Origin of the sequence: Paenibacillus sp. JSM ZJ436 (assembly GCF_044383795.1) — a bacterium.
Taxonomy (GTDB): Bacteria; Bacillota; Bacilli; order Paenibacillales; family Paenibacillaceae; genus Paenibacillus_AQ; species Paenibacillus_AQ algicola.
This window is the reverse complement of the sequence record NZ_JBISEO010000004.1, coordinates 72,540-301,670: the sequence shown is the minus strand read 5'-3', so window position 1 is coordinate 301,670 and position 229,131 is coordinate 72,540. Positions and strand designations below refer to the sequence as shown.

At 41.2% G+C, this 229,131-nt stretch carries 282 protein-coding genes and 2 pseudogenes (1 of these 284 cut by a window edge); 61 read left to right on the top strand and 223 right to left on the bottom strand.

Annotated features, from left to right (window positions below; genetic code table 11):
* The 103 genes from ACH6EH_RS07875 to ACH6EH_RS07365 all read right to left on the bottom strand — a co-directional run.
* A protein-coding gene (locus tag ACH6EH_RS07875) for an aspartate-semialdehyde dehydrogenase (protein WP_397331868.1) crosses the window boundary here: on the bottom strand, nt 1-58 show its 5' end (the start). Its footprint begins 992 nt before the window's first position; only the first 58 of its 1,050 coding nucleotides appear in the window; the start codon lies at nt 56-58; its stop codon lies beyond the left edge, outside the window.
* Between the two features lie 47 nt (nt 59-105).
* Entirely contained in the window at nt 106-702 is a 597-nt protein-coding gene (locus tag ACH6EH_RS07870; RefSeq protein ID WP_138226074.1) for a dipicolinate synthase subunit B, read from the bottom strand.
* A gap of 1 nt (nt 703) precedes the next feature.
* The gene (dpsA, locus tag ACH6EH_RS07865; protein WP_397331867.1) at nt 704-1,600 is read right to left on the bottom strand and encodes a dipicolinate synthase subunit DpsA; all 897 of its coding nucleotides are present in this window, start codon (nt 1,598-1,600) and stop codon (nt 704-706) included.
* A gap of 161 nt (nt 1,601-1,761) precedes the next feature.
* Complete coding sequence (dut, locus tag ACH6EH_RS07860) at nt 1,762-2,208, bottom strand: dUTP diphosphatase (RefSeq protein ID WP_175415285.1); 447 nt, start codon at nt 2,206-2,208, stop codon at nt 1,762-1,764.
* A complete protein-coding gene (locus tag ACH6EH_RS07855) occupies nt 2,186-3,451 on the bottom strand; it encodes a M16 family metallopeptidase (RefSeq protein ID WP_138226077.1) in 1,266 nt (421 codons plus the stop codon). Before ACH6EH_RS07855 ends, dut begins: the two co-directional genes overlap by 23 nt.
* Before the next feature lie 82 nt (nt 3,452-3,533).
* Nucleotides 3,534-4,523 carry a polysaccharide deacetylase family protein gene (locus tag ACH6EH_RS07850; protein WP_397331866.1) on the bottom strand — a complete coding sequence of 330 codons (990 nt, stop codon included), beginning with the start codon at nt 4,521-4,523 and terminating at the stop codon, nt 3,534-3,536.
* 164 nt (nt 4,524-4,687) lie between these two features.
* Nucleotides 4,688-6,781, bottom strand: a complete 2,094-nt coding sequence (gene pnp, locus ACH6EH_RS07845) for a polyribonucleotide nucleotidyltransferase (protein ID WP_138226079.1) — start codon at nt 6,779-6,781, stop codon at nt 4,688-4,690.
* A 149-nt stretch (nt 6,782-6,930) separates the two neighbouring features.
* Complete coding sequence (gene rpsO / locus ACH6EH_RS07840; protein ID WP_138226080.1) at nt 6,931-7,200, bottom strand: 30S ribosomal protein S15; 270 nt, start codon at nt 7,198-7,200, stop codon at nt 6,931-6,933.
* A gap of 151 nt (nt 7,201-7,351) precedes the next feature.
* A complete protein-coding gene (locus ACH6EH_RS07835) occupies nt 7,352-8,305 on the bottom strand; it encodes a bifunctional riboflavin kinase/FAD synthetase (protein ID WP_397331865.1) in 954 nt (317 codons plus the stop codon).
* Between the two features lie 44 nt (nt 8,306-8,349).
* The gene (gene truB / locus ACH6EH_RS07830; RefSeq protein ID WP_397331864.1) at nt 8,350-9,261 is read right to left on the bottom strand and encodes a tRNA pseudouridine(55) synthase TruB; all 912 of its coding nucleotides are present in this window, start codon (nt 9,259-9,261) and stop codon (nt 8,350-8,352) included.
* Nucleotides 9,258-10,235: a DHH family phosphoesterase gene (locus tag ACH6EH_RS07825; RefSeq protein WP_397331863.1), complete on the bottom strand. Its 978-nt coding sequence runs from the start codon at nt 10,233-10,235 to the stop codon at nt 9,258-9,260. Before ACH6EH_RS07825 ends, truB begins: the two co-directional genes overlap by 4 nt.
* Nucleotides 10,236-10,270: 35 nt before the next feature.
* Complete coding sequence (gene rbfA / locus ACH6EH_RS07820) at nt 10,271-10,618, bottom strand: 30S ribosome-binding factor RbfA (protein WP_138226084.1); 348 nt, start codon at nt 10,616-10,618, stop codon at nt 10,271-10,273.
* 19 nt (nt 10,619-10,637) lie between these two features.
* The gene (gene infB, locus ACH6EH_RS07815) at nt 10,638-13,346 is read right to left on the bottom strand and encodes a translation initiation factor IF-2 (RefSeq protein ID WP_397331862.1); all 2,709 of its coding nucleotides are present in this window, start codon (nt 13,344-13,346) and stop codon (nt 10,638-10,640) included.
* Nucleotides 13,339-13,665 carry a YlxQ family RNA-binding protein gene (locus ACH6EH_RS07810; RefSeq protein ID WP_138227783.1) on the bottom strand — a complete coding sequence of 109 codons (327 nt, stop codon included), beginning with the start codon at nt 13,663-13,665 and terminating at the stop codon, nt 13,339-13,341. The genes infB and ACH6EH_RS07810 overlap by 8 nt, the downstream gene beginning before the upstream one ends.
* Nucleotides 13,655-13,966 carry an RNase P modulator RnpM gene (gene rnpM / locus ACH6EH_RS07805; RefSeq protein ID WP_397331861.1) on the bottom strand — a complete coding sequence of 104 codons (312 nt, stop codon included), beginning with the start codon at nt 13,964-13,966 and terminating at the stop codon, nt 13,655-13,657. Before rnpM ends, ACH6EH_RS07810 begins: the two co-directional genes overlap by 11 nt.
* 24 nt (nt 13,967-13,990) lie before the next feature.
* Nucleotides 13,991-15,088 (bottom strand): transcription termination factor NusA, encoded by a 1,098-nt coding sequence (nusA, locus tag ACH6EH_RS07800; RefSeq protein WP_138226087.1) that lies wholly within the window; start codon nt 15,086-15,088, stop codon nt 13,991-13,993.
* Between the two features lie 32 nt (nt 15,089-15,120).
* On the bottom strand, nt 15,121-15,582 hold the full coding sequence (rimP, locus tag ACH6EH_RS07795) for a ribosome maturation factor RimP (RefSeq protein ID WP_138226088.1): 462 nt from the start codon (nt 15,580-15,582) through the stop codon (nt 15,121-15,123).
* Nucleotides 15,583-15,771: 189 nt separating this feature from the next.
* Complete coding sequence (locus tag ACH6EH_RS07790; protein ID WP_138226089.1) at nt 15,772-20,094, bottom strand: PolC-type DNA polymerase III; 4,323 nt, start codon at nt 20,092-20,094, stop codon at nt 15,772-15,774.
* Between the two features lie 146 nt (nt 20,095-20,240).
* Nucleotides 20,241-21,689: a proline--tRNA ligase gene (gene proS / locus ACH6EH_RS07785; RefSeq protein ID WP_397331860.1), complete on the bottom strand. Its 1,449-nt coding sequence runs from the start codon at nt 21,687-21,689 to the stop codon at nt 20,241-20,243.
* A gap of 86 nt (nt 21,690-21,775) precedes the next feature.
* Complete coding sequence (rseP, locus tag ACH6EH_RS07780; protein ID WP_397331859.1) at nt 21,776-23,059, bottom strand: RIP metalloprotease RseP; 1,284 nt, start codon at nt 23,057-23,059, stop codon at nt 21,776-21,778.
* Nucleotides 23,060-23,191: 132 nt separating this feature from the next.
* Nucleotides 23,192-24,331: a 1-deoxy-D-xylulose-5-phosphate reductoisomerase gene (locus tag ACH6EH_RS07775; RefSeq protein WP_397331858.1), complete on the bottom strand. Its 1,140-nt coding sequence runs from the start codon at nt 24,329-24,331 to the stop codon at nt 23,192-23,194.
* Between the two features lie 20 nt (nt 24,332-24,351).
* Nucleotides 24,352-25,152 carry a phosphatidate cytidylyltransferase gene (locus ACH6EH_RS07770; protein WP_397331857.1) on the bottom strand — a complete coding sequence of 267 codons (801 nt, stop codon included), beginning with the start codon at nt 25,150-25,152 and terminating at the stop codon, nt 24,352-24,354.
* A gap of 19 nt (nt 25,153-25,171) precedes the next feature.
* Nucleotides 25,172-25,939: an undecaprenyl pyrophosphate synthase gene (locus ACH6EH_RS07765; protein ID WP_138226094.1), complete on the bottom strand. Its 768-nt coding sequence runs from the start codon at nt 25,937-25,939 to the stop codon at nt 25,172-25,174.
* Nucleotides 25,940-26,010: 71 nt separating this feature from the next.
* Nucleotides 26,011-26,565 (bottom strand): ribosome recycling factor, encoded by a 555-nt coding sequence (gene frr, locus ACH6EH_RS07760; protein WP_138226095.1) that lies wholly within the window; start codon nt 26,563-26,565, stop codon nt 26,011-26,013.
* Entirely contained in the window at nt 26,565-27,293 is a 729-nt protein-coding gene (pyrH, locus tag ACH6EH_RS07755; protein WP_138226096.1) for a UMP kinase, read from the bottom strand. The genes frr and pyrH overlap by 1 nt, the downstream gene beginning before the upstream one ends.
* A 114-nt stretch (nt 27,294-27,407) precedes the next feature.
* Entirely contained in the window at nt 27,408-28,058 is a 651-nt protein-coding gene (gene tsf, locus ACH6EH_RS07750) for a translation elongation factor Ts (protein WP_138226097.1), read from the bottom strand.
* A 147-nt stretch (nt 28,059-28,205) separates the two neighbouring features.
* Nucleotides 28,206-28,904 (bottom strand): 30S ribosomal protein S2, encoded by a 699-nt coding sequence (rpsB, locus tag ACH6EH_RS07745; protein WP_138226098.1) that lies wholly within the window; start codon nt 28,902-28,904, stop codon nt 28,206-28,208.
* A 224-nt stretch (nt 28,905-29,128) separates the two neighbouring features.
* The gene (locus ACH6EH_RS07740; protein WP_397331856.1) at nt 29,129-29,794 is read right to left on the bottom strand and encodes a hypothetical protein; all 666 of its coding nucleotides are present in this window, start codon (nt 29,792-29,794) and stop codon (nt 29,129-29,131) included.
* On the bottom strand, nt 29,791-30,309 hold the full coding sequence (locus ACH6EH_RS07735; RefSeq protein ID WP_397331855.1) for a hypothetical protein: 519 nt from the start codon (nt 30,307-30,309) through the stop codon (nt 29,791-29,793). The genes ACH6EH_RS07740 and ACH6EH_RS07735 overlap by 4 nt, the downstream gene beginning before the upstream one ends.
* Before the next feature lie 33 nt (nt 30,310-30,342).
* Entirely contained in the window at nt 30,343-30,654 is a 312-nt protein-coding gene (locus ACH6EH_RS07730) for a hypothetical protein (RefSeq protein WP_397331854.1), read from the bottom strand.
* A gap of 35 nt (nt 30,655-30,689) precedes the next feature.
* A complete protein-coding gene (locus ACH6EH_RS07725) occupies nt 30,690-32,096 on the bottom strand; it encodes a flagellar assembly protein A (protein WP_397331853.1) in 1,407 nt (468 codons plus the stop codon).
* 28 nt (nt 32,097-32,124) lie between these two features.
* Nucleotides 32,125-32,913, bottom strand: coding sequence for a FliA/WhiG family RNA polymerase sigma factor (locus tag ACH6EH_RS07720; RefSeq protein ID WP_138226103.1), 789 nt, complete (start codon nt 32,911-32,913; stop codon nt 32,125-32,127).
* 15 nt (nt 32,914-32,928) lie between these two features.
* Complete coding sequence (locus tag ACH6EH_RS07715; RefSeq protein WP_397331852.1) at nt 32,929-33,342, bottom strand: hypothetical protein; 414 nt, start codon at nt 33,340-33,342, stop codon at nt 32,929-32,931.
* A 2-nt stretch (nt 33,343-33,344) separates the two neighbouring features.
* Nucleotides 33,345-33,842: a chemotaxis protein CheD gene (locus ACH6EH_RS07710; RefSeq protein ID WP_138226105.1), complete on the bottom strand. Its 498-nt coding sequence runs from the start codon at nt 33,840-33,842 to the stop codon at nt 33,345-33,347.
* A complete protein-coding gene (locus ACH6EH_RS07705; protein ID WP_397331908.1) occupies nt 33,835-34,428 on the bottom strand; it encodes a chemotaxis protein CheC in 594 nt (197 codons plus the stop codon). Before ACH6EH_RS07705 ends, ACH6EH_RS07710 begins: the two co-directional genes overlap by 8 nt.
* A gap of 35 nt (nt 34,429-34,463) precedes the next feature.
* Nucleotides 34,464-34,925, bottom strand: coding sequence for a chemotaxis protein CheW (locus ACH6EH_RS07700; protein ID WP_397331851.1), 462 nt, complete (start codon nt 34,923-34,925; stop codon nt 34,464-34,466).
* Between the two features lie 54 nt (nt 34,926-34,979).
* Nucleotides 34,980-37,046, bottom strand: coding sequence for a chemotaxis protein CheW (locus ACH6EH_RS07695; protein ID WP_397331850.1), 2,067 nt, complete (start codon nt 37,044-37,046; stop codon nt 34,980-34,982).
* Between the two features lie 23 nt (nt 37,047-37,069).
* Nucleotides 37,070-38,491: a protein-glutamate methylesterase/protein-glutamine glutaminase gene (locus ACH6EH_RS07690; RefSeq protein ID WP_397331848.1), complete on the bottom strand. Its 1,422-nt coding sequence runs from the start codon at nt 38,489-38,491 to the stop codon at nt 37,070-37,072.
* A gap of 40 nt (nt 38,492-38,531) precedes the next feature.
* A complete protein-coding gene (locus ACH6EH_RS07685) occupies nt 38,532-39,413 on the bottom strand; it encodes a MinD/ParA family protein (protein WP_397331847.1) in 882 nt (293 codons plus the stop codon).
* Nucleotides 39,410-40,843, bottom strand: coding sequence for a flagellar biosynthesis GTPase FlhF (flhF, locus tag ACH6EH_RS07680; RefSeq protein WP_397331846.1), 1,434 nt, complete (start codon nt 40,841-40,843; stop codon nt 39,410-39,412). The genes ACH6EH_RS07685 and flhF overlap by 4 nt, the downstream gene beginning before the upstream one ends.
* Entirely contained in the window at nt 40,840-42,873 is a 2,034-nt protein-coding gene (gene flhA, locus ACH6EH_RS07675) for a flagellar biosynthesis protein FlhA (RefSeq protein ID WP_397331845.1), read from the bottom strand. The genes flhF and flhA overlap by 4 nt, the downstream gene beginning before the upstream one ends.
* A 24-nt stretch (nt 42,874-42,897) precedes the next feature.
* Nucleotides 42,898-43,968: a flagellar biosynthesis protein FlhB gene (gene flhB / locus ACH6EH_RS07670; protein WP_397331907.1), complete on the bottom strand. Its 1,071-nt coding sequence runs from the start codon at nt 43,966-43,968 to the stop codon at nt 42,898-42,900.
* Nucleotides 43,969-44,005: 37 nt separating this feature from the next.
* Nucleotides 44,006-44,794 carry a flagellar biosynthetic protein FliR gene (gene fliR / locus ACH6EH_RS07665; protein WP_397331844.1) on the bottom strand — a complete coding sequence of 263 codons (789 nt, stop codon included), beginning with the start codon at nt 44,792-44,794 and terminating at the stop codon, nt 44,006-44,008.
* An 11-nt stretch (nt 44,795-44,805) separates the two neighbouring features.
* On the bottom strand, nt 44,806-45,075 hold the full coding sequence (fliQ, locus tag ACH6EH_RS07660) for a flagellar biosynthesis protein FliQ (protein WP_138226114.1): 270 nt from the start codon (nt 45,073-45,075) through the stop codon (nt 44,806-44,808).
* A 37-nt stretch (nt 45,076-45,112) separates the two neighbouring features.
* Nucleotides 45,113-45,865, bottom strand: a complete 753-nt coding sequence (fliP, locus tag ACH6EH_RS07655) for a flagellar type III secretion system pore protein FliP (RefSeq protein WP_397331843.1) — start codon at nt 45,863-45,865, stop codon at nt 45,113-45,115.
* Nucleotides 45,862-46,380 carry a FliO/MopB family protein gene (locus ACH6EH_RS07650; protein WP_397331842.1) on the bottom strand — a complete coding sequence of 173 codons (519 nt, stop codon included), beginning with the start codon at nt 46,378-46,380 and terminating at the stop codon, nt 45,862-45,864. The genes fliP and ACH6EH_RS07650 overlap by 4 nt, the downstream gene beginning before the upstream one ends.
* A gap of 3 nt (nt 46,381-46,383) precedes the next feature.
* Nucleotides 46,384-46,749, bottom strand: coding sequence for a response regulator (locus tag ACH6EH_RS07645; protein ID WP_138226117.1), 366 nt, complete (start codon nt 46,747-46,749; stop codon nt 46,384-46,386).
* A 27-nt stretch (nt 46,750-46,776) separates the two neighbouring features.
* A complete protein-coding gene (fliY, locus tag ACH6EH_RS07640; protein WP_138226118.1) occupies nt 46,777-48,072 on the bottom strand; it encodes a flagellar motor switch phosphatase FliY in 1,296 nt (431 codons plus the stop codon).
* Nucleotides 48,062-49,060, bottom strand: coding sequence for a flagellar motor switch protein FliM (gene fliM, locus ACH6EH_RS07635; protein WP_397331840.1), 999 nt, complete (start codon nt 49,058-49,060; stop codon nt 48,062-48,064). The genes fliY and fliM overlap by 11 nt, the downstream gene beginning before the upstream one ends.
* Before the next feature lie 39 nt (nt 49,061-49,099).
* Nucleotides 49,100-49,561, bottom strand: coding sequence for a flagellar basal body-associated FliL family protein (locus tag ACH6EH_RS07630; RefSeq protein WP_208204453.1), 462 nt, complete (start codon nt 49,559-49,561; stop codon nt 49,100-49,102).
* Nucleotides 49,558-49,785, bottom strand: a complete 228-nt coding sequence (locus tag ACH6EH_RS07625) for a flagellar FlbD family protein (protein ID WP_397331839.1) — start codon at nt 49,783-49,785, stop codon at nt 49,558-49,560. Before ACH6EH_RS07625 ends, ACH6EH_RS07630 begins: the two co-directional genes overlap by 4 nt.
* A 57-nt stretch (nt 49,786-49,842) precedes the next feature.
* Entirely contained in the window at nt 49,843-50,661 is an 819-nt protein-coding gene (gene flgG, locus ACH6EH_RS07620; RefSeq protein WP_138226122.1) for a flagellar basal body rod protein FlgG, read from the bottom strand.
* Nucleotides 50,662-50,739: 78 nt separating this feature from the next.
* On the bottom strand, nt 50,740-51,129 hold the full coding sequence (locus ACH6EH_RS07615; RefSeq protein ID WP_397331838.1) for a TIGR02530 family flagellar biosynthesis protein: 390 nt from the start codon (nt 51,127-51,129) through the stop codon (nt 50,740-50,742).
* Complete coding sequence (locus ACH6EH_RS07610; RefSeq protein ID WP_138227785.1) at nt 51,126-51,707, bottom strand: flagellar hook capping FlgD N-terminal domain-containing protein; 582 nt, start codon at nt 51,705-51,707, stop codon at nt 51,126-51,128. Before ACH6EH_RS07610 ends, ACH6EH_RS07615 begins: the two co-directional genes overlap by 4 nt.
* A gap of 21 nt (nt 51,708-51,728) precedes the next feature.
* Nucleotides 51,729-53,147, bottom strand: a complete 1,419-nt coding sequence (locus tag ACH6EH_RS07605; RefSeq protein WP_397331837.1) for a flagellar hook-length control protein FliK — start codon at nt 53,145-53,147, stop codon at nt 51,729-51,731.
* 43 nt (nt 53,148-53,190) lie between these two features.
* Entirely contained in the window at nt 53,191-54,099 is a 909-nt protein-coding gene (locus ACH6EH_RS07600; protein ID WP_397331836.1) for a MotE family protein, read from the bottom strand.
* A gap of 56 nt (nt 54,100-54,155) precedes the next feature.
* Nucleotides 54,156-54,599, bottom strand: coding sequence for a flagellar export protein FliJ (gene fliJ, locus ACH6EH_RS07595; RefSeq protein ID WP_138226126.1), 444 nt, complete (start codon nt 54,597-54,599; stop codon nt 54,156-54,158).
* Nucleotides 54,600-54,608: 9 nt separating this feature from the next.
* Nucleotides 54,609-55,928: a flagellar protein export ATPase FliI gene (fliI, locus tag ACH6EH_RS07590; protein ID WP_397331835.1), complete on the bottom strand. Its 1,320-nt coding sequence runs from the start codon at nt 55,926-55,928 to the stop codon at nt 54,609-54,611.
* On the bottom strand, nt 55,921-56,769 hold the full coding sequence (locus ACH6EH_RS07585) for a FliH/SctL family protein (protein WP_397331833.1): 849 nt from the start codon (nt 56,767-56,769) through the stop codon (nt 55,921-55,923). Before ACH6EH_RS07585 ends, fliI begins: the two co-directional genes overlap by 8 nt.
* A complete protein-coding gene (gene fliG, locus ACH6EH_RS07580) occupies nt 56,762-57,757 on the bottom strand; it encodes a flagellar motor switch protein FliG (RefSeq protein WP_397331832.1) in 996 nt (331 codons plus the stop codon). Before fliG ends, ACH6EH_RS07585 begins: the two co-directional genes overlap by 8 nt.
* 32 nt (nt 57,758-57,789) lie before the next feature.
* Entirely contained in the window at nt 57,790-59,364 is a 1,575-nt protein-coding gene (fliF, locus tag ACH6EH_RS07575; RefSeq protein ID WP_397331831.1) for a flagellar basal-body MS-ring/collar protein FliF, read from the bottom strand.
* Nucleotides 59,365-59,395: 31 nt separating this feature from the next.
* Entirely contained in the window at nt 59,396-59,701 is a 306-nt protein-coding gene (gene fliE / locus ACH6EH_RS07570; protein WP_397331829.1) for a flagellar hook-basal body complex protein FliE, read from the bottom strand.
* Nucleotides 59,702-59,737: 36 nt separating this feature from the next.
* On the bottom strand, nt 59,738-60,190 hold the full coding sequence (flgC, locus tag ACH6EH_RS07565) for a flagellar basal body rod protein FlgC (protein WP_397331828.1): 453 nt from the start codon (nt 60,188-60,190) through the stop codon (nt 59,738-59,740).
* 5 nt (nt 60,191-60,195) lie between these two features.
* A complete protein-coding gene (flgB, locus tag ACH6EH_RS07560; RefSeq protein ID WP_397331906.1) occupies nt 60,196-60,603 on the bottom strand; it encodes a flagellar basal body rod protein FlgB in 408 nt (135 codons plus the stop codon).
* A 405-nt stretch (nt 60,604-61,008) separates the two neighbouring features.
* Nucleotides 61,009-62,415, bottom strand: coding sequence for an ATP-dependent protease ATPase subunit HslU (hslU, locus tag ACH6EH_RS07555; RefSeq protein ID WP_397331827.1), 1,407 nt, complete (start codon nt 62,413-62,415; stop codon nt 61,009-61,011).
* Between the two features lie 47 nt (nt 62,416-62,462).
* Nucleotides 62,463-63,005 carry an ATP-dependent protease subunit HslV gene (gene hslV, locus ACH6EH_RS07550; protein ID WP_397331826.1) on the bottom strand — a complete coding sequence of 181 codons (543 nt, stop codon included), beginning with the start codon at nt 63,003-63,005 and terminating at the stop codon, nt 62,463-62,465.
* A 40-nt stretch (nt 63,006-63,045) separates the two neighbouring features.
* Nucleotides 63,046-64,374: an FADH(2)-oxidizing methylenetetrahydrofolate--tRNA-(uracil(54)-C(5))-methyltransferase TrmFO gene (gene trmFO, locus ACH6EH_RS07545; protein WP_397331825.1), complete on the bottom strand. Its 1,329-nt coding sequence runs from the start codon at nt 64,372-64,374 to the stop codon at nt 63,046-63,048.
* 25 nt (nt 64,375-64,399) lie between these two features.
* A complete protein-coding gene (topA, locus tag ACH6EH_RS07540) occupies nt 64,400-66,499 on the bottom strand; it encodes a type I DNA topoisomerase (RefSeq protein ID WP_397331824.1) in 2,100 nt (699 codons plus the stop codon).
* Between the two features lie 32 nt (nt 66,500-66,531).
* Nucleotides 66,532-67,665 carry a DNA-processing protein DprA gene (dprA, locus tag ACH6EH_RS07535; protein ID WP_397331823.1) on the bottom strand — a complete coding sequence of 378 codons (1,134 nt, stop codon included), beginning with the start codon at nt 67,663-67,665 and terminating at the stop codon, nt 66,532-66,534.
* A 131-nt stretch (nt 67,666-67,796) separates the two neighbouring features.
* Complete coding sequence (gene sucD / locus ACH6EH_RS07530) at nt 67,797-68,726, bottom strand: succinate--CoA ligase subunit alpha (protein ID WP_397331822.1); 930 nt, start codon at nt 68,724-68,726, stop codon at nt 67,797-67,799.
* Between the two features lie 104 nt (nt 68,727-68,830).
* Entirely contained in the window at nt 68,831-69,991 is a 1,161-nt protein-coding gene (gene sucC / locus ACH6EH_RS07525; protein WP_397331821.1) for an ADP-forming succinate--CoA ligase subunit beta, read from the bottom strand.
* Between the two features lie 713 nt (nt 69,992-70,704).
* Entirely contained in the window at nt 70,705-72,387 is a 1,683-nt protein-coding gene (locus ACH6EH_RS07520) for a recombinase family protein (RefSeq protein ID WP_397331820.1), read from the bottom strand.
* A gap of 346 nt (nt 72,388-72,733) precedes the next feature.
* Nucleotides 72,734-73,309, bottom strand: coding sequence for a RusA family crossover junction endodeoxyribonuclease (locus ACH6EH_RS07515; protein ID WP_397331819.1), 576 nt, complete (start codon nt 73,307-73,309; stop codon nt 72,734-72,736).
* A complete protein-coding gene (locus tag ACH6EH_RS07510) occupies nt 73,310-73,546 on the bottom strand; it encodes a hypothetical protein (protein WP_397331818.1) in 237 nt (78 codons plus the stop codon). It lies immediately after the preceding gene.
* Nucleotides 73,539-73,685 carry a hypothetical protein gene (locus ACH6EH_RS07505; protein ID WP_397331817.1) on the bottom strand — a complete coding sequence of 49 codons (147 nt, stop codon included), beginning with the start codon at nt 73,683-73,685 and terminating at the stop codon, nt 73,539-73,541. The genes ACH6EH_RS07510 and ACH6EH_RS07505 overlap by 8 nt, the downstream gene beginning before the upstream one ends.
* On the bottom strand, nt 73,675-76,845 hold the full coding sequence (locus ACH6EH_RS07500; RefSeq protein WP_397331816.1) for a PHP domain-containing protein: 3,171 nt from the start codon (nt 76,843-76,845) through the stop codon (nt 73,675-73,677). The genes ACH6EH_RS07505 and ACH6EH_RS07500 overlap by 11 nt, the downstream gene beginning before the upstream one ends.
* A 247-nt stretch (nt 76,846-77,092) precedes the next feature.
* Complete coding sequence (locus tag ACH6EH_RS07495; RefSeq protein WP_397331815.1) at nt 77,093-77,368, bottom strand: hypothetical protein; 276 nt, start codon at nt 77,366-77,368, stop codon at nt 77,093-77,095.
* Nucleotides 77,353-78,309: a ParM/StbA family protein gene (locus ACH6EH_RS07490; RefSeq protein ID WP_397331813.1), complete on the bottom strand. Its 957-nt coding sequence runs from the start codon at nt 78,307-78,309 to the stop codon at nt 77,353-77,355. Before ACH6EH_RS07490 ends, ACH6EH_RS07495 begins: the two co-directional genes overlap by 16 nt.
* Before the next feature lie 115 nt (nt 78,310-78,424).
* Nucleotides 78,425-78,904: an IDEAL domain-containing protein gene (locus tag ACH6EH_RS07485; protein WP_397331812.1), complete on the bottom strand. Its 480-nt coding sequence runs from the start codon at nt 78,902-78,904 to the stop codon at nt 78,425-78,427.
* Nucleotides 78,905-78,998: 94 nt separating this feature from the next.
* Nucleotides 78,999-79,451, bottom strand: a complete 453-nt coding sequence (locus tag ACH6EH_RS07480; RefSeq protein ID WP_397331811.1) for a hypothetical protein — start codon at nt 79,449-79,451, stop codon at nt 78,999-79,001.
* A gap of 45 nt (nt 79,452-79,496) precedes the next feature.
* On the bottom strand, nt 79,497-79,973 hold the full coding sequence (locus ACH6EH_RS07475) for a helix-turn-helix transcriptional regulator (RefSeq protein WP_397331810.1): 477 nt from the start codon (nt 79,971-79,973) through the stop codon (nt 79,497-79,499).
* A gap of 1 nt (nt 79,974) precedes the next feature.
* The gene (locus ACH6EH_RS07470) at nt 79,975-80,688 is read right to left on the bottom strand and encodes a metallophosphoesterase (RefSeq protein WP_397331905.1); all 714 of its coding nucleotides are present in this window, start codon (nt 80,686-80,688) and stop codon (nt 79,975-79,977) included.
* Between the two features lie 20 nt (nt 80,689-80,708).
* A complete protein-coding gene (locus tag ACH6EH_RS07465) occupies nt 80,709-81,020 on the bottom strand; it encodes a hypothetical protein (protein WP_397331809.1) in 312 nt (103 codons plus the stop codon).
* A gap of 30 nt (nt 81,021-81,050) precedes the next feature.
* Nucleotides 81,051-81,224 (bottom strand): hypothetical protein, encoded by a 174-nt coding sequence (locus tag ACH6EH_RS07460; RefSeq protein ID WP_397331808.1) that lies wholly within the window; start codon nt 81,222-81,224, stop codon nt 81,051-81,053.
* A gap of 148 nt (nt 81,225-81,372) precedes the next feature.
* The gene (locus ACH6EH_RS07455; protein WP_397331807.1) at nt 81,373-81,840 is read right to left on the bottom strand and encodes a hypothetical protein; all 468 of its coding nucleotides are present in this window, start codon (nt 81,838-81,840) and stop codon (nt 81,373-81,375) included.
* Nucleotides 81,841-82,058: 218 nt separating this feature from the next.
* Nucleotides 82,059-82,205: a hypothetical protein gene (locus ACH6EH_RS07450; RefSeq protein WP_397331806.1), complete on the bottom strand. Its 147-nt coding sequence runs from the start codon at nt 82,203-82,205 to the stop codon at nt 82,059-82,061.
* Between the two features lie 22 nt (nt 82,206-82,227).
* Nucleotides 82,228-82,551, bottom strand: coding sequence for a hypothetical protein (locus ACH6EH_RS07445; RefSeq protein WP_397331805.1), 324 nt, complete (start codon nt 82,549-82,551; stop codon nt 82,228-82,230).
* On the bottom strand, nt 82,545-82,766 hold the full coding sequence (locus tag ACH6EH_RS07440; protein WP_397331804.1) for a hypothetical protein: 222 nt from the start codon (nt 82,764-82,766) through the stop codon (nt 82,545-82,547). Before ACH6EH_RS07440 ends, ACH6EH_RS07445 begins: the two co-directional genes overlap by 7 nt.
* Nucleotides 82,767-82,778: 12 nt before the next feature.
* Entirely contained in the window at nt 82,779-83,024 is a 246-nt protein-coding gene (locus ACH6EH_RS07435) for a hypothetical protein (RefSeq protein ID WP_397331803.1), read from the bottom strand.
* Complete coding sequence (locus tag ACH6EH_RS07430) at nt 83,017-83,394, bottom strand: hypothetical protein (protein WP_397331802.1); 378 nt, start codon at nt 83,392-83,394, stop codon at nt 83,017-83,019. Before ACH6EH_RS07430 ends, ACH6EH_RS07435 begins: the two co-directional genes overlap by 8 nt.
* A 5-nt stretch (nt 83,395-83,399) precedes the next feature.
* Nucleotides 83,400-83,831, bottom strand: coding sequence for a YopX family protein (locus ACH6EH_RS07425; protein ID WP_397331801.1), 432 nt, complete (start codon nt 83,829-83,831; stop codon nt 83,400-83,402).
* A 49-nt stretch (nt 83,832-83,880) separates the two neighbouring features.
* Nucleotides 83,881-84,222 (bottom strand): hypothetical protein, encoded by a 342-nt coding sequence (locus ACH6EH_RS07420; protein ID WP_397331800.1) that lies wholly within the window; start codon nt 84,220-84,222, stop codon nt 83,881-83,883.
* 58 nt (nt 84,223-84,280) lie between these two features.
* Nucleotides 84,281-84,568 carry a hypothetical protein gene (locus ACH6EH_RS07415; protein WP_397331799.1) on the bottom strand — a complete coding sequence of 96 codons (288 nt, stop codon included), beginning with the start codon at nt 84,566-84,568 and terminating at the stop codon, nt 84,281-84,283.
* Nucleotides 84,569-84,834: 266 nt separating this feature from the next.
* Nucleotides 84,835-85,113, bottom strand: coding sequence for a CPBP family intramembrane glutamic endopeptidase (locus ACH6EH_RS07410; RefSeq protein WP_397331904.1), 279 nt, complete (start codon nt 85,111-85,113; stop codon nt 84,835-84,837).
* A 318-nt stretch (nt 85,114-85,431) separates the two neighbouring features.
* Nucleotides 85,432-85,926 carry a dihydrofolate reductase gene (locus tag ACH6EH_RS07405; RefSeq protein WP_397331798.1) on the bottom strand — a complete coding sequence of 165 codons (495 nt, stop codon included), beginning with the start codon at nt 85,924-85,926 and terminating at the stop codon, nt 85,432-85,434.
* A gap of 4 nt (nt 85,927-85,930) precedes the next feature.
* On the bottom strand, nt 85,931-86,716 hold the full coding sequence (thyA, locus tag ACH6EH_RS07400) for a thymidylate synthase (protein ID WP_397331797.1): 786 nt from the start codon (nt 86,714-86,716) through the stop codon (nt 85,931-85,933).
* A gap of 70 nt (nt 86,717-86,786) precedes the next feature.
* Nucleotides 86,787-87,608: a pyrophosphohydrolase domain-containing protein gene (locus ACH6EH_RS07395; protein ID WP_397331796.1), complete on the bottom strand. Its 822-nt coding sequence runs from the start codon at nt 87,606-87,608 to the stop codon at nt 86,787-86,789.
* Between the two features lie 33 nt (nt 87,609-87,641).
* Complete coding sequence (locus ACH6EH_RS07390) at nt 87,642-87,881, bottom strand: thioredoxin family protein (protein ID WP_397331795.1); 240 nt, start codon at nt 87,879-87,881, stop codon at nt 87,642-87,644.
* Entirely contained in the window at nt 87,882-88,310 is a 429-nt protein-coding gene (locus ACH6EH_RS07385) for a flavodoxin family protein (RefSeq protein WP_397331794.1), read from the bottom strand.
* Nucleotides 88,282-89,307: a ribonucleotide-diphosphate reductase subunit beta gene (locus tag ACH6EH_RS07380; RefSeq protein ID WP_397331793.1), complete on the bottom strand. Its 1,026-nt coding sequence runs from the start codon at nt 89,305-89,307 to the stop codon at nt 88,282-88,284. Before ACH6EH_RS07380 ends, ACH6EH_RS07385 begins: the two co-directional genes overlap by 29 nt.
* A gap of 57 nt (nt 89,308-89,364) precedes the next feature.
* A complete protein-coding gene (locus ACH6EH_RS07375) occupies nt 89,365-91,692 on the bottom strand; it encodes a ribonucleoside-diphosphate reductase subunit alpha (RefSeq protein WP_397331792.1) in 2,328 nt (775 codons plus the stop codon).
* 46 nt (nt 91,693-91,738) lie between these two features.
* A complete protein-coding gene (locus ACH6EH_RS07370) occupies nt 91,739-91,987 on the bottom strand; it encodes a hypothetical protein (RefSeq protein ID WP_397331791.1) in 249 nt (82 codons plus the stop codon).
* Nucleotides 91,988-92,059: 72 nt separating this feature from the next.
* Nucleotides 92,060-92,287, bottom strand: a complete 228-nt coding sequence (locus ACH6EH_RS07365; protein WP_397331790.1) for a hypothetical protein — start codon at nt 92,285-92,287, stop codon at nt 92,060-92,062.
* 211 nt (nt 92,288-92,498) lie between these two features.
* Here ACH6EH_RS07365 and ACH6EH_RS07360 point away from each other — a divergent pair, with 211 nt between their 5' ends.
* On the top strand, nt 92,499-92,645 hold the full coding sequence (locus tag ACH6EH_RS07360; protein ID WP_397331789.1) for a hypothetical protein: 147 nt from the start codon (nt 92,499-92,501) through the stop codon (nt 92,643-92,645).
* Between the two features lie 30 nt (nt 92,646-92,675).
* On the opposite strand, the gene ACH6EH_RS07355 is transcribed toward ACH6EH_RS07360, so the two are convergent.
* The 76 genes from ACH6EH_RS07355 to ACH6EH_RS06980 all read right to left on the bottom strand — a co-directional run bounded on the left by ACH6EH_RS07355 (nt 92,676) and on the right by ACH6EH_RS06980 (nt 135,180).
* The gene (locus tag ACH6EH_RS07355; protein ID WP_397331788.1) at nt 92,676-92,849 is read right to left on the bottom strand and encodes a hypothetical protein; all 174 of its coding nucleotides are present in this window, start codon (nt 92,847-92,849) and stop codon (nt 92,676-92,678) included.
* Nucleotides 92,850-92,881: 32 nt separating this feature from the next.
* Complete coding sequence (locus tag ACH6EH_RS07350) at nt 92,882-93,256, bottom strand: hypothetical protein (protein ID WP_397331787.1); 375 nt, start codon at nt 93,254-93,256, stop codon at nt 92,882-92,884.
* A 34-nt stretch (nt 93,257-93,290) separates the two neighbouring features.
* Nucleotides 93,291-93,569 carry a hypothetical protein gene (locus ACH6EH_RS07345; RefSeq protein ID WP_397331786.1) on the bottom strand — a complete coding sequence of 93 codons (279 nt, stop codon included), beginning with the start codon at nt 93,567-93,569 and terminating at the stop codon, nt 93,291-93,293.
* 14 nt (nt 93,570-93,583) lie between these two features.
* A complete protein-coding gene (locus ACH6EH_RS07340; protein ID WP_397331785.1) occupies nt 93,584-93,763 on the bottom strand; it encodes a hypothetical protein in 180 nt (59 codons plus the stop codon).
* A gap of 168 nt (nt 93,764-93,931) precedes the next feature.
* On the bottom strand, nt 93,932-94,312 hold the full coding sequence (locus ACH6EH_RS07335) for a hypothetical protein (protein ID WP_397331783.1): 381 nt from the start codon (nt 94,310-94,312) through the stop codon (nt 93,932-93,934).
* Nucleotides 94,313-94,362: 50 nt separating this feature from the next.
* A complete protein-coding gene (locus ACH6EH_RS07330) occupies nt 94,363-94,590 on the bottom strand; it encodes a hypothetical protein (protein WP_397331782.1) in 228 nt (75 codons plus the stop codon).
* Between the two features lie 59 nt (nt 94,591-94,649).
* The gene (locus ACH6EH_RS07325; RefSeq protein WP_397331781.1) at nt 94,650-95,471 is read right to left on the bottom strand and encodes a DNA-methyltransferase; all 822 of its coding nucleotides are present in this window, start codon (nt 95,469-95,471) and stop codon (nt 94,650-94,652) included.
* A gap of 58 nt (nt 95,472-95,529) precedes the next feature.
* Nucleotides 95,530-95,832, bottom strand: coding sequence for a hypothetical protein (locus ACH6EH_RS07320; RefSeq protein WP_397331780.1), 303 nt, complete (start codon nt 95,830-95,832; stop codon nt 95,530-95,532).
* Nucleotides 95,833-96,248: 416 nt separating this feature from the next.
* Complete coding sequence (locus ACH6EH_RS07315; protein ID WP_397331779.1) at nt 96,249-96,464, bottom strand: hypothetical protein; 216 nt, start codon at nt 96,462-96,464, stop codon at nt 96,249-96,251.
* A 48-nt stretch (nt 96,465-96,512) separates the two neighbouring features.
* A complete protein-coding gene (locus tag ACH6EH_RS07310) occupies nt 96,513-98,090 on the bottom strand; it encodes a DHH family phosphoesterase (RefSeq protein ID WP_397331778.1) in 1,578 nt (525 codons plus the stop codon).
* A gap of 253 nt (nt 98,091-98,343) precedes the next feature.
* Nucleotides 98,344-99,141: a hypothetical protein gene (locus ACH6EH_RS07305; protein ID WP_397331777.1), complete on the bottom strand. Its 798-nt coding sequence runs from the start codon at nt 99,139-99,141 to the stop codon at nt 98,344-98,346.
* Nucleotides 99,142-99,409: 268 nt separating this feature from the next.
* Nucleotides 99,410-99,748, bottom strand: coding sequence for a hypothetical protein (locus ACH6EH_RS07300; protein ID WP_397331776.1), 339 nt, complete (start codon nt 99,746-99,748; stop codon nt 99,410-99,412).
* A 74-nt stretch (nt 99,749-99,822) separates the two neighbouring features.
* On the bottom strand, nt 99,823-101,067 hold the full coding sequence (locus ACH6EH_RS07295; RefSeq protein WP_397331775.1) for a phosphoadenosine phosphosulfate reductase domain-containing protein: 1,245 nt from the start codon (nt 101,065-101,067) through the stop codon (nt 99,823-99,825).
* Nucleotides 101,068-101,117: 50 nt separating this feature from the next.
* Nucleotides 101,118-101,279 (bottom strand): hypothetical protein, encoded by a 162-nt coding sequence (locus tag ACH6EH_RS07290; protein WP_397331774.1) that lies wholly within the window; start codon nt 101,277-101,279, stop codon nt 101,118-101,120.
* 12 nt (nt 101,280-101,291) lie between these two features.
* Nucleotides 101,292-101,513 (bottom strand): hypothetical protein, encoded by a 222-nt coding sequence (locus ACH6EH_RS07285; protein ID WP_397331773.1) that lies wholly within the window; start codon nt 101,511-101,513, stop codon nt 101,292-101,294.
* Between the two features lie 81 nt (nt 101,514-101,594).
* Nucleotides 101,595-102,482: an RNA ligase family protein gene (locus ACH6EH_RS07280; RefSeq protein ID WP_397331772.1), complete on the bottom strand. Its 888-nt coding sequence runs from the start codon at nt 102,480-102,482 to the stop codon at nt 101,595-101,597.
* A gap of 51 nt (nt 102,483-102,533) precedes the next feature.
* Nucleotides 102,534-102,824, bottom strand: coding sequence for a hypothetical protein (locus ACH6EH_RS07275; RefSeq protein WP_397331771.1), 291 nt, complete (start codon nt 102,822-102,824; stop codon nt 102,534-102,536).
* Between the two features lie 36 nt (nt 102,825-102,860).
* Nucleotides 102,861-103,130 carry a hypothetical protein gene (locus tag ACH6EH_RS07270; protein WP_397331770.1) on the bottom strand — a complete coding sequence of 90 codons (270 nt, stop codon included), beginning with the start codon at nt 103,128-103,130 and terminating at the stop codon, nt 102,861-102,863.
* 131 nt (nt 103,131-103,261) lie between these two features.
* The gene (locus ACH6EH_RS07265; protein WP_397331769.1) at nt 103,262-103,564 is read right to left on the bottom strand and encodes a hypothetical protein; all 303 of its coding nucleotides are present in this window, start codon (nt 103,562-103,564) and stop codon (nt 103,262-103,264) included.
* Between the two features lie 30 nt (nt 103,565-103,594).
* Entirely contained in the window at nt 103,595-103,972 is a 378-nt protein-coding gene (locus ACH6EH_RS07260) for a hypothetical protein (protein ID WP_397331768.1), read from the bottom strand.
* A 41-nt stretch (nt 103,973-104,013) separates the two neighbouring features.
* Nucleotides 104,014-105,087: a DNA primase gene (locus ACH6EH_RS07255; RefSeq protein WP_397331767.1), complete on the bottom strand. Its 1,074-nt coding sequence runs from the start codon at nt 105,085-105,087 to the stop codon at nt 104,014-104,016.
* Between the two features lie 31 nt (nt 105,088-105,118).
* The gene (locus tag ACH6EH_RS07250) at nt 105,119-106,558 is read right to left on the bottom strand and encodes a replication protein (protein ID WP_397331766.1); all 1,440 of its coding nucleotides are present in this window, start codon (nt 106,556-106,558) and stop codon (nt 105,119-105,121) included.
* 84 nt (nt 106,559-106,642) lie between these two features.
* Nucleotides 106,643-107,224, bottom strand: a complete 582-nt coding sequence (locus tag ACH6EH_RS07245; protein WP_397331765.1) for a hypothetical protein — start codon at nt 107,222-107,224, stop codon at nt 106,643-106,645.
* A 50-nt stretch (nt 107,225-107,274) separates the two neighbouring features.
* Nucleotides 107,275-107,517, bottom strand: coding sequence for a DUF1653 domain-containing protein (locus ACH6EH_RS07240; protein ID WP_397331764.1), 243 nt, complete (start codon nt 107,515-107,517; stop codon nt 107,275-107,277).
* Between the two features lie 132 nt (nt 107,518-107,649).
* Complete coding sequence (locus ACH6EH_RS07235; protein WP_397331763.1) at nt 107,650-107,973, bottom strand: hypothetical protein; 324 nt, start codon at nt 107,971-107,973, stop codon at nt 107,650-107,652.
* 264 nt (nt 107,974-108,237) lie between these two features.
* Nucleotides 108,238-108,576 (bottom strand): hypothetical protein, encoded by a 339-nt coding sequence (locus ACH6EH_RS07230; RefSeq protein ID WP_397331762.1) that lies wholly within the window; start codon nt 108,574-108,576, stop codon nt 108,238-108,240.
* Nucleotides 108,577-108,619: 43 nt separating this feature from the next.
* Complete coding sequence (locus ACH6EH_RS07225) at nt 108,620-108,847, bottom strand: hypothetical protein (protein ID WP_397331761.1); 228 nt, start codon at nt 108,845-108,847, stop codon at nt 108,620-108,622.
* Nucleotides 108,848-109,128: 281 nt separating this feature from the next.
* Entirely contained in the window at nt 109,129-109,509 is a 381-nt protein-coding gene (locus ACH6EH_RS07220; protein ID WP_397331760.1) for a hypothetical protein, read from the bottom strand.
* 35 nt (nt 109,510-109,544) lie between these two features.
* Nucleotides 109,545-109,721 carry a hypothetical protein gene (locus ACH6EH_RS07215; protein ID WP_397331759.1) on the bottom strand — a complete coding sequence of 59 codons (177 nt, stop codon included), beginning with the start codon at nt 109,719-109,721 and terminating at the stop codon, nt 109,545-109,547.
* Between the two features lie 263 nt (nt 109,722-109,984).
* Entirely contained in the window at nt 109,985-110,281 is a 297-nt protein-coding gene (locus ACH6EH_RS07210; RefSeq protein ID WP_397331758.1) for a hypothetical protein, read from the bottom strand.
* Nucleotides 110,282-110,512: 231 nt separating this feature from the next.
* Nucleotides 110,513-110,857, bottom strand: coding sequence for a DUF2513 domain-containing protein (locus ACH6EH_RS07205; RefSeq protein WP_397331757.1), 345 nt, complete (start codon nt 110,855-110,857; stop codon nt 110,513-110,515).
* Nucleotides 110,858-110,934: 77 nt separating this feature from the next.
* Nucleotides 110,935-111,171, bottom strand: a complete 237-nt coding sequence (locus ACH6EH_RS07200) for a hypothetical protein (RefSeq protein ID WP_397331756.1) — start codon at nt 111,169-111,171, stop codon at nt 110,935-110,937.
* Between the two features lie 120 nt (nt 111,172-111,291).
* Nucleotides 111,292-111,669: a YhjD family protein gene (locus ACH6EH_RS07195; protein WP_397331755.1), complete on the bottom strand. Its 378-nt coding sequence runs from the start codon at nt 111,667-111,669 to the stop codon at nt 111,292-111,294.
* 111 nt (nt 111,670-111,780) lie between these two features.
* A complete protein-coding gene (locus tag ACH6EH_RS07190; protein WP_397331754.1) occupies nt 111,781-112,200 on the bottom strand; it encodes a GTP pyrophosphokinase in 420 nt (139 codons plus the stop codon).
* Between the two features lie 255 nt (nt 112,201-112,455).
* A complete protein-coding gene (locus ACH6EH_RS07185) occupies nt 112,456-112,815 on the bottom strand; it encodes a hypothetical protein (RefSeq protein WP_397331753.1) in 360 nt (119 codons plus the stop codon).
* Nucleotides 112,816-112,864: 49 nt separating this feature from the next.
* Nucleotides 112,865-113,026 carry a hypothetical protein gene (locus tag ACH6EH_RS07180; RefSeq protein WP_397331752.1) on the bottom strand — a complete coding sequence of 54 codons (162 nt, stop codon included), beginning with the start codon at nt 113,024-113,026 and terminating at the stop codon, nt 112,865-112,867.
* Nucleotides 113,027-113,590 (bottom strand): hypothetical protein, encoded by a 564-nt coding sequence (locus tag ACH6EH_RS07175; RefSeq protein WP_397331751.1) that lies wholly within the window; start codon nt 113,588-113,590, stop codon nt 113,027-113,029.
* 63 nt (nt 113,591-113,653) lie between these two features.
* On the bottom strand, nt 113,654-113,917 hold the full coding sequence (locus ACH6EH_RS07170) for a hypothetical protein (RefSeq protein ID WP_397331750.1): 264 nt from the start codon (nt 113,915-113,917) through the stop codon (nt 113,654-113,656).
* A gap of 19 nt (nt 113,918-113,936) precedes the next feature.
* Nucleotides 113,937-114,242: a hypothetical protein gene (locus tag ACH6EH_RS07165; RefSeq protein WP_397331749.1), complete on the bottom strand. Its 306-nt coding sequence runs from the start codon at nt 114,240-114,242 to the stop codon at nt 113,937-113,939.
* On the bottom strand, nt 114,235-114,462 hold the full coding sequence (locus ACH6EH_RS07160; RefSeq protein WP_397331748.1) for a hypothetical protein: 228 nt from the start codon (nt 114,460-114,462) through the stop codon (nt 114,235-114,237). The genes ACH6EH_RS07165 and ACH6EH_RS07160 overlap by 8 nt, the downstream gene beginning before the upstream one ends.
* Nucleotides 114,463-114,543: 81 nt before the next feature.
* The gene (locus tag ACH6EH_RS07155; RefSeq protein WP_397331747.1) at nt 114,544-114,690 is read right to left on the bottom strand and encodes a hypothetical protein; all 147 of its coding nucleotides are present in this window, start codon (nt 114,688-114,690) and stop codon (nt 114,544-114,546) included.
* A 273-nt stretch (nt 114,691-114,963) separates the two neighbouring features.
* Nucleotides 114,964-115,158, bottom strand: coding sequence for a hypothetical protein (locus tag ACH6EH_RS07150; protein WP_397331746.1), 195 nt, complete (start codon nt 115,156-115,158; stop codon nt 114,964-114,966).
* 55 nt (nt 115,159-115,213) lie between these two features.
* A complete protein-coding gene (locus ACH6EH_RS07145) occupies nt 115,214-115,654 on the bottom strand; it encodes a hypothetical protein (protein WP_397331745.1) in 441 nt (146 codons plus the stop codon).
* A 53-nt stretch (nt 115,655-115,707) separates the two neighbouring features.
* Nucleotides 115,708-116,073, bottom strand: a complete 366-nt coding sequence (locus tag ACH6EH_RS07140) for a hypothetical protein (RefSeq protein ID WP_397331744.1) — start codon at nt 116,071-116,073, stop codon at nt 115,708-115,710.
* Between the two features lie 43 nt (nt 116,074-116,116).
* Nucleotides 116,117-116,509 (bottom strand): hypothetical protein, encoded by a 393-nt coding sequence (locus ACH6EH_RS07135; RefSeq protein WP_397331743.1) that lies wholly within the window; start codon nt 116,507-116,509, stop codon nt 116,117-116,119.
* A gap of 287 nt (nt 116,510-116,796) precedes the next feature.
* On the bottom strand, nt 116,797-116,949 hold the full coding sequence (locus tag ACH6EH_RS07130; RefSeq protein ID WP_397331742.1) for a hypothetical protein: 153 nt from the start codon (nt 116,947-116,949) through the stop codon (nt 116,797-116,799).
* Between the two features lie 103 nt (nt 116,950-117,052).
* Nucleotides 117,053-117,565: a siphovirus Gp157 family protein gene (locus ACH6EH_RS07125; RefSeq protein WP_397331741.1), complete on the bottom strand. Its 513-nt coding sequence runs from the start codon at nt 117,563-117,565 to the stop codon at nt 117,053-117,055.
* A 1-nt stretch (nt 117,566) separates the two neighbouring features.
* Nucleotides 117,567-118,220 (bottom strand): HNH endonuclease, encoded by a 654-nt coding sequence (locus tag ACH6EH_RS07120; RefSeq protein ID WP_397331740.1) that lies wholly within the window; start codon nt 118,218-118,220, stop codon nt 117,567-117,569.
* Between the two features lie 31 nt (nt 118,221-118,251).
* Nucleotides 118,252-118,530 carry a hypothetical protein gene (locus tag ACH6EH_RS07115; RefSeq protein WP_397331739.1) on the bottom strand — a complete coding sequence of 93 codons (279 nt, stop codon included), beginning with the start codon at nt 118,528-118,530 and terminating at the stop codon, nt 118,252-118,254.
* On the bottom strand, nt 118,520-119,401 hold the full coding sequence (locus tag ACH6EH_RS07110) for a hypothetical protein (protein WP_397331738.1): 882 nt from the start codon (nt 119,399-119,401) through the stop codon (nt 118,520-118,522). Before ACH6EH_RS07110 ends, ACH6EH_RS07115 begins: the two co-directional genes overlap by 11 nt.
* Nucleotides 119,402-119,439: 38 nt before the next feature.
* Nucleotides 119,440-119,640 (bottom strand): hypothetical protein, encoded by a 201-nt coding sequence (locus ACH6EH_RS07105; RefSeq protein ID WP_397331737.1) that lies wholly within the window; start codon nt 119,638-119,640, stop codon nt 119,440-119,442.
* Entirely contained in the window at nt 119,637-120,119 is a 483-nt protein-coding gene (locus ACH6EH_RS07100) for a hypothetical protein (protein WP_397331736.1), read from the bottom strand. The genes ACH6EH_RS07105 and ACH6EH_RS07100 overlap by 4 nt, the downstream gene beginning before the upstream one ends.
* 593 nt (nt 120,120-120,712) lie before the next feature.
* Complete coding sequence (locus ACH6EH_RS07095) at nt 120,713-120,991, bottom strand: hypothetical protein (protein WP_397331735.1); 279 nt, start codon at nt 120,989-120,991, stop codon at nt 120,713-120,715.
* Between the two features lie 32 nt (nt 120,992-121,023).
* Complete coding sequence (locus tag ACH6EH_RS07090) at nt 121,024-121,284, bottom strand: hypothetical protein (protein ID WP_397331734.1); 261 nt, start codon at nt 121,282-121,284, stop codon at nt 121,024-121,026.
* A gap of 572 nt (nt 121,285-121,856) precedes the next feature.
* Nucleotides 121,857-122,039 (bottom strand): hypothetical protein, encoded by a 183-nt coding sequence (locus ACH6EH_RS07085; RefSeq protein WP_397331733.1) that lies wholly within the window; start codon nt 122,037-122,039, stop codon nt 121,857-121,859.
* A 3-nt stretch (nt 122,040-122,042) separates the two neighbouring features.
* A complete protein-coding gene (locus tag ACH6EH_RS07080) occupies nt 122,043-122,576 on the bottom strand; it encodes a hypothetical protein (RefSeq protein ID WP_397331732.1) in 534 nt (177 codons plus the stop codon).
* 4 nt (nt 122,577-122,580) lie between these two features.
* Entirely contained in the window at nt 122,581-123,342 is a 762-nt protein-coding gene (locus ACH6EH_RS07075; RefSeq protein WP_397331731.1) for a DUF4326 domain-containing protein, read from the bottom strand.
* Nucleotides 123,343-123,467: 125 nt separating this feature from the next.
* Complete coding sequence (locus tag ACH6EH_RS07070; RefSeq protein WP_397331730.1) at nt 123,468-123,776, bottom strand: hypothetical protein; 309 nt, start codon at nt 123,774-123,776, stop codon at nt 123,468-123,470.
* 116 nt (nt 123,777-123,892) lie between these two features.
* On the bottom strand, nt 123,893-124,039 hold the full coding sequence (locus ACH6EH_RS07065; RefSeq protein WP_397331729.1) for a hypothetical protein: 147 nt from the start codon (nt 124,037-124,039) through the stop codon (nt 123,893-123,895).
* Between the two features lie 78 nt (nt 124,040-124,117).
* Nucleotides 124,118-124,315 (bottom strand): hypothetical protein, encoded by a 198-nt coding sequence (locus tag ACH6EH_RS07060; protein WP_397331728.1) that lies wholly within the window; start codon nt 124,313-124,315, stop codon nt 124,118-124,120.
* A gap of 23 nt (nt 124,316-124,338) precedes the next feature.
* On the bottom strand, nt 124,339-124,650 hold the full coding sequence (locus tag ACH6EH_RS07055) for a hypothetical protein (RefSeq protein WP_397331727.1): 312 nt from the start codon (nt 124,648-124,650) through the stop codon (nt 124,339-124,341).
* 29 nt (nt 124,651-124,679) lie between these two features.
* The gene (locus ACH6EH_RS07050) at nt 124,680-124,853 is read right to left on the bottom strand and encodes a hypothetical protein (protein WP_397331726.1); all 174 of its coding nucleotides are present in this window, start codon (nt 124,851-124,853) and stop codon (nt 124,680-124,682) included.
* A 1-nt stretch (nt 124,854) separates the two neighbouring features.
* Nucleotides 124,855-125,391 carry a 5' nucleotidase, NT5C type gene (locus ACH6EH_RS07045; RefSeq protein WP_397331725.1) on the bottom strand — a complete coding sequence of 179 codons (537 nt, stop codon included), beginning with the start codon at nt 125,389-125,391 and terminating at the stop codon, nt 124,855-124,857.
* Nucleotides 125,388-125,912 carry an AAA family ATPase gene (locus ACH6EH_RS07040; protein ID WP_397331724.1) on the bottom strand — a complete coding sequence of 175 codons (525 nt, stop codon included), beginning with the start codon at nt 125,910-125,912 and terminating at the stop codon, nt 125,388-125,390. Before ACH6EH_RS07040 ends, ACH6EH_RS07045 begins: the two co-directional genes overlap by 4 nt.
* A 15-nt stretch (nt 125,913-125,927) precedes the next feature.
* The gene (locus ACH6EH_RS07035) at nt 125,928-126,770 is read right to left on the bottom strand and encodes a hypothetical protein (protein ID WP_397331723.1); all 843 of its coding nucleotides are present in this window, start codon (nt 126,768-126,770) and stop codon (nt 125,928-125,930) included.
* Nucleotides 126,763-127,281, bottom strand: coding sequence for a 3D domain-containing protein (locus tag ACH6EH_RS07030; RefSeq protein ID WP_397331722.1), 519 nt, complete (start codon nt 127,279-127,281; stop codon nt 126,763-126,765). The genes ACH6EH_RS07035 and ACH6EH_RS07030 overlap by 8 nt, the downstream gene beginning before the upstream one ends.
* Before the next feature lie 31 nt (nt 127,282-127,312).
* Complete coding sequence (locus tag ACH6EH_RS07025) at nt 127,313-127,594, bottom strand: hypothetical protein (RefSeq protein WP_397331721.1); 282 nt, start codon at nt 127,592-127,594, stop codon at nt 127,313-127,315.
* A 289-nt stretch (nt 127,595-127,883) separates the two neighbouring features.
* Complete coding sequence (locus tag ACH6EH_RS07020) at nt 127,884-128,861, bottom strand: AAA family ATPase (RefSeq protein ID WP_397331720.1); 978 nt, start codon at nt 128,859-128,861, stop codon at nt 127,884-127,886.
* A 67-nt stretch (nt 128,862-128,928) separates the two neighbouring features.
* The gene (locus ACH6EH_RS07015; protein ID WP_397331719.1) at nt 128,929-129,930 is read right to left on the bottom strand and encodes a hypothetical protein; all 1,002 of its coding nucleotides are present in this window, start codon (nt 129,928-129,930) and stop codon (nt 128,929-128,931) included.
* A 391-nt stretch (nt 129,931-130,321) separates the two neighbouring features.
* On the bottom strand, nt 130,322-130,696 hold the full coding sequence (locus ACH6EH_RS07010; protein ID WP_397331717.1) for a hypothetical protein: 375 nt from the start codon (nt 130,694-130,696) through the stop codon (nt 130,322-130,324).
* Between the two features lie 313 nt (nt 130,697-131,009).
* Nucleotides 131,010-131,375 carry a LytTR family DNA-binding domain-containing protein gene (locus tag ACH6EH_RS07005; RefSeq protein WP_397331716.1) on the bottom strand — a complete coding sequence of 122 codons (366 nt, stop codon included), beginning with the start codon at nt 131,373-131,375 and terminating at the stop codon, nt 131,010-131,012.
* Between the two features lie 82 nt (nt 131,376-131,457).
* Entirely contained in the window at nt 131,458-131,574 is a 117-nt protein-coding gene (locus ACH6EH_RS07000; protein ID WP_397331715.1) for a cyclic lactone autoinducer peptide, read from the bottom strand.
* Nucleotides 131,571-132,113 (bottom strand): accessory gene regulator ArgB-like protein, encoded by a 543-nt coding sequence (locus ACH6EH_RS06995; protein ID WP_397331714.1) that lies wholly within the window; start codon nt 132,111-132,113, stop codon nt 131,571-131,573. The genes ACH6EH_RS07000 and ACH6EH_RS06995 overlap by 4 nt, the downstream gene beginning before the upstream one ends.
* Entirely contained in the window at nt 132,106-132,753 is a 648-nt protein-coding gene (locus ACH6EH_RS06990) for a hypothetical protein (RefSeq protein ID WP_397331713.1), read from the bottom strand. Before ACH6EH_RS06990 ends, ACH6EH_RS06995 begins: the two co-directional genes overlap by 8 nt.
* A gap of 111 nt (nt 132,754-132,864) precedes the next feature.
* Nucleotides 132,865-133,872 (bottom strand): phage lytic cycle repressor MrpR family protein, encoded by a 1,008-nt coding sequence (locus ACH6EH_RS06985; protein ID WP_397331712.1) that lies wholly within the window; start codon nt 133,870-133,872, stop codon nt 132,865-132,867.
* Between the two features lie 12 nt (nt 133,873-133,884).
* Nucleotides 133,885-135,180, bottom strand: coding sequence for a DNA sulfur modification protein DndB (locus ACH6EH_RS06980; protein WP_397331711.1), 1,296 nt, complete (start codon nt 135,178-135,180; stop codon nt 133,885-133,887).
* A gap of 471 nt (nt 135,181-135,651) precedes the next feature.
* On the opposite strand from ACH6EH_RS06980, the gene ACH6EH_RS06975 reads away from it, so the two are divergent.
* Complete coding sequence (locus tag ACH6EH_RS06975; protein ID WP_397331710.1) at nt 135,652-135,861, top strand: helix-turn-helix domain-containing protein; 210 nt, start codon at nt 135,652-135,654, stop codon at nt 135,859-135,861.
* A 117-nt stretch (nt 135,862-135,978) separates the two neighbouring features.
* On the opposite strand, the gene ACH6EH_RS06970 is transcribed toward ACH6EH_RS06975, so the two are convergent.
* Nucleotides 135,979-136,518 carry a type II toxin-antitoxin system PemK/MazF family toxin gene (locus ACH6EH_RS06970; protein WP_397331709.1) on the bottom strand — a complete coding sequence of 180 codons (540 nt, stop codon included), beginning with the start codon at nt 136,516-136,518 and terminating at the stop codon, nt 135,979-135,981.
* Nucleotides 136,519-136,585: 67 nt separating this feature from the next.
* Here ACH6EH_RS06970 and ACH6EH_RS06965 point away from each other — a divergent pair, with 67 nt between their 5' ends.
* Nucleotides 136,586-137,092, top strand: coding sequence for an RsfA family transcriptional regulator (locus ACH6EH_RS06965; protein ID WP_397331708.1), 507 nt, complete (start codon nt 136,586-136,588; stop codon nt 137,090-137,092).
* 47 nt (nt 137,093-137,139) lie between these two features.
* On the opposite strand, the gene ACH6EH_RS06960 is transcribed toward ACH6EH_RS06965, so the two are convergent.
* The 26 genes from ACH6EH_RS06960 to ACH6EH_RS06835 form a co-directional block, all read right to left on the bottom strand.
* A complete protein-coding gene (locus tag ACH6EH_RS06960; protein WP_397331707.1) occupies nt 137,140-137,367 on the bottom strand; it encodes a DUF7667 family protein in 228 nt (75 codons plus the stop codon).
* A 433-nt stretch (nt 137,368-137,800) separates the two neighbouring features.
* Nucleotides 137,801-137,950, bottom strand: coding sequence for a hypothetical protein (locus ACH6EH_RS06955; protein ID WP_397331706.1), 150 nt, complete (start codon nt 137,948-137,950; stop codon nt 137,801-137,803).
* 41 nt (nt 137,951-137,991) lie between these two features.
* Nucleotides 137,992-138,132 carry a hypothetical protein gene (locus ACH6EH_RS06950; RefSeq protein WP_397331705.1) on the bottom strand — a complete coding sequence of 47 codons (141 nt, stop codon included), beginning with the start codon at nt 138,130-138,132 and terminating at the stop codon, nt 137,992-137,994.
* A 353-nt stretch (nt 138,133-138,485) separates the two neighbouring features.
* Nucleotides 138,486-139,583 carry an IS200/IS605 family element RNA-guided endonuclease TnpB gene (tnpB, locus tag ACH6EH_RS06945; RefSeq protein WP_397331903.1) on the bottom strand — a complete coding sequence of 366 codons (1,098 nt, stop codon included), beginning with the start codon at nt 139,581-139,583 and terminating at the stop codon, nt 138,486-138,488.
* Nucleotides 139,584-139,865: 282 nt separating this feature from the next.
* A complete protein-coding gene (locus ACH6EH_RS06940; RefSeq protein WP_397331704.1) occupies nt 139,866-140,033 on the bottom strand; it encodes a hypothetical protein in 168 nt (55 codons plus the stop codon).
* A gap of 466 nt (nt 140,034-140,499) precedes the next feature.
* Entirely contained in the window at nt 140,500-140,724 is a 225-nt protein-coding gene (locus ACH6EH_RS06935) for a hypothetical protein (RefSeq protein ID WP_397331703.1), read from the bottom strand.
* A 42-nt stretch (nt 140,725-140,766) separates the two neighbouring features.
* The gene (locus ACH6EH_RS06930; protein ID WP_397331702.1) at nt 140,767-140,940 is read right to left on the bottom strand and encodes a hypothetical protein; all 174 of its coding nucleotides are present in this window, start codon (nt 140,938-140,940) and stop codon (nt 140,767-140,769) included.
* Between the two features lie 65 nt (nt 140,941-141,005).
* Nucleotides 141,006-141,209, bottom strand: a complete 204-nt coding sequence (locus ACH6EH_RS06925; RefSeq protein ID WP_397331701.1) for a hypothetical protein — start codon at nt 141,207-141,209, stop codon at nt 141,006-141,008.
* 326 nt (nt 141,210-141,535) lie between these two features.
* Nucleotides 141,536-142,009 carry an HNH endonuclease gene (locus ACH6EH_RS06920; protein ID WP_397331700.1) on the bottom strand — a complete coding sequence of 158 codons (474 nt, stop codon included), beginning with the start codon at nt 142,007-142,009 and terminating at the stop codon, nt 141,536-141,538.
* Nucleotides 142,010-142,186: 177 nt separating this feature from the next.
* Nucleotides 142,187-142,426: a hypothetical protein gene (locus tag ACH6EH_RS06915; protein WP_397331699.1), complete on the bottom strand. Its 240-nt coding sequence runs from the start codon at nt 142,424-142,426 to the stop codon at nt 142,187-142,189.
* A gap of 141 nt (nt 142,427-142,567) precedes the next feature.
* Complete coding sequence (locus ACH6EH_RS06910; RefSeq protein WP_397331698.1) at nt 142,568-143,458, bottom strand: DUF3298 and DUF4163 domain-containing protein; 891 nt, start codon at nt 143,456-143,458, stop codon at nt 142,568-142,570.
* Between the two features lie 55 nt (nt 143,459-143,513).
* Nucleotides 143,514-143,732, bottom strand: coding sequence for a hypothetical protein (locus ACH6EH_RS06905; RefSeq protein WP_397331697.1), 219 nt, complete (start codon nt 143,730-143,732; stop codon nt 143,514-143,516).
* A gap of 101 nt (nt 143,733-143,833) precedes the next feature.
* Nucleotides 143,834-143,998 carry a hypothetical protein gene (locus tag ACH6EH_RS06900; RefSeq protein WP_397331696.1) on the bottom strand — a complete coding sequence of 55 codons (165 nt, stop codon included), beginning with the start codon at nt 143,996-143,998 and terminating at the stop codon, nt 143,834-143,836.
* Nucleotides 143,999-144,043: 45 nt separating this feature from the next.
* Nucleotides 144,044-144,316 carry a hypothetical protein gene (locus tag ACH6EH_RS06895; protein ID WP_397331695.1) on the bottom strand — a complete coding sequence of 91 codons (273 nt, stop codon included), beginning with the start codon at nt 144,314-144,316 and terminating at the stop codon, nt 144,044-144,046.
* A complete protein-coding gene (locus ACH6EH_RS06890) occupies nt 144,303-144,701 on the bottom strand; it encodes a helix-turn-helix domain-containing protein (protein ID WP_397331694.1) in 399 nt (132 codons plus the stop codon). Before ACH6EH_RS06890 ends, ACH6EH_RS06895 begins: the two co-directional genes overlap by 14 nt.
* A 32-nt stretch (nt 144,702-144,733) precedes the next feature.
* On the bottom strand, nt 144,734-145,768 hold the full coding sequence (locus tag ACH6EH_RS06885; protein ID WP_397331693.1) for a hypothetical protein: 1,035 nt from the start codon (nt 145,766-145,768) through the stop codon (nt 144,734-144,736).
* 58 nt (nt 145,769-145,826) lie between these two features.
* Entirely contained in the window at nt 145,827-146,012 is a 186-nt protein-coding gene (locus ACH6EH_RS06880; protein WP_397331692.1) for a hypothetical protein, read from the bottom strand.
* Nucleotides 146,013-146,569: 557 nt separating this feature from the next.
* The gene (locus ACH6EH_RS06875; protein WP_397331691.1) at nt 146,570-146,914 is read right to left on the bottom strand and encodes a hypothetical protein; all 345 of its coding nucleotides are present in this window, start codon (nt 146,912-146,914) and stop codon (nt 146,570-146,572) included.
* 301 nt (nt 146,915-147,215) lie between these two features.
* Nucleotides 147,216-148,274, bottom strand: a complete 1,059-nt coding sequence (gene dnaN / locus ACH6EH_RS06870; RefSeq protein ID WP_397331690.1) for a DNA polymerase III subunit beta — start codon at nt 148,272-148,274, stop codon at nt 147,216-147,218.
* A 107-nt stretch (nt 148,275-148,381) separates the two neighbouring features.
* Nucleotides 148,382-148,585 (bottom strand): hypothetical protein, encoded by a 204-nt coding sequence (locus tag ACH6EH_RS06865; protein WP_397331689.1) that lies wholly within the window; start codon nt 148,583-148,585, stop codon nt 148,382-148,384.
* 56 nt (nt 148,586-148,641) lie between these two features.
* Nucleotides 148,642-148,995, bottom strand: coding sequence for a hypothetical protein (locus tag ACH6EH_RS06860; protein ID WP_397331688.1), 354 nt, complete (start codon nt 148,993-148,995; stop codon nt 148,642-148,644).
* A gap of 41 nt (nt 148,996-149,036) precedes the next feature.
* Nucleotides 149,037-149,207, bottom strand: coding sequence for a hypothetical protein (locus tag ACH6EH_RS06855; protein ID WP_397331687.1), 171 nt, complete (start codon nt 149,205-149,207; stop codon nt 149,037-149,039).
* 37 nt (nt 149,208-149,244) lie between these two features.
* The gene (locus ACH6EH_RS06850; protein WP_397331686.1) at nt 149,245-149,631 is read right to left on the bottom strand and encodes a hypothetical protein; all 387 of its coding nucleotides are present in this window, start codon (nt 149,629-149,631) and stop codon (nt 149,245-149,247) included.
* A gap of 438 nt (nt 149,632-150,069) precedes the next feature.
* Nucleotides 150,070-153,102, bottom strand: a complete 3,033-nt coding sequence (locus ACH6EH_RS06845) for an N-6 DNA methylase (RefSeq protein ID WP_397331685.1) — start codon at nt 153,100-153,102, stop codon at nt 150,070-150,072.
* A 70-nt stretch (nt 153,103-153,172) separates the two neighbouring features.
* Nucleotides 153,173-155,332: a DUF4942 domain-containing protein gene (locus ACH6EH_RS06840; RefSeq protein ID WP_397331684.1), complete on the bottom strand. Its 2,160-nt coding sequence runs from the start codon at nt 155,330-155,332 to the stop codon at nt 153,173-153,175.
* A 392-nt stretch (nt 155,333-155,724) separates the two neighbouring features.
* Entirely contained in the window at nt 155,725-155,946 is a 222-nt protein-coding gene (locus tag ACH6EH_RS06835) for a helix-turn-helix domain-containing protein (RefSeq protein WP_397331683.1), read from the bottom strand.
* A 174-nt stretch (nt 155,947-156,120) separates the two neighbouring features.
* On the opposite strand from ACH6EH_RS06835, the gene ACH6EH_RS06830 reads away from it, so the two are divergent.
* Together ACH6EH_RS06830 and ACH6EH_RS06825 are read left to right on the top strand one after the other, a co-directional pair.
* Nucleotides 156,121-156,549, top strand: a complete 429-nt coding sequence (locus ACH6EH_RS06830; RefSeq protein ID WP_397331682.1) for a hypothetical protein — start codon at nt 156,121-156,123, stop codon at nt 156,547-156,549.
* Nucleotides 156,550-156,610: 61 nt separating this feature from the next.
* The gene (locus tag ACH6EH_RS06825) at nt 156,611-157,066 is read left to right on the top strand and encodes a hypothetical protein (protein WP_397331680.1); all 456 of its coding nucleotides are present in this window, start codon (nt 156,611-156,613) and stop codon (nt 157,064-157,066) included.
* Between the two features lie 195 nt (nt 157,067-157,261).
* On the opposite strand, the gene ACH6EH_RS06820 is transcribed toward ACH6EH_RS06825, so the two are convergent.
* The 11 genes from ACH6EH_RS06820 to ACH6EH_RS06770 all read right to left on the bottom strand — a co-directional run bounded on the left by ACH6EH_RS06820 (nt 157,262) and on the right by ACH6EH_RS06770 (nt 167,453).
* Nucleotides 157,262-157,477 (bottom strand): hypothetical protein, encoded by a 216-nt coding sequence (locus ACH6EH_RS06820; protein ID WP_397331679.1) that lies wholly within the window; start codon nt 157,475-157,477, stop codon nt 157,262-157,264.
* 19 nt (nt 157,478-157,496) lie between these two features.
* The gene (locus ACH6EH_RS06815) at nt 157,497-157,721 is read right to left on the bottom strand and encodes a hypothetical protein (protein ID WP_397331677.1); all 225 of its coding nucleotides are present in this window, start codon (nt 157,719-157,721) and stop codon (nt 157,497-157,499) included.
* A gap of 55 nt (nt 157,722-157,776) precedes the next feature.
* Nucleotides 157,777-157,947 (bottom strand): hypothetical protein, encoded by a 171-nt coding sequence (locus tag ACH6EH_RS06810; protein WP_397331676.1) that lies wholly within the window; start codon nt 157,945-157,947, stop codon nt 157,777-157,779.
* 23 nt (nt 157,948-157,970) lie between these two features.
* Nucleotides 157,971-158,390, bottom strand: a complete 420-nt coding sequence (locus ACH6EH_RS06805; RefSeq protein ID WP_397331675.1) for a hypothetical protein — start codon at nt 158,388-158,390, stop codon at nt 157,971-157,973.
* A 424-nt stretch (nt 158,391-158,814) separates the two neighbouring features.
* Nucleotides 158,815-158,973 (bottom strand): hypothetical protein, encoded by a 159-nt coding sequence (locus ACH6EH_RS06800; protein WP_397331674.1) that lies wholly within the window; start codon nt 158,971-158,973, stop codon nt 158,815-158,817.
* Nucleotides 158,974-159,048: 75 nt separating this feature from the next.
* Nucleotides 159,049-159,270 (bottom strand): hypothetical protein, encoded by a 222-nt coding sequence (locus ACH6EH_RS06795; protein WP_397331673.1) that lies wholly within the window; start codon nt 159,268-159,270, stop codon nt 159,049-159,051.
* Between the two features lie 294 nt (nt 159,271-159,564).
* A complete protein-coding gene (locus ACH6EH_RS06790) occupies nt 159,565-160,608 on the bottom strand; it encodes a hypothetical protein (RefSeq protein WP_397331672.1) in 1,044 nt (347 codons plus the stop codon).
* 753 nt (nt 160,609-161,361) lie between these two features.
* Entirely contained in the window at nt 161,362-161,514 is a 153-nt protein-coding gene (locus ACH6EH_RS06785; RefSeq protein WP_397331671.1) for a hypothetical protein, read from the bottom strand.
* Nucleotides 161,515-163,537: 2,023 nt separating this feature from the next.
* Nucleotides 163,538-164,155 carry a helix-turn-helix domain-containing protein gene (locus ACH6EH_RS06780; RefSeq protein WP_397331670.1) on the bottom strand — a complete coding sequence of 206 codons (618 nt, stop codon included), beginning with the start codon at nt 164,153-164,155 and terminating at the stop codon, nt 163,538-163,540.
* Nucleotides 164,148-166,415 (bottom strand): AAA family ATPase, encoded by a 2,268-nt coding sequence (locus ACH6EH_RS06775; protein WP_397331669.1) that lies wholly within the window; start codon nt 166,413-166,415, stop codon nt 164,148-164,150. Before ACH6EH_RS06775 ends, ACH6EH_RS06780 begins: the two co-directional genes overlap by 8 nt.
* Nucleotides 166,416-167,453, bottom strand: a complete 1,038-nt coding sequence (locus tag ACH6EH_RS06770; protein WP_397331668.1) for a tyrosine-type recombinase/integrase — start codon at nt 167,451-167,453, stop codon at nt 166,416-166,418.
* Between the two features lie 179 nt (nt 167,454-167,632).
* Between ACH6EH_RS06770 and ACH6EH_RS06765 the strand changes: the two genes are divergently transcribed.
* The 55 genes and pseudogenes from ACH6EH_RS06765 to ACH6EH_RS06495 all read left to right on the top strand — a co-directional run.
* Complete coding sequence (locus ACH6EH_RS06765) at nt 167,633-167,860, top strand: hypothetical protein (RefSeq protein ID WP_397331667.1); 228 nt, start codon at nt 167,633-167,635, stop codon at nt 167,858-167,860.
* Between the two features lie 110 nt (nt 167,861-167,970).
* Complete coding sequence (locus ACH6EH_RS06760; protein ID WP_397331666.1) at nt 167,971-170,520, top strand: RNA dependent RNA polymerase; 2,550 nt, start codon at nt 167,971-167,973, stop codon at nt 170,518-170,520.
* A 251-nt stretch (nt 170,521-170,771) separates the two neighbouring features.
* Nucleotides 170,772-171,056: an HU family DNA-binding protein gene (locus ACH6EH_RS06755; RefSeq protein ID WP_397331665.1), complete on the top strand. Its 285-nt coding sequence runs from the start codon at nt 170,772-170,774 to the stop codon at nt 171,054-171,056.
* A gap of 4 nt (nt 171,057-171,060) precedes the next feature.
* Entirely contained in the window at nt 171,061-171,240 is a 180-nt protein-coding gene (locus ACH6EH_RS06750) for a hypothetical protein (RefSeq protein WP_397331664.1), read from the top strand.
* Nucleotides 171,241-171,292: 52 nt separating this feature from the next.
* Complete coding sequence (locus tag ACH6EH_RS06745) at nt 171,293-171,655, top strand: hypothetical protein (RefSeq protein ID WP_397331663.1); 363 nt, start codon at nt 171,293-171,295, stop codon at nt 171,653-171,655.
* Nucleotides 171,655-171,918: a hypothetical protein gene (locus ACH6EH_RS06740; RefSeq protein ID WP_397331662.1), complete on the top strand. Its 264-nt coding sequence runs from the start codon at nt 171,655-171,657 to the stop codon at nt 171,916-171,918. The genes ACH6EH_RS06745 and ACH6EH_RS06740 overlap by 1 nt, the downstream gene beginning before the upstream one ends.
* 302 nt (nt 171,919-172,220) lie before the next feature.
* Nucleotides 172,221-173,411 carry a PhoH family protein gene (locus tag ACH6EH_RS06735; RefSeq protein ID WP_397331661.1) on the top strand — a complete coding sequence of 397 codons (1,191 nt, stop codon included), beginning with the start codon at nt 172,221-172,223 and terminating at the stop codon, nt 173,409-173,411.
* A gap of 30 nt (nt 173,412-173,441) precedes the next feature.
* Nucleotides 173,442-173,624, top strand: a complete 183-nt coding sequence (locus ACH6EH_RS06730; RefSeq protein ID WP_397331660.1) for a YonK family protein — start codon at nt 173,442-173,444, stop codon at nt 173,622-173,624.
* A 7-nt stretch (nt 173,625-173,631) separates the two neighbouring features.
* On the top strand, nt 173,632-174,846 hold the full coding sequence (locus ACH6EH_RS06725; protein ID WP_397331659.1) for a hypothetical protein: 1,215 nt from the start codon (nt 173,632-173,634) through the stop codon (nt 174,844-174,846).
* Between the two features lie 54 nt (nt 174,847-174,900).
* Nucleotides 174,901-175,248, top strand: coding sequence for a hypothetical protein (locus tag ACH6EH_RS06720; RefSeq protein ID WP_397331658.1), 348 nt, complete (start codon nt 174,901-174,903; stop codon nt 175,246-175,248).
* Nucleotides 175,249-175,392: 144 nt separating this feature from the next.
* On the top strand, nt 175,393-176,427 hold the full coding sequence (locus ACH6EH_RS06715; protein ID WP_397331657.1) for a hypothetical protein: 1,035 nt from the start codon (nt 175,393-175,395) through the stop codon (nt 176,425-176,427).
* Nucleotides 176,428-176,429: 2 nt separating this feature from the next.
* A complete protein-coding gene (locus tag ACH6EH_RS06710) occupies nt 176,430-178,187 on the top strand; it encodes a hypothetical protein (protein ID WP_397331656.1) in 1,758 nt (585 codons plus the stop codon).
* Between the two features lie 13 nt (nt 178,188-178,200).
* A complete protein-coding gene (locus ACH6EH_RS06705) occupies nt 178,201-179,712 on the top strand; it encodes a hypothetical protein (protein ID WP_397331655.1) in 1,512 nt (503 codons plus the stop codon).
* Between the two features lie 27 nt (nt 179,713-179,739).
* Complete coding sequence (locus ACH6EH_RS06700; protein WP_397331654.1) at nt 179,740-181,176, top strand: hypothetical protein; 1,437 nt, start codon at nt 179,740-179,742, stop codon at nt 181,174-181,176.
* A 35-nt stretch (nt 181,177-181,211) separates the two neighbouring features.
* Complete coding sequence (locus tag ACH6EH_RS06695; protein ID WP_397331653.1) at nt 181,212-181,736, top strand: hypothetical protein; 525 nt, start codon at nt 181,212-181,214, stop codon at nt 181,734-181,736.
* Nucleotides 181,737-181,771: 35 nt separating this feature from the next.
* On the top strand, nt 181,772-182,776 hold the full coding sequence (locus ACH6EH_RS06690; RefSeq protein WP_397331652.1) for a hypothetical protein: 1,005 nt from the start codon (nt 181,772-181,774) through the stop codon (nt 182,774-182,776).
* A gap of 64 nt (nt 182,777-182,840) precedes the next feature.
* Nucleotides 182,841-183,305, top strand: coding sequence for a hypothetical protein (locus ACH6EH_RS06685; protein ID WP_397331651.1), 465 nt, complete (start codon nt 182,841-182,843; stop codon nt 183,303-183,305).
* Nucleotides 183,306-183,322: 17 nt separating this feature from the next.
* On the top strand, nt 183,323-183,721 hold the full coding sequence (locus ACH6EH_RS06680) for a hypothetical protein (RefSeq protein WP_397331650.1): 399 nt from the start codon (nt 183,323-183,325) through the stop codon (nt 183,719-183,721).
* A gap of 7 nt (nt 183,722-183,728) precedes the next feature.
* Nucleotides 183,729-184,886, top strand: coding sequence for an Ig-like domain-containing protein (locus ACH6EH_RS06675; protein ID WP_397331649.1), 1,158 nt, complete (start codon nt 183,729-183,731; stop codon nt 184,884-184,886).
* 15 nt (nt 184,887-184,901) lie between these two features.
* The gene (locus tag ACH6EH_RS06670; RefSeq protein WP_397331648.1) at nt 184,902-185,381 is read left to right on the top strand and encodes a hypothetical protein; all 480 of its coding nucleotides are present in this window, start codon (nt 184,902-184,904) and stop codon (nt 185,379-185,381) included.
* A gap of 2 nt (nt 185,382-185,383) precedes the next feature.
* The gene (locus ACH6EH_RS06665; RefSeq protein WP_397331647.1) at nt 185,384-186,109 is read left to right on the top strand and encodes a hypothetical protein; all 726 of its coding nucleotides are present in this window, start codon (nt 185,384-185,386) and stop codon (nt 186,107-186,109) included.
* Between the two features lie 16 nt (nt 186,110-186,125).
* Nucleotides 186,126-186,923 (top strand): hypothetical protein, encoded by a 798-nt coding sequence (locus tag ACH6EH_RS06660; protein WP_397331646.1) that lies wholly within the window; start codon nt 186,126-186,128, stop codon nt 186,921-186,923.
* Between the two features lie 136 nt (nt 186,924-187,059).
* Nucleotides 187,060-187,575 (top strand): hypothetical protein, encoded by a 516-nt coding sequence (locus ACH6EH_RS06655; RefSeq protein WP_397331644.1) that lies wholly within the window; start codon nt 187,060-187,062, stop codon nt 187,573-187,575.
* On the top strand, nt 187,544-187,975 hold the full coding sequence (locus ACH6EH_RS06650) for a hypothetical protein (RefSeq protein WP_397331643.1): 432 nt from the start codon (nt 187,544-187,546) through the stop codon (nt 187,973-187,975). The genes ACH6EH_RS06655 and ACH6EH_RS06650 overlap by 32 nt, the downstream gene beginning before the upstream one ends.
* An 84-nt stretch (nt 187,976-188,059) precedes the next feature.
* Entirely contained in the window at nt 188,060-189,103 is a 1,044-nt protein-coding gene (locus ACH6EH_RS06645) for a tyrosine-type recombinase/integrase (RefSeq protein ID WP_397331642.1), read from the top strand.
* The gene (locus tag ACH6EH_RS06640) at nt 189,093-189,293 is read left to right on the top strand and encodes a hypothetical protein (RefSeq protein WP_397331641.1); all 201 of its coding nucleotides are present in this window, start codon (nt 189,093-189,095) and stop codon (nt 189,291-189,293) included. The genes ACH6EH_RS06645 and ACH6EH_RS06640 overlap by 11 nt, the downstream gene beginning before the upstream one ends.
* 32 nt (nt 189,294-189,325) lie before the next feature.
* Nucleotides 189,326-189,604: a hypothetical protein gene (locus ACH6EH_RS06635; protein ID WP_397331640.1), complete on the top strand. Its 279-nt coding sequence runs from the start codon at nt 189,326-189,328 to the stop codon at nt 189,602-189,604.
* 11 nt (nt 189,605-189,615) lie between these two features.
* Nucleotides 189,616-191,214 (top strand): polysaccharide deacetylase family protein, encoded by a 1,599-nt coding sequence (locus ACH6EH_RS06630; RefSeq protein ID WP_397331639.1) that lies wholly within the window; start codon nt 189,616-189,618, stop codon nt 191,212-191,214.
* 178 nt (nt 191,215-191,392) lie between these two features.
* Entirely contained in the window at nt 191,393-191,674 is a 282-nt protein-coding gene (locus ACH6EH_RS06625) for a hypothetical protein (protein ID WP_397331638.1), read from the top strand.
* Nucleotides 191,675-191,676: 2 nt separating this feature from the next.
* Nucleotides 191,677-192,909: an SGNH/GDSL hydrolase family protein gene (locus ACH6EH_RS06620; RefSeq protein ID WP_397331637.1), complete on the top strand. Its 1,233-nt coding sequence runs from the start codon at nt 191,677-191,679 to the stop codon at nt 192,907-192,909.
* A 2-nt stretch (nt 192,910-192,911) separates the two neighbouring features.
* Complete coding sequence (locus ACH6EH_RS06615; RefSeq protein WP_397331636.1) at nt 192,912-193,472, top strand: hypothetical protein; 561 nt, start codon at nt 192,912-192,914, stop codon at nt 193,470-193,472.
* Between the two features lie 30 nt (nt 193,473-193,502).
* Nucleotides 193,503-195,761 carry a hypothetical protein gene (locus ACH6EH_RS06610; RefSeq protein ID WP_397331635.1) on the top strand — a complete coding sequence of 753 codons (2,259 nt, stop codon included), beginning with the start codon at nt 193,503-193,505 and terminating at the stop codon, nt 195,759-195,761.
* An 84-nt stretch (nt 195,762-195,845) separates the two neighbouring features.
* Complete coding sequence (locus tag ACH6EH_RS06605) at nt 195,846-196,394, top strand: acyltransferase (protein WP_397331634.1); 549 nt, start codon at nt 195,846-195,848, stop codon at nt 196,392-196,394.
* Between the two features lie 177 nt (nt 196,395-196,571).
* Nucleotides 196,572-197,750 carry a PDDEXK family nuclease gene (locus tag ACH6EH_RS06600; RefSeq protein WP_397331633.1) on the top strand — a complete coding sequence of 393 codons (1,179 nt, stop codon included), beginning with the start codon at nt 196,572-196,574 and terminating at the stop codon, nt 197,748-197,750.
* Between the two features lie 41 nt (nt 197,751-197,791).
* Nucleotides 197,792-198,883: a hypothetical protein gene (locus ACH6EH_RS06595; RefSeq protein ID WP_397331632.1), complete on the top strand. Its 1,092-nt coding sequence runs from the start codon at nt 197,792-197,794 to the stop codon at nt 198,881-198,883.
* A gap of 303 nt (nt 198,884-199,186) precedes the next feature.
* Nucleotides 199,187-199,720 (top strand): annotated as a pseudogene (locus ACH6EH_RS06590) (phage tail tape measure protein); the annotation flags it as partial.
* Nucleotides 199,721-199,991: 271 nt separating this feature from the next.
* Complete coding sequence (locus tag ACH6EH_RS06585) at nt 199,992-205,988, top strand: transglycosylase SLT domain-containing protein (protein ID WP_397331631.1); 5,997 nt, start codon at nt 199,992-199,994, stop codon at nt 205,986-205,988.
* Nucleotides 205,989-206,065: 77 nt separating this feature from the next.
* Nucleotides 206,066-206,674 (top strand): hypothetical protein, encoded by a 609-nt coding sequence (locus ACH6EH_RS06580; RefSeq protein WP_397331630.1) that lies wholly within the window; start codon nt 206,066-206,068, stop codon nt 206,672-206,674.
* A gap of 83 nt (nt 206,675-206,757) precedes the next feature.
* A complete protein-coding gene (locus ACH6EH_RS06575) occupies nt 206,758-207,627 on the top strand; it encodes a hypothetical protein (protein ID WP_397331629.1) in 870 nt (289 codons plus the stop codon).
* Between the two features lie 100 nt (nt 207,628-207,727).
* A complete protein-coding gene (locus ACH6EH_RS06570) occupies nt 207,728-208,615 on the top strand; it encodes an HNH endonuclease (protein ID WP_397331628.1) in 888 nt (295 codons plus the stop codon).
* 53 nt (nt 208,616-208,668) lie between these two features.
* Complete coding sequence (locus ACH6EH_RS06565; RefSeq protein WP_397331627.1) at nt 208,669-209,796, top strand: hypothetical protein; 1,128 nt, start codon at nt 208,669-208,671, stop codon at nt 209,794-209,796.
* A gap of 9 nt (nt 209,797-209,805) precedes the next feature.
* Nucleotides 209,806-210,087 carry a hypothetical protein gene (locus ACH6EH_RS06560; RefSeq protein WP_397331626.1) on the top strand — a complete coding sequence of 94 codons (282 nt, stop codon included), beginning with the start codon at nt 209,806-209,808 and terminating at the stop codon, nt 210,085-210,087.
* 12 nt (nt 210,088-210,099) lie between these two features.
* On the top strand, nt 210,100-211,269 hold the full coding sequence (locus ACH6EH_RS06555) for a hypothetical protein (RefSeq protein WP_397331625.1): 1,170 nt from the start codon (nt 210,100-210,102) through the stop codon (nt 211,267-211,269).
* A gap of 31 nt (nt 211,270-211,300) precedes the next feature.
* Nucleotides 211,301-213,238 (top strand): polysaccharide deacetylase family protein, encoded by a 1,938-nt coding sequence (locus ACH6EH_RS06550; RefSeq protein WP_397331623.1) that lies wholly within the window; start codon nt 211,301-211,303, stop codon nt 213,236-213,238.
* Between the two features lie 38 nt (nt 213,239-213,276).
* Nucleotides 213,277-213,552, top strand: coding sequence for a phage distal tail protein (locus ACH6EH_RS06545; protein ID WP_397331622.1), 276 nt, complete (start codon nt 213,277-213,279; stop codon nt 213,550-213,552).
* Nucleotides 213,553-213,580: 28 nt separating this feature from the next.
* Nucleotides 213,581-214,972 carry a pyocin knob domain-containing protein gene (locus tag ACH6EH_RS06540; RefSeq protein ID WP_397331620.1) on the top strand — a complete coding sequence of 464 codons (1,392 nt, stop codon included), beginning with the start codon at nt 213,581-213,583 and terminating at the stop codon, nt 214,970-214,972.
* Between the two features lie 14 nt (nt 214,973-214,986).
* Nucleotides 214,987-215,280 carry a hypothetical protein gene (locus tag ACH6EH_RS06535; protein WP_397331619.1) on the top strand — a complete coding sequence of 98 codons (294 nt, stop codon included), beginning with the start codon at nt 214,987-214,989 and terminating at the stop codon, nt 215,278-215,280.
* Nucleotides 215,280-215,438 (top strand): hypothetical protein, encoded by a 159-nt coding sequence (locus tag ACH6EH_RS06530; RefSeq protein ID WP_397331618.1) that lies wholly within the window; start codon nt 215,280-215,282, stop codon nt 215,436-215,438. The genes ACH6EH_RS06535 and ACH6EH_RS06530 overlap by 1 nt, the downstream gene beginning before the upstream one ends.
* A 166-nt stretch (nt 215,439-215,604) precedes the next feature.
* A complete protein-coding gene (locus tag ACH6EH_RS06525) occupies nt 215,605-216,051 on the top strand; it encodes a phage holin family protein (protein ID WP_397331617.1) in 447 nt (148 codons plus the stop codon).
* Between the two features lie 65 nt (nt 216,052-216,116).
* Entirely contained in the window at nt 216,117-217,481 is a 1,365-nt protein-coding gene (locus ACH6EH_RS06520; protein ID WP_397331902.1) for a zinc-ribbon domain-containing protein, read from the top strand.
* Between the two features lie 138 nt (nt 217,482-217,619).
* Complete coding sequence (locus tag ACH6EH_RS06515) at nt 217,620-218,573, top strand: peptidoglycan recognition protein family protein (RefSeq protein WP_397331616.1); 954 nt, start codon at nt 217,620-217,622, stop codon at nt 218,571-218,573.
* A 12-nt stretch (nt 218,574-218,585) separates the two neighbouring features.
* Nucleotides 218,586-218,981: a hypothetical protein gene (locus ACH6EH_RS06510; RefSeq protein ID WP_397331615.1), complete on the top strand. Its 396-nt coding sequence runs from the start codon at nt 218,586-218,588 to the stop codon at nt 218,979-218,981.
* Nucleotides 218,982-219,159: 178 nt separating this feature from the next.
* Nucleotides 219,160-219,405 (top strand): DUF5659 domain-containing protein, encoded by a 246-nt coding sequence (locus ACH6EH_RS06505; protein WP_397331614.1) that lies wholly within the window; start codon nt 219,160-219,162, stop codon nt 219,403-219,405.
* Between the two features lie 29 nt (nt 219,406-219,434).
* Nucleotides 219,435-220,220 (top strand): endonuclease NucS domain-containing protein, encoded by a 786-nt coding sequence (locus ACH6EH_RS06500; RefSeq protein ID WP_397331613.1) that lies wholly within the window; start codon nt 219,435-219,437, stop codon nt 220,218-220,220.
* Between the two features lie 163 nt (nt 220,221-220,383).
* Nucleotides 220,384-221,919, top strand: a pseudogene (locus ACH6EH_RS06495) (YifB family Mg chelatase-like AAA ATPase); the annotation flags it as partial.
* Between the two features lie 72 nt (nt 221,920-221,991).
* Here ACH6EH_RS06495 and ACH6EH_RS06490 read toward each other — a convergent pair.
* The 6 genes from ACH6EH_RS06490 to ACH6EH_RS06465 all read right to left on the bottom strand — a co-directional run bounded on the left by ACH6EH_RS06490 (nt 221,992) and on the right by ACH6EH_RS06465 (nt 228,082).
* Nucleotides 221,992-222,750 carry a phytanoyl-CoA dioxygenase family protein gene (locus ACH6EH_RS06490; protein ID WP_397331612.1) on the bottom strand — a complete coding sequence of 253 codons (759 nt, stop codon included), beginning with the start codon at nt 222,748-222,750 and terminating at the stop codon, nt 221,992-221,994.
* A 63-nt stretch (nt 222,751-222,813) separates the two neighbouring features.
* Entirely contained in the window at nt 222,814-224,157 is a 1,344-nt protein-coding gene (locus tag ACH6EH_RS06485) for an ANL family adenylate-forming protein (protein ID WP_397331611.1), read from the bottom strand.
* The gene (locus ACH6EH_RS06480) at nt 224,147-225,571 is read right to left on the bottom strand and encodes an acyl carrier protein (RefSeq protein WP_397331610.1); all 1,425 of its coding nucleotides are present in this window, start codon (nt 225,569-225,571) and stop codon (nt 224,147-224,149) included. The genes ACH6EH_RS06485 and ACH6EH_RS06480 overlap by 11 nt, the downstream gene beginning before the upstream one ends.
* Nucleotides 225,546-226,949 carry an alpha/beta hydrolase gene (locus ACH6EH_RS06475; RefSeq protein ID WP_397331609.1) on the bottom strand — a complete coding sequence of 468 codons (1,404 nt, stop codon included), beginning with the start codon at nt 226,947-226,949 and terminating at the stop codon, nt 225,546-225,548. The genes ACH6EH_RS06480 and ACH6EH_RS06475 overlap by 26 nt, the downstream gene beginning before the upstream one ends.
* 442 nt (nt 226,950-227,391) lie before the next feature.
* The gene (locus ACH6EH_RS06470; protein ID WP_397331608.1) at nt 227,392-227,784 is read right to left on the bottom strand and encodes a YraN family protein; all 393 of its coding nucleotides are present in this window, start codon (nt 227,782-227,784) and stop codon (nt 227,392-227,394) included.
* Nucleotides 227,774-228,082, bottom strand: a complete 309-nt coding sequence (locus ACH6EH_RS06465; protein WP_138226145.1) for an EscU/YscU/HrcU family type III secretion system export apparatus switch protein — start codon at nt 228,080-228,082, stop codon at nt 227,774-227,776. The genes ACH6EH_RS06470 and ACH6EH_RS06465 overlap by 11 nt, the downstream gene beginning before the upstream one ends.
* A 458-nt stretch (nt 228,083-228,540) precedes the next feature.
* Between ACH6EH_RS06465 and ACH6EH_RS06460 the strand changes: the two genes are divergently transcribed.
* Nucleotides 228,541-229,131: hypothetical protein (locus ACH6EH_RS06460; protein WP_397331901.1), on the top strand; the 591-nt coding region annotated here is incomplete at its 3' end.

The window sequence follows — 229,131 nt, the reverse complement described above, 5'->3', positions numbered from 1 at the left end:
GTTCTCCTACCGCTCCTGTAGCTCCTACAACGGCTACGTTATACTTTTGCTCGCTCATCTGACACGTCTCCCCTTCATGAATAACTTCTGGTCAAGCTTTAAGAATCATGCTGATTGAAACCGTTCGATAATCATCGGCTGCAGCTGCATCCCCGTCAGAGCCGCTTCGCAGGTTTCCGGAACCAGATCCATGCGGGCCACGAGGGAATTCGGTTTCTGCTGGGGATTATCCTGTCCAAATGGTACAAAATAAATATTTTTGGTTACCAGTAGCTTCGCGATATTAGCTGCATTAAGTCCCAGCCCGTCATTCGTCGAGATCGCCAGCACCAGCGGGCGCCCATTTCGCATCTGGGCCTTCGCGGCCATTAGCACCGGACTGTCTGTCATCGCATTGGCCAGCCTGCTGATGGAATTGCCGGTGCAAGGTGCGATCGCCAGCACATCCAGCAGCTTGGAAGGACCCAGCGGCTCTGCTTCAACAATTGTAGAAATAATATCATTCCCCGTTATTTCTTTCAACTGTTTCTGCCAATTTTCCGATGATCCGAATCGGGTATCCGTATTCATGATCGTATTGGATACGATGGGAACGACACGCGCACCTCCATCAACAAACCGCTGAATCTGCGGCATAACCTCCTCCAGCGTACAGTGAGAGCCGGTCAAGGCATAGCCGACCGTTTTTCCGTTCCAGTTCATCTCAAGCTTCCTCCCGACTTTTGGTTTGCTCCGAAATCAGCTCAACCAGTGTATTGGCCATGATGATTCCCGCTGTTTTGGGGGCAACGATTCCCGGGAGTCCGGGGGCAAGCATCGCTTTGATGCCCCGCTTCTCCGCATATCTGAAATCACAGCCGCCAGGTGCCGAGGCCAGGTCAATGATGACAGCCTCCCGCGGCATTCTGGATAACACCTGCGCCGTCACGACCATGGAAGGAATCGTATTAAACAAGAGCTGAATGTCAGCCGCCTCTTGCTCGAGATCCTTCATCATAAAAGGCTGCCAGCCCATTTCTTCGGCGCGGGCATAATGCTCGCTCTTGCGAACGCCCATTTTGACCCGGGCTCCTAGCCCTTGAAGGCTCCGGGCCATTGTAAAGCCGGTGCGCCCCATCCCAAGCACCATGCAGGTGGATTTGTGTATCGTAAAGTCCGTATGCTGAATGGCCATCATTAAGGCGCCTTCCGCCGTTGGAATGGAATTGTATATCGCCACATCGTCCCGATCCAGCAGCTCCACCAGCCTGATGCTGTGCTTTGCACATAGTGATTTCAGAAACGACTTAGCCATACCTGTGTAAACTACCCCATGCTTTGGCATCGCCTGGATATGCTCTTCCTCCAGCTTCAGCGAGCCTTCCGCATATAACGCGCCGATCAATCCCTCATCGTCACAGCCTACCACAGGTAAAATCAGAGCGTCTGCGCCAGACAGCAGCTTTGCAGTAAGCGGCTCCCGGAGTACGCCCTGAAAGGAATCCTGCAGTGTGTCAAAGCCAGCGATGGTTACGGAAGCATCCATCTCCGCCAATTTTCGGATAACCTCAACCTGGCGTGCATCGCCACCAATCAAGACCGTCCGGATTCCTGTCAGCATGCAGGGCCTCGCTCCTTTCCAATAGCAGTATACGGCATCTTATGCGGAGGCCCAGCCGGAGGTGTGCAGCACCTCAAGGAAAGACAAAAAAACCGTTCCGGATAGTCCGGAACGGCTGCAGCTTATGATGAAGCTATGACAGCACATACGTGCTGCTCCTTCTACTTCCCGGTATGGCCGAAGCCCCCGGCTCCCCTTACCGTATCGGACAGCTCCTCGACCTGCTGGAGCTCCACCTGAGGAAGACTTTGAAACACCATTTGAGCAATTCGTTCATGGCGCTCAATGACAAACGGCTCCTGTCCCAGGTTCACCAGCAGTACCTTTACCTCTCCGCGGTAATCTGCATCAATGGTGCCCGGTGTATTCAGACAGGTGATGCCATGCTTGTATGCCAGGCCGCTGCGCGGGCGTATCTGCGCTTCCAGACCGCCTGGCATCGCCATAGCGAAGCCGGCAGGAATCAGCGTGCGTTCCCCCGGGTTTAGCACGACAGGCTCCTGCAAGGCAGCGTGCAGATCGAATCCTGCCGCAAGCTCAGTCATCTTTACCGGGAGGTGAATATCCTCGCAGCCCGGCATGCGTTTAATTTGTACGTAGTGCAACAAACTCGTCCCTCCTCATTCCATTCAGCGCCTTGTCGTTGGATCCCACCATCGCCAGGGCGAACGGAACCGCAAACATCCGGTCCAGTACTTTATCCATATCCTGCATAGACACCTTTTCAATTCTTGAGATCATATCGTCAAGGCTGTAGTGCCTGCCCAGCATGAGCTCATTCTTGCCCAGCCGGTTCATTCGGCTTCCCGTACTCTCCAGGCTCAGAATAAGGCTGCCCTTCAGCTGCTCTTTTCCTTTAGCCAGCTCTTCCTCCGACATGCCCTTCTCAGCCAGCTCGGCCATCATATTCCGAGTCAGCTCCAGGACCTCCTTCGTCTGCTTCGGAGCTGTTCCGGCGTAGATCGTGAACATGCCGCTGTCTGCATGGGAGCTGTGGTACGAATATACTGAGTAAGCCAATCCGCGCTTCTCGCGGATTTCCTGGAACAGGCGCGAGCTCATACCGCCGCCAATCGCATTATTGAGCAGCACCATGGCATACTGCAGCTCATCATGCATCGAGCTTCCCGGGAAGGAGAGGCAGATGTGGTTCTGCTCGGTTTTCTTTTTACGGAACAGCAGACCATCCTGAAAATCCGGGACGCTCAGAACATCGTTCTCACCCCGGTTTTGGAACTTGCCAAAATGACGCTCCAGCAGCTCAATAACGGAGTCATCAATATTTCCTGCGAGTGCAATGACCGTGTTCTCGATCGTATAATGCCGATTCATATAGGATCTCAATGCCGCAGAGTCCATGGCTTCCAAGCGCTCTTTCGTGCCCAGAATAGGATAAGCCAGCGGATGGTCGCCATAAGCCGAGATCGACATCAAATCATGGACCAGATCGTCCGGAGTATCTTCGTACATGGAAATTTCCTCGAGAATAACGTTCTTCTCTTTCTCCAGCTCGCCAGAGTCCAGCTTGGAATGAAAAAACATGTCCGATAAGACGTCAACCGCAATCGGCAAATGCTCATCCAGCACTTTCGCATAATAGCAGGTATATTCCTTGGAAGTGAACGCATTGACATTCCCGCCGATGGCATCAAACTGCTCCGCGATCGCCCGAGCATCAAAGCGCTCCGTTCCTTTAAACATCATATGCTCGATAAAATGTGTAATCCCGTTCAATTCCGGCGTCTCATTTCGCGATCCGGTCTTGACCCAGATCCCGAAGGAAACCGAACGACAGGTTGGAATTTGCTCCATCACAATTCTCAGGCCGTTCGACAGCTCTATTTTTTTCACGCGGGGCCCTCCTGACTTGACACCATTGTTCTATTAGATGATTCTTTCCATCCACACATTGTAGCAAACTTGCCAGATCCACTCAACTTTCAGAAGGCGCCAAACGCTCCGGGGACAAGGTTTGGGATACGGTTCCGATATGCAGTCCCTTTGCGCGGATGCCCTGAATCATACCTTTAAGTGCCTGCGAGGAGGAGTCCGTCGGATGCATCAGGATCAAAAAGCCCGGCTCGACCTTAGCCGATATTTTATCGACGACCGCTTGAGCTGGAGGATGCTTCCAGTCCACCGTATCCAGCGTCCATAGGACGGTCTTCAAGCCTCTGGCATGAGCAAGCTGTACCGTTTGTTGGTTATAGTCGCCGGAAGGCGGTGCAAACCAGGTATTGGTGACACCAAGGCTCTCTTTGAGCAGCTCCTGGGTTCTCGTAATCTCGCTCTCTGCACGGGCGGCGCTGAGCTGGCTCATATTGGGATGGGTATACGCATGATTCTCTACCTCATGTCCCCCGTTCACAATGTCCAACGCCAGCTCCCGATTCTTGCTCAGCCAGCTCCCATCCAGAAAAAAAGTGGCCTTCACGCCCTCCGTCTCCAGCGTATGCAGCATGGGCTTGATATACTCGTTGCCCCAAGCCACGTTAATCATGAGCGACACCATCGGCTTGTTCGGATTCCCCCGGTAAATGGGATGGGGACCGAGGTCCTGCAGGGTCACCTTGGCGGGAATTTCCCGGTACACATAAGGAATTTCTTCAACGCTTTTCCTTTTCAGAGCGCGTCTGTAGGTTTCCTCCACGTCTATTTCACGGCCGTTATAGCCGGGGATAGCCTTCCATACGGAATCCACTTTAGCATCGATGGGTTCTACTCTGTTCTGAGCCGCTTCGGCTTGAATGCGTTCCAGAAGCTGAACATCCACCGCTGTGCTCTGCACTTCATCATACATGACAGCAGAATGAGACAGCTGTCTCACATAATCCACAGACCCTGTTATCACCGCAAGACTGCTAACACCAGCCACCGTAGCTGTCAGCACCGCTATTTTTTTCCTGCTTTCGCTTCCGAACATCCTGCGCCCTCCCCACAGCCATAAGCTTTGTCCCATTTTATGAACCGGGAGAGAAGAATATGTACAGCCTTGTGCTAGAGCCTGCTCTTCACCAAGGCATACGGCATAAAAAAAGAGCCAGAGTCAATCTGTCTCTTTCCTTCATGTCCTTCATGTAGAGAATATTAGTTGGCTTCAGCCGTCAGAACAGCTTTACGGGACAGGTTGATCCGGCCCTGCTGATCGATTTCGGTAACCTTCACTGTAATCACATCTCCAATGGCTACCACATCTTCTACTTTACCCACACGCTCGGTAGAAAGCTGAGAAATGTGTACCAGACCGTCTTTGTTCGGCAAAATCTCAACGAAGGCGCCGAATTTCTCAATCCGCTTCACCGTTCCGGTATAGATTTCACCCACCGCAACCTCACGCACAATGCCCTCAATAATGGACAGGGCCTTCTGGTTCATTTCGGCATTGGATGAAGCGATGAATACACGGCCATCCTGCTCAATGTCGATTTTCACGCCGGTCTCTTCGATGATTTTGTTAATAATTTTGCCACCGGCACCGATCACATCGCGAATCTTGTCCGGATTGATCTGCATCGTGATGATTTTTGGTGCATAAGGAGAAAGTGCCTCTCTCGGCTGCTGAATCGCTTCAAGCATTTTGCCCAGGATATGCATACGTCCTTCTCTTGCCTGCTCCAAGGCTTCCTGCAAAATGCTACGGTCGATGCCATCAATCTTAATATCCATCTGGATGGCCGTAACGCCTTGCTGGGTTCCCGCAACCTTAAAGTCCATATCTCCCAAATGATCCTCCATCCCCTGGATGTCAGTCAGAATGGAAACATGCTCTCCGTCCTTGATCAAGCCCATGGCAACACCTGCAACAGGAGCCTTGATCGGTACGCCGGCATCCATCATAGCCAGGGTGCTGGCACAGATGCTCGCCTGAGATGTCGAGCCGTTGGATTCGATAACTTCAGAAACGAGACGAATCGTATATGGGAATTCCACTTCATTCGGAATAACCTTGGATAATGCGCGCTCACCCAACGCTCCATGTCCGATTTCACGGCGGCCCGGTGCGCGAAGCGGACGAGCTTCACCCACACTGAACGGCGGGAAATTGTAATGGTGCATGAAACGCTTCGTTTCTTCCAGATCAATACCGTCCAGAATTTGTACGTCTCCCAATGCGCCAAGCGTACACACGCTAAGAGCCTGGGTTTGTCCACGCGTGAACAGTCCTGATCCGTGAGTTCTTGGCAGCAGGCCAGTATCACAGTCGATTGGACGGATCTCGGAAAGGCCGCGGCCATCCGGGCGCACCTTATCATGGGTAATAAGGCGGCGGACTTCTTCCTTCACGATGTCATGCAGTACTTCCTTAACATCCTTCAGAAGCTCCGGCGTCTCCAAATACTTCTCTTCAAATACAGTGTATGCTTCATCGCTGATAGCATCGATGGCATCCTGGCGGGCATGCTTCTCTTCAATGCGTACAGCCTCTACCAGACGCTGCTCGGCAAACTTCCGAACCTCGGAGTTTACAGTTTCGTTAACCGCGTGCAGCTTGACTTCCATCTTCTCCTTGCCGGCTGCAGCTACAAGCTCACTGATAGTAGACACAATCTGCTTGATCTCATCGTGGCCAAACATAATTGCTTCCAGCATCACTTCTTCTGGAACCTCGTTGGCTTCGGCTTCAACCATCATAATAGCGTCCTTGGTACCGGCTACAACCAGGTACAGATCACTTGCTTCCTGCTGTGCAATAGTCGGATTCACAACGAACTCGCCGTTCACGCGTCCCACTGCTACTCCGCCAATCGGTCCGTTAAACGGAACGTCGGAGATGCTGAGAGCGGCAGAGGTACCAATCATGGCAGCAATCTCAGGCTCGCAGTCCTGATCCACGCTCATCACCAGATTAAGCACCTGCACATCATTTCGGAAGCCTTCAGGGAACAGAGGGCGAATCGGGCGGTCTGTCAGGCGGCTTGCCAGAATGGCTTTCTCGCTGGGGCGTCCTTCGCGTTTAATGAATCCTCCCGGAATTTTGCCGACAGCATACAATCTTTCCTCATAGTTCACCGTCAGCGGGAAAAAATCCAGGTCCTTCGGAGCACTGGAGGCTGTTACCGTACAAAGCACGGCTGTATCTCCGTACCGAACCATAACTGCTGCATTGGCCTGCTTGGCCAATCTGCCGGTCTCGAGTACCAGCTTTCTTCCACCCAGCTGCATTTCAACACGTTGTTCCATGTAGTCCCTCCTCCTAGGAGTTATTAGTTTAGTCATTGCTTAAGTATTCCCTAATTGTTTATCCCCTAAAAAAATAGCCCGGCTGCGCCGCTGTCGTTCCAAGAAGGACAGTGGACAACCAGGCTGCTTTTCGATACACCTTATCGCAATTAGCGGCGTAATCCAAGCTTCTCGATCAACGCGCTGTAGCGTCGAACATCCTTGTTTTTCAAGTATGCAAGCAGTTTCCGGCGTTGGCCGACCATTTTCAACAATCCACGACGGGAGTGATGATCTTTCTTGTGCGTACGCAAGTGGTCAGTCAAGCTGGTGATGTTTTCCGTAAGGATAGCGATCTGCACCTCTGGGGATCCTGTGTCGGACTCATGAGTCTTGTGCTCGTCAATCAGCTGCTGTTTACGTTCTTGAGTCAATGCCATCCTGTTCACCTCCTTCATTATAATCGCCATTAGCCTCGTCACCGACGGTGAGATCGGATAACCAAGCCAAGGTTCTACACCCGTAACCCGAGTGCCTTAAAGAGTATAGCATACTTTACCTGAAAAAGAAAACGGAACTTTGGATATTTACCTAAGACAAATGGGACAGCTGTTCTCTCGCCTTTGCTGCATCTTGACCGATCCGGTCAATCAGCTCATTAATGGAATTAAACTTGAGCTGGCCCCGGATGTGCGATACCAGATCCACAGTCATCACTTGACCGTAAAGGTCCCCGTCGAAATCCAGCAAATGCACCTCATACACCGGTTCAGCCATGCCCTCGTGAAAGGTTGGCTTCATTCCGATGCTCATCACACCGCTGCGCCAAACCTGATCTGAGGAGCATCTCGCACGTACTGCGTAAACCCCCTGTGACGGAGTCACATAGGAAGCTTCAAGCTCTAGGTTCGCTGTAGGGAAGCCGATCTGCCGCCCTCGCTTCTCACCGTGCACCACGGTGCCGGAAATACGGTACCGGCGGCCAAGCCAGCGGTTGACATCCTCCAGCCTGGCGTCAGCGAGTGCTTCGCGGATGGAGGAGCTGCCTACCTTCTCTCCGTCCACCAGCAATGGCGGAACAATCACAACCTCAATCTCTCCATTCCCGAGCACATGCAGATCTTCTGCATCCCCTGCGCCCTTGTGGCCAAATCTGAAATCAAAGCCGACCACAACGGTGTGCAGTGACAGCGGAAGCAGCATGTCCTTTACGAATTGCTCCGGTGTGATGCGGGAGAACGACTCATTAAACTCAATAACGTAGAGAATATCTACCCCCAGCTGCGCCAGAAGGTCCTCCTTGTCAGACTGTGGGGTTAGATAACCGTCGTAGCTGCCCTTGCGCATGACTTCCTTGGGATGCGGATAAAAGGTAATAACGGCTGCCGGGATCCCGGCCTTTCGCGACGAATTCACAGCGGTCTGTATGACACTGACATGCCCCAGATGCAGCCCGTCAAATTGACCAATCGCTGCCGTCTGGGGATGTCCGTATTCCGCAATCTGTGCTTCGGTAAGGGGGTATGACAGCGAAACGATTTTCATCTGGTTCTCACCTGCAATTCACTTAATAGATTCTCCCGTGCGTCTTAATGGAACACCTTCACCGGCACAATCGCACCGGTTTCTTCCTGTCTGCGAAAAATGCCCAGAAACTGCTGATGACTATCATACAGGCGGATAGCATCATTATGCTCCACCGGCGGCTGAACGGCTCTTGATGAAAGGCGTTGTCCCTGGAGGGCCGCAGACCGTTTCTCGTCGATGACCGTATGCGCCGCTAGATGACGCACAGCTTCATCGGCCGGAATCAAGGAAGAGGCCAGCGTTCCGGCCTCCACCTTCTGCGCAATTTCTTCGAGCGTCAGGCAGTGCGAAGCCTCAACCCCGGCAGACAAGGTTCGCTTTAACGAGACCATAACGGCAGGATAACCTAACGCTTTGCCAATGTCTACACAGAGGGTACGAATATAAGTGCCTTTGGAGCAGAGCACCCTGAACGAGATGTCTGTGTGAGTGCCAACCGCTTCAAAGCCGGTCATTTGGATCTCATGGATGGTCACCGTGCGGCTCTTGCGCTCCACAACCTTACCCTCCCGCGCCAGCTCGTACAGCCTCTTGCCGTTCACCTTTACGGCAGAGTACATCGGCGGAACCTGTGATATGCTTCCCAAGAAAGAGGTCAGCGTCTTCTCCGCTTCCTCCCGGGTCACATTCACTTCATCAACCTGATCGATCACACTGCCGGTAATATCTTCTGTATCACTGGAGAAGCCCAGACGAAGCACTGCATAATACTCCTTGGGAAGCTCCTGCATATACTCTACCACCCTAGTGGCACGACCCAGGCAAAGCGGAAGCACCCCTGTTACCTCCGGATCAAGCGTACCGGCATGACCGATTCTTTTCATTCCTAAAATGCGCCGGGTCTTGGCAACGACATCATGTGACGTCCAGCCCGCCGGCTTCATCACTGCAAGTACACCATCAAATTCACTCATAATGCCTTTTTCACCGCTTTAATCACTTGTGACATCACCTGATCCAGTCCACCTTCAATGCGGCAGCCCGCTGCCCGGACGTGGCCGCCGCCTCCGAACTCTTGGGCCAATGCTGCTACATCCACTTTGCCAGCAGAGCGGAAGCTTGCCTTGACCGCATCCGGGGATACCGCTTTAAACAGTATGCCTACCTCTACGCCCTGGATATTGCGGGGGAAATTGACGATCCCCTCCAGGTCCTCATTCATCGCGCCGGTATCTGCCATATCCTCCGGGGTCACGTAGACCCAGGCAACCTTTCCGTCCTCTGACAATTGCAGCGTATTTAGTGCTTTGACGAGCACCTTCATCTGCGGCAAAGTCATTTCCTCCAGCAGGGATTCTGCAAGCTCTGGACCATTCACCCCGTGAGAGAGCAAATTCGAAGCAATGCTCATTACTTTAGGCGAGGTGTTAGAATACCGAAAGCCCCCTGTATCGGTAAGAAGCCCGGTATAAATCGCTGCTGCAATATCTGCATTCCACTCTACGTCAAATTCATGAATCAAATCATACAAAATTTCAGCGGTAGCGGCTGCTTCCGGCAGAACGACATGAACGTGTCCATAACGGTCGTTGGTCGGATGATGATCAATATTCAGAATCAGTGCGTCATCGGCAAACAACTCCCGGGTCCGGCCGACGCGTAAAAAGTCAGCGCAATCCACACAGATAACATGCTTGAAGTCACCTTCCGGACGCTGCTCCGTCATGTTGATCAATTCATCTGCGTGCCATAATACCTTCATTCTCTTCGGAATGGCACCTTCATTGACCATTATGTATTTTTTGCCCAAACGCGAGAGAAGCCAGCCCACCGCAAGGGTGGAACTGACTGCATCTCCGTCGGGCTGAACATGCGACACGATCAAATAATCATCATGCTCCAGCAGAAATTCCTTTGCCTGCTGCAGCTCCTGTTTATAGGTCAGCATTCGCCCTCTCCTTTATGAAACGATTAATCCAGCGGTTAATCTTGTTCTCCGATTTCACCTAGCAGCTTCTCAATCCGGCTGCCGTACTCAATGGATTCATCGAACTTGAAGATGAGCTCCGGTACGTGCCGAAGCCGAATGCGCTTGCCAAGCTCGGAGCGGAGAAAGCCGTTTGCTTTCTCCAATCCCTTTAAGGAAGCTGCCTTCTGCTCTTGATCTCCAAGCACACTCAAGTAAATCTTGGCCTGCGATAAATCGCTGGTAACATCAACACCTGTTACGGTAATAAAACCGATCCGAGGGTCTTTGAGCTCCGTCTGGATAAGCTGACTCAGCTCTTTTTTAATCTGTTCCCCAACCCGGCCTGTGCGGATTTTTGCCATGTCTGATCACCTCTCTAGCTTAGCGCGCCACGGTTTCCATAACGAAGGCTTCGATGACGTCGCCTTCTCTGACGTCGCTATAGTTTGCCAAAGTAATGCCGCATTCATAACCCTGCGCGACCTCTTTTGCATCATCTTTATAGCGCTTGAGGGAATCGATTTTGCCTTCATGAACCACAATGCTGTCCCGGATCAGGCGAACTTCCGCATTACGGGCAATCTTGCCTGAGGTTACCATACAGCCGGCAATCGTTCCGACCTTGCTAACCTTGAACGTATTCCGGACCTCGGCATGGCCGATAATGTTCTCCTTGTATTCCGGATCGAGCATGCCTTTCATCGCCTGTTCGATTTCCTCAATGACATTATAAATTACCCGGTGGAGACGAATGTCTACCTTTTCCTGCTCGGCGGTCTGCTTTCCTTGGGTGTCCGGACGAACGTTAAAGCCGATCACGATAGCATTGGATGCCGCAGCAAGGATAATATCAGACTCTGTAATCGCACCTGCACCGCTGTGAATGATCTTCACGCGAACGCCCTCGACCTCAATTTTGTTCAAAGAGCCCTTCAATGCTTCTACCGAGCCCTGTACATCACCTTTGATGATGACGTTCAGGTCCTTCATCTCACCGTCTTTAATATGCTTGAACAGATCGTCGAGCGTGACGCGAGTTCCATAATTCAATTCAGACTGACGCTGAGTTATCGCCCGCTTGTCAGCAATGGAGCGTGCCTTGCGCTCGTCTTCGAATACCATGAATGGATCGCCTGCGCCCGGAACCTCAGTCAGACCTGTAATTTCTACAGGAGTCGAAGGACCGGCTTCTTTCAGACGGCGTCCCTTGTCGTTAACCATAGCCCGGATCCGCCCGAAGCAGTTACCCGCTACGAATGCGTCGCCGACCTTCAGTGTGCCATGCTGTACGAGAATACGGGCAACAGGCCCTCTTCCTTTATCCAGCTCGGCTTCAATAACGGTACCCCGTGCGCGCTTGTCTGGGTTCGCCTTGTACTCGTTCACTTCAGCGACGAGCAGAATCATTTCCAGCAAATCCTCAAGACCCATGCGCTGCTTCGCAGATACATTGACGAAAATCGTATCGCCGCCCCACTCTTCCGGGACCAGCTCGTATTCCGTCAGCTCCTGCTTCACTTTATCCGGATTCGCATCCGGCTTATCGATTTTGTTGACCGCTACGATGATTGGCAGGCCCGCTGCCTTAGCATGGTTAATGGCTTCCACCGTTTGAGGCATTACGCCGTCATCCGCCGCCACAACAATAATCGTCATATCTGTAACCTGCGCTCCCCGGGCACGCATGGCCGTGAAAGCTTCGTGGCCTGGTGTATCGAGGAAGGTAATTTTCTTGCTGTTAATTTCAACCTGGTATGCCCCGATATGCTGGGTAATACCGCCAGCTTCACCGCCGGTTACATTCGTAGAGCGGATCGCGTCCAGGAGCGTGGTTTTACCATGGTCAACGTGGCCCATGATCGTAACTACAGGAGGACGATCTTTCAAGTCGGCAGCTTCATCCACTTCCTCTACCGTCTCAAAGCGGTCTTCCTCCACAGGAATCTTCACCTCTACCTCTACGCCGAACTCACCGGCCAGAAGCAGAATCGTGTCGATATCCAGCTCTTGGTTGATCGTGGCCATCACGCCGAGGAAAATCAGCTTCTTGATGACCTCAGAAGCATCCTTATGCAGCAGCTTCGCCGTTTCACCGACGGTCATATTGCCACGGACGATAATTTTCTTCGGCGTGTTGTCGATTTTCTCGCGAGGAGGCTGGTTGTTCTGATTGCGTCCCCGGTTATTTCTGCCGCCGCGATTGTTATTACGGAATCCACCCTGACGATTGTTATCATCAAAGCGCTTGCCGCCGCCGGAGCGATTGTTGTTTCCACCGCCGCCATTGCTATTATTACCGCCATTGCCACCGCTGCGGTTGCCGCCGCGACCGCCGGCAGAACCTGCATTTCCACCTGCATTGCGATTGCTGTCTGTACGTGCGCCTGATGCGCCTGCTCCTTGCGGTCCACGGCTATTCTGCTGCTGCCCCGTTTGCTGGCTGCGTCCTGTCTGCTGGCCAGACTGTTGCGGGGAACGAGTGCCCTGCTGACCGGATTGCGGAGAACGATTGCCCTGCTGGCCTCCGCCAGTGCGGCTGCCGCGATTTTGATTCGTGTTACCTTGCGAATTTGAACTTGACGACGAATTCCTCCGGTTATCCTGGCCGCTGCTTGAACGCTGCTGTGAACCGGAAGCCTGGTTTTGGGTTTGTTGGTTTCTACTATTCATACCTACCTGCTTTTCCTGTTGTTTTTGAGTCTGGCCCTGATCCTGGGTTTGCAATGAATCCTTCTGGCCTTGATTACGGCTGCCGCCAGACCCACCCCGGCTGCCGTCCATAACTTTATCCGAACCGTTTCGAGGTGGCTGCACCGCCTGCGAGGAACCGCGGTCCGAAACCGATGCCGGCTTTGACTGTTCTCCCCGAGAGGCATTGGAGCCATCACGCTTTGCAGCCGCATTCGACTTGATGTCCTTGAAGAACTGCTCTACCTTCGAAACGGTGTCATTCTCCATCACGCTCATGTGATTGTTGACCGGAACGTTTAAACGCTTGAGTATTGTGATGATTTCTTTACTGCTCATATTGAGCGATTTAGCATATTCATATACACGAAGTTTATTGTCTTTGTTTTCCTGTTTACTCAATATACTCCACCTCCGACATTACCTCCAATTTCTTGGAGATCATTTCTGCGAATCCTTGATCCGTAACGGCCAGCACAACCCGTTCAGGTTTACCTACGCTTGTGCCCAGACTTTCCCGGTCAAATCCGATTACCAGAGGGATGTTGTAAGAACCGCATTTGTCGCGGAACTTCTTTTTTGTATTATCTGAGGCGTCACCCGCCAGAAGGACTATTTTTGCTTCAGAAGACCGGATGGCTTTGAGCACGATCTCATCGCCGGTAACCACTTTGCCCGCCCGCATCGCCAATCCTAAGCTGGACAATGCTTTATTGTTCATCAGGCTCACGGTCCTTTTGTGCCAGAAATTCTTCTTCCACCTGCGTAAAATCTTGCGCCAGCTGCTCGTAAATATTACTGTGCACCGGCGCCTTCAAGGCACGATCGAGCGCTTTATTCTTGTGTGCCAGCTTGAAGCAGGACAGCTTTCCGCACAAATAAGCGCCTCTTCCCGACTTTTTGCCAGTCAGGTCGATTAGCACTGCGTCTTCAGGCGTTCTAACGACACGAATCAGCTGCTTTTTGGGCATCATTTCCTGACAAGCTACACATTTGCGAAGCGGTATTTTTCTCTGTTTCACTTCCTGCACCCCCGCCCTTATAATCTAGTCGACGGAGACGGAATCCTGATGCATCTCGCCGGTCAAGGTCTTGGGTCTGCCGTACTCCTGCTCCGCCTGGCTCTCGCTCTTGATATCGATCTTCCAGCCTGTCAGCTTGGCAGCAAGACGTGCATTCTGGCCCTTGATTCCGATCGCCAGCGACAGCTGATAATCAGGAACGATCACGCGTGCCATCTTCTCGTCTTCAAACACCTGTACCTCCAGCACCTTGGATGGGCTAAGCGCATTGGCCACGTATTCCTCGACGTTCTCGGAATAGCGAACAATATCAATCTTCTCGCCGCGCAGCTCGTTCACGATGGTCTGTACACGCATGCCCTTGGGACCTACGCAGGAGCCTACCGGATCAACCTCTTCGTTGCGGGAATATACCGCGATCTTGGAACGGAAGCCGGCTTCACGCGCAACCGATTTGATCTCGACCACACCGTCGAAGATTTCCGGAACCTCCAGCTCGAACAAGCGCTTCAGCAGGCCGGGATGTGTTCTGGAAAGAATAATCTGAGGACCCTTGGTCGTGTTCTCGACCTTGGTAATGTAAGCCTTGATGCGATCGCCATGCTTGAATTTCTCATTCGGCATTAGCTCGGTCAGCGGCAGGGCAGCTTCAATCTTACCCAAATCAATATAGATATTGCGAAGATCCTGACGCTGCAGCGTACCGGTCACGATATCCTCTTCCTTATCGATAAAGGCGCTGTAAATCAAGCCGCGCTCCGCTTCACGGATACGCTGGGTGACCACCTGCTTCGCCGTTTGCGCAGCGATCCGTCCAAAGTCACGAGGTGTGACTTCAATCTCGGCCACATCGTCCAATTGGAAATGCGCGTTAATATCACGCGCGGCCGGCAGCGAAATTTCCGTGCGCGGATCCAGAACCTCTTCCACTACCAGCTTGCGGGCATATACCTTGATTACCCCCGTATTGCGGTTCATATCCACTCTCACGTTCTGAGCCGTGTTGAAGTTTCTCTTGTAGCTGGAAATCAGCGCGGCCTCAATGGCTTCAAACAGCACATCCTTGCTGATCCCCTTATCTCTCTCCAACTCGTTCATCGCTTCAATAAAATCCATACTCATTGAAAATCGGTTCCCCCTTTCATAAATACCGTCTAAAAAATGATGGCCAGTCTCGCACTGGCAACTTTATCATATGGAATCGCGTAAGTTTTTCTGGCGGTTTGGATTTCAAGCTCCTCATTCTCAAAAGAAATGAGCTTGCCTTCAAACTCCTTGCTGCCGCCCAGAGCTTCATACACCGTGACAAATACATGCTTGCCCACAGCCTTGGCGACATCCTCTTTCTTCTTCAATGGACGCTCGGCCCCCGGTGAGGACACCTCCAGGAAGTAAGCGGTCGGAACCGGATCGTTCTCATCCAGCTTCTGGCTCAGGTATTCACTGATCAAGCCGCAGTCATCGATATCGATGCCTCCATCCTTATCAACAAATACACGTAAAAACCAATTGCTTCCCTCTTTCACATATTCCACATCTACCAGTTCAAAGCCGTGTTCTTCCAAATACGGCTGCACCATTTCTTCTACAGTACTTTTAATCTTTGATGTGCTCAAAGAACATAACCTCCAACACTTCATTTCCTATATACCAAAGAGTAAAGAGTGGGTCGCCCCACTCTTTACACAACGGTTTTATCTCCATGATTACCAAAAAAATTATAACATAGTCTGCCAATAGTGACAAGTGTGAGTCCTTGACTAGCCTGGATGGTCGGGTGGCTGTATCATCCACTCCGAAAAGCTCTAGAACAGAGAAAGCTGATTGCTCTCCGGCAGTCCGCGGAAGCAGCCCATCTGTGTCAACAGCTCCACCGCCGTCTTACTTGCCTTAGACTTCTGCTGGAAATCCTCAATGGATAAGAACTCTCCCTGCTCCTTAGCCGCAGCGATGTTACGGGCCGCGTTATCACCAATTCCCTGCAGGGCGGAGAACGGCGGAATCAGGCAGTCGCCTTCAACCGTAAAGCGAAGTGCGTCAGAGCGGTACAGGTCAATGTTCTTGAAGGTGAACCCGCGAGCCGTCATTTCCAGAGCCATCTCCAGTATGGAAAGCATGCTTTTCTCCTTGGTACTTGCCTGGAATCCCAGCTGCTCAATCTCGATAATCCGCTTGTGAATGGCATCATAGCCCTGACAGCACAGCTCAATGTCAAAGTCCTCTGCCCGGACTGAGAAATACGTGGCATAATACTCGATCGGGTAGTACAGCTTGAAGTAAGCCGTACGCACGGCCGAGATGACATATGCGGCCGCATGGGCCTTCGGAAACATGTACTGAATTTTAAGACAGGAATCAATGTACCACTGCGGTACCTTGCAGCGCTTCATCTCATCGATCCATTCCTGCGACAATCCCTTGCCCTTACGTACACTTTCCGTAATCTTAAACGCCAGACTGGCATCCATCCCTGCCTTGTAAATCAAGAAGAGCATAATATCGTCACGGCAGCCGATAACCGTCTTGATGTTACAAGTTCCATTCTTGATCAACTCCTGCGCATTGCCGAGCCACACGCCCGTTCCGTGGGACAATCCTGATATTTGCAGCAGATCGGCAAAGCTTGATGGCTGCGATTCAATCAGCATTTGCCGAACGAACTTGGTACCCATCTCCGGCACACCATAGGTTGCTACCGGAGAGCGAATCTGCTCCGGAGTTACTCCCAGCGCTTCTGTAGAGTTAAACATGCTCATAACCTTGGGGTCATTCATTGGAATCGTTGTCGGATCTACGCCAGTCAAATCCTGCAGCATCCGCATCATCGTTGGATCATCGTGGCCCAGAATATCCAGCTTCAATAAATTGGCATCAAAGGCATGATAATCGAAATGCGTGGTCTTCCATTCCGCCTTGACGTCATCCGCCGGAAACTGGACGGGGGTAATATCTTCAACCTCCATATAATCCGGCACAACCACGATCCCGCCCGGATGCTGGCCGGTGCTGCGCTTAACGCCGGTACAGCCGCCGGCCAGCCGGTTCAGCTCAGCGCCGCGCCAGCGCTTCTGATGCTCTTCCTCATATTTCTTGGCAAAGCCGAAGGCGGTTTTTTCCGCAACGGTACCAATGGTTCCCGCTCGGAACACATTTTTCTCACCGAACATGACCTTCGTGTAGTTATGCGCTTCAGGCTGATATTCGCCGGAGAAGTTCAAGTCTATATCCGGCACCTTATCTCCCTTAAAGCCAAGGAAGGTCTCAAACGGAATATCCTGCCCTTCGCCCTTCAATCGCCCTCCGCACTTCGGACAAGCCTTATCCGGCAAATCGAAGCCGCTCGGGACACTGCCGTCCAGGAACCACTCGCTGTGCTTGCATTCTTTGTCCAGACAGATATAGTGCGCAGGCAACGGATTAACCTCGGAAATGCCTAGGAAGGTAGCTACTACAGAGGACCCTACAGAGCCCCTGGAGCCGACCAAGTATCCGTCCTGGTTCGATTTTTTAACGAGCTTCTCGGAAATGAGATAGTTCGCAGAGAAGCCGTATTTGATGATAGGCTCCAGCTCCTTCTCCAAACGGGCGACCACAACCTCCGGCAGATCCTCTCCATAGATAGACTTCGCGGTTTCATAGCAGGTGTTGCGGATTTCCTCGTCTGCTCCGTCCAGAATTGGTGTAAACAGCTTGCTCGGAAACAGCTCGATTTCTTCGAAGCGGTCTGCCAGATCGTTGGTATTTTTGACGACAATCTCAAAGGCCTTCTCTGCTCCCAAATATTGAAATTCATCCAGCATCTCCTGGGTCGTGCGGAAATGGGCATCCGGCTTTCGAAGATCCTTCAGCGGGCTGAAGCCGGTAATGCCATGGATTGTAATGTCGCGGAACAGCTTGTCCCGAGGCTCCAGATAATGAACGTTCCCGGTAGCAATGACGGGCTTATCCAGCTTTTCTCCAATGGCGATAATTTTTTGGACCGCTGTTTTCAGCTCTTCCGGACTGCCGACCAGTCCCTTGTCCACAAGGTGCATGTACATCGTCAGCGGCTGCACCTCCAGCACATCATAGAACTGGGCAACCTCCTCTGCTTCCTCTACAGTCTTGTTCAGTACCGATTCAAAAAATTCGCCCTTCTCGCACCCGGAGAGAATAATCAAACCGTCCCTCATCTCGACCAGCTTTGACTTTGGAATGCACGGCACCCGCTTAAAATGCTGAGTATGCGACATGGATACGAGCTTGTACAGGTTTTTCTTCCCGATCATGTTTTGGGCGTAAATGCCGCAGTGGAACGGTCTCGTATTACTTAGATCCGTACCGACATAATCGTTCAGTCGGTCCAGCATCTTGATGCCCTTCAGCTTCTCAACATCAGACAGCAATCCATTGAGGATTCCCGCGAGCGCTATAGTGTCATCAATGGCCCGGTGATGACTTTCGAGGAGCACCTTGTATTTGTCAGCCAGCGTGTTCAGCCGGTGGTTCTTCATGCCGGGATGCAGCATCCGGGCCAGCTCCAGCGTATCCAGGTACGGATTATCCAGCGTATTCATGCCGGCATTTTTCAAGGAAGCCTGAATGAAGCCCATATCGAATCTCGCATTGTGCGCAACCAGCACCGCATCGCCCACGAACTTCACGAACTCCTCCAGCACAGGCTCCAGGTCCGGAGCATCCTTGACCATTTCATCAGTAATGTTCGTCAGCTGCTGGATATGGTACGGAATTTTCTCGTGCGGATTTACGAAGGTCGCATAGCGGTCAATTTCCTTACCCTCCTGCATTTTTACGGCGGCAAGCTCCGTAATTTTGTTCTGCGTGATGGATAAGCCGGTCGTCTCGATATCAAATACAACATAGGTGGCATGATGCAATTCCAAAGGCTTGGCCTGCTCGACTACGTTGACCGCGTCATTTACGACGTTCGCCTCAATGCCGTAGATCATTTTGATGCCATTCTTCTTGGCATGCTTGTCCGCATCGGGAAAGCACTGGACCCCGCCATGATCGCTGACCGCAATCGCTTTATGCCCCCAGGCTGCTGCTGTTTTGACATACTTATCAATCGGAGTGACAGCATCCATCGTGCTCATTGTCGTATGGAGATGAAATTCTACCCGCTTGAGCTCCGCTTGATCTTTACGTGCAGCAGGAGCCTTCACCTCCACCAGATCCGACGGCATCATGACCAGCTCGGGCACCTGCATAAACCGGTCATACTCCACCCGTCCCCGTGCTTTAACCCACTTGCCGTTCTCCAGCAGACTCATGACCTTGAGGTCATCCTTAGTTTTGGCAAACATTTTCATCTGGAGGGAGTCGCTGAAGTCGGTCACATTATACGTAAACAGTGTGCTGCCATTACGAAGCTCTTTACGGTCCAGCCCGAAGATGGTACCCTGAATCGTAATCTTCTTCTCTTCATCCTGAATATTCTGAATGGACACCGGATGATCCTTAATGTCATAGCCAATCTGCAGCCTTACCTCTCCTTCTTCTTCCTCCGGCAGCGGGTCTGCCTCCAGCGTGGACATCATGCGCTCAATGACTTCCCGCTCTTCCTCCCGCTTCTTCTGCTCAAACTCTGCCAGGGCGGCTTGATCCTGCTGTTCACCCAGCTGCAGCTTCACCCTGAGCTCCAGTGCGAAATATTGCTTGAAAAAGGTCATCAGCGCCTCGTCGATCTGCTTCTTCCGTGCCAGCTCCAGCGCCATGCTATCGGGCATCTGAACAGTCAGCAGCCCGTCATTCAGCTCATGGCTTGCCCGCGCCATCCATCCGTTCACGGACGGGATTTGGCGGTGTACCCACTCCAGAAACAGCCGCCAATACTCCTGAATCACCTCAGCTGGTGTTACTGATCCCTGATACACGAATTGAAACCGGATTTTTGCAATATGATTCAGCTTCTCCTGAATACGAAGACAGAAGGACCGATATACCTCAGCAGGCACCAAGCTGTCTTTGTGCAAGGTGATCAGCCACTCCCGGTTTTCTTGCGAGATCTCAACCTTCTCAATGATTCCGTCCAAAAAATACGGATCCACCAAGCCGGCCGGCACCTCGCCCTGCCTCATCAATAGCTCAAACCTGTTTCTTTTTTCCTTTATGTCCGCTGTGCCCATGGCTCCCTCCCTGCAGTATCCTTGGTTCACTTACTTATAAAAAATGAAAAGCTTCCGGGCAGCACCGCAAGCTCCTCTACCCTACAGAGCGTTATGCCATCCAGAAGCTTTCCGGAAGATATGCGTTTAGTTACTACTTTAACATACTAGTAAGCTTTTGCGAACAGGACGGTATGTTTTGCCTGCTCTTTGCAAACCAGACAGTGTGTTTTGTGCTGAGCTGCTTGGAATGGTATATTCCGGCTTGTCGCTCCGGTTTCCTGCTTTACCGTATCCTCACAGGCTTCAGAGCCGCACCAGCCGGCAAGCGTAAAGCCCCGCTTTTCTTCCATGCTTTCCTTCATTTGATCCAGCGTATCTACATCATAGAAATGGTCTTCCCGGAATTGCTTCGCACGTGCAAACATTTCCTGATGTACCTGCTCCAGCATATCCTGAACCTCCTGGACCAGATCACTTTGCTGAATGATTTTCTTCTCACCGGTAATGCGGGAGACCAGAACGCAGACTCCGTTCTCCATATCGCGAGGTCCGATTTCCAGACGAACAGGTACGCCGCGCATTTCATATTCGTTAAATTTCCAGCCTGGACGAGCGTCCTTATTATCGTCGACCCGAACGCGCACTCCGGATGCTCTCAGCTCACGATACAGCTCGTCCGTACGCTCGACGACAGCATCCCAGGTTTTTGGAGGGCCGATCGGCACCATAATGACCTGGGTTGGCGCTACCTTCGGCGGCAATGCCAGTCCGCGGTCATCACCGTGCACCATAATAAGAGAGCCGATCAAGCGCGTGCTCACTCCCCAGGAGGTCGTATGGGCAAACTCAAGTGTGTTCTCACGGTTCAAGTATTGAATTTCGAACGCTTTAGAGAAATTGGTCCCCATATAGTGGGACGTTCCCGCCTGAACAGCACGTCCGTCCTTCATCATCGCCTCAATAGAATACGTATCCACAGCACCCGCAAATTTCTCGGACGGCGTCTTCTGGCCCTTGATAACCGGAATAGCAAGGATATTCTCCACAAACTCCGTGTAGATGTCCAGCATTTGCATCGTTTCCTGACGCGCTTCTTCCTCGGTTTCATGGGCAGTATGTCCTTCCTGCCAGAGGAATTCACTCGTACGGAGGAACGGCATTGTCCGCTTCTCCCAGCGAACGACGTTGGCCCATTGATTAATGAGCACCGGCAGATCACGATAGGATTGAATCCACTTGGAGTACATATGGCCGATCATCGTTTCGGAGGTCGGACGAATTGCCAGGCGCTCCTCCAGCTTCTCGCCTCCGGCTTCTGTAACCCAAGGCAATTCCGGATTAAAGCCTTCAACGTGCTCTTTTTCCTTCTGAAAGAAGCTCTCGGGAATGAAAAGAGGGAAGTATGCGTTGCGGTGACCGGTTTCCTTGAATCGGCGATCCAGCTCTTCCTTAATATGCTCCCAGATTTCGTAGCCGTCCGGCTTGAAGACAATACAGCCGCGTACCGGCGAGTAGTCCATTAAATCTGCTTTTTTGATGACATCAATATACCAGCGGGAAAAATCCTCTCCCTGCGGCGTAATTTCGGTCACAAACGCTTTATCCTTTGACATAAGAATTCTTGTCCTCCCATATGGCCCTCAAATATAAATACAAAAGACGGCCGGAACGGCGAAGCCGAACCAGCCGCACATCTACACTACCCGTTAATCAGGCGTAAAATATCGTTATAGGTTACAGCAATCATCAACAGGAACAGCATAGCAAAGCCTACGAAGTGGACCATGCCTTCCCGGTTGGGATCGATCGGCTTGCCTCGCAGCGCCTCCACTCCCAAAAAGATCAGGCGGCTTCCGTCAAGCGCAGGAATCGGAAGCAGATTGAAGATGCCCAGGTACAGAGAGAGAATGGCTGCCCAATAGGTCAGCTGCTCAATGCCCTGCTTCGCAATTTGACCCGTCACCTCAAAGGTGCGCACCGGACCGCCAAGATCATCCATATTAAACTGCTGAATTAATTGGCGGAACCCTTGAAAAATAATGCCGGTGGTATCCACCATTGCATTTCCTGCCCCGCCAACGGTCTCGCCAAAGCCGGCTGAGCGGCTGGGAAGCTCTGGTATGATGCCGACTTTGCCGCCTTCCTGGCCTTCCATAGAGCGCGGTGTCAGCGTCACATTGAACACTTCATCCCCCCGGCGCACGGTCCAATCCATCGCCTTGTCCTTCGATGCGGCAATCAGCTCGATCATCTTGGCGTAATCGGGTCCGATAGCCGTACCGTTAATCGTTTCAATGATATCTCCCTCACGCAAATCCGCCTCGTCAGCCGGCATCCCTTTTGTAATCTCGCCGATCTGTACATATGTCGGATTCTCAATCGGAATTCCTGCCATCTGGATATGGAGAGCAAAGAGCACAAAGGCCAGCAAAAAGTTCATCAGCGGTCCGGCAAAGATCGCCAGCGATCGCTGTCCCACCGTCTTGCTGCCAAACTGACGGTTCTTTGGTGCAATCTGCGTCTCTGTGCCTTTGGCTACCATCATGGCTTGAGGATGCACCTCATATTGCTGAAGCTCTCCGTCTACGTCCAGACGCAGCGACAAGCGCTCCTCCAGATCAATGAATTGAACTTCCCCGCGCAGCACATTCTTGCGGGTGTCCAGCTGATCCAGATAAATCCGCTTTACCTTCTGGTCCTTGTCCAGTCGAACGGCAATCGTCTGCCCCGGTTGAATCTCAACCAACTCCGGGTCCTCCCCGGCCATGCGGGCGTAGCCCCCAAACGGCAGCAGCCGCAGCGTAAACTGAGTTTCATTACGTTTATACGAGAACAGTTTCGGACCGAAACCAATCGCAAATTCACGTACCAATATCCCGGCGCGCTTGGCGAAATAATAATGTCCCCACTCGTGCACCGTGACGATGACGAAAAACATCAGCACCGTCAAAAAAACAACCTGAACCATTTCCAAAATTGACATCCCCCTTTTCATCTGAGAACGCAGCAGGTTCTTCTAGATTATCATTATTCTCACGTCTCGGACAAGAGAATCAAAGACGCTTAGCTTTTTTAGGGGAAACTTGGACATGACCGGAGTACACCGCCCGTGCCTCTAGATTTCAGCAGCCACTTTTCGGGCCCATGCATCACTGTGGGCAATGGTCTCTAGCGAAAGCTCAGCAATGGATTCATGCTGATCCAGCACAGCTTCAATGATTCTTTCAATATCAAGGAAGGCTATGCCGCGGTTCAAGAAACGGGACACCGCAACCTCGTTGGCTGCGTTAAATACGGTCGTTGCCGTACCCCCTATTCTACCACATTCATAGGCCAGCTTTAAGCAAGGAAAACGTTCGAAGTCCATCTCTTTGAAATGCAGCTTCCCGGCTTCAGCCAGGGATAACTGCGGCGAGGCTGAGTGCCAGCGCTCCGGATACGTCAAGGCGTACTGAATCGGAACTCTCATATCCGGATTCCCCAGTTGAGCCATAATGCTGGAGTCGCGGAATTGAACGAAGGAGTGGACAATGCTTTCGGGATGCAGCAGCACCTTGATCGAATCATAGGGCAGTCCAAACAGCCAATGCGCCTCAATCACTTCAAGCCCTTTGTTCACCATCGTTGCCGAATCAATCGTTATTTTGGAGCCCATGGACCAGTTAGGATGCTTTAGCGCATCCTCCACAGTGACATTTTTAAGCTCATCCCGGCTTAAATGTCGAAACGAGCCGCCGGATGCAGTCAAGGTGATGAAATCAATATCTTCCATCCGCTCGCCATTCAGGCACTGAAAGATGGCAGAATGTTCACTGTCAATAGGAAGCAGGGACACACCCTTCTCTCGCGCCCGTGCCGTTACAAGATGGCCTGCGGTCACCAGCGTTTCCTTGTTCGCAAGACCGATGCTTTTGCCGGCATCAATCGCAGCCAGCGTGGAAGGCAGCCCCATGCTGCCTACCACCGCGGTCACGACCGTATCCGCTTCACTCCCGGCGCCCACCTCAATCATACCCTCGCTGCCGTAATAGAGCTTGGTGCCTGCCGGAAGATCGTTAGCGATACGATTAGCCAGCTCTTGCGTGGACACGGATACCTTCTTCGGTTTAAATTCCTGCACCTGGCGCAGCAGCAGCTCAATATTGTTTCCGGCAGCCAGGCCCTCGATTTGAAAATGCTCGGGGAAGCTAGCGACAACATCCAGGGTTTGTGTTCCGATCGAGCCCGTGGAACCGAGCACGCTGATTTTCTTCATGAGCAGTTATCTATCCTTTCTCAGTAAGGCAGCAGCCCCCAAATATGTACAAACGGAAACACAATGATCCAGCTGTCACAGCGATCCAGGATCCCGCCATGTCCAGGCAGAATGCTGCCTGAATCCTTAATGCCGTACACGCGTTTATAAGCAGATTGGATCAGATCACCCAGCTGTCCAATCACAGCGCTAACCAGACCGATCAGCAGCGCCTGGCCTACAGGCAGGATCCCGCCGGAGAATACCGAGAACACAAGTGAGGTGAGGATCGCGATGAACACACCCCCGAGCGCGCCTTCAATCGTTTTGTTCGGGCTGATCGCTGGCCACAGCTTGGTTCTGCCGATCTTTTTCCCTACGAAATAGGCGCCGGCATCACTGGCCCAGATTGAAGCAAACAGGAGAAAGGTCCAGAATAACCCGTTTCCGTCAGAGGCAGCACGCGATTCGGCAATGTAGGAAAAACCAGTACCAATGTAGACAACCCCCAGAAACATGACAGAGACCAGCTGGATCCCTGTTTTGTTCTTGCTAAATACGGTCACCAGCAGGAACAGAAGCAGCAATGTCCACATGATCTGGATGAATGACACCTGAAGCTGAATTTCAAGGAGAGACCACGGAAACACAAACCATAGCACTCCCAAATAACCGACGATGGCTGTCGCACCGAAAGGAGCAAGCTTTGCCGATCGGGCAAATTCATAATAACCGACCAGTGACATGGCCAAAATCAATAAATGATACCAAAGCCCTCCAGCCAAGCACAGCCCCAGAAACAGGGCACCAGCCACAATACCTGTTACGATCCGCTCTTTCATTCCGAAGCTACCTCCATTACTAGGTCAACCCGCCGTAACGGCGTGTTCGGTGTTGATATTCTGCCACGGCCTCCTGAAGATGAGCACCTGTAAACTCCGGCCACAAAATATCAGTGAACCAGAGCTCACTATAGGCCAGCTGCCATAGCATAAAGTTGCTCAGGCGCAGTTCTCCGCTTGTACGAATGAGCAGGTCCGGGTCCGGCAGACTGCCTGACAGCAGACGTGAGCCGATCATCTCCTCTGTGATGTCCTCCGGCTTTAGGCTTCCCCGGTGTATATCCTGACCCATCTCTTGAATACAACGGGTGAGCTCTTTGCGGCTTCCGTAATTCAGCGCAAAATTCAAGACCATTCCGTCATTGTCTGCCGTTCTTGCTACAGCTTCCTTCATTGCCTCCAGCGTATGCGATGGAAGATCCTCCGGATGTCCCATCATCGTTACGCGGACATTTTTGTCAATCAGCTCTTCCAGCTCAATGGCCAGAAATTCTTGCGGAAGCTTCATTAAGAATTCGACTTCTTCTTTAGGACGCTTCCAGTTTTCCGTTGAAAAAGCATACAGTGTCAATATCTTGATCCCCAAATCATCCGCTGCAATCGCTGCTCTTTTGACGGCCTTCATTCCATTCTGATGACCAATAATGCGCGGCATACCGCGTTTCTTAGCCCACCGGCCGTTGCCATCCATAATGATGGCGACATGCTCTGGAATATTGTCAGCGGCAAGCTGCAGCTCCGGCTGACTGTCCCCACGATTCAACCACGAACGAACCCGTTTGATCATTCTATTTCCTCCAGCATCACTCTGCTTGAAAGAGACCAAAACCCCACCGCTAACGGAGGGGCCAAAAGTCTCTATACTTCCATAATCTCTTTTTCTTTGGCAAGTAGCACCTTGTCAACCTCGGCAATGAACTTGTCCGTTGTCTTCTGAATATCGTCCTGATGTCTCCGGGACTCGTCCTCAGAAATATCTGTTTTTTCCATCTTTTTAATATCGTCATTGGCATCACGGCGAATGTTACGGATCGCAACCTTGGCTTCTTCGCCAAATTTCTTGGTCATTTTCACGAGCTCCGCTCTCCGCTCTTCCGTAAGTGGCGGAATCGACAGACGAATCTGGCTGCCGTCATTTGCCGGTGTGAGACCCAGGTCTGATTTCATGATCGCTCTTTCGATATCTCCCAGGGAGGTTTTATCCCAGGGCTGAATCATTAATGTACGCGGATCCGGTGTCGTAATGTTCGCCAGCTGGCTTACCGGTGTCGGAGCACCGTAGTATTCCACCTGAATCCGGTCCAGAAGCGCGGTGCTTGCTCTTCCAGCACGCAGGCTGGCCAGGTCGCGCTTCAAAGACAGAATCGCTTTCTCCATGCGCTCTTCAGCATTTTTCTTGACCGTTTGCGGCATTAATCTACACTCCCTTTAACGATGGTTCCAATTTTCTCGCCCAGGACCACACGCTTGATGTTCCCCTGCTCCGTAATATTGAACACGATCAGAGGAAGATTGTTATCCATACACAGGGACGATGCCGTGGAATCCATGACGCCTAGATTTTTGTTCAAGACCTCAAGGTAAGTCAGCTGCTCGTATTTCTCTGCGGTTGCATCCTTGAATGGATCCGCTGAGTATACACCATCTACCTTGTTCTTCGCCATCAGGATGACCTCTGCCTCAATCTCAGCCGCTCTGAGTGCTGCGGTAGTATCCGTTGAGAAGTACGGATTACCCGTACCGGCTGCAAAGATAACGACACGTCCTTTTTCTAAATGGCGAATGGCTCTGCGGCGGATATAAGGCTCAGCAATCTGCTGCATGGAGATCGAGGTTTGTACGCGGGTCGGCACGCCGATCTGCTCCAGAGCATCCTGAAGCGCGAGTGAATTCATCACGGTGGCCAGCATTCCCATGTAGTCCGCCGTTGCACGGTCAATGCCATTCGCACTGCCGGCGATGCCTCTCCAGATGTTTCCGCCGCCGCATACGATGGCTACTTCAACACCCAGCTCAACGACGTCGCGAACCTGCTCTGCAATGGAAGATATGGTTTCAGCATCAATGCCGTAACCGTTTTGACCTGACAGAGACTCCCCACTGACCTTCAATATAACACGTTTAAATACAGGCTGTTCCAAATGTATACCCTCCACTTTAAAACGTCAGCTTGACGCATCCGTCTTGGTTCCACTTTATAAAAGAAGGAACACAATGTGTTCCAGCTCTTTTATACTATGTCAGCTGCAAGCAGCTTATTTGTTTACTTGTGCCATTACCTCTTCAACGAAGTTGTCCTGCTTCTTCTCCAGGCCTTCACCCAGCTCAAAACGTACGAAGCGGCGGATCGAGATGTTCTCACCGATAGTGCTGATTTTCTCATTCAGCAATACGCTGATCGTTTTGTCCGGGTCCTTCACAAAGGATTGCTCCATCAGGCAGTACTCTTCATAGTACTTGTTAATGCGGCCTTCTACCATTTTCTCAACGATTTTCTCTGGCTTGCCTTCATTCAGAGCCTGAGCCTTCAGAATTTCCTTCTCTTGCTCCAGCTCTTCTGTAGGAACCTCTTCACGACGAACATATTTCGGGCTTGCTGCTGCGATATGCATTGCGATATCACGCGCAAATTCCTTGAACTGATCGGTTTTGCCTACAAAGTCGGTTTCGCAGTTGATTTCAACCAGGACGCCGATACGGCCGCCGCCATGAATGTAAGATTCAACAACGCCCTCCGTTGCCACACGGCCAGCTTTGCTGGCTGCAGCAGACAGGCCTTTTTCGCGAAGCAGCGCGATGGCCTTGTCGATATCACCGTTTGTTTCGTCGAGCGCTTTCTTGCAGTCGAGCATACCGGCTCCTGTTCTTTCACGAAGCTCTTTTACAGCACTAGCGGATACTGCCATTTCAAATCCCTCCAATAGTTATTATGACTATTCAGTCCTGATTTACAACTAAGTATAGGCTTTTATTCCTTAAAAAAAGGGCAGTGAAAGGTTATCCACCTACCAACCACCCTTTTCATTTAATTCATAGTATGTGACCTGCTTGAATTAAGCAGTAGTCTCTTCGCCTTGATGTGCTTCGACAACTGCGTCAGCCATTTTACCAGTCAACAGCTTGACAGCGCGAATTGCATCGTCGTTACCCGGAATCACGTAGTCAATCTCATCCGGATCACAGTTCGTGTCCACGATGCCTACGATTGGGATGCCCAGCTTGCGTGCTTCTGCAACAGCGATACGCTCTTTGCGAGGATCGATGATGAACAGCGCGCTTGGAAGGCCCTTCATGTTCTTGATACCGCCGAGGAATTTCTCCAGACGATCTTTCTCCTTGCGAAGAAGGATAACTTCTTTCTTAGGCAGCACTTCAAACGTGCCGTCCTCTTCCCATCTTTCCAGTTCCTTCAGACGGTTGATCCGCTTCTGGATGGTTTCGAAGTTAGTCAGCGTTCCGCCGAGCCAGCGCTGGTTAATGTAGTACATGCCGCAGCGTTCAGCTTCTTCTTTCACGGAATCTTGAGCCTGCTTCTTAGTACCTACGAAAAGAATAGTTCCGTTGTCAGCGCTCAGGCCTTTCACGAAATTGTATGCCTCTTCGACTTTCTTAACTGTCTTTTGCAGGTCAATAATGTAAATACCGTTTCTTTCAGTGAAGATAAATTTGTCCATTTTCGGGTTCCAACGACGAGTCTGGTGACCGAAGTGTACCCCAGCTTCCAAAAGCTGTTTCATGGAGATAACTGCCATCTTCACACACCTCCTAGATTTGGTTTTTTGTGTGCCCTCCGCCCGGTTCATCTCCCGCTGAGACTTTCCATAGAAAGCACCCTCAACGAAATTCCCAAAGCGTGTGTTTTAACACCGTCAATTACTATAACATATCATCGAACGGGATGCAATTTATTTTACAAGCCCTTTGACGGACGGCTGCAATAGTTGCAAAAACGCCCGGGCATTGGCTGCCGCAGACGTCAGGATTGAGGCTTGCTTGTAATCTTCTCCATAATTGAGCCGAAGCTTTCCCCTTTGCGGAAGGTGAAGGTGCCCTGTTGAATTGACAGGTTAATCTTCTTCTCTGTCGCGGCTGTCACAAAAGCTGCGGCATCCTGAATCACCCCGGACTGCTTCAGTCCTGCAGCGACATCACTTAAATGTGCTCCTGGGGGAATGCTATATTTAATATAGACAGCTTTAGGTGCTTCGGGCGCCGCCGGAGGGGCTGATTTCTGCGGCGCCGGCTCTGCGGCGGGGGCAGGTGCTTTCGCCTTCGGTGCTGTCGTCTTCTCAGGACTCTCAGGCTGGGAAGGCGCAGCAGGCTCCAAGCTGCCGCCTTGATCAGTAGGAGACGCCTTTGGTGCAGCAGCGCCGCCCTGCTGATTATCAGAAGCAGTTGGTTGCTGCTGTTCATCCTGCTTCTGAAGCTCGGACCACTCTTCCTCCGTCATCAGCTCTTCTTGTGACTCTAGGACGCGCAGGTTGATGCTGTCTGCCGCCTGCTCCAGCTCCTCCCGGGTCCACTCCGTTTTACTTTCCGCAGTGCTTGAAGCCGTTTGTCCCAGAAACATGAGCTGCAGCAGCACAGCACCCAGAATAAGGCCCAGGCCCAAGCCGTTTAGAAAGCTCTTGTTCTTGATCATGACAGCTCCTCCCGCTTCGCCAGCTGAATAATAAGCTGAACCTCACCTTTCTGCATCCCGGTATCCTTCGCAATTCTGTCTATGGATTTACCGCTCTGATACATCGCAAACAGCTCGCTGTATCTGTCCTTGATCGTGGGATCCAGTGCGGGCTCAGGCGGTGCTTCTTCCTTCGCAAGCTGCTGCTGGAGCTGGAGGAATAGGGCCTCATGTCCGGCTAGCTGCTCTCGCACCATAATCATCTCTTGTTCCCCTTGCTTCAGCTGATTGTTAACACTCTGAAGCTGCTGTTCATGGTGAGACAGCGTACGGGAATGCTCCTCTTTCATTCGAGCGACCAGCTCCACCAGCTGTTCATTTTCAATCTGAATTTCAGCCGCATATTGCTCTAGCGTTGCTTCAACTTCCTTTACAATCTGGTCCGAAGCTTTCTGTGGTTCCTTCTGCTGTGGCAGCATCCGGGCATAGATGAGAGCTGCCAATCCCAGCATGGCGACGTAAATCCATGGGCCCATACCGGTTAACTCCTTCTTATCATTCAATATAGTTTATAGCGTGATGTCCAAATTTCTTCCTTTATAGGGGTGATCAGCCGCCGGCTGCTTGTGATCCTTTGGAAGTTCTTCCCCTTGCTTCTGAGATTGAGACTGGGATCCGCCTTTGCCGCCATCACGCAAAATGGCATCAGACGACTGATCCACCTCAGTACTACGCTGAGAGGCTTCCTTGCTGTCTTTTAGCTGCTCCGCAGACAAGAACAGCTGCTCCTGCGACGGGCGCTGATGCTGCTCCTGCTGAATCTTTCCAGCCTCCGTGGTTCGCGGCACTGCAATTTGCATCTCAACAGATTTCAAGCTCACGATGCATCACCTCACCGGAATTATAAATTGTCCATTTATGTCATAGGAAGCATTGCAATATCACCATCTATATAGGTGTACACTACTCTTTGAGACGCATCCTTGATAAATCGGGTGTAGCGGCCGATGACGATTTTGGAGCCGCCATAAATCGAATTCAGAACCTCGACTCGAGCCTTGGTGGTATCCTCCAGGGTCTGTTCAATTTCAAAAATACGTTCTTTGGTTTCCGCCAGCTCTGACATATGAGACTTTTGCGTAGCATTCAGCTTGATCCGAAGCCCGAGCTTGTCCGGGGTTAGCTGGCCCGCAGCCGCAAGCTGATTCAATAGGTTCAACGCTTTTTCTGTTTTGGAGACATGATCAAGCTGCTGCCGCTGACGCGCTCTCAGCTCCTTCAGCTCATTACGAAGCTCCGGCAGTACACCGACCTCAAGGACTGTAACGGTCGACATGCTGTTCCCGATGGTTCTGGCAGTGACCTTCTCACCAGCCTGAATAACTCCCCCAACAATCAATCCCTTTGTGCCATTACAATATATGCTCTGTGCAGCCCGAAGGGTAGAGTGCATGATGCTCTGAGATACTGTAATGTCTCCGCCTGCTACGATGTTCCCGTCCTGCACGAAAGCGCATTTCACATGCTGTGCCGCTTGAATGCAGCCTTTGTGATAGCCAATCACACCGCCGTTAATTACGATCGAGCCGCCGGCCTCCAGATCCGCCCCCTCTACAAAGCCTGTGACGCGAATATCGCCGGCAGACTTGATGCGAAAGCCAGAAAGCACGTTGCCGCGAATCACGACGGTTCCCACAAAATCAATATTGCCTACGCTGTAATCCACATCGCCGTGAATTTCGTAGATCGGGAACACGTTGATTTTTCCGTTATCTGTCACGGTTAACAGACCATCAATAGCGGCGTACATATGCACCTGCTCTGCATCCACAACGACATTTTTTCCAATTTTAAAGCGCGCTTCTTTGCCGGCCTTGGGAGGCATTTCTGCTCCAGTGACAGACATCCCCGGCTTTCCCGGCGAAGGAGGTATGCGGGTCGCAATTAGCTGGCCCTTACTGACATTGTTCAGCCGTGTAATTTCTTTAAAGTCCACTTTTCCGTCATCGGTTTCAAGCGGCCGATGATCGGCCGGCTTACTCTGAAGCATGCTAACAATTTTACCGTGTTCTCCAGGAATCGGCTGGGTAGCGTATGCAACAGCTATTTTTTGAAACTGGTAACCCGCGGGCTTGGCAGCAATGCCTTCCAGCGCCTCACGCTGAATGCCATGGACAACCTGGTGGTCAGCCAGGAGGGCTTCCATACTTTCGACGTCACAGTGAAAGTCCTCCTCCCAGTTAACCAGCTCGATATATGCCGTTGCCTTGTCGTCTGAAATCGTGATCTGAAAGAATTGCTCCAATGCAAAGCTGACCGACATTATAATTCCCCCCTCTCCATCTTACGCCTTATTCATTGTGCATTAACAGCTCTTTGTCTTTCTCAAGAGCCCCCCTTAAGCGTAGAATGGCTTTCGAATGCAGCTGAGATATTCTCGATGGAGATAAAGACATGACCTCCGCAATTTCACTTAAAGACAGGTCCTCATAATATAACAAGGAAACAACGGTTTTCTCCTTCTCTGTAAGCTTACCGATGCCCTTGATTAGTGCCTCTTTTAGATAAAACTCGTGTACCTTATGGTCCGGATTTTTGGCCTTCTCATCCACAAGCAGCGTCATTCTCGTTTCCGACTCTTCTTCCCGAATGGGATCCTCCAGAGAGTTTAGCGTCATCACGGCAACCTCTTGAAGCATGTGGCGGAATTCCTTTTCAGATACCTGTAAATATTCACTCATTTCGGTATCGCTGACGGTACGCAAATATTTCTGTTCCAGCTGCTGGTATGCTGTCTCGATTTTTTTCGCTTTTTCACGGACCGAGCGCGGCACCCAGTCACCTTGCCTTAGAGAATCCAAAATCGCCCCCCGCACCCTCCAGGATGCATAGGTTTCGAATTGCAGGCCGCGTTTGTAATCAAATTTATCAATGGCGTCAATCAGACCCATAACTCCATTGCTTGCCAAGTCTCCCTTAGACACGTTCCGGGGGAGGCCAATGGCCAACCGCCCCGAAACGTAGTCCACGATATGCAAATACTTCTCGATAAGCTGTTTTTTCGCTGAAAGATCTCCATCTTCCTTCCATGCCGTCCATAATTCTGCATGATTCAAGGCTGATGCTTTTTTTGAGTCCAATTGCCCTCACCATCCTTATTTTTCACTCAGGTGACGAACGGCCTTGGCCAGTTCCTCAGGATTTTTCGTCGTGACCAGCTTGGGTGGGGAGAGTGGAGTGAATCCATTCTCCTGCCTCTGAGGCTCCTGCTCATTCTTCATCAGGTTTAACAGCTCCTGATCGTCTTGCTCTATAGTCGATATATCCAGCTTTGCGCCCTTTAAAGGCTCCGCGCTACGCTCTGCATCTTGAGCATCAGCTTCCTGCCCCGGCCGGAACACGGCCGACCATACTCCGCCTAACACAGCCGCGAGCAGGGCCCAAACTACAAACGCAAGGCAAGCACGGGTGATGGCAGTCGACCAAAGATTGTTCCCGCTGCTAACAATAAAGGTAAATATGAATCCTGCTGCTCCGGCTAACAAAAAATATCGGATTTTTCCCTTCATGGCTACAATTCCTTTATTTCCTTTTGTACACTGCGTATGGTAAATTTACCCGTTGTGCAGTCCAATTCCACAGTTCTTCCGTAATTTCCGCCGGTATCCTCGCCGATCAGCGGAATATTCATTTGCTGCAGCCCCTCTTTACACGACTCGACATTCCGGGGGCCAATGCGCATGCTATCGCCAGAGCCTGCAAAAGTGAACATCTGCGCTCCCCCGGCCATCTTAGCGACAAGCCTCAGCGGGGAGGCGCCTAATTCCCTCAGCTTGTTCAGCAGGATCGGAAGCGCCGTATCCGCATACTTCGCCAGATTAAGTTGACCTTCTCTTGCAATGGCAGAGGAGGGCAGCATGACATGAGCCATCCCGCCAACCTTTTGAACCGGATCATATAATGTCAGCCCCACACAGGATCCCAGACCTGTGGTTCTTAATATTCCGCCGGAGGTGGACACATTCAGATCTGCCATGCCAACCTTGATAATGCTTTTTTCTTCAATCATGCTCTAGAGGCACTCCCAGTGCTTCAAATATTTGTGCAAAAGTTTGCGGGTCCGGGATTAAAAAAAACTGGCCTTCCACTTCGTACTGGCCTTCTAAAAATGTCGTGTTGATCAGCAGGGCATCATCGCCCATTTCTCCGAATTGGAGCAAGCCATAGCCCAGAACAGCACCGGCCATATCAATGGCCAGTCCCGGCACCGTCGGAGTCATGGACAGCCTCGTAAAATCAGCTAAAGATGAGAGATAGGAGCCAGCCAAAATGTTGCCAATTTCGCTAAGTGCCGACTGCTCCATTTCATTGAAGCTGTCGCCCTCCTCCACCTCAATGCCGGCGAGACGCTTCAGCAGCTTCTTGCCAGCCTCCGGCGTCATAATGAAAAACAGGTTGCCGGGAGCCTCACCCTCTACGCGAAGGAACACGGCAAGAACGATAGCCTCTGGTCCTCCGACACAGTCAGCAATCTCTTCGAATGGAAGCAGCTGAACCTTCGGCACTGCCATATCAATCGGCTTATTCAGAAGCTGCGACAATGCGGTCGCAGCATTGCCGGCTCCGATATTGCCGACCTCCTTCAGCACATCCATTTTGAAATCTTTCCCGTGTTTAAATAGTTCCACGGCTATTCCTCCAGCCCTTCTAGCTGAATAATTTCACTCTTGTTCAACACCTCGGACAGGTTCAGCATAACCAGAAGGCGCTCTTCGCCGAGCTTCGCGACCCCACGGAGATACTTGGCCTTAATTCCGCCCACAACCTCGGGAGGCGAATCGATGCTGTCGCTGTTCAGGTCTACCACATCGCTCGCAGAGTCTACGATAAAGCCGACCTGCATGTCGTTGACAGCGACAATAATCATACGGGTTTGCTCTGTAGGCTCTACCTCCGGCAGGCTGAAGCGGCCACGAAGATCGATGACAGGAATTACAACCCCGCGAAGGTTAATAACCCCTTTGACAAAAGAATAGGTTTTGGGAACCCGGGTAATCGGCATCATCCGCTCAATCGTCTGAACCTTGTCTACCTCAATTCCGTACTCCTCGCTACCCAGCGTAAACACAATAACCTTTATTTCTTCTCCCATGTTAATACCCTCCTTATGAGTAACCAGTCCTTACGAGAACCCGCAAGATCCGGTTCACTTGATAAAAGCGTTCGGATCAAGAATCAAGGCTACCTGGCCGTCTCCCAATATCGTAGCTCCGGAAATCCCTTGAACAGCAGGCAGATATTTACCCAGCGTCTTCAGTACAATCTCGCTCTGGCCAATAAAATCGTCCACGGCCAGCGCAGCGAGCCGTTCTCCCTTTCGAATGACGACAATTTCGGTCTCCGCCTCATCTGCCTCGTTATAGCTCGGAATGCTGAATACCCGGCTCAAGGAAATGAGTGGGATATGATGCTCCCGGAAAGGAATCATACGACTGCCATGCACCGTACGAATACTGGTTTGCTTCACAATGCCGGTCTCCACAATCGAGCTCAGTGGAATCGCATATTTTTCACTGCCCATCCTGATGAGCATAGCAGCAATGATCGAAAGCGTAAGCGGCAGCTGAACCGAGAAATTGGTTCCTTTTCCCGGTGTCGAATAGATGGTGACGTTCCCTCCGAGCGCGTTGATCTTGGATTTTACGACATCCAGGCCGACCCCCCGGCCAGATACGTCCGAGATCACCTCAGCCGTACTGAAGCCTGGAGCGAAGAGCAGCTGATGAGCCTCAGAATCGGACATTGCTGCGGCTTCCTGTTCTGTGACCACGCCTTTCTTGACCGCGCTGCGGACAATATTCTCACGGATGATTCCCTTGCCATCGTCCTCAATTTCAATAAATACGTGGTTACCACTATGGAAAGCTCTCAGATTTACAGTGCCTGTCTCGGGTTTGCCGGCAGCAAGCCGCTCTGCAGGTGACTCAATACCATGGTCCACTGAATTTCTCAGCAGATGGACGAGCGGATCACCGATTTCATCAATGACGGTTCGATCCAGCTCTGTTTCGGCACCCGTGATGACCAGATCTATTTTTTTGTCTAATGATTTGGCCAGATCGCGTACCATCCGCGGAAAGCGGTTGAACACGGTGTCTACAGGAACCATCCGAAGCTTCAGCACAATGTTTTGCAGATCGCTGCTGACCCGGCTCATATGCTCCACCGTATCAGTCAGCTCTTGATTCTTGGCTTCATTGGCCAGCTGCTCCAGCCGTGATCGGTCAATCAGCAGCTCACTAAACAAATTCATCAGTACGTCCAGACGCTCAATGTCGACCCGGATCGTTCTTGATGGTGTGGCTGCAGAGGAGGCTTTGGCCGGTGCTTTGACTGCAGGCGGAGCGTTTACCGGCGACTGTACAGCAGGTTTCTCCTCGGCAGCAGGAAGAGTGGGTGCTTGTGCTGCCGCCGTCTCAGCTGCGGCCAAGTTTCGTTGATTCATCTGCTGCAGCGATTCCTGATCCAAAGCGATGACCTGAGCCATTTCAATTTCAGAAATGTTCATGATCTGGTCCTGAAGATCTCCTGCTTGCTTCTGTGTAATCATATAGAGCGTAAAGCCCTGTTCAAATTCCCCCTGCTCGATGTCCTGCACATCCGGGAACGTCTTGACGATCTCTCCGGAGCGCTCCAGCAGCTCGAATACCATAAAAGCCCGAACCGCCTTCAGCATGCAGTCATCCCGCAGCTTGACTTGTATGTACAGCACCTGATGCCCTTCTGATATCGATTGGCTCAGCACCGAGAATTGAAACTCGTCCAGCTCAATGCCTGTGACGGCTGCACTATGGTCCGGGACAGCCGCTGCGGCAGGAGCGGCAACGGCAACCTCACCGCGCTCAATCGCTTGCAGAGATGACACGATGGATGATACATCGGCCTTGCCCTCTCCGCCCTCAACGATGTCCTGCACCATGGACTCCAGTGCATCAAGGCTTTTGAACAACGTATCAAAAATATAATCCTGCATTTTGAGCTTCTCGTTCCGCACTAAATCAAGCACATTCTCCATCTTGTGCGTCAGTGAGGCCAGATCCTCAAAGCCCATTGTGGCTGCCATACCCTTAAGAGTATGGGCCGAGCGGAATATGACCTGAACAATACTCAAATCATCCGGGCTGGCTTCCAGCTGCAGCATGTTTTCATTTAGCGATTGCAGATGATCATTGGACTCATCAATAAACATGCTTAAATACTGATTCATGTCCATTGCGAGACACCTCCTCCATGAGTTCACTTTCCGTTTTTCACTGCTTGAATCAACTTGTCCGGAATGGAATGAAGCGGGAGCACATGACTCGCGCAGCCCAGCTCAACGGCGGAACGAGGCATACCATAGACAACACAGGTCTCTTCACTTTCAGCTATGGTTGAAGACACACCCGAGTCATACAGCATTTTCATTGCCTTGGCTCCGTCACTGCCCATACCGGTCATCAATACGGCGTGACGCTTTATATGTTGAAAAGGGAGCAGTGATTCAAACAGGACATCAACCGATGGGCGGTGGCCGTTTACCTGCTCTTCCTGAGAAACCCTGATGATCCATTCTCCGCCGGCCGACTGCACAATACGAATGTGATGTCCCCCCGGTGCAACATATGCACAGCCTTGCTTTAGAACCATCCCCTGCTCGGCTTCCTGCACATGTAACGAGCTGAATGTGTTTAAACGTGCAGCCAGCGATTTTGTAAACTTAGGCGGCATATGCTGTACAATAACGACCGGTGCCGGGAAATTCGCCGGAAGCCGCTCTAGCAGCGCCCTCAAAGCTCTCGGTCCACCGGTAGAGCAGCCAACTGCAACAATATGCTCCAGGGCCGGACTTGTCTGATGTGCCTTATGCTGACTCCCTGTATCGCGTTCTAGCACAGGCTCAACCGGTCTACTTTGATGCCCCCGGTCCTTGCTTGTCGTCTCCGGGGCTGCGGCTGGGTCAGCCTGCTGCGTCGGTTTCGGCTTGCTTCGCTTGAAGTGATCGCGGCCAGCGTTAGTGCTCACATTACGCTCAGCAGCTTCACGGGCCTCAGCAGGCTTCCGTACTGCTTGACCTTTCGGCGTTGATGCAATGTCTTTCAGGTTGCCGGCTCCTCGCCGTTGCTCGCTCTGCGCCTTATCTTGCCGGTCCTTCCCGGAAATACCAGGACCTGCATCCCTAGATGGTAATGTCCCGGTGGCTTTCCGTGAAGATTGCGTCCGAGGCTCACCGGATTCCTTTACCTTCTGCTCCTCTTCCCAAAGCGCTCTTCGCTCTTTAGCCTGAATCGCTGCGCTGAGCTGCTTGTTCAGCTCCTTGGCCACATTATTGATGTCCTGGTCATGCACGACAGAAGGCTTGCGTATGAAATCAAATGCGCCGGACTCCAATGCCAGGATGGTTTCCTTCATTCCCTGCTCGTTAATGCCGGACAGCATTATGACAGGCTTTGGCTGTTCCTGCATAATGCGCTTTAGCGCTTCCAGCCCGTTCATTTCCGGCATTTCAACATCCATGGTAATGAGATCAGGATTCAGCTCTCTTACTTTCTCTAAAGCCTCAATCCCGTTGGTAGCCGTTCCGACGACCTGAAATCGGGAATCCTTTTGGATCAAATCCGTAATAATTTGTCTCATGAATTTGGAATCATCAACCACCAGCACACGAAAAGGCCTCATAGATGTCTACACCTCAGTTATATTCGTCCGCATGATACGGCTATTTTCGTTTAAGAAAACGCTGCACGAAACCCTTGACACCCTTATGGACAGCGTCGCTGCCCTTGAATGGCACAGCGGCATAATTCGCCGCCAGGCGTTCAATGTCCCTGGATGCCTCGCTTTTCGGATATCCGACCAGAAAGGGAACCTGCCGTTTCACAGACCTGGATACGGACTGGTCATCACGGACATATCCCAGAAGAGAAATATCCAGCTGCAGAAACCGTTTCGCAGTCAAAATGATTTTGCTGGACGTTTCCTGGGCTTCCTGAGCATCCCCTGCCCGGTTAATCATTAAGGTAAAGGGAACTTCCGGATGATTATTATGAACCACCTTGATCAAGGCATAAGCGTCCGTAACCGACGTGGGCTCCGGTGTCGTCACGACCAGACATTGATCCGCAGCCGTAATAAAATTAATGTTCTCCCGGGATAACCCTGCTCCCGTATCAAACAGAATATAATCCAAATCACTGGCCAGCGCTTCCATCTGCTGAATAAAGCGGCTAACATCCTTATCGGTCATTGCAAACATATCTGCGATGCCCGAGCCTCCGGCGATAAATGGCAGGCCATAGGGTCCGTGATGAATCACCTCTGCAAGACTCTTCTCCTGGCGCAGCACGTGATACACGTTATACCTTGAGGAAACGCCCATGAGAACGTCAATGTTCGCCATGCCAAGATCTGCATCAAAAATTAACACTTTCTTGCCCAGCTGCTGCAGTGCCAGCGCAAAATTCAAAGTAAAGTTCGATTTGCCTACTCCGCCCTTCCCGCTGCAAACAGTAATGAATCGGGCTGAACGCGGAACCGCAGTCATGTCTGCAGGGGCCTGTGATGTAGCTAACTGCCGCAGCGCTTCTGCCTGGTCGCTCATGCGGGAGTCTCCCCGAACAGCATCCTAGCCAGCATATTCTTATCCGGCATCAGCAGATCATCCGGTACATTCTGTCCGTTCGTCATGTAGGATAGCTGAACCGGGAAAGAGGATAACAGATTATAGATGGCTCCGCAGCTTCCCGTTTCGTCGAGCTTTGTAAATATCACCTTATCGAGTCCATACTTGATGAAATGACCTGTAATGTGCTCCATGTCCTCACTTTTTGATGTCAAGCTGAGCACAAGATAAGTTTCACTTTCATGATCTTCAGGAAGCAGGCTGTGCAGCTCGGAGACGAACAGCTCACTCCGGTAATTCCGTCCTGCCGTATCCATGAGAATCAGATCACACGCCTTCAGATTTTCCAGTGCCCTCTGCATGTCTTCAGAAGTCTGAACTACCTCGATCGGCAAATTGAGGATTGAAGCGTAGGTCTTCAGCTGCTCTACCGCCGAAATTCGGTACGTATCCGCTGTAATAAAGCCAACCTTTCGCCGATATTTAAACATTTGCTCCGCTGCCAGCTTGGCGATTGTGGTCGTCTTTCCGACCCCCGTCGGGCCAGCCACATAAACAATACGGGTATCCGGCTGAATCCCCCCGCCGATTCTACCTTCTAGAAAGCTGGCGGCCTGAGAAATAAACAAGTCTCTTAATTCCTCTGCACTCAGCTCACCGCCAGCTTCATTCCATTTCATGACGGCTTCTTCAACCCATAATTGGCAAATTGCCGGTGTGAGGCCCTGTCCGATCAAGCTGTCACGGATGGAGGCGATTCCGTCCGGAAGCACCTCCTTGGCTGCCGTTTGGCGGGACAGACGTGCAATCCAATCCTTCATTTCCCGAATTTCATCAAATAGCTTCTGCTCCGCTGCACTTCGATTAAAGGATGGCTCTCCTTCAGTGCTCCACGCTTCAAATTTGGCCGAAGCGATATCTGAACGAGATCCCGTGGTGTTCAGAGCTCCTGCCGCCGTTTCCGCAGCTGCACTTGATTTGCTTTCGTCCTCACGTTTCAAGTGTTTATCTGCTCTTGGGGCTTGAGGCTCGCTTTGCTGAGGCGTCTTTGCTTTGCTATCCAGCTCCTCCGGCGATTTCAGACCTTCAGCGTTCACCCTGGCTGATGTCTTGTAGACGCTGGCTGCAGCCTGCCGGGGAATGTGAGGCTTTGGCGCAATGGCTGCCGCCTCAGCTTCGCGCTGATCTCCATCTGGCTTGACTGCCTTAGGCTGAGCCTTCTCTGTTTTAACGGTCTCATTTTTCTCTACAGCTGCGATGACCTCAATTTTTCGACTTGTAAACATACCGAGGAAGCCGCCCACTTTAATTTCTTTGGAGCTAAGAATGACAGCATCACTGCCCAGGTCTTTCCGAATGCTTAGCATGGCTTCCGGCATGGTGTCCACGATATACTTTCTCACTCTCATAAGTTCACCACTCCGACACTCTGAATTTCTACGTTGGGCTCAAGCTCACTATAAGAAAGCACCGGGATATCCTGCATGCTGCGCTCAATGACCTGCCGAAGATACATCCGGATTCCTGGAGAGGTCAAAAGGATTGGCTGCTGTCCCATTTGAATAATGCGGTTCACCTGTTCACTCAGCTTCTGGAAAATACTCTGCGTCGCAGCCGGGTCCATTGCAATGTAGCTTCCCTGCTCTGTCTGCTGTACGCTTTCTGCGATTTTCCTCTCCAGCGCCGGCCCCACGGTGATCACACGCATGGCTTCACCTTCCCGAACGTACTGCTGGGTGATTTGTCGCGATAATGCCTGTCGGACATACTCTGTTAAGACGTCTGGGTCCTTCGAATACTGTCCTGAATCCGCCAAGGTTTCGAAGATCGTTACCAGATCCCGAATTGAAATCTTCTCCTTGAGCAGCTTCGCAAGCACCTTCTGTACATCCCCCACAGAAAGAATCGAAGGAATGAGCTCGTCCACCAGCACCGGATAGGTTTCGCGAAGATTGTCAATCAGTGATTTCGTTTCCTGACGTCCAATCAGCTCGTGCGCGTGACGTTTAATCAGCTCTGTCAGATGAGTCGCCACTACCGAAGGAGGATCTACAACCGTATATCCGGCAAGCTCAGCGCGTTCCTTTGCCGCCTCATCAATCCAGAGTGCTGGAAGGCCGAAGGCCGGCTCCATCGTCTCAATGCCTGTCACCATATCATCCTCGTAGCCGGGGCTCATCGCTAGATAATGGTTCAGCAGCAATTCACCGCCGCCCACGGTATTCCCCTTGATCTTGATGACGTATTCATTCGGCTTGAGCTGTATATTGTCCCGAATCCGAATGACAGGAACAACCAGTCCCATTTCTAATGCGCATTGTCTCCGGATCATAATAATACGATCCAGCAGGTCTCCTCCCTGCTGGGTATCTGCCAGCGGGATCAATCCGTATCCAAATTCAAACTCAATCGGGTCGATCTGCAGCAGGTTAATGACACTTTCCGGACTGCGGACCTCTTCAATCTGCTGTTCTTCCTCTAGCTGCTCCACCTCTACCTGCTTACGATCCAGGCTGCTCTGCATCGTTCGAGCGGCGATAAACAAAACGAAAGCAATAGGCAAGGTTGTAATCAAATGGATTGGGGTCAGCAGTCCCAAGAGGGCAACCGTTCCGGCAACGATGTACAGCAGCTTAGGGTAAGAGAGAAGCTGACCTGCCAGGTCATCAGACAGGTTTCCATCGGAGGAGGCTCTGGTTACAATCAGGCCCGCTGCTGTTGAAATCAGTAATGCCGGAATCTGGCTGACCAAGCCGTCGCCAATGGTCAGGATGGAGTACGTGCTCATGGCCTCTCCAAAGGCCATACCGTGAATGGACATCCCGATAATAAAGCCGCCGATCAGATTGATGAGCAGGATAATAATAGAGGCAATGGCATCACCTTTTACAAATTTACTGGCACCGTCCATTGCTCCATAAAAGTCTGCCTCTCGTTCAACCTTCTGCCTGCGTTCTCTGGCCTGTGATTCATTGATCATCCCGGCATTCAGATCCGCATCAATACTCATCTGCTTGCCTGGCATCGCATCCAGCGTAAAGCGGGCTGCTACCTCGGCTACCCGCTCCGAGCCTTTTGTGATCACGATAAACTGAACCACAACCAGAATCAGAAAAACGACGAAGCCAATCGCAATCTGTCCGCCGGCAATCCAGCTTCCGAACGTCGATACCACTTCACCGGCCTCTCCTTCCGACAGGATCAGCTTGGTTGTGGATACATTCAGAGAAAGCCGGAACAAGGTTGTAATCAAAAGCAATGAAGGAAAGATGGAAAATTCCAGCGCTTCTTTGGTATTCATTGCAACTAACAAAATGATCAGGGCCAGTGAGATGTTGATCACGAGGAGCACATCTAAAAGCCAGTCCGGAATGGGAAGAATCATCATAAGCACGATTCCGATGACACCCACTAAAACCGATAAATCCTTCACCTTCACTGCTGCCGGCCTCCGTTCCCTGCTTTAATTCGCCTTGCCTTTAAGCTTGTATACATATGCCAGCACTTCAGCTACGGCCTGAAACAAGTCACCCGGTATGGCGTCGCCGATCTCAGTCCGTTGAAATAATGCCCGTGCAAGCGGTTTGTTCTCCATCGTCATCACGCCATGATTCTTGGCAATTTCTTTGATCTTCAATGCCATGTAATCCTGTCCTTTGGCAAGCACCTGCGGTGCTTCCATGCTGGAGCCGTCATACTTCAGTGCTACAGCAAAGTGGGTCGGGTTCGTAATGATGACGTCCGCCTTTGGAATCTCCTGCATCATTCGCTGCAGTGCCATCCGCCGCTGACGTTCCCGGATCTTTCCCTTGATTAAGGGATCGCCTTCCATCTTTTTATACTCGTCTTTGATGTCCTGCTTGGACATGCGGATGTTCTTTTCGTAATCGTATTTCTGATACATATAATCGAAGACCGCCAGAACGAGTAAGCCGGCCCCGATCTTAATCCCCAGCCAAAGCGTAACATCGGCTGTAAAATGTAGTATTTGTCCCGGACTGGTAGTGGCCAGCTTGGACAGGTCTTCCTTCGCACTCCAAAGTGAGGTGTATACAAGGTATCCGATAATGGCCAGCTTGAGTATGGATTTGGAGAATTCAACCAATGAGCGAAGCGAGAATATATTCTTGAACCCTTTAATGGGATCCAGCTTGTTCAGCTTCATCTTCAATGGCTCTCCCGTAAGCAGAAACCCGACCTGCATGTAGTTTACAATGATCGCAATAACCAGCACGCTAATAAATATCGGAGCCACGAGAATCAGAATTTGTATGCCATACTCTCCCAGAAGCATGACTACATTATCTGTAGTAACCGCCATCTCCAGACGATTGATGAATACATCCGTAAACAGCCGGACCAGATGATTCTGAATATAGCCTCCGAAAAAAATAAGGCAAATGAACGCAGCAAGCAGGATGGAAGCGCCGGAAAGCTCCATACTTTTAGCAACCTGTCCTTTTTTACGTGTTTCCTGCCTCTTTTTCGGCGTGGCCTTCTCGGTCTTCTCCCCCGCGAACAGCTGAAGATCCATCTCAAATCTCAATTGTATTCCTCGCTTTCCCCTGCCGCTATTCCGGCCTTTGCCCGAGAACACCAAGCAGTCCCTGCAGCGCCCTGAACAGCTTGTCGAACAGATGATCAAACAGCGTCACCATTCCAGGCATTAAAAGAAAGAGCATGCCCAAACCAACCAGTATCTTGACAATAATTCCAATGACAAACACGTTAAACTGCGGCGCCGTTCTTGCCAGAAAGCCCAATCCCAGATCCGTTAAGAATAAAGATACGACAATCGGAGCCGACATCTGCAGCGCCAGTGAAAATGAATACGAAAAGGTCTTGATCAAAAATTCCGAAGTGCTGCCGTCCTCAAATTTGAAAAACACATTTCCCGTTACAGGCACCCACTCATAGCTGTACATAATAGCATCCAGTAAATAGTGGTGGCCGTTCATGCTCAGAAATACCAGAATGGCCAGCATATACTTAAAGTTGCCGATCAGTGGCGAGGATACGCCTGATACAGGATCAATCACATTCGCCATTGCAAAGCCAATCTGGATATCAATCAATGCTCCTGCCGTCTGTACGACGGCAAACATCAGGTAGGCCGTAAAGCCCAGCAGCAGTCCGATCAGCACCTCTTGAAGGATCAGCAAGATGTAGGACATATTGTCTGTCACTGCCTGACTTAAGCCAAACGAAAGATAAACAAGCAGCGTGACAATAAACGACAAGCCCAGCTTATGGGTGGTCGGCACCGTTCGTGAAGAATAGACCGGAGCGACCACAAAAAATGCTGTTATTCGACAAAACATAAGCATAAAAACGGGAACACTTTGCTCTAACCATTCCATGGACATTCAGCCTATCCGATATATTTGTAGAGATTGTCCAGAATCCCAAACGTGAAATCCACCAATGTGGTTAAGATCCAGGGCCCAAATATGAGCAAGGCCAGCAGAACCACGATAATTTTGGGAACAAAGGCCAGGGTTTGCTCCTGAATCTGTGTTGTTGCTTGGAAGATACTGATAGCCAGACCCGCCAAAAGGGCAAGGATCAGCATCGGCGCACTCACCTTCAAAACGGTGTACACAGCCTGACCGGCTAAGCCGATAATAAATTCAGCATTCACGGTTTGTCCTCCTGATCATTATTTCTGCTGCCTGCAGCTATGTGTTGAAGCTCATCAGCAAGGACTTTACAACCAGATACCAGCCGTCTACCAGCACAAACAGTAAAATTTTGAAGGGTAATGAGATCATGACCGGTGGCAGCATCATCATCCCCATGGCCATAAGAACGCTGGCTACGACAATATCAATGACCAGAAACGGAATAAAAATCATAAAGCCCATTTGAAACCCGGTTTTTAGCTCACTGATCGCAAAGGCAGGGACAAGAACAGTCAAAGGGATGTCCTCGTACGTTTCCGGTTTATCTTCACCGGTATATTTCATAAACAGTAAAAGATCCTTTTCACGTGTATGAGCAAACATAAACTGCTTAATGGGATCCTCTGCTCTCTCCAAGGCTTCGCTTTGCGTAATTTCTCCCTGCAGATAGGGCTGCAGTGCCTGCTCGTTCATTGTTGAGAACGTAGGCGCCATGATAAACAGTGTGAAGAATAAAGCAAGCCCGATGAGAACCTGATTCGGCGGTGTCATCTGTGTACCCAGGGAAGTACGGACAAACCCGAGGACAATGACAATCCGTGTAAAGCTCGTCATCAGCACCAGAATGGCTGGAGCGACACTTAGCACGGTGATTAGCAGGATCAGGGACAGTGCACTTGTGCCGGGCTGCTCGGCTTCTCCGCCGATTTGAATATCAATATTCGGAATGGGATCCGCCAAGACGGGAGTGGCCCAGGCCGCACCGACAAGGAGGATCAGTAGCATCAGACTAGCAATTCGTTTGTTCATGAATCCTTTTGATCCTCCCGCAGCAATTCTTCGACCTTTTGTTTCCGGTTCGGTACATTGCGCAGCTTGGATTCAAACACTTCATGAAATGATGAAGTATCCTCAAGTTCAACATCCTCCGGAGGACGATTCTTTTTTAGCTTGGCAGCAAAATTGCTGATGAACGGAGGCATGGTGCCCGCCGCGCGATGCTGTTCCTGTTCCATTGCTGCCCTTAACCGTGCCACCTCATCAGGGTCGGTGATCTTGTCGAGCAGTGACAGATCCTCACCGACACCGACAACATAAATGCTCTCTCCCACCTCAATGACCTGGACAGATTTGTTCGGCCCCATTCCCAAGGCACCTAATGTCTTGATAGAGCGTCCTTTCATCCAGCTTTGATTCTTCCGGCCTAAATAGCGGAACAGTGTAATAATGAGGAACACAATGATGGCAAGCACAACGAATACGTAGAACAATTGCAGATAAAAGCCCGACGTATCCGGTCTTGGTATATCGGATGACAACGGCATGTCTTACACGCCAAGCGTTTTGTTAATCGCTTCAATCACCCGATCAGCCTGGAATGGCTTCACAATAAAGTCCTTTGCACCCGCCTGAATGGCATCAATAACCATGGCCTGCTGACCCATTGCCGAGCACATAATGACTTTCGCATTGGGATCATTCTTCTTGATTTCTTTCAATGCCGCAATACCGTCCATTTCAGGCATTGTAATGTCCATTGTGATAAGATCCGGACGCAGCTCCTTGAACTTCTCAATTGCTTGCGCGCCGTCCTGCGCCTCTCCTACCACTTCGAACCCATTTTTGGTCAAAATGTCACGAATCATCATTCTCATAAATGCAGCGTCGTCCACGATTAGAATTCGATTAGCCATTGATTTAAAATCCTCCCTAAATGTGTGCTATTGTAATTTTTGTATTCGGTCCCATTGGCTTACGATATCTGTCACACGGACGCCAAAGTTCTCGTCAATCACGACGACCTCGCCTTTAGCAATCAGCTTGTTGTTCACCAGGATGTCTACAGGCTCTCCCGCAAGCTTGTCCAGCTCAATAATAGAGCCTTGTGACATTTCCAAGATATCCTTAATTTGCTTCTGGGTCCTTCCTAATTCTACGGTGACTTTAAGAGGAATGTCCATCAGTAAGTTCAAATTGTTTTCATCGGCTGGGCCAAAAGGTGCATTTTGCAAATTAGCGAACTGCACCGGCTGCACATTCACATTCCGGTTTGGTACTCCTCCAAAATGCTGCGGGGCCTGAGGATAAGGCATTTGCGGCTGACCATACGGTGCTTGTCCATATCCTGGCTGGCCGTACGGCGACTGCACATATGGTGGCTGGCCGTAGCCTGGTTGACCCGGCATCTCTGCACCCGGCATCCCTTGACCGTATCCATAGCCTGGCGCAGGCTGTCCTGGCGGCGCCAGATCTGGCTGCGGAGGCTGTGCTGGGGCAGCTGGGGCTTGAGCAGCAGGAGCGGCTTCAGCAGCAGCTGGCTCTTCAGCCTCAGCTTCACCGCCATTCATAAGAATGTTCACCATATCCTTAGCGAATTGTACCGGGAGAAGCTGCATGATGGTGGAGTCGATCAAATCCCCGATAATAAGCCGGAAGGAAATTTTGATCAATGTCTCATCCCCCGGCAGATTGCTGACGCCATCTCCATTCGACATGTTCAGGATATCAATTCCCGGTGGAGAAATATTGACGAACCGGTTGAAAATGGTGGACATGCTCGTGGCTGACGAGCCCATCATCTGGTTCATCGCTTCTTGAACGGCACTGATATGAATCTCATTCAGCTCTTCATCCTGAGGTGCCCCTTCTCCTCCCAGCATAAGATCTGCAATGATCTGAGCATCTCTTGTCTTGATCACCAGCGAATTTATTCCTTCAAAGCCATCTACATAAGTGACGTGGACCGCAACATGAGGCTTCGGAAACTCCGCTTCGAACTGATCTCTTGTAATAATCGATACCTTTGGTGTGGTAATATCCACCTTTTTGCCCAGCAGTGTGGACAAGGCCGTAGCCGCGCTGCCAAATGTGATATTTCCGATCTCGCCTAAAGCATCCTGTTCAAGCGGTGTCAGCACATCATCCACACTCAGCGGGGAGGATGGAGTCGAAGACATTCCTGATTGCTGCAGCAGGGCGTCAATCTCTTCCTGGGATAAATAATCTTTACTCGTCAAATTCTTCATCTCCTTCGCTGACGATTTCATCAATCTGCACCGCAATCCGGTCCTTTAAGGTGCCCGGGCTTCCCAAAAATTTCACCTTGTCACCGACCTTGATCGACAGACCGTTATGGACAGGCTTGTTCAGCGTAATCACATCACCGGTACTCAATCCCAAGAATTCGGATATCGTAATTCGCGATTCGCCCAGCTCGGCAATAATCGGAAGCTCGGCTTTATTTACGCGTGCCTTTAATGCATTTACCTCTTCGGGATCCCTGACCTTCTTCTCTGATGTAAACCATTGATGAACAGAGAGCTTGGACATGATAGGCTCTAGTACCACATGCGGAATACAAAGGTTAATCATCCCGGAGGTATCTCCTATTTTGGTACTCAGCGAGATCAAGGCAATCGTCTCGTTCGGTGATACAATCTGCATGAACTGCGGGTTGGTTTCCATAGCCTCCAGACGCGGTGAAATATCAAGCACGGTCTTCCAGGCCTCCTGCAGACTTTCAAAAGCACGACTGAAAATCCGTTCCATAATAATCGTTTCAATTTCAGTCAAAGATGTAATTTTGGATGGTGCACTTCCCGATCCGCCTAAGAGGCGATCCAGCATGGCATAGGCGATGTTGGGGTGAACCTCCAGCACCATCCGCCCTTCCAGCGGCTCCGCTTCGAATATATTCAGGACCGTCATTTTGGGAATGGACCGGATGAACTCATCATAAGGGAGCTGCTCCACCTGAACGACATTTATCTGGACAAATGTGCGCAGCTGGGCTGAAAAATAGGTCGTCAGATAACGAGCAAAATTCTCATGGATCCGTGTCAGGCTTCGGATATGATCCTTCGAAAATCGCACGGCGCGTTTAAAGTCATAGGAGCGGACTTTTTTCTGCGTATCTTCTTTTTTCAGCTCATCTGCATCCATTTCACCGGACGAGAGTGCAGCCAGGAGGGCGTCAATTTCATTTTGCGATAATACGTCCACCAATTACCTCACCCCCTTATGTGCAAGCTGTGGATGCTCATTTTAAATGCCAGTGACCAGCTTGTTCGTAACGTCCACTTGCACGACTTCACCTTGCTTCACATTCTTGTTAATTTCGTCCTGCAATACTTTGGTGAGCTGCTCGACTCCTTTAGAATCTTTCAAGCTTTCCGGCTTGGTATCCATCAGAGTCTTAATAATGATCGGCTTGATGCGAATTTCCTTGATCTTATCAAAGTCTTCCTTCGCCTTCTTGTCACTCAGCTGAAAAGCGAAGCTGATCTTCGCAATATAGCTGGGATCGGACATATTCGTCGTAATATCCACCAGCTCCGAAGTTACCTCGACAATTTCATCTGCCGTCATTACAGGCTCCTCCTGCTTCATCGGAGCCGCTTGCTTGTCATCCCCACCCAGCAGCTTGTCAGATAATAAAAAGACGACTAACACAATCAAAGTGATGGATACCAATATGGTAATGAGCCAGGGAAGCATTTTTTTCATGGGGATTCCTCCGTCTGATGCTGCACTTTAATGGATGCCTGCTGCATGCCGATCTCCTTGTGAAAAGCCTTGATGGACTGGATTACTTCAGGCGCTTTCTCCAGCACAATTAGTCTTTTGCCGGTTGTCAGCGTAATGTAGGTGTCCGGCGTTTCCTCCACCATCTCGATCAGCAGCGCATTCAGCCACATTTGTGAACCGTTTAATCTTGTTACCAGGATCATTGAAAGCCTCCTCCAGATCATCAGGGGGGAACAAGCCCCCCTTTAGTCATTCAATGCTTAACGCTTCAGGTTAACAACTTCCTGCAGTACCTCATCCGAAGTTGTAATGATCCGGGAATTTGCCTGGAATCCACGCTGGGCCACGATCATTTCCGTAAATTCGCCCGTCAGGTCCACATTGGACATCTCAAGCTGGCCGGCAACAATAGCACCCGTTCCGTTCTCTTCACTGTTAGCTGCAAGGCCCATGGCTTCTGCGTCTCCGTCTTCACCCAGTGCATTTGCATTTACGCGGTAGAGGTTCCCTCCGACCTTTTCCAGAGCAGAAGGATTCGCAACCTTAGCTACGCCAATCTGAACCGCGTCACCGTCTCCGCCTTGCGTCAGAATAGATCCGTCGAGTCCGATCGAGAAGCTGGTTACTTCCGCTCCCAGTACAATCGGTGCGCCATCAATATCACAGACGAACATCCCGTCGGAAGTAACCAGAGCCCGGTTACCGTCCAGCATAAAGTTACCGGCACGTGTCAGGAACGGGACTTCCTGATCTTCACTCATCTTGACCATGAAAAATCCGTCACCGTCGATACGAAGATCCGTCGGATTGTTCGTTGTCTGCGCGCTGCCCGGAGTGTGCACGGTATCAATGGAGCCAATCGTGACACCCAAACCGATTTGCTTGGCGTTGACGCCGCCCTGTTCCCCTTCAACCGGAGCAGTGACACCGGAAACCGTTTGGCTCAAAATATCCTTAAACATCACGCGGCTGGCTTTAAAGCCCACCGTGTTTACGTTCGCGATATTGTTACCGATCACGTCCAGCTTGGTTTGAAATCCTCTCATCCCGGATACGCCTGAATACATTGATCTCAGCATGTTTATTTATCCTCCTTATGAAGACCGCTTCTGTCGATCCACGGTCTATGGCTTCCTTGCGGGCCAGCCGTTTAATAATTATGAAATGATGACCGCACTATCAATTTGTGTAAACACATTGTCCTTCATGGCCTTGCCATCCATCGCCGTCACCACCGTACGATTATGCACGTTCACAATAAATGCCATGTCTCTGAGCAGAATCAGTGATTCTTTGCTGCCTTTGGCTGCTGCCTGCTCAACTGCGGTGCTGATCTGAGCCAGCTGGTCGCTCTGAAGCTGAATGCCTCGCTGCTCCATTCGCTTGGCAGCATGCTGACTGATTTTGATCTGATTCTCTCTTAGAAGCTCCTTGAACACCCCGTTCTCTGCAGAGCTGCCTGGCAGAGAAGACTGTCTTTTGTTGTGTAGCGAAGCAGGATGAAGGGAGCCTGGATACATCGATCCAATGGTTATCCGGTCATTCATATTTCAGTACCGTCAGCAGGCTGTTGAGAATCCGCTGTATTATCACTGTAGCTCCCGTCATCTTCAGCCAGCTGAATATCCTCATTGCTGCTCTCACCCGGCGCTGGTGTTGGCGTCTCTGGTGATGGGGAAGGGGCTGATGCCGGTGCGTTCTCGATCTGTACGATGTGCTCCAGCGCAATCTCTGCCGCTCCGATACTTGCGTAATGCATGCCTCCCCGGATGAGGATCGAGTCCACGATGCCTGATTTCACGGAAGAGTTTCCGCTTTGATCCACCGCAATCCAGCTTACCTTTTGCCCGATTAGACCGGACGCACTGCCAAGAGACTGCCTCATATCGGTCAACTGGGATGAGATATTCATAAGCTGCTCCAAGGATGTGAATTGGGCCATCTGGGCAATAAATTCCTTATCCTGCATGGGCTGCATAGGATCCTGATAACGAAGCTGCGCAATCAAAATACTCAGAAATTGATCCTTGCCCATCGTGCTCGTATCTTCGGCCTTGCCGGCCTGCTGGATATTGCTTGGCGAATAATGAGGCCATACTGCTTGATTGATGTAGCCTGAGGCCATAATTGTGTTCACCTCCGTGTTCTAAGCTTTAGCCTGGAAGCCACCTTCCCAGCCTAACTGGCTGAGTTGCTCCGCTTCGGCCCTCCACTCGTTCCATTCCTCGGTCAGCTCTGCGGTGAGTAAAGCGTCGTCAGTCGTCGTATCGGCTTCTTTGGAGCGTCTGCCCGGCTGCTGCTGTCCTGAACCCGACTGTCTGCCGTCCTGCATATGAAATTGCGACGTGGAAGTCTGGCTGTTCTGAGTAACCTCCAGCTTCTCAACCTGCAGGCCTTGTCCCAGCAATGCCGTACGCAGCTGGGTCATTTGCTGGTCAAGCAGTTCCCTGGCTTCAGCGCTGTGAGTCATAAACTGCGCCACCAGCTGGCCGTTTTGCATCATTATTTTGATGTCGACCTTGCCCAGATGCTCTGGATTCAAAGAGATTCTGGCTTCAGTGAAGCCCTGCTGCTTGATAAATTCCAGCTTGTTTACCGTAAACTGGGTCATTTCCCTTGCAAATTGATGCACTGGAATCGGTTCTGTCGTCTTGATCGGCGTGCTGCCTCCCGAACGGATAGCCAGCTGTCCGGCTGTTAATACTTCCGGCTCTGGCAGCAGCTCAGAAAATTCTGACTGTTCTTCCATAAGCGGCAGTGTTGTCGATACATTTGCTTTGATAGAAACCTCAGAGAATTCTTGCTTCGTGAACTTGCCGCGGACCGCAGCATGAAGCATCTCTTCATATCCCTTAAACAAATTGCGCAACTGGGAGCTGAACTCCTCTGCAGCCTCTGGCTTTACCTTGAGCTGAGAAAGCTGCGTCAGTACGTCCTGAACGGCAAAGCGTATCGTTTCTTTATGTGCAGCCAGCGCCGGCAGTTGAATCAGGGATTCCTCGGTTGATGTCCAAGTAGAACTAACCGAGCCTGTTGATCCTTGCTCTTGCTGCATGGATTGAAGGCGTTGGATGACCAGCTGAGCTGTAGCCAGCCAGGCCTGCAGCTCCTGTAGCAGGTCTGAATTTTCTTCTAATGCCTGCTCCAGCTGTTCCAAATGAGGGGCCTGAGTGTATTGCAGTGCCCTTTCTAACAGATCCAGCTCCTGGCTTCCGGCAAGCCTCAGGTCCTTTAACGCATCTGCCAGACTCCCGGAAGTACGAAGCAGCTCGGCCAGCCTGCTATTATCACTCTCTATAAAGAGTGTACTCTCTCCCGCGGCAATCCGATCAGAGCCTTCAGCCGGCGTGCTGCGTAACAACGCAAGCAGCGGATTCAAGCCATTGCCGCTGACATCGGCAGGCATCGATTTCTTGCTGCCTTCCGCACCCATTTGGAGATTTAAAGCCTCGCCGAACATCCCGAGCAGTACACCTTGCCCCTGTTGACCCGCTTCAGAGCCTTTGCCTATCGGACTGGAGGATGCACCGGATGAGGCCGTTAGCTTTTGAAAGATTAATGACATGTATTATTCACCTCCTTTCCCATGGCTTTCCCGGGATAAAAAACTACTGGGCACCCATCAGACGATTCAGGATTCTGGCAGCCATTTCAGGCTCAGCGCCAGACAGCTCATCCAGAATTTTGGCTCTGGCTGCATCATCGACGGATTTAAGGATCGTAATCGCTTTGTCAGGTGTAATCTTGTAGGTCTGAATCAGCAGCTCTGCAGCGCTCTTGGGCGCCATTCTGGAGAAGGTCTGGCTTAGCTCCTTTTGATCCAGACTGCTTCGCTGGCTTTCCGATGCATCCTGCTCTTCTTTAGCTAGACGGGATTGCAGCGCCGCGATCGCTTGATCCCTCGCCGGCTTTGCATCCTTTAATAGCATGGTTGCATCCGCTGCGGTTTGAGGGTTCATTTTTTCCAAAATCGCCGCTCGTGGATCATTCTTCATGGCTCCCAGGATGAGCACCATTTCCTCTTTCGTCAAGCTCTCGATAATGGGAGCTGCTTTGCTGGGGCTCATGCCAGCATACATTTTAGCCAGGTCACTAATCTGCTGGAAATAGAGATCCTCTGTTTCCTCTGTCGCAGCCTCATTCTGGGCTGCATCTAGCTGTGCCTGCAGCTCCGCAGCTTTGGTCTCCTGGGAGTTCTTCTGACTGGTCATTTCTTCAAGCTCCTGCTCCCGTTCGGCCAGCTGCTGCTTCAGAGCCTCCAATTCCTTTGCCGTGCTATCTTCCTTGTCCTGGGCAGCTGCTTCTTCTGGGGTTAGCTCCGGGCCCGGTATCCAATCCTTCACGATAGGAATTTTGTTTCCTAAATTCATTGCACTATTGCGAAAATCAATGTTAAACAGCGTGAGCAGAACGCCCACCAAAACGATTGTGAACATAATCGGGATCAGGAACAGCAGGCTTTTCTCCAAGCCTCCGCTTGATTCCTCTTGATCCAGCGGCATATCCTTGCGAGCCATTAATGTTATCCTCCTCTGCGGGCTAAGGATGCGTTCATTCGAAAAACGCCTCCGTTCTAGCGGCTTTGGACCGTATAACGGACTGTAGCCAGCTCGTCCAGCTCATTTTGTTCCCGCAGGAGACTTTCGTGCCGGAACTTCTCAAGTGATTTTTCTCTTGCTTTCATCCAGACCTTTTCATCCAGCATTTTCTCGGTCAGCTTTCCCTGCTTATGCTTCACGTTGCTGTGGGCCTGCTCAATATCCGTATTCTTCTGCTCGATGAGGGTGTCCAGATACTCTGCATAAGACTGCAGGCGGCACATTTCCGAGATCGGAGTACTTTTCTGGGCTGCTTGTTGAAGGGAATGGCCAATCTCGTCCCGCTTCTGAAGCAGCTGATGCAGATTTTGCTCCTGCGCCTTCAATTCTCCAATTGCCGCAGACAGCATCCACTCGGCCTGTGCCTTCTCATTGCCTTTAAGATCTACGATTTTTTGAAATGCATAGTGAAACCTCATGAATCATCGTCATCTCCTTGAAAATTCAGCAATTAGACGCTCCTGCACCTTTTCCAGACTTACCTTTTCATTGACTTTCTGCTTCGTAAAATTCCAAATCTGATGGATCATATTTATAGCCTCGTCAATCTCCGCATTAGAGCCTGGCTGGTAAGCTCCGATGTTGATCAGATCCTCGGAATTTTTGTATACGGCCATCAGCCGTTTTACGTTCTCGGCCGCTTCCAGCTGGTCCTCGTGTGCAATATCCTTCATGACACGGCTGATGCTCGCCAGCACATCAATCGCTGGGAAATGCCCTTTGTTAGCAATGCTGCGGTTCAGCACAATATGTCCATCCAAAATGCCGCGGACAGCATCAGCAATCGGTTCATTCATATCATCGCCGTCAACAAGCACCGTGTAAAAAGCAGTAATCGAGCCGCTTGGACCTGTACCGGCGCGTTCCAGCAGCTTTGGCAGGCTGGCAAACACGGACGGGGTGTATCCCCGCATTGCCGGAGGCTCGCCAACCGCTAACCCGACTTCACGCTGTGCCATTGCATAACGGGTGACCGAATCCATCATTAGCATGACATTTAAGCCGCGGTCCCTGAAATATTCAGCAATGGTCGTTGCAATCAATGCGCCCTTGATCCGAATGAGCGCCGGCTGATCCGAGGTGGCTACGATGACTACCGAACGCTTCAAGCCCTCTGGTCCCAGGTCGCGCTCGATAAAGTCAAGCACCTCTCTGCCCCGCTCACCGATTAGAGCAATGACGTTTACATCTGCGGAGGTGTTTCGGGCAATCATTCCCATCAAGGTGCTCTTTCCGACCCCTGAGCCGGCAAAAATCCCGACCCGCTGCCCTTTACCGACCGTGAGAAGGCCGTCAATTGCTCTCACCCCGATGCTGATCGGCTCTTGCACACGCGGACGATTTAATGGATTCTGAGGAATATTATTGGTAGAGCTGTGAGACATTCGAGCCGGCAGCACAGAGCCGTCTAAAGGCTGTCCCAGTCCGTCCAACACTTTACCTAACAGCTCCGATCCCACTTGAACATTAAGCGGCTTGCCGGTGCCAACAACATCACAGCCGGGACCAATCGAATGCAGATCCCCCAAAGGCATCAGCAGCACCTTATTATCACGAAACCCTACGACTTCGGCCTGCAGCGGTTTGCTCTGCTTGGAGGGATAGATGTAGCACACCTCGCCAATACTTGCATCCGGGCCTTCCGATTCCAGCATCAAGCCGATAACCTGAGTCACCTTACCGTTGATCCGTACAGGATCCACATGCTGCAGATGATCTTTATAACGACTGCTGTCCAGCTTACTCATCGGCAGCTCTCCGCTGCGTATCATCTAGGGAGATCCGAATTAATTCCTTTTTGATCTCGGACAGCTGTGTATCAATTCTGGCATCGACACTGCCGAAGGATGACCTGATCACACATCCCAAATCCTTTACAGTGGAGTCCGGCAGCACCTGAAGCTCCGCCTGGGAGTCGACGCTTAATGCAAGCTCCTCCCGGGCGGCGTGAACGAATGCGAACTGGGAAGGAGCCACACAGAGCGAAATCATCCCTTTCTCCTTCTTGCGGGCCAAGTTCTTTCGAATTAGCTTCAGCACGAAATCAGGCTCCAATGTCAATTGGTGATCGACAATCTTCTCGGCGACCGAGCAGCTGAGCTCTACAAGAAACGGCTCGGCTTCCTGAATCAGCTCTTCCTTGGCTGAATAAGCTTGGCTCAAGACGCCCTGGGCTTCCTGGGCTGCTTGCTGCAGGAGCTCATTCATCTCCTGCTGAGCCTTAAGCACCCCCGCCTCATAGCCTTGTTGGAAGCCTTCCGCGCGAGCACCCTCTGCGATGCTTTCGTCCTGGCTTCGACGCTCTTCCCACCAGACAGCAATTTGCTCCTGCGCCTGGGAAAGCAGTTGCTCCGCAGCCTCTGCAGCCTCCCTGATTTGACGCTCGGCAAACTCCTTCGCATCCTGCAGCATTTCCTGCTTAGCCAATTGAGCCGATTCCAAGGTGTGCTGTACTTCGGGCTGGAGCTCACTTTGAAATGCTGCTGGCTCTCTCTCTTCCAGCTCTGTCGAAGCGTACTTCCGGGACAAATCCAGCTCTTTCAACATATCAATCGGCATGTACTGAGAAGGCTTGATCAAATTAGACAATGATGTCATCTCCTCCACCACGGGCGATGATAATTTCTCCAGCTTCCTCCAGTCTGCGGATCGTGCTTACGATGCGCGTCTGCGCCTCTTCAACGTCACGCAAACGCACAGGACCCATATATTCCATCTCTTCCTTGAACGTTTCCGCCATCCGTTTGGACATATTCCGGAAAATAACATCGCGCACTTCCTCGCTTGCCACCTTCAGTGCCAGCTGCAGATCCGCATTCTCGATATCGCGGATGATACGCTGAATCGAGCGGTTGTCCACATTGACAATATCCTCAAAGACAAACATCCGTTTCTTGATCTCTTCCGCCAACTCCGGATCTTGAATTTCCAGCGCATCGAGAATCGTTCTTTCGGTTCCCCGATCGACTCCATTCAAAATCTGAACGATTGATTCAATACCGCCGGCGCTCGTGTAATCCTGCGTGACGGTTGATGACAGCTTCTGCTCCAGCACTCGCTCAACCTGAGCAATGACCTCGGGCGAGGTGCTATCCATGATCGCAACCCGGCGGGCAACCTCTGCCTGCTTGTCCTGCGGCAATGCCGATAGAATCGAAGCAGCCTGCTCAAACTGGAGGTACGACAGCACCAGAGCAATCGTTTGAGCATTTTCGTTCTGTATAAAGTTGAGAATTTGGCTCGGGTCTGCTTTTCTCGCAAAATCAAACGGACGGACCTGCAGGGTCGCGGTCAGCCTGTTGATAACCTCCCGCGCTTTTTCACTTCCCAAAGCCTTCTCCAGAATTTCTTTTGCATACGTGATGCCGCCTTGAGAAATATACTCCTGGGCAAGACAGATCTGGTGAAACTCCGACATAATGAGCTCTTTCTCGCCACCGTCTACCTTGCGGACATTCGCAATTTCCAGAGTAAGCTGTTCGATCTCATCATCTCTCAGATGCTTGAAGATTTGGGCGGATACCTCCGGCCCGAGTGTAATCAACAGGATGGCAGCCTTTTGCCTGCCGCTTAACATGGGATTCGTAACTCTGGACAATGCTTCCACTCCTATTCCTCAGCAAGCCACGTGCGAAGTAAATTGACGAATTCGTCCGGCTTCTTTTTCGCCAGAGTTTCCAGCTGCTTGCGAACCTGGCTGTCGTTCGTGACGCTTTCCAGATTAATGGAAGGCAATTCGGTAATCGGAGGAAGCTCCAGTTCCTCTTCTTCGTCCTGCGCTCTTCGTCTTCGAACCATAAAGATAATTCCTCCGGCCAGCAAAGCGGCTGCCGCCAGGGCTGCTCCCCAAATGATCGGATTCGAAAGAAGAGACTCGGATTCTTCAGCCAAGCTGTTATCTGTAACCTGAGACACGACCGAAACTTTTTTAGCCAAATCAGCGTCTGTATAAGCAAGGCTCGAATCCGCTAACGAGGCTCTGACGATATTGATTAATATGTTCTCAATCGCCCCGCGCGTAGCTTCATCCAAATTTTCTTCGCCGCCCGGTGGTTCAACGGACACATTAATGGTTAAATCTCTTACAGAATAAGGACTGGAGATTACGTCTCTGGTAATTCGGTTGACGTCATAATTGATGGTGCTTGAGCTTTCTTCCGAATTACTCTCGCCGCTTGAAGAATCACTGGGATATCCTGAAATTTCTTCCTCGCCTACCCCTGCAACACCGCCAGTAGGATTGCTAGTACCGGAATAGTTTTTCTGGATTTCCTGCACACTGATTTCGATCCCCTTCATTTCTTCTTCATTGACCGGCGTAACTAAATTTTCCTTGCTCTGAATCTGATCAAAGTTCAGTGTGGACATGACGAGCACGTTGACCTTATTCGGACCCATGTACTGGGATAAAAATTGCTGCACGTTCTGGCGTACATTGTTCTCAAACTGCTTCTGCAGTGCGAAGTTTTCTTCGACTTTGCCAATCAATCCACCTTGACCGCCTTTGGCAGTAGCGAGCAGCTCTACTTCATCATTTGTAATTGTGATGTTCTCAACCGGTAAATTCGGCACTGAGGTTCTGACGAGATTATAATAGCTGTCAATCATTTCCTGAATAGGGCGGTAGCCCGGCTTGAAAGTCATGACCACAGAAGCTGTTGCTTTCTCACGGTCGGCTTGAGATGCAAAGAGACTCTCTTTAGGAAGATTCAATAGGACTGTAGCGTCATGTACTCCGCTCATCTTCCGGAGCATGCGCTCTATCTCGCCATTTAGAGCATTTACATATTTCACTTCGAACTCATTATCCGTCATCCCAATTGCGGAAGAGTTCTGTTCGAACGTTTCTAGTCCGATCGTCCCGTTCTGTACGAGACCTTGAGAACCTACATCAATCTGAACGCGAGTTGCATCCTTGCTCGGAACGGAGAGCGTTGTGCCGTCAGGTCCCAGCTGATAAGGAATGCTTTGCGAATCCAGATGACTCATAATTCCGGCTGCATCTGCAGCATCCAGGTCTCGGAAGGCCACTTCGTATTCCGTCTTCGAGAACCTTATGGTTAATGCGACAATCGCAATCAGGATAAAGACGATTGTCGATACAAGCATGATTTTTTGCTTGCTGCTAAATTGATTCCAATAACCGGAAGCTTTCTCCCGGTACTGGGTTAATCGCTCATTCACATTGTCACCTCATCACAGTCATTGCTGAAGCTTACATTTGCGTACGCATAATCTCCTGATAGGCCTCTACTACTTTGTTTCGGACCTGAGTGGTGAGCTGTACGCTCAGCAAAGCCTGTTGGGCGGAAATCATCGTCTGATCCACGCTCACCTGCCCGGTGATCATCTTGTCACTCATGAGGCGTGCACTTTTCTCCTGCGCGGACACGGACTGAATCGCTTCCTGCAAATATGCACCAAACTGCTGAATGGAATCTGAAGGTGTAGCTGCGGGCTTGGCCAAGGATGATGCCTGCAAAGGCAAGCTCCCGGGATTGAACATAGTATTCTGGATCAAAATGGTTCCTCCTGTCGCATGTTATGTAACAAAATCTTATCTTCCAATTTCAAGTGCCTTCATCACCATGGCTTTTGTCGCATTCAATGCTGTTACATTGGCCTCATAGGATCGGCTTGCAGAAATCAGGTCAACCATCTCTCTAGTAATATCTACGTTAGGCATAAAGACATAGCCCTCCGCATTCGCATCGGGATGTCCCGGATTGTATACGGGCTTAAGCGGGGCTTGATCCTCACGGATCTGACTGACCTTCACCCCTTGCACCGGCTGGTTGCTGCCATTCATCTTGGCCTGAAGCATGGCGTCAAAGCTCTGCTTCATCGGCTCCATAACGACGGTTTTACGGCGGTATGGCACGGACACACCATTCTCAACCTTGGCCCGGGTCGTTTCCGCATTAGCAATGTTCGAGGAGATGACATCCATCCGGAACCGCTGGGCCGTCAAGGCCGAAGCGCTGATGTTAAAGCTTCCTGTGAAGTTCAAATGACCTATCTCCCTTCTACTGCTGCGCGCATTAATCGAATTTGGTCGTTTACTGCCTGTACATAAGAGTTATATCTAAGTTGATTTTCGGCCAATAAAGACATTTCCCGATCAATATCGACATTATTGCCATTATTGTTCATTGCACTGGATTGATCCATTTGAAGGTTAGAGCTCGGGAGCTTGCTGCTTGGGCCGATCACAAAATGACGCGGATCGGTTCTTTTACCTGTTAGACTTGTTTTCATTCCGCTCATTTCCATTTTCAAAATACTCTCGAAGGCTACCTCGGAACGCTTGAAATGAGGCGTGTCCACATTCGCGATATTGTTGGTAATAACCACATTTCTAGCGTTTGCTGCGTCCAAACCACCCTGCAGTCGTTGAAAGCTGCTGCTCCCTAACAAGTTCACCAGACCCATCCTCTCTTCATAGTCGTTGCACAACCAATTCAACATCTTTACCTAAAATCCTCTTTATTCGACAAAAAAAATAATTCACCTGTGTCAACCTGGGACTTTAGTTGAAAAAGACAACATGCTGTCACCTAAACTAAGTTTCTTAAACATTGGAACTTTTTACAATAAGAAAAAAGCCCTATCTTTTACCACAAAGAAGGGCTTAGGATTCATTTTCACGCATTTTTATCCTAAATTATTGAAATTACTGTTAGAATCTGAGTATTTTTGACACGAATCAGACCTGCCAAATTTCCAATTTACTACATGGCCAGCGACGTAGTACTGGCTAAATGACATACTCGAGAGTACGTTTATGTTCTAAATTTCCTGGGTCAAATGGCGCTGTTGAAGATGCATCTACAGGATATATTGACTCAAATCCCGATCCTGAGCAATTTCACCCAGCTTCTCGCGGACATATTGCGGCGTAATAACCATGGAATCCAGTGTGAGCTCCGGGGCTTCAAAGGACAGGTCCTCCAGCAGCTTCTCCAGGATCGTGTGTAGTCGTCTTGCTCCGATATTTTCCGTATTCTGATTGACGGAGGCAGCAATCTGCGCAATTTCTCGAATGGCTTCATCCGAGAATTGTACCGTAATATCCTCAGTCTGGAGCAGGCTTGTATATTGCTTGGTCAAAGCATTTTGCGGCTCAGTCAATATGGACACAAAATCATCCAGAGTGAGGCTGCTCAGCTCTACCCGGATCGGGAAGCGCCCCTGCAGCTCCGGAATGAGATCTGAAGGCTTGGCAATGTGGAATGCACCTGCAGCGATGAAGAGGATGAAATCGGTCTTCACAGGTCCGTATTTGGTCATCACGGTAGAGCCTTCAACGATCGGGAGAATATCTCGCTGTACCCCTTCTCTAGACACATCCGGTCCTGACGCACGTCCCTGACTGGCAACCTTATCAATCTCATCAATAAAAATGATGCCGGACTGCTCCGCCCTTCTCACCGATTCCTGGATTACATCATCCATATCGATCAGCTTGGCAGCTTCCTCCTGAATCAGCACCTTACGGGCATCCTTAATAGGAAGCTTTCGCTTTTTGGTGCGTTTAGGCATCAGGCTTCCGAACATTTCCTGCATGTTCATACCCATTTGATCGTTCCCTTGACCGGCAAACATATCAAACATCGGAGGCGTCTGATCCTCGACATCCACATCAATAAGATCCTCTTCCAGCTTCCCGGATAATAAATTGAAGCGAACCTGACGACGTTTCTCCTTTATACTGCTGTCATTTTCACTCTTGTTCTCCGACTCTTCGTTTTCTTGGCCCTGGCTGCCGCCAAACAGCATTTCAAACGGATTCTTTTGCGTTTTCTGACCCTTAGAGGACGGCACCAAAATGTGGACAATCCGCTCATTCGCCATCTCTTCCGCTTTATCCTTAACCTTCTCAGTCCGCTCCGCCTTGACCATTCGAATAGCGGTTTCAACGAGATCCCGGACCATAGATTCCACATCACGACCGACATAGCCCACTTCAGTAAATTTGGTCGCTTCCACCTTCACGAACGGCGCGTGCACCAGCTTAGCCAGGCGCCTAGCAATCTCGGTCTTGCCGACACCGGTCGGTCCCATCATGAGAATATTTTTCGGCACGATCTCCTCGCGCTCGGCTTCACTGAGCCGGCTGCGCCGATAGCGGTTGCGGAGTGCTACAGCCACGGATTTTTTGGCCTGCTTCTGACCGACGATATACTTATCCAGCTCGGCTACAATTTGTCTAGGCGTCATCGATTCGTTATTCATCTCATTCCTCCACCCTGCATGTCGCAGCAATCGTTACTGAGCGATATCTACACTTCTTCTACGATGATATTACTATTCGTATATACACATACCTCAGACGCAATCAACAGCGCCTCTCTGGCAATGTCTGCGGCTTCCAGATGAACAGCGTGGCGCTTCAGCGCTCTGCCTGCGGACAAGGCAAAATTTCCGCCAGAGCCGATCGCCAGCACCTCATCATCCGGCTCGATGATCTCGCCGCCGCCCGAGATCAGGAGCATCCCGCTCGGATCCATCACAATCATCAAGGCCTCCAGCTTGTGCAGGATCCGGTCCTGACGCCACTCTCTGGCCAATTCTACGGCAGCCCGCTGCAGATTTCCCTGGTGCTCCTCCAGCTTTCCTTCAAACTTCTCAAACAGCGTGATAGCATCGGCCACAGAACCGGCAAAACCGGCGACAACTTGTCCCCGGTATAAACGGCGTACTTTTTTGGCGGTCTGCTTCATCACAACATTTTGTCCAAATGTCACCTGACCATCTCCGGCGATCGCCGATTTGCCATTATGGCGAACCGCGCAGATGGTCGTCGCATGAAAACTCATTTCCATGGTATAACCGCCTCCTCACATACTTCAATCGAGTGGATGATTAAAATTGACGGAGCTCGTGTGTATGAATAAATTCATTCAGCTTCTCAATAGCCCGGTTCGCCAGCGCTTCATTCTTCTCTTTCTTGTTGCGAATTCGCTTGGGCAGAACCGGCAGCAAACCGAAGTTTGCGTTCATCGGCTGGAAATGCTCCGGGTCGGCATTCGTTATATACTGAGCCATACTGCCGATGGCGGCTTCCTCAGGAAATACAATACCCTCTTTGCCAAGCGCTGCTCTTGCAGCATTAATTCCTGCAATCAGCCCGGATGCCGCAGATTCCACATAGCCCTCGACACCGGTCATCTGCCCGGCCAGATATAAGTTCGGACGCCCCTTTACCTGATAAGTCGGTTCTAGCAGCTTCGGCGAATTCACAAATGTATTACGGTGCATAACGCCATATCGGACGATCTCCGCATTCTCAAGTCCAGGAATCAGCGAGAATACCCGCTTCTGTTCGCCCCACTTCAAATGAGTCTGAAACCCGACGAGATTGTAGAGCGTACCTGCAGCATTATCCTGACGGAGCTGGACTACAGCGTGAGGCAAAGTACCGGTGTGCGGATTAGGAAGACCTACCGGCTTCATAGGACCGAATAACGCGGTCTGCTTGCCACGCTTCATCATGACCTCAATGGGCATACAGCCTTCGAAATAGATTTCTTTCTCAAATTCCTTCAGCTCGGCAACCTCAGCCGAGATCAGCGCTTCATAAAAGCGGTCAAACTCCTCTTCGGTCATCGGACAATTCAGATAGGCCGCCTCACCCTTGTCATATCGGGAGGCGAGATACACCTTGCTCATATCAATGGAATCTTTTTCGATGATCGGTGCTGCGGCATCATAAAAGTAAAAGTAATCTTCGCCCATCAGCTCCCGAATTTGCTGGGACAGCGCAGGAGAGGTCAGCGGACCTGTAGCAATGACGACAATCCCTTCTTCAGGTATATGCTGGAGCTCTTCATTTACGACTTCAATCAGCGGATGCTGATGCAGCGTCTCTGTAATTTCACCGGAGAAGCCGTCACGGTCCACAGCCAGCGCTCCACCGGCCGGAACGGCATTGCGGTCTGCCGACCCAATCACGAGGGAATTCAGCATGCGCATTTCTTCCTTCAGCACCCCAACAGCATTACTCATGCCATTCGCACGCAGCGAGTTGCTGCATACCAGCTCCGCAAATTGATCGGTATGATGTGCCGGCGTTTTGACGACCGGACGCATTTCATATAATGTAACCGGAACCCCGCGGCTAGCTAGCTGCCAGGCCGCCTCGCTTCCCGCAAGTCCTGCTCCAATCACGGTAACTTTTTGTACATCCTTCACGTTTGCCTTTACCCCCTGTTATGCCTTACAAATCTGAACCGTCCTCCGGCTCTTCCATCATTTCAGAATGATCGCAGGACGTACACTGCAGCTTTATTCCTTGTCTCGTCTTCTTCTCCGTCATCAGGCTGCTGCAATTCGGGCAGGGCTTCAGTGACGGTTTATCCCACGAGACGTATTCACATTCCGGATATCTGTCACAGCCATAAAACACCCGGCCTTTCTTGCTGCGCCGTTCCACGACATGGCCTTCCTTACAGCTCGGGCAGGTTACTCCAATGTCCTTAATGATCGGCTTCGTATTCCGGCAATCCGGAAACCCGGAGCAGGCCAGAAACTTGCCGAATCTGCCAAGCTTGTACACTAGCGGCTTGCCGCACTTCTCGCAGATTTCATCAGAGACCTCATCTTCAATCTCGATCTCTTTCATCTCTTCCTCAGCTACCGTAAGACGTTTCTCAAAGGACTTGTAGAATTCTCCAAGAACCTTTACCCAATCCTCTGCGCCTTCTTCTACATGGTCGAGATCCTCTTCCATATTGGCTGTAAACTCTACGTTCAGAATCTCCGGAAAAAATTGCTCCATCTGCTCGATGACCAATTCGCCGAGCTCGGTAGGCATAAACTTTTTCTCTTCAATCGCGACATAGCCGCGCTTCTGAATCGTTTCCAGCGTTGGCGCGTAAGTGCTTGGTCTGCCAATCCCGAGCTCCTCCAGCGTGCGTACGAGCCGTGCCTCGCTATACCTTGGCGGTGGCTGTGTAAAATGCTGCTTCGGTTCAATGCTGTCATGTTCCAGCTTGTCACCGGACTGCAGAGCAGGAAGAAAGTTCTCTTCTTCTGTCGTACCGTCATCATTCCCTTCCACATATACCTTCATGAAGCCCGGGAACCGAACCTTCGATCCCGTTGCCCGGAAGGTTGCCCGGCCTGCAACAATATCTACAGACATCGTATCCAGGATTGCGGACGCCATCTGGCTCGCAATAAACCGATCCCAAATCAGCTTGTACAGCCTCATCTGATCACGGCTCATGAATGGCTTCATGCTCTCCGGATCACGCTCGATCGAGGTCGGACGAATAGCTTCATGCGCATCCTGAGCATTAGAAGCTTTCTTGGCATATTGACGCGGGCTTTCTGGCACATAATCCGTACCATATTTACCCGTAATAAATTCCTTGGCTTCACCCTGAGCGGTCTCCGAGATCCGCGTGGAGTCCGTTCTCATATAGGTGATCAAGCCGACCGTTCCCTCTTTCCCCAGCTCTACGCCCTCATACAGCTGCTGGGCCACCGACATCGTCTTTGCCGCGCGGAAGCCCAGCTTCCGTGCTGCCTCCTGCTGCAAAGAAGAAGTTGTAAATGGAGGCGACGGGTGACGCTGGCGCTCTCGTTCCTTCACTTCACTCACTTCAAAGGAAGCCTTCTGAATGATCGAAAGCACCTCGTTAACATCCTGCTCGCTGCCCAGCTCCTTCTTGCTGCCGTCCAGCTTATGAAATTTGGCGTCGAAGGCACTGCCCTTCACCGCCAGCTTCGCTGTAATCGTCCAATATTCCTCAGGTACGAAAGCACTGATCTCATGCTCCCGATCCAGAATAATCTTGACGGCAACGGATTGAACACGGCCGGCAGAGAGCCCCTTCTTCACTTTTTTCCACAGCAGAGGGCTGATCTTGTATCCTACAAGGCGATCCAGAATCCGCCGCGCCTGCTGTGCGTTTACTAAATCCATATTAATTTTACGCGGTGTTTTGAATGCATCCTTCACCGCCGTTTTGGTAATTTCATTAAATACGACTCTCAGGCTTTGAGTTTCGTCTAGTTCCAGCGCATGCGCCAAATGCCAGGCAATGGCTTCTCCTTCGCGATCGGGGTCAGCTGCCAGGTATACTTTTTTTACCTTTTTACTGGCATCCTTCAGCTCTTTGAGAACCGAACCTTTACCGCGGATCGTAATATATTTCGGGTTGAAATCGTTTTCGACCTCAACGCCGATTTGGCTCTTGGGCAGATCACGAACATGGCCCATTGAAGCCTTCACGATATATTTGCTGCCGAGATATTTGCCAATCGTTTTCGCCTTGGCCGGCGATTCGACGATGACGAGTGAATCCGCCACAGGTTCATCCTCCTCCAAAAGTTAACTACCTATTATATTAGTTTATATATAGCACCGGGTAATTGGGTAATTTGCTTTTTTATGATTAAAGATAACAGAACTGAATGCAAAAGTCCAAATTCCCACCGGGTACGCTCCAGCAGCTCATCCACAGATCCGGGACCCTGCTGCAACATATGGTATAGTTCCATTTCCTCTTTTGTCAACCCATCGACACTGCTGGCATAATCTTTTGTGTATGTATGGGCACCTACAGAAGACTTCTCCGCAGCCTCCTTCAGCTGGCGCTGATACTCTTCTGTAATATCCTCAATAGCGGTAACCAGCTTGGCACCCTGCTTGATCAGCTCAAGCGTTCCTCTGCTTTTGGGGGAAGTGATTGGACCCGGAACTGCAAAAACATCCCTTCCTGCTTCCAGCGCTGCATCCGACGTAATTAAAGAGCCGCTTCGAATGTCGGCCTCTACCACGAGCGTTCCTAATGAAATTCCGGCAATAATCCGGTTGCGCTGTGGAAAATAGCCCGGATGGGCCCCGGTGCCTGGCGGATATTCCGATAACAGCAGTCCTTGTTGAGCGATTTCTTCATATAAAGTACGATTCTCCGGCGGATAAATCGTATCCACGCCCGCACCCAGGACGGCAATGGTCTTTCCTTTCTGCTTCAGCGCTGCAGCATGGGCGATGCTGTCAATACCGCGGGCAAGGCCGCTGACAATAGTCACTCCTTTTGTAACTAGATCCTCCGTCAGCAGCGTGGCTACTTTGCGTCCATACGCCGTTGGAACGCGGGTGCCCACCACCGCAAGCGACGGACCGTTCAGCAAATTCAGGCTTCCGCGGGCATACATGACCCAAGGCGGTCGGGGAGAAGACTTTAACATATCCGGATACATGGAATCAAGAATACAGATCACCCTAATTCCCTCATTCTGCTCCCTCGACAGCCGATTGCCTGCGTTCTCGACAGCCTCTGCAAAATGTAGGGACAGCCGATGGGCAGCCTCGACACGAATCCCCATCGCCGTCCAATCCTTGACTCCATAACTGCACATGTCCATATGCAAGCCAGAAGCATAGAGATTATCTATCGTTTTCCAGCCAATACCTTCCGTTTCATGCAAAGCTACCAGCATTGCTTTTTCGTACCGCGGACTTGTTGACATAGCTATTCCTCCCATATATATAGTAGTAAAAAAACGCAAAAAGCAACCCTTCATTTCCATTAGGAAATAAAAGGTTGCTTACCTGTACTGCGATTGTTTAACTATTGCGATGTAGAAGCATTCAATTCATCCTAGTGCGTTGTGCAGAGATTCAGAATGCCCTTCTCTTCCAGAACGCTAACCAAGGTGGAGCCCATCTCGGATGGTGTTGGCGCAACCTTGATGCCGCAGGATTCCAGAACGGAAATCTTCTCGCTTGCTGTACCTTTACCGCCAGAAATAATCGCACCGGCATGTCCCATGCGCTTTCCTGGAGGCGCTGTTGCGCCGCCAATGAAGCCAACGACAGGCTTGGTCATGTTCGCTTTGATCCACTCCGCCGCTTCTTCCTCTGCGGTTCCGCCGATTTCCCCGATCATAATCACGGCTTTTGTCTGAGGATCCTCATTGAAAAGCTTCAGGATGTCGATAAATTCAGAGCCCTTCACCGGGTCTCCACCGATACCGACAGCGGAGGACTGGCCAATACCGCGAGCCGACAGCTGATGAACCGCTTCATAAGTCAGCGTTCCGCTTCGGGAAACGACACCAACATGCCCTGGCATGTGAATATATCCAGGCATAATACCGATCTTGCACTCGCCTGGTGTGATCACACCTGGGCAGTTAGGGCCGATCAGGCGGGTTTTCTTGCCTTCCATGTAGCGGGAAACCTTCACCATATCAAGCACCGGAATGCCTTCAGTAATACAGATGACAAGCTCCATCTCAGCGTCGACCGCTTCCATGATGGAATCGGCTGCGAATGCTGGAGGTACATAAATGACGCTTGCTGTAGCGCCTGTAGCTGCTTTAGCTTCCTCTACGGTATTAAATACCGGCAGGCTCACCAGTTCGCCATTCTCAAGTGTAATCTCTACTTGAGTTCCACCTTTGCCCGGAGAAGTTCCTCCTACCATCTGCGTGCCGTAATCGAGCGCGCCTTTGGCATGAAATAAAGCCGTCTTGCCGGTAATTCCTTGGGTAATCACTTTTGTATTCTTGTCGACCAAAATACTCACGATTGATTCACATCCCCTAACTGTTATTTGAAAAGGACAGCAATCGCACGGACGGAATGTTTCTTCCTTCGTGCCTCACATGCATGCTTCTGCAGGAATGAATATTATTGAACGAGAGAAACGATCTTCTGCGCTCCATCCGCCATTGAATCAGCAGGTACAATATTCAGTCCGGATTCGGCCAGAATCTGTTTGCCCAGATCCACGTTTGTTCCTTCCAGACGCACAACGAGAGGGCGAGTAAGTCCGATCTGCTTGGCCGCTTCCACAACACCGGTAGCAATAACGTCACAACGCATAATGCCGCCAAAAATGTTGACGAAAATTCCTTTAACCTGTGGATCAGACAGAATGATCTTGAAAGCTTCGGTTACCTTCTCCGTTGTAGCACCGCCCCCAACATCAAGGAAGTTCGCAGGGTCGCCGCCATAGTATTTAATGATGTCCATGGTTGCCATCGCCAATCCGGCTCCGTTAACCATACATCCGATGTTTCCGTCCAAAGCTATGTAGCTGAGATCGTATTTGGACGCTTCGATTTCCTTCTCATCCTCTTCTTCCAGATCGCGCAGCTCCTGAATGTCCTTATGACGGAACAAGGCGTTGGAATCGAAATTCAGCTTCGCATCCAGAGCCATAACATTCCCGTCTCCGGTTACAACCAGTGGATTGATCTCGGCAATCGAGCAGTCCTTTTCGACAAATGCAGTGTAAAGCGCAATCATAAATTGAGCGGCCTTATTGACCAGCTCTTTCGGAATGTTGATGGCATAAGCCAACTTCCGTGCCTGGAACATCTGCATACCTACCGCAGGATCGATAACCTCTTTAAAGATCTTCTCCGGCGTTGCAGCTGCTACCTCTTCAATCTCGGTGCCGCCTTCTTCCGATGCCATCATGACTACACGTCCTGTACCTCTGTCCACAACGACGCCGACGTAATATTCCTTGCGGATATCACAGCCTTCTTCGATAAGCAAGCGCTTAACTTCCTTGCCTTCCGGTCCTGTCTGATGTGTTACGAGCACTTTGCCCAGGATTTCCTCTGCATAAGCACGTACTTCATCCAGGCCCTTCGCTACTTTAACACCGCCCGCTTTACCGCGGCCGCCTGCGTGAATTTGAGCCTTCACCACTGTAACCGGGCTGCCGAGTGCTTGAGCAGCCTCCACAGCTTCATCCACCGTGAATGCTACTTTTCCGTTTGGAACGACTACTCCATATTGCTTCAGTACTTGTTTTCCTTGATATTCATGGATATTCATTCTGGAATCCTCCTATCAAACTGACTGGAACAAGGCCTTTTTCACCTATACTTAAACCCAAGCTATTGTATCACGATTTTAAAACGCTTACCTTAAAAATCGCTTCATCCATCTAAAGTATTTTGATATGGATATGATTCATTCTAGAGAATATTTGGGAAAATAAGTTATTTAATGAATGGTTTTTCCTCAATTGTGTATCAAAAAGATCTCCTTAATGCTTCTTCGTTCGAAGTATCAGATAGAGGATAATGCCTAGAATTGTTCCCAGCAGCGCTGCCGGTACAAATAAAAATAGAAATACATTGCTCCATACTATGGTCAACGGATCCCAGCCCCTTTCAGGTCTTGCTCCCGATCAGTCAGCATCGAAAGCTTTACACCTATAACACTTGTAAGGAGATGGTAGTTACGGTTAAATAATATTTACTAACCTATTATTATAATATTGAGCTGCGGCTAACTACGTTTATGTTGACTTTAAATTCACCTTTTCTTACAATAATAAGTATCTATGAAAATAAGGAAGCACCTTTTTTCTGATGCAATCCCACTTTTGACAGGCAAAAGTGAAATGGATCTCAGAGAGAAGGTGCTTTTTATGTATGGCAAGCTGCATAGCGCATGCTTGTATGGCATTGAGGGGGTACCTATTCAGGTCGAAGTAGATCTGGCTAATGGCCTGCCCCAAACTAACATTATCGGATACATAATCAGTATAAATCGTATGGCACATAAACCGAATTGTCAGTAGTTACTTTGTTTATTTCGGCATATTTATCTACTAACTGATTCAATTTTTTAAATACCTTGAATTCAAAAATTAACAACACTCTTCTTTTGTTTTTTTGATTGCTTTGTATCTCTTGCACTCTAATCAAATCAATCAATTCAATTGCTTCTGTATCAGAGTAAACTGCATCATTTTTAAATTGTTCTATTTGTGAAATGACTATATCCACTTCCTCAATTTCTTTGATAATTTCTTCATTTGAGGATGAGCATATATTCAAATCGTTTTGCAGCCTATCTCTTTCTTGAGTAATTTCAAGCATTAATTCATCTAAAGTTTCTTCGTCATATTTCCCCATGCTATATAGTTTTATGATTTTCTTCTCCTGATCATTTAATTGCTGAAGCTCAATTTTCAATGAATCTGCCTTCTCAGTGTGCTGATTATCAATTCTTCCTTCCAACTCTTTCTTAAATTCAAGTAGTTCCGAGATATAGTTCTTTTTAAATTTAAGTATCGACTCTTCAATTCTGTTTTTTGCAAAGTCATTAATCGCTTTATCTATTAGATTGCAGCCAATGTTTGGAGAAGAGCACTTAGAAACACCATATACTTTTTTTGTCCTACAATTCATAAAGTCTCTACCTGTTCGTCTCTCTCTATTTTTGGTGTAGTTATTGCCACATTGCTCGCAAAATAACAACTTGGAATAGATGCTGGTCGATGGTTTAATTCCGACTCTTTGTCTGTGGTGTAGTTTTTGTTTTCTAATTGATTGAGCAAGATCAAATGTTTCTTTATCAATTATTGCTGGTATTACCCCTTCGTGTATTTTCCACTTACTCTCTTCTTTTTCTGTGGCTGAACGTTTTGAAGTAAAGACCAATGGTGAATCCATTTTATTCCTAACCAGCGTCCCAAAGAAAGCAGGATTCGTTAGCATACGCCTTATTGTAGTAGGACAGAAACTTTTCCCCTCTCTTGTTTTATGTCCAAGCCTATCCAGTTCTTGTATTAACCTTCTAACTCCAAATCCTTTGTTGTACAGAGAAAACATTAAGCGAACAACTTCGGCTTCTTCTTCAACGATTTCCAATTCCCTTGTATCTTTGAGATAGCGATATCCATAATAATTATCTCTTACTCTAATTCTTCCTTGTTCGGCACTTCTCTCTAATCCCCAAAGTATCTTTTCTGATCTGTCCTTCGATTCTCTTTCTGCAAACAAAATAAACATTCCCAACATCATATCCTCAGACATGTTTTCAGTGGATAAATTCATATTAGTGAAATCAATAAATACTCTCTTATCTCTAAGTTTTCTTATTATGTCAACCGAATCAATATTCCTGGCAAAACGAGAAACGTCTTTTACGAGTATTCTATTAAATAAGGGCGGTCTTTCACTGATCTCTAAAAGTAAATTTCCTCTTCTGCTTACTTCAATATCTAAGCCTGCATCGTGTAACATTTTTTTGAACCCTTGGCGTTTTTCCCAGTTAGTTGCAGACAGAGTATCATGATAAACCTCATGTAACTGCATATTATTATTTTTATTTACATAATCATTATAATAACTTAATTGAGCGCCAAGACTATTTAACTGATCGTCATGTTTCGTACTGACTCGGCAGTAAGCTGCTACGGTAGTATGTTCTATCAAATCTCTATCTCTCCTTTAATATCAAATATTCTCACTAACTTATTATACATTATCTCTGTGTATCAAGAAAGCAAAAAAGCCATATGAATTATGGCTTTAAGACGTATTTTAGAATTTGAAACATATATTTATCTGATAAGTAATTTGCAACATTATTGTTAGATTGAGTCTTATCAACCTTGCAAAGATATTCTTTAGCCTCTTGAATCATGCTATTGTATTCATTGTAATTATATTTATTTATATGAGATAGTACAATTGGGGTTCTTGCCTTTTCATTGTACAATTCATAATAGTAAACTATTGACCTATTTTGCCCCATATGTATTTATTGCCTCCGTAATAATTATGATTCTTTCATTTTAGTTTGCTTATATTTGGCACATAATCCGTCTGATATCTCCTCCTGTATGAATCCCTCAATAGCAGCGTTAAGGATAGAGCAATTTCGTTTGTATCTACTACAAGTCTTACAATTGCCTAGAAACTTTTCATATGAATCCTTATCATCAAATACGCCTATGTATTCTACTGGCTTGAACGAAAGTTCAATTCTAGGGTTCGTTTTGTCGTATAGTATACGCTGTGTACGAGTCAAAACTCTGCTATCATTGTCGTATACTATCTTCTCAAGTGCATCATTGTTGAGCTTATAAATGTTGTTATCATCTCTACCTTTTCGATTGAAATATATTAAAGAATCCATATATATGTAATGGTTCTTCGTATATTCATAATCCCAATCTTGTTGAGCAATTTGTTCTTTGGCAGCTTCCTCTATTAACCCTTTAACCCTCTCTCCTTCTTTGCTGAGTATCCTCTTACCAGTAGGAACTCTTTTCTTAATTTTAGCGTCCCATGTGTACTGGTTTATGTATAGATCGTTAATAGAAACGGGTAATGGTAGTATTAATTTAGCCAATCAATCATTCCTCTCTAAAATCGCATATTTAGCTTCTACAGCCTTCTTCAAACAATCATATGTATCGTGTACTGACATACCATACACATCTAATACTTCATTATTGAGAACATCATGCTCGGTGATTAACTCCTCACATCCACTGCAAGTTGAATATTCTATGTTACGGCTATTGTCCTGGATGTCAGGGAATCGGTGATTGTGATAATCGGATTCAAACCGATCAAAGTTACTCATTAATAACTTCCTTTTCTTCTAATAGTTTAAGAAGTGCATTTTGTAAGAGAGACTTGTATTCCTCTGTGGAGAGTGTTGTATTTAACACACTCTCAATATTTTGTTGGCTGAGTTGTTGTTCAGTGGTTTCAATGTTCATAGGTTAAATTCTCCTTATTGTATTTTTGGTATCCTGTAATCCAATACTCAATTTGTTTTGTTGGCACAAACCCACCTGAACCGTCAGGTACTTGCTTATGTTTCTTTTTAAAATCGGTAATCTTAATCAAATCGCCTTTATTAATCTGCAGAGATGGATCTTTTGATTTAAAAGTTTTCTTATCCATTTTAAATTGCTTCTCTTCTCCCTTTTTCAAACTATACAACTTGAGTTTAGGAGAATACTTTGTGTCTAAATCAGTGACTACACACCAAGAACTTTCAACATTTGGATACGTTTTATCGGCGTAGCCAAGCATTTCTTTTTGAAACATTATAACTTCATTAGGAGGCATCTCCGGCATGCCAGATGATTTAATTGAATTCTCAAGCAATCTGAGTTTCGACAATCTAGCTTCTCTAGTTTTTTCGACATAGGACTTCTTGTATTTATGCTCCCCTTCATAGAATTGCTTGTGAAGTTCTACCAATTCAGATATGTTGCCGAACTCCGAAAAGAAATTGAGTTTAATTAGAATCAATGCCTGACTCTTATTTGTCTTTGTATTATCATTAATATCGACCAACAAATCGATAAAGGTATCGTATTTATTGTCTCTCAAAGCATACAATTCCTCGGCAACTGCTTCACTCAAATCTTTAATGCTTTTAATTCCCTTGTATATCGCGTTGTCAGATTTAGACATTATGTATCCAGACCGAGACTTCCTAAACTTGATTGGCAGTATTTTGATGTCGGTGTGGTTTTTCATAAACTCTACTATTTTTGTTGTCTTGTCCTTTTTGTTCTCATTAATAATTAATTGAGTTGTAATAAACTCCAGAGGATAGTAATGTCTCAAATATGCTCCCTTAAATCCTAATATTGAGTAGGGACAACTATGATTCTCTGAAAAACCGTAGTCCGATGCATCCTTTATTACTTTTAAATTTTCATCCACAACCTTATTCAAATGATCCAGTGGGTAGTCAAACTTTTCTGAACAATAATCCAAAAAACCTTGTTTAATTTCAGGTGTTAATTTTTCGGTTCCACCTTTTTTTGCAATTCCTCGTCTAACCATATCGCTCTGAGCCATGTCGTAAGCACAAAATTCATTTAGCCAAGTCATTATTTGTTCTTGATAAATCAGATATCCCAATGTTTTACTAAGAAAGACATTTATCTCTTTTATTTTGTTGTCATGCGGAATTCCTTTTACAAAATTATCTCGAATCGAATCTCCTGCTGGCCTTATTATCCCATTGAGGGCTGTCATCATATCAAGGCGACTCATTTTGCCGTTAGAGTTAGACTTAAACTTATCGTAATTTTCTAATGCTTCATTCAAATATCTCCATCCCGTTTTTTCAAACTGAAAAATGCCTAAGCCAGATTTTCTCATTTCATTCCACACGTTTTCATCTTCGAAGTCAATCCCATCGTTTTCTAACTTGCCTACACCTGCCAGACCACACACATCTTCAACCATTTGAACATTATCAACCACGAGTAAATCCATCTTCACAAAATTAGAGGCATCGACTGCCTTCATATTGTTCTGAGAGATGGGCCACTTGCTTTTATCTGTTCTAAATGTGCCCAATTCTTCATCCAGATTCCGATCTGAAACAACAAATCCACAAGCATGAACAGATACATTCTCGATCAGTCCAATTGCCTCTTCTACCAATTCCATCAATTCTGGGTATTCTTTCATCCACTTTTCTTTATTGTGGAAGGTTGTTATTGTCTTTGTTTCGCCATTATCATCCTCTTCCTCCACCTCTTCAATGTCCTTCGATATCATATCAACAATACTCAGAGGAATTTCAAGCCCTCTACCTATCGCTTTTGTAGCGCCTTTCCACTGGAATGTTTGATAGGTTATAATTGCACTACCGTTAATTCCTGGGTAGTTGTATAAAAAATCCTTAACCTCATCTCTCCTCTTCCCACTCATGTCAATATCTACATCAGCGAGACTAACGCGAGAAGGGTTTAAAAACCTAAAGAAAGGGAGTTCGTACTTAATACTGTCAATGTCGGTTATGCCTAAAACCCACAATATTAGGCTGCCATTACAAGATCCTCTGGGTGCAGTACCAATGTTTTTAGATTTGCAAAACTTAATAATGTCGTCCAGCAATAAGAAATAACTTAAATTTCCCATTCCCTGCATGATGTCAAACTCTTCACGAATTCTTTTGAAATACAAATCTTTCTTCTCTTTGGGATAAAGGTGAATTCCTCTCGACTTAACTCCTTCGTTGATTCTTAATTTCAATTCTTCAATTTCACCATCGTATATTTTAGGGTATTTGTGTGAAAGATCCAAGTTGAAATCTTCGACCATATCAGCCAATTTGTTTGTGTTGTTTATAGCTTCCAAAACTACATCCATAGGCAAAGAATTTTGTTTCTCAAACATCTCTACAAGCTCATCGTAAGATTTAAATGTCAAATCATATGTGTCTTCGCTACTAAAGTTTATGTTTTTTGACTTCTGTAGCACCAATCTTAGTTTTGCTCTTTTTTCATTCAAGGCGTGAGTGTCTGTTCCAGCAATCAACGGCACTCCAGTTTCCAATGATTTCTTATAGAGAAACTGATTAAAAGCAACCTGTTCTGGATCTGAGTGATACTGTATTTCAAAAAAACATCTATGTTTATTTCTGACCATAAAATCAATCAATTTGCCGACATATTCATTTTCCTTGTTCAACAGAGAGCCAAGGCAAGCCGATGTTATGATGATATTATCTGACGTACTCAATACCTCTTCTAATGATAACCTTGGTCGATAGAAAAAGTGATTATCGTCTTTATTGAATGAGTTTGAAGAAAGTCTATTGAGCTCTTTTACTCCCTCCCAATTCTTAGCGTATATTCCAAGATGGTATGCCTCTCTCAGTTTTTCATCTAATGTTGTAGTTATATATGCTTCCATGCCATGTATATACTTTAACCCATACTCATCACAACTCATTTTCTTTGAGATCCAATTATAAACATTGCCGTGTTCCGAAAATGCTATCGCCCTCATTCCAAGTTCTTTGGCTCTAATAATATAATCTATGTATTTTGATGCTGCGTCCATCATTGTTCCATTCGATAAATCGGAGTGCAAATGATATACAACATAATTATTTTCACTCAAATCCCAACCAACTCCTTCCTCTTTATTTCTTTATAAAAGATTGGTTTTATCCCATTACTCCTTCTTTGTCTTGGTTGTCACTAATGTGCTTATCAGTACATAGAGCATAAACAATAACGCTGTGTCGGTATGCCCTATTACAATGAAGTAAGCAGCCAGAATCAACATTACCCAATCGATATTCACCACCCCCTTATAATTATTTATTATGTTTATCAAAATATATTATGTATCAAGTAGGCAATGCCTACTCTTTGATAAAACTATCTAAATTACTTTCCAAATCAAACTCCTCATCACTTCGTTCCAATGCAATATCCTCTACACCTTCAACTGGTGTATTTCTGTATACTTGACTCCCAATGAATGAAGGTTGTCTTCCCTCATGACTGAATAGAAACTGTCTCAATGCTTCTCTTACAATGTCACTCTCATCATAATACGGGGGTAAATTATTCAATGCTTTTCTTAGATCATCATCTTTGTTTGGTCTGAGTCGTGCAATGATTACTTTCTTCCCCATAGTCTCACCCCAACTTTTTCATATCCCCTTATTTGTGATATCTGGTCAAAGAGGATCTTATTAGGTAAATCAAGACTATCGAAAATCTGGAATGCTGCACCTCCACCAATGAGATAATAATCAAACTTGATGTTCAATCCATCAATCTCATTTTGCACCTGAATCGCTAATGACTTGAATGCCTTGCTGATGAGTGGTTTAATGTCATATCCCTCATAGAATCCACTAGACACATATGGATCGAGCTCATAAATGGCTGGAGCCGTACCTACTTTATCAAGGAGATATTTACGTAGTAACTTATATGCCTTCTCTACTCCAAGAAAAACACTGTTAGATTCCTTCATAATTTCAAGTTTGTCGAGTCCAAGCAAATTCAATGTGTAGAATCCCAGGTCAACCACAAGCACCCTTTTACGAGCAATCTCACGCCTACCAATCTTTCCATTCTCATCAAGTATGTAGTCCATTGCAATTCCATAGCCTTGAGGTACAACTTTGTATTTGTTGATGTTCAGCTGTATGTCTGTGTACTGCCCTTTACCCTTCTTAATCGCATACTTTTCCGATTGACTAATGGATTCAAGCATATTTTCCATGTCACTCAACTGTTTAAAGTAAAAGGATATCGGCAATCCAGTGACCATGTTAAACGGCATACTCTTGTTGAGATATCCTAATCCAGTTTTAAGCAATACTTCCGATGTCATGGCTTCGCTCTTATTGTCTTTCAATGTGAAATACTTAATCTCACTATGTCTTAAAGCCAAGTTGCCGATGAACAATTCATCATTGTAGAAAAAATCATTGGGCTTGATGTTTTGTTCAAACATAGGCTGCGAATCACCGGATATTGATGGTTGAATGTAAACCAGATTGCCCTTCTTGGCTTTGGTGTAACTGAACCCTAGATCAATTACGCTTAAATCATCGACTATCATTGTACATACCTCCGTCACAAGTTATCGCCAATGTTTATCAAACGATATAACATTGTAATACAAACTTTATGAAGGTATCTTATCATATAATTATTACTTTGTATATGTTTATTTGTTAAATCATGCAATAGGCATTATACTGAGCAGAGTATTCCATAAATAATTGTTCGTTGCCCATATCGAGTGCCAGGTCAATTAATTGCTGCAGATCACTCTTTGTGGGCAACACTTCATTATCAAACTCAATGATTGCCTTAAAGTTCATGCTATTGATAACTTCCTCGATTGTATCTTTCCGTAACAAGGCATTATTATCTTTAATCCTAATATCAATATGTATATTGCTTGCATCTGGAAATTCTCTTTGTAACAATCCGGTAACAGCTTCAATCGTTAAATATGTATGACGGTATCCGTCTTTATATTGTACAATCTTTATGTCTTTTCTAGCATTAGGGTCAATAAACCATTCTGATTTACTTCTGTCATAGTCCACAAAGTACCAGTTGATACAGGTTTGAATGTTTACAGGAAATCTCTTTTGGTCTTTGATAATGTGTTTGGTTAGAATATCTAAAACCTCGGCCTTACTCAACACGGTCATCTTAATCAATTCCTTTCTTTTATTTCTCGGGTAATCGCAGAATAACTATGTATTCGACACGTTCTTATAAAATGGAGATTTCGTTTTAATCAAACATGTTAGGATTAAGTGTATGGGGCATATATCCTTCGTTAATAATTTTGGCATATATCTCATTTCTTGAAGTCAATGCATTGCCAAACTCTACGAGCTGCTTGATTACATCATCCATATATCTGCCAATCTCACGCAAATCAGACGACTTGTAGGCATCAAGGAATACCCAGTAACAATCGTGTGCATAACATACTTCAATCGCTCTGGTTTTATAAAGCCTTTTCCAACCATAATCTTCATCTTCTTCATCGCAATTCTCATTAATATATGTATGTAAATATTCATTAAATCGTTTGTATTCATCAATAAAATGCTCAAACTTCTCAAATCCCATGTATCCCTCAATAGACAAGAGATACGTTTTTCGACCATACTCTTCTTCAGTTTCAAGTAGTTCGAAATCTTCTCCATGATATTCTAATAATGTTTTAATTATTATCACTCCTTCGGTTATTCAGATTCTGATAAAAGCCGTCTTTTATGCGTATTATTCCTTATTAAATAACAACTCATATGTAGTAATACCTAATGCATCAGCAATATGTTTGAGTTTACTTAAGCGAGGATCATATTTACCACTCTCCCAATGACCTACTGTAGCACCTGTAACACCCAATCTTCTCGCCAATTCTTCTTTAGTTAAGCCCAGGTTTTCACGGTACCTCTTTAGATTATCGGCAAATCTAATTTCTGGCATATTATTACCTCCCACTCTGTCTACTGCACGATAATATATCATGCTTTCTCGCTCTCTGTCATTGAAGTCAACTATATCTTCGTATCCCTCATCATTTATGAAGCGAAAGGCTGTAATGTCGTTATTGTCCGATAAGCCATCCCATCCGTAACTAGGTTTATATAGTGTCCCATTGGCATCTTTTGCGTAATCGTAAATTTGATTATGGTCATACATGCCATCGGATGCATATATTACATGATTAAGAATGAATGAATCTTTATCCATCTTAAGTATCTCCTTTATTAACATATGCGGTTTCATAGCTGCCATCTGAATTTACTAGTAATGCATTCAACTGTAGACCAAAAGCACACCCACCATCCACGCCAATCTTATCTCCTAATGGACTAAACCAAACATCTTCGGTCTCATGCAGATAAATACATGGCGTATGACCAAATACCACTTTTTTATTCAGTTCAGTTTTGAAGTTGTAGAAAATCTCTCTAATCCAAATGAAATCATCTTCAGATGTCTTCTTCCAATCCGAGTACAATGGATTGACTCCAGCATGAACAAAGATATGCGATTCTGATTCATGATATAGTTGCAAATCACTTAGGAAATCAATGTGATGCTTATAGTGCTTCCGAATAAATTCTTTCGCTTCCAAATATGTATCCCACTCAAACTGTTGCTCAAAGAAATCAAATCCACAGTAACTCTCAATGGTCTGGTAAGCGCCATTGTTCAGCCAATCTGAATCCATTGATTCGTTATCGTTAGTTAGTGCTTTAGCCATCATATCATCATGATTCCCCTTAAGGACAATAACTCCCCATTCTTCGTGCAGCGATTTAACTTGTTCGACTACCTGCCTGCTTTTCATTCCACGATCAACATAATCACCAAGAAGAATGAGTTTATCCTGATCTGGCTTATAAGCAATTTTTCTTAATAAGGCATTAAATTCATCGCAACAACCATGAATATCGCTGATAGCTATAGTTCTTATATAGTTTACTCCTCTCCGAGTTCTTCATATTTAGATTCTGCCCATTCATCAAATCTTCCTTGTTCATATGCTTTTTTATAATAAGAAGACCTAATATTTTTCATCTGGTCAGAGTAAAAGATCTCTCTTAATTCTTCATGAGTTAAATTTTCTTGCAACCCAATCTTGCTTCTTGATTCAGTGTGTTGCTGCATTCTTTCTCTCATTCTGTTCATTCCGATGGAGTTAGTTTGGTTCTTAGATAATGCATAGTCAGTGAATTCCTCTTCGTCTTGATTAACTAGATGGGCAATGGTCGGTTTAATTTCTCTCTTCATAGTCCTCTCCTTTATGATAAAGCAAGTCTTTTATTCGATATCTTCTTCGTAGTGAAGATAAACTGTATACTTCTTAATGTCGCCGTAATCATCATCCTGTTTTAACACATCATAATGCTCTTCCCGATCCTCAATATCTTCGAATAGTTGGCTCTCATACGGTTCCCCATAAAGTCTTCCCTTTACTACATATCCCCATCTCATAACAGAAAAACCCTCTCTTTTTCAAATTGTGATAAAACTACACTTTCATCAAGAAATTAGCGTTAAAAAGTCCTTGTTTTATAAGGGTTTTTTGAATGTGAATTTTCGTTAAATCTGAATTTTAGTCGATTTCCTCTTCTTAATGGGTTTATAGGGCTTCCCTAGCGCGTTTTCCGCCGTCAACAACCACTTTTTCAACCGCAACGAAAAATGGATCATCATCTGAAAACTCAACTTGATAGTTTTCCTTATCCGCATAAAACCTCAACGCTTCATCCTTGCGTTCGATCTCTGCCAGTAGGTATGTGATGTATTCAGGGGTTTTGGCGATGAGATTGCGATTCCCTGTATGAAAAGTTTTAGTGATGTATGTGTGTGTGGTGATTTCAGATTCGCAACTTTCACTTTTACTCCATATCTCGCTCCACCCAATAGGTACCCATGTTCCCTTTGTTGCTGCATCCAGCGCTACTTTGATCTCGTCTATCTTGTTTGGTTCGCTCATGATTATCTCTCCCTTAGGCGTATGCGCCTCTGAATTCGTCATCTGCCTTGTATTTATCAACCCGGTTTTCAAGGTCACAATTCTCACACGACCAGTATTTGAATTCATCATAGTAACCTTTGTACCGCACAAGCTTCATTTTCACGCCGCATGAGCACGTTGGTCTGATTTCGAATGGCGCTCTCATGGTTATCTCTCCTTATTATTTAAAGTAGATTGCCGTCCATTATCAAAACAAAACACTCGGCTGTGTTAAATTCTTCTAATAACTCGTCTGTCGCCATCTTCGTTAAGCCTTCACTCGTGGATCTGCTGAACAATACAAGTGCCTAATCCCTGCTGATTTCCTTAATTTCATCCATCAAAGTCCCGTCATAATCATCCGCAACAACTTCAACATATTTTTCATAGGCTTCTTCATGACTTGGCGCTTTGATAACTGCATAATATGGGTCGTTAATTTCAAAATGTTTCATCCGTTATCTCTCCTTTAGGGGGTTATGGGCGACAGGACTCTGGTAGGTTGATATCCTCTACCTCGACCCACTTCGCCCAGTAGTCCCAGTCCATACCTTCTTCTCTCGGTGTGCTTAGCTCGGTACGGTCATGGTCAATGACAGCAAAAACCTTTTTAATCACTCGCCGATCGTCCTCGAAATCGTCCGTTGATGCTATGATTTCAATGTATGTTTCACCCTCTTGAACTCCCTCTGACATCATGTCATTTTGGAGTACCTCGAACATTTCTACAGCCTCTTTCAACGCGCCGAATGGATTTGAAATGTGATCATTTGTTACAACCATATACTTTTCATTTAACACTTTACCTTTCCTCCCTCTGGTAGGTTGATTGGGGCGTAATGAGTGATGTCCGCCGGCACCAATGCGCTGTTATTGGATGCCTCGACCCACCTGTTTCGACCGTTGACCAGCACCAATACCCCGAAGGTGAGATAATCGCTGTCCTGAGAGTAAATGATATGCGGCTGCTCGTATTCCGGCGGTTTCTCCGGATCATATTTTCGCCATGAGATCATGCTTCTTCCTCCTTAACCCTCATCCGAATAAACTGTGTTTTCCGTCAAGTCATATACTGCGTGGTGTTTGTCCTTGCTTTCCGTCAATTTCGAATCTTCATAATCAACGCAGAAGCATTTGCCTGAGAAGGTGATCTGTTTCGCTGGGTTTTTCCAGAACGATATCTCATCAACTAAAATCAGAAATTCGGTGCTTTCGGATTCCATGAGGAACCGTTGTTCAGGCGTTAACTGGATTGTTACAAGTCCATCACTCATTTGCTTCTTCCTCCTTTGGATAGAGGGATGACTGTAGAGCGTTAGCAGCTAGCCTTATTCTCTCTAATTCAATTATTGACGAATTAGTGACATAAACCTTGTTGTAGTCAGGGTTAGCATCAAGAATGTCTTGAACAATCTCCCCAATTTCATATGCGTCACATGTGCCGCGTGTTGTTAGATCTTTGACCACAGTTTCTCTCGGCTTAATGGTGGGCACTGGTGAGGTGGATTGCTTCGCTAGTTCAAGCAATTCCTTAAATTCGTTGTAGCCGAACACATTCGTGATTTCCTCAATATCCGATTCACCTTCCCTCACATCGTGCAAAAACGATTCCAGCACATCTATTAGCTTTACTTGGTTATTCATATCTTCTACCCCTCCAATAGATCGGGATTGTCCCAGCGGTTGCCGATGATTTCAAACTGAGCACTCCGCAGCTCGATTGCGAATCCTGTCCAGCCGCTATTACCTACATTTGACTTATACATATTGATAGTACACATTTTAAATTTAGCTCGATTCGAGTCGTAAACGACGATGCAAGTATTGCAGCTCTCATGGATGGCGATATCCCCTTCATATATCTCTTTGCCGTTACGGTCATGCAGCCCAGTGTACTGACCTACTGTTTCGAGATCGACCTCGACCGCCAGGTACACAATATCTTCAAGCGAATCATAATCCGGGTATTCGCTCGGATCGACTATTTCGACCGTCTTGCCCCAAAGGTTGTTTAATAACGATCCACTCACCCACTCACCGTTATCTTTTCGCTTACCGCGGAATCTAATTTCACGTTTCATATCTTCTCTTCTTCCTCTCTATTTTTCATAAAATTATACTTTTATATTGTTAAACCATGATGTCTGCAATGCCAATATTCCAGCCATCAGTGTATTTCTCATTGGATTCATCATACTTTTTAACTTTTGCAAGACTCTTATGTATTTGAGATTCAAAAGCTTTTACATTGAGGGTGCTAAGAAGCGCTTGAATGCTGCTCAATTCATTCTTTACAATTCTCCGTTCTCTCAAAATCACCTGCAATTCCTTGTATTTCTTAAATCCTTCGGATGCGTTAAAATTTTTTGTTTCCATTTCGTGATAAAGGTTGGATACTTTCAAATCATATTTAGACTGTAGCTTTGTGAGTCTTACCTTATCCTCGTTGATTTGATTGATCATTGTAATCATGGTTTTACCATGTTTAATAGCCATACACATACTAATCACTCCCACGTATTTTTATGTATTAAATAACTACTTTCAAAACTTCAGCGTCATACTCTCTCTTCAAATGCTCGGCAACATGATACTGATTTTCAACATCTTTATACATATCCACTACCTTCATACTTTTGACAATAAAACAGTTGTGATAGTAATTTACTCGATAACTCTTAGCATCCAGAATCGTTCTTTTCCCCATATGTATCGCCCTGATAATTTTATCCTCGATCTCACTAAACGAATTACACTTTGCACTACTCTTCGGACATAGTTCCATGTACTTTTCAATCACCGTTGATTTAATTTTCATATGCAACTCCTTAAATTTTGTTAACTTAATTTTCTACCCATCACATTTACCGATTTGCCGTGTCGAGACATTTTATATGGCTTCTCGGACACCTCTTGGTATGCTGCTAATTCCTCATAGGTTGATTCGCTTGCTTTAAACTCCGTACCCTTAAAACTATATGTATCACCAATCACAAATGTTGTTCCTCTTGGCTCTTCCCCATCCCAACAAATAGATAGGATTGTTTTTGCAGCATGACTCAGTTTGATATGTATCACTCCTTTCTAAAGTGATTGTGCTAAGATTGCGAAGTAATTGAACATGAAATGGCTCATGATGGGAACAAATATATTGTTTGTTTTCTGATAATAATATCCCCACACGATTCCGACAAAGAAATACCCTACAAAGTTAGTTAGGTTAAAATGAAGTGTGGCGAACAGCAATGCAACAAGGATTATCGAAACATAACTTTGTATATGTTTGTTTAATTTGTCTTGTAGAAATCTCCTACAAACTAATTCCTCGAATATAGGACTGAAGAAAACAGCGTATATGTACATCATTGGTGTTGACTGCTTTAGGACTGTGCTTGGTTCAAATAAGAAGTTCACTAACATTGCAATAGCTGAGAATCCGACAAATGAGATATAGAATGATTTTAACGTGTCAGATAACATCTCTGAATCTCTGGCTGATTTGAGGTCATTCTTCATCCATTTTTGACTGTGCATGAGTATAAAATATAGGATGACAGATGGCCCAACATTCATTAAAACGTTAAGTATTTGATACCACAACCTTTCAGATATAATAAAAAGTACATGATTTATTTCATGTACTTAGAATATCACCTATTCACTTTATAGTCAATAGTTTTATTATGTTTGTTTGTTCAATTCTTTAATAATTAAATTGTATGGTGTATTAATACCTTTTTGAATGTATTTTGTATCTGATGCCACCCATTCATCGGTACTGATCTCAGGAAAATAAGCATCTCCCTTAAACGCTGCGTCAATCTCAGTTATATACATCTTGTTCACATACGGTAGAAACTGTGTGTATAACTGGCTACCACCAATAAGCACGGTCTCATTAGGCATATTAGCAACAGCATAATCCAATACTTCATCTAAGCTTTGTAAGACAATGCAACCTTCTGCAGAGTACAAAGCGTCAGAAGTAAGGATTATGTTAGTGCGATTGGGCAATGGCTTACCAATGGACTCATAAGTTTTGCGTCCCATGACAACAGTCTTATTGAGTGTGGTTGATTTAAAGTGTTGTAGATCATATGGAATATTCCACGGGAGAACATTAGAAGAGCCAATTAGCCTGTTCTGATCGTGAGCGACAATAAGGGAAAAGGTCATACAATTAGACGCTCACTCTCATTTTAATTGATGGATGATACTTGTAGTCGATCACTTTAACATCGTCAATGGTGAAATCGTAAAAGTCTTTAATATCTGGATTAAGCCAAAGTTTAGGTGCTGGATAAGGCTCTCTATTAAGTATTTCTTTAATTGCTTCATATTGCTGCTCATAGACATGTGCATTAGTGATTACAATCATTAGTTCACCTAACTGCAAACCAGTAACTTGAGCAATCATATTTACCATAACAGCAACTTGAGCAACATTATAGGGAAGTCCGAGCGGTGTATCTGATGAGCGGATAGTAGTGTGCCAATTGAGCTTACCATCGTTTACATCAGCAATATGATTAAACATGCACGGAGTTAGACTCATCTTATCCAAGTCTGCCACATTCCACAGGTCAATCATCATGCGTCTCGATTGCGGATCATTTTTCAATGTGTTGATTAGGTTTGTGACCTGATTATATTTACCCACCTGATAACCATATGCATGACCAATTGTGCCATCTTTTAGTCTCCATTCGTCCCAAATCTTGATCCCTCTCTCTTGTAGCCACTCAACATTATTTGAAGCAATCTGATAAATCCATCTCATTTCTTCGGTAAGAGTAATAATTCCAGTATGTTTTAGAGTCAAAAGTGGAAATTCTTCTGCCAAGTTGATTCTGATAACTTTACCGAAAACTTTTTTACTTTTGTCGGCTGTTCTATTAGTATCTTCATATCCATTCTCCAGGATATCTCTGATTAACTCTTTATATTGCAAATCAAATGTTGCCAAATTGTATCTACCCCTCTATCAACAATAGTAAAGACAGTGGCATTAACCACTGCCTTATAATAATTTATTTTTAATTCTTGCTTGCTACTGCTGCTTGACGTTCAATTTCTGCTTCAATTTTAGGTTCTGGTGCAAAATCCTTCTGCCAATTATCAGGTTTAATCCATTTTCCAGTTTCATTAAAACGCGGTTTACCATCAGACCACAGTTTGCCAAGATTGCTGTCATTGATGATCTTCATAATTGGGTCTAAATCAATACCAGCCATTACAGTTGTTCCACCAATAAAGTATCTGGCATCACCTAGAGCATCAATTTGATCTTTAAGTGTTGTGGCTTTCAAAAACTCAGCAACCTCTTCGATAATATAAGCAGCACGAACAAGCGCTTCACCACCATACCCATCTGCCGACAATTGTTTCATCTGAGTTGAAATGCTTGCAATGTGATCTCCATATGAATCACAATAGTCATCACGAGTTAGCATTGTTGGAATTTTAGCAACTTTGCTATTGAATTTAGTATGAACGTCTTTGATCATCTCATAGTCGTTGAGTTGAGCTTTAGGCTCCGCTACAGAGATATCGTTTGAGATAGCGGATTGAACAATCTTTCTCATTGCCGCAGAGATGCCACTTAGACTATCATCCAATTTAGATCCCACAAGATTAAATAAAGCATCTAAATCTTCTCTCTCCTTTAGTTTCTTAGGTTTATACTCTTCAAGTTGACTATTGCTAAACCAGGCTGTAATACGTTGATCGTTTTCACGAGAGAAATAGGTAACTTTGGTTTGCTCATCAGACAATCTTGCTTCCTTCGCAATCCCCTTCTTATTTATCCCTTTGATAAAGCATGGCTTATTAATTTGCGGATGAAATGGTTGTTTCATATGTATTTCATTACTCCCTTTTATATGATTATTTTATAGTTGTGCTACCAGTTCTTTAATCTCTTCTGGTTTAAATCCAATAGAACGACTTACTTCATTACCTTCGTCATCAATTAGGATTAGAGTAGGAACTGAGTTAAGACGGTACTTGGCTGACATGTCTGGTTCATTGAATGCGTGAACCTCTTGATAATCAGCATTTAGAGTCTTCAAATAACTATCTACACTTTTACATGGAGCACAGTTTTCTTTATAGAATTTAAGCAGTTTCATTCATTTATCTCCTCTTAGTATCTCTTGAAATTGATGTAAAACATTTTTAGTTGGATAACTTTCAAATTTAAACTTTAAAATAACATTGTTTTTACTGGAAAGTAGCTCCTCTAACACATCTAAAGCGCCACAATAAACATCATATATGGAGTTTCCACTTCCGAATAAACCAATATTTCTATTTTCTAGACTGATGAGTTTACCATATATCTCTCTAAAATATGTATGCGGCACTCCTCTACCTACAGTGGATGTACCAATAAATAATGTCTCGTACTCACCAAAACTTAAATCTTCTGGTTTGATGAGGGCCATGTTGTATAAATCATAGTCCGTTGTATCACACTTCTCTACTAATGCTTTGGTATTGCCAGACATTGAGTAAAAATAAATTGCTTTATTACAAGTCAAACCCATCGCCACTCTCATGACCATATGAAATTACATTAGTTTGGAAGAAATCACTCTTAGTATTTCCTCCTTTTGTTCCGTATGTAATAATCCATTTGGACTTGAGTTCTTTGTTGTTTGGATACACTTCTTCAATTCCAGCGTTACGACAAATCACATTGGTCAGATATTCAACATAATCTTTGTACTCAGGAATGGACAGTGTATCAATATCCTGGAAGATACATTCTCCCCACTCTTTCTCTTTTTCAGCGCAGCATTTGATAAAGTTAATTGCATATTGATGATTTTCTTTAGTATTGAGTTCAGGATTTTCAAGCATCAGGATTTTCATCACATCGCCATAAAATACTGAGTGAAAATTCTCGTCAGTTTTGATCAACGATACCATGTTGTTTGATCCAATCATCCGGTTAGAACGTGCCAAGGAGTTGAAGTAAACGAATGCTCCAGTAAAGAAGACTCCTTCAAGCACAAGGTTAGCGAGAAGAGCATAATACAATTTCTTCATATTGCTAGGGTCATCAACAAAATTTTGAATCTGTTTAAAAATAATATCGTTTCTATTTCGCAACAGTGGAATATCTTTTGGTGCATTGAATGCTTGTTTCTTCTCTTCAAAATTCAGCATTGTAGAGGTTAAGTACTGATATGAACGAGCGTGCAAACCTTCAAAAGCACCAATCATTTGAATTACTGCAGCTACACTCGGATCTGTACATGTGTGCCCAAGTGTGAAATTGAACCTATTGGCTACAGAATCCAATGATGTAAGCATTCCAGTTAACACGTTGTAGACATATTTCTCTCTATCGGTTAATGATTCCCTATAGTGTTTTAGGTCGGACGTAAGTCTGATCTCATCCTCAATCCAGTAATTACCAAACAATTCCTTATACAAAGTTAGCATATGAGGATACTTAATATCATCCCAATCACAAATTCCACTAGCTACTCCACCAAATATCTTTGTAGCTTTATTGTTAACTTCTCCATTAAACACTCTAAATGCCAAATCATCTTCTCCCCTTTTCTTTTGTAGGAGGGAGAACAACGTCTCCCTTGTTATCTTTTAGCCAGAACAAGACTCACAATTTTCTTTTCTATTTACTGAGTTCTTATCAACGTATGTATAGTAAAGTGATTTACATCCATTATCCCAAGCAAAGGTATGAATTTTCAGCATCTCGCTTGCCTTAACGGATTCATGAACCATTACATTATGAGAGATAGATTGATCAATACCTTGTTGAGCCGCTGCAATGATTTTAAGTGACCACAGTTCATCCATCTCGAATCCTGATTTATAAAACCATTTTGTCTTAGCACTGTAGTTAGCAGGAATAACAGTAACATTCATACCCTGCTTTTCCTCTTGGTAAATTACTTCATATGGCGCATCTAGTGAAGCAAACACGTTATTAATAAGACTGTTTGATCCTGTTGGAGCTACGCAACTCAAATTACCATTACGGATTCCCTCGTTCATGACTTTCTCTTTGAGTTCTTTCCATTCTGGAGATCTGTATCCTCTCTTATCGAAGTACTCACCAGTATTCCATTCAGAACCTTCGTACATAGGATAAGAGCCTTTTTCTTTGGCTAATTTATGACTAGCTGCAATATGAGCAAAGTTTAACTTCTCAAAGACTTCTTTAACATACTCCGAGGCAGCGTCAGATTCCCATCTGATTCCTTTTTCAGCTAGTAGATTAGCGAGCCCCATACCCCCAGCACCTACAGATCGATAAATATTGTTGGTATGTGTTGCTTGTTCAACCACTGTTCTGTTCAAGGAGATGACATTATCTAGCAATCTAAATTGAATATCAATAACGCTTTGCAGATCCACATCATCGTTACCGAAAACCGCTGGTAATGAGATAGAACTAAGATTGCATGTAACAAGCCCTGAACCTTTTTTCTTCTCCACTACTGTTCCATCTGGTTGTAGTTCCTTAGAAATAAAGTTATCATAATCACAGTTAAGTACAATTTCACTGCATAAATTGGAAGATATTGGTAATCCTGAATGGCTATTAGGATTCATTCTTGCAGCCGTATCAATGTAATACATGTAAGGAGTTCCACCAGTTTTTTGCGCTTCGAAGATTGACTTATAGATGTCAGTAGCCTTAACTACTTTCTTTAATTCGAGTTCATTATTGGCTTCGATAAGTCTGTAGTAATATGAGAAAGCATGATCGTTGACATTCGGCGTTTCTCCATCCATCAGACGCTTCTTATCATACATCTTATTAATATCAATACCCATCTTGCTATTTACTTCATAAGGATCGAAGATAGTCCATGTGTCTCGATTATTAAGTCTACGCATAAACTCATCAGGTACATTCACCGCTGTAAATACGGAGTGAGCTCTTCTTTCTTGTGAGCCTGTTTTCATACGCAAATCAAGAAAATCAAAAATATCTGCGTGCCAAACAGGTAAGTACAGAGCCACTCCCCCAGGGCGCATATTTAATTGATTTACGTAAGTTGCAATCTCATTGAACAATTTAGCTGGCCCAACAACGCCCGTTGAACGGCCTTTGTAACCTCTAATCCAACTACCATGAGATCTCAATCTGCCTAGATAAATACCTAATCCTGCACCGTTCTGACTAAATGTTGAAGCATCTTTAACGGCATCCATAATGCTCTGCAGGCTATCATCGATTGTTATGATGTGACATGAGCTCAACGTACCCGTTACTCGACCACTATTAGATAATGTAGGAGTCGCCAATCCAAGTAAGTGATTACTTAATGCATCATAGGCATCTCGCACATAACCCATTCGCTTACTTCTCTCTTCGTCTTTGAGTAAGTAAAGTGAAACAGTAAGATAGCGCTCCTGAAACAGTTCAAGTGTTTCTTCTCTGTATCCCTTGGCGAGATAGTTTTTGTTAAAAAGGAAGAGTCCAGCGTAACTAAATTTACGATCTCTTTCCTTGTCAATGAATTGTCCTGCCTGTTCAAGTTCTTCTTGAGAGTAACTATTCAGAACATCTTCAGAGTAAATTCCTTTCTCCGTCAGCATTTTAACTAAAGTATAGTAGTTACCGTATCCATTCTTGTAATCAAATCCACGTTCTTTTGATGCTTCTTTATATTTCTTTCTTCTAAATGTAGCTGCCGACAGATATGTGAATTGTGGAGTCAATTGACTAATCATATCGTTCGATTCCCGGATAATGAGATCAAACAAGTAGTCAGCTTTAACTTCAGTTTTTGATTCAACCTCAGTTACAATTTTTTGTTTAAGTTTGTTCAAGTCTTGCTCGTCAAACTCTTTTCCTGTATCAATAACAATTTCATTAAAGAATCGTTCGAATCTTTCTCTGTCAAATTCAGTCTTCTGGATATACGATTGTCTATCTTTTAATACTAGCGTCAAAAGTTCATCATCCTTCTTTTATGTATTTTTATCTATATAATCATTCTTACAGGCTGTTCATGAACTCATCATATGTATTGCCGTAAGAGTAATTCACGATTCTGATTCCACTGGAATACTTATGTGTCAAATCTTCATTATATGTATTCTTGTAATAGGCGAGCTTAGTATCAATGTTTGCTCTCTCGTTAATGATGACTTCTGGCTTATTAAATCCATCCATTTCAATTTTGACTGCCACATATTTAGCGTTAAACTCTTTTGCATCGTTGAAAATCTCAATCAAATCGCTCATATTTGGGTTAATATTCATCTTTTTCTCCCTTATTATTCCATATTTTCATCATGAAATCATCGTTTTATTAACTTATGTATTTTGGCGCTTTTTCCACATTAGAGTGCCAAATTCAAGCCAGGCATCTTTCCAAGTTTGCTTATCCAGAGCATCATACTCTTTGAACAACTTACTCCCTAAGCGTTCTTTAAGCTTCTTGGTTACGTACCGATCATCATGAAGCAACTCTTCTTTCTCTGTGCCAACATCCTTCTCAAAGCATTCCAGCAGCACATCCAACAGTTCATATTCTGTCTTCATCGCTCACCTCCTTTATTATATTTTATTATGTTTGGTTTTAAAAAGCAAGTGTTATTTTCATCTTTTAATAAACAGTGAAAAAGGATGATTTAATGAGATTTTTCTACTGTCTCCCTATGAGCGTTACAGTTACAATCGTCAAATATGAACATTGCAGATTCAACCTTCATTAAAATATGATGATATTATAAAACTTAAGGTGGTGTAGACAATGAAGGAATATACAATGCTTCACAAAGAAACCGGAGCTCGCGTTCAATGCAGCGAAAAATATGTATTCAGATGGATTGCTGAAGGCTTTGAAGTTGAAGAAATCAAGTTGGACGTTAAGGATGATCCAGTCGAGGAAGAGGAGTAATCCTCTTTCTCTGTAAAAGGTACAATTTATTTAGAAAAGTTTGTTCTGGATTACACGGATTGTTGTCAAAGCATTGTTGCACTCTGTGATTCGATTGATGTTTTTATTGGAAGCAGCATCAACCATATCTTCTTCAAAGAATAACTTTCTCGCAGAAAGCTGGTAGTAGATAAATTCTTTTTCTTCCTTTGTGAGATCGTTCATATTATTCCTCCTTTCTTCACCAAATGCGGCTTTTATTTTGAAGCCAAGTATTCCTTTTTAACAACCTCTTTATCCAACTCATACTTCTTCAACAGAAACTCCAGCAAATCATCATTATTGACTTCAGTCCCATTGCAAAATGGACAATATTTAGGGGCGATGCCTGTATCATCAATAATTTCTCCGATTTCGTAATCATACTTGTTTTCATCATCAATCCGATATTCGCTTTTCTGTTCAGCCGTTCCATCAAACTTAACACCGTAATCATATGCGTATCTAGAATTAATATCATCATTTACAACACAAGAAGTGCAGAGACTATGGTCGCACTTTGGACAATGGGCGACATACTCCTCATATCTACTTTCTCCACAACAATCGCAAGCATAAAAATCTACTCCCATATTACATACTCCTCTTCACGCTCTCATATTTTTATTAATATTTCGGATTCAACGCTTCACTAACTGTTCCATAAATAGAATGTATCTGGTCAGCCCAAGGTTTCAATCGAGGATCAAGAAACCTCATTTCACCCAATTCTGTTTGCTCTACTTGGTTATAAAAATCGTCTTCCGCATATTTAATCCACTTAAATCCATCTCTCAAATCATTAATACCATCAATCAACTCGCCAATCATTCCATCTGAAAAAGAACCATTGTCAGCATAGTAAGCATCCGTAATTTGCTGCAAGCGTTCAGGTTTAAGTCCCATGATCTTCTCCTCTCTTAATATGCTCTACCTAACTTATAATCATCAGCATGTTTCCATTGTCGATACCATTTAGGTGCATGAATCATAAATACATCTTCGTGTTCTTGATCATTGTTTACAATCCAAGTTTTTGATTCAACTGTGTAATCACCTAAATCATAGGACTCGTATTGACCATAATTTACTAGCTTCATCCTGTAAGTCTTCCAACTTGCCCTAAAAGGCCAGCAACCCTCAGCCTTTGAACTGCCAGTTTTCCAGCACTCTATTTTATTATCTAGCAGCAACACATTCGCGTGAATCTTATGTGGATAAGTGTCAGCCCAGTCTATTTGAAACACTCCTTTCTATACGCCTCATTATCAGCTATTTAATATAGGTATCCCATAATCTCTTATCATCTGTAGTACATCAGGCTTAACGTTTTTCTTTACAAGTTCCCATCCGTACAGCGTCAATCCGTAATATAGATCAGTTAACTCCTTGTCCTCATCAAACATATCGCCGTGCAATCGAATCGTTCTTTCTTTGAATGTTTCTGTGCCAATTACGTTATAATTAGCATCATATATCTCAAAGGTTTCAGCGTCTTCTTCGCTATACTTATATGAAGTGTAGATGATAGAACCATCAGTAAGCCTCGGTTCTTTTTTTAACCACTCATATACTTCCTCATCCGAATTAGCAGCAAGATGAACTATAGTGCCAACCTTGCTATCTTTTTGTGAATAATGCTCAAACATGATTTTGTATAAATTCATTTCACTATTCCTTTCTCTTAGAAATACGTCTTTTACTTACAATCGGACAGCCATCTTGCTGCGCCCAATCCAATCAGCATAATGAGATACCAAATGGTTCCTGCAAAAGTCACTTTCAGCACACTCATAAAAATATTGATACTGTCAGTGGATTGATTTGCAAGTCCACCGACAAGCATAAGCCAGATACCAATATAAGATGCGGCAAAAATTGTGACCAGTGAAATAAAAGTAGATAGGATTCGCCTTGTTCTTTTCATTGTATCCTCCTTTATATGTTTACTTTATTACAATAAAAACGTCATTTTATCGTGTGAAATTAAATGTTTTCGAATCTTGTTATTCCCGAGAGACAATATTTTTCTTCTTTCTCAATGCATATCCACTTTCGATTGTTAATTTCAGCAGCTACTCCTGTCGTCAAAACTCCGGCTGTGTTATCTAAAACAATGTCCCCTTCGTTCGTATACGTTTTGATCAACCACTCAAACAATTCTACTGGTTTCTGGGTGGGGTGTAGTTTACCACTACTATTATGTAAACATTTAATGTATAGCATCTCATTTTCTAATTCAAGCGCATCTAATGGGTAAGCATCTTCATAGTCAATTACATCGTCAGGCATCAACCAATCACTTTGCCTATCTATGTATTCTTCTCTTTGCTTGCCATAGTTCTCAGTCTTAGAATTCTTTTTGTTTCCTGATTTAACTTGGAATGTTCGTGGAATCTTTTGAGGATTATATGTTGGGGGAGACTTGTAGAAAATTACAATGTCTTCGTATGCCCCCATTGGCATTTTTCTTGCATTAAGATTGCCTGTTTTTAAGTTTTTTCTCCAAACAATATTGTATTTATGTATTTTGGGGTTACTCATTACCAGCATACTAGTGAATGGTTGCTTTCCAGTAAGGACAATTGCTCCATTGTCGGTTATGATTCTTTCATATTCTGACCAAAGTTTGTTGAATGGCAAGACTTCATCCCATTTGTTTTGTGTAGTACCATAAGGAAGATCTGCCAAAATCATATTTACTGATTTATCGGGTATTTTACCCATCCACTCGAACGTATCTCCTTGTAATAGTATGCCTTTCTTCGTTTTAAATTTCGCAAGCTTAGTTAGTTCACTTAAGTTCAAGTTATTTCTCCTTTGACCCAGTATTTTTATTTCATGATAAAACAGTTCTTTGATTAAATTATTCTTCTTCGTCTGGATACTTAACAAAATCAAGATAATCTTCATACGCGCGCTCAAAAACACTATCTAGCATAGTAACTATGAAATTATCTCCGGTTTCTGAGTCAGCTTCATCTAGCAAATTTCCAATCAACCAGTCTGCAAACTCTTTTCGATGACCTCGCTTGATTTTAACTTCGCTATAGTTATTGGGACTAAGATTAAAGCCACGAACAAGATTACTTATTGGCATTTCAATAATCACTTTTTCATTTGTGGATCTGACCGTAAAGCCTGTTATATTTTTATCTTCGATTTTCATTTACAACTCCCTTTCTTGATAAAAACTCAATTTCATCATGATTCTTCGTTCAAAAATCCCTTTAAATATAAGGGTTTTTCATTGCTAACTTTTCCACTTACAACCTTCACATACTCAACATCTTCGTCACTATCAACGCATGGCCCAAAATATGTATTGTTGTCTTCCTCATTAGAATGTATTGCAGCCTTTATGGTACTTCCCTCCTTTATATTTGTATCGAGCGATAAATGTCTTCACAATTACCAGTGACTCACTCACTCTCTCAAGCACCAGGACTCCATACTTTGTCATCCATCTCAATTTACCTGTGATATTGGGTAATCCTTGGATCTCACGTTTGAGAGACCCAAGTTTCACATTGCTTTGTGATGCCCGTTGTACAGCATGTTCACTAAATTTTACTTGCATATGTATCACCGATGACCAAGTGTTGCTCTACGTTGCTTGCTATTCTTAGTCAACACTTGCCCCTGTTTCTGTTGTTGTTTTACTGGATAAACACCTTGAACTGTAAGTCGATTGCGCTTTGCGTATTCCTCTGCTGCTACAGTTGCACCATGTCGATCTGTAGGCAGGTTATCCATTACCATATTTGTACCTTTTTCATTAATTACGATTGCGTAGAACATTTAATCAATCTCCTTTTATTATGTTTTTTTGTATGTTTATTTAATTGTTTATCTATCGGTGTTTCTGTAATCCTCAATTAGCAATTGTTTGGTCTTTGTAATCTTGAACCTTGGCTTATACTCTTTCCAAATGTTTATGTTCAATTTGCCAATGGCTTCTACGAAACTATATACAGGAAAGTTGTTGTAATAGTCTTCATCTGCTTTGAATTTCATAAGGTGCATATTATCACAGAATACTTTCACCGTATTATTGAGTCTACCCATTGGTTTTTTGTTTTCTACGAACAAACCCTTAATGAGAAAGTTGCCAGCCTCAAATCCTCTTCCACAAACTCTATAGAAGTCGTTAATCTGATCAATCAACCTCTCATTAACCTCATTTACGTCAAAATCCAAATCATAATAGAGAGTGTCATCAGGAACGAAGTCTTTTAATCTGATATTAAGTTCGTGCTTTAGCGATTCAACATCTTGTTTATTAACAACCAATCCTCCAGCCCCATCATGACCAGCAGCGAATATTATTGCCTGACACTCATTAAGCATATCTAACATTGAGAACTCTTCTAGCCCTCGAAAACTACCTGCGCCCACATCCTCTTCTTCGCCATCACCAAGAACAATTGCGGGCTTGTTGAAGTGTTTGGATAATTCTTGTGCCACGAGACCATTCATCCCTTTGCCAAGTGTAGGATCATAAACAGTTGCAGTTTTATCGCTAACGTTTACAGACGGTTTAAGACGTTGCAAAGCCAACCATTGCACTTCTTTTCGATACTCATTTGCTTGCACAAGAGATTTCACAATTGGTTTTATCTCAGGACAAGATTCATGCAACATCAACAAATTGACCGCTAATTGAATATTGTCTAATCTGGTTGCAGCAGTAATTGCTGGAGCTACAGCGTATGAAAAATCTGTTGAGATTAGATTGTTTATGTCTTTGTTCATCGCTACAAAAAGTGCTTTTAATCCTTCATGCTTGATATTTGCTAATGAGTATCTGGCATAATATCGGTTTTCTGGCTCTCTCATTGACATCATATCTGCCATTAGCGCAAAGCCTGGTAAGTCTGAAAAGTCTTCTGTATAATCAGTATTCATGTAATCATCAATCACCTGGCACACCTTATAGACGAGCAATCCACCACATGAATTTTTATTAGGATAACTACAACCTGGTTGTTGTGGATTGACCAATATAGAATATGGATTTTCTACTGTAACTGTGTGATGGTCAATAATGAGACAATCAATACCTTTAGAAGAAAGAAACTTCATTTCTTCAACATCATTACTACTACTGTCTACTGCTATGTATAATTTAGTATCATCAGGAATTTGATCCATTACAAATTTCGTACCGTGTCCTACGCTGCGTTCAACAAATTTAAGTTCTACATTGTCAGTAAAGTTTAGTAGATATTTGTACAATGTAACTCCAGATGCAATTCCATCCCAATCGCAATCACCGAAAATAACAATTTTCTGCTTATTCTTGATCGATCCTATGATTCTCTCAACCAACAAATCTACATTCTTTAATAAGTAAGGACTATGTATATCTGATACACTCGGGTTTAAGAATTCACGTAAATCCTCAATTCCATTAATCTTAGCCAACTTCTCATGTAACGTATCATATTCACTGTACGGGATAGCTGGTATCCTCTGTTTCCACTCGATTAATATCACATCCTTTCAATATATTTATGAAATACTAATCTTATATTTGCTTGAAAACTCTAAATTTTCATACTGGTTAAGCTTCTTCATAAGTTTCTGAGTTAAGTTTCTGTTCTCTCTGCCAGTCGTCTTATTGATGATCTTGATACTAACTTGTTTGTTCATATCAATCACTCCTCAGATTTAATGATTAGTATAGTCTATGGCTGTCTGTTTCAAGTCGGTAATTGTATTTAATGAAGATGGGTTCCACCTTAGCGATAACATCATCTCGCAATTTCATCTTTTCTAAATCCTCTTCCAGGTTGTAGTACTTCTGTTGTCTTTCTTTCGACTCCTCAATTTGCCCTACATATTTAATCTTGGCTTCATCAATCGTCTTAGCCATCCTTTTACTGAATATTGCAAATGATAAAAGCTCCTTCAAACCATAAAACAACTTCTTGTATAATTTAACATTTCTATCTTTGTGATATTTAAATATATATCTAATGGGACTTTTTTTGAACGATTCGATCTGCAACAACTTGTTATTAATGCGTTCTAGACTCTCATGGTGCCGCTCTACTTGATCACTATAATGTTTCTCAATTTCTTCTCTGGACTTCCTGTATCTCATGCCATAATATCTTTCAAAAATATTGAACTGCATTACTTCGCAATCATCATAATACACGGCAAATATTGAAGGATAAGTGTTCGGATTTTTTAATTTCACTATAATTCGTTCATCTTCAACTTCTTTTCTGAAGAACTCAATAACAATAGATGCCAGCAAATCTTGAAATTCGTGAATATGCATTTTACGTTGACCGTCTTCAAAGACACTCATTATTTGAAAAATTGCGTCTTTGCGATGGAACATCTCTGATGTTTTGTCAAACAGCAATTCAGGTTTATTGATTGCTCTCATAATAAACTCACGTTGCTTGCTTAGCTTGTTGATTGTGAGTTCAATTCGGTCTGTAAACTCCTTAATATCTTTCACTTGATCCCTCCCTAATTGTGATAAAAGATTGCTTTCATGCTATGTCTTTTCAATACCTTTCTTCTGCGGAAACAATATGAATAGCGCTGTAACTGTATTAACAACGGGAATGAGACTCAACACCTTAAATTCAATCGGCATCTTGATTCCCACTTCTAAACTCAAGAGTCTAGCATCATAAAGGACAACCAACACCGATAATATGTATGCTGCCAACCAGAAATACGTATTGATCACCTCCTTATATGGATCAAGTGCAGCTCAAGTTTTAGCTCTCAAACTGCACTTCACACTCTTTCCAATCCTTTGGGACTTTAATGATTTTATTAGCCTCAAACAAAGTAACTCCCACGTTCGTTGCCCATTCTCCATTAAGTTTAAACTTTTCTCTAGCTTTCTTATAAGCATCTTGATAATCAGTTACATTAGGTACTATAAGTTTGTTTTTGACCTTGCTTTGATGACTTTGACATGTCATGCTGATTACGATAGCAAAGTTAAGATATTTGTCACTCAACAAAATAAATTCATTTAAGCTACTATCTATTTTGACTACTTCCTCATCTTCTCCATATTTGCTTCCAACTGGTCTTACTTCATAACTCATTTTAATCACCTCGATTTTTTATTTGTTAAGGTGATTGTATCATACTTTTCATTATATGTATAGTTTTATTATCTTTATTTTATTTCTTCACCAGTCTCAATCAATTGTTTAAGATGCTCGATATTGAACCCATTAACATTGCTGATTAGATGAGGACAATGCTTTCTGTCGTACTCCCACATTTGTTGGATCATGGCTTTTTCTTCTTCACTTATGAGTTGCAATGGAAACAGACCCATCTTATCTCTAATCTCGTTGACTCTATCTTCTGTTTTAAGCAACTCCTCATAAAGATATTCTCTTGCCTCAACCGTAAATGTTCCCTGATCAACCCTTACCATACCAGTATTCTTATCAATCATGGGTTTCCCGTTTCGCTTGTATCCTGATTTACTCACCTTTTTAATTTCTTTATTGATCTCTCTCCACTGTCTCAACACCTCTGACCGTTCTTTTCGTCTTTGTTCTTTTGGTCTAATTGGCAAGTAGTCTCCAAACACCTTAAGTTGAAGCATTCTCCAATTTGACAATGGTTCCATCCAGGGATGTGTTTCAGACATTTGCTCAGTTGATCTGTCGTTCAAAATAACAGGACAAGTCCAGCAGCCAAATCTAGCACCACAACTCTCTGACTGAGAGGCTTTCTTTTCAGTTTCTTTGGGATTTGTAAATCCACACTCTCCCGTTGCTTCTCTATACAGCGTTCGCACTGCATGTGACGAACCCCAAGGCAATCTTTCTTTCGCTAAGTACTCCCATACATCTTCAATCGTAAAATCCACAATAGGCATAAATGTTTTTGTGTTGCTGAGATTTGCATGGTCTCCAATTTTATAGCTTAGATCATTCATACCTGACCACTTTTCAATTGATTGTCTTCTTTTAGCGCTTTCGCTTAACCTTGTACCAATTAATATGTATGATGGATTGATTTCTTTCAGTTTTTTATTCTGTGGCTGCAATTTAAGACGATCTGTACACCATCTGCCAGCCCCATTGTTCTGAGGTAGAAAATACCCTCTACCAAGAACTAGGTAGAAATATGATTGCTCTAACTCTCTAATAACTAAAGTAACTGTGACTGGCAGATTCTTTTTCTCAACATATGCGGTTAGCTGTTTAACTTGACCGTGCATGTATTGTTCTAGGTTCGGATTCTCCATTACAGTATCCGACATTACCGCATGTATTTTTCTCTTCCTTTGCTCAGGCTCTAAGGATTCCAACATTTTAACTACCATACTCATTACACATGTGGAGTCTTTTCCACCTGACCATGCGACCGCCCAATCTCTTGTATCTGTATTATCGAGATACATTCGCTTGAGATCGGCGGTAGCAGCTTCAACTAATTCTTTAAATTCTATGTTTACTCCCCCTCGTTGTACTTAACGATTCTTGCAGACTTAGACTTAAAATCCACTTCAACCTTCTCAGCATTGTGCTCAAGAGTTGCTAAATCAAGGCTGTCGTATTGGCAGTTTACATCCTGAAGGTATTTGCCTTGATCGTCATATAATTTCCAGTCCAAAAAGCAACCTCCTTAGTTTAAATATGCTGGCTTCACTTCGTATTCTATGTATCCATAAACTTGCATACTTGAAAGACCTTCTCTGGTAGGAACATAATCCTCTTCAGTCTTCCACTTGCTCTTACTGAGACTCGGAAACCAGTTAGTCATTACTGAGGCATCATATAATCCATCTTCTCTGAATACAACGGAGACTCCAACGTTTTTGTTAATGTCAATCCATTCTCTTTTCATTTTGACTACCTCCTAAAATTTGATAAAAGTATGTATTTATCATGTTTTGGTCTTCAAAAAACTCAGTGTTTATAAGGGTTTTTATGCAACCATTTTTTCTTGAATAATTGATTTGACTATTGAGGGAATCATTTTACCAATCACCTTACGAATTTCTTTTTCTTCATAGTTTTTAACAACTTCATACTCCTCTTTTACAATATCTTCATATAGTCGCACACCAAGATGTTTAAGAATTGTCCCCATGTCTTCAATACCAAATTGTTCATCAAGCAAACCTTCATCGACAAGTTTATAAATCATTTTTTCAACTCTGGCATTCGTTAGAACAGACTTTACAGCAGCTTTTTCCTCAGATGTAAAATTCGGATCTTTTGGAGCTTTCTGTTTTTGGACTTCTCTAAAAGAATCAGACACCAGTTTCACAAAAAGTTGTTTTCCATATTGATCCTGGTAACTGATATTCTTTACGACAATGCCTTCACCTTCGTTCACGCCAAGTCTCGTTTTACCAACAAAAGATTGAAGATGTTCAAACGAATTGTACTCACCTTCATAGAAAATAGGCACCAGGTTTAGATTTAAACGATTTGCTTCATCTTTTACTGCAGAGCAACTAACATATTCTTGAGTGTACTCATCGTACATATCGAACATATAAAATTGATTTGCATTGTTTCCGTAGTCAAGTTTATGTTTTACTAGCCATTCTCCATAATATATTGCACCATTTAGCAACTTGTTTACATCGAGTGTTTGTGTCCATTCATAAAAGCCGCGAAGATTGTTTTCTGGATTAAGCCGTGTGTTCCGAGAGAAAGCAATAATGACGTTACCTTCGCGTTTAAATGAAGCATTTGCTCCATCTAATTTCTCTTGAATTACAATATAGTCACCTTTATTAAGCACACCTGCAGTAGACTTATGCCCCAATCTAACTACGTCCATATATTTTTTCATTTCGCTCATTTATGTATCCCTTTCTATTTTTATTTTTAATGAAACTCTTCTTTCTTGGAATTATTGAATATTCAGCAGTTCGTCAATTTTATTTCTAAGTTCTAACAATTGATCTTCGTTAAAGTCCATTTGTGACAATTTAAACCTACCTATTTCGCTGCCTTCTCCATCCAATCTAATTGAAATTACGAATTTTCTTTCTTTGCGTCCATTAACTTTAAATTCGCTAATGAACATATTTTCTTGCTTATATGGGAATTCATTGGCTTTGGGGTTGATAATTCCTCGACCTTTATTTACTACTCGTAGTCTTGGCATACTGGCGCTTGTTTTTTCTAAAGTAAACTCCATTCTTCTTTACTCTCCTTCTATTGATCAAATTCAAATTTATTCAAATACATTTTCAATGTTCCCGGTAATGAGAACATCATCACTTTCCAGCCAACCTACAGCAAGCGTGGCTGGCCCTTCAACTACTTTTCCATTGCTGTCAACTAAATTTAATTTAATTGGTTGGTTCATTAATTCATCCAGTAATCCCAACTTTTTAAAGTAGTCAATTTCACCCAGCATATCCTCGTAAAGTTCTTTGAATGTAATTCCTTGATTTTCATCTTTGTTGCTCATAGAAATGTCATATGTTTGCGAATCACTCATCTATTATCTTTCCTCCTATATATTCTGATGAATTCCAACTTTTATTAAAACAATCAGAGAGGCTTAAGTATTGTCTGATCGGTGTGTTCGCCTCTCTTTGTGCCATCCCAATATGACACTATGTATTATGTTTATTTATAAAGTGTCGTCTTACAAACCATTAATGCTGTGTAATTCTCCTTACCCAGATCATCTACCACAAACATCTCCCCATTATCTGCGAAAACCAACTCATTGCCGTAATAACGATTGATTTCGTAGAGCCTCCCTTCCGTTAAATTGCAGCCCTGGAACCTCACCTTATCGACCCTTAGAAACCTCGCCTCATCTTTGTCGGTAGTTACCTGTAAAGATTCGGCTTCAATGACCCGATCAGACAATAACACCATTCCCCTCTTGTTGATAATTTTATTATAGTTGTTTAAATGATTCAAGTCAAGCACCATTTTACATTGTTTTTAAGTTTATTTTTCTGCTTCCTGGGTGTCGTTTACTCCTTCGATTGTGATTTTTAGTGTATCGAGTGTATATCTAATACCGTTGCAATATCCGGTACTATACTCGCCCCATGTTCCGGTAGTTTCATATTTATAACGTATTTCCTCATGAGCCAACTCTTCTACTGATTTTTCTGTTGTGTATCCATTGACCAGCGCAGAGAGTAGAGTGTCAAATGGGATACTACTCAAATCAAATCTATTTATTCCTGGAATATATACATCATCATAATACGCATCAATTATCGTAGCGTTCATTGCACCTTGCGTGCGTGCAGTTTCGATAGCATTAGCGACTTCTCGTGGAATAATCGGCAATTCTATAGTTTTGGTTTCATTGTTCATATATTTATTCCTCCATTCTCATGATAAAAACAAGATTTTACTTAGACTGGAACGCGGAATCTGTAGTTATTATACAGAGTTGAAAATGTATCTTGCCCCTTATCACATGGACTATCTCTGTCCTCGTATAAATGGTCTTTGTCCCATAGCGCATAGACACTTCTGGTTTTACCAAACTTAGCTGCTTGCTTCTTAATGTCATTGATAGTCTTGTCTTTATCCAGAGCAATAACGATCTGAATGTCAGCGCCAAGTTCCCTGATCATGTTGACCTGCCATTCACTCAAATCATCACCACTAATAGATACACAGTTCCGGCAATCCCATTGAGACAGCATCATTACTGTCTTTTCACCCTCAACAATAACGATTTCTTTCTTCTCAATGATGTAATATAAAGCCCGATGCCAATTGAATAATTCAATCATCTTATTGAAATTGTAAAGATATAAAAACTTGTAAACGTCACGTTGTTCATAATCATCATAGATGGTACGACCCTTAATGGATACAATGTCGCCGTAACGGTTATGTATTGGAAAAATGATACGCTGACTTCTTATGTCGAACCCAATCTGAAACTCTAATTGTGTCTCATATAATACACCTTCATCAATGTATTTTTGATGTGGAAGCATTACATATTGCTCTAGAACTGAATCGTCATAAGTTTGATTCTCCAGGTCAGATAGTTCACGCTTCCTTTTTCGCTGTTTCTTAACATCTTTAAGCCACTTAAGATGCTCCATTACTGGTGGTGCTGTATAAGACTGGTTAGTGTATTCTGTATATCCTAGAGTGTCACATATCCATCGTTTAGCCTTAAATAGATCCTTTTGTCTCTCTGATTCTGTGTGTTTGTCGTTTACTATGTATGACACCAGACCATAAATATCAATATCCGATTCTCCAAGTGTTCTGATTCTACTGGATAGACTCTCATTGAGATACACTTGAACCGATCTCTTGTTGGGCGAGTCAAACTTTTGTGGCAACTGAGCTTCATACCGATTGTTTTTCTTATCAATGTATGAGCACTCCATAGCCTCAAGTAAGACTCTTACTCCATCGTCCTCCAATATTCTTTTCTTGATTTTTTGCAAATCATTACTCATCTAAGCTCCCCCATAGGAGTTTCGTTAATTTCTAAAACATAGTATTTGATTTCTTACCAACCTGAGCATAAGATACTTCCTTGAAGCTGTTGATGCCATAGTTTACCTCATAGATAATTTGCTCCGATGTATCACCATTGCGGTTCTTCGCGACATAAAGGATCATGTATGTCTTGTCTGGGTCTAGTTGATATTCTTTTCTATGCCACTTATTATCAAAATCGCTTTTCTCCCAATTGTAGGCATGAATGGCTTCTTTTTTACCTGGCATTTCATCTGCATACAAAAGTCTACCCATTAGAACTACAGATGCTACCTCAACAATCTCAAGTGATTTGCCAATTGCGCTCAAGTCAAGATATCGAAATTCTTTACCTATCTTCAATTGTACAGTGGCAAGCATCCCCATGTTATTTGCTTCAGGTTTAATACAGTCAAAAATTGACTGAGCTGCACTACTAAATGCTTCCCATCTAGCTGCTTCTTTTGCTGAATTATCTGGTTTAAATGTATCCAGCAAGCCGTATTGATAATTCAAAGGTCTCATCATTGTAATGCGACTCAATACATCTTCGACTCTGTATTTCTTTAAGTCATAAAACTTCACTAAATCTCTAGGAAGTTGCCAGATCCAATCTCTTGCTGCCTTCAGTTTTTCTAGTGTTGCTTCATCGAATTGCCCCTCTGACATTTTTTCTCTGTTAATTGGCTTGTTTAACTTCTTAGATGATACGGTTGCCAACAATAGATTGCGACTCTTCCAGACATTTTCCTCGTTGGTGAACATAAGTCCTTTTTGCTGATTCTCGTATAAAGAAAGTACAAACTTTTCCATAGCTATAGAGGACTTACCAACTCCTGAACTCAATACAAGGTAGATTAATTCACCTCTTCGCCAACCCTTTATCTTTTTGTTTAATCTCGGTGAGTCGTGAAGAGGCAAGCCCATTGCTTCACCTTGATTCATCTTTTCAATGGCTTTGTCTAGATCATCAGATAGATTATACTCAACCACTTCTCCACAATTGATATGTGAGAAGATGTTGCTGGTTTTAAACTGAAAGAATGATTGCATTTGTTTAAGAGTCATCTTGGTAAGTTTTGTGATTAAGGCTTTATTGGTGACATCAATTAAACTTTCTGCTTGAAATTTTCTTAAACTCTCATACTTTTGAATTTCGGAAAAATGATATTCATCATTACTCTTATCTTTTTGGCATTCCTCAATAATTTCTTCAATTGAATTGTACCCACCGTACTCGTTATAGTAGTCAAAGTATGACTTTCTTCCGACTTCCTTTGGTCTTGAGTCGATGAATGAGTATGTCGTCTTGTCATCAAAATTTCTGACACCATTCACATACATCTCAGATCCGATATAATAGAAAAACCACCAAATTGGTTCGGTAAATGTATCTTTAGATATTTCATGGTTTGCATACTTTTCATATAATGACGGTTTACTCCACAAATAACCAATAAGAAGAGACTCATGAATCTTGGATGGATGAACAAATTCATCTATGTATTTAATGTTAGTAATAATATCTTCCCCCTAAAGAAAACTTGATATATCCATATCATCTTTAATTATTTTCACTTCTTTAATCTCTGGTTCAGTAATTTGCATATCCAGAGTTGTTGTTTTTAATTTAGCTGATTCCCGTTCTTTTCTTAATTTTCTGTTTTCATTGGCTTCATTAAGTTTGTTTATCATGATACCCATACAATAATAAATACTTCTGGTGTCATTGCTATTGTCTAGTTTATTGGTGATACACCACTTAATACTGTCTTCAGCCAGTTTATAAGCTTCTAGCATAAGATCAAAGCCAGGGCCTGTCTTCCATTGTCTCTCTTTTTCACCATTTTTATATGTATAACCTGCTCGTAGATCCTGGAAGCGAACAATATTGGCTGTTGGAAGCACTACTAAATCATGAAGTTTTATCACATACTGATATAGTGCATCCCATTGTTCATTCTCTCTGCGTGTTACCTCTCTTTCTTTTAAAAGTCCGTTGTGACAATCGCCTTTATGGTAATATCTTTTTTCTTTCTCATCATATATCATATCTTCCCTTTGCCCACGTTCTCCGCAGACTGGACACTTTACTGGTCTCGCCAGTACAATCACCTCCTTATAAAATGAATCTGTTATTCTAACGCTTAATGCTCATCGTCTCGCTAAATGCTATCTAGGCGGTCACTGAAATAACTCTTGGCCTCTTTATAAGGCTCGAAACGTCTTGTGCCATCCTCCAGATAACCGAAGAACATTGCGGCTGGTCTAGCCCATCTGTAGCCTGTTCCATCCTCATAGATCACCATTCCTTCTTGCGTCTCCGTGTGATAGGCAAGTGGGACAACTGTATAAATGCCGCCTTTGTAGTGTTTAAATTTGTCTCCGTAGTTTACTGCGTAATTCATACTTCCTCCTACATAATTAATTTTAATATATTTATTTATAAAAGTCAATTCCGTATGTACAATTAGAATAAAATCATCCTTTTATCATCTTTTTACCTTCAAAAAGTCCTTATTTTTCAACGTTTTTTGGCACTACTTAATCAAATAATCAGTATGCTTAACAAGCCATGTTTCTTTGTTGTCAAGAGAAGACGCTTCTACACCTAAACTCCCGTCTTCTTCCTCACTAAACCAATACCACTCTGTAACAATGCATTCTTGACCGATTTCAAATTCATGACTGTTTGTCTTTGCCCGAATAATAATATGTTGACCCGGTTTAGCATATATGAAGTTATTATTCAATCTCCGAATCTCATCAATACACTCCTGCAAAATGCTCTGAACAACTGCCTTATCGATCGTTGGATTGTTGATAATATTCTTCTCAATTTCATCTAATCTTTCTAGATTCACTGAACGCTCCCCTTTCATGATCAAAAACTTTTACTTGAATGTGATTACATCGCAAATTTCTTCAGTTTTTGAGACTATCTTAGTATTCTCATCAAAGCGATATATTTTTTGCAGTTTTCTTTCTCTTATTGCTTGCTGCCCCTGTGACTCATGCAATTTAATCACATCATTCAATGTCAACTCATTGCCTTCGTAATCGTGCGTTCCATCTTTAGAGACCACATGCATTCCATTACACCTTCATTTTCTAGTAAAAGTAAATTTTTACTGAATATCACACAAATCTTCTTCGCGTGTAACTATCATTTTTGTCTTTAATTTCCCTTGTTTAACAATAAGCTCATCTGACATTAGGGGATATTTGCCATATAAATTCTCTTCACATATATCATACGTTACTTCAACAACCTTAAACGAATATAAGTCACAAAGAGACCGAACAATTTGATCTTGAGATGGCCCATATTCAGGATCAATCTTATCAATATTTTGAATTGCAGCATTATACATGGCGCAGAATTCTTCTTTTGTAAATTCCTTTTTGTGATAAATTAATGTTATTTTAGTCGGATACTCTCCTTCGCTTACTGAGTAAAAATACATTTATATTGCCCCCACTTCTCCATGAAAGGAAAATTTGATCGTATTATTGCATATGATCTTCCTCAACATCAATATCGAGATACCAGTCTACATCTCCCTTTAACCCTCCGTAAAATTGCTCAACTTTAGCCATGTAGAGTTTCCCATCATGGATATTCACATCATCTAACTCTTTCTCTTTGATCCTGTCAAATATGATTTTCGCCTCTGCTTCACTTGAGCAATCAAAGACGCTTGGATAATACTTTTGCTTATAAACAACTATCCACATCTATCATTTCTCCTTCCTTAACTTCTAAGCATTCGATTCAATTCTTCAGGTGTATACGTCACACCAGTTTTATCATACACTGGCCCGTATTCATAATATCCCCTATAAATAACCTCATGTAGCATTTCATGCTCAAACTTACACATTATCTCGACACTCTCATTTTTAACTGTGAATACATCACCATTTTCCAAATACCATACTCTGACAGCATTCTTGGGTAACTTTACTCGTTCAAAAATCACAATAATCACCTCTTTCATTACGAAATGTGCGATTTATTAAATATGGCTTACTCTCAAATCATGCTTCTCGATAAACTTATGTACAGCCATATCCCAGTCATAACCAAAGCTATTCTTGAGTTCACACACCTTATCGCATTCTTCCTTTGATTCATATACATCCCATGGAAAATAAGTTCTATAATTCTTGTCTGTGTATAATGCAGTCACGTTATTATTGTTCTTTGACGATCTGATATGCTCTTCGTAGGAATAAATACCGTCAGAAATTGGAGTCCAAGACCATTGAGACACCCAATAACTTTTATCTAGCTCAACCTCTTTTGTTTGTTTGGAAAGTTCCTCTAATACAGATAGTGCAGCCTCCTCGTTTCTAACGGTTTGAGAATCAACCAACTTTATAAATAGTTCCAACATTTAAAATCTCCATTCTTAATAAAATATTTGATTTATCAATTTTTAGCCTTGAATACCAATTCAGAAATCGCATATTTATCATTGTTATATGGATGATCTTCCCCTAAAGCAGTTAGTGCAGCTTCAACATACCATGCGCCTTTGGAAATAGAATTTGCTACAATGAACTCAAGTGCTTCGCGATATCTAATTTTCTCCGATTCTTCTCTCATTGTTTAGCTCCTCTCATAATAGAGAAATATTCATTAAGATTTATCCATCCACTCATAAAAACGATTTATGTAACAACTATATACAATATTTTCCTCGTCTGTATCCACAGTATATATAATTGCATTATCTCTTACTGAGATATTTTTGATGCGTCTTACGTGTTCGCCATTTGAGTATAAGCCACCCTCAACTAAGTCAAAAGGTAATGTTCTCAATTTCTCCAATTTGCCACCTCTACTTTCTTAGAAAGTCATATTTCATCTTAATTTTCAATCTCATCTAAATGACTCTGTATATCGCCTGCAAACGAATCGAAGTCTTGAAATCCTCTTCCTCTCATTTCAATCCGAACAAACTCCTCATCATCTTTATCTAGTTGAGCATACGCTGTAGCGATCTTTTGAAAAGCACTCCGATTGCCTTCTTCATTATCTATTAATTTGCTTACTACTTCATCCTTCACCAATGCTTCTACCTGGCAAGCAGCATTCCAAAGAATTGTATTTGTTTCAGCTAATAATTCAGCAATCCTTTTTGCTTCCTCTTTATTAATTCTCATCTTTTCTATCAAGCTCCTTTCTCAGTAAAAGATTCGTTTAATCAATCCAGTTTAATTTTCGCTCCGCAATTTGGACATTCGTCTTTCTCTGTAATATACTTCATCGCTTTAAAATTATAATCTTTCTTGCACTTCCAGCAGGTATAAAACAAATCCCCCAACACATCCTTAAGTTTGACCTTCAAAAATTTTTCCCTCCTTTCTAAATTTACAATTATTGAACTAATTTCATCATCCCATAAAATATGACTGAGAAGCTTTTACAAGCAATCCTTTAATAATTTCATACGGCAAATCAAATAATTTACTTCCCTTCTCTTTAGCCATTGTTTTGGCTTGTGCCAACACCCCGTCATTTTTAACTGCATCTAAGAATTCATGTCCATCCCACGTCAAACCGCTTATGTAATATGTGGGAATGGCTTCAATGTACTTTGATGTTGCTACAACTAAACCATGATCTACTGCAAGGCCAACATTGTATTGAACGAGCTTAAAATCTCTACCTTCTATATTCATAATAAACGGATGTTCTTTCGACTCAATTTCCTTCAGAATTTCCACAATAAGCTCCATATCTCTTTGCAATTAATATCACCCCTTCCCCGTGAAAGTATTTTGATCAACAATTGACCTGCTTCAATTGATTTCTCTTATTTTTCTTTCCAGTACCATCTTTCTTCGCCATCAGGTTTCGTGAAAAAATGTTGAACATATTTTTCTTTGCAGCTTGGGCAATTCATAATCACTTCTTCTCTCCAATTGTTCCAATCATCATTTTCCGAAATCTCTCTGTAAGTTCCTTTCTTGCAAGGACAAGGATATTCTCTATCGCTCATAACTTCCCAAGACATTGAATCTACCTCCAGATTATAAAATTGTTCTTTCATCTTATTCGACTTCCTGCTAAAATTACCCTGCTTATGTATCTGTTTTCAGTATACACCATCATCCTGCACATGTAAATAGTTTAAATATGTTTATTTATTATTCCTTACTGTAATATTCCCTTAATCATATTCCACCTTGCTCAGATCCACATCTAGCATAGCAGCTACTTTCACTTCGCATTCACTTTTGATATTCATCCACAACAAAGTCATCTCGTGCTGATAGCCCCGGCACAGATATTTACCTGTAATACCTTCATCAGTACGACTCTCCTCGAACACTTTGATACCCAAGCGCTTCATTTCTTGTTTTACGTTATAGTATTCCAGGTTGACCTTATTCCTCAAGTTAATCAGATGCCCCACGAAAACCTCAGATAACTTGAAATTATGTAGCTTGATCAGTTTCAGATTGCGTTCAATAATCTCCAAGGTCACTGGTAGCACCAAATAGCTTTTTACTAGCCGTATGTCTTCAACGTTTTGCAGTTTACCCATATTCCACCTCTATCAAATAAGAACATTTGTTTGTATATATTATATACCGAACAAATGCTCTTTATGCAAGTGGTAATTATTTAATCTGATTTGTTCCATAGAACCAATTTCTCATCCTAATAACAACCTCAGTGCCTTATTGTATTTCTTCTGCCGATCATAATCCTCCTTAGTCGGCTCAACAATTCTGCTCAAACTTAAGTTGTCATAAATATCTTGAGTCTTAACTTTTCGAGCCAATGGATTCTGCTTGCAGCGTTCAATAAATTGCATGTAACTCTCATTTTCTCTCCTAGTCAAAGCCTCAATCGCCTCACACACCTCAGATGATAATCCTATCTTAGCAAGATATTTAATCGTCACATTTGAATCCTCAATGACATCATGCAAGACTGCTACAATACGCTCATCTTCTGTATCCATTTGCATCATAACTCTGAGTGGATGCAAAATATACGGCAGGCCGCCCTTATCTACCTGTCCATAATGAGTGCTTGTCGCCAAAACAATCGCATTTTCTAATTGGTTCATATATATATTCCTTTCTATGTAAAGAGTTTACTTTTCAACAATCTTTCTCGAATCCTATACATTCTTTGATCTCATCTTCATCAAAAAATCGCTCTATAACCTCACTTATATTTGAATAACATCGCTCAGCACATTCATAATCATCCTCTGCCACATTGCATTCGTGCTCAAAATGCTTGCAGTTCCAGCAGATTCCACCTGAGTTAACTTTCAATTGTTTACTCCCCTCTCTATGAATTGTTCATTTGATCCGAACTACAACGTTCTTCCACACACAGGGCAAAAATTTATTTTTACGCCGTATAACGAATGTGGAGCACTCCCACCAACTATGCTATCCTCTAAATAATTACATCTGTTAATAAACACACTATAATCACTTGTTTGACTACACATTAAAGGTTCCCTATCAACCAATGGCATACCGGTGCAATGTCTACAGCATTCTATTGTTTTTTTGTCTTCAATAAATTTCAAAACATCTTCAATTGCCTGAATTCTGCCCTCTGCTCTAAGTGAATCCTCTGGCAGAATGTGATGATAGATTAAGATGTCAATTACTTCTTTGGCTCGCTTTCTATAATCATTTGACCAAACTATTAAGTTATCAATCATACAATCCTCCACTTCTCCTTAAAATATGTACTTCATTATAATATGCATCTTAAATATCACCAGCACGGTATTTTGCTAGACGGAGAATGGCTTCATATTGTACTTTTGCCATTCTTCTGATATACGAAGGCTCGCATCTATCATTAACTATATCTGCCAAACGTTGAAGCTCCTGAAACTCCTTTACAGTAACGCTTATTTTATTTTTCAATCATTGCTTGCCCCCATCTTTCCATTCAATTTTATTCGTATCCCAGTTATGTTTAACTCGTTTGAAGCCCATCTTATCAATTACATAAGTATAATATGGTTTGTATCCATAGTTATCCGTCCTGATGACCTTGTTCAAGTAAGAGAATGTATCTGATGGATGTTTATAATAACTAGCCTCTAGAAAATATCGTTCACCATACATATCTCCACCTAAAATACGAACAAGAAGATCTACATATTTGTTTTCTTGTTGAGGTATCCATACATGACACCATATATGGAAGCTACCATCTTTATCCGTCTTCATCTTATCGAATATGTATAAGCAACTATCTTTAACCTCAAAGGTATATCGATTTTCATGTTGATAATGTTGATACCTGGCTGGCATTTTATATTCCGCGCCGTTAATATTTACTATTTCCAAATTGGAGTTTAGTCTTCTTTCCTCATCATCAATTTTCTTTTTAAGCCTTTTCATCTCTTCGTGAATGCCTCTTCTGGCAATGGGTGAAGACGTATTATTGTAATCTACTTTAACTTGTTCATACTGCTGCTTCATTAATGTTAAACTCAAATATAACACCTCGCTTTTTTTATTAATTTTAATAATGCGTATTCATATCTACTCATCTTTCATTGCCGCAATTGTCTCAATTTGAGCTCGTTCGCTCATTTCACTAAAAGGAATTGCTGCACTAACCTTGTTTGAAGCCTTTCTGTACTTTTTTACTTCATACATCAATCGACAAATTAACATATCATCGTCATCAGGCCTTGCAGGAACACATAGCCTTCCCTTGCCATTAATGAATCTTTGTAATGCCGCATGAACTTCGTCTAAGTCTACAGGCTGTTTATATTGTTCATTGAACTCTTCCTGATTCATTTTATACACCTCACTATTGTTATTTATTTGGATCAATCAATTGAACTTTATCTGCATCCTCTGGATTCCAATTGCAACAAGTGTCACAACTTGCTCCATGTTCCTTAGAGCTACATCTATAATATTCGTAATTAATAGGACACTCTGCACGATAACCTGTTGTTTCGGACAATGCAAAATTATAGACTCCGAAACCAGTCATATAAGGATCTTGTTCAACTTTATATACAATGCTTCTATCGGTTATGTATCTGATGACATCTTCTTTCTTCACATCCTTACCTTCAATCGATAACCAGCAATTGTGTACTAACTTTTCAATCATTATTTGCTTCCTCCATATCACTGAGTTCACAACAGGAACCAACGTAAGCATCGAAGTTCCGCACAAACCTTTCCTCTGCATCTGTTAATTCTTCGTCTTCTTCTAATCTATCATGTAGCTCATTGGCTAAATCAAAAAGTGAATTCATCATTGAATCAAGACATCGATAGTTGTAATCTTCTTTCTCTTTCATTAGCATCTCTGTCTGTTCTTTGTTCATTTCTTAATCTCCCTTATACTCTTATTTTCTCTCATTTACTCTGTTTTTCTCACTACAAAACCAGATGAAACGTGCCTTTTACTAAGTATTATTCTTAATTATTTCACGATACTCTGCCATGATTTCTTCGGCATTTTCAAAAAAATTAATCGAATCGGTTTCAAACAAATCAATGATCAGTTGTTCTCTTGATGTTTTTTCAAAATAATCATCAATTTGCTTGCTCATCTTTTTTTCGTCTAATTCCACTCTTTTCATCCCCTTTTGTGTTTTCTCTTAAAGTAGACCTTAATCACATCTTACCGACTTAATAAATGCTGCCTCTTGCACTCATACTCTCTTATGCCATCACTGCTTACGCAATAACACCATTCAGACCCATCCTTCTCGTATACAGCCTTTAATATCACAATGTCAGAGGTATTCTTATATTGGTATTTATAGATGCTGCCTAAAAATAACTTATCTCTGTTCCTCATTTTGCTCTACCTTTCTTGGTCATTACCGTTCTTCAAACCAGTGCCTCTTTCCATACTTATTCAATACAATGGCTATTGCAGCCGCAATACTTGGAACACACATTAACCACCATGGATTAATAGGAAATGATAGCTCTGAATTGATCATCATAAGCAACTCAAAAAACATCAGAATAAAAAAGATAATTGAATTCATTTGCATCCATACTTTTAACATTGACCCCTACTCCTTATTTGTTTTACAAATTTTAATTAAAATCCCTTATATCCCATTAATCCCACCAGCCTTTAGATTTGTTGGCGATAATGTCAAAGGATCTTTTCATATCGCTGGTCTCCTGTATCTCAGCAGCATTCATTGATTGTAACCAAGCCTCATAGTTACCATCGCTCCTGTCTATGTTCAACTTATTATTATCAAGATGTATGAATTCTCTCGTATCGAAGTCAACTTTACTTGTGTGAGTTGAATTGATTTTGTTGTACAGTAGGTCTTTAGCTTCTTTAATCTCATCGGCAACGCTGATTGCTTCGGCAGTAAAGGTATTGTCACTTCTGAAGAACTCTTCCATGTGTTCGAGTTTCTTATGTACAATTATGTATAAGTATTCCTGATCCCAATCTCTGTCGCTCCAAATAATCGGGAGCCATTTGATTAGGTTGGACACTCCATCTTTAATCGAATAATATCTGTCTCTGATGACTTTGAACATGTAGGTATCTCCTTTAGTATTTTTATTTTAATGAAACAACCCTTTTATTGTTATTAAGATTCTAATTCATTAACCCTAACCGCACCCCATGTTTCTTCATCTTCTATAGTAGCATCTCTAACATACTCAGCTTGAACATGAGAGCATAAACAGTCACCTTCTTCTTTTTTAATCATGTCAATAAGGTTATCAGCACACCAAGAACCTTCGTTATATCTAAATTCAATATCCTCGGGCTTCCAAAACTCAGGCACATCAACCACCATTCTAATAGTGAAGTCCATTACAGCAGTCTTTATTCTTATTACACATTCAGTTTTATGTAATTCTCCAATCATACTATTGCAATAAAAACAGCGATCTGGTTTACCTGCAGATCTTGCAGCATACTCTGTTACAAACCAATTATCTCTTTTCATTTCATAATCCTCCCATTGGTATCTTAATCAAAGAACTCTTTCATCAACCAAAATACAAGTCTTCTAATCCACATTGCGCATATATTTCTTCAATCTTTTCTCTGATATCTATGTATTTAATGTTTAACTCCTGAATAAGCCCCTCTCTTTCAAGTGCTTCATCAACATAACTTTTTAAAATCACAATATCTTTCCATGCCTTGAGTTTTCTAAAATCTTCATAATTATGAGCGGCTATAAAGCCTTCATAATCATAGGCTATTTTGTGACCATACTTATTTACGATGCCTTCCATCTTACCAAACCATTTCTTTTGAGTGCTACCTAATTCCCACAGTTTATCTTTTAATTGCTGATGTTCAATTTCAAGCTGTATATACTCCTCTTGTTTCCCTGCCATAATAATTTCATACGACACACTAATGTTGCTACTCATAGTTACCTCCTATGTATTTTAATTTTTTAAATCTACCCCCACAAGGGATTAATCAATTCTCCATTACGCTTGACCAATCTGCTAATGTTTGAGTCAAAGTGATAATTATTTGCCTTATATGCAAAATTTGAAGCAAAGCAATTATCTATAGTCCCATCTTCGTTGATACGATAAACGTATGATACATCTCCGTAAGGACTGTTCTGCAATCCTTCTTCAACAAATATGTCACCAAGCATAACTTTCTGACCGTCACAATATGTAAGTGTGCTGTTCTCTTCAAGTAATTAATCTGACATTAACCAACCTATAAAACTGCTTTTACCTGAATCATCATAGCTAGCAACATACTCGCCTGGATTATTCGGGTCTTCCTCTAACTTGATTCCAAACTCCTTTGCTTGTTCGATGTCTCTTTCTTTATTAAACTGTGATTTCATTGTGTTCTCCCATACCTGTTCTGTCTCCTTATAATAAAATGATGGCTAACAACTCCACTAAAGTCATTATACCACCATTTAATTTGTTTGTATATGTTTATTTTTATGAGATAACTAAGTGTTTCTTATCTGTGATAAGCTGTACTCCATCAATTTTCTCACCGTTTTTAACTGCAGCAAGAATGCCTTTGGAATCAATCTTTGGATCTTGAGCAATTTTATATGTATCAGGAATCAAAGTAGCGTCAATTACATTAAGTGAAGGATTGCTCTTTTGCAGTCTAACTTTAAATAGTCCAGCATTGACAGTGTTTTTATCACTGGATTCAAGCATCGTCTTCATATAATTCTTAATGTTGTCGTGCTTGTTCTGTAATGCTTTACGCTTCTTAGTCAACCGTTCCTCTTCATCCTTGAGAGCTTTAATGTCCGAGTCGATATTTTTTAGTAGCTTGACAATATTTTCTGTTTTCACTGAAATCTCATCTTCAATAGATTCAAGAGTTTCAATATACATTTGCATATCATCTTCCGTTAAGCCCTCATTGTCCCACACATCGTCAATAAACTGATTAAACGCTCTGTACTTTTCTGTTAATGTATATAACTTTGCCACTTTACTCGCCCCATTTCTGTAATTTGAGTCTATTTGATGAAAATTTGTTTTGAGTGATATATGAATTTCTCGATTCAAGAGCTTCTTTTTCGGTTTCATATCTACCAAGATAAACCTGTGAAACTCTTGCCTCCCATTTTCCATGTGCAAAAACGATTCCTGTATACTTAGATGTTTTACTAATTCGAACCCTAAATTGTTCGAAGTCTACACATTCACATTTATTTAGGGAAGCATACTTGCCGAATAATATCTTTGCATAAAAATTATAGGCATTGGCTGCAGCTACTTCTGTCAAAAATGTTCCAATATATATTTCTTTTTTATTATTATTTATTCTTGCATAGTACCTTTCCTCCCCTCTTTTTTTAACACCCTTGTATATCGATGATATATTATTTAATTTATGTCGGTTCATGTTGTTTTGTCCAATTGTAACCGTCCTAAGATTTTCTTTTCTGTTATCTAACTTGTCGCCATTAACATGGTCTGTGAGCATTTTTTCAGGAGTTTTATTTACTTCTCTATGCATGTAAATCATTTTTTGTTTCTTATTAGTCATTTTCCCTCTATATGCATATCCCTTACATTTGTCATATGTCCATTTCCACTGATTCAAAAAGTTGTAATCCTCATCATCAACGATAGTAGTCATATTGTTATTTAATACGATCTCTTTACTTATTTTAATTACTCTCCTCTATAAGTTTCTTAGGAACCCACTTCATCACTTTTACCTCTTTTAACTCAACCTCTACACAATCCACTTCGTCCTCGTTATCCCACGGAGATTCCTCTTGCATCTCTGTAGCACCTTCCGAATAATGTGTCTGATAAAACTTTCCATCATGTTCAAAAACAATCTTATGGTGAATACTCCAGCGTGAAGTATCGGTAATCTCATTGACCATTGCAGTATAGGGCAGGTCTAATTCGTTCACTAGGAAACTTTTCTTAAATTTCATCTTCAATCACTCCATATCCTTTGCAATGTACACACTCGACAAGAGGCTTGTTGATAGCCTGCATCAACTCATCTAAATAAATCTGTATATTTTTCTTTAAATCGTCTTCATTCTTTCCTTCAAAAGGCTCAATAACTGGGTATCCATCGTATCTTTTTGGAGCAACCTCAAACGCCTTCACAGTTCTTGACCTGTTGTATCGTGTCTCGTATTTCGGCTTTCTCTTCTCAATGTTAACTTGATATGAGATAGGTTCATGCGAGATTTCCTTGCTTACCGAAAAACAAAAATCATAATCGCTTGTTACTTTGGCCCACTTTGGATCAATATTCTGTCTAACATACTTCCTTACAATCTCATAGCTTTCTTGTCTGGTCAGTTTGCACGGCTTAGTTGTTAACAAAATGGGATGAGTAGTGATTCGATCAAGGATAGAATGCTGCAATTGATAATCACTGCGTACAACTTCAAAATCTTCAAGTTCTGCAATTACGCTTAATTCAAATGCTACATTTTCAAGTTTAGGTTCTGTTAGATCAAACTTGCGTTCATATAGCCCATATACCGATTCATACTGACCAGTGTCTTCATCGAAATCAGAGTGCTTCAACACCCTTGGAAGCCCTGTATGATAGTGCGCAGGCTTCAGTTCGTATCTTACATTGATTTGTTCTGCAGGTAATTCCTGTTGAATTACAACAGGCACACAGGCAATCTCAAACCAATCATTTTTATATGTATTAGTGGGCTTCACACCATCGAAAATTAGACTCTTGATCTTCGTGTAAAAATAAGATGAATTTTCAACGTTGTCTGAAATATACACCTTATCCTTTGTTTGAATAGCGATTAGTTTTATCGGTTGATTCAAATTATCAACTCTCCTTTTCTAATAAAATTTACATTTCATTAACAATTATTCTCTTGAACAAATACAGTCATCGTATCACTGGTCTCTCTTCTCCAACCGTGTACCGTATAATTGTATTCCTTGCCGCTTTTTGTCTTTATAGATACTTCTTCTGGCACACCTCTGTCATATGGAGCATGTATTAGGAGCTCATATACTTCACTCACTGTTGCTTCTTCATTATTATTAACTACTCTCATTTCAAGTCCCACATCATATCAGCGATACCTGGACGATCAATATCCCAACAACCAAAATATTTTTCCACATTACTATCTTTATTTATAACTATGTATAAATCTCCATTTTTGCTTACGTATGAGTCCTGTGCTTCATTGTGGTAATCTGACTCACCAATCCAGTCTACATTAACTTCATCTAGGGATTCATCGCTATAGACAATCCTTGCTGAGCAGATATCGCCCTCAGATAATCGCTTGAATAAATTCTGATGTTCGACTTCGATACCAAAAACTTGATAATCACGATTTGCATTTCTGTTGATTGCAATCGCAAAGAGGCTACAGGTGTCCTGGTAAATGATGCTATTGTAGTGTTTCATAATACTCTTCTTGATGTCGTCTATAGCAAAGTTTCCGATAAACTGACCGTCCACTCTAAGGCACTCACAGTTTTCTAAAATGAACTCGACATATTTAACTTTTTTAATACTGATCATCTCCCCTTGTAATCTCAACTCAAACTTCCATTCTATCTACTCTTCCTCATCCATATAATAAGGGTCTGCATAGCTCCCTGTATTACTACCACTGTCCAGCAACCGTTCTTCATGAACACAGTTTTCGATGAAGTCAAATAGACAATCATCGCAAATATTAATAACGAATTCACTTCCATCCATCCGACTACCATATCCAGCTCTATAATGGTTTGGAGAAAGCGTCCAACACTTATTTCTTAAGTGCCATTCACGGTGTCCTTCATCGAGAGAATACAACGTTGTTTTGTCGCACTTGTCGCAAACGTGTTTATGTAACACTCCGCACTCTTTCTCATGTTTATAACATAAGTATTCGCTGGAAAACTCCTCGCTGCATTTCTCGCAACTATATGAATTTTTTATGATCAAATAATCATCCCCTTATCTCAACTCAGATTACTAACACAAACTCAAAAATCAGTTCACCGTTCTTATCAAACCCTGGACGCAGCTTCTCGTATACTGTCCTACCTGTTTCCTGCTTCAATTTCTCAGCAACAATATTACTCACATCTGCCAACGTATATGTATAGGTTGTGTTTTCTTTCATCTCAATCAACCTTTTTCTTGGAGAAGTTTTGTTTTGCTCGCTCAGATCTTTCTTGTCTTTCCTCTTCGGTCATTTCTCTTGGTTTGCTTTTGGCTCTAAATGACACCTGCCCATAATCACCTTTGAAAAAATGACCTCCGTTTTCATCGACTCTCAAAACATCAAGTCCTGCTTTTTTAATTTTTGTGATTGTCTTAGGAGAGCAAGAATAAACTTCCCATTCATTTGTTTCATCATTGCACACACAGACAGTTTCACGTTCTAATGCAGTATTGCTCATTTAATCTCTCCTCTTTTGTAAGTTTCATTTCATTAATCTATGGACGAATAGGTAAATCTCTTTCCTCCAAAACTTCCAGTTGCATAAACAGGCTCTTCCCATTTAAAGTATTTATCAATCTTATCTTGAGATATAAAATAACAAGACTTTTTAGAAATAGTAATATATCCAAATCCTATTCCATAAATATTTTCTTCTGTGCTATCTTCTAGAGAATATTTGTGTCCTTTAAGGAATTGATGATCGACGCCAAAGTTATCTTCGAGGATAATACTTTGTTTACATTTATACATTTAACCCTCCTTATTCTTGGTAAAATGCTGACTTTATCTTAATTCTTTAACTTCTTCTATTCGTTCTAACAGCTTATTTCCTAATCTACGAGACCTTATTGTTACCTTGTGCTCTGGAAACCTACTATAAAATTCTCTATCTGTTACAACTCCGCATTCAGGTTTATGGTTTTCATAGCAAATGTCATAGAGAAACAACTCTCTTATCAGGTCTTCTTCTGCTTCTTTGCGTGTTCTGTGCCACTCAAAAACTCTGTGTTCATCGACTCCAAATAGATAACAATACATCAGATTCACCTCTTTTATGAAATGTCGATTTTATTTAAATATCGTAAATCGGACACTCAGCAATCTCTACACTGAATAGCTGAGAGATTGACATATTTTTTCTATAATAGTCTTCAAATTGTTGCGCTGCTTCAAACGAACCACACGGGAAAACTTTGATTGTCAAGTGCTCTGAGGTGCTATTTTTTTGTAGTTTCAAAGTATTGGACTACAACCACATAAAGCTTATAATTACTTTGTTTGATTTTTGTCTCATCCTTTCTAAATAAAATATCAACTTTATATCAATCGTAGTATTCTTCTCGATCTGTTACTTTAAGCAAATATTCTTCCAGCTCTTCATATGTGATATTTCTACTATGCTCTCTTGAATACCATTGACCGTTATTGTATGAAACTGACTGCTTTCCATAATCTCTATCTAATATTTGCTTAATCATTTGGACATAAGCCATCAATTCGTTCAAACGCTATTCTCCTTCCAACAAATCAAAATTAAACTCACTCAATATCTTCAGCAATCGTTCAACTTTTGGTGCTCTCCATGCTGTCATTGCATATGTATGTGCCTTACTTGTATAGTGATAATGGTTTAATTTGAGATGCTGCCTTGCTTCTTCTTTGGTTAGGAACATTGTATCTGGCACAATAAAACTTTCTTCTTTAACAAAAACGGAACTAAAATATCCATCTTCATTTAAATTGTCTTCTACGTACTGCCATAGAAATTCAAAGTCACATTCACTTAAGTGCCAGCGAAGTTCATCATCAATTGCATACTCATAATATTCTTCTATGAATTCTTTCAGATCATTAAACCCTCTGAATACAGTGTGATCTCCATCATTATGATAATATTCGTATTCGCCACTATCATAATCTTCATGTCCTGGGACGGTTCTGTAGTCCATGATGACCCAAAATCTCGGAGCTGCTTGGCAATCATTATCTTGACTATTTAATTCTTTCTGCAATTCTTTTAGGAACTGGATATCATCGTTCAAATGGTTATTCTCCCTCATTCAAATTATCTGCTAGTTCTGCTAATACATCGCCATGACAACTCTGCGGCTTACAGTAGCAACATAACGTTCTTCCTCTCAACTCATATAAGTCTTCTAATAATTGTGGCTGAGTCATGATCCACTCCCGATATCTCTCGATTGCTTCATCTCTAGTAGATACTTTATATTGTGCTTTGGTGTTATCCATGTGACTGAAGGGATTCCCCCACTTTGATCCGCGTCCAATGTATACGTCATAGGGAACATTATGATACTTATTAACAACTTTAGTTTTAGATATAGTATTGTTTATTTGTTTACTTTTATTTTTAAATAAAGCCATCAATTCCTGGTATTCATCTACTAAAGATTGTCTTCCTTGCTTTATGTATTGTCTAATTACATCTGCCTGACAGTTGAGACTCTTTCCTTTGAAGATATCATTAAAGTCGTCAAACTCTTTTGCATATTCCACAAGCTCAGGATGATTGTCTAGATAGTTCACCCACAACATTTTGTACCACTGAGACAAATATTTTAGATCATACTCTTTATCCTTTAACTCAATATGTGTCGGCTGCTTTCCTTTTGCATCCCTCCAGTTTGACGGACTATAATCACCAAACCTCTTACACATCTGATAGTGATTTTCTATTGAGTCTAGTTTTCCCCATGCCTTAACCTTGGCATAAAAGGCTGAGTATCGTTTGTCACCTTTTGAAGAGCATTCAAGTATTTTTATAACTATCTCTCCTTTCTCAGTCAATAGAAACTTCAATTACTCTAGATTGAAAGTCGTGGATTTGACCATCTACCATTGACAAGTTTGTCTCAATAATTTTCGCCAAAGTTCTCTCTCCATTCAAAATCAAATCTTTCTTTTATCACAACTTACTGATTAAAGTACTTAGTAAGAGAATCAATTACGCTTGTGTTCTCACGTACAAGATCGTTAGTTAAATCATGATGCAATTGCTCTGCCAATTGTTGAATATTCAAGTTAAGTGCATTTTTTGATTCATTTTCTTCCTTGATCAAGAAATGTACTGGATTAATAAAATTATTGATCTCTCTATGTATAAGTTTGTTAATCAAAGAGATTGATTCCTGGTCTAGATTTTTATTGCTCAATGCATCCAACCAGAACCCCACATCTGTTTTTGGATCTTTTACTACAGTGATTTCCCCCAAATTACTCACCCTTATTATTTTTATAGTAATCCTTGCCGCTTACCTCACGTTCTGTTGCTTTGCCACATCTCAGACATCTACTCAGTGTTTCTGATTCAAATATCTCTTCGCCACATTTGATACATTTAGATTTGGACATCTAAATTCTCCATCTGATCAATCGCTGCTTTTAACCCTTCTAGTTTTTCAAAGTTTCGTCTAGCTTCTGTGATTTGTTTGTCTCTAACCTGGTCTGCAATTAATAAGCGCAAACCTTCATAAATCTCTTTCAATTTCTCTAAATCTTTAACTACTTCTTTTAGTTTGATTAACTTAATAACTAATCCGTCCTTTCCAGTGAAATCCTAATTTTATTTCAAATCGAAATACTTGATATTACCAAAAGCAGAGTCTGCGGTCTTGAAGATTCCTTGCGTATCTTTTCTTGCAAACTTAACTTCAGCCCAACCATATCCATCTTTATCTAAGTCAACGCAATATAGATGCCATGACTGACCTAGTTTTAATTCTTCTCGTCCTCGCTCCTCAATTCTTTGCCATAGATTCAATTTCTTTGCCTCCAGTTCCATTATTAGATTCTAACTCGCAACCTCTCATCAATCGTTAAATCGAAATATGAATATTTAAGCTTCTTTCTTTTGATTAACTCTTGCACCATACCTCTGTATGTCGGCGCATTGTTCAGGAATTCTTCTCCCCGATATCTTTCTCTTCTCTCGCTTAAATGGATGCAATTAAGGAGATGAGTATCTTCCATATCGACAAATCTTAAAGTTTTTCCATCTAAAGTAGTCCATGTTAATAATGGTTTGTGTGAAGGTCTATCATCAAAAATAATTCGATCTATTTCTTGACTTAGAAAATAATCTGCCATTTCACCCAACTATCTTCAACTCCTAATCAATGATAATTTTATATAGACTCAAGTCGCTCTATAAACTCTTGAACCTTGAGCCCAAACTCTTTCCTTGCATCCTTGCTTATCTCAATCACATGATTAATATCTGATTTATTTTTGATCACGCTGCTAATCATGTCATCGATACTGTTATCGCATATATGCTTAATAAGTTTTTCTCGTTTCATACTATTTCCAATCCAACAAAGTTTCTCTTACTTCTTCCCAATTGTTCACTCGGTAAAAACGGTCTTCGTTCAGATTGTGTGGAGCTGTAAATAGCAGTTTACCTTCTCCTAAGAATGACTCTAGGTTTCCTGGCTTGTCATCGAGCATATATTCAGCTCTCACAATACTCTTATCTCGTGTAAAGACAAATTTCTTCTCATCTAAGAAAGGGAAGTGCTTCTTGAGCCAAGTGTGTTTAGCAAGAATATTTAAGGGGTTATAAACTGCACTGATAACATAGATGTCATATGTATAACTCAATTCTTTTAATACTTCTTGACTCCCCTCCATTACTGCTAAGTTGAGAAATAGGTCTGGATCATCCAGATATTCATAAATCTTCTCTTGACATTTCGGATGAGTTAGATGATGCCAGTTCCATTCAGTTATCTGCTCAGGCATCAGACAGTCATGATAGTCATTGTTATATTTATCAAGCCAGTATTCTAGCGTTTTAGCTAGAACCTGGTCTTGATCTACGGAAATTCTTTTTTTCACGTTGTCTCCAACTCCATTATGTATTCAATCAATTCGAATGCAATGCTTAAGTCATAGTTGGCAACAGCATAATCAAATGTAAGATTAATAAATTTGAATTCATCATTTACAAGTCGCTGATGTGCTTTTTCTTCACTGTCTCCACGCTGCAACATTCGTTTATATCGTTCATCTGAATTAACATTGAGGTACACTGTAACAAACTTAATATCTTGTACTTGTTCCTTGAGATAGTCCACACCATCTGGGTCAACCACATAAACATCTGTGTTATAGATTTGAGCTTTGGTTGAAAAGTAGTGATATCCATCAAACAGCGTATAAGCCACAATCTCGCCGTTGTCTTTAAACTGTTTATATTCTTCTTCGCTGCAGAACAGATGACCCCATTCGTCTTCACTTCTTGGTTTGCGTGTCGTGTAGGATTGGAGCACATCATATCCTCTCAGTCTGAATAGGTTAGCAATTTCTGTTTTACCAGATCCAGATTTACCAACTAACAGCAATACTGTTTTTGTCATTTACCATCACCCATTTTAATTATTTTTACTTTTATGTATTTGATGTAAAATTGCTTTCTCGAATGAAAAATTATATTTATAAATTCTTTTCCATATCGTATCATACTTTAAATTCAAAATTTTACACCATTGTGCCAATGTCTTAGTTTCTCCTTCGTGTGTAAAAAGAATATTTCCTCTTCTGTTGTTTTGTTGAACTTCTCTTGTAGTCCATCTGCAATTGGATGGAGAGTAACCTCGTTCATTGTCAATTCTATCAATAGTTAGGGTTTCGTCATAGCCGTTTTCCATTGACCAGTTATAAAAGGACATAAAGCCATCTGTGTCAGCCCATTCAGAACAAACACTTATACCTCTACCACCGTATCCTTGATAAGACTGACTATTTTCATCGAAGCAACGCATCATCATTCCTCGATATATTTTATAAATTCTCGTATTAGTCTTCTTATGAGTGCTATTAGCTTCTCCTATTAAATCGCGATAATGATTGCCGCAAGACTTAACTTTGTCCTGATTGAGATCTTTTCCTCTAAAGATTTTCTGAGATCCACATTCACACTCACATAAGAATAAGCTATATCCACTCTCACTCACCTTTTCTAATACTGTCAACATATTAATTTTTTTACCTACCAAATCTGGCGTTCTTTCTTTGAGGATGCATCCACATGACTTTACTTTTGATTGATTTAAATCGCCAGATCTTAATTCTTTGTAATTTCCACACTCGCATATACAAAGATATCTCTTGTTTTTACTATTATATTCAAGGATCAATAATCTTCCTACTCTTCTCCCCTCTAGTTTTATTTTACGTAAATCCTTACTATTATTATTGTTGTTTTTATCAATCATATATAATCTTCACATCTAACTTTCTTTTCCCAAAATTCATTGCATTTTGCAAGTCAAACATATACACATCTAATCTTTTGTTGCGGATCGCTCCCCCACGATCAGTGCATACATATGTATTATCAAAATAAGGAATATAAATTTTTGTACCAAACTTCAATTCTTTAGGGCAAGCCAAAGTGTAATTTTCTCTAACTTCCTCGCCGCTCGCTGTAATACCATAAGCAGGATGACCTGGTTTTTTGCTTGTAGATTCGTAGTTTGCCGTATATGCTGTCAATGTATATGTATCCCAGTATCCTTCTTTTTTGCTGTTACTGCCTTCTTCTTTTGCTTGCGGCTTAGCTTGCTTCTTAATTTCCTTTTCAACTCTCTCAGACTCAACCAACTTGGTTACATTTAAATCCTGTCTAATGGTCGTGTTTTTCGCTTCTCGTGCCTGATTAGCATTTTCTATTCCAGTTTTACCGACTGATAATGCTAATAGTAGAGATAAGACAACTTCTAACATTTCACCCTCCTGTTTTATGTATTTGTTGAAATTACTGTTGTTTGCTTCCTGCCATAAACTTAGTAAACAAGTTCTTTTCTTCTTCACTGTATTTATCCCAATGAGTTGCAATTACTCTAAAAACATCATCTATAGATACGTTTGTGTCTAAAGCACTCAACACTTGTTTATAGATCTCTAACTGAATTTCAAGCAACTTAACGATTCTTTCATGAATTTCCATTTGTCCAATTACTGTATTACATTTGTCGTATTCTACTTGTTCGGCGTTAATCAAAAAATGGGTATTTTCAATAACTTTTTTATAATCCATTTTCACCCTCCTGTTTTATGTTTTTTAGTAGCCCCATCAGAATGACAGGGCTTTTTTATGTTTATTTTACCAACTTGTAACTACCAATCCATCATTCTTAATGAATGCCACCACATTGCCCCCACAATCTTCAATCCAACCTTGGTATCCAGTGTTTGATCCTGCAGAATAATTAAAAAATTTCATTTAAGTACCCCTTTTCTACTATATAAAGAGATCAATTGTTATTATTCTATCTACATATGCTATATTTTTCTTTATAAAGACTGTCTTTCATCAAAACTATGTATTACTCAGCAATAGCCTTGAGCATCTTGAGCATATCTTTAAGTTTTGCCGGATCAGTTTCATCTCTAAATTTAGCGCTCTTATATTTGGCTACTAAAGACTCTTGAAACTTGGTTTTTTTCTCTTGTGAAAGTGGCATAAGAACTGACATAATTTCATCAACCAAACCTTGAGCGCTGTCTCCGTCTACAGAATTAAGATTGTATGCCTCTTTATCAAGGATGTTATCGAAGCTCACAATTTCTTCTTTTGTTCTAGTTCTACCAAGCTGCGCTTTCTCGATGGCTTCTTTCCAATGAGTATAGTTAGGCTTTTCAATAATATCTCCAATATTAAATGTCTTTGTTCTATCCTTCTCGACACGTCCATAAGACTTTCCATCTTTCGTAAAGGTGTTAACCACTACATCAAAGTCAAACTTACTACCTTTAGGCAGATTCGGGCGAACTCCAACTTTTACACTTACTTGATTGCCACTTGCGTCAGTTCTGCTTTCTGTCTCGTCAGTTTGTTCTGCTACATAAGACAGATTCTTACCCTGTTTAACGTACATAAGCAGTCGAGCAAAGAACCGATCATAATGAAGACCCATAACACCGTACTCTTTAAATGACAATCCTTCACCTTCAAGAAGACGACCACTTTTTCTTGCTCTTTGTTCAACAACTTTTAGCGCAGCGTGTTTCTGATTTTCATGATAGCGAGTAGCACTATCAATATTAATTGTCTCCACTTTTTCAAAAAGATCTTCTTCGCTTTCTAAGTCATCGAGGTCATCATTCAATTCTTTAAATACAAGTGTGTTTGACTCTACCAAGATGTTGTCATTGTATTCATCGTAGAACTTTGTACCTCCATCACTATCGAACAAAACCTGATTGGGGAAGGAGAGACCCGTTGGGGTCTTTCCTGTTGCACTATCTCCGTACCACAAAAATGTTACGCCTTCACGTTTTTTCTCTCTTTTTTGCAATGCCATTGATAAATCAGTCTCCCTTTATGTATTATTATTTTTATAATTTTTACTATTTTTACTTTCTTGATTTTTAACCCCAGATGTCGTCTGAATCCTTGGAGTTATTATCGTTATCATCTTCGAATGGTGTTCCTGAGAATTCGTCAGGTTTAAAGAAGTCTGATTCTTTATAGAACTTCGGCTTATGTTCTTTGACGTTGGTGATTTGCAATTCAGAAATTCTACTGGAAATTACATTCTGTTGTCCTGCAGGAACCGAGCCGCCCCAATCGAATTCTTGTGCGGGTGCTTCTGTGAGCACTACCCCGTTAACAATCTTGCCTTGAACCTTAAGCAGATCACCGAATTTAGTTTTTTTGTAGATGTTTTGTCCCAATGTCTCATGCTGTGACAAGTCGATTGTAAACACAATGTCATTCCATTCTTTTTTGAACGTAATCAGTCGGCCAGTAACATATAGTTTTTTGGCTTCTTTATCAAGTTCGTGGCTTACAACCACAATCTCTTGCTCAAAGGAAGCAACTTCTTGGAAGTCTTCTTTGTCAAAATCAATCGGTTCTTTGGTAAGCCAAATTTTCTTGACATTGTATTTTACGGTTGTTTTGGTTTCTCCATTAGATTGATAAGAATCAATATCAAACTCGGCGTTAATTACTACTGAAGAATCATTGCCATATTCATTTGCAATCTTCTCAACAGCATCATAAGCAAAGTAATTTTTGATGGTCTGCTTGCCCTGTTCCCCATCTCCTACTCCAATAATGCCGAATCCCATTACACCAGCGCCATCTGGCAACTCTTCCTTGTGGGCATAATCGATTACAAATTGTTCTTTGTTGTTCTTCCCTTTAAACTTTGTGACCTTTACAGGTTTCTCGGGAACCATTCCAAACTGATTCAGCTGATAAATAACGTTAGTTGGAGAAGTTTTTGCATTCAATCCAATGCTGCGATAAGGCTTCTCGGATCCGGTAGTTCCTTGTCGATAAGAATTCTCTTGTGTCTTATCAAATCCTACGATAATGCCTTCAATTTTTACAGAACCTCGTGTTTGTTGTAATTCAGTTGTCATTTATATGTATCTCCCTTATTTTTTAATTTTTGTTTGTGTGAATCCTAATATGTGTCGCTGTTATAAGGGAGGACTTCTCAGCTTATCCTGGATGCTAATCACCACCTTTAAATAATAAACATCTTGATAACTACTTAATACTCGTTATATGTCATCGTGCCGAAGCACGTTGTTTTTAACCTAGATCATTCTCTCGATTCCTTACTCATGCTCTGTTATACAAGCACAGATTCTTGATAAAACTATTATTTGATTACGTTTCATCGCCTCACTTCCAACTTCTACTTCATATTATCACCTCTCCATACTACTGTCAACAGTTTTATTATCTTTGTTTATTAATAATGTTTCAAGCTGAATTTTTGGTTCAGCTTGCCGTACACTCCTGCTGTTATAGGTCACGCACAAATTTCATGAAGCGAATGCCTACAGGCTTATTGCTATGTATCTCATATATGGATACCGGATCGGTTATCATGAGTTTGGAGATTTTAGCATCAGTCAAAGGCTGATAAAATAATTGCTCTAGTGCTTGCTTTTTATTGATGTTAAAATCGGCTACAAATTGATCCTGAGTATACGTGCGACTTTTTAAAGTTTGTAGTCTTGACCTATCCACATACATGTAAATTTCTTTACCATCTAATCCTCGGCAGCAACGCACCAGCATCTCCTGCTCAGTTGCATCTTTAAATGTAAATCGTATTGCATTGACTAATTCGATGGCAGACTTATTAATTTCTAGTGCCGTTAAAATATGATCCATTATATTATCTCTATCCCCTCTCAAGGTGCACTTAATCATTGATGTTAACAATGTCTTAACATCTGGTGTAATCTTCCTATATGTAATTCTAAGTTGTTTACACGTTTGCGACAACTATAAAGACTTTCCGACTATTATTTGTTGACATTTGCTATATATTAGAAATGTATGAAAACAATGTCGGTATGTGTCGAATAACGAACTAGAACATTTGTTCTTATTTATTAAGGTTATTATAAGATCATTTGTATAACTTTACAAGTCATATATTATATTTTATTTTAAATATGTTTATGTATTTAGGAGAAGCGCTTTAATTGAGTAACCTCTCCACATATTCTTTCAGTGCTTTGATCCTGGATGCTGCCACAGGAATAATGTGATTCGGATTGAAATAATAAATTAGTCTTTCTTTAAAATCAATCTTCACTTCGTCCTGCTGTAGGTTAGCAACAACGCCGCGATCTACTCTAAAAAACTCGGATTCTTGTGCTAACAATTCTGCGATTAGATCATTCGATGTACAAAGCACGTATTCACCTTCCGCAGTAACAAATACTGAACGATATTCACCGCTAATTTTCTCTGCTTTGCTGCATATAATTTCTCTTATATCTAAAAATTCTGGTGTGTCATAAATGATTTTCCCCTCTTTCTTTACAACTGGTACTGTTTTCATACTTTGATCCCTCTTTTTCTAAAGTTTATATTCCCCCTGCTTACTTATATTAACGTATAACAGAGGGAACAAGTTACTTAAATTATTTCAGCTCTTGCGGAACCTCTTCACTATGAAACAGCATCCAACTAGCAGCGCTGACAGCTCCAACAGAAATCAGTGTAAAAAAAGCGCCTGTAAAACTCATAAATTTCTTCATCTCTTCTCACCTCCTTTCAAGTTTAATCTAATGAGCATTATAGACTGCAGAAGCATTGCGACATTCAACACAGGATTGTTTATAAGCACTGCGATAACTATCACTATAAGTGATGCCCACTTGAAATAAATATGTTTGTTTTTGCCAACTCGTGTTTGCTTCTCAATATTGGAAGGAGCAAATATTAATGCTAATAGCACTGAAATAAGATTATAGTATATTGTATTGGATAATTGCATTGCTACATAAGGCGCACACAGACACATTGCCGTAGAAATAATAAAACATAATTCTGCAGACTTAAAATGAAACCCGCCCGACACCATTCTTAAACTCACAAACCCAGCGATAAAGATCAGTACCTCAGATCCGATGCCTAGTATATAACCTATAATAACACTGATTAATATGGGTACGATATTTGATAGTATGAACTTAACTGCATATCTAGTTACATCATAAGAGGGCATTTCATCGGCGTATCTTTTTAGCAATTTTTCGCTAATTTTTATTGAATTAAATTCAATGAATTTAATCATTACCTGAAGCCTCTTTTCTTATGCCAATATATATAATCAGGGCTGCAAAAGATGACCAAAAGATAGTTCCAATTATAAAATTGTTCATATTTAAAGCGGTGCTCGCAATAGCAATTCCAAAAGCCGATGTCATTAAAAGCAAAGCGTTTGAGATAGTTAATTTAACTTTTTGTTTTCCATAAGGAATGAATGTATACCAAAGCTTCTTTTTTCTTAGAAAAACACTGAGGCATAATATTAGCAAGTCGGTTGTTAGTTGAAATGAATATCGAAGATGATCGTTATTTTTAATCTCTGCAAGAGTTAAGTTCGCAATGTTTCCCACAGAAGCTACAGTTATGCCCTGCATTACTAGCACCACGATAAATGTTGTTGCAACCACATAGAATGAGTGTAGCATCGGTAATTTGAAAAGTATGATTAAAAATAAAATCATTGCCGACATATTTAGCAGTGGTGAAATTGGAGATAATGCATCAGATGTACTATAAAAAAAGGTTCCTAGTGAGATTGTCGTAACCGCAATACCAACTTCTTTCCAGTAATCTCTAAGGTCGATTCTAAACAATCCAAAGGCAAAGAAGAAAAGAATAAATCCCTCAATCATTGACATTGTTACATAGATTATCGCATCTAACATTCGCCTATCCCCTTATATGTATTGTTATCTAACAAACATAATAAAACTTATATTGATAATATATCACGGTAAAATATTCCTGTCAACAAAAAAAAGAATAAGTTTTTCAACTTATTCTATCTCACCGTAATACTTCAATATAGTATCAACATTCAGAAACTCTTTGCGCAACCTAGTGGTATTGTAGCTGCTTGGCTTATCATTGATTCTGGATATGTTAAAATGCTCACACACCTGATCAATCTCATTTTTGGACAATTTATTATTCACCTTATACAACCTGCTTGCCATATATAGCATCCCTGAGTTACGGATATTCGATCCTGTTAGATAATCCCAGCCAAACCATTGGGCTACTTTCTTTAGTTTTCGTAGAATTAAATAATGGTCAGCTCTTTCATTACCCTTTGTATTCAATTGTGTATTTTTAAATACATACTTACTTTCAACGAGTTTGGCTGTTGGAGCTTTTATGTTCTCACTTGGATTGCCATTGTTTTTATAATATATGTCCTCTTTGTCTGCCTTTATTAATAAAGTGATTAATTCTTGAGATACCTTTATCTGTCTTACTAAAGTCTCATTCTCGCTTATATCATCATGTAAGGTCAAAATGCAATTTTCAATATCTACATCTTTCATAGTTAGATTCAAAATTTCTGAATACTTTTTACCAGATACTCCTTCAAACACACATCTTAAAATACCTGCATCTTGAGCGTTGAAGAGATCTGCTTCTAAAGTCTGAATTTCTGACAGCGTAAATATTGTCTTACGTGACTTATCAATGAATTTAGAATAGAACTCATCTGGAACCACCAATAAAGGGTTAAGATTATTCGTCCTTAGATCCTGCTCTATTGCCCATCGGATATATAGTTGAATTGTACACACATAAGACATAGCTGAACTCAATGAGCCAGGACTCAAGTAATGCATCAATCTTTCTATTTCATAGAGATTAAAATCGTACAGGTCTTTGCCGTTTCTCTTCTCAGATGAACTCGCTTTAACCAGTAACCTATGATACGCATCATAAGTGTTCGAACTAAAATTTTTCAAAAACCTTTCTTTCTGTTCTGGATTATATAATTTTTGATGATAGATACGATTTGACATTCTTCTCCACCTTTAACTACTGAAATGGTTTATCACCCTGTGTCTTGTTTTGCGATTATTAATGCCTCTTTTGTCATTAAGGATTTCCAGCAATTTAGGATCATTAAAATCAATCTTGTCAATGTGTTTCTTGATTTCACTTAATTCAATATCGTTGTCATAAAGTTTTTTAGCAATTTGTACGTAAGCAATAAACATCAATGGATGATTAATATAGGTATGTCTATACTCATTTGGATTATTTCTAAATTCTTCAACATAAGATCCCACCAAATAATCGAAGAAATTAACCAAGTATTTCGAAATTTGTTTTGCCTCAATTTTAGTTTGCGGATTCCAAATCTCACCTATTGCATATGATAAGACATCGAATGTGGTTAATTGACCTGCTAATTCGCTTACCTTTGCAGAAGAAGCTATTTTACCTGTTAGTTCAGACTTTAGTTGCAGGTCTCTCACAACTATATCCGATTGTTTTTCTGATTTCAATTCTTTTAAACGCTGCTGCTTAACTACATTTATCGTGTTGATTTGTCCAAAGTATTTCTTAGCTGTTTCCGAGTCATAAGAGCGGATAGACAAGATCATCTCCAGGTCTAGGTTAGGATTGATGGCGACAGCTCTAACGCCAGCCTGAAGCCTGTGAAAGCCATCTAGAATAGATATAACCGCACCTTCATTAATGGTTAAAGTCTTATTCTTGTCGTCATAATCAATAGGCTCTATTTCCGTTGAGTATACGTTTAACGTAATCATATCAGCCAAATAAGTCTCTTTGATCATGTTCTGTGCAATATCTGCCACGCTCTTTTTATTTACATCTGGAACTGGTACTACACCATCCTTGCTCCTTACGTATTTCGCACTCCGTTGAGTATCATAGTCGTAAATAATAAGCTGCGAATGAAACATGTTGACCAATTGAACCATAGATATTTTAGTTATAAAGTTTTCATAATCTAGCATCTGAACATATTCAAGCGTCAGAGGTAACTTTATTTCATTGTCTTCATTATTCTCTTTCACATGTTCTTTCGCTCTTGTTATTTCATTATCCGTAAAAAAATCATAAGGCGAAACCGCATTTTCTTGAGTTGTTTGGTATAATGCCAGACTAAGCAAGCAAAGCGTTGAAGCATCCATTTCACTCAATGCAGAACTATCATTTGCAACTTGTTGTAATATAGCTTCTGACATGTTGTATTCAAACAACGATTGATTCACTTCCTCAATCATTTTTCTTTTTGGCTTTATTGTATTTAGCACTTTAACAATATTGCTTTCAAGTACCTGACGATCTTTCTTCATGTTTTTCCACCTCTCTATATCCATTAGCAAGTTACTTTAAGTATACACAAATATATAAAAAAATAATACACAACTCACCAAAAAAAGGTTGAGCTATGTATTATTAAGGGCATTTCCCTATTATTATTTTCATTTAATTATAATACTACTGTGTTGTTGATTTGGTCAAATATTCGATAACCACTCACTTTAAAATTCTTCAAAGATTCAACGTTGTCAGAAGCTATTGATGTATTCTTCCAGGTCTCACATTTTGAAATTATGTCGTAATCAACCATTACCTGTATCACGTATCTTTTAATGATCAACAAATCCTTTTGTGTTATTTGAACTATTCTGCTACTATATAATCGTCTAATGAAGTGTTGTTAGATGAAGCAATGATACCATTATCGTATCAACTTAACCCAAATTATAATTTGTTATTTGAATTGTGTCAATCACTATTTTTATTCTTTTGGAGGAATTTTTATGTTTGTGGTTGATATCTGCCTTAAGCAAATTATTCAAGAAAGAGGAATATCAGAAAGAGAGTTGTCCAGAAGAACCGGAATCAGGCAGCCAACCATTAATGCTATGTGTAACAATCAGTCTTCTTCTATCCCACTGAAAAACCTGGCGAATATATGCGGAATTTTAGAATGTGATATATCTGATGTACTCAAATTACGCAATGCATAACAAATAAAAAGAGACCATAATGAGCTTGTCCATCGCTCAACTTGGTCTCTTTTAGGTGACTAAACAAACCACACTTATCACCTCAATATTTTTAATTGTTAATCTATTTCTTATATATTAGAAGCTAATTCCACATTGAATCATACAAGCCCTATCAATCATCCAAGCCATATCAGAAGGAATTTCTGTCACTTTATACATTAGTTTATTTTTATCTATAGTTACAAGCTGCTCCATCAAAACTGTGCTATCATCTTCCAGACCAACCTCATTTGCTTTTAGACTCACATGAGTAGGTAGAGATCTCTTAGTTCTGCTGGTGGTCATAGGGGCAACCGATGCTGTTGGAGCAAATTTGTTACCAATATCATTTTGAACAATACACACTGGTCTTACACCTCCCTGCTCGCTTCCACTGCGCTGGCCCAGATCCGCAATCCAAACCTCTAGTCTTTTTACCATTTTGTTCTCTGTTTTCACCGCTGTCATTGTGCTCATAGTATGTACACTCTCCTTCAAACTATTATTATATGTTAGTTGTTTTAGTATTATTACCTTTATAATAGTATTATAAACAAAAATATAAGTATTAACAACAGGAACTTTTGTTCTATTTGAAAAAGTCAATACTTTTAAGTTCCCTACTAAAATCCCCATTTTTTAGGAATAAAGTGTTGACAAATTGGATAAACATGTAATACATAAAAGGAGGCTGATTTATTTAATGAACCGAAAAGATGAATGGAGTTACGAAGAAGATCTTCTGCTGGCTCAAACTGTCCTACAACACATTGAAAGTGGTAGTACCCAACTAAACGCTTTCGAAGAGGCTGGGTCTAAATTAAGGCGTACTGCCGCTGCTTGTGGGTTCCGCTGGAATGGTGCTGTAAGAAAGCAATATGAGTCAGACATACGTACTGCTAAAGCCAATAAGCGTACTAAGAAATTGAACTTAACTCGTAACATTCATAGGCAACCTGACAACGAGGATAATCAAACACCCTTTGATCAGGTTATCTCAACCTTGCTTATAATTAAACAAGAATACACAAATATGAAACAAGAAATCGACAAAATGAGGGAAGAATTAGAGCGCTTATCTGACCAAGCTGATGCGAATGCGAATCCGTCACCTGCAGAAGATATCCAGAATCTGCTTCAAATCATTCAACGTGCCGAGAAATTAGGAATGTTTGATAAAATGAAAGCAAAAGAAAAACCTACCGCATAGGGTAGGTTTCTTTGTTTTAATGAAATCTATATTTGATCATGTTATGTTTAATTATTTTCATCTGAATTATCGTTCCACTCATCCTTGTTGTATACCATATACTCCATGTATGCCATGTTCTGATAGTAAGCCAGCGTCCAACAATGCTTGGCGTTTACCTGCAAACACTGAGCCATCTCTGTAATTTCATCGTCAGTCAGCGCTCTCATTTGATTGATCGTGTACAACTCAGCCATTCTTTGATGTACAGGCAATACCGATTGTGTGTTATTCATTTATCATCTCTCCCTTAGTTCTGATAATAAAGTATATGCACAATCGATTGTGATATTGCCTGTCCTATTGTGATTACAATTAATTATTTATCTGATTAATTACTACGCTGCCACACATCTTCAACAGTCCACCTCTTGGAGACTCCTTTTAACTCTGCTTGCTGGTTAATGTAATCCACTATCACATATGCTGCTTGTAGATTAGGGAGCGTCTTACCCTTGATCAGATTAGTCACAGTGTTCCTATGCACTCCCCACAAGGTCGATAATTCCTCATTGCTTACGTCTAATCCCAGGTCAATTAGAATTGATGCTATATAACACTTAATCTTCATAGAAAAATCCCTCCCATATAATATATTTCTCATGGGAGAGATTTAATCCTTTATTGAATTTTTATAACTATTCAAGGGTATATCATACTGCTATTTACTTAATTAATCTCACTAGCATTTTCAATTAACAGCTTTTCACATACAACATAATCATTAACTTCGATTACCGTTTCAATAAACATATTCATCTCTTCAATACTGTCAAACCATTCATAACAATTAAAACCTGGTCCTACGTAGGTCAGCAAATATCTGTTTATGACATTCACCTCCTTTCTAAAAGAAACAGTCATTTCATCAACTTTTCAATTTCTATTAATTTGGTTTCGCATTCATCGTCTGACCATTCTGCCAATACAAAGTCTTCAATTCCATACTCTTGTAAAATTTCACGAGCGGATTTCTCTTTGTAAAAATCATTAAACTCCACAGCTCCATCACTTCATTTGTTATCATAGAATAAACCTTTTACGAACTTACACGCTTCAACGCTCTATCTTCCTCATAATACTTTGCTGCCTTCCTTAACTCGATCCACTCTCCAGCGGAGTCCTGAAGCATCAATTTACGCTCTCTAAGCACTCCTCGCTTAAACACGATACACTGCCCCTGTCGAGCGATTAAACACTTCTACGAAGGCTTTAGAAGCCGATGTTAACTGATACACTCTATCCAGTTTGACATTCTCCATATCTATTTGATATGAGATTCTTGGGTAATCCAAAGTAATCTCTGGAAGTTGACCAAGCTAATCCGTATGTCCTACGGTAATTTAGGTTTATGTTACTCTTTCTTAATATTCTTCGCTGCGTTTATATCTGCGTTATCTTCGTGCCCACAACCCACACATTTAAACGTTGCCTGGTTTGGTCTGTTTTCTTTCGCCACATAACCACAACTATTGCATGTTTGAGATGTGTACTTTGGATCGACAGCGATAATTATTCGTCCATACCAGTTTGCTTTGTATTCGAGCATTGTCCTGAACCTAGCCCAAGATGCATCGGCAATACTTTTAGCTAAATTGTGATTCTTAATCATATTTGACACTTGCAAATCTTCGATGCTGATTGTTTGGTTTTCACGAATCAGTTTAGTGGAGAGTTTTTGCAAGTAATCGTTACGACAATTAGTTATTCGCTCGTGCAACCTTGCCAGTTCTGCTTTGTTTCTCTGATAGTTAAAGCAATCGTTTAACTTTTTATTTTCTTTTTTTGCTTTCTCTTGCTTGCGAGAAAGAGAGCGTTGAACTTTTATCAATTGTTTTTCATATTTCCTCAAATATTTAGGATTCTCAAAGAACTCGCCATCAGAGGAGATTGCAAAATATTTTGTTCCAAGATCAAGACCAATGTGATTACCGATGTATGGCAACTTTTTTGCTTCTGTTTCAGTCAAAATAGAGACAAAGTACTTTCCTGAAGGATTGCGTCTAACAGTAGCACTAATAATTTTCCCGTTAACTTCTTTGCTTTTTGCGAATTTAACAAGTCCAAGTTTTGGAAGTTTCAGTTTATTATCAACAATTGCAATATTCATTTTTGACGTATATGACTGACTGGACTTCCGTTTTGACTTGAACTTAGGAAACTGGTTCTGCTTCCTGAAAAATCGAGAATATGCATCATCCAAATCCTTTAATGAGGACTGTAATGCCGTTGACTCTGCTTCTTTTAACCATAATAAATCTTTCTTCAACTTTGTCAAATCAGCAGAACATGCATTATAATTCATCGTTTTGTTTTCTGTTCTATAAAAATCTTTACGTTTAGCAAGATAGTGATTGAAGACATAACGACAGCAGCCGATTGTTTTATTGATTATAGTCTGTTGTTCTTGGTTGGGATAGATTCGAAACTTATGAGCTTTGTGTATTTTCATCTTATTCACCTTATTCTCCTTGATTTCTAATATATTTTTTCACTTTGCCTAGAGAGACAAACCCTACTTTTACCACAAAGTTCGTATTCGTCCACATGGAGGGTTGGGCGGATATTAAAATGGTATTTGTGAATGCCAAATATACATCATCGCTCCATTACTACGGCCTTGCTGCTGGATTGACTCAACTACCTCATTGTTGATTACGATGTCGTATGTATTCATGTATTTAATCTCCTCTACATTATATTATATAATTAATAATTTGTATATGTTTATTTTTTAAGAAATTGTGATTACGTCTTCCGTTGTTTCGGCGTGATCCATAGCATCACTTTCCTCGATGAACAGTGCTGCAAACCGTTTGTCGCTAGTGTAAACTTTACCTCTGATCTCATACCAGTCATAACGAAGATAATTCATAGTTCCCTTTTCAACAATTGCATACATAGTTATCTCTCCTTATTTCCTTTTTTTGATTACACGTACCGCTTTGTATTCATATTCAACTTGATAATATTTATGACATTTGTAGCAACGATGTTCGCTTTTACCTACCCACTACAGTGGATGTATCTTCATTGGTATTGCAATAGGGGCAGATACTAATATCAATCTCTTGTGACATGTGAATACCTCCGTTTCCTGGTATCAGGGACTTATTTCGTTGGCTTTTTTGTAACATATATATTTTTATACAGTTTACTATTTGTTTGCTCCTTTGCGGCATTAATTGCAGACTCTGAACACATTTTTCACTCACCCCTTTATCGAATAAAGTACTTCTTTGATTAAAATACAATCTCTTTTTCATATACATCCTGCCTATGACAATTAGGGCAAGTGGCATCAATAGTGTGAACATCTTCGAACTCAATTTGACAGTGCTCGCAAACCCAGATCACATTTCTTTTAATCATTTTTGATCTTCCTTTCTTGATAAAGAATCTTTTAATAATATCTTTGCAATATCATCCATTTTCGTTTTGAATTCATGATTTGATTCATATTCCTTACACGCAACCCATATAGTTTTAAGTAGAAGTCTTTGAGCTTTTTCTTTAGTATGACGATAGCCCACGATGCCATTGGTTACCTCGGTAACGACATTATCAACGTCTGCAAATGTTATTCTATTCAATTCATATTCTCTCCTATCCGATCAAATAATCTTTTCATAAACTCATTCTTCGCAGCCATTGCGCACCTGCTGTATTCTGGTATCGGCAATCATATCAATTCGACGATGTGCCCAATATCTCATACGCTCCAATTCATCCAAGTCCTTTGATATACTCAATCTTGCTATATTTCCTTGTAACATATCCTTTTCATTGTTCAGCGTTCTTTCGTCCACCCTACACCCTCCTTCGCTATATTCGTCCATTGCCCTTCAAAAATCTAAGTGAAATATTCATTTGACTATGAATATTCTGCAATTTCAATAATTTCCTGAAGCTCAACCTCTGAAACTGCGGAGCCGAAAATAGTAAAGCCTGCATTTTTATAACTTTCAACATCTTCGTAGTTACAAACCACAATATCATTTTCATCAGTCATGACATATCTGGTTCTATTCATATCAGGCTCCTTGTAATCGGCGTATAACGAAATTTTGTTTCTCAAGTTATTGTCAAGAACCACCGTTTTGATTAACTTATTTCTGAATTTCATCATCTTCATCTCATCATGAAAACATAGTTTTATTAAGATACTGCTACAGGCTGCTTAATGGATTTTACGAACAACAGAGACCCATCTTCTTCGCACATGGCCTTGAACTTCAACATCTGATCTTCTCTTGGTAGTTTATATGTATTCACCACTAGTCGACCAAACACCTTCTCAATGACAGTCACTTCGTACACTGTTATCACCTCGCTATTTGATTAAATAAAGTATATCACACTTAAATTAGTTTGTATATGTTTATTTGTTTGTTACGCCAGAAATTAATCTGGCTCATTCGATTTGTCGAGAAGAGGTTTATGATATAATTCCTCCGCTTTCTTTCTGGCGTTTACTGCATCTTCCTTGTGTATAAAATACCCTAGATTAATACTCTTACCCTTAATACCAATGTATGCTTGCCATTTATTCCGAGCTACAACCCAGGTTACACCTTTGTGCCCACTTTTATTACCTTTGTGTAATTTTGCTTTTAATGCTGTCAGGCGAGTGCCATCAACACTATCTCTTTTAACATGCTCCAGCACCTTTTGATCTCGTTTTTCGACTTTCTTACACCCACAACTTTTATAGTGTCCTGCCTTTAAACTGCTACTAGCAACATAAATAATTTTATTGCAACTACATCGGCATTCCCACAACAAGGTATTATACTTATTGCGCTGATCACTTAAACATATTACCTCTAACTCATCAAATTGTTGCCCCGTCAGATCAATCCTTTTCGGCAATTTCATACACCTCAAATCGACTTTTTAGCCACAGTGGCCGCCCCTCGAACATTGCATCCGGCTTAATAGCAGATCCTTTGTATCCCTCTCTCAAGGATGCCTTAGCAGATTTAGTCACATTTTGCTGCGTAGTACCCGTCCGACGAGCAACCCACGCAGCCCCAACGTATTCAAGCGGCGGTGCTACTTTACCAGCATCACGCCAACAGGATTGTCCCAGTTACACGCTTCTGATTCATCCGTAGTCTCACTGTTAATCACTTCCCATGTCACCAGGTAAGTGTTGTTCTCGACATCTACGGCTTCAGCAATATACATTTGTCCATCGTCACTAACATGCGGATCTTGTAATGTTTTCAGAGTCTTACCTTCTACCTCTACCACTGTGGAGTTTGTTTTATTCAGCTCATTAAATGTTTTCATTGATATCGCTCCTTTTTTTTGTTTGGTTCCGTGTCATCTCTTGCTGTAATTAAATAATACCACATAAGGTTGTGTTACACAACCCCTAATTTAAGAAATTATAATAAAAAGCCGTCCAATTTGAACGGCGCAAGCATAACTCTATTTGATACGTTCTACTTTAACTCGATCATCCATATCCTCTACCTGCATATAGTAACTTGATCCATCCTTATAAATAATTACATCAGGACGATAGGAGTAGTGATAATCATATTTGTATTCAACCTGTTTCCATATTTGACCGTTACTCAAAACATATAGGTTATCTTCATCATATCCTTCAAAATCATCGTCAATTTTTGACTCAATCACGTTTTGCCCTGGAGATGCGTGAGTCGAGTATTGATTAGGCGTATCTAATACAGCCGTTGGTATTTTTACATCTACAAAGCCTTCTGAAAATGGGCCAACATCATAAGGATTAAATCTAATCACTATACCTTCGTTATAAAAATAGAAACTTGTGTCATTGCTAAGAGGATATTCATCGATACTTTCTTCAAATATATTCCTTCCTTTGTGATACATAGCACTTAAGGCATGACTGATGCCTCCATGCAGATTATATATTCTCTGATCAGACCCAGCCACATTGTTTAACATGATTCTATTCCCAGTGGAAATGTCAAAGTTATAAGTTGTTGAGAAATACAGTGAGTGGACGCCACCAGTGTTTACGTCATTAGTGTATACCACTGAAATTAGACCATTGTTGTTGTACTTGGTGCTTGCCATTGTCTGGAACCAATATGATTTTGATTCAGATTTCTGTTCTCTATCGTGCTTTGCCGCAATCACTGCATGCACCTTTAAGGCTTTATTAATCCTTTCTGCAATTTTTGCATCTATGCCACTCACCTGCACGTACTGTTGCCCTTTGTAAGTATGTACACTAGTTTTAACCTTGGTAGCAGCTTCAGCAGTCCAGGAGGGTAATGAGATACTTAACATGAGGCAAAACAACAACGTTAAAGATACGAGCTTTTTCATTCATCTCTCTCCTTTGAATATAAGTAAATGCATCACAAAAAGAGCAGCCTATTGACTACTCCTTTATAATCTTATGCCAAGCATCTTCAATTGCTTGTTCTGGGCTTCCACATCCATCGGATGAAACAGATCTTTTACCTGTCTCCCAATCTTCTAGGTAGCATTTGTGATAGCCTGTGGTTTTCACATAAGCAATGTATTCCCGACCATCAAGAGTTAACACATAAGTTTTTGCACCAGCCATTTGAACAATACTTTGACTTATATTTAACATGTTATCACCTCCAATATTAACAGGATAATTTTAACATCTGCTGCCTGTTATGTACAAGATGAAATCAGAGTTTAACTTAAATGTCAAAATCATTATATTTATTAAATCAATAACAATGCAGAAAATACAATTAAAACCACTACGCCAACAATAGCCAATGAATTAATAATGTCAGCAGTTACATCGTTAAATGTTTTAATCTTTTCTTCTCTCACACTCATGATTGTATTGCCATGGGAATCTCTATATTTGATCACTGTCTTCATGATTCATGCTCCTTTCTTAAAGAAATAACTGTTTTATCATCTTCTTTATTTAAAAACATGATCATGTCTGCCTGGAACATCCTCAAGATGGAAGTAAGAATAAGTCTCTGCGAGGATATCTTTAATTTCAACCTTTTGACGCTCTACAAAGTTTTTGTACAATTCAACATCGAGAATCCCCTCACTGACCAAATTAGAAGCAAACTCCATTCTTGCTACAATCTCAGCCATCTCATTACCCATCGATTTAACTTTGTTTCTTGCGTATCCAGTACAATTAATCTCTTTATTGGTTTCTTCCATGTTAATACGTTTCATTATTCATCTCTCCTTTGGTTTTGTAGTTATTTTCGAAATGTTGAAGCATGGTGTCTAATAGTTCTAAGGGAACTTCTTGTTTGACGACAATTCTCAAGAAGCTTTCTACCAATTCTTTTTTCTTTGAATTCATTGTCAAGTCATATATGTTACCTTCGGTGTGCTTTGATATATTGATGTTAAATTTATCGTTCTCTCCTAACTCCTTAGTGAAATATTCTTTTGATACATTAGGAAATATATCAACAATTTGCTCCAACCTTTTCTCTGGAATCTGACTGCTTCGAATGTACATCGAGATGTTGGCTCGATTAATACCCATTCTTTTCGCTAACTCCGCTCTGGTCATATTGTAAGTACTCAAAATATAATCTAGGCCAATCATTGATATAATCCCCTCCAGGTTGAAATTATTGGCTACCTTCTACTTACCATACCTCTATTATCTACTTTGTATTTAGATCCATATTCATGCGATGGACGTTCTTCCTTATAGTCGCTTTCATTGTCAGTAGCATTACTGACTAAAATAGATTTGATGTTCTTTAATTTTGACTTAAGATTTTCGTTTTCATTCTTATATTTACTTATAATTTTATTTAGTTTTGATATTTTTTCATTTGCAATTCTCAATTCATACTTGTGTTCAACTAACTGTGTCTCACTATCAATTAATTTTTCATGGAGTTTATTTATGTTGTTGATATTTTGTTCAAGAATTGTTAACTGTTCATTCATATCGTTCAAACTTTCTTTGTTATCACATGCCACCTCTATCTCCTCTGGAACATTGTTCGCATATTCTTCTGACTCTTGATTCAAATACACAATATTGTTTTTGATAATATATTTCTCTAAACTTCCAAACTTTTTCTCTATTGAATTAACTTTAAAATACACATTTTGCGGTTTTCTGTTAAGTTCTTTTGCTGCTTCTTTTACCGCTGACATTCTATTAGTTCCTTTTTCAGTTTCACGATCCAGGATTTTTGTTAGTTTAACTATTTCGGAATCAGACCACTGACCAACCACTATATCTTTCTGCTCTTTGGTTGATTCATTCTCGATATCAAGGAGATATCTCCTTACTTCTGCAGCTACTTCACTATCTCTCAAAAGCATACCAATACGTAGAACTGCTCTTCTAGTTAAAAGTTTTACTACAAACTGTCCTGGAGACAAGGCTTTTTGCAACTTGCCAAAAGCCTCATTTTTGCTTGTAATGGTGTGGATACCATCATCCACAAACTCTTTTTTGTGCCTCGCTAATATACTACCGATCGCACTATAATCAACTTCATAAAACTCAGAAACAGTTTTGATTGTCATGTGCTCTCCATCTGGCAACAAAACTAACTCTTTAACCTTGTCTAGAACTCCCGTACGATCTATGTATTGATTTCTAATGTTTTTACTTTCAATAAACACCTCGGATTTAAGTGCTACACTCATTTTTTATAATCTCCTTTTAAATATATTAATGTTTTGGTAACATCGTTGTTTCTATAATCTACAAAATCATACCCATAAAGTGTGCATCATCCAGCGAACTAATCAAACCGTCAAAGTCTTCTGATGGGCCGAGCATATCAGCGATTGCATAAACAGTTTCAATTGATACACCGTATTCATCTGCTAGTTCATTCAAATATTCTTTCCTACTGTTATAACCGTGCTCCTGGTAAACGTTATTCATTTGTTCTCATCTCCTTGATATGTATTCTTGCTATACTGATAATTATAAGTGCTTATTCATTAATGTCAATATTAAATTATGTTTATTTAATAAACTGATCTCACAATGACAAAAGTCCAAGCAGACAAACAAAGTGAATACATAATAACATTCTCCATCGTCAACTTATCTTTAATAAATTTCATATTAATCTTCCACCTTCCTGGATCTAAAATATGTTGACTGTTATATGTCTATTTCAATTTCAAATCTACAGATTAGTCTTAGCAAAGTGTCGATATTTAGGGACAACCGCACTTACTGAGTCTGAAATTTTAGCGTGTACCAGGTCAAACACGGCAGCACACTTGGAGTTCATACAATCAAGGGATATAGCATAATTGTAACCAGATCCTTCACCTGCTACGGTCTCCCAGTCTGCACCAGTGTAACCTATGTTTAAACTTAGCTCTGAGTCACAGTAAGGGCATTTGAGATTCTTTTTAGTCATCATCGATCATCCTTTCCAGAACGCCATAGTGTTGGCTGTTATATGAGATATTACGTTTCCCAAGTTATTATAAAAGTAACCTTTCATTCTGAAAATATGCTATGTGGGCATTAATCAAGTCCGAAATTTCAAACTCTGACTCATTGCCACAGCCAGACACAAAGCAAACTCCTAGGGCTGTTGGGTTGTCCTTGGATGCGTTTAACCTATCTGCACATGTGGGACATACATAATAAATCGTATCGCCTTCCTCATTCTCATATTGATCATCAAACCTTACACATATGAGCTCCTCAACATCTTCTAGCTTCCCATCCATTGCATCCTGAATCTGCTCGGAATTAAGTCCTGCTGTCTCTAATTTGACTTGTATAGCTTTCTGCTCATTGACTGTTAGTTGATTGATATACATGGTTTATCGTCCTTTCTATGTATCTTATTTTTTGTGTGTATGTTTACTTCATTGAAGCTCTGTACATGAATAACACCGTTTGCTTTCCTCTATGGCTCTGCCTTGCTCATTGACCGTGTAGGTGAGTGCTGAAAGCTCATCACACGTATAACACTTACCATAACCCTGTATCTGCTTATATGGTGCGGTATAAACTGTGTTAGTTGCTTCTGTATGCATCATCGTTTGTCATCACCTCGTTATTTTAAATTCAGATAGAGAGAATATCTTCAAATTGATTTTCTCTCTATCTAATTATTCATTAGGACGCTGTTCTATATGGCATTACAAGAGCGGTATGATTGATCATAAACGGTGAGGCTACTCCAGTGAGTTTAAAAACTACATCTGAACTATCAGCCCTTTGAACTGCTTCTAATATGTATTCAAGGTTTGCGCTTATTGCAATATTTTCACCTGTAATGATTGTGTCTAGTTCTGTTACAAGTGAATTCTTATCAGTTTCTCCGAAAAGAGAAGCCTTTCCATCGACAATATTCAATTTTACTATTTTTGTTTTTGAAGTAACTACATCTTTCATTATCTTCAACTCTTCAATTAAAGTAGATTTATTTATTTTCACCTCTGTTGTAAAGTTTTGAGGAATGATCCTGTCAACGTTTGGATAGATTCCTTCCATCAAACGTATTTCCATCTCAACGTTATCAAACAATACTTGAATGTAATTCCCTTCTTTGTCAACAGTGAAAACATATTCATCTTTAAAATTCTTATCTGTAAAAGCAGGTATTAGATTGATAGCATAAGAAGGAATAACAATGTCTTCATTGTAGTTGTTGGTTTCAATTTTGTTTAGGGCTATTCTGTGCCTATCTGTTGAAACTATGTTGTTACCTCTTATCAAAACCCCTTGAAGTACCGGAGTGCTTTCTGAGGTACTACAAGCATACGTAACATCTAACAGACTTTTAATGCTTGAGTTATTGAGTTTAAAAGCTTCTTTATTGTAGGTATGCCTTGCTTTCTTAGGATAAGCAGATACATCTAGACTTTCATAGTTAATCTTTCTTTTACCGCTGATAATTGATCCCTCGGTGATACTCATCTGATAATCATTCAATTTAGAAATCAACTTTACTGTATCGCGCGGCAGGATAGATGAGCCTTGTTCCAAAATTTCAAAATCCTTCAGTTTAACGTACACTGCTAATGCAATGTCTGTTGATGCAAGTATTACATTGTCATTCACTGCTTCAATCCTGATACTATCCAGAATCCGCATAGATGAATTTTTAGGAGCAACTTTCATAAGATTCTTAATTGCTGTTTGCAATTCCTTTGTATTGACAATGATTTTCATTTTTATTCCACCTTTATATGTATTTTTATTTACATCTTAAAATAAGCATTTCATTTTGATTAAGGTAATAGCGCCACACTCTCACCAGTTTGGATAAAGTATGCACGTTATAAGAATGTTACTGTGTGGTCATGCAATCCCTCCAAGGATTCCTTTGCTGCCTTTTCTCTCCATGCAAAGTAACGCTCTGGATCATTTACTCGTACACTCCCATTCTTCACTTCCTCAATACAAGCCATATCGCTATCCGCAAACCATTGTCTAGTTTTGATTATTGTCTCTTCTGTTAATTCCACTTTATTAAATTTCATATGTATTCAACTCCTATATTTTTATTTATTTAATCAAACAAGAATTTCATTTTGATCTAAGATGTATAGTTTTGTACATGCTGCTCTAATTTCTTCAGTGCTTCTGTATGGCCGATGAATCCATACAAGGAACAATTTTGATTTCTACTTGTTGTGTCATCCTGATTGTTGACAATGACTGAATAACCATTATTTGAACGTTCTAATATTATAGTCCTGTTTGCATCTGGAATCTGTCTTATGACTGTTTGCGGATACAATGCGTTATTATCCATCCAAGTCAGTACATTCATTAGATTCTGTTTTGCCTCATCCTTTGTGATGCCTTTAGCTGAAAAAGTTACCAATGAAGCTATATAAGATTTATTTTTGCCTATTACCGTATTATCTGGTTTGATAGTAATCTTCAAGTTAACATCCCCTTTTAAGCTTAAATAGAGAACACTTCATGTTATTTATCTCCTCTTTTATATTTCAATACTGATTTCTTACCGAGCTCATATGTATCAAATTCTCCGATGAAGTTCTTTTCTCCAGTATTCCAGTTTATTGAGTAAGCCTGAAAAGCCGTTCCCGTCTCATAAACTTGACCGACTACAACATCTTTCTTTTTAATAAGCATTGTTAATTCCTCCTATTATTTTGATCAAATCACTCTTTTAGTGACTTAATTTTCTAACCCCATAATACTTATAATCTGAATTAAAGCCATGAAATTTTAATTTGTATTCTCCTGTTGCATTGTACTCTGAAATGATTTTATTAACTTCCTCCTCATTGCTCACTTCAAAGTCCATATATTCGTTGCCAATCAGATCATACATAGTAGCTACTAACACTTTACGAATTCCAACATTATCAATTTGATTAACTTGATAATGTTTTAGCACTACGCTTTCGGCAACATCAATGACATGACGATCATGGGAATCAATCAGTGTAGCGACACGATACGGCTCATCGGTCAACATATCGAAATCAAAGGAAAATCCGAGAACTTTCAATTGAACATTATTTTTTACAACGATATCACCAACCATTAACATATGTGTTTCCTCCTTTAAAATTGACAATGACATGAGTATCTGATTCAGTTACAATACAATGTTACTCGATCCAGTACAGCGTTCCCGGCCTTGATGTATGTATCAACTTGTTAAATCAATTATACATCAAGGCCTTTAATATAGTCAAGTTTTTAATTATGTTTGTTTGTATCAAATTTAATTGATTCTCACTAGTGGCTGCTGTCCTACTGCCTAGATAGCATCAGTGATGATTATAAGCCGTATAGCGAACTGAGGTAATACATTCAGCCAACATATCAGAGAGATGATCAACCTTTTGGATCATGTTCATTTCTTCAAATTTCATCATTATAACCGCCTCCGGTTTATGTATTGTTTGTTGCTATATCCAATATTATAAACCAGAGTCAGTTACTTGTAAACTTGTTTTTTTATGTTTATTTAATTAATCTGTAATTAACTCATTATATTCTGTTTACCCCACCTGATCTGCGCTCTTCCTTCCTCATCTTTCTCCTTGGTCATAAGCATATCAAGTAAATTAAAATGTACGCCAAATTTATCATATAACTCCTCATCGTCAATATCTTGATTCTTCATAAACATGTTTAATTTTTCTTTAGTCAGTATTAGTCCTAACAGATTGCTTTCTATGCTGTTTTCATACGTGAAAAAGTGAACTTCTTTTTTATCCTCGGAATTATACCTTATGAATCTAAAGAAGTATTGCGACATCGTTGCATCGTTCCACGATAATTCTGGAATAATTACTTTATTCACGAACCCTATATTCATACTACTGCTCAAACTTTGCTGAGTACTTAACAAGATACCGTTCTCAGACGCTTTCAAGTTCTCTATGATCTCTTTTCTTTTGTTTAGTGTTACTTTGTCACCCGTGATAATAAATAATGGTCTATCGGAGAACCTGGAGCGAATAGCTGACGCATATGCATTAACTGTTTTAATGTGTCTTACGCCAATTGCTATATGCTCACTGTCCCAGTCCGCTATTTTATTCATTACATCTATATACTTGCTTGGTGTTTGTGTGCTTCTGTACTCTCTAATGGTTTGAGGCGCAGCGCAAACTTTAAGCATCAAATTTAATTGATTTAATATTTCTAGCATTCTATCTTTTCTTAAATTGCCAGTGCTTTTGAATAGATGTTTCATAGAATAAAACTCTTCAATAACTTTTTTATAAAGATCATATTCAGCAGAATTGAATTGACTTGTATTTTGAATTATTTTATATATCTTCTCGCCTCTTACTTCTTCAAATGTTCGTGTGATAATAGTCTTATCAATTAACTTTTTAAGTGTGTCAGCGTTATATATATCCTGTGTATGTTGACCAATTCCGAATACTGTTATCTTTTCAGGTATATGAGATTCTGAAAACAATCTATAGCCCTTATGATACGCTGGTATAGGTTTCATGTAGCAATCATTAGCTGTTTGATTCAATTTTGCCTTATCCATCTTATCAGGTTTATAAATGTATTTCGATTCACTCAACATATTGACACTGTTGTTGTACAATAATTCAAACTGTGTAGCGGCTTCTGCTATTGTATTTCTTGTCATTGTACCAGTCATCAAAGTTTTATATTTAACCTTCCTAAAGACGCTTAAAACGGCCTTTGTACGCTTAGAAACAGGACTAGAGATATTGTCTGCTTCATCAAGTATCAAAGCAACTTTATTTGATTGTATTTTGATGTATTTCCTCATTTGCTTTTGATACTTTGCGAGTAAATTCAAAGTAATAATAACAATTTGACCATGTTTAATATTTGAAATATCGCTCAGATTATTAATTCTGATATAGTCCATTTTGTAGTTTTGAAGTATTGTCTGCCAAGTATTATTGATTGCTATTGCTGCGGATACAATAAATACATTTCTAATATTGTTGTACTTTAATCTATATTGTAGATTAGCAATACCAGAAATAGACTTACCTGAACCTTGTCCCCATTGGATAAAACCGTACTGCTTTTGAAGTATCTTATTCGTATCTGCTTTTTGAATCTCATTTAATTTAATCTGTTCTGCTGTCTCATGGTCCGTAATGACTAATTCATCTAAGAATGATTTTACTTTAGGATCTAAATCCATATTTATAAACTGTTGAGACTGCTTTTCATATTGTTTAGTTTTTGAATCAGTTAGTTTTTTATATGTTTGATCTTCAAAGGGATAGCTACCCTGTATAATCATATCGTTGAAACTGATTTCTTTGATACCTGTAAACTTTGATAGATATAATTTGTTTTTATGAGAATATCCTTTCAACTTTAAACCATAATTAGTTTTAACAAGCTTGATAGAATCCATTTCTTTAATATGTTGGTTTTTAATTATTCGTTTCAAATAGGATAGTACTTTATTCTTTGTTAGTCTGACTTTCTCCCATTCATCATACTTCATTCCTTCCGGTTTTGCCTGTGTGTAATATCTGTTTACATACTCGGTACACTGGGCATAATTATTATTTATCTTTGGGTTACGCTTAATGTCATATAGATACTTTTTAACTTTACTTGAAAACTCATAGTTATCATTATTACTCTGAATCTGCTCTAAGAATAGTTTGCTTTTTATCTTCTCTTTTTCGGTTACAATTGGCTCTATGTATTTAGTATGAATTGATTCGCTCATTGCTGTGTTGAGTTCAATTTTATGAATGTCTGTGCTAAATGGCTTAACATGTGTTAACTGTTCGCTTTTCTTCTGAAAAAACATAATTTTAGTTTTGAAGTTTTCGACTCCAACAGATTTGAATACATCATGTGGTAAAGCAGCTTGATAGATAAAGTTGTATCTGCTGTTTACTTCTGAAATCATTCCACCATCTGAAAATTCGTCTGCTAAAAAAGAAAATGGAACTATCATGGCAAGCATCCCAGCAGGTTTCAAAAGCTCATGGGCCTTGACAACATAGTATAATTGGCTTAGATATTCATCTTTTCCCACTTTCCATTTAAGGTTAAACGGAGGATTTCCTAAAATTAGATCAAAAGAAACGCCAGGATCATAATTTCTAATGTCATCGGCAGTCATATGTATATCTGGATATAAATACTTCATAACTTTATATGCCTTAATATCAATCTCATTTGCATAAACGTTATTTTGATTTGGTATAAAGTTGAAAAAATTTCCCATACCAGCAGTTAAATCAGCAATTAAGTCATGAGGAGAAGGCTTGATACAATCTATTAAGAATTTGCATACATTATGAGGAGTAAAAAACTGGCCATTTTCGTGTTCTTTCTTTGCCTCTGTAAATGCGTGAAAGCTATCGTAATCATTGAATGATAATCCGTGCAAACCTCCATCACCTGTGTAAGTGTTGTACACATCACTTGAAGTAATCCCATATTTTTCAGTTAGGTTATTATCAATTACATGAATTATCTTCTCGTTTAAATCTTTGCGCTTATTTTGTGGGATTGTAATGTCTCGGATCTGATGTATCATGTTGTAAATACCTCCTACCGCTAAAGTAAAGTTTAGGAGTCAGAAATATATCTGACTCCATATGTATTAGTTACGCTGCATTAGACAAACAGTAAACTTTATTAAATTTCTCGGCGTATTGGTTAGAAGTAAACTCAATTTCAACTTTCCCGTTTTTGAACACCTTGATTGATTTAACTTTTGTGAAAGTCAATTCATGATTACCGAAAACTTTCTCATTCTTCTCATGTGCGATTTGAGTATATAGATTCTGCAGAGAATTATTCAAAGTAGTTGATCCATCTTCAAAATGTTGAATAGCTTTAAACAATTGATTAAGTTTATCTGTACTGTTGTAATGGATTCTTTCTTCTCCCCATTTTTTCCATGATGAATCAATATACAGGAACCCATCAAGTACAATTTTTTTACCTTTGCTTTCTGGTTTCTTCCAAGAAAAAGCATCACGTAATTTTTCCTTAATCTCTTGTTCTGCTTTCTCTTGGAAATTGTAGCCGCCTAACTGATCTTTGATTTCATCGATGATATTTTCATGTGTTACATCTATATCATATTTTTTCTGAATTTTATCATAATCAATTGTTACATTATATTTATTCATAAAGTAATAACAGATAGCAGATATAAACTTATCTTTCATCTTTTTAATTGTTTGCTTAATATCTCTAGGTTGCAAACTGTAACAATAAGCTGTTGAATATGCATCGAATTTTTGATCAATAACTAAGCTTTGCACATCTTGTAACTGAGTGATTAAGCTATTATGAATGTTTAATAGTTTCTTATATATTTCTTCTTGTGCTTTGCAGTATGTCGCATCTTCCGTATTCGTTTTTTGTTCGGCTGACATGTCAATATTATCAAACTTAGAAAACATATCATCAAATGAATTGTTATTCAATGTTTCTTCCTCCTGTTTATTATTTTCATTTTTGAAATCTTGATATATTACATTACTATGCTCTGTCTCACTCTCTTGTTCTGCTGTTTGCGGCTCAGTTTGTTGCTCAGTGGCTTCTAATGGCTTCTCAGAGCCTCTTAAACTGTTGGCTAGTGTAATAGTATCTTCTGATTGCTTTGCATACCAGAACCCTTTGCGACTCCATCTGAACCCGTTAGCCTTGAGTTGTTCGCGGATACCAACAGATGGGATATCGGCAAAGTACAGTTCAATGCCGTTGAGTTCTTCATTAAGTTTAACAGTAACATTAGATTCGTTTACTTGATCCGGTTGTTCTGGCTGCTCTGATTTATTGACGATTACTTCTTCTGTTGTCTCGATCTGTGGAGAATCTGAAACGGTTTGTTTTCGTGCTGTTTTCTTGAATACTGTTTTCTCCTGGTATTCTGTCACCTCTACAAATTCGATAACTGCGATATGTCCTTTTGCCAGTAATTGATTCATTCTTTCTACGGGCAAAGACCACATTTTATCATAACTTTTTGATGGTTTATTATTCTTACCTAATTTAGAGAACAAACCATCTCTTACATACGTATATTTGTTGCCTTTGTTTTTACCGTGAGTATAACCAACTTTCATAATAAATGTGAATCCTTCTTTCATATCAGAAGGATCAACATTGGTAACATCTTTTTCAACAATTTTAGTTACTTTCACTGGTACTTTGATTACTACCGCTTGCAGTGCATCAGATTTTTGCAATACTTTTTCAACGCGATTAACGAATTTATTAACCTTTTCTTCTTTTTGCTGACTAGAACTCTTCTCAGTGTTCTCCCAGTCATATGTATTAGTAGAGAATACACCTTTACCTTTAGCAATGATTTGACCATCTTTCTCGATGTGCCAAGTTGATCCTTTAGGGTTAGCATGTGCATAAGTTGGATAAACTTCCACAACAGTGTAAGAAGGTTTTACGTTAGCTTTCTCCATTTCCTTTTCAATCAAGACTGCACAGGATGCTTTTTCATTTTCAGTGGAAGCAGCATCATTCATCATAGCTGTCAACTTTTCAATACGCGAGCTTGTTGATACTTTCTTACTGTAATCATATTTACGGATCTCACGGCCTGAATCAGATGTGCCGTATACATCAACAAGCAATACAAAACCGTTCTTTGTTGCAATGCCTGACCAGTGAGCAGGAGAATAGTAATCTGTCATAGCATCGGATTGATCAGGAGTATAGCCGTAAACCTTCCAGCCAGTTTCAACCAGTTTACCCATGATTCTAACCTTCGCTTCTCTTTTATCACCGTAGTACATTGTCAACACTCCTCTAATATGTATTGTTTATTGCTTAACTTTGTAACTCCATTATAATCTATATCAACGTATAAAACAATAGTTTTATTATGATTGGTTGATGATATTTCATAATCTGAGTATTACCTCAGACTAATACTATTTACCTGTGCTACACGTTCTTCATGAACCTGGTTATTTATATGTTTACCCATTTGATATAAGTATAAACCAAAGATACTAAAAAACAACGGAACATGTGTTCTAAACATATAATTATTTTTTAGTCAATAGAATTAACTTCCCTACTTTTTTAAATAGACAATGTATGTAAACAATAGGAATAATTTAGGTGTATATTCTTTTTGTGAACATTAGTTTACTCCTTGGGTATAATTTATATAAAGAGGTGATCAATCGAAATCGAACTTAACAGTGTCTGGAATATGCTCTATGACTTCTGAGAGTGAGCAATTTAGCTTATTGCATATATCATCAATGACGCTCATGGCCACATATTCATTGCGCCACATCTTAGCAGCGGTAGAAGATGAGATCCCAATCATTTTAACAAATTCCATCTTATTAATCTCTAGTTCAACCAAGGTCTTTTTTAAAGGTTTAAAACTTATCAAATGAACACACTCCTTTGTATCTCATTATATAGTAAAAAAGAGAATACAGAAATAACTTTCGATAAGTCGAAAAAAACTTTCGATAAAGTGTTGACAATGAATATTACCTCCTGTATTATATGTATCAAGAAGTCGAAACAAAATTTCGATAAGACGAAAAAGGAGGCGATACATATGAAGATAACACTGAGAAAAGCAGTAGAGGTTAAGCTAAGCGAAGCAAAGACCACATTCCCGAACATCAAGTTTACAGGAATATGGAGCAATGAAGCAGGCGAACAATCCATTGAAATTAAAGTTTATGACGTTCCAAGTGAGAGAGTGAACGAAGTTGAAACTTATCTCAATAACACTGGTGAGAATGTAGGATACGCAACTTACTGTGAGTCAGCGGAATCAGAGGAAATGAAAAGTAAGATTCATCGGATCTGTGAAGAAAGAGGATACAAAAAACTTGAACTATTCACAAACAAAGGGAAAGTAGTTTCATACGGAATGAGGGAATACAAAGAAGCAAGGGAAATGATTTTTGAGAAAATGTTCCATCAGGTTGTCACACCAGTATGCAATGGAGTTAAGCATAAGGAATGCCAAACTGCATAGGTCGTTACGGCGAGTACCATATCTGAGAATAAAATAACCTAAACAAAGGAGAATGATACATATGACAACGGTATTGTTGAACGGTAAAGAGGTTGAAGAGGTAACAATTCAAGACGTGATGGAAATTCTCGAAATTAACAATAAGGCAGTGATGGTAATTGAGGATCTGAAATTCTTCCTTAAAACAAATGATGACCGTATAAACTATATAAATGAATACATCTATCGTGAGATGTGTTTACCTAAATATGGAGTAATTTCAAAATGTGCGCTTGCGGAGGAAATCGGAGCTTATCACTATGATAAAGAAATCGACTTTTCAGTCTTAATCAGCATGAGTGAGAAGGAAGCGCTGGAAGCATTGTTTGTGGAACCAGTCAGCCCATATAGGGTAAGCCTAGTATATGAACATGCTGTAAAGGAAGGAGAGACGTTCGCAGATCACTTCAAGCGCCTGTATGATTACAAGAAGAATAATCCTAAAGAGTCTTTGATGAATGCTCTTCGGTTCATGTAGGGTTCGTGTAACAAGCGGTTGTTGAGTTATACAAGAAATTCAGACATTTAACGGCAGCCTAAATACAGCCCATTATAAAAAGGATTGCCTTAAACGGTAGTCCTTTTTTAATTTGTTTATAAGTGTTCATAAGCAAAGAAAAAAGCCTAAGCATAAGCAGATTGGGCTAACTCGATAATTCGATTGTTTTATAATTTAGCTAGTCACACACTCTTTACAATCACATGGAACCAAGGATCTGATCACAGCCATAAGAGCTGCCTGTGTGTCCTCACTGGCTGTATGACAGCCCATCTCATCAAACATATAGCCTTTGTTGCTGTAAGCCCAATAACCGTCTGAATCGCGTGTAACCTCATCTAGCATAGGCTGATACTTTGCAGGAATCTTCATGTTCGTTGTATTTTTCATATGTATTACCTCCGATTGATTAATATTTGATTGAAATTGAAGCTGCTACAAATTGATCCTCAATGGCTAATTCAAGTTTGCGGATTAAATCTAAAGTTGGAATGTAGTTCACGTTGAATTTAAGTTGATAATTTTGAATAGCTGAGTCGATTAAATCTGCGATATCCTGGACAAAGATATAATTTTGATTCAAGTTTTGGATATATGCTTTAGTTTGGTTAATGGTAAATTCGACAATGTTCATATGTAACATCTCCTTTAAGTTTTATTTATTTTTATTTTATGTGCTAAGGTTTCCCCTAGCACATCGTCAACTCTTTACCGTTTTCGTCAAACACTCGATAACCAGCAGCCGATAACTCAAGGATCTCAGCCATCTGTTTCATGATTCCACCTTTTTTAGTTTTAACTTTACCGTCAATAGCGAGCTGATACCCTTTAAGATTCGTTTTCATGATTGCTTGTTTCATATGTATTCATCCCCTTTAATTGTTTAAATTTGTTTAATCAATGATTGATCAAAGCATACAGCGCCATCCGGTGTACTTACAGCCATAATATTATTAGGCTCAAGTACAAAATCCCACAGCCATGTAACGAGCTCATGATCATATCCGTCTGCACTGTCTACAATATCGGAAGGACAAAAAGAGTTGAAAACAGCATCGGCGCTATATTCCATCCAAAAATCAGTATCGTCAAGTTGACCAAAATTTTGTTCTTCTTGGCAAGATTCCCATGTTGACTTAATAAGTTCTTCGAGATCGTAAATATTGACTGCCTTGTCATAATCAAGTGTATACTCGTTTTGACCGTAATTCTCAACTTTTAACCGATTGGCGGCAAACATTGCATGGCCCCAGTCACTCATAGGTGTATCAGAGTTAGTAAAACGATGATATGTATTTTTCATATGTATTCATCTCCTTTGGTTTGGTGTGCTGCTTAACTTGTTAATAAAATTATAGCATGGATAATATTGTTTAGTAAAGTGTTTTATTATTGTTCGCTTAGAAATTTACAAGCAACTATGTAATTTTTAAATGTCAGGCCTATTCTTACATTTGAAATATCTATGCCAATTCCTCTCCTTTATAGTTTGTTTAGTTGATTATGAATATGTTTTACGGCTTCATGTGAAATCTCAATTGTAGCAGTCAGATCATTTGCTTCGGTAACAATAAAGCCTTGTTCAGGTTGATACACTGTAAAAGATAAAGTCGAGTTACTTGCATATGCTTTCTTGATTAGTTGTGTTCCCTGGATTGATTGAATGATGATGATTCCTCCTAATATTATAGTTGTGCATATCGTTGAGTGATTAGATATGTGAGTGATTAGATGAACTTCATTTCATGGGTATAACATGCCCACCCATCAAAATTATCTGTTTTAACCCTGTATACCATCTTGCCGATAATGTTAACCTTAGTACTTACAATTACTCCGATTTCTTTCAATTCCTTAACGAAAACCTTTTTGCCGATGATATCCATATTATTATACCTCCATATTTATTTTTTTATGTTTATTTATATAACATCGTCCCATACATTAATGCGACTTGTATTTCAAATATCTTCATGCTCTATCATATATTGTACATATTCAATCACATTATAATCGTTCGATTTAGCTTCCCTAATTGCTTTGTCAATTGCTTTTACCTCTTCTTCTTGCTTAATAGTGAGAGTGCTGCCATACAGAAACAACTCATAATATTTTTTGTCTCCAGCAACTATTCCTCCCTGTTTGCTGATTCGTCTAATTGTATTACCGCTCAACATATTCATAATTTATACCTCCATTAATATAGTTATCTAAAAGAAAATCAAAAATAAAAAGGGAGAATAATACCTCCCTTGTTTTATACTTGAACCTGTGACTTTGCCGTCAAGAATTCAAACAATTCAGGCTGCAGCCGCAAAACTTTCCATACTTTCCACGGCGTTCCACACATCTCCATTATTGCATTCTGGACATAAGCACTGATTAAGATTGATCATATCAATGGCCTCCCTTTGTTTAATTCGTTACACTAATTATAGCACAGATATTAATTGTTTGTATATGTTTATTTTATTTTTTTAACCAACTTGTTTAAATTTTTGTTGATACACTTGGAATAGATCATTATATATCTTTTCTACACTAGTACCGCTGAACCATGTATATATGCATTCGTCATTATAATAGTATTTAACCATTGAACCAGATTCTTTTTTAGTCATACCCAATGAGTACATTTTATTTAATAGATCCTGTTGCTGATTTATGAGTTGTAGCATGTTCGCCTGTCTTTGTGACTCTGCATTCATCCTGGATTCATGACGCTCTATAACGTGTTTTAAACCGTGTATAATATCCTCTGAATTAGATGTGCTAGGAATCGTTGTAAGATGGTTGTAGTACTCTTTAGCATCTTCATAGGACATTGTGTACTTGGCTGTTGCGTACATCGTTCTGAGATCCCTTAAGCGCTGATTAGATATATTAGCACGGCTAGACAGTATCATACTAACGTCTGAGCGATTAGTTATAGCATAGTTGTAAGCATCCCAGTATGAGCTAAATGTTTGATTATAGAGGTGGAATAGTTCAGTGTCAGAGACTGCAGTACCCACAGTCTCTATATGAGATGGATCGAAGTCTGATTCGTTGCAATAGTTAACGGCTTCTTCATAGGTGCTAAAAGTGCGATTATAAGCCGTATAAGTTGTTTCTGATTGGATTGATTGAGACTCTTCAGCATTAGTATTAATACTAGTCTCGTTTGTAGTTACAATGGATTCAACAACTTTTGATTCATTCGTATCATCAATGATATTATATTGATTTTTAATACGTTTAACATAATCATTAATTTGATCTGCTGTATGCTCACCTGCTTCCAGCAACTTATAAGCAACGTTGATTTGTTGCAACGCGTTTTGATATTGAATCTCTTTCTTATAGTTGTCAGACATTGCAATAACTTTACACTTTTCAATAGCTGATTTACGGTTATCAGCATAGATGAGAAAATCAACCAGAGAACCATTGAAATCCATCATAACCTCATATTCATAACCTAAAGCCTTAAACGTTGTACTACCTTTGCGCCCTCTGGATGAAACTGTGAAATATCTCATATGTATTCGCTCCTTTATTGATCCGTTTTATTTGTTAAACCCATTGTATCAAAGGTGAATATGTATTGCAATAGTTTTAATATGTTTTTTTATTGTTCTTTGTGATCCAGGTAAAGTGAGTGATTTAGGTGATGGAATAGTGCGGTGAGATGTGAAGCTATAAAACAAATTTAGTTTACTGGATTCAAAAAGCCCAGATCACCAGAAGTTCGGCTGTTATATGAAATTTTGCAAATTCAGTGTGACCAGTTAAAACATCCTGGATCGCTGCAACCTTGGCTGTTATATGAAATTTTCGTTTTAAAAAAAGTGAATAGCGTTTGAATTTGAGTCGGAATAAGTATCATGTAGTTAACCGAACTTCGAAAAATTAAAAACAAATAGAGACAGAAAGGCGAACAGAGACAGACAGAGACACATAGATGGATGGAATGACACAAAGAGACAGTAAGCAATAAAGGAAGGACATCTGTATATGCTTAAATAGAGGTACTGTATAGATGTACAGTTAAGGTATGAAGTTCATTGTAAAGCTTTACGTGTGTCATTAATACGTTTGTACATAGAAAAGGATATAATGAAATAGAGGTCAAAGAGACATGACAAATTAAATAGAGACACCTCTCACATACATAAAGATGGTGGATAGACACAATGAATACAACACAAATAAGCCTATTTAGACCTTATGAGATTAACATAGATGATAAAGCAAAAAGCCCGAATAATGGGCTTTAAATATTGCCTATATGCTTAACAATTTACTTTTACAATCTCTTCAATGTCACAAACTTTACTATCCATTGCATCTTGTACCTCATCAGGTGTAAGCCCGAATGCTTCTAGTTGTGCTTTAATTTCCTCTTGCTTGCTTTGTGGAAGTTGATTGATATACAATGTTTTCATTTTTAACATCTCCTTAGAATAGTACCATAAACAACCTTGTCAAGAAAGTCCTTCTTATCAACTTGTGTCATCATCATGATTAACATCTCCCATACGTTTTATTTGTTAAGATAAGTATACCAAATTTACGTACGTAACACAACCTTTTAATATGTTTATTTGTGTGATTGAGTATGTAATTTGATTAGAGTTTTATATGGTAATAGTGAAAGTGATAAGATTCGATTATTGAGTGTGTAAGTCTGTAAGTCATGGGATACTATTTTGATACATTTATAATAATCATATTGATACTATCAAAGTGACATTTACAATAGAGTAGGTTAACAAGTGTATTACTTAACTAGTACACTATAGAAGTTCAAACTATAAGATGAATAATATTTATAGTTAAAACCTATAGGATACGTACATTTATACTTATAACTAAAACCTATAAAAATTAAAATTATATATAACATATAGTTATAAGAGTAGAAGTCTTGGAAAATAAGCGACCTGTTATTATACGAATATTTGGGACTGAATCCGTCCCACTCACAGAACAATCCTATTTCAACTTTCAAACCTACAATTTTACTCAATTTTAAATTTTCCATCTGATACCATATTCAATCAGCTTGGAAGGATGACCGTCTATGGCTAAATGGCACATAATATATCTTATATACCATCTAGGGGGGGGTATTTTAAAGTCAAACCGGGGTCAAAATTGGTAAAATTTGCCGCAGCACTTCCATCTCCACACTCAACTTAAATGTTCACTCTCTCACCTTTTTACTCATCTCCTACTCCCCTCATCTCATATCTTATTTACGTCACATTTTCCCCTTTTTCACTCTACTCGCTATCGTAAATGCAATCGTATCGTCATCATTTTTCTCATATGTATCAACGCTTTTTACTCTACACTTTTTTACGTCATCGCTCATTTTTTCCTATTTTAACCTCTAAAACAGTCACTTTCCCCTTATTTTATATAGCTTTTTACGATAACAAGTGTGCGATCTATCAAATTTGACCTCTTTTTGAACCCTAAAATGACGATTTTCCCTTATATTATCTACAATTTACGATTGCATGTGCTATCGTAACGAATTTTACTTCACTCGTACACAATCGTCATCGAGTCGTATCGGATCATCTACTCATAAAAAATGAGCATCCGGTTTTGTCCGAACACTCATCTCATTCATCTTCAAACTCAACTCAAATAGACATTGCTCACTTTACCTGGTCACAGTAGAATGACTCAGATTTCTCTTATTGTCTCCACAATCTACATTATCTAAACCCATCCTTAACACCAGCATCAATTCTAAACTCCAATTCCCTTGTTAACTATTTATCTCAAGCACCTATCTATTCCAGGATGACCAAACACCTTACCTTAACATGTCTCATCTCATTTATAATAAATAAACAATGATTTCAGACTAACTTTAACATTGTCACCGGATCTACTCATATTCATTCCAATTCATCACAAATCCCATCACACATCCAATCATCAAGCAGCCAAACTTCCATCATCTCAAATTGTATACCTACATCCTACAACTCAACATCAATTCTAAGCTCAGATTCATGTAAATAAACAATAGTTCAGACACATAACTCTCTTCGAAGGTATAAACACCTTACCAACAATTTGGAGGTGTCAAATTCATTGTTTATTTACAGTAAATCAGACCAACTTTGATATTCACATTTTCCACTCCTACTTCAACTCCAATTTCAAATTAACAATCTTCAATTTCCCAATCTCAAAACTTCCCCAAAAAGGTCATCGGCAAATCAGGGGGCAAACGTTTTTCTGCCCCCTATTAAATACTGGTTATTTACTATAATTTTATACTTTATATAATACTCTTTATATAGGTGCAAAATTTGCAGCATTTTTTGCACTTGAAAGTGGTAATTTCTGCACTTAGAAGTGGTAATTTCTGCATCCGAAGTGGGAATTTTTGCACTTAGTCTTTTTTGGCTTAAAATCAAGGGTTCTGAGACATGAAAAAAGAGACTAAAGAAGATTCTCTAGTCTCACCTCATAATGATTATTATATCGCTCTACATTCGCAATCCCTTCTATTGTGTATTCAATGCGTGGATCATGTTGTGTTATCTTCAATAACTTTGTTTTAACAAGTATTTTATTATATTCAATGATGGTTCTTATGGATAGTCCAGTGTCTCGTTTGATTGCTTCTTGTGATGGATAGCATATCTGCAGTGTTTTCTTCCTGTTGATGAGACTTTCGTAATAGTACATCAGTCTAACTCCCGGACAACCAATTGTATGTATGTGCTTAATCAGTGATGATGGTAATTGTGTGAATTTGTTATTGAGTTCAAGTTTCTTTGAGTTTACAGTGATCTTGCCCTTACTCCATTTCTTTGAATCCAATTCACTCAATATGTAACCATGCTCTACTAGTTTGAGCAGGGCTTTTCTAAGTGTCCTATTATCGGCTATGTTTAACACGTTACGGATATGTAAAGCATCTAAGTTGATTTCTCCTTTACCTCCAGATGTAAATAGAGCGTATTTTATGTATAGCAATATGCAGAACTCTAAACTATTTATCTTACTGTCTCTTACAATGCTGTTGGGGATCTGGATGTAAGATACATTACTCATCTATAATCACACCCATTTTTAACATATCGCACAGATGTGTATTACGTCTCTTACTTTCAACTTTACGGATTGCATAATTGATGGTCTCTGCTTGAGTAAGTAACACTGCTTTCTTTTTGCTTCTGGTTAGCATGGTATAGAGCATATTGGCAGATACTTGGAACTTGTGAGACTTATCTACAATGCTCAATACTGCAGGAGCGCTATCCCCCTGTGCTTTATGTCCAGTTCTACACCAAGCAGCTAATAGTTGATGTACCTGACCAAAATCAAATCTAAATGGGCCAGAGTCAAACTCCACAATAATTCCCTTCATTTCAGATTCCAGTAGATCCTCATCGTCATTCCGTTTATCATTTTCAAATTTAATGTCAATTACTGTACCGGAATCCCCATTAACAATATCTACTTCTTTGTTGTTGATGTTCAGTTTTCTATACATGTTGAGTGTATTTAGTATAAAGTCTCCTACACGCAAAATGTTTTCCTTATCTTTACTATAGGCGTATTCTAACTTACCTTCCATCTCTTCATTAACAATACTTTGTATATATTTATTTATTTCTACAGTTCCAAGTTTATTCTTTTTGGTTGGAGACAGAACCATAATTTCTTGTGGTGAGAATTCACCAAGTAGATAATTGTAGTAGTGTTTATATCCTCTCTCCATATCTGCTTGTTGAACACAATGAATAACTAGATCCTTACCAAACAACTTCTTACCTTGAAAATCATCAGGTAGAAAATGCTCTCCCATTCTGATTTTAGTGGCTATGTCAAGCAAGCCACCGTCCTCTTGTCTAAATACAATATCAAGTTTCGTCATAGGCAGTACACCACTAATAATTGAATCATGAAGGAAGTTCCCGCTCTGAATTGACAAAAATTGGAAGTCATCGCCCACAAACAGTACTCTTGTCTTCGGGTTTTTAATCTTAGATAGTAATGTTGAAAGAATAAATACATCTGCCATACCTGATTCATCAATAATAACAAAATCTTCAGTAATAACAAATTCTTCTTGCATCTCTCTAGGAGCACCGAATCCAATTTTTCTATGTATGGTTACTGCATCAAATCCTGTATACTTCTTTGTTACTTTAGCAGCTTGTGCTGAAGGAGACAATAGCGCATAGGACAATTTTAATTTGTCCAGTAGTTCAATAAGAAACTTTTGCATTTGACTTTTTCCTGATCCTGCATTCCCAATAAGCAATCCAACTTTATGCTTCTGTATCATTCTGAAGAAATCCTTTTGTTGATGAGTCAATCCATTCCTGATTATTTCTTTATGTTTACTTTCAATATCGCTAATAAACTCTTCTGGATTGAACTTCAATGTCTCATTAGGACTCTCCAAGTGCATTTTAACTAGTGTGCTTGCAATGTATCTTTCAGCATTATATGTTTTCTGCAGTGATATCTTATTATCGACAAATACTAATCCTTCTGTGTCATTTACAGCATCTTCAATTAACGCCAGGTCAATCTCTAGGTTGGCAATAGACGTTTCAATAAGCATATCCCTTTCAATGAATGTGTGTCCCTGTTGCTCATTCTCTTCAATAGTGTACCGAATGCCGTACTTAATTCTCTCTGGATCATCCATTTTAACTCCCATTGCTCTAGCAATCTTATCTGCCTTCTTGAAGCCAAATCCGCTTACCTGTGTTAACACATATGGACATTCATCTAACTTCTGACTCGCTAATTGCATTGAACCGAAAACATTTTTAAGCTTAACAAGTGTCTCATAGTTGATACCAAACTTAGCATACTTACTAAGCATGTCTTTGAATTCAATGTTCTGCTCGATTCTCGCCTTGATTCGTTGGACTGTTTTCTCACCAAAATTTTTAATTTTCTTGTGGTCTAACTTGTCTTCCAGGATTAGCTTGATAATGTCTTCATCGGCATAAGCCTTAAACAGCTCGGCCAATTGGTTGTCCGTCATCATTGTTGAAAGAAAATCGCGTTGTCCTTCAATTGTTTCAGGCATCTCTTGATACGGGGGCGTAATGACGTTGTAACTGGCACCAAACTTAGGATCAACCTTATCCAGCACAATTTCAGCAGTATATTCTGTACCAAGTTCTAGTCGCTGCATGACTCCTTTAATTGAGATACTTTTATAAGTGTTTAGCATTACTTCTTCGCTACTTGTGGTGCATGAGTAAATTCTAAAGTCATTTGTATTGTCCGCTTCTTTCTTCGGGTAAAGCATTTTGACGGGGGTTAGTTTTAAATTAATAATGCTCAATTATACAACTCCTTTGATATTCATAATTTCTTGTGCTTCTTTTTGCATGTTCAAAATTGCGCCTGCACCTTGGTTCATTATTAGAGAAATCAATTCTTCTTTACTTAATTCGTTAAATATAGAATTGTCAATTTCTTTCCCCATGCGCAAACTAAGGCTTTGACTGTAGTCTTTCGTTTTATGTCTGTAATATTTGTTCGTTGTATTGATATTACTGTGATTCAGGTGATCCTGTACTTCTTCCAATGAGCCATAACTTGCAGCCACGTTCCTGAAACTATGAAAAGTAATGTTGCGCTCTGCCGACAGTCCAAGCTGTTCTTTGAGTGTATCCATCATGTTTTGTATTGTTGTCTTACTAAGATGGAATACTTTATTATCTTTATATTGTTGATAATACTCTTGCTCTTTAATTAATAGCAATTCATTATATAGTTGGTCGGGTATGGGTACAATATGCTTCTTTCCCCCTTTTCCAATGACACTCACTAAATAATGATTTTCATTAGGATTCTTATTGATATCCGACCATTTGATGTTCAGCAGAGTGCTCTTCCGCAAACTAGTTGTGTAGGCCATTCTCAGAAATGCGGATTTTTCATGCCCCTTACGGTGTGTCATCACTGTATTTGCCATTGCCTCTGCCTCATGATAATAAAGAGCTCCAGCACTTTCAGAGTCATCTGGCAAGACATCTACCTTAGCAAATTTAGAATTCACATTGTATTCATTGATTTCAAGAAACTCATACAGACTTTGAACGGCTGCCATGATCACATTAATCGTACTATTGGAATAGTCTGCCTCGTGATTCCGTAGAAACAATTGAAACTTAATAACATCTGCATTTCTAATGGGCATATCCTCTTGCTGCAGTTGTTCAAGTTGCTTGCCGCGAAACCACACAAAGAAGTTTCGGATATGTCGTTCATAGTTGCTTCTAGTGTTCATGCTGTGAAATTTATCAATGAAAGTTCTGATGTCTTCATATACAGAACCACTATGTAATCCGACTACATTAAATTTATGCTGCTCCATTAAAACTCCTCCTTCATTTCATTTGGTTGTGAACATTATATAATAAGAATAAACAGCAAGTCAATAAAACAAACATAATTAAACTGTTGACATTATTTTTTAAGTCTGCTATATTTAGATTACAAGTTGTTGATGCAGCTTGAATACACTAAATTTTAGGAAGGATGCAAAGATGTTTAATGAAGAAGCAGTATAATCAGGAGATTAATTTACAGGAGAAATATTATGACGGAGATTATGATTACTATGATGAAAGAGATGTTTCATTAGAGATGAAGCGAGGAACAAGGGACTGTACTAAATACATAGAAGAAGAATGTGATTATGATCATTTATGGTACAAGAATGAAGCTCAGAAGAAATATTACCGGAAACCATACAAGCCAAAACAAGTTGCGGAAGTTTAATTAAGTAAACATATTAATAAATAAATTATGGGGAGGTAAGCAAGATAAATCTTAATAAACAAGTAAGAATATATTCAGTTGATACTAGCGCTTTTTATAATGAGCGAGAAATGGAATTACATCAAAGGCTGAATAAGAACTATAGATACAGATCAAAACTTAAGGCATTGACTAAAAAGAAGACTCGCTATCCTATTGAAAAATTAGAACTATACAAGAAGTATGCTAGTCAGCGTGTGAGCAAAATCAAAGACCGACTATATACACTTTTCAATGAATTCGAAGGAATTAGACAGCTTAGACCAGAAGCGTTTCGCTTGAAGACTCAAATATCTGTTTTTGAGTCCACCCTAACAAGAACATTGGGAATCAAACAAGATGAACTATCAGAAGACATCATCATTGTCCAGACATACTTCTTTGATATCCTTGAGAATTTAATTAAAGATGGATTTATCTATCAAAACGAAAAATACATATGCTTCACGGCAAGTGCAGGACAAATCAGAACCAAAAAGACTGTATTTATAAAAGAAAAAGTGTTCAAACAGCACTATCTGTCGCTGATGTGTGGTCTCAGCTTAGAAAAGATTAATGAACTTGGCGGCGTTAACATCAATAAGTATTTGGCGTATCTCGCTCTCTGTAATAGTGCAACAGAACAATGGGAAGATTTTGATATTAGTAAAGCTATAGTCGTAGATGACATGGAAACATTAGTACATAGCACTGTAGACTTTATTGATGATAAAACGTATGAAATAACTAGACAAGATATGGACATTGCCATTGAGCATACTGATGGTTGTGGAATGATTCTGCCCAGAAAAAGTAAAAAGAATATGATGGTTCGGTTGCCGTGGATTAAAGGTTTGTTAGTCCCCTTTCCTTTTGATAAGTTTATTCGTGAAGAAAATAGAAAAGTAGGACATAGCAAATACGGCGTTATCAAGGATATTTATGGCGTTGAGCATGATATTCTAAAGGAACGCATTGAGGTCATTTTCACAAAAAGTCAGTTTAAGATGTGGAAGTATTATTCTTCGTGGGAACAGTACCAAGAATTGTTTGAAAAGTATTCATGTCAGGCCGGGAAATGTAATGAAGAAGAAGATGATATCAGTAATGCAAAACTTAACTATCAAATGCTACAAACGTTGACTGATATGACAGACAAAGAGTTGGCGAAACTGAGTGAACAAACAAGATATAAGATTGCTAATGTGGGATCTGACCGTAAGACAATGCTAAGAATTTTGGGAGTTACAGATAGCAATGCTAACAAGAACTATCTTCAAAAAGCGCTTGAGATATATCCTGAGCTATTGAACGATACATATTCCAAAGAGATGTTAAAAACAGTAAAGAAGAGTATGGTAAAGAATGCCAAGGCTGGCAAGATTGATGTAAGTGGAAAATATACATTTATCAGTCCTGATTTATATGCGTTCTGTGAATACTTGTTTATGGGCAATCAAAGCCCAAAAGGTCTTCTTTCTAATGGTGACGTGTATTGTTCTCTTTACAGAGACGGAGAAAAACTTGATTGTCTGAGAAGCCCTCACTTGTACAGAGAACATGCTTTAAGAAGAAACGTTTTAGATGCTGAAACGAAAAGATGGTTTATTACCCCTGCTCTCTATACAAGCTGCCATGACCCTATTAGCAAGGTGTTAATGTTTGATAATGATGGAGACAAGGCATTAGTCTGCAATGATAAGACATTAGTAGAAGTTGCTGAACGGAATATGAAGGGAATCTATCCTTTGTATTATAAGATGGCTAAAGCTGATGCTGAAAAGATAAGTAGTGACAGTGTTTATAATGGACTAATCGCAGCGTACACCGGGGGCAACATTGGCATGATTAGTAACGATATCACAAAAATTTGGAATAGTGATAACGTGAATTTAGATGTTATTAAAATGCTTTGCATGGAGAATAACTTTGTCATTGACTATGCTAAGACACTGTATAAGCCTGTTCGCCCGCAAAATAAAAAGAAAATGATCACTGGATACACGAAAGCCAAAGTTCCTCATTTCTTTATACAAGCAAAGGACAAAGAAGTTAAAAATGTATCTGATGCAAATAACAGTACAATGAACAGATTGGCAAAGATGATTAATAATCCTAGACTTAACTTCAAAGCAGCGAACATCGGAACCTTTGATTACAAAGTATTGTTGAGTGATAAAGATGCTGAAGTTGTCTTAGATGAAGATTTAATTAATACATATATAGAGTTAGATCAAAAGAAACATTTTATGATGAAGGGAACTCTTGAAGACAGTGACACATCAGATGATATTATAATTTATAAGCATATTAGAAACTCACTCCTGAACAAGGAATACTCGATTAATCAAGTGGTTGATATGCTGGTCGCTCATCTTTATATAACCAATAACAGTAATTATAAGACAACGCTATGGTCGAGTTTTGGTGATGTTCTCGTAGCAAACTTAAAGAAGAATGTTGATATGGGGTTAGATAGTGGTTTCATGCAATGTTCAGAATGCGGAAAACGAATTCTTTTAAATGGAAGCAACCAACAAATGTGTAAAAGTTGTTGGAAGATACGCGACTCTATATTAAACAAGCAAAGATGCAAAAGGCACTACGAAAAGAAAAAAGAAAAACTCAAAAGTTTCACATGATTTTGATTTTCTTCATTTTTCCTATATTTTATAAGGGTTTTTAGACATATAGTCTTCATTCAGACTTAAAGATTAAAAAATCAATATTACAAAAAACTATATAAAATAACGTTTTCTAAACTTATTAAGTAAAAATACATAAAAACGTAATGGTCTTTAAGGGAGAGCATATCTTAACCTAATATACAAAGTGAAGAGGCATCTATGGTATGGCTCACCCAAACAAATAAAATCTAAGGGAGATTATAAAGATGAATAAAAAAGAACTTATTGTTGCTGTGGCGGCACAAACTGATTTTAATAAAAAGGATGTTGAGGCAGTAGTTGATGCTGTATTTGGTCAAATCACTAGCGCTTTGGTTAATGGTGATGAAGTTAACATTCCAGGGTTCGGCAAATATACAGTCAAAGAGAAAGCTGCACGTACTGCAAGAAATCCGCATTCTGGTGAGCCTGTTGATGTTCCAGCTAAGAAAGCCCCTGCCTTCAAATTTGCTAAAGCAACTAAAGACGCTGTAAACGGTCAAGGAGAATAATAGCATGAAAATTAAAATTGTTCTCTATGATGGAACTGTACTTAAAACGACTGTTGCAAAAGAAAAATTTACCGATGTCTCATTGAAGCTTATTCAATCAGAAAACAATACAATCAAATTTTTCTGTACAGATGACTTGAGTGTAAGATTCAGCGACATTAAATATATTAAGAAATTGAGCTAATATATTGCATCAAATATCGGGTGATGACCTATCATCAAAGGAGATTTATATAATGAATAAAGTAATTGAAAAAATCAAATTAGATTTAGCAAAAGCGACCACGGAACTAAAGCAATATCGAAAATCTAATAATTTTAGTAGTTATAAAACAATGTCTGATACTATTTTGCGGTTAATGGATATAATCAACCAAGCATATCGTAATAAAGAGCAAGAGTATGACGATAATATGCTGGAGTATATTAAAATAGTGTCTAAAAGCTTCCAAGAAGAAGCAGATCTGCTGTCGGACTATATGTCGACTAACATTGCAAAAACTGATGCAAGAGAATATAGAGATATGGTTATTGCATTGGACAAAGTACTGCATGCATCTCGCAAGCTTCATGATAATGTTCCAAGGAGATCGCTCTAATGAACCAATTATATGTGTTCAATACATATAAAGACTCTCTTCATTTTCAAGTAACCAACAAGCAAGATGATGTAGTTATTGTATCTCTAGAAGAAGGCGCAGGAAGAATTAAGAATACAAAAGGCGCTGCATTTGACCTTATTGTTTTCGAAAAAAGCAATGTCGAAAATGTAGATATTGTAACTTACATCAATCTTACTGAAAAGTTCATCAAAGAACTCAAATATTATGGATTGACTCATCAAGAAACGCTATTTGTTTGAGATAAAAGTATCATTTCATATACATAAACATTGCCCTTGTGGGCCAGGAAACACCCCTACTTCTTAATATATGGTTCCATATACTTTAGATTTAACTGGGGAAGGCGACCCCCGGTTCCACTCCGTGGTGGACATTAAATAAGACGCGGATCAGAGCTTTTAGTCGCCAAAAACATCAAGCAATATACATCTTCTGTCAAGTCGCAGAGAAACTTCAATCTTCACCATAAAGTCAAAAAAGGTCTGATTTTTAAGACCTTTTTTCTTTATCCCCCATCCTACCCCATTGTGAGGTAAATATTATGAAGAGAGTTCTTGTTGATACTAACATCCTATTGGATGGATTTAAAATTAACAGTGGATATAAATATGTTGTACTTTCACATGTAAATCGTGAACTGGATAAGCATAAGGTTCATGGTGACGGAGAACTCAAATACAAATCTAGGAACGCAGTTAGATTTATAGAAAATAACATCGACAACTTTGAGTTTGATATTAAAGACTATAACGTTACTTTTGATAATAGTTTCGATAATAATTACACAGATAATAAAATTATTCAGGCATGTCTAGACAATGGTTACTCGCTTTGTACACACGACTTACTTCTTAAGCAAAAAGCTAGAATGTACGGTATTGAACTTGTTGAAGCAAATGAAGCAGAAAACAAAGAAACTTACACTGGTGTACGTGAATTAACATTTAACGATGAACAAATGTCAGTCATATACGAGCAGCCTCAATTGAATTTATATGATCTCAAGAAAAATGAATACCTTCTCATCAAGAACAGAATCGGTGAATACGTAGACAAATTCAAGTGGAATGGCGAACAACTGGTTCCGGTGAAATGGAAAAAGGTTAGCACAAGATTCTTTGGAGATGTAAAAGCCAGAAACAAGCGACAAGAGTTGCTATTTGACTTGCTACAAGATAAGAATATTACTGTTAAAGCATGTTTTGGTAGGTTTGGTAGTGGTAAAGATTACTGCATGATTACTCACGCAGTCAGTATGCTTGAGAATGGTCTAACTGATAAGATTGTTTTCTGTCGTAATCAGATTCCTCTTCAAAATGCTCCGGAAAGCGGCTTTCGTAAAGGCGACAACTTTGACAAAATGATTGAGTTTGCTATGCCTTTGGCTGATGCTGTAGGTGGAGTTGAAATACTCAGATACATGGTTGAAAAAGGACAAGTGGAACTTCAGGATCTCTCACGTATCAGAGGAAGAGACATCAAAAATAGTATTCTCTATGTCACGGAATTTCAAAATAATAGTTCTGAACACGCAAGACTTCTATTGGGTCGTGTTGGAGAAAACTCACAACTTTGGCTGAATGGGGATATTCGCCAAACAGACCGAGAGATTTTTATACACAACAGTGGCATTGAAACCATTAAGAAATTGGCTGGCAATGAATTGTATGGTCAAGTCACTTTAGATAAGACAGAAAGAAGCAAAACGGCATCATTAGCAGAGTTAATTTAAAATAAACATATACATAGGGAGTGTATTGTTGTGGCAAAAAGTAAAACAACGGAATCATATAAAGGTGAATTCAATTACGAAACTATGGAACTGGTGGAAGAAACCAAAGAAGGTGTCTTTGTTTATGACATTAAAGAAGCATTGAAGCGTTTTGATGGTAAAAATCTATCCTTTCAACTGGTGGAAGAAAATCCAGTGCAACCTAAGGAGTAGTGGTTGAATGACTCCTGAACTGAAACGTAAGCAAGATGAATCTATTGAGGATTACCTAATTCGCCTCGGTAATAACCTTGATACATACAATCTAACATGGACTACTGCTGCTGATTTACTCAATAAAGAGTCTATGGAAGAGTATACAGAGGCTAAATGGAGAAAAGACTACAATGCTTTTCTCAAATGGAAACAATACATAATTAATAATATTGATAGCGATCTCGCCCAGGATATTAAAGATGCTACCATTGAGCAGCGTAAAGAGCGAATTAAACTTCAAACTGAGAAGATTGAATATAATAAAGCATTGCGTGAAGTGGCAAGAGCTGAACTCCTCGAAGAAAAAATCATCGAGTCTGTAAACAATCGCCCTACTATTTCTATCCCCGATATTCACATCAAACCTAATCACAGCAAAAAAGACTTCATCCTGCCGATCTGTGATATTCACGATGGCGTAGAATACACCCTTAAAGGTTGGGAAGGTGAGATTCTAAACGCTTATTCTCCTGAAATTATGGAGAAGCGTATGTGGAACCTTCTCGAACATTTCATCACAATCAATGACCAGTACAAAATTAATCACGTTACACTGCCAAACCTGGGTGACAGCGTCGATGGTATTCTTCGTATGAGTCAATTGATGAGTCTTAAACTTGGCGTTACGGATTCTGCGATTCATTTTGCTGAATTTATGAGTCAGTGGCTTAACGAGTTATCCAAGTATTGTGTTGTAGATTACTATTCCATCTTCGGTAATCATGATCAAATGCGTATGCTTTCCGGTAAGCGTGACGAGTTTCCACATGAAAATGCACAGAAATGGATTACTACACTAATTAATGCTAATCTACGTGGAAATAAGAACGTGACTGTTACCAATTGTAGCGAGTTTATGTACATTGATGTGCTTGGGACTAAGGTCTTAGGTGTACATGGCGAGAACGAGAAGAACTTGGAGAATAGCATTAAAGATTATTCACTAACGTACAACAAGCCAATTGATATGTTGCTCACCGGGCATTTGCATCACTCTCATGAGAAAACAATTGGAATGAACGGTTCTACGAGAGATATTGAGTTTATTCAATGTCCATCCGTTATTGGCATCGATCACTACTCCTTAAAATTAAAGAAAACATCTACTGCAGGAGCTAAGGTCATGGTGATTGAGGAAGGATTAGGTCGCACAGTGACGCATAATATTAGATTGAAATAATACATATCGGTATGCATATTATATATGCCGCTGCCTTCACATGGAGGCTTTTATATGGATTACGATGAGTACATGCAAAGTGAGCCACAAGAAGAAAACAACGATCTCCCCTCCTCTTTTCTGTCTGATGAGGATTTGCCTGGAGATACAAATGTGGTTATTATCCCTAACTATAAGATTAATCTCGATCTAACTTTGGATACATATGTTGAGCAAATTACAAAAGCAAAAACAAAAGATGAACTTAAGCATTATCTGTATGCATTATGGGATCACGCTGCTTCACATGGGGCAATATCTGAAAGATTAGATAGGCTGCAGATGGAAGTTGAAGGTTTGCAGTATGACCTGTTGCTTCAGAATGGCTATGAGATAGAATTTATTGATGGTGAAGAAGAATAAAATACACAGAATTTATTAGACGATAATACAGAATATCGTCTTTTTTGTTGTGTTTATTTTTAGTGAGAGGGGATATCTGCCACAAGATGTCTTAAACGGGCTACTCCCTCCTACCCTCTTGCTTTTTTATATTGGGAGTCAAGGATGGTGAAATTAATGAAATCTGGGAGCAATACTAAAACAACTAATAAAGAAACAAAAAAATGTATTGGTGAGTGTAAACGAGAATTATCACTCTTGAACTTTTATAACAATAATAACCCTATGTCTGATGGAAAGTCTTCAATGTGTAAAAAATGTATTAACGATATGATTGACTATTCAGATATTAAAACTATTTATGCAGCACTTAGAGCTTTGGATTTGCCATTCTTAATTGATGTATGGAGTGGCTGTGAAACTCGCGGAGGAAAGATCTTCGGGAATTATCTTAGGCAGATTAACTCTCTTCATAATTACAAAGGTATGACTTGGGAAGACAGCATTTTTGAAGAAGAGATAACGACAAATGATGAACCAGAACATAATACAATTAATAATTCTTCAATAAGCATTACAAAGAATAAATTCAGATTGACCAGCGCTATTATTGATAAGTGGGGCGAAGGTTATTCTGAAGAGCAGTATAGACTATTTGAGAAAAAATATATAAAACTCATACGAAGTTTTGGAGAAAAAACAGAACTTCATACTGAAAATTTGCTGAACTATATAAGGTTTAGAGTTCAAGAAGAAATTGCAACAGCTAAAGGTTCAACTAAGGATGCCAAAGAATGGGCTGCGCTTGCCTCTAAAGCCGCACAAGACGCCAAAATCAATGTATCTCAATTATCAAAAAGTGATATATCTGGTGGCGTTGACGTACTAAGTCAACTATTTGAAGCTACAGAAACAGAAGCTAGTGTCATTCCACTACTGCCAAAATTGTTGGAGCAACCATATGACGATGCAGATATGATTATATGGGCCAACATAAATTATTACAGAATTCTTGAAGATAAAAGCCAGGTCTCATATCGCGATATATGGAATTTTTACGATACCATGCTAGAAGAACATTTTGCACAAAAAGGATTTGATGATGAACAGATTAAAGAATATAAATCCAAGAGAAATAATGTTTTTAGGGACTTAGCACACGTCTATATCGAACCGTTATATGAAAGTGACGGTGATTAACAATGGCTGGCTATAAAAATTTTGAGAGTAAAAATAATAAACATACAAAAGATAGACATGATATTAATGAACCTGCGTTCTCCTCCCCTATTCAACCTAATGACAATTCCAATGTAATAGCGAGAAACTTACATAAGTGGGCAGAACTTTGTGCTTTTCTTAGATGGTATCCCGATATTTTCTATGACATGATAGCTCCGTCCTCTGGAGGCATTAAACTTGATTTGTATCAACGGGTTATGATGAGAGTTTTGAGTAGGTTTCATGAAAATTATTTCTGTATACCTCGTGGTGGATCTAAAACACTAACTCAAATCATGACTGTGTATCATACGGCTGTTACTTATCCAGGTATAACTATTGCTATCACAGCTTCTACTAAAGAGTCGGCAGTTAAGATATGGAAAGAGAAGCACGATGAAATTCTTAGGTTTTATCCAGCAATGTCAGATGAGATTAAGAGCGCGAACTTTTCAAAAGATACGGGTCGTGTTGAGTTTCAAAGTGGTAGCATAGTAGACAATTTAGCTAATGCGCAATCAAGCAAGGGACTTCGTAGACGCAGAGGTAGTCTAGAAGAAAGCGCACTGATCGATAAAGATCTATATGAAGACGCAATTGAGCCAATCTTTAACGTTGCGAGAGTTACTATGGCTGGAGAACAAGACCCAACAGAACTCAATGGTCAAATTAATCGATTTTCTACATCTGGTTATAAAAATTCGGATGAATATGAAAAGATACTTAAAATGACTAAAGACATGGCTGAGCTAAAAGGAGTATTTGTCTTTGGATCAGATTGGAGAATTCCAGTTCATTTTGGAAGACAGAAGAAATCAGTAATTGATAAGGCTCGTAGAGGCAATGTTGTTAGATTTAAACAAAACTATTTATGTTCATGGATAGGCGTTTCGGATGGGGCATTACTCAATATAAGTAAACTTATTAAGTCTCGGATCATTTTGAAACCTGAACTTGAATGCCCCAGAGATAAGAAAGGTAATTTAGAGTTAAATGAATATGTTCTCGGCATAGACGTTGCTCGATCTGCTTCAGACTCAAACAACAAAACGGCTATAGTGGTTGCAAAAATCATAAGAAATGCTCAAGGAAATATTCGTCAAGTCCACATAGTCAATATCATCTGTCCTCCGAACGGATTAAATTTTAAAGAACAATCCATTATTGTTAAGAAAATATTCAATCAGTATGGCGGCAATCTTGACATGAATAAATCCAGAGTGAAAGCTGTCGTAGTTGATGCCAACACAATCGGACAAGGCTTAGTTGACAGATTACTTGAAGATGTGACAGATGATGAAACTGGAGATGAATTAGGTTGTTGGTCAACTATAAATACTGACCAAAAGCCAGCAGTCGATCATGCTCCTCCAATCGTATACTGTCTGAAGTCACAAGGTATTAATGGAGAAATCATCAGAACCTTTTTGGATTATGTGGAATCAAACAAACTTAAACTATTGAAACAGTACGAGGACATCAAAGAGGATCTACCAAAGGGCACGGATGAAATCAAAACTGAACAAGCATGTATACATACGCAACTATTCATAGATGAAGTTTCTAACCTTAGACTTAAAAAGACACAAAGTGCCATTACAGTTGAGCAAGTTGTAAAGAGAATAGACAAAGATAGATATTCAGCTACAGCATATCTACTCTATTACATATCTCTCTTCCTAGAAAAAGAGGACAGTGAGCACGAATATGACGAATCCGAAGAATTAGTTTATTTCTAAAGGGGGTGAGTGAGTGACAAAACCAATGAGGAAGACTCCTGTTCGTAAGACAGCCGATATGGAGACTGAAACTGAGTATGATATATCTTTAAATCAGATAGCTTCTACCTTTGCCGAAGGATTTATAAGCAATATGTTCGGAGACGGTATACAAACAGAAGTTTCGTCTGAGACGCTCTTAAAATATTTGTCTGAACCAGATAATTACGTAAGAGAGCTTGAGAAACTTGCGAACTATTATTACATAACTACAGGCGATGTATTTCAGTTGTTTGATTTAACTCGCATCCTTCCTACTCTCAATCACAAAATTACAGTCTTAAACAAGGAAGATGGATACGAGGAAAATCTAAGAGTATGTAATAAAGCGTTAAATAAAATTAAACATAAGCAACTAACCAGAGATATTATATCTCAACTTATATCGGCAGGAACTTTAACGGGTATTTGGCTGGGAACAAAAAAGAAGCCATACCTTTACTTGTTCGATAGACCAGATAAAGTATTCCCTGCTTATCGCTTAAATGGTGAATGGGTTGTGCAAATTGACCTAAGTTGGCTCGATGAACTTGATGAAAATGAAAGAGACATTTTATTCAAAAATTTGAGTCCCTATCTTAAAAAGAGTAGATACGATGAATACAAGAAAGATACATCAAAAAACCAGTATGTTGATTTACCTCAAGATAGAACGGTTTGTTTGAGAACTCACACTCTTAATAGAAATCAACGTTTCGGAGTGAATTGGTCAACTACTGGTCTATTTGATATTCAACACAAAAAGAAACTCAAAGATTTGGAAAAAGCCGTTGCCAACAAAATCATTTCTGCAATTGCAGTTTTAACAATTGGTAATGATAAGATTGAAAGCCAATCTAACCTTAAACTCAATCCAGCACTAAAGAAAAACATCTACGCTGGAGTTAGGGCTGCTTTAGAAAAAAATCAGTCAAAAGGTGTAACCGTAGTAGGCATTCCTGACTTTGCTAAGATTGAATTTCCTGAAATGAAGTCTGATGCATTGGAACCCAAGAAGTTTGACTCCATTAATCATGATATATCTTCTTCCTATGGCATAAGCAATGCTCTAACTAACGGCACATCTGCCAATAATTCCTCAGCTAAAATAAATCTTGAAGTCTTTTATAAGCGGATAGGCGTAATCCTCGAAGATATAGAAACCGAAGTTTACAGGAAACTATTTGATTTGATTTTACCTGCTGATATTTCGGATGAGTATATTCTTGAGTACGACAAAGAGCAGCCACTTACCTTAAAAGAAAAAGTGGATATCTTAATGAAACTTCATGTTCAAGAAGGATTCAGTCTGAAAGCAGTTGTTGATTGTGTTCCTGGAATAGATTTTACGGATTACTATCAACAGTCAATTTATGAACTTGAGACTCTTAAATTACAAGATAAAATCAAGCCATATGCAAGTGCATTTATTGGCAATATGGACAATGAAGGCGCTGGTAGACCTACAGTAAAAGAAGAAGACAAACAAGGGAATCCTACTGAGTAGATGATGAGGCTCAGAAGGAGGTGAATAATGGACAAGAAATCACAATTTAATCTGGTTGTAAATTCAGTTACTGAGAACATCGACCCCACTCTACTTAATGTCACCTTTGTTGTTCATGACTTCGAGTTATCGGGTAATGGCCAAGTTATCACTAAAGAAATTGCATTAGAGAATGCCCATACCTTACTCAATAAACCTTTAGTGTGTAAATATTACCCTGCTCTAAATGGCAATAGTTCAACTGATGCCCTTGGCACACATGAGCAATTCATTGGTGTCGATAGATATGGTAATGATGATCTTCAAATGGACACTATCCCTGTCGGTGTCATTACTACCGAGGGTTATGTTCTAGATATAGAAGGGACAGAAGTATTGGCGGTAGACGGAGTTCTTTGGAGAGACCGTTTTGAAGATGTGTGTGGACTACTTCTTGAATGGTATCAGCGTGGTGTCAAGATTATATCAAGTGTCGAGTATTACTATAAGAATTATACACACAAAGATGGTGTTGAATATATCGAGTCACCTATTTTATATAGTGGTCATTGCTTACTGAATTCTGAGCAGCGTGGAGACCACAAAATAGTAACTCCCGCATATGAATCATCGCATCTACTTAGTTTTAACGATTTAAAACAATTTAACAAACTGGTTGCTCAAGCTCTAAACCAGTCATCAAAGGAAGGTGTAGGAATGTTTAAGAAGGTGTGTGAGTTGTCACACGATGATATTAGATCTCAATTGTACGGTGCTCTTAACGATGCGCTGTCTGATGAAGAATACTATGATTCATGGATAGTCGAAGTTTTTGACAATCGATTTATTTATCACACTTGGGTTCAAGATGTGGGTACGAAATTTTACGAAGTAGCCTACACAAAAACTGAATCAGAAGATAAAGTAAATGTTGATTTTGCTAACAAGGTTGAAGTAATTGAAGAAAGAAGTTGGACTAAAGCCAATATCAATGCTGACATTCAACAGCAGCTTAATGAATCAATTGAAAAAATTGAAGCATTGAACTCAGATTTGACTTCTTCTAATCAAAAATTAGAAACAATCTCTCAAGAAAAAGAAAGCCTGTTGACTCAGTTCAATGATGCTTCTGAAAAATTAGTATCGATGAATCAACTCGTAGAAGAACTGCAGCCTTACAAAGAGCAAGTTGAAAGTGAAAAATTGCAACAAGCCATCAATGAGCAAACAGAGTTCTACTCTGCCAAGTTCAACGCAGTTAACGCCGCTGATAAATTTGCATCTGACGAAGTACAAGAACTCATCAAGTTATCTATTAATGAAGATGAGACTGGTAAAGATGCAAAACTTCAACTCAATAGCATTCTTGTAGAAATGGTACAACCAATTCTTAATGAAGAACCGCAATTCTTGGTATCTGCTAACAGTCGAGGCAGACTGATTGACAAACCTGATACTTTTGAATCGCGTTATTCAATTAATTAATAAAATAAACATAAAATTCTGGAGGTTTTTATATTATGGCAACTCGTCAACAAGTCGCCCTTACTCAAAAGGGTAATCGTGAAATCGGTAATCTGAACAGCATCAAAATTCGTACGCTTAATCATGGTGCAGTAGTTGTTGGTGAAATTGACAATTTCACATTGGTAGAGCTTGGATTTAATACGGAAGGTGAGCGCACTGCTACTCAACTGTCTGATGTAACCAAAAAGTCTTATCTTATTGCAACTCCAGAAAAACGTATGCTGGGCGAAGAATTGGTAGACTTCTATAATGCTGCAGGAGAACGCGCCCGTATCGTATTCCTAGATGAAGGAGTTCGATTTGACACCTCGGCTTTCAGACTTAATACTGGCGTAACTAGCATCAAGAATGGTCAAGTGGCACATTTTGATCCAGCAACCAAAAAATTTGTGATTCAAGAATCTGCTTCCCCAGTTGCTGCTTATGCAACAGCCAGCAAGAAGTTTGTTGTAGTATCCAATGAGTCTGATGTTGTTTACACATCCGGTAAAGCCCTAGTTCGTCTTGAAGTACAATAATTAAACTAAACATATACATATCGGAGGAATAATAAATGTTTGACAATCAAAAACTTAAAGCACTATTTACCCGTGTAGTAAATAATAAAGTTGAAGAAAAAGACCATGAAGACATCGCCGCATATTGCAAAAAAGTATTCGGTTCTGGATACTCTCCTGATCCTTCTATGCTTCACCAGTTTAACAATCTCGTAGTTGAGACTGCTGATCAAATTGCAAAGCCAGTAGTTACAAACCTTCTTTCTGTGCTTGCTGAATACGATAGCGTTGCACCTAACACAGTGAAACAGTACAACATTCCACAAAAGAACAAGGCTAAGGTTCGTTGGTCTGCTAACGGTTCCGGTGTAGACATGGTTCGCGTTGAAGGTAAGCGTAAAGAGATTGCTGTACCTCAGCAACTTTCCACTGGTTTTTACTATGAGCCATTTGGTGATGGTGATTATGTTGAACAGTTTAATAAGTTGGTCAACGATGTGGCAGATGCAAAAGTACGTCTGTACATGGATGTTATCGCTAAACTGGTCACTGCTGCTGTTGCTTCGGGTAAAATTCCTAATGCTAACGTTGTAGCTGCTTCCAACGTTACAATTCAGCAATACAATAAGTTGGCTTCCGTTCTGGCTCGCTATGGTGGTCGCCCTGTATTTGTAGCAGATACACTTCTGATTGACCATTTTGCTCAACAACAGGCAACAGACACTACAATTAAAACGCTTCTGACTGACCGTATTAAAGAAGAGTTGCTGACCAGCCTCAACCCTTCTACTATTGGTCGTACAACAGCTATGAACCTGGTTAATCCTTTTCTTGACGAAACTAATTCCAAGGTTGAATTGCCAGTTAATGTTGGCTATATGTTCGCAGGTGACGTTTCTCAAAAGCCATTTGTTGTCACTGAGTTTGGTGGTATGCGTCAAATGACTGAGCAAGACATGGAAGATGAGCGCATTAAAATGAAGATTACTCAATCTGCTGACGTTCAACTGATCTTTGGTGAAGCTATCGGCTATATCAAAGACGACAACGTAGCACTGTAATATTTAATGAATTAAATGGGGCGAAATAATGTCGCCCCTATTCTATTTTTCAAGGGAGGATACTATGACAGATACTATCAAAGTGGCAAGGTATCGCAATTTTCCATATACAGTAAACTATACTGTGAATGGAGGTATTAAAACTTATCAATGGGCTGGAAGTCGTGGCGACAAAACAGACATTAAAGAAGTTCCTACTGAAGTCGTAGATTGGCTTTTGATGACAAGCGGATGTTTTAGAGATGGTGAACTTAAGATTATTGAGGATACCGAAGAAGCGAAAGTAATTGCATCCAATATTGACGATCCAGAATCATACAAAAACAACACTCATACCAGAGCTGAACTTGTTAAGATTCTTGAAGGCAATTTCATGAAAATGAAATCTGAACTAGGAAAAATCACAGTTCAATCTGAGAAACAATATGTTCTTGATGTTGCAAAAGAAATCAAACTAGACGCTAACTCTAAACTCAAGTTTATCGCTGAGTGGATTGGTGCTCCTGTAGACGTTCTTTTTGACGAATAATAAAGGAGTGGTTCAAATTGACCACTTATGATTCTATCTTTACGCAGTTTATAGCAATCAATAAGACAGATCCGATCAACATACCCACCTCAGATGAAGGCAAGTATAATATGATCCATTCTGCTATTGTTCTCTACAATAATCGCATGAGAGATGAAGAGCTAGGCTATGACGACACTATTGAGCAAGTTAATCGTTCACTAAGCCACGATGAAATCCTTATTGTTAGCAGGTACATGAGACTTACTTTTCTTGAGAATCAGCTTACTGAGTTTGCTACTTTGTACCAGCCATTTGCTGCAGATATTGGATTGCGAAACTACCAAAGTCAAGTCAAGGCATTACAGACACTCATTGACAATGAGAATAGTAAAATCGAAAGAATAATCGATAATATGCAAGTAGACTATTTGTAGGTGCTATATGAAGGATTATTCTAATTATTATGGTAGCAGCAAGGATCGATTGATTCAAGGCGGTAAGCACCTTTTTGGAATGCATCTGAATGGATTTGACTCAAGTGAAGTATTGGTGAATGGACTCCCCCATCAAGTCATTGTCACAGAAAAATATTCAAGCAAAGAAACTCTTAGAAAAATCATGTGTGAACATGGTCAATTGTTTGATGGTGACGTAATTGAGCATGAGAATAAAATATGGTTGATACGCAAAACAGATAAAGAGAATCCTGTGTTTGATACTTTCACTATGGAATTAGCCCCATCCTCTCTCAAATGGCTAAACTCTTATGGTGAAATTTTAGAATATCCATTCATCTTCAATTCCGATAATATATCTAATTTTGGTGTCGCTGAAGGCCAGGTTATATCCCTCCTTAATGATAGACGAAATATCGCAGTCAGGAAGACTGATGAGAGTAAAATGATTAAAGTTGGACAGCGATTCATCTTTGATGCTGCTGCATGGGAAGTCACATCGATTAACAGGCTTAATCCACTTGTTGAGATTGTGTTAAAGTCCACTACAATTGATCCGTCAAAGGATAATATGGAGTTGCGTATTGCTGATTATGTGAAGCCAAACTATGCGATTCATGTTGATCAAACAAGTATTTCATTAAGAGTCGATGATACATATCAAATTGATGCAACGGTGACCAACAACGGTGTTCAAATCCCCTCCCCTACCCTGTCATTTATCTCCTCTGACAATACCATTGCAAGCGTGGATGAACATGGTTTAGTTTCTCCTGTAAGTGAAGGTTCGTGCACAATCGAAGCAGTTTATCTTGGCATAGTGTTGACTCTTAATATTAATATTGGAGCAATACAGTCCGACAATTACACTGCAATAATTAGCGGAGATGAAAATGTTTATCTTAATAAGACAAAAGACTATTCTTGCAACTTCTACAACAACGAACTGTCAGTTCCACTAGTAGGAGTATTCTCACTAACCAACCTCGATGGAAGTCCTACGACATTGGCAAGCATCACTGCTATTCAAGGTAATGTTTGTACTGTTAAGGGGTTGAAGATTGGAACTGTTTTACTGACTTGTGGGAATGCAAGTAATAATGTATCCACATCTAAAACAATCAAAATTAGATCAGCCTTATAAGGATGGTGAGCACGGTTGGCTAGATTAGTAAACTTAAGCAGTGACAAGGCGACAATCATGACTAGACTGACTGACTCGCCTGAATTATGCAAGGCGCTCTATTACACTGAGAGCAATTTTTTAGATATGCCTGATATTGAAGATCCCTCTATCCTCTTTTACGAGAACATCTTTCCGTTTGCCAGAGTTCCTGAACTCGCTCAAGAAGGCAAAAGCTATATAACCATGTCATTTAGAGATTTTAGACCAACTAGAACTAATCACAGATTCAAGAGTGGTTTAATTCAAATTAATGCTTTCACGCACAACCGCTTAGTACGGACTGATCATGGTGTGCTGAGGTTTGACTTAATGATGCATGAGATTGATAAATTGATGAATGAGAAACGTGGCTTAGGAATCGGAAAAACTGAGTTCTATAAAATGGATGAATACTATGTGAATGAGCATTATATGGGGCAATACATAGCATACAAAATATATGAGTCGAATTAGATATGGCATATATCAAAGAAGACATCGAGCTCAAGTTAAAAGCTGGATTACCTATCCCCATAGATAACGCGGGCTTAATGAGGATACCTACTTTCCGAGTTATTGCCGACATTGGTTTATCTATTTATAATCTCTATCTTGCATATCTATTAATTGATAAAAATTCGCTTGATAAACAGATGAATAAGAATATGACGAATTTTGATTTGTTTTTCGCTAACTGTTATCACAGCGAGGAATTCAAGCATATAGCTTTTAATGGACTTCAACTTTTTTTTAATCATGAACCGTCACTAGAAATAAATGGCGAAGATTATTTCATTAATCTCGAAGGTCAAGGATTCTTGAATCGTGAGAACTTTATGGATTTTCAAGAAATCCTAATGATTTCAAATAATGTGAAAGTTTCCAATGAACCAGAGTATAAACCTGGCAACTCTAAAGCTCAGGAAATGATTAACATGATTATGAAGAACAGGAAAAAACAGCCGAAGCTAAAAGAAAAGATGAATCTCCAAAGCATAGTTTCTGCTTTAGCTTGGAAAGAGAACGGACTTACAATATTTAGTGTCTTTGATTTAAACATATATCAAATCTATGATGGCTTTCATACCACTAACAACATTGATAACTATAAGCACACTATACAAGGTCTATATGCTGGAACTATTGATAGTAAAAATATTAAATTGGCTGATATACATTGGGCCAATAAAATAAACAATTAATTCAGGAGGATATTTAATGACTACACCTAATATTTTCGCAGTTCGTGAAGTTGCTTTGGCGACTTTTTATGATCTTGCAACCAATAAGGCAAAAGTACAACTTTCAAACCTCAAAACATCTGGCTTGGAAAACTCTGCAGACACTGTTTATGCACAAGGCGGGCGCGGTAACGGTCGTGTAGTTGGATTTTCAGGAAACCGCTCTGGACGGGTTACTCTTCAAGATTGCGTGTTCACTGCCGAGGTAATTGCTATGATGACTGGTAACGAAATTAAAACTGGTGCAACTAATATCTACCAGCGCGATGTTATCACTGTGTCAGCAAATAAGGCTTCTCTGTTACATACACCAGTAGATGCGACATCTGGCTTGATTAGTGTTTATAAGTTGAATTCTGACGGTACACATGGCGAAGAGATTACTTTTGCAACAGGAACAATTGCTGCTGGTAAATACACTCTCACTACAAAACAACTTACTTTTAACACTGGCGAACTTGCTGACGGAGCTAAAGTTGTAGCGTATTACAAAGCAGCTACAGCAACTACAGCAAAAACAATTACCGTTTCTTCCGATAAATTTGCAGGTACATATCGTATTGTTCTTGACTGCCTTGTACGTAACACTGAAAACCAACAAGATTACGCTGCTCAAATCGTTATCCATCGTGCCAAGATGGAGGACAACTGGAGCATTTCTATGGCAGCAGACGGAGATCCTTCAGTGTTCGATATCCCTATGGAGATTCTGAAGCCTGTAGATGGAACAGAAATGTACACTATGACTATCTATGATGAGAACAGTGTCGCTTAACAAATAAACATATACATACTAAGAGACAAGTGAACATACGCTTGTCTCTTTTTTACACTTTCTAAGGCTTTTTATAGAGCAAACTTGATATGAGTGTGCTGTTACAAAGTCTTAAATTTATAGGGGAGATATAAATATGACAAAAAAACTATCAGCATCAGCGATTAATAAGGCGCATAAAGCATTAGACAATAAGAAGAAAATTACTGTACTTGGTGAATATGAAGTTAATATTAGTCTAACTTTTAAGGATTCAGACATTGATAAGGTAATCTTCGACTATCTTACCATGTTTGAAGAAGCAGGTCGCAATAATAAAATTGATGATGAATTTATCTTGGGGTCAGGTGCATTGCTTCACACTCTAATTCTTGGAGCCTTTACCGATGTGCCAATGATTCCTAAAGAACGTGACATTGCTAAGTATTTGGAAGTTGCAAATGTGTTTTATAACACAGGGATTATGAATGCCGTTATTGAGGCATTACCTGAACGAGAGTTAAAGAAAGTATCCGATAAATTAGATGCCAACAGTAAGAAAATCGGTCAAATGATTGGTGAGTACGCTTTGTCCTCTGCTATGGCACAAGGAGAAAACAATGAAGATCAAAGCCAAGAACATGAAGGAATTAGAACAGATAATCAAGGGTAAAGTTGGTAAAGCATTACTGAATAATGTAGCACCAACAGTGAAAGAAGTTATGAAGGATAAGATTGAGGAAGAAGTTTATAGCGTGTATACACCAGTACCTGTTGAAGATGGAGGATATGACAGGCAACGTGAAAATGATGGCTTGCTAGATGAAGACAATATGGAAGTGACTGTACTGAATGACACTGTGTTAACCGTAGAGAATATTCGTTCAGATGGTGATAGAAATGTTGCTGAAATTGTCGAGACTGGTGAAGGATATCAATTCGAGTTCCCATACAATGGAGTACCAAGACCATTCACAGAAGCAACAAGGGAACACCTGAGAGATACGAATGAACATGTGGCTGCTATGTATAGAGGGTTAGTTAAAGAAGGATTAAACGTAAAAGTGAAATAAAAGGGCAATTTCATAAAGATTATGGGAGTGATTTTTGTGGAGAACAACTTCATTTAGACAAATATAATTAAGTGGTGATTCGATTTGACGAAAAAGCAAATTAACAAAAATACACTGCGAGAACCAGCTAAAAAGCTACCAGAAGTAACTGAAGAAATGTGGCTTCAAGTAAATGAGGATTACCGATCATTAGCAGAAGAGTTTATCACTGTACAAGACCTCTCTCCTGCTTCTAAAAAACAATATACCAGTGCACTGAAACAGTTTGGTTGGTACATGTTTAGTTCAATGAACAATAAGTTTTTCTATAAAATTTCTAAGCGTGACTTCATGAGATATTTGAGTTACTTACGTGAAAACCGGAAGATGTCTTCTTCTGCTATTGGATTAAGAAAATCAATCGTATCAAGCTTGTGTAATTTCATTGAGAATATAATCTCTGAGGATGATAAAAATTACACTAACTTCAGAAATTTCACACGAGGTCTCCCCCCTATTCCCAAAAACCGTGTTTACGACAAAATTAAAGTAACAAAAGATGAATATGACATGATGATGAATGTTCTCCAAGAAGATGAAAATTGGTTGGGTATGGCGTGGCTTGCAACTGCATTTAGAACAGGCGCTAGACGTTCGGAAATCATTCAATTTAAAACTGAGATACTCTCATATGATGTTCAGGACGATTTAGATTATGTTATGTCGCATACAGTTCGAGGGAAGGGAGCTTCATTGGATGGCAAAAAAATAGAGTACATGATCCCCCTAGATGTTTTACCTTACTGGACAAAATGGGTTGAATCAAGGGGATATGAAAGTGAATATGTTTTCACCACCAAATATGGAAATGAAGTCAAACCAATGTCTGCTGCCTGGGCTGATGAGTTTTGTTCCAATACTCTGTCTGACATCTTGGAGCGCAGAATTAATGTTCATATATTCAAGAATTCTTGTATAACCTATCTTTTGGAATCAGGCGTAGACATCAAACTGGTATCTAAGTTCGTAGCGCATCACAATGACATATCTACCACTCAGATATATGACCTTAGAGATTTTGAAGATGAAAAGAAGAAAATATTTAACACCAAGAAAACTGATAATGAGGAGAGCAGAAATGAAAGCTAAAATTTACGTCTACGAACTCGAAGGCACTCCACAAGAAATTGTTGAGTTTGTAAATAAGATTGACAAACAATCTAAGCAGCCGAATCAATATACATATTTTAAACAACCTGCATTTACGATTATCGGCGATCCTCCATCCAACCCATTGGATTGGAGCAAGATTACTTGCTCAACAAGCACAATTACATAACAATATACATACAACAACAGGAGGGATTATATATGCCAGGCCCAGGTGGTTACGTTGGTTCACCCAACATTTTCGTTTCAACAGCAAATCAAGAATTAGTCACAAAACATCCAACATGGTCTTATCCTTATGCATTTAGAGAATTCAGTTTTCTCAATTATGCTGATTGCCATGTAAAAATTAATGGCTCCAGCGACCCTATTTTCCTGAAAGCAGAACAAGGCTTCTCAATGTCCTTAGGACTTATTCCAGTCAAAAGTTTCATTGTTGTGGAATCTGGAATTGAGTGTCAATTTATTGGAGCATACTAAGGGGAGATCATATGTTTTTAATAAATAAAAGTCCCCGATTACTTGGAATCAAGAGGAACAAATTAAAACCGTATGTTACAAATAGAGAAGTTATTTATTCTTCTTACAAGAAAAAAGATGCAACTTCTTTTGAATTATCTACATCTCAAGTTGGCAAAATGAATATCGGGATTCGAGCTAACTCAGACATTCCAAATCGCAGATTTACTAAGAATGGTAAGGTTGTTGTCTCAAGTAAAGATAACTCAAAAACAAGCGAATTGACCTATTCTTGGAGTCGTGGAGAAGGATATAGTATCAACGGTGTTTACGATTCAATTGCACATCAAGAATATCAAGACCCACCCTATTGGAATATCAAACCTAGCGTAGTTATTACATTCGATGACGGATGGGAATCCATGTACAATCTTGCATTTCCGTACATGAGAGATAAAGGTATTAAAGGCACGGCGTATGTTGTACCCAACAACTACAACAACACACCAGGATTCGTAACGGATGCCCATCTTAAAGAAATGTATGATGCTGGGTGGTGTATTGCGAACCACACCAACACGCATCCTTTTCTAACAAATTTCACTTATGAACAAGCGTATTCTGAAATTGATTTATGTAATCAGTGGTTGGAAAGCAAAGGTTATCATGATGGTACAAAACATATTGCCTTTCCTTATGGTTCGCATAACGATGAAGTTTTAAGAGCGTGTAAGGATTTAGGAATGGATACTGTTAGGTTTACGGGTAATGAATTGAATAATATTTATACGGATGAAACCATGCACAAGTTGAAACCTATTACCTGCGGTTTAGGTGGAGCATGTCCTGATTTCAATGCTGTTAAACTTCACGTTGATGAGGCTATCTCCAAAGGAAAAGTATGTGTTATGATGTTCCACCGTATCGTTAACGCTCCAGGTGAAAATGGATGGCCATCCAATGATGGGATGAACTTCGTGTTCAGTGAGTACAAAAAAGTTATGGATTATCTCGTGCAAATTAATGCCACAGTCTATACGATGGATGAATTACTCAATCTAACTAAAAGTCAGATTGATTCATATAAATCGGTATCTAGAAAACTAGAGTTTGATAATAACTTTGTTGAAATCCAACGAATCGGAAAGAAGACGATTAATGGCTCCTTGACATGGACTACTCCTGCAGTATTTCAAACAACTTGCTACAGGTCGCAAGTCACTGGATGGAACGCTGCTAACTCAGATGTTCCAGTTGGAATTGCAGTGAATTCTGCAGCATTCAGCAATCTACATGTTTACGATACTGTGGATGCTGTACGCGGTAATGCTCCCAATTTGTTTCAATTCAACATCCACACAAATGGAAACTTGTATTTGGCTTGGGATAAAGCATATGGCGATGCTAATGGAATTACGACTCAGGCAGCATTAAAAACTTGGCTGAATAATAATCCAATTACTTTGTTGTTTGAGCAGAAGACACCTACAATCACGCCTGCTCAAGTGTCCATTGTGACCAATGGTATTTCTGACACCTCCCTCCGATCTTTCGGAAATGGAACAAAAGTGGAATCAATTATTGGTTCAAACGCAACCCATCCTGTAATGTTTGAAAGTCATCCAATTTAAAGAAATCCATCTTTTATCAAAATATTTGATCTGTAAATCCCTTATTTTATAAGGTTTTTTGTTATGCCTAATCTTTCAATTTTCTTAAGTGTAGGTGATTCCAACAAGTGACAGCGACTCAGTTTTTCATCTCATTTATATTTATAAAACAAACATATTTAAGGAGATGTTTTTAGAAATGAGACCAATCGGAATTAGAAGTGACAAAGGTATGTCTACCGCAAATCAAGAAATCCTGCCAGTTATTGATGCAGGCTGGACTAGATCCCCAAGAGGTAAATATTATGAATTTTCTTTCTTGAATGAACAGGCTTGCACAGTAATTGTCAATGGAAAGGATCGGAATGTCCTTGAGGCTGGCATTGGATTTGAAATTAATGAAAATGACTTTAAAATTGAATCCGTAGTTGTTGTAGAACCTGGTATCAATTTTAAATGGCGCGGAAAGTACGGTGCTTAACTATGAATATGAAGAATCGATTATTTCCAAATGATTTAAGGATTGAGGATACATCCTCTTCCCCATCGCAACCTACCAATCCATCGCTTCCACCCCTCTCAATTCCTAGAGCAAACAGAATAGGGTTTATTGGAGACAGCAATACGCATAATACGGGCAGAGATAATATTGAAATTATGAAACCAGTGTGGCCTGCTATCATGGGCATTATGAGCAACATGAGAGCTTATATTGGATTGAATGCAGCAGTGTCAGGCTACACAACTAAAACTGCTTTGGATATTCAAGTAGCGAAAGTAATTGCTGACAATCCGTCAAAGTGTATTGTGATGATAGGCACAAATGATATTGGACTAAAAGGAACAGGTATCAATTTCCCCAATGACTCTAAATCTAATATTGCTCAAATTGCAGATCGCTTAGTTGCAGCAAATATAGAGCCAATTTTTATGACCGTCTACCCTATAACTCAAGGTTCTGTTTTAGGAGGAAACGTGGTTGAAGATGTTCACAACAAAGTGAACCTATTCAACCAATTCCTTAAAAGTTTTTGTTTGAAGCGCGGATACCAATGCTACGACACTTATGGTTTACTAGTTGAACCATCGACAGGGAACATGAATCCTACTAGCCCTGATGGGGTTCACACAGGAACATTTTTGAGCCACTGGGTAGCAGAGTATGTGGTACAACGATTAGCGTCAAAACTACCAGCCTGGAACCCTCAATTGTGCGAAAGTAATAGTGATCCGACAACTCTCTTAACCAACCCTTTATTTATCACGGATACAAATACTGACGGTATTCCAGACGGATGGACAAAGAATGGAACATCTTTTACAACACGCATTGATCCCGGAGTAGCTGTTCATGGCAAATGGGCTACATTTTTTGCAAATAGCTATCAAGCTAGTGGGACATCTTTATCTCAGACCATCACGAGTGGATTTAGTAGTGGTGATAAAATTGCTATTGGTGGGAAGATTAAAGCAAAAGTCGGAAACAAAGATGGGTCGAAATATTCTTGTAAGATTACATTTAATGGTGCTAGTACAGACCTGTACTCTCCAATGTATGAATTCTTGTGTTCAATCGAAGGTACTTTTTATCAAGAATATACCGTTCCATCCAATACAACATCAATAACTGTTGATATTGGAGTTGCTAGCGGTATAGGCACATTCCAGTTTGGACAAATGACAGTTAGAAACCTTACGGCATTGGGGGCTATTTAGTAATGATTAGCAATGAGCAAAAAATCTCATGGAAAACAGCATGGTTACAATTTCTTTGTGAAATAAACAATGTCGAGCATACAGGGTATGAGAGACGAGAGGAATTGGAGACTAAGCTTGCTACAGCAGGATTCCAATCGTTTCCATTAATTCCGTCTGTGTATACAGCAACAGGAACAACAAATAACCCTAATACAACCAATAACTTTTCTGGTTCTGCATTCATTTTACCCGATCCCCAAATAACGCTATCCATGAAGAAAAGTCAAAAAGCTATTATAAACGGACTTGTCTGTCTTTCTACAAATTCGGGAACAAATAACTCTGCAAGAATGACTTGTCTTGTTTACAGCATAAATGGAGGAACATCCTGGACGAATTTGGGTACATGGATGAATGCAACAGATTTGGGTAATAGCATAGTCCCAGTTACCTTAAATTTTGCGTATACTGCTTCAGCAGACGTAAATATTATTTTTGGTATTCGGATAGCCAATATTGATGGAACAACAATAGTCACTGCGTCAAATAATCAACGCTCACTTACTGTAACTGTCTTTTGAACTATATCCTATAATAAGGGAGTGTGTTAGGTGATCAGTAGACTGTTCAAGAATGATCTCAGAAATGAAAAAAACGATATATTGTCAAGTGAATTTATAAACCACAAAGATAGGCATTCGCGTGGATCTCAAGATGAACTGAATGCGAAAGACATTAAGAGTTCTGCCAGTTATGCGAACGTAATTGATTATGGGGCAGACAGAACCGGAAATACTAACTCAGCGCAAGCATTCCTTTTGGCTTTTCAAAGTGATTCTGACTCTGTGTACATACCAAAAGGGCAATATTTACTTCTTTCCAACATTTCGGTTCCCTCAAATAAGAGTCTAGTGTTTGATAAAAATGCAACAATAAAAATAGGCGAAGGAATTAAGTTAAGAATAGACAGTTCTTGGAATGCAAATCATGATGATTTTATCTTCGACTTGTCTCTTGGAGGTATATTAGAAGGAGATATGATTCACGATGAGATATTCCCAGAATGGTTTGGGGCGAAAGGAGATGCTGTAACTGACGACAGCGATGCCTTTAATTATGCTATGAAAGTTTGCAATAAAAAAAGGATACTTCGTCTTTCACCTAAAAATTATAAAATAAGACGAACTATTGACAATAACGCTAGAGGCGTAAAAGGAACAGCTCGTTACTACGACAGTCAAAATGGGGGCAGTCGTATTATATTTGATCCGATTGATAAAACGACTGATCTACTGCCATGCCTTCGAATTGCTGCAGCTGCTTACTCTTCTGAATTTCGAGACTTTACAATACAATCAACAACTCAATACACCTCTAAAAATTTATCATCTTGGGTAAATAAATCTCTTTTCGAACAAGATAAGTACGAAATGTTTGCAGTCGGTTGTGCTGCTATTGAGGTATTAGGAGTAAGTACGCCTACTTTCACCAATATAAGGACATCGAATATCAAAGTAGGTCTACTTATGAATAGCAACAATGGACATATAACTTCTCATGAATGCAATTGGTCGGGTTTAATCGGTGTTTATTGCAGAAGAAACTCAGGGGATTATTTCTTTCAAGGTGGATCTGTTAGTGGGGCATTTTGTGGTGTAATGTTGGGGATAATTCTTGAGGCCGGTCACTATGGAGGCATGGATGTCACTATGCTGAGAGTACATATGGGTTTCTCTCCGTTCGGCTTTTACCAAGTTAAGGATGCAGACAATTATGATGAACTGGCTGAAGTCCTGGGTTTATCCGCATCTTTAATGACGACCCGATTTGAGAGAACGGGTGAGGCTGTAATAAAGTTACTTCCAAAATCAAAATCAGAAGGCATAAAGATCAGCGGGTTTGGATTAACATGGAGCCCTCTCGACCACCCCTCTGATGGTTCGGATGCCTGGATCTGTGCAATGCCAAATGACATCATTAGTAGAGATGAGAAGCAGAAATTTGCTGTTTATTTCGGAACACTAGGGAATAGGGTCGATGTTTTTGACAATGACTTCGGGGGTATATTTAAATCCAATGCGCCTGGTGCAGTGGGCTCTGCGTATATCCATACATTGAGCGGAGACGGCACTTTGAAAGGCTTAGATATCCCCAATATTGTTGTTAGAAGAAAGTTGCCTTCTGTTAGCCTCAGTCTATCATCGCTTCACAGTCTTGATCAAAATATGAGATTAAAATGCTTCAATTCTTTAGCTTCAGGAAATTTAATGAAAAATCCTGAGGTTAAAGAAAGTTGGGCTATTGTTGGCAGCACTTCATCTACTTTAGATGTTATTTCAAATACAGATATAGATGAGATACCGATCAGTGAGCTCAGAAAATATCTTGGTGACAGTCTAAAAATAGTTAAATTCACTCCTGATGGTATTAATAGTCAGATGATTGCATTGAATGCGTTATTATCAACATTAGACTTGGATGAAGATAGAAATATTTGCTATGAGTTCTTTATCTATTCACCAAAATCTACTATTGGGTGTCGGATTGCTTGTTCAAACAATAAGTTTTTATATGACTCATCGCGCCCAGTTTCTGTGAATGAATGGACTAAAATATCTGGACGAGGTGAAAAATCAAGCGATATCCGAAGGCTTGAAATATACAGTCTCTCACCCACATCTCCAACCTATATTGCTGGTGTTATGGTTAACTATGATGAGCCAAGTCCATACTCTCCGCATAACCACCCATACACTACTCAAGCGATAGAGTCCTTAGATGGTATAATATTGTCTTCACCAAACAAAAATCGCTACAAAATAACAATCGATGATCAAGGCGCAATCAATACAGTTAAGATCACTCAATAACACAAACATAATCAAATTAATGTTGAAAATCCAGTTCGGTTATGATACAATTCGTATCAAGACTAATCAACTGGAGGAATTATATTGAATAAAATCGTTAACAGAATAACCAAAAAAGTCAGATACTTATTTGTGAATGGAATAGCCTCATCGATTGTAACACCTCAATTTATTAGATTTTTTATTTACAAATTATTTGGTATGGATATTAGAACAACTAAGATATTAGCAGGTTGTTTTTTTACTGGCAAAAAAATATTGGTTGGTTCAGGAACTTTTATAAACAACAGGTGTTATTTCGAGTCACAAGACACCATAATTATTGGAAATAACTGTTCTATTGCTCCAGAGGTCATGTTCTGCTCTTCTACTCATTTGATTGGTGAAACGTTAAAAAGAGCAGGAAAAGTATGTGGGAAAAAAGTTACGATAGGTGACGGCTGTTGGATTGGAACAAGGGCAATAATACTACCCGGTGTAACCATTGGCACAGGGTGTATTATAGCTGCTGGAGCCGTAGTAACTAAAGACTGTGAGTCAAACAGTCTGTATGCTGGAGTCCCAGCAGTAAAAATTAAAGATTTACCCCTTGATAACTCGGAAATTGTAATCCCGAACACCAAAACATCTTGATAATTGATTCTTGATAAAACTATCCTTTCATTAAGAAAGCAGGCTTAAAAAACCCTTATTTTTCAACGTTTTTTGAATGCCCTCCCCTACTCAACTCAATATAATTCTTGAAACGAGCTGCACCAGCATATGGTGTGGCTTTTTTTGTGAATTATGAAATATATAAAGGAGGTCGACATGGGAGTAATAATTAACCAAGAAGTTGAAGTTAGTTGGGCGTACAGATCAAAAACCTATTACATCAATCTAGGCATTCCATTTACTTCAATCGGGGACATTTTTAAAGTTCCTTATAACAAACTTCCTTCAAATGCTAATGTACAGGTATTAATTGAATGCGATATGTGTGGAACTCATATCTTTAAAGGGCTTCAAGGCTTAAGAGATCGTCAAACCACATATTGCAGTACTTCTTGTGCACATGAATCTAAGAAGCGAAGGATCTCTTTTAAGTGTGACTCGTGTGGCAAAGAAGGAGAGAAAACACAATATCAGTTTAATAAACACATCCATCACTTTTGTAATAGTGAATGTTCAGCAAATTTTGATAGATCATACATTCCAAAAGTACAATGCGTATGCGAACAATGCACTAAAAACTATGAAGTAGAACAGTCTCAATATAATAGATATGGCTCAAAATTCTGCAGCGTAAAATGCAGAAACCAATGGGAAAGTATCAATAAACGTGGTTTTAATCATCACAGATACAAAAGAATACCCAAGCAATGTTCACACTGTAATACGAAAATTGATGTACCCAGGTATAAAGTTACCAATGATTCAAGACACTTTTGCGACACAAGTTGTCGCCAACAATGGTACGCTGAAGTTTGGTCGCAGCAACCTGAATGGAGAGAAAAAAGCGCCAAGCGTGCCATCGACATGCTGAGTAATGGATCATTTAATCATACAAATACTTCATGCCAAAAAGTTGTTAATGAAATATTGGATGAAATGTCTATCAACTACGAAAACGAGTTTCCTTGCACATACTATACAGTTGACAACTATTTAATTGATCATCACCTGATGATTGAGGTAATGGGCTCCTTTTGGCATTGTGACCCTAGAGTTTATGAAGGAGTCAATCATGATATTCAAGCGAATAGAATAATAAAAGATGCAACAAAAAAGAAATACATTTTAGGTAAATATGGAATTAAAATTCTTTACCTGTGGGAGAAAGACATCCACGAAAATCCTATGCTCTGTCAGAAACTCGTTCAACATTATATTGGCAATTCTGGTAACATCGATAACTATCACAGTTATAATTACGATATCGTAGAAAATAATCTTAATTTAAAAGATGATATTATGAGTCCATTTTTCGAGTTGAAAGTAAATAAATAAAAATACTGTAATGTATTATTAAAATTTGAGGAAGTGGATAAATGGCAGATTTACAAATCTTAATCTCAGCCAATCTTAATATAGGTGAATCAATTGGCGATATCAATACCGCTATCAAAGCATTAAGCAAACATAAATCACTGCAAAAACTCACTCTTAAAGTTGACGTAGATCAAAGCTTTGTTAAGTCCATTAATCAGTTCATTGCTGCAACTGAAAAATTAGGCAATGCACTACGTGAGCAGAATAAAGTTGTCAGTGATGTCACTACTGTATATAAAAAGCTAGATGGCTCAATTGAAAAAGTTAGAGAACAACATCTGGCTAGTGGTGAAATCCTTACCAAGATTAATAAACAGGTAGATGAGCACAAGCAAAAATTAACCGAAGAAACCAAGGCTCTCGACAAACAAGGTAAATCAGCTCAAGCACTAAAGAAAGACCTTGAAGGTTTGAGTATTGCCCAGGATACCGTTTCTAAAAACAAATACGGCGAAACAACAGGAACGAGACAGACATATAAAAACAGTAATGGTACTGAAAAGGTCAATGTTAATCTAGATAAAGATGGTAACGTTAATGCTTATAAAGTTTCCAATGACTTAGAGAAGGCAATCAAACAAGAAGAAGACTTCCTTGAACAAATGTATCAGGGCAGACTGAAGTCCGAACAACAGCAAAAAGAATTCTATCGGGATTGGGAAAACAACCAACAGAAACATATTGATAAGAATCTTGAGTTATTACGTAAAGATAATGATAACGAAAATCAATCAATGATTGATCGTGAAAAGATGCATGTCCTTGCTTTACAGAAGAATGCGGCAATCGATAAGCAATACGTAGATTCGGTGAAGGCAACACAAACAAAAATTGATGATTTGAGACGCAGATTTAGCAAAGACAGCGGTGTTTTAAATGGTCTAAACGAAGTTCAATCAAAGTTAAATGAAATCGTTAAAAATGATAGCAAAGCTAATTTCAAAAACACCTTTTCAGATTTAAACGCTGACCTGAAACAATTATCTGCTAACGCCAAAACAGCAACAAGTCATACTCTTGGTTTAGGTGAAGCTTTTAAAACGGCAATGACAAGATTCCCAATCTGGATTTTTATTAGTCCCTTACGCTAGTAATAGCGATATGATAACCTCGTGAACCTATACAAATAGGGTGTGATCAAGCAATTGATTGCTAACGGTGAAACCTCAGCACTTCGGGTGGTGGCAATACCGTGCCAAGACTGTTCTATGCAGTAAGGTGTAACGACTATTCCGTTATGGAAGTAGATTTGCAGTGAAACTCTGTATTTCGAAGCGCGAGGCATCCATCAAAACTGGATGATGATATAGTCTAGTCCCATCTATATAGATGTTAAAGTATGCTGAAAAGCAGGGTATAATCGAGCAGCAGCGACTGCGTTCTACGCGCCCCTCCGCTCTCTTCAAAATGGCGTTCAATACATATATGAACTAGATACAGCAATGACCAACTTGCAAAAGGTCACAGATAATACAGCAGCAGAGTATCGGGATTTCATCAAAGATGCTGAAGGAATCGCTAACGCTATTGGCGGTCTCACTCTCGATGTAGTCAAATCTACAACCGAATGGGCAAGACTTGGATATACAATCCAGCAATCCACAGCGCTCGCAAAAGAAACTCTCGTCTACCAAAACGTTGGCGATATTGAATCTGCAGAGAAAGCATCTGAGGCGCTCATTGCCACAATCAAAGGTTTTGGTATCGAGGTTGATACACAAGGTAAGAATATTGCCAATGTAGTCGATATCTATAATGAAGTTGGTAACAAGTTTGCCATTAGCTCTCAGGGTATTGGTGAAGCCATGAGACGTTCAGCGGCGAGCTTAAGTGGTGCTGGCAATAGTATTGAAGAGTCTGTAGCGATGATTACTGCCGCAAATACGACTATTCAAGATCCAGCAAGAGTAGGTAATGCATTAATTTAGTGCCCTTATGCAGAAATGTATATTGAATAACCCAGAATATGCGGGAAGTTCCTTAGAGTCTTGATTACTAAGCCACATTTGAAAGAGTGTGGCGGCGAAGGGTAATGCCTTAGGTATAGTAAAAATATCAAGAATTGGATGATCCGCAGACACAGCCCTTGAATGGGAAGGTCTCAACGACTGCCAATGGGTATCCCTACGGGATAATGGTACAGTCTAATCCCTTTATAAATATGTCGAAAGACAGGGTATAATTGTAAAAACAATTTCTATGCGTATCAGAGGGGTAAGCGAAGAAGGCGAAGATTTAACCAACCTCCTCCCTACTCTCGAATCTAAATTCGCCTCAGTTGGGCTAACTCTTAAAAAGAACGATGATACTTTCAAGAGTACATATGAAATTTTCGAAGACTTGTCTACTGTGTGGAATCAATTATCTGATATGCAACAGGCAGAGTTTGTTGAACTTGTGGCTGGTAAGCATCAAGGTAACATTGCAGCATCCATGATTGCCAACTGGAAAGATGCTCAACTCTCTCTTCAAGCAGGTCTAAATTCTTTTGGCTCTGCAGCAAGAGAAAATGAAGTTTACCTGGAATCCATGCAAGGTAAGATTGCCAAATTTAGAAATGCCGTGAATACATTTTGGAGTGACAGTATTAGTAATGAATTTTTAAAGAGTATGATTGATGCTGGCACAGCACTTATCACTCATATTGATAATTTGGCAGTAGCTATAGGCTTATTAATCGGCTCATTTATGCTGTTTAAACATAAAGCAATCGGCAGCTTTTTACTGGGTGCTGGTCAAACCGTCAAGGCATTATTTGGTATGCAAGTTGCAGCTAATTCTGCCGCTGCATCAATGACAGTTTTACAGAAAGCCATGGGTTGGGTTGGCATAGCTATTACTGCAGGTTCGCTCCTTTATACATTCTTTAATCAATCCAAAAATTCAGCCGATGAAGCAGCTCAAAGTATTGATAACCTCAAGAATACAGTCACCGAAGCAACATATAATATCTCACAACTTGAATCTTTGAATGAACAGTTAAAAGATACTAGTAAATCACAAGAAGAGCAATTAGCAATCTACGACCAGATGAGGGGTATCATGCCTGAAATTGTTGACTACTACAACGATGAGGGTGATGCAGTTTATAAGAAAGGCGAAGCTGTTGATGCACTGATTCAAAAAGAAAAAGATTTACTAGCTGCCCAAGAGAAAACATTGGCAATGAGAGCATCTGAGATTTTAGATGCACCTACCAAAACAATTGCCGAAGCTAAAAAATCAATCAGCGATGATAAGGCTAAATTACAGTTTGCGAACGCATCCAAACAGGCTGCCGAATACATGCAAGAGTTTATGGCTGATAACAAAATCACCATTGACCAGATGTTGGATTTGGATAACCGAGACAAACTCAATGAGATGCAGGCTGGCATTGAACAGATTTTTACTGACTTAGGATTGAAGACAAAAGACTTGAAGAAGTTCAAGTTGGGCATTGATTGGAGTGAAAACAAAACCTCCTTTGATCAATTCTTGAAGAATATGCAAGACAATTTTTCATCCTTGAATGAGTCTTATAATGTCAACTCTGCGAAAATAGAAGAAGGAAAACGTCAATACGTTGAGACGCTTGACACAATTAACAAAGATGTAATGAATGATGCCAAGACCAACGATGAAAACTTGAAGATGGTTTTGAGTAGAGTTGCAGAACGTTACATTAATAGTGTAGATATAACCGAAGATAACAAAGATCAAATCGTATCAAACTATAGAGCCTTGAGCGATAACATAACCAAGGAAATTGAAAACAATAAGATTGACTTGGTGACGCTTTTTGAGACTGGAGATCTTACCGCCCTATCCGACATTCTCTCTCAATTTGGCAATGAGACGCTTGAATTAACTAGCATATTAGATGCGTTCAAAAAGAGTACAGATGAGACTTCTAAAAGTCTAACGCTATTTAATACAATTGTCTCCCAGAGAATGAATGAATTGTCGAAGACAAAAAGCAATATCACACTATTAAATAAAGCTCAACAAGAACTTAAAGATACTAATGGTGTGTCTATTGAGACTATGCTTGAATTGACTGATGCCTATGCAGATTATGCCGAGGTATCCAATTTAAGCAAGGAATCGATCCTTGAATACATCAAGGCAAAGAAACAAGAAGAAATAGCTACCAGCGAGGCAGAAAACAATAAGGCTAAGGCTATTGTCGCTGGCGCTAGAGCGCAAATCGTTGCTATGAGAGCAGTCAATGCGGTTAGTATTGTACCTGCAATACCAGAGAACGCGTTTGATGCTGCAGAAGAAGTAGTTGATAAACTTGCCAAGAAGTTTGGCATTCTCGATTCAGCAGTTAATGACTTAAGAAACACATCGGATAAGGCAGACGAAGAAACACAAAAGAGCAATGAAACAATTTCGGAAACGAATGAATTGCTTACTACACAGCAAAAACGTCTACGCGATGTTGAGTTGGCTCTTGATAAGCTTCAAAGTGGCAGAAGTCGATTTGAAAAAGGTTCAAAAGAATATCAAAAATCTATTCAAAAAGAAATCGATCTACTACAAGAACAAAAAGACATCTATGATGAGGGAGTTAAAAATCCTCGTACTCTCCTTTCTACCAAAGTAACAAGTACTTCACAAGTCGCAAGTGGTACTGGTGCCAGTGACTCAGACGTATCTAATATGATTTCCACCGTTCTCGGATTGCAAGGTAACTTCAGATATGAGCAAATCCCTGGTGAATTTAACGGGTCATTTGAAGAGTTTGTGGAGCGAAAAGTTTCTGATTGTTCGCAATTTATTCAAGAAGCGTTTGAAGGGCTTATGAATATCAAACTTCCTCGTACCGCTGCAGAACAAGCAAAGCAAGGCGTGGCAGTTTCTAAGGATAATTTGAAACGTGGGGACTTAGTATTCTTCAATACCACAGGAAAAGCGAACTCTCACGTTGGTATGTATACCGGCAATGGCAAGTTTATTCAGATGGGAACCAATGGGCTTGCTGAGCGCAATTTGAATGACAAAGAATGGTCGGGAATCTATAATGGAGCCAGACGAGTCATTAATGACACTTCTTCAACTGCAGCTCTCACTAGTTCAAAATCGGCTTACACAGGACAATACTCAGATTTAATCAACAAGTATGCTGGTAAACATAATATTGATCCTTTCTTGATTGCGGCAATTATTAAAACAGAAAGTAATTTTAAGTCTAACGCAGTATCCTCTGCTGGTGCTCAAGGCTTGATGCAGTTAATGCCAAACACCGCAAAAGGACTAGGAGTTACAAATAGCTTTGATCCCGAACAAAATATTAAGGCTGGAACAGGTCACTTTGCACGATTGCTTGAGAAATACAACAATGATGTTGAATTGGCGCTGTATGCTTATAATGCTGGAGAAGGCAATGTTGACAAATGGATTAAGAATGGACAAATCGGTAACATTCCATTTGAAGAAACTCGCAACTATGCACCAAAAGTAATGTCTGCTTACGGACAACAGTCAGGTGGGGTATTAAGCACTAAGTATAAATACACGCCTCCTTCTGAGTCCGACTTGGAGCAAGCAAGAATTGATGCTGAACGAAACAGAGATAAGACAGCCGAAGAGATATACAAACTTATGATTGATAGTATTGATGGGCAACTTTATCAATTTGTCAAGAATAGAGACAGTATTGATCAGAAAATCGGTCAGTCTGAGTTTAAGCAATCCAAATATTCTGAGTCTTCTGCTGAATGGCGTAAAGAAGAAATGTCTCAAATTAGCTATCTAACACAACAACAGGAACAATTGCACAAAGAGAATCTGATGTTGGATAAACTTGTAGCCGAGAAGCAAATTACCTCTGGTGAATTTGACGAACGAAGAGCAAAGAATAGCGCTGAATGGTTGAAGTTGGAAGAAGAAAAGAATGAGAAGCGTTTTTCTGTGCTGCTTAGTAGCCTTGAGAAATATAATCAGAAACGTGATGAGATTAGCAAGAATATTGAGTCATCTGAATCACGAGCAGGTCAAATGGATACTGCTTCTGCTGAGTACCGCAAAGAACTAGAAAGGCAGATTAGCTACAAGAAGCAGATTATCGAACAGGACGAACAAGAGATTGCTGTCATCAAAGAAAAGTTAAAGAATACTAAATTATTACCTAAAGATATTGAAGAATTGAAAGCCCGACTTGAGGAAGTTGAGTACAACAAGTTAACTGTTGAGGTTGAAATCAAAGAAAAGAAATCGGATATGTTCGATAGTTATCGTGAGCGTATATCTGATCAGGTTCAGGCTAAAGAGAATGAACTTCAGATAATTGAGAATGATGCCGAGTCACTGGCAAGCAAACCTCTTGCTTATACCAAGGCAATGCTTCAGCGGATTCCTGTTTACGATGAACTTATCAAGTTAACAGAAGATGAGATTGCACTGATTGAGAAGAAACTAGATCAAGATGATTTAACATCGGCTAAGGCAAAAGAGTTAAAGCAAGACCTGGTTGATTTGAGAAATCAGCAGATGGGTTACAATATTTCAATCAAAGAAACAACGGATCGGCTTTACGAGTTGGCTAATTCTAATATCACAGATATCTTCGATGCAATTAAGAAATCTTTTGACACTAAAGACATGTTTGATGTTGAAGAGTTCAATGATTCTATTGACTCCATTATTTCAACACTTGATCAGGTTGATGGCATATATGATACTGGAGTCAACTTTGTTGATACATCAGCGCAAACCAGATCAGACCTAAAAGATTATGCAAGTAAAGTCAAAGACATTGCATCTGAAGTAAAATCGGCGATGGAGTTTAGTATTGATTTAAGCAGTGTGAATTTCTCTAATCTTTCCTCGCTAGGATCGCAAATCACCTCTCAAATCAATCTTATCGGCAATTTAAAGCGTCAGATTGATGATATGAACGATTCAATCAGAGATACTGAATTACAATATCGCAGACAAGAAGCAGCGTTAGAGGAAGTCATCAAAACCACTGAAAAATCATATGATTCTCAGATTGAAAGGCAACAAGAAATACTTGAAGGTTTAGATGAGCAGATTGAAAAAGAAGATCGACTCAAAAAATTGCAAGAACTCAATGATGAAATTAATAAAGTTAGAAACGATAAGCGTTTCTCATACATCACTGAGGCTGGAGAAGAAATTCTCACATACGATAAAGCTCGCGTAGAAGAACTAGAAAAAGAAAAAGATGAACTTGTAAAACAATATGAGCGAGATGACGTTAAACAGGCAATTCAAGATGAGATTGATCGACTTGAAAAGCAAAAACAAGAAACCGTTCAAATTCTTCAAGAGAAATTAGATAGAACGAGACAAATCAATCAGCAGAGTCTCGAAGCTATGCGCTTATATCAGTCCAGTCTCTCCTCCCTCTACTCTCAAACAGTGAGTGATACTCAAAGCAAAATGGCTGAACTTCAATCTGCTTTAGAAAAAGGTTTAGCAGATGGCACCATTACTGCTGAAGAAGGCTCCAAGTTATTGCAACTCGTTGTCGATGGATGGCAATCTTCATCTTTACAAAAGTGGGATATTTATATTACCCAAGTTAAAGCTAAATTAGCCGATTTGAAAAAGATTTATGATGAAATGGCTATTATGGCTGCGAATATGGGCGGAGGTGGAAGTGCAGGTGGTGGTTCTGGTGGTGGTGGTTCGAACAATACTAACAGCACGAATCAAAACAACAGTTCAAACACTAATACAAATGGAACTACTAATTCTACAAATTCATCTGGAAACAATCAGCAAGACTATCTTAACTCACTTAAACAAAGTGGTAGCGGAGCAGCAAGTTGGGCTAACCAGTATCAGTATTTAAATAGTGTGGCTAATGGTAACAATGCTGGTGCTGCTAAATGGGCTGAAGAACAGATGAAGAAAAACGGCATGACTAAATATCATACTGGTGGCGAAGTCGGGTTACCTCCGCTAAAACCAAATGAAATGCCTGCCATTCTAGAAAAAGGCGAATGGGTTCTCACAGACGAGCATATGAGTAAATTGAAAAACAAGTTGTCTATTACAAGCGTGATAAATTCTCAATTGACTTCACTCAAAAATATGCTGTCTAATATCAAACCTAACACTCCGACACTAGCCAACGCTGGAACGTCATACAGTTTTTCTGGAGATATTACTGTTCAGGCTAATAACCCATCAGAATTCTTTAAAGGACTCGAAACACATATTAAGTCACACAGAAAATAATAACTATTCCTTTTGTCAAGATTTTGTTTTATTATTGAGTTAGAGATAATAACAAATCTTGGCAGGAGGAATTGATTTTGCGAAAATACATTTTGTGGCTTTTTGTTGTAATGACTTTAACTGCCTGCGGTGTTAACGAGCAAACAGCAGACCAAAGCAGTTCTATAAATCAGGAAAACGCTAACGATTCAACTGAAGAAGTGACTGAAAATAAATCCTCTGAAATTAAAAGCGATCTGTGGTCTCAAGTCGATTCTGCATATCAAGATAAAGAATACAGAAAGGCTTATCGGATTTTGTTCAGACAAAAAGATTTTCGTGAAAACGAAGAGTATCAAAGTGTGTACAATTATTTATCGGCTCTTGAGTATTTCGATAGTGGTAACATCAATGCAGGACGGGACTATCTAAAAGAAATTCCAAATGATTTCAAAGGTAATTACGACTCTGAAATCATGAGGGAAAAACAGAAGTACTTCAGTGAAGTGGTTTTGCAAAACCATAAATATCCTACAGACAAACCAGTGATCGGTTTGACTGCAACAGAAGTATTGACATCAACTTGGGGTAAGCCGCAAAAGAAAAATACTACAACTACAAAAAACGGAAAAAGAGAACAGTGGGTATATGGTTCGGGTAGATACATTTATTTAGAAGATGGGATTGTCACAGCAATACAAGAATAATATTACACTCAAGGGATTGCCAAGTGGCAGTCCTTTTTATTTTGTCTCCCCTCCCCTACTATTTCTAACATTGAGGTGATTAAATGGCAATCATGGGATATGACTTTTATGGCACTCACTTCTTTAAGAGTCCTGGTGGTGTGATGAAAGACATCTTTTATGGGGAATTAAAAAACGGAATCTATGATGAATTAGAGGTTCGTGCATCTGCAAGTGATGATGTGCCAACCGATAGCGCTAAAAGTGATGGCTGGAATATTGATACTCGTGCAATCTTTAAATTTCTAGGCGATTTAGAAGGCGGCAATATCAATAACAGTGGTCTAAAGATTGTATCATTCATGATTAAGCGTAGAAATGCGAATGAATTAGAATCCCATACACTTGCTACTGTACCTTTTCAAAATAACGTGAAAATTGAATACATTGACTATACACAGCCTAATACGGACTTGATATACAGTATTGTTCCATTGGCTGAGAATAAGCTTGACGGAAAAAGTGTAGATATTGCTTGCAAAAGTGATTTTGTAGGTTATTTCGTAGTCGATAAAGACACCAATGAGGTGCTGGCATTCGACAAGGCTATAGGATCAATTGACGATGTTGAAACTCAACTCAATCAAGGCAGAACAGTTATCGAAACGTTGAGCAAATATCCATCTGTTTATTATTCAGATAAGAGTTACGAAACCTTCTCTCTCTCAACGGTTATCATTCCTGATGAGTCAAGTCGTTCAGGAATTGAATATCAGAAAATCTTAAACAAGTTCATTCACAGCCACAAACCATTTTTAATTAAATCTGATAATGGACGAGTATTCGTGGGAGATATCTCGAACCCAAGAACGCGAGCCCCAATGAACACATGGGACGGCTACGACTATCTTCAATTAACTATTGATGTGACTGAGATAGGAGATTATCGCTCGTATATGAATGGTACGATTTAATTCAACAGTAATTGCATCAAAATAGGTTTGGAGTGACGATACAATTAAAAAAATAGGCATAAATGATATTAAAGATGAATATACCAATAGACAATGTGTTTTGCTAGAGACTGTATATAAAAACGCTAAAACAAAAATGAAATACATATGCCTCAAACATCCGAATAAAATAAAGGAAAGAACTTGGGATGTGTTCAAAAGGTGTAAATATGGATGTGATGAATGTGAGGGAGAATTGATTTCAAAAAGACTTACTTATAGTTATGAATTCGTATATCATGAGTTCGAACGTAGAAACTACAAACTGCTTGATACTCATTATATAAATAGTTGCAGTTCTATGAGTTTTATTTGTAGCCAACATCCAGATGACATTCAATCAATTACCTTTACTAAAATGATGCAGGGGGCTATGTGTAAAAAGTGTGCCAGAGAGGCAACGCTCAAATCGACAAGATATACAAAGGAATTTGTTTTCGAAGAATTTAAAAAAAAAGATTTAATAGTTATTGATGATGCATACGTAAACAGCAAGACTCCTATTCATTTTTACTGTTTGCATCATCCAGATATCATACAATCCTCTCCTTATAATTACATCTCTCGCGGGAGTGGTTGCCGATTCTGCGGAATTGAAAGAAGAAGCGGAATTAACAGTCCAAACTATAATCCTAATTTAACGGAAGAAGATAGAACAAAAAAAAGAATATATAAGGAATATGCTTATTGGAGAAATTACGTATTTGAAAGAGATAACTATACTTGTCAAAAATGTGGTCAATATGGTGGAGAATTAAATGCCCATCATAAAAACGGATACGATAAATTTATTGATCAGAGACTCGATTTAGCTAATGGCGCCACTCTATGTTTTACTTGCCATAAGGAATTTCATATTATTTATGGTAGAGGTGGTAATACAGAAGAACAATATATTGCTTTTATAAGTAAACATAATAAATCCGACTACATCAAGGGAGTGATCTAATGATTCCCTGTTCACAAGATTTCCTAAATGCAATGAGAGCACCTGTAAAGCAAATGTTTCTCAAGTTTGAGTTTTATGATTCCAAGATGAATTACATTAACGAATTCACTAAACAGATTACAGAAAGCGACTTAGGAAGCATCTCGGTTGACTATTCTCGCCCGATCCGCCGCAATTTTACGTTCTCTCTGATGAACAAGAATAATGAGTTCACATGGGGAGAAAATTCAGCCTTAATCTGGATCGATAAACGTGTCAAAGTCTTTACTGGACTTAAACTAAAAAATGGAACAATCGAATATGTACCGCAAGGGGTTTACATACTGACTGAGCCATCGGATTCGCACACAATAGATAGTAAAAATACTGTTCTTACAGGCCAAGATAAAATGTACCTACTTACCGATAAACGCGGAAGATTCAAGTTTCAAACGACTATTGAAGTTGGTGCTAACATTGCCACTACAATTAAAATGCTTGCAGGTAAAGTTGGTGAGACACAATTTAACTTTGATACGGTGACGGAAACTGTACCTTACACACTTACATATGAACCCAATGATAGTATCTATGATGCTGTCCAAGAGTTGGCTCAACTCGCCAGATGCGAAATTTTCTATGATGTATTCGGCTTCTTGCGACTCAAGAAAATTGATTTAAATGACTTCGACTCACAACCTGTCACATGGGTTTATCGCTATGGAGATCCTAATGAAAAGTTTTACGCTGGTAATGTGAGAAAAATGGATGAAACTAATCTCGCCAATAGAATTTATGTCCTCGGCGGCTCATCACAGACAGCCACAAGTAGTTATGAATTGGTTGTCACAGAAACAAACCCTCTATGGGCAAACAGTCCATATACTATCGAGAAAATTGGCGACATTATATATGGACATAACGATTTTAAGCCCGACCCGATAATTTCAAATGTCGAAGATGCGAAGTTCCGTGCCAAATTCGAGTTAATGAAAAGACTTGGCTATTCTGAAAGATTGACTTTAAACATTGCACCCAATTTTCTACATGATGTTTATGATGTAATTCAAATAGAAGACGAAACGAATAATGTCACAGGGAAATACATGCTTGAAAGTTTTACCCTACCTCTTAAACCAGAGTTAATGACTTGTGAGTGTTTGAAGTATCGTAAATTACTTTCTAACTGGGACTTCATATAGGAGGTTTAAATGCAAAATTCAAACTCACTAGAACAAACTTATAAAATTATCGCAGAAGTAGTGCGAACAGAGATTAGAAATATGGGATTACTTAATGGGGACTGGCATCTAGGTAAAGTTGAATCAGTCATCAGCACTAGCAGACTAAATGTGTTTGTGGATGGCGCAACCGTATCTCAGCCTATTCCCTGCAATCCAGATGTAACATTTGCTCCTGGAAACGAAGTGATTGTCGTATTTCTCAATGGAAACACACGCGATAAGTTTGTAATCTGTAGACGCGCAATTTAAGGATGTGAATGAATGTTACAGAAGCCATTTAATATATCGATCAGAGGTCAAACCCTAGATGGGAACGATCCTATTCTTGTCTCATGGCAAGTATCCGGTGATTTAAGTGTTGCTTATCAAGTTAGAGTGTATCGTAACTCTGACAATGCTTTAACCTACAACAGCAATAAGATAACATCGTTTGCTCAGAATCACACAATTCCTGCCATCTCTATTCCAAACGGATTAGAATACAAAATCGAAATTAGTATATGGAATCAACAAGGCTTAACCATCTCATCTGACCGTGAAATATTTCAAACAACAAGTAAGCCATCTGTTTCGATGGGTACAATTGGTACAATTGGTTCACCTTCTTATATATTCACAGCAACTTATTCTCAAGCTGAAAGTGTGCCCATTCGTTCGTGGTTGATGATTCTGTATGATGCAAATAAGAATAAAATCTATCAATCCCCGATTAGCATTGAACCATCCATCAGTCTCCTAATTGAGAATCTGCAGAGTGGTCAAATCTATTACATTGAGACACAAGTCACGAGTGCTAAAGGATTGGTTAACTCCACAGGGCTTGTTCAAATCAGCGTCCAATATCAGCAACCAGATATTCAGGTGAATTTAAAAGCTGAAAATGTGGACAATGGTGGGATGAAAATCTCATGGAATACAATTCAGATCATTGGTAAGACTACCTCCCCTCCTATCTTTCTTGAAGATGGATGGATTGATTTAACCAATGACACGTTTAGTTTTTCCGAGGGATTCAGTCTTAGCGATGATTTCACAATTAAGATATGGATGAAAGATATAAAAAGTGATGTAGATTTGTTTACACTAAAAGGAACCAATGGAACACTGTCTCTACAGTATTGGGATAGAGACAAGAGCTTCCATGTTTTTAGAGATGTTTATGGATATCGCTCACACAACATCAGTCCGATAGTGATAGGATCTGATTTATTTGTATGCATTCAGCAAGTATTCAGCGATATAAATGTGACAGCAATAACATTAAAAGAGTTCCCTGTAAAATCATTGGCAGGATTGTTTATAACTCAAAGTCCTGAATCTTTAAACATTAACAATCAAGAGGGAAAAAGAGTTAAGCCTGTTATTACATTGAATAATAATGGAAACACAACTATAGACTCATTCAGAATTATTAATCAGTATTTGAAATAGTTTATCGTAGACAATGGAGGATGATTTATATATGCAAGAAATGTACCCAGCGTCAGTCAATAGCGTAGCAACCGAACTCGCTACGGATATTAACGCAACACAAACGACAATTACGCTAGTCAATGCGTCTGTCATACCGGATGCACCGAATCTGCTTACGATTGGCGGCGGCAACAATGCGGAGACGATCCGTTACGGCGGTAAATCCGGTAATCAACTTACGGATGTGACGCGTGGATTCCAGGGGACGGCGCAAAGTTGGAACGCTGGAACGGCGGCTGCTCGTTATTTTACAGCGTATGATGCCGATGCCGCACGCGAGAATATTGCGAGTGTTAGCGCGGAGGCATCATACGCTGTAAAACGAGCAGTTGAAACGGTCAGCCATAATGTAGACAAGAGCGTAATCGTATCCTTTGTTGATGATGATGGACATCCAAACGTCTACACATCCTTAAGACCAATCTTTCAAAACGCGGATTCCCCTCTCACATGCGCCATTATTACCGGAAATTACACAGGCGAACTAGATTGGAGTCACATGTCGCTGGAGCAGTTGCAAGAATTAAAAAAAATAGGATGGGAGATATGTAACCACACTGTTACACATCCATACCTAGCCAACGTGCCGAGGGATCAGCTAGAGTATGAAATCAAGTCATCCTCTGAGTTTCTTAATGCACACGGATTTGATGGGGATATTTTGATTTACCCTTATGGATCTCAAAATGAACTGGTGCGAAGAATCACGAGAAAATACAGTATTCTAGGTGTTGGGGGTTATAACGAATATAATAAAATGCCAATCGAAACCTACGTACTTTCTCGTTTTGGTAATATCGCTCCGATTAACCCAGAAGATTTTAATTTTGATCTAGAAGAATGCAAGAGAATAGTTGACAACGCCCCAAATGAAACATGGATTATTTTTTATACTCATGCAAAAAACAGAAAATGGACAGAGACTGAAAATCAGCAGAAATTGTCTGATTTGATTGCATATATCAAGTCTAAAAACTACGAAATTGTGACATTGCGAGATGGCTTGAGTCGGAAAGGGAATATCGTAGACAGTGGGGATAAACTGACTACGGGTAAATACTTTAAGATAGGTAGGGACGGTACATTTGAAGAGGGGTATAGCTGGTTCGATGATACGATTACTTCTACTTCTCCCCCAAGCGCGTATCCGAAAGGAGAAAGCACTCTAGCGTTAACTTATGCAGAAGCAACTGAAAAAGGGTTCCCAAATGAAGCAGGACAATTAAAAACTTATCGTGTAAAAAAATCTAATTTTAGTAACGATGAGATATATACCTACCAAGAATGGTACTCAAATTACAACAACACAGTTCTCAGAAGACGTTGGGACGACTCCAATAAAGTTTGGTTTCCTTTTGCAAAAGTTCAATACGAAAATGTAATCAGTTCCGTAAATCCGTATTTAGCGAGTGACGGTATAACAAAGTTCCCGCCGCATAGCATAACAACATTTCGATTTGACAGCAACAACACCACAGGCTTTCCTTTCAGTGCTGGAACAGTAACTACTTATCGTTTGGACAGTAATGGTTATAGCCGTCAAGAAGTAAACCAACATAACGGATTCGAGCAAGCTGTACGGATACCGCTAACATCCAGTTCTTGGAGTGAGTGGTTTATGGAAAATCCGTCAACAACCAAAATAATTTCCATGTCCAACACTAACTGGCGGTTAGTGAGTCCGAAAAAGGTAATTGAATGTGTGGACTTCACTCGTTTTTTGATGCTACAAGGGCAAAGTGTTGCATTGATTAAAAACGTTTGGCTGAAGAGTGAAATATCAACGAACATTAATGCTCCGACTATAGTCGGAAACTTTACAAATGGAAACTTGACATGTTATCAGGACGCGAGTGGGTTACTTTACATCAAGTTTGATACGACAGGCAACAATTATAAGGCGTACGTAAACGTTATGATTGTATGACCCGAGCACTAAACCGCAAGTAAAACGGAGGTGAGACGTTGCCACACGTATACAATTTAACGCCGTTTAACCGGTCTTCCACGAATGGTGAAAGGGAAACTATTACCAAAGAATTTGTATTCAATGGTCAATTTACTCCTGGCGATATCATAGTAATTGATTGTGAAAACAAAATAGTTTCACACAATGGTATAAATGTCTCTCATTTATTTGTGGGAGACTTTTTTAATTTAAATTATGGAGAAAATACTATCACTTGGTCAGATGAACTAATGAGTAGAAATATAAATATGGAGATATCTTATCGAGTTTAAATTAGATACAACCAGTAGAGGTGATTTAATGGCAAGTTTATCCAATTTTCCAAATCAAGTGGATACGTTTTTAATAAAGTCGGAGATTCAAGCATCAGACATCCCTGCTATCCAACGTTTTCAAGAATTAAAAATTAAACCCAATCGAACTTCCTTTGAAGAAAGTGAATTAGCAAATCTAACAAATCAGTTGCGCTCCAAACTTATGTCAGCAGATGAATGGAACAAGTTTCAAGATGCACTCGTCAACATGCAATTATTTATCAAAGAGAATGTAGATGATTACATCACAGAACGTCAACAAGCCATTGAAACAGGTAAAGATAATGCATTGATTGCAATCAACCAAAAAATGAGTAACATTATTGTCTACCTAGATGGTACTACTGCAGGACAGTTGCGTAATGACATTGGTGTCATGGGTGATCTGGCAACAACAAATAAGACTTCGTTGGTGCAAGCAGTCAATGAGGTTAACGCAAAAGTTAACAATATCTCAATTCCTGACGCATCCACTAGCGTTAAAGGTATCGTGCAGTTATCTACCTCTACGACTAGCACCAGCACAACTACTGCAGCTACACCAAGCGCAGTGAAGGCAGCATATGACTTGGCATCTGGAAGAGAAACGACTACAGGCGCACAAACAAAAGCAACCACAGCAGAAACGAATGCTAAAGCATATACGGATGCTAAAGCGTGGCAAAAAGTACCTGTCACTAGCGACTTGGGTTATGCAATTGATATCTCAACTCAAAACTTGAATACGGCTCGTAAGACTGGATGGTATATGGGTAGCAATGTGACTAATGCGCCAACCACTGGATGGTGGTACTTCGAAATTGTTAGGCATAACGATTCTTGGGAAGTTCAAAAGGCATATGATTTCAACGTTGCTGGTTCTTATAGACAACGAACCAAACAAAATGGCGTTTGGACGGCATGGTCAGAAGACCTTTTTCAATCTGTCGTTAATGGGAAGAATGCGGTTGCTGCCGCTATTAACGGCAAGAATGGAAATGCGTCAGGCAGCGACACATTCGATCAGTTGGCGAGTAAGATATCACAAATAAGTACAGCCGCAAAGATGGCATCGGGGTCATTCACTAAGCCAGCGTCTAATAATTGTAATTTCACCATCGACAACCTTAACTTTACACCTTCGTCATTAGTATTGGTTATCCGCGCGGAAACTAATTTCTATAATTATCAATTTAGGTTTGTTAACTATCTTAATTCAAGTGGTACCTCTTGGAGGTCTATGAGTTTTGTAGGTGACAACACTCTGACTCAATATTATTCACAAGGTTTCGAAGTGCGCTCGAACGGCTTTACATCAACGGGATACTGGGCGAGCGAACACGCCTATTTAAAGACGGGCAACATCAATACCAACATTGAATGGATCGCTATTGGATAAAGGAGGATTGCATAATGCAAATAGGAAATAGAATCATTTTTGATCAGGACGGAGAAATCATCTTTCAATCAGGAGAAATGCAAGGTGATGTATTGCCTCGGAAGGAGGTTTCACATCTTGACTATGTAGACTTGGATTATGGCGCTGTGAATTTCCAGACGCACAGAATCTCAGGAATTGACGTAGCCACAAAACAACCGATTTTAGAGCAGTTAGAAGTACAACTATCGCCAGAACAGCAACGTATCAAAGAGTTGGAAGATCAACTATTACTAATGGCTGATGCCGAATCAGGAGGAATTTTATAATGGTAAACCCAGTAGTTGTACGAATTGCAGCAGAGCGTATCACAAATGGTGGTCTTAATCCAAAAACGGGGAAAACTTATGTGTTGGACGACATCACAAACCCGGATTACAGACAGGCTGTTGAAGATTATATCCTTGAAAATACCGAAGGAGTATAAGTTGATAAAAGAGGTATTTTATCACGAAAATAGGCTCAAAAAACCCTTATATATCAACGTTTTTTGAACGTCAAAATTAGAAAAATCATAAAAAATTGAAAAATGTGTAGTATTGGACTCTTCATTCGCTGAGGAGTCCTTTTATTATGCCAGTGGAGGAAAAACAGTGTATGACAAAGTTTTAAATACCATAATCGCAACATTTGGATTATTTGCTACATACGCATTCGGAGGATGGAGTGAAGCCCTCTCTCTACTCGCAATCTTGGTTGTACTTGACTGGTTTACTGGTGTGAGCGCATCTCTGCGTGAAGGAGTTTACAGTCCACTAGATGAGACAAAGGGATTGAATTCAAGTAAAGGGTTTATCGGTATATTCAAAAAAGTTCTAATGTTTACCGTGATTGCCGTTCTTTATAGAATCGACTCTCTTCTTGGACTCAATGGAAACTTGAGTTTGGCAGTAGGCGCGACCTACTTTTATATTTCGAACGAGCTAATCAGCCTAGCGGAAAACTATGGCAGACTTGGCCTCCCAATGCCAGAGCAATTTAAGAGAGCGATTAGTGTATTAAAAACAAAGAGTGAAGATAGTGAACCAGATAGAAAATAGCATCGTTCGACTTAGACATTCGCATGAAGAGTATAATCTATTTTTGGAGTTGATCCTATTTGTCAGTGTTAGAAGAGTATGCTGAAACTGTCTGGCATAGCTCAAGTAAAAGCCATTATTTAGAAAAGGGATATGTTTTCACTAAATTTGGTGACAAATTTTTAGTTCCAATTGAAGATCTAAGCCCTAGTTCTTCGGCTGAATTAACTAAAGTTTGCGATGATTGTGGAAGTATGATCTCCAAAAAGCAAAAATTTGGAGCCATTATGATACAAAGAAAAAGAACAGACGGAAGAGATAGGTGCGGCAGTTGCGGCGCAACTTGGAGACACAAAACATATAAACCGAATCAAGGAAAATCTTTCAGCGATGTCCATCCAGAAATAGCCTCTCTTTATCATCCCACATTAAATAAAAGACACATTGATTATGTAAGCAAGAGTAGTGGGAAAATTTACTACTGGATTTGCCTCAAAAATCCTAACCATATATACCAGATGAGTGCTTGTGAAAGAGCAAGAGGTAAAAGTCAACCGTTGGAGTTCTGCCCTGTTTGTTATGACAAAAAAGGAAATATGAACCCCAATTGGAAAGGCGGCATAACTACTTTATCATCACACCTCAGGAATTTGATAAATCAATGGAAAGAAGATTCTGTAGACGCATGTGATTCCAAGTGTCTTTTGACAGGTGAAGACTATGACGACATACATCATCTATATGGATTTAATCTTATTGTCAAAGAAAGCTTATGCGAATTAGATTTAAGTTTAAAGGATAATGTCAGCGAATATACATCGGAAGAGATAATTCAACTAAATACAAAATTTATGGAAATACACTCAAGATATCCTTTAGGTGTTTGTCTGAGATCGGATATTCATTCGCTGTTTCACCGTGAGTATGGTAATAGAGATAATACTCCTGAACAATTCGAGGAATTCTCGATGAAATATAGAGATGGGATTTATAAAGAACAAATCCTTGCGAATGAATACACCCCTAAAATAAAACCCCCTCCCAAAAAAAGGAATTTAAAATTAAACATCAAACAAGCTGGCGAAATAAAATACTTGCTTTTACACTCAATCTTAACTTTAGAGGAGATAGGTGATATTTACGGCGTATGCTTCCAGTCAATCAGCGACATTAAAATAGGATTAAATTGGAAAGAAGCATATCCCATTATTCCCCCGAACGATATTATTAATAAAGCTAAAAATATACAAGCAAACAAATACATGAACCCAGAATTATTTCTAGAAATCAGATCTTTACTGGAACAGGGAAAAACCAATGCCGAAATAGCCAAATTACTTAATGTCAAAAGTAAAAAAATAAGCGATGTTCGTCTGAATAAAATTAGCAAAAGGTATGAAAAAATGTTAACTCTATATCTCGCTGCCGAAGGCAAGTCTGATCAAAAATAAAAGGATGTTATTTTCTCAAACACCCCCATTAAGAGCATTTATGAAAACATCATCCCAACCAGAGTATAGCATACATAGTTGTCTGTTGTATATAGTTATTTAATTATCATTAGTTATCAAAATGAGAGGTGATTGAAAGTGTCGTATGAAGTAATTACTCAATATCTCACACCGAACAAATATTCAAGACCGGGATACAAACTTCGCAAGGTTAGAGGCTTAATTATTCATTGGGTAGCTAATCCTAATACATCTGCTAAAGGTAATAGAGATTTCTTTGAATCACGCAAAGGTGGATTAAAAAGTTACGGCTCTGCACACGAACTGATTGATTTGGATGGCGATGTAGTCGTTGCCCTTCCTCCTGACGAACTAGCCTATCAAGCAGGTTCCAGTCAACCATACAAACCTGGCACAAAGCAGATTTACACTCCTGTTGCTTGGGAAAAGTTGAACTCCACTGGTAAACCACACCTTAAGCCGTATCCAAACGACTGTACCTATGGCATTGAATGCTGTCATATTGATTGGAACGGTAAGATGACAGGCGATACATATAATTCGCTCGTTGAGAGATGTGTTCATTGGTGCAAATACTTTAATCTCGATCCATTAACAGATATTTATACCCATCAAGAAGTTGTAGGATGGAAGGATTGCCACAGATGGTTTGTCAACAATCCTGTTGAGTGGAAGAAATTTAAGCAACTTGTCTCTGACAAAATGAATAATAAAGTAAAGGTGGAGGATGAACCCATGACTGCAGAAGAAAAAGCACAGTTTAAGGCTCTCGTTGATAAGGTTGGAGAGTTGGAACATAGCAAAGATGTATTGAAAGCATCGCTTACTGAGCAACGTCAAACGATTGTCAATCAACAAACAGAAATTGATGCACTCAAGAACAAGTTGAGTATGGCTAAAGTACCATCTTATGCGTTGCCAACAATTGAGAAATTGAAAAACATGAAAGACAAAAATGGTAATCCCGTGATGAATACTCCTGAAGGTCGTAGCGCAGATTTATACGCTACTGTGACTATGTTTGATCGTATGGGTGTAATCGACTTTATCAAAAATCAAAATAAACAATAAGGAGAATAACTAATGACTGAAATTTATATTATTCTTAGTGTGCTTGCAGTTGTAATTGCAGGTTTATTTGTCGTTCCATTTTTGAAGAAGAAAAATGTAATCAATGAACATGTGTTTGAAAATATGGATGAAGCGTTGAAAATTGCTCGATTGGTGTTGGACGTTATTCCTTCAGATAAAATTGACAAGAAGAAAACTACGGCTGTATTTGATATCGCTGATCAAGTCATTGACCATGTGAATGCATTGTACTATGCAGATAGCAAAGTCGATAAAATGGCTGTGTCGATGTTGGTCATGGATAGTGTATTGAAGCAAATGGATGTAAAGCCAAGTGAATCAGAGTTGAAGTTGATGAAGATCATTATTAACCAAGGCATCGAATATGCAGATAAGTTAAACAAGTAGTACGTATTTGTGGGAGGACATTCATTTGTCTTCCCTTTTTTATTTTAGGGTGCTGATACCAACTCGATTTTCTTCACTACGTTGCAGAAAACCGACCTGCCGCACCACCCTCTTGCCTACGGCAATTCACCCTCACGGCTCGTTAAGACGAATTAATTTAAAAGGATGATGCTTGATTATGAAGACTTATGTGACCAAAGATTTTTATCTTTCCGTACTCCTTATGAGTAATGGATTTGAATTAGTCGGTTCCGAAAAAAAGAAAAATGGTGTCCATTTTCACATTCAATACGATAATAGCGAACTTCTTAGAGAGTTAATTGACCAGTTCATTAACATGGAAGCTGTAATCAATATGAGCCTTATGGTAAAAAATACTGCTCAACTTAGAAGAGAATTAGACAAATATAAAAATAATTCCTAGTCACTATGAATTAACAGGAGATGATGAAGATGATAGAAGTTGAGAATTTTAAATACCAACAAAATGTAGTATGTGATTTCGATAGTTTGACCTATAAGGAAAGGTGTTTGTTTGTTGCATTTGGGGAAAGTGCGACTACAGACTCCTACATAGTTTCAGTTATAGTAGAGAGCAAAAAGTACATCCCAACTTATTATGAGTTAGAGTGTAGGTTTGGAATGACAATAGAAGAAATAAGAGAAACAATTTCATTGCTCGTTCAAAAGGGACTCATCATTTTTAGTGAGATTCAAATAGTAAATGAATGCGTACTACGTCCTGTAATATCAGTTAACCCACTTTACTTTTTTAACGGGCACAACCCAAATAAAGACTTATGTGATAAATTTGGTATCTGCGAATACACCACTCCATACATTGAAAGTACGAAAAACAGAATCGTTAACAAGATAACTAATGGAACACAATTACTTGAAAAGGATATTGAAAAATACTTGGCAAGCAATTTACATATTGTTGAACATGGTTTGAAATTAATTAAAAGGCAGTACAAAGTTTCAAAAGGATTTATAGATATATTGGCACTAGATGAGAACAATGTGAAATGCATAATAGAAATTAAGAAAGTCGATCATGACAAATCGTTAGTTTTTCAAAGTGTATATTATCCAACTGAATTCAATGAAAAGGTAAGGATGATTACTATAACTCCAGGTTACACATCGAGAATAAAACAATCTCTAAAGAGTTTAAATTATGTAGAAATGAAGCAATACAATTTCGAGAATGGTAAATTAAATATAATCGATGTCTAACTCATTGACGAAATTCTTAGATCAAGTGGTGTGGAATAGATATATAAGCATTAATAACACTTCTTCTACCTGTTCCACACCGCTCCCCCCAACCGCATAAATTTAAGCCCCTCTTAGGATTAATTTCCTTTGAGGGGCTTTTTTTATACTGACTATGTAATCCCAAACTAACATTATCGGATTGCCGGACTCCTCGATTCGAGAATCCGTCGAACGGGTAAGGGCTGCGATCAAGAACTGCGGCTTCACCTATCCTTTGCAGCGGATTACTGTCAATCTTGCTCCGGCTGATTTACGGAAAGAGGGCTCCGCCTTTGACTTGGCGGTAGCTCTCGGGATTCTGACCACGAGCGAACAGCTGGCGCTCCCGGCAGCAGAGAAGCTGCTCATCATCGGAGAGCTCGCACTTGACGGTAGTCTTCGCCCGGTAAAGGGAGCGCTGTCCATCGCAGAAGCAGCGAGAACCAAAGGCTTTCAAGGCATTCTGCTGCCGCAGGCCAACGCGCAGGAAGCGTCTCTGATTCAGGGCATACCTATTTATAGCCTGGAGCATCTCAGTCAGCTGCTGGAGACCTGTTCCAGCTCAAGTGAGAACATAGCGAAGACGGAGGCGGCTACGTCGTCACGCAAGGGACGGCCTCCTGTTGTGGAGCTTGGAAGGCTTATCTTTGACTCTTCTTCTGCCTCTGGGACGGTCCCTTCATCTGCAGAATCTGCGTTTGCAGAAGACTACAGTGATGTCTACGGTCAACTGCATGTCAAGCGAGCGATGACCATTGCTGCTGCAGGCATGCATAATCTCATTCTTATTGGTCCGCCCGGGACCGGAAAGACGATGCTGATCAAGCGGCTGCCGACTATTTTACCGGAGCTTGGCGAAGAGGAAGCGCTGGAGGTGACCAAAATTTTCAGTGCCGCCGGCAAGCTGAAGCAGGATGATGCGCTGCTCCGCAAGCGCCCTTTTCGCTCTCCTCATCATACAATCTCTCCCGGCGGCCTCATTGGTGGAGGAGGAATACCGAAGCCTGGCGAGGTTAGCCTGGCTCACCGCGGCGTACTGTTTCTGGATGAGTTGCCGGAATTTTCGCGCAGTGTCCTGGAAGTGCTTCGCCAGCCGCTGGAGGATTATGAGGTGACGATCAGCCGCTCCAGAGCCGTCTTTACGTACCCTGCCCGGTTTATGCTGGCCGCCTCGATGAATCCGTGTCCGTGCGGCTACTTCGGAGCTGAGCCGACAGGCCTTCATCGGTGTACCTGCAGTCTTCCTAGAGTTTCAGCCTACCGTGCCAAAATATCCGGACCGCTGCTGGACCGCATCGATCTCCAAGTGGACGTGCCGAGACCTAAGGAGCGCCCAAGTGAAAGCCAAGCCTTATCCTCTGCGGAAATGAAGCAGCTTGTCCTGTCCGCCCGGGATATTCAGCTGAGCAGATACCGCCACACCCGCTTTTCATGGAACAGTGAGCTGCAGGGCAGCGCACTGCGTACCTTCGCTAAGCTGGAGCGAGAGGCTTCCGATCTGCTGGATACCACACTGGAAGCGCTGGGCCTGAGCATGAGAGCCTATGATCGTATCCTCAAAATTTCAAGAACGATTGCCGATTTAGACCATTCTGACATCATTCGCTTTACACATGTGGCAGAGGCTGTACAGTATCGCCAGCTGGATCTGTCACCCATCAGCCAGGAGGAGGTCTAAAGCCTATAAAAGCGCCGGCGGCGTCACAATGACGGCTGGCCGGCGCTAATTATATAGGGCGCTATATCGGGTTTAGAAAATCTGTGAATTATGGCCGAGCAATCGTCTGCGGCGGGGATTGGCGCGCGCAATGACATCTTCCGGCGCTTTATAAAACACATTGTTGTCGTGACTCAAATGGGGGACGATAAATTTTTTGCGATATATCACCTGCTGAACATACCTGGGCGAATGGCTCATGTGGGGAGCACCGCGATGCCATACCTGGCTGTTAAACACCAGGCAGTCTCCTGCTTTAGCCAGAATGGATACCGGTCCCTGACCGTTATAGCTCTCAATATGCTCGGTAAATCCCAAATCCTTGCCGGCCCGGTGAGAACCCGGTACAACCTGGGTCGGTCCAAGCTCCTCGGTCACATCCTCCAAATAATAGAGGGCATTCATGAGATATACGGGTAATTGAATCCGTGCATCCAGCTCCACACCTTCAGGGAGCGGGAAAAATAACGCTTCGTCCACATGCCACTTGCTCACCGCATTATGATGCTGGGTTCTCATCCCGTTCATGCTGCTAAGCTGGCAGTCTTGACCCAGCACCTCTTCAATAAATTCACTGATGACAGGATGATCTACAAGCTCCTCAAACACTTCCCCGTGCTCAAACATCGGGCCCTGCAGCATAACACGTTCATCCTTGCCCTCAAAAGCAGCCATAATCCCCTGCTTGATCTGGGCGGTTTCTTCAGCATTTAATACCCCTTCAAACAAAACATATCCGTCTCTGTGAAGCTGCTCCAGCTCTTTTGTAAATCGATCCGCTGCAATTTTCATCTTTTCATGATCCACCTTTCTAAATTGGCATTGATTTGTTGTATTTGTTAAATGGATTAAGGATTATAGGTTACGGAGCTTCTTCATCCGGCTTCCGGTCAGTGAATGCTCGGCGATCACAATTTTTTGCGGTATTTTGTAAGCAGGAAGCCGATCTCTGCAATGCTCCCATACCCGCTGGCGCAGCTCGGCAAGCTTCATCTCTTCCCGGAGCGAGAGCGTGGCCTTGATCAGCTGTCCCGTAATTCCACTGGCCTCTCCGCTGACTACGGCTGCTTCTACAAAGGGAAGCTGCTGAAGCACATCCTCCACCTCCGCCGGGTACACCTTTTCGCCCCCGACATTGATCATTTCTGAACGCCGGCCCAGAATCCGGATGAAGCCCTCTTCCTCCAAAGCCTCATCCCCCGTCTTCAACCAGCCGTCTGTCGTAAAGGGATCCGGTGCATTTAAATATCCCATCATGGCCCAGGGCGTTTTGACTTCCAATAATCCATCCACAATCCGGTACTCCACCTGCTCGCTTTGTATGGAAAAAGCTAACCCATTTGAGCCGGCAGAGCGAGTCGGCAGTACTCCCAGCTCAGACATGCCATAGGCCTGATTCGTCTTGACCCCGGGAAAGGCCTGATGCCAGGCTTTTAGTGTTGAGGGCGGCATCACCTCGGATCCGTAGGATACCACCTCTAGACTTGACAGATCATACGCCTCGTACGTTTTACTCATGAGAAGAAGATTCATGAAGGTGGGAGAGACCGGCAGCGCCTGAATGCGGTGCTGTTCAATGGTTCGGCACACCTCTGACGGAGAGCGGTCCTTCAAAATATACAAGGTGCCGCCGCTGCTTAGCGTTCGGAGCATCGTATTTATCCCGCCGATATGATCCAGAAGCATGAAGGGAATCGTCTTGAGTGCTCTTCCCTCCCGCTTATACTTGGATAACAGAGCTGATGTCCGGTGCACTGCAGCTTTGCTCGCGCCGGAAGAGCCGGATGAAAAAATAATCAAGCCCCCGCTTTCTTCTCTTTGCAGCTGAAGGAGCAGCGGATGGGTCACCGTGAATTCCGGAGCCTCCAGGGCAAGAAGCCCTTCCCGCCCGGCGCTGCAGCGAAATGCAGCCTGTGTTAGAACCGCATATTCGAACCGCTTGGCTTCCGGGAGCTGGGCATCCATTACCGCAGTAATGCAGTTCATCTTCCAGAGTGCAAGGAGAGCGGCGACAGCCTCGGGGGAATATGGCTCTTCCAGCGTTACTATGGAGCCTGCCATCCCCTTCATTTGAACCTGCTGGCCGATGAAATGTATGTTCTGAAGCAGCCAGCCATACGTGTATATTTCATCATTGCATACTAAAGCCGGTCGTTCCTTCCAGCGGGCGAACCGCTGCAGCAGCTCCTCACACTCCATGATGGCTTTCCTCCCTCTGCAAAGACAGCTGCCGGCTGACATAGCCTGCCAAGGAGGCCACGGATTGAAATGGATTCTCATTCTGCGAAGCAGCGGCCAGCTCTGATAACGACAGACTGACCTCAAATTCTTCTTCAATACTTTGCTCCACAGCCACTAGCAAGGAAACCAGGCCTAAGGAATCCAGCTTGCCATCCCGGCCATAGAGCGGCGTTTGAAGCCCGCACTCTACGGGGATGCCTGTATTCTGATAGCGGTTCATTTCTGCACAGCTGTCCAGAATAATTCGGGTTAACGCCGGCTTGTCCAAATCTTTCGCCTCTGGATCCGTACTCCATTGCTGAAAATGACCTCGGTGCTTCAAAACACTTCCCATTTCCTCAAACCAGCGCAGCTCATCCTCCGCCAGCTGCTGGATGGTCTGCCGCGCGGGCTGCAGCCATCCGGGACGGCGCAGACTGTGCTTGAGCTGCAGCAGCTTGTGTGCCTGCTCCCAGCTGGAAAGCAGATGTTCATACCGTGAGGTCAGTTCTGTAAAAGGCGATCCCGCAATAGAAGCAGTCTCCAGCATTAAATCGCGAAAAAAATACCGGCTCCATCTCATATCAAAGGTAAATGCCGCTGCAAGCCTCAATGCACCCTCATCATTCTCGCTTAAGCTGTGCAGCTGATTCAGCAGCTCGCGGGTGACACGCTGGCCAAAGAAATACGTGCGACCCGCCTGATGAACCTCACGGCCGGCCATAAATTCCTGCACAGTGGTTGCAGCGGTTTGCAGTAAAATGTCCAGATATCTTTCGGTATGCAGCCCTTCATCCGCTTCAATATCCAGGGTGGAATAGGTGTAGAGCTCTTCTTTCTTTTTGGCAGCTGCAAGCTCAGGGATGCATTTGTTGCCTCTCCAGAACGCCTGAAAGTTCTCCATAGAAATACTGCCCTGATATTTTGCCGGGACAGGATCATATACGAGCAGCTCGTCTTCTTTGATTCCGTAAACAGCCAGCCAATGATCGACCAGATACAGCCGGGACTGCGGCTGGACCAGCTTTTCAATGTAATTGGGATTCATATAGTCGTCGCAGTAAGGCAGATAATAGCTGCTGCCAGTCGCCAGAAACAGCTCCCCGCGGTCGATACAGCGCTTAATCTCGCCAAGGCCCTCTTGAAAACCGGGCAGCTCTCTGCGCGATTTCATCCTCCATACCGGCTCACCATAATTCAGCTTGTGATGATAGGTTTTAACCAGACCCTCACTAGAGCAGGAGGGCAGGCCGTACAGCCGCGAATTTGCCAGCAGACTGAGGCTGCTGTGACATCCCTGTCGCTGCAGTACCTCATGAATCAGTGGAAAATGGCAAGGATAGTAATAAGGGATCTCCATGACCGGATTAAAAGATGGTATTTGACGGTTCATGCTCTGCCCCCTTTTCGTTGGATGCTCTATTCATGGAGCTGTCCCATCCCGAAATTATATAATGCAGCTTCAGATCCTGATCCGCGCGCAGTCTTCGATTGGTCATGACTTGTCCCTGCTTCCCCGTTTCAAAGCGACGGAAGCCTCGTGTAAACCGAAAATGGAAGCCTGCATTCCGTGGAACCTTGAAGCTCCCCTCATATCGGCCTTCACCGGTATAATCCAGCTTCATTCCCATCCCGCCGTAAATGCTCGCCGCAGGCTGCGCTTCAACAGGCGCCTGGGCGCTGATATGGATGGTGACAAAGCTTGGAAGCTGAGGGATGACGGTGATCATTTTTGTGGCGGTCAGTCCCCGGGTACTCAGCGTGATCTCAGCCGTCCCCGGTATCTGTGGCTTCAGTTCACCATAAGGTCCGACCTGCAGCACTTGGGGATCTGATGAGGTATATTGCCCGTCCAGGACGCTGACGGCAAAGCCGCTGTCGTAACGAAGCACGCCGTTCATCACTGAGCCTGTCCCGTCCAAACCGATCTGGTCCCGACCATGCAGCAGTAGACTTGACGGATTACCTATTCTGCCGAACATGTAAAGGAGTGGAATATGCACCCGATCTCCCCAATCTTTCTCCTGATGGGCGGCTTCCGGCTCTTCCAGATAAGCAATATCCTCCATATACCGGCTGCCATGCTCCATACAACGGGTCACGATGCTGCGCACCTGAGAGGGAAGAAACAGACCCTCTGCATCCCCGATATCCATCCACATGGAGACGTCCGGCTTGCTGTCTTTTTCGAGAACCAGTACTTCCTCCTCAAGAAATGGTTCTGGATCCGTATGCAGGGTCGGTTTGACAAAATACGGGGACATCATGATCAGCTTGCCGAACACGTCCGGACGCCGCATGCCGATATGATAAGTCGATAGCCCTCCCGCCGAAGCTCCTATTAACCCTGTGTTAGATGAATCCCTCAATGTTCGATAATGGCTGTCAATATAAGGCTTGAGATCGTTAATAATAAAATCCTCATATTGGAGTCCGGAGCACCCTATATGCCCTGCTTCACTCTCCGGCGCTTTATAGTGATAGAACTCGTTATGCGTGAGCGGGCGCAGGTGAGCAATACCAACAATAATCAAGCCGTCTATTTGCCCTTCCTTCATGAGCCGATCTGCCGCCGCATGAATATACCATGCCTCGGTGCCAGGTGAAGCGGGCTCGAACGCTCGCTGACCAGCATGCATATACAGCACCGGATAACGTCTGCTTAAATCATAATGATAGCCTGGCGGCAAATAGACAAAAATACGCCTTTCATTGTTCAAAAGCTTCGCCTTAAAGCCGTCCAGCCTCTCAATGACTGATGATGTCGTCAATGGTCACTCTCCTTTTCACGTTGAATTCGTTCTTCTGACGGTTGCCTTCTGCGAGTTCTACACAAGATATTCTCCGCTTAACCAAGAGAAATCTCCATTAGTTCAAACGTTTGCGCAAAAACGGAAGCCGTGTCTGTGATGTTTGAGGTCCGGCGCCTCCTTTCATGTCAGGCTACTTACTGGCTACTTACTCTTAGCAAGCGAATTCGGCTCACGTCCTTGGATTCCCTCCTCCCTGGAGCTTGAGAAAGAGAAATCAAAACAACCCCGCCTCTATGAAAGAGACGGGGTTGTACCAGGCACCTGATGTGCTATGGTAAACATGGCCCTCAGATTGTTGCTTGCTTATGATCTATTCTAAATGCTGGAAAAGGTTTTTGTAAACCATTTTTATATTAAGGATGAAAAAAATATCTATCATACATGTGACGACATACTGGAATTAAAAAGCATCCTGGATATGCTCGAGCGACTCTGTGCTCAAATCAGGCAGAAGCGATACTGCAATAACATCAAAGCGTATCTGTGACGGATTGACGCCTTTATAGTGCAGGTAATAGCCGGCAATGGCGCGAACCTGCTGCATTTTTCGGACATTGACAGATTCTGCTGGGGTGCCGAAGATCCCTTTGCTGCTGCGGCTTCGAACCTCCACAAACACCAGGGTATCTCCTTTCGGGGAGGATACGATCAGATCCAGTTCCCCATAACGGCAACGCCAGTTTCGCTCGCGGATTGTATAGCCGAGTGTGTGTAAATACCATGCTGCGGCCTGCTCTGCGGCTGCTCCTTTTTGCTGCCTGGTGGCTTTGACAGGCTCTCCATTAGGATTCATGGATTCGCCCCTCCCTGGCTTTAGTCTCCGCCCGGTACACATAGGTCAGCACCTCGGCAACCAACTGGTACAGCTCTGGAGGAATCTGCTGATCCAGATCCAGCTTGGATAGCACCTCAACCAAGGCTGCGTCCTCCTGCACCGGGACACCATGCTCTCTGGCCCGTTCCAGAATTGTATCAGCCAGCTTTCCCTGTCCTTTGGCGGTGACGACTGGCGCTTCACTGTCACCCGGACTGTATTTTAAAGCTACGGCTTTCTTGAGCGATGCAGGAGCTTCTGAGGAGAGGTCCTTCATATTTTCAGATCCACTCCTTTATAGGTATCCGGTGTATATTCTTCTGCAACACGGCTATGAGATTTGTCTGAAGCCGGAGTAATTTCCGGAAATGAAGTCGTTTTCATGCTCAGCAGCTGATATCCGATGTCTTCAACCGACTGCGCCAGTTCCTGACGCCCGGATTGGAACAGTTCCTCCGCCCAAGACTCATTATTTTTCATCTGGATGCTCACGATATTGTCTACGACCTGCACGTCAATCACAGTATGTCCCAGTGTGTTCATGTTCAGATCAAACCATAGCCGGCAGTTATGATGGTCCAGCTCGCCCTTGCGGCCCCGCCTCGACTGCACATGGACGGCTGCAGTCTGCTCACCGTCCGGGCCATGAAGAGGAATGAACATCGTGATCTGGGCAAAAGGCGCCGTGCGATCTGTATTTAGCAATAGCTGCTGGCCGGTCAAATGCTGCAATAACTGCTGTGCTGCCTCCTTGAATGCCGGCGGCAAATCCGCTGCCGAGAGCTGCAGCAGCAGCCCCTTTACCGTCTCCTGGATTTCGCTTCCAGGCTGTGCGCCGGCTCCGGTGAGGACGGGAGGCATGAGCGGCGGGCCGGGTGCAGCGCCCGCGGTGGCGCTTGGCGCGGCGCCCGCGGCGGCGCTTGGCGCGGCGCTCGCTGCGGCGCTTGGCGCGGCGCTCGCTGCAGCGCTTGGCGCGGCGCTCGCTGCAGCGCTTGGCGCGGCGCCACCTGCGGCGCTTGGCGCGGCGCCACCTGCGGCGCTTGGCGCGGCGCCACCTGCAGCGCTTGGCGCGGCGCCACCTGCGGCGCTTGGCGCGGCGCCTCCTGCGGCGCTTGGCGCGGCGCTCGCTGCGGCGCTTGGCGCGGCGCCACCTGCGGCGCTTGGCGCGGCGCCTCCTGCGGCGCTTGGCGCGGCGCCTCCTGCGGCGCTTGGCGCGGCGCCACCTGCAGCGCTTGGCGCGGCGCCACCTGCGGCGCTTGGCGCGGCGCCTCCTGCGGCGCTTGGCGCGGCGCTCGCTGCGGCGCTTGGCGCGGCGCCACCTGCGGC

Excerpts from the sequence above, each read along its gene's own strand:
- ACH6EH_RS06735 (WP_397331661.1), top strand. The coding sequence starts at position 172,221 with ATGAAGAGAGTTCTTGTTGATACTAACATCCTATTGGATGGATTTAAA.
- ACH6EH_RS07450 (WP_397331806.1), bottom strand. The coding sequence starts at position 82,205 with ATGAAACATTTTGAAATTAACGACCCATATTATGCAGTTATCAAAGCG.
- ACH6EH_RS06630 (WP_397331639.1), top strand. The coding sequence starts at position 189,616 with ATGTTTTTAATAAATAAAAGTCCCCGATTACTTGGAATCAAGAGGAAC.
- ACH6EH_RS06485 (WP_397331611.1), bottom strand. The coding sequence starts at position 224,157 with ATGGAGTGTGAGGAGCTGCTGCAGCGGTTCGCCCGCTGGAAGGAACGA.
- ACH6EH_RS06910 (WP_397331698.1), bottom strand. The coding sequence starts at position 143,458 with ATGAAAAAGCTCGTATCTTTAACGTTGTTGTTTTGCCTCATGTTAAGT.
- ACH6EH_RS07765 (WP_138226094.1), bottom strand. The coding sequence starts at position 25,939 with ATGATCAAACGGGTTCGTTCGTGGTTGAATCGTGGGGACAGTCAGCCG.
- ACH6EH_RS07790 (WP_138226089.1), bottom strand. The coding sequence starts at position 20,094 with ATGGGCACAGCGGACATAAAGGAAAAAAGAAACAGGTTTGAGCTATTG.
- ACH6EH_RS07850 (WP_397331866.1), bottom strand. The coding sequence starts at position 4,523 with ATGTTCGGAAGCGAAAGCAGGAAAAAAATAGCGGTGCTGACAGCTACG.
- dprA (WP_397331823.1), bottom strand. The coding sequence starts at position 67,665 with ATGTCAACAAGTCCGCGGTACGAAAAAGCAATGCTGGTAGCTTTGCAT.
- ACH6EH_RS07440 (WP_397331804.1), bottom strand. The coding sequence starts at position 82,766 with ATGATCTCATGGCGAAAATATGATCCGGAGAAACCGCCGGAATACGAG.
- ACH6EH_RS06620 (WP_397331637.1), top strand. The coding sequence starts at position 191,677 with ATGAATATGAAGAATCGATTATTTCCAAATGATTTAAGGATTGAGGAT.
- ACH6EH_RS06990 (WP_397331713.1), bottom strand. The coding sequence starts at position 132,753 with ATGTTAGATGCGATAATCTATGTAACAATGTCAATGATTGAGGGATTT.
- ACH6EH_RS06675 (WP_397331649.1), top strand. The coding sequence starts at position 183,729 with ATGAAGGATTATTCTAATTATTATGGTAGCAGCAAGGATCGATTGATT.
- ACH6EH_RS07205 (WP_397331757.1), bottom strand. The coding sequence starts at position 110,857 with ATGGAGCTTATTGTGGAAATTCTGAAGGAAATTGAGTCGAAAGAACAT.
- ACH6EH_RS06505 (WP_397331614.1), top strand. The coding sequence starts at position 219,160 with ATGAAGACTTATGTGACCAAAGATTTTTATCTTTCCGTACTCCTTATG.
- ACH6EH_RS06825 (WP_397331680.1), top strand. The coding sequence starts at position 156,611 with ATGACAACGGTATTGTTGAACGGTAAAGAGGTTGAAGAGGTAACAATT.
- dpsA (WP_397331867.1), bottom strand. The coding sequence starts at position 1,600 with ATGCTGACAGGAATCCGGACGGTCTTGATTGGTGGCGATGCACGCCAG.
- tsf (WP_138226097.1), bottom strand. The coding sequence starts at position 28,058 with ATGGCAGTATCCGCTAGTGCTGTAAAAGAGCTTCGTGAAAGAACAGGA.
- ACH6EH_RS07835 (WP_397331865.1), bottom strand. The coding sequence starts at position 8,305 with ATGAAAATCGTTTCGCTGTCATACCCCCTTACCGAAGCACAGATTGCG.
- ACH6EH_RS07040 (WP_397331724.1), bottom strand. The coding sequence starts at position 125,912 with ATGACAAAAACAGTATTGCTGTTAGTTGGTAAATCTGGATCTGGTAAA.
- ACH6EH_RS06750 (WP_397331664.1), top strand. The coding sequence starts at position 171,061 with ATGAAAATTAAAATTGTTCTCTATGATGGAACTGTACTTAAAACGACT.
- ACH6EH_RS06885 (WP_397331693.1), bottom strand. The coding sequence starts at position 145,768 with ATGAGTGTAGCACTTAAATCCGAGGTGTTTATTGAAAGTAAAAACATT.
- ACH6EH_RS06740 (WP_397331662.1), top strand. The coding sequence starts at position 171,655 with ATGAACCAATTATATGTGTTCAATACATATAAAGACTCTCTTCATTTT.
- ACH6EH_RS06575 (WP_397331629.1), top strand. The coding sequence starts at position 206,758 with ATGGCAATCATGGGATATGACTTTTATGGCACTCACTTCTTTAAGAGT.
- ACH6EH_RS06535 (WP_397331619.1), top strand. The coding sequence starts at position 214,987 with ATGCAAATAGGAAATAGAATCATTTTTGATCAGGACGGAGAAATCATC.
- ACH6EH_RS07420 (WP_397331800.1), bottom strand. The coding sequence starts at position 84,222 with ATGATTACAATGATCAATCAAATCAACGAGGATAAGGTAAGACTCACA.
- ACH6EH_RS07490 (WP_397331813.1), bottom strand. The coding sequence starts at position 78,309 with ATGATAGTCGATGATTTAAGCGTAATTGATCTAGGGTTCAGTTACACC.
- hslV (WP_397331826.1), bottom strand. The coding sequence starts at position 63,005 with ATGGAAATGAGTTTTCATGCGACGACCATCTGCGCGGTTCGCCATAAT.
- ACH6EH_RS06635 (WP_397331640.1), top strand. The coding sequence starts at position 189,326 with ATGCCAGGCCCAGGTGGTTACGTTGGTTCACCCAACATTTTCGTTTCA.
- ACH6EH_RS07050 (WP_397331726.1), bottom strand. The coding sequence starts at position 124,853 with ATGAAACGAGAAAAACTTATTAAGCATATATGCGATAACAGTATCGAT.
- ACH6EH_RS07025 (WP_397331721.1), bottom strand. The coding sequence starts at position 127,594 with ATGGATTATAAAAAAGTTATTGAAAATACCCATTTTTTGATTAACGCC.
- ACH6EH_RS06625 (WP_397331638.1), top strand. The coding sequence starts at position 191,393 with ATGAGACCAATCGGAATTAGAAGTGACAAAGGTATGTCTACCGCAAAT.
- ACH6EH_RS06595 (WP_397331632.1), top strand. The coding sequence starts at position 197,792 with ATGGCAGATTTACAAATCTTAATCTCAGCCAATCTTAATATAGGTGAA.
- ACH6EH_RS07115 (WP_397331739.1), bottom strand. The coding sequence starts at position 118,530 with ATGAAATTTAAGAAAAGTTTCCTAGTGAACGAATTAGACCTGCCCTAT.
- ACH6EH_RS07705 (WP_397331908.1), bottom strand. The coding sequence starts at position 34,428 with ATGGATGTGCTGAAGGAGGTCGGCAATATCGGAGCCGGCAATGCTGCG.
- ACH6EH_RS06895 (WP_397331695.1), bottom strand. The coding sequence starts at position 144,316 with ATGAAACGTATTAACATGGAAGAAACCAATAAAGAGATTAATTGTACT.
- ACH6EH_RS06940 (WP_397331704.1), bottom strand. The coding sequence starts at position 140,033 with ATGTATGCAATTGTTGAAAAGGGAACTATGAATTATCTTCGTTATGAC.
- ACH6EH_RS07220 (WP_397331760.1), bottom strand. The coding sequence starts at position 109,509 with ATGTTGGAACTATTTATAAAGTTGGTTGATTCTCAAACCGTTAGAAAC.
- rpsB (WP_138226098.1), bottom strand. The coding sequence starts at position 28,904 with ATGGCAGTTATCTCCATGAAACAGCTTTTGGAAGCTGGGGTACACTTC.
- ACH6EH_RS06745 (WP_397331663.1), top strand. The coding sequence starts at position 171,293 with ATGAATAAAGTAATTGAAAAAATCAAATTAGATTTAGCAAAAGCGACC.
- ACH6EH_RS07690 (WP_397331848.1), bottom strand. The coding sequence starts at position 38,491 with ATGAGGCCTTTTCGTGTGCTGGTGGTTGATGATTCCAAATTCATGAGA.
- ACH6EH_RS07130 (WP_397331742.1), bottom strand. The coding sequence starts at position 116,949 with ATGAAATCACAGTTTAATAAAGAAAGAGACATCGAACAAGCAAAGGAG.
- ACH6EH_RS06565 (WP_397331627.1), top strand. The coding sequence starts at position 208,669 with ATGTTTCTCAAGTTTGAGTTTTATGATTCCAAGATGAATTACATTAAC.
- ACH6EH_RS06510 (WP_397331615.1), top strand. The coding sequence starts at position 218,586 with ATGACTGAAATTTATATTATTCTTAGTGTGCTTGCAGTTGTAATTGCA.
- flgG (WP_138226122.1), bottom strand. The coding sequence starts at position 50,661 with ATGCTGAGATCAATGTATTCAGGCGTATCCGGGATGAGAGGATTTCAA.
- ACH6EH_RS07255 (WP_397331767.1), bottom strand. The coding sequence starts at position 105,087 with ATGAGTAATGATTTGCAAAAAATCAAGAAAAGAATATTGGAGGACGAT.
- pnp (WP_138226079.1), bottom strand. The coding sequence starts at position 6,781 with ATGGAACAACGTGTTGAAATGCAGCTGGGTGGAAGAAAGCTGGTACTC.
- ACH6EH_RS06795 (WP_397331673.1), bottom strand. The coding sequence starts at position 159,270 with ATGAATATGTTGAGCGGTAATACAATTAGACGAATCAGCAAACAGGGA.
- fliG (WP_397331832.1), bottom strand. The coding sequence starts at position 57,757 with ATGTTAAGCGGCAGGCAAAAGGCTGCCATCCTGTTGATTACACTCGGG.
- ACH6EH_RS06805 (WP_397331675.1), bottom strand. The coding sequence starts at position 158,390 with ATGAAAAATACATATCATCGTTTTACTAACTCTGATACACCTATGAGT.
- ACH6EH_RS07240 (WP_397331764.1), bottom strand. The coding sequence starts at position 107,517 with ATGAATTACGCAGTAAACTACGGAGACAAATTTAAACACTACAAAGGC.
- ACH6EH_RS06465 (WP_138226145.1), bottom strand. The coding sequence starts at position 228,082 with ATGAAGGACCTCTCCTCAGAAGCTCCTGCATCGCTCAAGAAAGCCGTA.
- ACH6EH_RS06700 (WP_397331654.1), top strand. The coding sequence starts at position 179,740 with ATGGACAAGAAATCACAATTTAATCTGGTTGTAAATTCAGTTACTGAG.
- ACH6EH_RS06770 (WP_397331668.1), bottom strand. The coding sequence starts at position 167,453 with ATGGAGCAGCATAAATTTAATGTAGTCGGATTACATAGTGGTTCTGTA.
- ACH6EH_RS07390 (WP_397331795.1), bottom strand. The coding sequence starts at position 87,881 with ATGAAACTGCTTAAATTCTATAAAGAAAACTGTGCTCCATGTAAAAGT.
- ACH6EH_RS06690 (WP_397331652.1), top strand. The coding sequence starts at position 181,772 with ATGTTTGACAATCAAAAACTTAAAGCACTATTTACCCGTGTAGTAAAT.
- fliP (WP_397331843.1), bottom strand. The coding sequence starts at position 45,865 with ATGAACAAACGAATTGCTAGTCTGATGCTACTGATCCTCCTTGTCGGT.
- ACH6EH_RS07135 (WP_397331743.1), bottom strand. The coding sequence starts at position 116,509 with ATGAGTAGCAACATTAGTGTGTCGTATGAAATTATTATGGCAGGGAAA.
- sucC (WP_397331821.1), bottom strand. The coding sequence starts at position 69,991 with ATGAATATCCATGAATATCAAGGAAAACAAGTACTGAAGCAATATGGA.
- frr (WP_138226095.1), bottom strand. The coding sequence starts at position 26,565 with ATGCCGCAAACGGTCAAGAAAAATGCTGAAGAGCGCATGGAGAAAGCG.
- ACH6EH_RS06660 (WP_397331646.1), top strand. The coding sequence starts at position 186,126 with ATGACTACACCTAATATTTTCGCAGTTCGTGAAGTTGCTTTGGCGACT.
- ACH6EH_RS07000 (WP_397331715.1), bottom strand. The coding sequence starts at position 131,574 with ATGAAGAAATTTATGAGTTTTACAGGCGCTTTTTTTACACTGATTTCT.
- ACH6EH_RS07260 (WP_397331768.1), bottom strand. The coding sequence starts at position 103,972 with ATGAACAATGAAACCAAAACTATAGAATTGCCGATTATTCCACGAGAA.
- ACH6EH_RS06985 (WP_397331712.1), bottom strand. The coding sequence starts at position 133,872 with ATGTCAAATCGTATCTATCATCAAAAATTATATAATCCAGAACAGAAA.
- fliR (WP_397331844.1), bottom strand. The coding sequence starts at position 44,794 with ATGGAATGGTTAGAGCAAAGTGTTCCCGTTTTTATGCTTATGTTTTGT.
- ACH6EH_RS07475 (WP_397331810.1), bottom strand. The coding sequence starts at position 79,973 with ATGGATAAAGATTCATTCATTCTTAATCATGTAATATATGCATCCGAT.
- ACH6EH_RS07315 (WP_397331779.1), bottom strand. The coding sequence starts at position 96,464 with ATGTTCTACGCAATCGTAATTAATGAAAAAGGTACAAATATGGTAATG.
- ACH6EH_RS07700 (WP_397331851.1), bottom strand. The coding sequence starts at position 34,925 with ATGGGAGAAGAAATAAAGGTTATTGTGTTTACGCTGGGTAGCGAGGAG.
- ACH6EH_RS06995 (WP_397331714.1), bottom strand. The coding sequence starts at position 132,113 with ATGATTAAATTCATTGAATTTAATTCAATAAAAATTAGCGAAAAATTG.
- ACH6EH_RS06820 (WP_397331679.1), bottom strand. The coding sequence starts at position 157,477 with ATGAAAAATACAACGAACATGAAGATTCCTGCAAAGTATCAGCCTATG.
- ACH6EH_RS06665 (WP_397331647.1), top strand. The coding sequence starts at position 185,384 with ATGGCATATATCAAAGAAGACATCGAGCTCAAGTTAAAAGCTGGATTA.
- ACH6EH_RS07270 (WP_397331770.1), bottom strand. The coding sequence starts at position 103,130 with ATGAGTGATTCGCAAACATATGACATTTCTATGAGCAACAAAGATGAA.
- flhB (WP_397331907.1), bottom strand. The coding sequence starts at position 43,968 with ATGGATCTTCAGCTGTTCGCGGGGGAGAAGACCGAGAAGGCCACGCCG.
- ACH6EH_RS06615 (WP_397331636.1), top strand. The coding sequence starts at position 192,912 with ATGATTAGCAATGAGCAAAAAATCTCATGGAAAACAGCATGGTTACAA.
- ACH6EH_RS07715 (WP_397331852.1), bottom strand. The coding sequence starts at position 33,342 with ATGAAGGGAAAAATCCGATATTTTTTGTTAGCCGGAGCAGCAGGATTC.
- ACH6EH_RS07155 (WP_397331747.1), bottom strand. The coding sequence starts at position 114,690 with ATGAGCAAGCAAATTGATGATTATTTTGAAAAAACATCAAGAGAACAA.
- ACH6EH_RS07510 (WP_397331818.1), bottom strand. The coding sequence starts at position 73,546 with ATGAGTAACTTTGATCGGTTTGAATCCGATTATCACAATCACCGATTC.
- ACH6EH_RS07185 (WP_397331753.1), bottom strand. The coding sequence starts at position 112,815 with ATGATTGATAACTTAATAGTTTGGTCAAATGATTATAGAAAGCGAGCC.
- hslU (WP_397331827.1), bottom strand. The coding sequence starts at position 62,415 with ATGAATAACGAATCGATGACGCCTAGACAAATTGTAGCCGAGCTGGAT.
- ACH6EH_RS06555 (WP_397331625.1), top strand. The coding sequence starts at position 210,100 with ATGTTACAGAAGCCATTTAATATATCGATCAGAGGTCAAACCCTAGAT.
- ACH6EH_RS07090 (WP_397331734.1), bottom strand. The coding sequence starts at position 121,284 with ATGTATAAATGTAAACAAAGTATTATCCTCGAAGATAACTTTGGCGTC.
- ACH6EH_RS07170 (WP_397331750.1), bottom strand. The coding sequence starts at position 113,917 with ATGAATCAGGAAGAGTTCAATGAACAATATAAACAGCCTGTAGACTTA.
- ACH6EH_RS07015 (WP_397331719.1), bottom strand. The coding sequence starts at position 129,930 with ATGACAACTGAATTACAACAAACACGAGGTTCTGTAAAAATTGAAGGC.
- truB (WP_397331864.1), bottom strand. The coding sequence starts at position 9,261 with ATGAGTGAATTTGATGGTGTACTTGCAGTGATGAAGCCGGCGGGCTGG.
- ACH6EH_RS07275 (WP_397331771.1), bottom strand. The coding sequence starts at position 102,824 with ATGGAGTTTACTTTAGAAAAAACAAGCGCCAGTATGCCAAGACTACGA.
- ACH6EH_RS07145 (WP_397331745.1), bottom strand. The coding sequence starts at position 115,654 with ATGTTCAAAGTCATCAGAGACAGATATTATTCGATTAAAGATGGAGTG.
- ACH6EH_RS06650 (WP_397331643.1), top strand. The coding sequence starts at position 187,544 with ATGAAGGAATTAGAACAGATAATCAAGGGTAAAGTTGGTAAAGCATTA.
- ACH6EH_RS07030 (WP_397331722.1), bottom strand. The coding sequence starts at position 127,281 with ATGTTAGAAGTTGTCTTATCTCTACTATTAGCATTATCAGTCGGTAAA.
- ACH6EH_RS07650 (WP_397331842.1), bottom strand. The coding sequence starts at position 46,380 with ATGCCGTTGTCATCCGATATACCAAGACCGGATACGTCGGGCTTTTAT.
- ACH6EH_RS06815 (WP_397331677.1), bottom strand. The coding sequence starts at position 157,721 with ATGAACATTGTCGAATTTACCATTAACCAAACTAAAGCATATATCCAA.
- nusA (WP_138226087.1), bottom strand. The coding sequence starts at position 15,088 with ATGAGTATGGATTTTATTGAAGCGATGAACGAGTTGGAGAGAGATAAG.
- ACH6EH_RS07360 (WP_397331789.1), top strand. The coding sequence starts at position 92,499 with ATGAAGGAATATACAATGCTTCACAAAGAAACCGGAGCTCGCGTTCAA.
- ACH6EH_RS06560 (WP_397331626.1), top strand. The coding sequence starts at position 209,806 with ATGCAAAATTCAAACTCACTAGAACAAACTTATAAAATTATCGCAGAA.
- ACH6EH_RS07735 (WP_397331855.1), bottom strand. The coding sequence starts at position 30,309 with ATGGGCCCATGGATTTACGTCGCCATGCTGGGATTGGCAGCTCTCATC.
- ACH6EH_RS07435 (WP_397331803.1), bottom strand. The coding sequence starts at position 83,024 with ATGAGTGATGGACTTGTAACAATCCAGTTAACGCCTGAACAACGGTTC.
- ACH6EH_RS06720 (WP_397331658.1), top strand. The coding sequence starts at position 174,901 with ATGGATTACGATGAGTACATGCAAAGTGAGCCACAAGAAGAAAACAAC.
- ACH6EH_RS07140 (WP_397331744.1), bottom strand. The coding sequence starts at position 116,073 with ATGAAAAGAGATAATTGGTTTGTAACAGAGTATGCTGCAAGATCTGCA.
- ACH6EH_RS06880 (WP_397331692.1), bottom strand. The coding sequence starts at position 146,012 with ATGAATAACGTTTACCAGGAGCACGGTTATAACAGTAGGAAAGAATAT.
- ACH6EH_RS06900 (WP_397331696.1), bottom strand. The coding sequence starts at position 143,998 with ATGAAGACAGTGATCAAATATAGAGATTCCCATGGCAATACAATCATG.
- ACH6EH_RS06585 (WP_397331631.1), top strand. The coding sequence starts at position 199,992 with ATGCGTATCAGAGGGGTAAGCGAAGAAGGCGAAGATTTAACCAACCTC.
- ACH6EH_RS06470 (WP_397331608.1), bottom strand. The coding sequence starts at position 227,784 with ATGAATCCTAATGGAGAGCCTGTCAAAGCCACCAGGCAGCAAAAAGGA.
- ACH6EH_RS07010 (WP_397331717.1), bottom strand. The coding sequence starts at position 130,696 with ATGGATCATATTTTAACGGCACTAGAAATTAATAAGTCTGCCATCGAA.
- dnaN (WP_397331690.1), bottom strand. The coding sequence starts at position 148,274 with ATGAAAATCATTGTCAATACAAAGGAATTGCAAACAGCAATTAAGAAT.
- ACH6EH_RS07350 (WP_397331787.1), bottom strand. The coding sequence starts at position 93,256 with ATGGGAGTAGATTTTTATGCTTGCGATTGTTGTGGAGAAAGTAGATAT.
- ACH6EH_RS06980 (WP_397331711.1), bottom strand. The coding sequence starts at position 135,180 with ATGAAGAAAGATCGTCAGGTACTTGAAAGCAATATTGTTAAAGTGCTA.
- ACH6EH_RS06710 (WP_397331656.1), top strand. The coding sequence starts at position 176,430 with ATGGCTGGCTATAAAAATTTTGAGAGTAAAAATAATAAACATACAAAA.
- ACH6EH_RS07340 (WP_397331785.1), bottom strand. The coding sequence starts at position 93,763 with ATGAAGCTAGTAAATTATGGTCAATACGAGTCCTATGATTTAGGTGAT.
- ACH6EH_RS06780 (WP_397331670.1), bottom strand. The coding sequence starts at position 164,155 with ATGAGTAATGTATCTTACATCCAGATCCCCAACAGCATTGTAAGAGAC.
- ACH6EH_RS07100 (WP_397331736.1), bottom strand. The coding sequence starts at position 120,119 with ATGATCAGTATTAAAAAAGTTAAATATGTCGAGTTCATTTTAGAAAAC.
- ACH6EH_RS07370 (WP_397331791.1), bottom strand. The coding sequence starts at position 91,987 with ATGAGCGATTTGATTGAGATTTTCAACGATGCAAAAGAGTTTAACGCT.
- ACH6EH_RS06970 (WP_397331709.1), bottom strand. The coding sequence starts at position 136,518 with ATGGGGATTTTAGTAGGGAACTTAAAAGTATTGACTTTTTCAAATAGA.
- ACH6EH_RS07740 (WP_397331856.1), bottom strand. The coding sequence starts at position 29,794 with ATGATCAAGAACAAGAGCTTTCTAAACGGCTTGGGCCTGGGCCTTATT.
- rbfA (WP_138226084.1), bottom strand. The coding sequence starts at position 10,618 with ATGGCAAAAATCCGCACAGGCCGGGTTGGGGAACAGATTAAAAAAGAG.
- ACH6EH_RS07415 (WP_397331799.1), bottom strand. The coding sequence starts at position 84,568 with ATGAAAATTAAATCAACGGTGATTGAAAAGTACATGGAACTATGTCCG.
- ACH6EH_RS06765 (WP_397331667.1), top strand. The coding sequence starts at position 167,633 with ATGAAGAAGCAGTATAATCAGGAGATTAATTTACAGGAGAAATATTAT.
- ACH6EH_RS06905 (WP_397331697.1), bottom strand. The coding sequence starts at position 143,732 with ATGTTAAATATAAGTCAAAGTATTGTTCAAATGGCTGGTGCAAAAACT.
- ACH6EH_RS06845 (WP_397331685.1), bottom strand. The coding sequence starts at position 153,102 with ATGATACATCAGATCCGAGACATTACAATCCCACAAAATAAGCGCAAA.
- ACH6EH_RS07105 (WP_397331737.1), bottom strand. The coding sequence starts at position 119,640 with ATGAGAGTAGTTAATAATAATGAAGAAGCAACAGTGAGTGAAGTATAT.
- ACH6EH_RS07095 (WP_397331735.1), bottom strand. The coding sequence starts at position 120,991 with ATGAGCAATACTGCATTAGAACGTGAAACTGTCTGTGTGTGCAATGAT.
- ACH6EH_RS06480 (WP_397331610.1), bottom strand. The coding sequence starts at position 225,571 with ATGAACCGTCAAATACCATCTTTTAATCCGGTCATGGAGATCCCTTAT.
- ACH6EH_RS06530 (WP_397331618.1), top strand. The coding sequence starts at position 215,280 with ATGGTAAACCCAGTAGTTGTACGAATTGCAGCAGAGCGTATCACAAAT.
- ACH6EH_RS06865 (WP_397331689.1), bottom strand. The coding sequence starts at position 148,585 with ATGAAATTTAATAAAGTGGAATTAACAGAAGAGACAATAATCAAAACT.
- ACH6EH_RS07645 (WP_138226117.1), bottom strand. The coding sequence starts at position 46,749 with ATGGCTAATCGAATTCTAATCGTGGACGACGCTGCATTTATGAGAATG.
- ACH6EH_RS06550 (WP_397331623.1), top strand. The coding sequence starts at position 211,301 with ATGCAAGAAATGTACCCAGCGTCAGTCAATAGCGTAGCAACCGAACTC.
- ACH6EH_RS07695 (WP_397331850.1), bottom strand. The coding sequence starts at position 37,046 with ATGGACATGAATCAGTATTTAAGCATGTTTATTGATGAGTCCAATGAT.
- ACH6EH_RS06640 (WP_397331641.1), top strand. The coding sequence starts at position 189,093 with ATGAAAGCTAAAATTTACGTCTACGAACTCGAAGGCACTCCACAAGAA.
- ACH6EH_RS07405 (WP_397331798.1), bottom strand. The coding sequence starts at position 85,926 with ATGACCTTTTCCCTTATTGTCGCTCACGATCAGAACAGGCTAATTGGC.
- fliJ (WP_138226126.1), bottom strand. The coding sequence starts at position 54,599 with ATGAGGTTTCACTATGCATTTCAAAAAATCGTAGATCTTAAAGGCAAT.
- ACH6EH_RS06725 (WP_397331659.1), top strand. The coding sequence starts at position 173,632 with ATGACTCCTGAACTGAAACGTAAGCAAGATGAATCTATTGAGGATTAC.
- ACH6EH_RS07330 (WP_397331782.1), bottom strand. The coding sequence starts at position 94,590 with ATGAAAAGAACAAGGCGAATCCTATCTACTTTTATTTCACTGGTCACA.
- ACH6EH_RS07160 (WP_397331748.1), bottom strand. The coding sequence starts at position 114,462 with ATGAACAAAGAACAGACAGAGATGCTAATGAAAGAGAAAGAAGATTAC.
- ACH6EH_RS07320 (WP_397331780.1), bottom strand. The coding sequence starts at position 95,832 with ATGAAAATCGAAGATAAAAATATAACAGGCTTTACGGTCAGATCCACA.
- ACH6EH_RS07200 (WP_397331756.1), bottom strand. The coding sequence starts at position 111,171 with ATGAAAGAACAATTTTATAATCTGGAGGTAGATTCAATGTCTTGGGAA.
- ACH6EH_RS07210 (WP_397331758.1), bottom strand. The coding sequence starts at position 110,281 with ATGAGAATTAATAAAGAGGAAGCAAAAAGGATTGCTGAATTATTAGCT.
- ACH6EH_RS07710 (WP_138226105.1), bottom strand. The coding sequence starts at position 33,842 with ATGATTGAAGAAAAAAGCATTATCAAGGTTGGCATGGCAGATCTGAAT.
- rseP (WP_397331859.1), bottom strand. The coding sequence starts at position 23,059 with ATGTCAATTTTGGAAATGGTTCAGGTTGTTTTTTTGACGGTGCTGATG.
- ACH6EH_RS07770 (WP_397331857.1), bottom strand. The coding sequence starts at position 25,152 with ATGAAAGAGCGGATCGTAACAGGTATTGTGGCTGGTGCCCTGTTTCTG.
- ACH6EH_RS06890 (WP_397331694.1), bottom strand. The coding sequence starts at position 144,701 with ATGATTGGCCTAGATTATATTTTGAGTACTTACAATATGACCAGAGCG.
- ACH6EH_RS06500 (WP_397331613.1), top strand. The coding sequence starts at position 219,435 with ATGATAGAAGTTGAGAATTTTAAATACCAACAAAATGTAGTATGTGAT.
- ACH6EH_RS07425 (WP_397331801.1), bottom strand. The coding sequence starts at position 83,831 with ATGAAACGTGAAATTAGATTCCGCGGTAAGCGAAAAGATAACGGTGAG.
- ACH6EH_RS07460 (WP_397331808.1), bottom strand. The coding sequence starts at position 81,224 with ATGAGATGGGGATATGTAGTAAAGGGAAGACTTTATGGGGAACCGTAT.
- proS (WP_397331860.1), bottom strand. The coding sequence starts at position 21,689 with ATGTCAAAGGATAAAGCGTTTGTGACCGAAATTACGCCGCAGGGAGAG.
- ACH6EH_RS07625 (WP_397331839.1), bottom strand. The coding sequence starts at position 49,785 with ATGATCCTGGTAACAAGATTAAACGGTTCACAAATGTGGCTGAATGCG.
- ACH6EH_RS07685 (WP_397331847.1), bottom strand. The coding sequence starts at position 39,413 with ATGAGCGACCAGGCAGAAGCGCTGCGGCAGTTAGCTACATCACAGGCC.
- ACH6EH_RS06760 (WP_397331666.1), top strand. The coding sequence starts at position 167,971 with ATGGAATTACATCAAAGGCTGAATAAGAACTATAGATACAGATCAAAA.
- ACH6EH_RS06920 (WP_397331700.1), bottom strand. The coding sequence starts at position 142,009 with ATGAAATTGCCGAAAAGGATTGATCTGACGGGGCAACAATTTGATGAG.
- ACH6EH_RS07225 (WP_397331761.1), bottom strand. The coding sequence starts at position 108,847 with ATGTGGATAGTTGTTTATAAGCAAAAGTATTATCCAAGCGTCTTTGAT.
- tnpB (WP_397331903.1), bottom strand. The coding sequence starts at position 139,583 with ATGAAAATACACAAAGCTCATAAGTTTCGAATCTATCCCAACCAAGAA.
- ACH6EH_RS06855 (WP_397331687.1), bottom strand. The coding sequence starts at position 149,207 with ATGCTTATTAAAAAGAAAGATGTTGTAGTCGGTCAAGTTTATGAGACG.
- ACH6EH_RS06975 (WP_397331710.1), top strand. The coding sequence starts at position 135,652 with ATGTTTGTGGTTGATATCTGCCTTAAGCAAATTATTCAAGAAAGAGGA.
- ACH6EH_RS07295 (WP_397331775.1), bottom strand. The coding sequence starts at position 101,067 with ATGTATCTCGATAATACAGATACAAGAGATTGGGCGGTCGCATGGTCA.
- ACH6EH_RS06830 (WP_397331682.1), top strand. The coding sequence starts at position 156,121 with ATGAAGATAACACTGAGAAAAGCAGTAGAGGTTAAGCTAAGCGAAGCA.
- ACH6EH_RS06965 (WP_397331708.1), top strand. The coding sequence starts at position 136,586 with ATGAACCGAAAAGATGAATGGAGTTACGAAGAAGATCTTCTGCTGGCT.
- ACH6EH_RS07725 (WP_397331853.1), bottom strand. The coding sequence starts at position 32,096 with ATGTCGGTCAGCTTTGCATTGGAGCAATTCTTTCAGATCACGATTTCA.
- ACH6EH_RS07230 (WP_397331762.1), bottom strand. The coding sequence starts at position 108,576 with ATGTATTTTTACTCAGTAAGCGAAGGAGAGTATCCGACTAAAATAACA.
- ACH6EH_RS07285 (WP_397331773.1), bottom strand. The coding sequence starts at position 101,513 with ATGAAAAGAGAATGGATTGACATTAACAAAAACGTTGGAGTCTCCGTT.
- flhF (WP_397331846.1), bottom strand. The coding sequence starts at position 40,843 with ATGAGAGTGAGAAAGTATATCGTGGACACCATGCCGGAAGCCATGCTA.
- fliI (WP_397331835.1), bottom strand. The coding sequence starts at position 55,928 with ATGAGTAAGCTGGACAGCAGTCGTTATAAAGATCATCTGCAGCATGTG.
- ACH6EH_RS07280 (WP_397331772.1), bottom strand. The coding sequence starts at position 102,482 with ATGAGCGAAATGAAAAAATATATGGACGTAGTTAGATTGGGGCATAAG.
- ACH6EH_RS07005 (WP_397331716.1), bottom strand. The coding sequence starts at position 131,375 with ATGAAAACAGTACCAGTTGTAAAGAAAGAGGGGAAAATCATTTATGAC.
- ACH6EH_RS07505 (WP_397331817.1), bottom strand. The coding sequence starts at position 73,685 with ATGAACATTGAAACCACTGAACAACAACTCAGCCAACAAAATATTGAG.
- ACH6EH_RS07165 (WP_397331749.1), bottom strand. The coding sequence starts at position 114,242 with ATGATTGAAAAGTTAGTACACAATTGCTGGTTATCGATTGAAGGTAAG.
- ACH6EH_RS07035 (WP_397331723.1), bottom strand. The coding sequence starts at position 126,770 with ATGATTGATAAAAACAACAATAATAATAGTAAGGATTTACGTAAAATA.
- ACH6EH_RS06810 (WP_397331676.1), bottom strand. The coding sequence starts at position 157,947 with ATGAAACAAGCAATCATGAAAACGAATCTTAAAGGGTATCAGCTCGCT.
- ACH6EH_RS07195 (WP_397331755.1), bottom strand. The coding sequence starts at position 111,669 with ATGGGTAAACTGCAAAACGTTGAAGACATACGGCTAGTAAAAAGCTAT.
- ACH6EH_RS07825 (WP_397331863.1), bottom strand. The coding sequence starts at position 10,235 with ATGCTGACCTATAAACAGGAGCTGCAGCAGGCAAAGGAATTTCTGCTG.
- ACH6EH_RS06655 (WP_397331644.1), top strand. The coding sequence starts at position 187,060 with ATGACAAAAAAACTATCAGCATCAGCGATTAATAAGGCGCATAAAGCA.
- ACH6EH_RS06755 (WP_397331665.1), top strand. The coding sequence starts at position 170,772 with ATGAATAAAAAAGAACTTATTGTTGCTGTGGCGGCACAAACTGATTTT.
- ACH6EH_RS07630 (WP_208204453.1), bottom strand. The coding sequence starts at position 49,561 with ATGAAAAAAATGCTTCCCTGGCTCATTACCATATTGGTATCCATCACT.
- ACH6EH_RS07810 (WP_138227783.1), bottom strand. The coding sequence starts at position 13,665 with ATGAACAATAAAGCATTGTCCAGCTTAGGATTGGCGATGCGGGCGGGC.
- ACH6EH_RS07615 (WP_397331838.1), bottom strand. The coding sequence starts at position 51,129 with ATGAATGACCGGATAACCATTGGATCGATGTATCCAGGCTCCCTTCAT.
- ACH6EH_RS07430 (WP_397331802.1), bottom strand. The coding sequence starts at position 83,394 with ATGAATAACCAAGTAAAGCTAATAGATGTGCTGGAATCGTTTTTGCAC.
- ACH6EH_RS07455 (WP_397331807.1), bottom strand. The coding sequence starts at position 81,840 with ATGATGAATTCAAATACTGGTCGTGTGAGAATTGTGACCTTGAAAACC.
- ACH6EH_RS06790 (WP_397331672.1), bottom strand. The coding sequence starts at position 160,608 with ATGAGATATTTCACAGTTTCATCCAGAGGGCGCAAAGGTAGTACAACG.
- ACH6EH_RS07605 (WP_397331837.1), bottom strand. The coding sequence starts at position 53,147 with ATGTCATTAATCTTTCAAAAGCTAACGGCCTCATCCGGTGCATCCTCC.
- ACH6EH_RS06850 (WP_397331686.1), bottom strand. The coding sequence starts at position 149,631 with ATGTTAATGGTTGGTGATATCGTTGTAAAAAATAATGTTCAATTGAAA.
- ACH6EH_RS06800 (WP_397331674.1), bottom strand. The coding sequence starts at position 158,973 with ATGGATATCATCGGCAAAAAGGTTTTCGTTAAGGAATTGAAAGAAATC.
- ACH6EH_RS06685 (WP_397331651.1), top strand. The coding sequence starts at position 182,841 with ATGACAGATACTATCAAAGTGGCAAGGTATCGCAATTTTCCATATACA.
- ACH6EH_RS06915 (WP_397331699.1), bottom strand. The coding sequence starts at position 142,426 with ATGAAAACATTTAATGAGCTGAATAAAACAAACTCCACAGTGGTAGAG.
- ACH6EH_RS06490 (WP_397331612.1), bottom strand. The coding sequence starts at position 222,750 with ATGAAAATTGCAGCGGATCGATTTACAAAAGAGCTGGAGCAGCTTCAC.
- ACH6EH_RS07410 (WP_397331904.1), bottom strand. The coding sequence starts at position 85,113 with ATGTACATATACGCTGTTTTCTTCAGTCCTATATTCGAGGAATTAGTT.
- ACH6EH_RS07600 (WP_397331836.1), bottom strand. The coding sequence starts at position 54,099 with ATGGCTCGCAAGGATATGCCGCTGGATCAAGAGGAATCAAGCGGAGGC.
- ACH6EH_RS06695 (WP_397331653.1), top strand. The coding sequence starts at position 181,212 with ATGGCAACTCGTCAACAAGTCGCCCTTACTCAAAAGGGTAATCGTGAA.
- ACH6EH_RS07345 (WP_397331786.1), bottom strand. The coding sequence starts at position 93,569 with ATGGGACTTAAACCTGAACGCTTGCAGCAAATTACGGATGCTTACTAT.
- ACH6EH_RS06600 (WP_397331633.1), top strand. The coding sequence starts at position 196,572 with ATGGGAGTAATAATTAACCAAGAAGTTGAAGTTAGTTGGGCGTACAGA.
- ACH6EH_RS07610 (WP_138227785.1), bottom strand. The coding sequence starts at position 51,707 with ATGGCCTCAGGCTACATCAATCAAGCAGTATGGCCTCATTATTCGCCA.
- ACH6EH_RS07150 (WP_397331746.1), bottom strand. The coding sequence starts at position 115,158 with ATGTTAAAAGTATGGATGCAAATGAATTCAATTATCTTTTTTATTCTG.
- ACH6EH_RS07775 (WP_397331858.1), bottom strand. The coding sequence starts at position 24,331 with ATGAAGAAAATCAGCGTGCTCGGTTCCACGGGCTCGATCGGAACACAA.
- ACH6EH_RS07355 (WP_397331788.1), bottom strand. The coding sequence starts at position 92,849 with ATGAACGATCTCACAAAGGAAGAAAAAGAATTTATCTACTACCAGCTT.
- ACH6EH_RS07175 (WP_397331751.1), bottom strand. The coding sequence starts at position 113,590 with ATGAAGCAGCAGTATGAACAAGTTAAAGTAGATTACAATAATACGTCT.
- ACH6EH_RS07335 (WP_397331783.1), bottom strand. The coding sequence starts at position 94,312 with ATGTTTGAGCATTATTCACAAAAAGATAGCAAGGTTGGCACTATAGTT.
- ACH6EH_RS07870 (WP_138226074.1), bottom strand. The coding sequence starts at position 702 with ATGAACTGGAACGGAAAAACGGTCGGCTATGCCTTGACCGGCTCTCAC.
- ACH6EH_RS07190 (WP_397331754.1), bottom strand. The coding sequence starts at position 112,200 with ATGAACCAATTAGAAAATGCGATTGTTTTGGCGACAAGCACTCATTAT.
- ACH6EH_RS06840 (WP_397331684.1), bottom strand. The coding sequence starts at position 155,332 with ATGTACTACGGTGATAAAAGAGAAGCGAAGGTTAGAATCATGGGTAAA.
- ACH6EH_RS07215 (WP_397331759.1), bottom strand. The coding sequence starts at position 109,721 with ATGAGAGAAGAATCGGAGAAAATTAGATATCGCGAAGCACTTGAGTTC.
- ACH6EH_RS06875 (WP_397331691.1), bottom strand. The coding sequence starts at position 146,914 with ATGTATATCAATCAACTAACAGTCAATGAGCAGAAAGCTATACAAGTC.
- ACH6EH_RS07365 (WP_397331790.1), bottom strand. The coding sequence starts at position 92,287 with ATGAAGACAGAATATGAACTGTTGGATGTGCTGCTGGAATGCTTTGAG.
- ACH6EH_RS07300 (WP_397331776.1), bottom strand. The coding sequence starts at position 99,748 with ATGAGTTATGAAGTAAGACCAGTTGGAAGCAAATATGGAGAAGATGAG.
- ACH6EH_RS07465 (WP_397331809.1), bottom strand. The coding sequence starts at position 81,020 with ATGAAGAGAGAAATTAAACCGACCATTGCCCATCTAGTTAATCAAGAC.
- ACH6EH_RS07385 (WP_397331794.1), bottom strand. The coding sequence starts at position 88,310 with ATGAGAGTGGCGATGGGTTTGACTTGTAATAAAGCAATTTATTTTTAC.
- ACH6EH_RS06715 (WP_397331657.1), top strand. The coding sequence starts at position 175,393 with ATGGTGAAATTAATGAAATCTGGGAGCAATACTAAAACAACTAATAAA.
- ACH6EH_RS06960 (WP_397331707.1), bottom strand. The coding sequence starts at position 137,367 with ATGAATAACACACAATCGGTATTGCCTGTACATCAAAGAATGGCTGAG.
- rpsO (WP_138226080.1), bottom strand. The coding sequence starts at position 7,200 with ATGGCATTGACTCAAGAACGTAAACAGCAGCTGATTGACGAGCACAAG.
- ACH6EH_RS06785 (WP_397331671.1), bottom strand. The coding sequence starts at position 161,514 with ATGAAAACATTGTATATCAATCAACTTCCACAAAGCAAGCAAGAGGAA.
- ACH6EH_RS07395 (WP_397331796.1), bottom strand. The coding sequence starts at position 87,608 with ATGAAACAACCATTTCATCCGCAAATTAATAAGCCATGCTTTATCAAA.
- ACH6EH_RS07495 (WP_397331815.1), bottom strand. The coding sequence starts at position 77,368 with ATGGGGAAGAAAGTAATCATTGCACGACTCAGACCAAACAAAGATGAT.
- ACH6EH_RS07020 (WP_397331720.1), bottom strand. The coding sequence starts at position 128,861 with ATGGCATTGCAAAAAAGAGAGAAAAAACGTGAAGGCGTAACATTTTTG.
- ACH6EH_RS07120 (WP_397331740.1), bottom strand. The coding sequence starts at position 118,220 with ATGACTACTATCGTTGATGATGAGGATTACAACTTTTTGAATCAGTGG.
- ACH6EH_RS06540 (WP_397331620.1), top strand. The coding sequence starts at position 213,581 with ATGGCAAGTTTATCCAATTTTCCAAATCAAGTGGATACGTTTTTAATA.